This is a genomic window from Nonomuraea sp. NPDC050478 (genome assembly GCF_044458265.1).
GTDB lineage: Bacteria > Actinomycetota > Actinomycetes > Streptosporangiales > Streptosporangiaceae > Nonomuraea > Nonomuraea ferruginea.
Window position 1 is genome coordinate 523,627 of sequence record NZ_JBITHT010000004.1, and the last position, 223,865, is coordinate 747,491.

The following is a 223,865-nucleotide window of genomic DNA, read 5'->3' on the forward strand; positions in this document are numbered from 1 at the left end:
CTACCACCACACCTGGCGGTCGGTGATCCAGGCGATCTCGGCGGCCCAGACCGGCGGCGACCAGCTCAGCGGCGACTACAACTTCTTCGCCGACCAGTACAACATGGCGCTGTCGCTGCAGAAGGGCGGCAACGCGCTGGACTTCGGCACCGCGACGGCCCAGCAGGCCGACTACCGGACCATGTTCGAGACCGCCGCGACGGCCATGATGCCCATGGGCACCTGGTACATCTCCGGCATCCTCGAGGCCAAGGAGAAGGGCGAGAGCCAGGTCGACTGGGCGCTGGCCCCGATGCCGCAGCGGCCGGGCGCCACCGACGTCACCACGTTCGGGTCGCCGACGGCGTTCGCGGTGAACAAGCGGAGCGAGAACGCCGACCTGGCCAGGAAGTTCGTCCAGTTCGCCGCGAGCAAGGCCGGCGCGGAGGCGATCACCAAGGTGGGCGTGGTTCCCGCACTGCAGGACCCGGCGATCACCGAGGCGTACTTCGGCCTCAAGGGCATGCCGGCCGACGACCTGTCGAAGAAGGCGTTCGAGCCGGACAAGGTCGTGCTGGAGATGCCGGTGAGCGACAAGACCTCCGACGTCGACACCATCCTCAACGAGGAGCACCAGCTGATCATGGTCGGCGACAAGTCGGTGGCCGAGGGGATCAAGTCGATGAACGACCGCGTCAAGAGCGAAGTCCTCAACTAAGGGACGCCGTGGCGGGCGCAGGGGGGCGCCCGCCGCTCCCGCATCAGGTTCGCGAAGGAGTCTTCGCGAAAGGAGCCATAGAGGGACACCATGGCGCACGTAATGACGCACCCGGCGCCGGGCGGATCGCAGGCGCCCCGCCGTCGGCGGGCCTGGCGCGACACCCTGATCGGGTGGAGCTTCATCCTGCCGAACTTCCTGGGTTTCGCCCTGTTCACGCTCGTCCCGGTGCTCGCCGCGTTCGCGCTGGCGTTCATGGAATGGGACTCCGCCAACGACCCAGAATGGGTGGGGCTGGAGAACTTCGCGCGGCTGTGGAACGACGAGAACTTCCACGTGGCGCTCCGCAACACCATCTACTACTCGGCCGGCCACATCCCGCTGACCCTCGCCGCCGCCCTCGGGCTGGCCATGGCGCTGAACCGCAGGCTGCGCGGCGTCGAGTTCTTCCGCACCGCGGCGTTCTTCCCGTACGTCACCTCGCTGGTCGCGGTGGCCGTGGTCTGGAACATGCTGTTCAACCCCACGGCGGGGCCGGTCAACCTGTTCCTGGAGGCGATCGGCGTCCAGGACCCGCCGCGCTGGGTCGCGAGCACCGACTGGGCGATGCCCGCGGTCATCGCCACCAGCGTGTGGCGTGACATGGGCTACTACATGGTGCTCTATCTGGCCGGTCTGCAGACGATCCCCAAGGAGTACTACGAGGCCGCCATGGTCGACGGGGCCAACGCCTGGCAGCGGTTCTGGCGCATCACGCTCCCGTCGCTGCGGCCGACCACGTTCTTCGTGCTGGTCATGCTGACCATCCAGAGCTTCAAGGTGCTCGACCTGATCGTGGTCATGACCGACGGCGGGCCGGGCCGCAGCACGCTGGTGCTGGCCCAGCTCATCTTCCGTGAGGGCATCAGGGAGGGCGAGTTCGGCTACTCGTCGGCGATCGCGCTGGTGCTGTTCCTCCTGGTGTTCACCGTGACCGTCGTCCAGTTCCGCATCAACGAACGGAGGAGCTCCTGATGACCACGCTGCGCGAGGCTCCCCCGGCCGCCGGCCCCGGCGCGAGCCAGGCCGGCCCGCCGCCGCGCGGGCCCAGGATCTTCCGCAGGACGCTGGCGTACGTGTCGCTCGTCGCGGTGACGCTGCTGGTGCTGCTGCCGCTCGGGTGGATGGTCACCTCGTCGCTGAAGCGGAACAACGAGGTCTTCACCATCCCCATCGAGTGGATCCCGCGGGAGTTCCGCTGGTCGAACTACGTGGAGATCTGGGAGCAGATCCCGATGGCGACCTACCTGGGCAACTCGCTCTACCTGTCGGTCGTCATCACGTTTCTTCAGGTGCTGACCGGCAGCTTCGCCGCCTACGGCTTCTCCAAGGTGAGCTTCCCCGGCCGGGACGGGCTCTTCCTGGCCTACATCGCCACGATCGCGGTGCCGTGGCAGGCCTACATGGTGCCGCAGTACATCATGATGCAGCGGGCCGACCTGATCAACACGCACCTGTCGATCATCCTGCTGCAGGCGTTCGGCGCGTTCGGCGTCTTCCTGATGCGGCAGTACTACATGTCGATCCCGGACGAGCTGTGCCAGGCCGCGCGGATCGACGGGCTCAGCGAGTACGGCATCTACCGGCGGATCATCCTGCCGCTCTCCAAGCCGGCGCTGGCGAGCCTGGCCCTGCTCACGTTCGTCAGCACCTGGAACGACTACATGGGGCCGTTCATCTACCTGACGAGCAACGAGCTGTGGACCGTGCAGCTCGGCCTGCGCTCCTTCGTCGGGCAGTACCAGGCCGACTACGCCATGATCATGACGGGCGCGGTGCTGTCGGTGCTGCCGGTCATGGTCATCTTCCTGTTCGGGCAGCGCTACTTCATCCAAGGCATCGCGACGAGCGGGTTGAAAGGATGAGCGCGGCGCGCGGCCTGCTGCGTCCGGCTCGGCAGGAGACGTACGAGAAGGTCTTCGGCACCGTCTACGTCGGGCTGATGACGAACGTGCTGCTGGCGCTGTCGTGCGCGCCGCTGCTGGCCGCGCTGGCGCTGGTGCGCGACCCGCTGCTGTCGTGGCCGTTCTTCGCGGTGCTGTCCGCGGTGTGCGCGCCGGCGCTGGCGGGCGCGTTCCGGTGCTTCGCCCTGCTGGACGACGGCTCGACGGCGGTGCTGCGCGCCTTCTGGTCCGGCTACCGGCGGGCCGCGACGCGCGCGCTGGCCGCGTGGCTGGCGGGGGCGGTCGCGGTGAGCGTGCTCGCGGTCGACGCGGTGGTGGTCGCCGGCGCCTCGTGGGGTGCGGCCCTGGTGCCGTTCTTCGCCACCGGGGCCGCGCTGGTCGTGGCCGTGACGGTGGCGGTGCTGGTGGTGGTGGCGGAGTCGCCGCGCCGGGTGCGCGAGCTGGTGCGGCCGTGCCTGTACCTGGTGGCCCGCCGCTGGTACCTGACGGCGCCGACGCTCGCGGTGCTCGCGCTCGCGGTCGCGGTGGTGCTGCTCAAGCCGGTGCTCGGCCTGCTGCTGGCGCTCGCGCCGCTGCTGTACGTGGTCTGGGCCACGATGAGGTACGTGGTGCGGCCGCTCTTGACGGAGAGCTGATCCGCAAGGTCCATCGGACGTCCACTTCCGCGTCAACACTTCGTCATGACGGCACGTCAGGTTCGGTGCGTAGGCGACTCCCCGCTATCGAGGAGACCCATGTCCCGAAGCACACGCACCGTCCTCATGACCGTCCTGGTGGCCCTGGCCATGGTCACCAGCCTGGTCACCAGCCCGTTCACCGTCCCGGCCGGGGCCGCGCCGCCCGCCGGGGTCTCCAACGTCGCCCACCGCGGGGCCTCCGCCTACGCTCCCGAGAACACGATCGGCGCTCTCAAGCTGGCCGCCCGGCAGGGCGCCGACATGTTCGAGCTCGACGTCCAGGAGACCAAGGACCGCGCGCTGATCCTCATGCACGACACCACGCTCACCCGCACCACCGACGTGGAGTCCGTGTTCCCCGACCGGTCGCCGTGGCGGGTGGGCGACTTCACCCTCGCCGAGATCCGCCGGCTGGACGCCGGCTCGTGGTTCGGCCCCTCGTTCGCGGGCACGCGGGTGCCGACCCTCCGGCAGGCGCTGAAGGCGATGAACCGCACCGGCCTCGGCCTGCTGCTGGAGATCAAGGCCCCGGAGCTCTATCCCGGCATCGAGCGCCGCACGGTGCTGGAGCTGCGCCGCTCGTGGCCGGGCCCGGTGGTGGTGGAGTCGTTCGACTGGGACTCGATGCGGACCTTCCACCGGCTGATGCCGGACGTGCCGGTCGGCCTGCTCGGCACGCCCACGGCAGACGAGCTGGCAGGGCTCGCCGAGTTCGCGGGCCAGGTCAACCCGCCGTACCGGGACCTCACCCCCGGCTACGTGGAGGCGGTCCAGGAGCTCGGCATGCAGGTCTTCACCTGGACGGTGGACGACCCGGAGATCATGCGGCGGCTCGTCTCGTACCGGGTGGACGGCATCATCACCAACCGGCCGGACGTGCTGGCGGGCCTCTAGCGGGTAGCGCCAAACCATGACAGATCAGCACGGCAGCGGAGACCCCGACCCCGCGCACCGGCGGCCGCCGGGCGTGACCGACGAGGTCGTCGAGGCGCTCGGCCTGTTCAGCGAGGCCCTGGAGAAGATCCATCGGGCGCGTGGCCACCTCTACGCCTTCCACCAGCTCACCGGCGGCGCCGACAACGCCCTCGACGAGGTGGCCGAGCTGCTGCGCGGCGCCGGGCACGGCGAGCTGGCCGGGCGCATCGAACGGGAGCTGATCGGGCTGAACGTGCTGGAAGGCCGGTGGACGTTCCAGGTCGTCGAGGAGTACGACGCCGGCTACTACGCGACGTTCCAGCGGCTGGAGGCCGAGGCCCGCGACCGGCTGGTGGGCGGGCGCACGCACGTCTACGAGGCCGAGATGAAGGCCCGCCGCCGCACCCGCGGCCTCCCGGGGCACGAGAGCGCGCCCGGCGCGGCCACCTGATGACCGTTCCCGGCTCAGGTCCTCGAACCGGCGCGGTAGGCGGGCAGCCCGAGGCGGTCCCTGATCGTCTGCTGGACCGTCGCCTGGTCGTCGCGCGCGTCGACCACCACCACGTACTCCTTGCGGCGGAACAGGTCGATCACCGGGTCGGTCTTGCCGTGGTAGTCGCGCAGCCGCCGGGCCAGGGCCTCCGGCGTGTCGTCGGCGCGGGTGACCAGCTCGCCGCCGCACACGTCGCACCGGCCCTCGGTCTCGGGGCGGTGCGCGATGAGGTTGTAGTCCATGCCGCAGCGCGAGCACAGGCGGCGGGCCAGCACCCGGCGGCGCACCTCGTCGTCCGGCAGGTCGAGCAGGATGACGCCGTCGATGTCGTAGCTCTCCAGGAAGAACTCGGTCTGCCGCCGGTTGCGCGGGAAGCCGTCGACGACGAAGCCGAAGTTCCAGTCGTGCTGCTGGAGCCGCTCGCGCACGACGTCCTCCACCAGGTCGTCGCCGACCAGCTCACCGGCCGCGACGAGGCGGCGGACCTGGGCGCCGATCTTGGTGTGGTTCTTGACGTGCCAGCGGAAGATGTTGCCCACGTTGATGTGCACGAGGTCGAGATCGTCGCAGAGCATCGCCGCCTGCGTCCCCTTGCCGCTCCCCTGCACCCCCATGATCACAAATTTCCGCATGTCTGCCTTTCTGCCACCGTCAGGGCACCGTACCCCTTTTCTTGCAGCACGGCCGGAGACGTCAGCGGGTCCGGGGGCGTACCGGGGTGCTCTCGCGGAGCAGCACCGTCGTCGAGGTCTGCACGCTCACCGGCCCCGGGTCGTCCGACAGGGCGACCCGCATCGCGGTGAGCCCCACCTCGCGCAGCGGCACGGCCACGGTGGTGAGCGCGGGGGTCACGTCCACGGCGGAGTCGATGTCGTCGAAACCCGCGACGCCGATGTCCCTGCCGGGGACGAGGCCGGCGTCGCGGAAGGCGGACATGGCGCCGATCGCCATCACGTCGGTGACGGCGAAGACCACCTCCAGCCCGTCCAGGCCGCGCTCGGCGAGGCGGCGCGCGGCCTCGTAGCCGCCGGCGCGGGTGAACTCGGTCTCGACCACGAACCGGTCCTCGACGGCCAGGCCCAGCTCGCGCAGTCCCGCCAGGAAGCCGGCGCACCGGTCACGGGAGGTGCGCACGGTGACGGGCGCGCGGAACAGCGCGAACCGCCGGTAGCCGGCCGCCGCCAGCGCGCGGGCGAGCTGGTACGCGCCGCCCGCGTTGTCGATGGTCACCGTGTCGAACGGCAGGTCGCGCTGGCTGATCATGACGACCCGGCCGCCGGCGGACCGGTACGCCTCCAGCTCGCCGGAGAGCGCGGCCCTGGTCGCGGCGCCGTCGATGCGGCTGCCGGCGACGGCGATCAGGCGGGGGCGCTGGCCGCGCAGCGTGCGGATGATCTCCAGCTCGCGTTCGGGGGAACGGCCGGCCACCGCCATGGTGACGATCAGCCCGGCCGCCTCCGCGGCCTCGGTGACGCCGGCGGCGATGGCGGAGAAGTACGGGTCGGCCACGTCGCCCACGACCAGGGCCGCGGTCCTGGTCTGGCCCCTGGCGATGGCCTGCGCCGACAGGTGCGGCCGGTAGTTGAGCTTGGCCGCGGCGGCCCGGACCCGGGAGGCGTTCTCGGTGCGGACGTTGCGCGCGCTGCCGTTGAGCGCGCGGGACGCGGTGGCGACGGAGACCCCCGCCTCCCGCGCCACGTCATGCAGGGTCACCGCGCCCGTGCCCTCGGCCCCGTCAGGCATCACGGCCGGACGCCGGGCGCACGGGCGGATGGACGGGCGCGTGAGCGGGCGGATCGACGGGTGGGTGCGCGGGTGAATCGACGGGTGAGTGCGAGGGTTGAGAGACGGGTGAGTGCGCGGAGGGCTTGACGGGTGGGTGCGCAGGTTCAGAGACGGGTGGATGCGCGGGTTGAGAGACGGGCGCGTGAGCGGGTGGATCGACGGGTGAGTGCGCGGGTTGAGAGACGGGTGGGTGCGTGGAGGGATGGACGGGGGCGTGGACGATGGGGCGGGTGACGTCGTGGGCGCGGAGGTGGCCGCACATGCCCCAGCGTTCCTGCGGCGGCGCCTCCAGGAGCATGGCGTGCCGCAGGTGGATGCCGTCGCCGCGGCCGAGGGCGTCGAGCACCTCGGCGGTGTCGCGGGTCCCCGCGGCGACCGTGGTCTCCCAGATGCGCCGCCACCCCGCGACCTTGGGCCGGACCAGGGCGACGGCGCTGTCGTAGAAGCGCAGCAGCGGCCCGTAGTCGCCGGCGCGGGCGCTCTCGGCCAGCCGGAGGAACCCCTCGACGGCGAGGTCACGCCGCCGCGCCACGGCCGCTTCCTCCCCGCCAGCGGGCAGCCCGGCCGCCTCCTGGTAGGCGTCCCGGTCGGACACCACCTCCGGCGGGAACGTCATGACGGCGTCGCCCGCCTCGGGCAGCCCGGCGTTCTGCATGACGACGACCACCTCCAGGCCGCCCCGGTTGACGGCCCGGTGGATGGTCCCCGGCGTGAACCACACGGTCGTCCCCGCGGTCAGCTCCGTTTCGCGCAGGCCGTTCATGTCGAGCGTCTGCAGCGCGCCGCGCCCGCCGGTGACGACGTAGGCCTCGGTGGAGGCGGTGTGCAAGTGAGGGGTGCCGCCTTCGAGCCCGTCGGCGCACGCGCCGGTGTAGACCGCCAGCCGGGAGACGGAGGTGCCGCCGGGGAACGCCGTCATGCGACGGCCCCGCCCGGCGGCGCCAAGGCGGCGGACACGTCGGCCTGCACGTCGGCCCGCACGTCGGCCCGCACGTCGGCTGACACGTCGGCCAGCACCGCGCGGCCCCGCTCGGCCAGCAGCGCGCTGCCCTCGTCGCCCCGGTCTCCGTCGGCGATCACGACCGCGTACCGGAAGCCGAGCGTGCGGCCGTGCTCGACCCGCAGTTCCTCGCCGAAGAACGGCGCCGGGCACAGGCAGGCGAACATCTCGCTGCGGGCGAACCACCGCGGCGGGTGCTGAGGGTTGGCCGCGTCGTCCACCATGACGATCGTGGACCAGCCTCCGGTCTCGTCGTGACGCCCGCGGAACCCGAACCACTCGGCCCGCGTCCCCCGCAGCTCGTCGCCGCCCGCCCCGGACGGCGACTGGATGATCCCGCCGGTGAACGAGCGCGGGCCGCGCCAGAACAGCCCGCCGTAACCGGCGTTCTCGCGTCCCTTGGTGGTCGGGGAGCCGAAGTCGAGCGGCCCGCCTGACACGTTCGTCATGGCCGTCCCGAACACCAGCGCCCAGGCCGTCTCGTCCAGCACGGTGGCCGTGAGCGAGCGCCGCTCCTCGATCACCGGCCGCCCCGCCTGGGAGATCCAGTCGAGCCGGTGCGCCAGACCGGCGCGCCCGCCGTCCGCGCCGAGCGCGGTCATCTCGCGGTGCACGGCGCTGCCGTTGTTGTCGAGCTGTACGTAGCCGCGCCCGCGTTCGTACGTGGGCCCGCCCCAGAAGTTGTGCTCGCCCACGTGCGGCAGCGACCAGGCGATGCCCTTGTGCCAGACGTGGTCGTGCGGCCGGTAGAGCGACACCACGTCGCCGCCCAGGGTGCGCACCGGGTGCAGGTAGGGCTTGGGCGACTCCAGGACGGGCGTGTCGGGACGGTAGACGTAGGCGAACAGCTCGACGTCCCCGGCCGTGACGGCGACGGAACGGCCCAGCGTGTGGACGGCCTGGAGGGGGGTCATCCGTCCGTTCCTTCCCAGGGGGCGCCGGTGCCGTCCATGCGCCGGGCGAACGGGCTGCCGGGGCCGACCTGCCCGCGCGTGATCCGCTCGCCGGTGAAGGCGGAGGCGTACAGGGCGGCCACGAACTCCATCGTCACGCGGGCGTCCGCCAGCGTGACCGGCGGCGCCTCGTCCCGGTCGAGCGCGTCGAGCACCGCCGCGAGCTGGCCGTGGTGGCCGCTGGAATCGGCGCTGCGACCCTCGGCCGACCAGCGCTTGGCCACGTCCTCGCAGCCGGGGGCGGGGGTGACGCTCCAGTCGGCGTCGGTGTAGCCGTACAGGTGCTCCAGCTCGACGGTGGCGCGCTCGAAGTCGAAGCGGAGCACGGACGTCTCGCGCGGCGACAGCACCGAGTTGACCACCGAGGCGACCGCGCCGCTCTCGAACGTGACCATGGCCATCGAGACGTCCTCGGTCTCGGTGTCGCGCGCCTGGCGGACGGCCAGGCCGCTGACCTCGCGCCACGGGCCGAGCACGGAGAACAGCAGGTCGAACTGGTGGATGCCGTGGCCCATGGTGGGGCCGCCGCCTTCCGAGGCCCAGGTGCCGCGCCAGGGGACCTCGAAGTAGGCGTCGCCGCGGTACCACTGGGTCAGGCAGGTGGCGACCAGCGGGCGGCCCAGTTCGCCGCCGTCCAGCATGCGGCGCAGCCGGGCCGCGCCGGGGGCGAAGCGGTGCTGGAAGACGGTCGCCATGTGGGCCGTCGAGCGGCTCTCGGCCTCGGCGAGCGTGTCGAGCTCGGCCAGGGAGAGGGTGGGCGGCTTCTCGACGAGCACCGTGACGCCCGCTTCGAGGCATTCGAGCGCGAGCGGGGCGTGCAGGAGGGGCGGGGTGCAGAGGTGGACCAGGTCGATCCGCTCCTCGCGGAGCAGCTCGGTCAGAGTCGTGAAGGTGCGGGGAACCTGCCAGGTGGCGGCGAAGGTCTCGGCCCTGCCGAGGTCGACGTCGACGGCCGCGACGAGGCGCGCCCGCCCGCCGGACCCGGCGACGGCCTGTGCGTGGGCGGTGGCGATCCCGCCGGTGCCGACGATCGCGGACCGGTAGCTGCGTTGAGACATGTGACCCTTCGGGGGGCGTGGGGGGCGCGCGCCGGGAAAACGCATTCCGCAGTCTGCCTTTTCCCGGACTTCACCGTCAAGGGGCTTTCAGCCGGACCGCGACGCCCGCCTAGGGGCGGGTGGAAGCCTCGGCGGGAACGGTTCCCGCGGATCAGGGGGGTTCTGCGGATGGGGTTACCGCCGGACGGCGACGCCCGGCTCAGGGCGGGTGGCGGCCTCGGCGGGAACGGTTCCCGCCGGTCAGGGGCGGGTGGTTCCGCGGATGACGAGGGTGCCCTGGACCGTCAGGTGTTCGGGTTCGGGGGTCTCCCGAAGCGCTAGGCGGATGGCTTCGGCGCCGACGTGGGCCAGCGGGAGCGCGACCGTCGTCAGCCTCGGCGTCACGTCCTCCGCGAGCTGGATGTCGTCGATGCCCGCCACCGACACCTCGGCGGGGACGGGCACCCCGGCCTCGCGGAGGGCCGCCAGGGCGCCGATCGCGAGGACGTCGCTGACCGCCGCGACCGCCTCCGGCGGCCCGCTCCTGATCAGCCGCCGGACCGCCGCGTACCCGCCGTCCCTGCCGGCCTCGCAGGGCACGACGCGCACCTGGCGGGCGGGCACCCCGCCCCGGCGCAGCCCCTCGGCGCAGCCCGCGACCCGGGCTGCGAAGTTCGCCCGGTCCTCGGGGCCGGCCAGGATCGCCACCCGCCGGTGGCCGGTCATGGCCAGGTGGGCGCCCAGCGCCCGGCCCGCGCCGTGGTCGTCGAAGGCGATCGAGTCGAACGCCCGGTCCCTCACGCCGACGATCACCACCCGCCCGCCCGCTCGCTCGTACGCGCGCAACTCGTCCGTCAGGCGGTCGTCGAGCGCGTTCGCGCGGAACCGGGAGGAGGTCAGCACGAGCGCGCGCGGCCGCAGCGCGCGCAGCAGGCGCACCGTTTCGAGCTGCCGCTCCAGGGCGCCGTGGGTGGCGGAGACGGTCACGAACACGCCGGTCATCCTGGCCTGGCGCTCCATCGCGGACACGACGACGCCCATGGCAGGGGTGGTCAGGTCGTCGGTGACGAGCGTGATCGCCTCGCTCCCCCGCCGCATGGCGCGCGCCGCCGCGTCCGCGGTGTAGCGCAGGGCCTCCGCCGCGGCCAGGACGCGCCGCTCGTACTCGGGGGCGACGGCGCGCGAGCTGCCGCCCAGCACCCGTGACGCGGTCGCCACCGAGACCCCGGCGGCCGCCGCCACGTCGCGCAGCGTGACCGTACGTCTCGCCGCGTGAGGCATCCGGCCGGCTCCCTTCTTCCGCGACGCCGACTCACGGCGGCGCGGCCGGAGCCGACGCCCATGCGGGCCGGCTCTTCCGCGACGCCGACTCACGAGGGTAAGGGATGCGCCGCGGCTCCGAAACTTTCGGAGCCGGGAGGGAACGCCGAAGGCCCGGACGCGCGCGCCCGGGCCCTTCACGGCGAGACGATCACCCGTACGACCGCCCCGCTCACGTCCGCTGCGGTCGGCCGGTCAGCTGCTGCTGCCGAGGAAGCCGTTCTGCTCCAGCCATTCGGCGGTGACCGTGCCGGGCTCCTTGCCGTCCACGTCGACCTGGGCGTTGAGCGCCTGCATGGTGGCGTCGTCCAGCTTGGCGATGACCGGGTTCAGCACCTGCTCCAGGGCCGGGTGCTTCTTGTACAGGTCGTCCTTGACGGTGACCGCGGCGTTGTAGATCGGGAAGAAGTTCTTGTCGTCCTCCAGCACGGTCAGGTCGAGCGCGGCGATGCGGCCGTCGGTGGTGAACACCTCGCCGAAGTTGCAGGTCTCGCCCTTGTCCGTCTCGGTGTAGACGACGCCGGTGTCCAGCAGCGCGATCCGGTCCTTGGGCATCTCGAAGTCGTACTTCTTGGTCAGGCCGGGCAGGCCGTCGTCGCGGGTGGAGAACTCGGTCTCGATGCACATCGTGACCTCCTCCGGCTTGGTCTTCGCCAGCTCGGCCACGTCGGAGACCGTCTTGACGCCCAGCTCCTGCGCCTTCTCCGAGCGGATGGCCAGGGCGTAGGTGTTGTTGAGCGGCGTCGGGCCGATCCAGCGGATCTGGTTCTGCTCCAGGTCGGCCTCCGCGGTGGCCTTGAACTGCTCGGCGGAGTCCTGGATCGGCTCGGTCTTCTTCAGGTGCTCGATCCAGCCGGTGCCGGAGTACTCCCAGTACAGGTCGATCTCACCGGCCTGCAGCGCCTTGCGGTTGGTTACCGTGCCGCCCAGGTTGGTCTTGTCCTCGACCTCGGCGCCGTGCGCCTTGAGCAGCTGCACGGCGATCTTGCCGAGCACGATGTTCTCGGTGAAGTCCTTGGAGCCGACGACGAACGAGGCGCCCTCCAGCTCGGTGCCTGCGCTGGACGCCTCGACGGCGCTTCCGCCGCCACCGCATCCGGCGGCCGCTGTCAGGGTCAGGGCCGCTGCTGCGAGCACGGCGAACTTGCGGCGGACGGGGCGGGAAAACACGTGAAAACACCTCTCGCGGTGGGGGTCTTACGAAAAATCGGGATTCGAGGGATGGGAAGTCGGCGGGATCACATGCCACGGGGCTTGAGCAGCTTCTCGGCGAGGCTGCCCAGCCAGTCGATGAAGAAGGCGATGCACGCGGTCAGCACGCCGCCGACGATGGTGACGGGCATCCGGTTGAGCTTGAGCCCGTTGATGATCAGTTCGCCCAGCCCGCCCGCGGCCACGAAGGCGCCGAGCGTGGCGACTCCGACGGTCAGCACCAGGGCGGTGCGCAGACCGGCGAGGATGGCGGGCACCGCGAGCTTGAGCTCGACCCGGCGCAGCACCTGGCCCTTGGTCATGCCCATGCCGCGGGCGGACTCGACGAGCGCGGGGTCGATCTGCTGCAGCCCGACCATGGTGTTGCGCAGCACCGGCAGCACGGCGTAGATGACCAGGCCGACCAGCGCCGTCTGGAAGCCCACGCCCAGCACGAACGTGGCCAGCACGAGCAGCCCGATGCACGGCACGGCCTGCCCGAGGTTGCCCGCGGTGAGGATGACCGGGGTGATGAACCGGTTCCTGGAGCGCGAGGCGACGATGCCCAGCGGGACCGCGATGATCACCACTAGGGCGGTGGCCGCCACGGTCATCTGCAGGTGCTCGATCACCTTGGCGACGATCACCTCGCGGTTGAGGCTGCGGCGCTCGATGGAGTCCAGCTCCAGCGTGCTCACCCAGGCGTAGAGGGCGACCAGGACGACGGCGATCGCGGCCGGGGTGAGCACGTGGCGCAGACCGGAAGCGCGGACGGGCGCGCCGGCCCGGCCGATGGCGATCGTGTCAGCGGTCACCGGCCGCCACCTCCTCGCGGCCGGTCTTCGCGCCGTCCGTGCCCACGGCCTCGCACAGCGCGGTGTAGGTGAGCACCCCGGACGGGGTGGCGCACCTGTCGCTGCCGTGGGCGACCATGGTGTCCAGCGCCTCGCGCAGGCTGGTGCCCGCGTCCACCCGGGGCAGCCCGTTGCTCGACGGTACGGGCCCGACGGCCGGCACGTCGTCTACCGTCAGCAGCGCCAGCCGCTTCAGCGTGGCGTCCTGGCCGATGAAGCCGGCCACGTAGTCGTCGGCGGGCGCGGCCAGGATGTTGGCGGGCGTGTCGTACTGGGCGATGTGCGAGCGCTCGCGCAGCACCGCGATGCGGTCGCCGAGCGTGATCGCCTCCTCGAAGTCGTGCGTGACGAAGATGATCGTCTTGCGCAGCTTCTTCTGCAGCTTGGCGAACTCGCTCTGCAGGTGCTCGCGGGTGATCGGGTCGGTGGCGCCGAAGGGCTCGTCCATCAGCATCACCGGCGGGTCGGCGGCCAGCGCGCGGGCCACGCCGACCCGCTGCTGCTGCCCTCCGGACAGCTGACGCGGGTAGCGGTCGTGGTACGCGCCGGGCTCCAGGTTGACCAGCGAGAGCAGCTCCTCGACCCGGTCCGCGACCTTGGCCGCGGGCCAGCCGAGCAGCTTGGGCACCAGGGCCACGTTCTCGCCCACGGTCAGGTGGGGGAACAGCCCCACCTGCTGGATGGCGTACCCGATGTGCCGGCGCAGCTCGTCGGGGTGCAGGTTGAGCACGTCCTCGCCGCCGATGCGGATCTCCCCGGAGGTGGGCTCCACCAGCCGGTTGATCATCTTCATCGTGGTGGTCTTGCCACAGCCGGACGGCCCGACGAAGACGACCAGCTCACCGGCCGGGATGTCGAGGTTGACGTTGTCGACCGCTGGAGCCGGCTGCCCCGGGTAGTGCTTGGTCAGCCCCCGCAACTCGATGCGGACGCCTGCTGGATCACGGTCGAACACGAAGCCCCCTTGGTGTGGTCAGCTGGCGGACGGCGAAGAAGAACGCGTCGAAGAGCACCGCGATGACCACGATGCCGAGCGTTCCGGCGAGCGTCGCGTTCAGCGAGTTCACCGAGCCGAGCCTGGCCAGTCCTTCGAAGATCTGGGTGCCGAGGCCGGGGCCGTCGACGTAGGCGGCGATGGCCGCGATGCCGATGAGCATCTGGGCCGAGACCCGGACGCCGGTCAGGATCAGCGGCCAGGCCAGCGGGAGCCGCACCTTCAGCAGCACCCTCGCGGCGCTCAGGCCCATCCCGCGGCCCGCCTCGACGGTGGCGGCGTCGACGCCGTTCAGCCCGGTCACCGTGTTCCTGATGATCGGCAGGAAGGCGTACCCGGTGAGCGCGACGAGCGTGGGCCCCCAGCCGAGTCCGGTGATCGGGATGAGCAGAGTGAGCAGTGCCAGCGAGGGGATGGTGAGGATGCCCGCGGACAGCGCCAGCGAGGCTCCGCGCACCTTGGGCGCCTGGAAACCGAGGAGTCCGATGCCGACGCCCACCACGGTCGCGATGCCGATCGCGATGGCGACGACCAGGGCGTGTTCGGCAGCGGCCAGCGAGAGAGTCCCCCATCGAGAGACCACGTACTCGCCGAAAGTCATGAAAGAACCGCCTTCGCTTACTCTTGCACTGGCATGTAAACGTATGACCGTGTTGCGGTGATTGCAAAATCTGTTGCACTTAGCGCAACACCATTGTTATGAACGGATGAGCATGACCGAGAGGCCGGCAGTGTCGTCGGCGGGTCTCCGCCGAGACCTGGAGATCCTTGACGTTCTCGCTGGTCACGGCGCTGAACGTGACGCCGAGGGATTCGGCGTGAGCTGGATCGCGCAACGCCTGGGGCGGGAGAAGAGCCAGGTGTCACGGGCGCTGCGCGCGCTGGAGGCCGAGGGCATGGTCGAACGCGACCCGCTGACCCGGCGCTACCGGCTCGGCTGGCGGCTGTTCGCGCTCGCGGCCCGCACCCAGCAGGCCCGGCTGGCGCAGATGGCGGCGCCGTGCCTGCGGCGGCTGGCGTCCACCTTCGACGAGGACACCCACCTGTGCGTGCTCCGCGGCGAGCAGGTGCTCACCCTGCTGTCGGCCCCCTCGTCACGGGCGTACCACCGGGTCTGGGAAGGCGTCGCGGTGCCGGTTCTCATGGCGGGCGCGGGGCGGGCGCTGCTCGCCGACTGGCACCAGGACCACGTGCGCGAGCTGCTGCGCGCCTCCCTGCCGGGCGGCCTGGACTCGGCGATCGCCGACGAGGAGCAGTGGCTCGCCGACCTGGCGCACGTCCGGGAGTTCGGGTACGTGGTGAGCGCGGTCGAGCTGGACGACCTCCCCGGGGGCATCACGGCCCCGGTGCGCGACCACCGCCGCCTCATCGTCGCGGCCATCAGCATGTCGCTGACCCGCGTGCCCCCGGAGTCGCGCCTGGAGGAGATGGGCAAGGTGGTGGCGGAGTCGGCCCAGGAGCTGTCCGCCGCCCTCGGTTACCCGCGGCCCTAGCGTCACCGGCCCCCGCGTCCGCGCGGGGGCCTTTGTTCTGCCAGAGCTGCAACCGCTTGCCGCAGCAACAGTGCAGTTTTACTAGGAACCATTGACGTTTCAGGAGAGCTACGTCAACGTTTCGTGCAACCGATTGCCACCCTCACGAGAGGTTGCGCATGCGACTTCTGTCACTCCCCCCGGTGATCGCCGTCATGATCATCGCGGCGGCCGCCCCCGCCGCCGCCGCTCCCCCGCCCAGGAGCGTCATCGTGGTCGCCGCCGACGGCTCCGGCGACCACACCACCGTGCAGGACGCCGTGGACGCCGTGCCCTCCGGCAACGCCAGGCCGGTGACCGTCCTCGTCCGCGAGGGCACCTACAAGCAGCAGGTCGTCATCCCCGCCGACAAGCCGCACATCACCCTCGCCGGAGACACCGACGACCCCGCCAAGGTGGTGCTGACCTTCGACGCCGCCGCCACGATCCAGCGGCCCGACGGCTCCGGGCCGTACGGCACCTCGGGCAGCGCCTCGTACGTGATCAGCGCGCCCGACTTCACCGCGCGCGACCTCACGTTCGAGAACTCCTACGACGAGGCCGCGAACGGCCCCAGCCAGGCCGTCGCCGTCCGCACCACCGGCGACCGGCAGGTGTACGACAACGTCCGGTTCATCGGCAACCAGGACACGCTCTACGCCAACACCGAGAGCGCGGGCGCGACCGCCCGGCAGTACTTCCACGACTGCTACGTGGAAGGCGACGTGGACTTCATCTTCGGCCGGGCCACCGCCGTCTTCGACCGGTGCGTCATCAAGGCCCTGGACCGGGGCGACGCCGCCAACAACGGCTACGTCACCGCCGCGAGCACCGAGGTGGCCAACCCGTACGGGTTCCTGATCCACCGCAGCCACCTGGTCAGCGACGCACCCGCCGGGACGTACCACCTGGGCCGGCCGTGGCCGGCAGGCGGGTCGCCGACGGCGCGCGGGCAGGTGCTGGTCCGCGAGTCGTGGCTGGGCCAGCAGTTCAAGGACGCCCCGTGGACCGACATGTCGGGCCTGAGCTGGCGGGACGCGCGCCTGTCCGAGTACCGCAACCACGGCCCCGGCGCCACCGCCGGCGAGGACCGGCCGCAGCTCTCCGCCCGGGACGCCGCCCGCCTCACTCCTCACCACTACCTGAAGGGCCGCGACGGCTGGAACCCCGTCCGCCACCACCACGACCGGCCCGACCCGTACCGGCTGGGCCGCGAGACGCTCGGCGAGAAGGACGGCTGGGCGGCGGCCGGCACCGGCACCACGGGCGGTTCCGCCGCCCGCCCGGAGGACGTGCACGTCGTCTCCACCAGGGCCGAGCTGATCGCCGCGCTCGGTGAGCCGGCCGACAACCGGCCGCGGATCGTGTACGTGAAGGGCGCGATAGACGCCGACACCGACGCCGCGGGCAACCCGCTGACCTGCGCGGACTACGCCGTCGGCGGCTACAGCCTGGAGGCGTACCTGGCCGCCTACGACCCGGCCGTGTGGGGCCGCTCCAGCCCGCCGTCAGGGCCGCTGGAGGACGCCCGCCGCGCCTCGTACAACGCCATGAGCGAGCACGTGAGCATCGCGGTCGGCTCCAACGTCACCCTGGCCGGGCTGGGGCGCGACGCCGCGCTGAAGAGCTTCGGCCTGCGGATCAGGAACGCCGACAACGTGATCGTGCGCAACCTCACGATCAGCGACACGGCCGACTGCTTCCCGCAGTGGGACCCGACGGACGGCGAGGAGGGCAACTGGAACGCCTCCTTCGACAACGTCGAGATCTCCGGCTCGACCCACGTGTGGCTGGACCACAACACGCTGAACGACGGCGACAACCCGGACGCGAACCAGCCGCTGTACTTCGGCCGGCCGTACCAGGTGCACGACGGGCTGCTCGACGTGGTGCGCGGCTCGAACTACGTGACCCTGTCGTGGAACCACCTGAGCGACCACGACAAGGTGACGCTGATCGGCAACACCGACAACCCCGCTTCGTACCAGGAGGCGGACAAGCTGAAGGTGACCGTGCACCACAACTACTTCGAAGGGCTCGGCCAGCGGACCCCGCGGGTGCGCTTCGGCCAGGTGCACGTCTACAACAACTACTTCACGGGCGGCGGCCCGTACGTGTACAGCATCGGCGTCGGCTTCCAGTCGCAGGTGTACGCGAACGCCAACGCGTTCGACGGCATCGCCGCCGAGAAGGTGCTGACCGTGTTCAAGGGCGCCGCCATCACCGCGAAGGACAACCTGGTCGACGGCCGGCCGGTCGACCTGGTCGCCGCCCACAACGCCGCCGCCGGCGCGAGCCTCGGCGGTGACGCCGGCTGGACGCCGGCCCTGTACACCCGCGTCCACCCGCCGCGGGCGCTGCGCGCCCTGGTTCCCGCCGGTGCGGGCGCGGGACGCATCCGCTGAAACCTGCCACGCGCCGGTCCGCGTGACCGGCCGCGCAGCGGATGCGCGGCCGGGATGGCCCGCCTGACCCGGGCCCTCCCGGCCGGACCGGCCGCCGTCAGCGGCCGGCGGTCAGCTCCGCCAGGCGGCGCTCGATCGCGGCCAGCCGGTCGTCGAGCGACCGGCTGTGCAGCAGCTCGGCGAGCCGGTCGGCTTCGTCGGGCTCCAGCTCGGCCGTGCGGCCGACGTCGTCGGAGTCGTCCTCGCCATAGAAGGTCAGCGCGCGTCGGCCGTCGTGGTAATCGATGAAGGCGAGCCGGTCACCTCTTCTGGTTCTGATCTGGTAAATGTGGCCGGTTCCGGGGACCGTCGCCGGTGTGATCTCCATCTCCCTCTGCCTCCGTTGTTCTTGTGGGGTCGGTCGGGTCTGGGGTCCGGATCGCCGCTCTCGCCGTGCCAGCGGGCCAGCCGGCCGCGGCGGCCGACGGCTCGCAGGCGCCGCTCGACCTCGTCGCGGGTGCGGGAGGTGGCGACGATCAGCAGCTGGTCGCCCTCGTACAGACGGGATTCCGGCATGGGCACGAGCGCGGAGCTGCCGCGGATGACCAGGCTGATGGCCGCCGGACGGGGCAGACGCAGCTCCGACACCTCCACCCCGTGCAGCATCGATCCTTCGGGGACGGAGACCGTGAGCAGCTCGGCGTCGAGCACGTCGAGCGGCGCCGACTCGATGTCCACCTCCCGGGCCTCCTCGGGCCTGACCAGGCCGAGCAGGCGGGTGATCCCGAGCAGGCCGGGCCCCTGGATCAGGGTGAACACCACGACCAGCACGAAGACGATGTGCAGCAGGTCGAGCGCGCCGGGCACCTGGGCCACGATCGGGAACGTCGTCAGCACGATCGGCACCGCCCCGCGCAGCCCCGCCCAGGAGATGAACGCCTGCTCACGCCAGGGCACCCGGAACGGCACCAGGCACAGGAGCACCGAGACCGGCCGGGCCACCAGCAGCAGGAAGGCGCCGATGACGAGCGCCGGCAGCAGCGCGTCGAGCAGCTCGCTCGGGTCGACCAGCAGGCCGAGCATGACGAACAGCCCGATCTGCGCGAGCCAGCCCGCGCCCTCGGCGAAGGACCGGGTGGCGGCCCGGTGCGGCAGCACGGCGTTGCCGAGCACGATCCCCGACAGGTAGGCGGCGATGATGCCGGAGGCGTTGGCCGCGCCCGCCGCGGCGAAGGCGCAGATGCCGAAACCGAAGGAGGCCAGCGGGTACAGCCCGGTGGCGGGCAGCGCCACGTAGCGCAGCGTCACCACGCCGACCAGGGCCACGCCCAGACCGATGAGCGCGCCCGTGGCGATCTGGTAGACCATCTGCCCGCCGATGGCGAACGGGCCGGGCAGGCCACCGGAGGCGCTGAAGACCAGCACCAGGATCACGGTGGGCGCGTCGTTGAAGCCGGACTCGGCCTCGACCATGCTGGCCAGCTTGCGCGGCAGCGGCAGCGACCGCAGCACGGCGAAGACCGCCGCCGCGTCGGTGGACGACACGATGGCGCCGAGCAGCAGCGCGAGCTGCCAGTCCATGCCCAGCAGGTAGTGCGCGCCCGTAGCGGTCACGAGCACGCTGATGACCACGCCGGCGGTGGCCAGCAGGGCCGAGGGGGCGAGCAGCCGGCGGACGTCGGCCCACCGGGTGCTCAGCCCGCCCTCGACCAGGATGACGGCCAGCGCCGTCGTTCCCAGGGTCTGGGCGAGCTGGGCGTCGTTGAAGGGGATGCCCAGCACGTCCTCCCCGACCAGGACGCCCAGCCCGAGGAACAGCAGGAGGCTGGGCAGGCCGAGGCGGGCTGCGGTGCGCGCCGCGGCGATGCTGGCGAGCAGCACCAGGCCGCCCACCAGCAACACCACGTACAGCTGCGGCAACGTCATCGTCGCCCCTCCTCACTCAGACGAAATAGCGCAGCCAGACGTAGAGCCAGGCCATTGCTGTGCTGATCGCCGTGACGAGGATGCCGTACTTGGTGAACTGCCAGAACGTGATCTTGTGGCCGGAGCGGGCAGCCAGGCCGATGGCGACCACGTTCGCGCTGGCCGCCACCGCGGTGCCGTTGCCGCCGAAGTCCGCGCCCAGCGCGAACGCCCACCACAACGCCTGCCCGGTGTCAGGATCGGGAGCCTGCGCGACCAGCCCTTCCACGATAGGTGCCATGGTGGCCACATAGGGGATGTTGTCGAAGAACGCGCCGAGGATCGCCGAACCCCAGACCAGCGCGGTCGCCGCGCCGAAGAAGTTGTCGCCGACGGCCTCGACCGCCCAGACGCCGATGGTCTCGATGACCCCGGTGTGCACGAGCCCGGCGACCATGACGAACAGTCCGATGAAGAAGACCAGCGTCGGCCACTCGACCTCGGCCATGACCTCGGACGTCTCGGCCCGCGCCACCAGCATCATCACGCCCGCGCCGACCAGCGCCACGATGGACGGCTCGACGTGCACGATGGCGTGCAGCCCGAACCCGACGATCACCAGGGCGAGTACGATCATGCATCGGACCAGGAGCTTCGGGTCCGTGATGGCCCGCTTCTCCTGCAGCTTCATCACTTCGGCGACCCGGTCGGGGTTGTACTGGAACGACTTCCTGAACATCACCCGCGTCAGCAGCAGGAAGGCCACGAAGACCACCACGACGATGGGCGACATGTGCACGAGGAAGTCGTTGAAGGTCAGGCCCGCGCGGCTGCCGATGATGATGTTCGGCGGGTCGCCGATGAGGGTGGCCGCGCCGCCGATGTTGGAGGCGAGCACCTCGGCGATGATGTAGGGCTGGGCTGGGATGTCAAGACGTTCACACACCATCAACGTCACCGGCACGACCAGCATGATCGTGGTGACGTTGTCAAGGAAGGGGGAGGCGATCGCGGTGATGGCCATGAGCATCACCATCAGCCGGTAGGGCTTCCCCTGCGACTTCTTCGCGGCCCAGATGGCCAGGAAGTCGAAAAGTCCCGTCTGTTTGATGATCCCCACGATGATCATCATGCCGAGCAGCAGGAAGATGACGTTCCAGTCGATGCCCTCATGCTCGGAGTAGAAGACTTCCGCGCCGGGGATCAGCCCGAGCACCGCCATGATGCCGGCGGCCACGAGCACCACCTTGACCTTGTTCACCTTCTCGGTGGCGATGAAGTAGTACGCCACCACGAAGACGGTCAGGGCGATGACACCGCTCATCGGGCGTGCCCCGGCGGACCGGTGCGAGCCGGACGGCAAACGGGCAACAGATACGGTGCAGATATGGCGGGATGTCTCATGGTTTCCAGTTTCGGTAACGGACCGGTAACCACGCCATCGGGTCTGACACCCATCTCCGGTGGGGGAAACCATGTAGGCACGCACAAGGAGATGGGTGCTGCTACGGATGGACACGCACGCCGTCCGGCGGCGACTCTGATGATATGAAAGAGCGACGTCCGGCATCCGCCCGCTCACCTGCGCAGGCGCTGTTCCGGCGGCTCATCGTGATCAACGGCCTGGTGTTCACGGTCGGCACGCTGGTCCTGGCGGTGTCACCCGCCACGGTGTCCGCGCCTGTGCTGCTCACCGAGATCCCGGTGCTGACGATCGGCCTGGCGCTGATGCTGGGCGCCAACGCGGTGCTGCTGCGCCGCAGCCTGGCCCCGCTGGTGGCGCTCACCGCGCTCATGCAGCGGGTCGACCTGCTGCGCTCCCGCGACCGGCTCGCCGAGAGCGGCAACGGCGACCTGACCGACGTGGTGGCGACCTTCAACGCGATGCTGGACCGGCTGGAGGCCGAGCGCAGCACCGCCGCCGCGCACGCGCTGGCCGCCCAGGAGGGCGAGCGGCAGCGCATCGCGCGCGAGCTGCACGACGAGATCGGCCAGAGCCTGACAGTGGTGCTGCTCGGCCTCAAGCGCGCCGTCGACCTCGCGCCGGAGGAGCTGCGCGAGGAGCTGCACAACATCCAGGAGACGGTACGGGGCAGCCTGGACGAGGTGCGCCAGGTCGCCAGGCGGCTGCGCCCGGGGATGCTGGAGGACCTGGGGCTGATCGCCTCGCTGAACGCGCTGGCCGCCGACTTCGGCGAGATGTCCGACGCCCACGTCACCCGCCGCCTGGAGTCGCACCTGCCGGAGCTGGGCGAGGAGGCCGAGCTGGTGGTCTACCGCATCGCGCAGGAGGGGCTGACCAACGTGGCCAGGCACGCCAGGGCGACCAAGGTCGAGCTCTCGCTCTGCCGCCAGCCCGACGGCGTGGTGCTGAAGATCGCCGACAACGGCCGGGGCGGCCCGATGACCGAGGGCACGGGCGTACGCGGCATGCGTGAGCGCGCGCTGCTGATCGGCGCCCGCTTGACCATCACCAGCCCACCGGGGGGCGGAACGACCGTGCGGCTGGCCATACCGGTCCGGCCGGAAAGGAACTGATCAGGTTGGAACGGACCCGCATCCTGCTCGCCGACGACCACGCCCTCGTGCGGCGTGGGCTGCGGATGATCCTGGACGCCGAGCCCGACCTCGTCGTGGTCGCCGAGGCCGGCAACGGCGCGGAGGCCGTCGAGCTGGCCGGCGAGGGAGTCGACCTGGCCATCCTCGACATCGCCATGCCGCGCATGACCGGCATCCAGGCGGCGCGCGAGATCTCCCGGCGCGCCCCCGAGGTGCGCCTGCTGATGCTGTCCATGTACGACAACGAGCAGTACCTGTTCGAGTCGCTGAAGGCCGGGGCGTCCGGCTACGTGCTCAAGTCGGTGGCCGACCGCGACCTGCTGGAGGCGTGCCGCGCGGCGATGCGCGGCGAGCCCTTTCTCTACCCGGGCGCGGTGACCGCGCTCATCCGCGACTTCCTGCAGCGCGACACCCGGGGCGAGGAGCTGCCGGGGAGCCTGCTCACGCCGCGCGAGGAGGAGATCGTCAAGCTCATAGCCGAGGGCCACTCGTCCAAAGCGATAGCGGACCTGCTGGTGATCAGCATCAAGACGGTCGACCGGCACCGCGCCAACGTGCTGGCCAAACTGGGCATGCGCGACCGGCTGGAGCTGACCAGGTACGCGATAAGAGCGGGTCTCATAGAGCCCTGAGCTCCCGCCCGTTGACATCCCGACAAACCGCCCCATACGTTTTGCGAAACGTTTCGATCCGCGTCCTGGCAGGAACCGGAGGGGCATGACCTCGTTGCGCGACGTGGCCGAGCGCGCCCAGGTGGCCGTCAGCACGGTCTCCGCCGCGCTCAACGGGACCCGCCCGGTGAAGGCGGAGACCAAGCGCCGCATCGAGCGGGCCGCGGCCGAGCTGGGCTACCGGCCCAACCTGCTCGCCCGCGGCCTGGTGTCCAAGCGGACCCGCATCCTGGCGCTGCTGTTCCCCCCGCCCGGCAGCGGGTTCGGGCTGACCGAGATGCAGTTCGCGACCGGAGCCGCCGAGCTGGGCTACCACCTGCTGCTGTCGCCCGAGAGCGCCGATTCGGTCGAGGAGCTGCGCTACCTGACCGGGGTGACTCCTCCACTTCCTGAAGGAAGCGGCTTCTCGCTTTCCCCTGCTGAGGTAGGCGACGGACAAGCCCTGCCCGTTTCGAACAAAGAAACTATAACAGGGAAGCGATCCCCCTGCCGGGCGAACCCGGCAGTCCCCTCGCTAGATCTGATGGAGGTGCGGCTCGCCGACGAGCGCACCTGGCCGGGCTGGGCCACCAGGCCATCGCCTTGCTCAACCACTCCACCGGCGCCTACTCCCCCGAGTACGGGCCCGCCGTCCGGGCCGGCGAGGAGTTCGCGGCCGCGGCGCGCGAGGCCGGCCTGTGGTACGCGGGCGTCGTGTGCGCCGACACGGCCGGCGAGGGCCGGCTCGCCTTCGAGCGGCTGATGGCCGAGCACCCCGAGGTGACGGCGGTGGCGGCGATGAGCGACCAGGCGGCGGTCGGCGTGCTCCAGGCGGTCGAGGAGCGCGGCTGGCGCGTCCCCGGCGACCTGTCGCTCCTGCTGGCCAGCGCCTCGGCCCGGGTGGCGGAGATGTTCCGGCCCCGGCTGACCACGCTGGAGCCGCCCGGGGCCGAGCTGGGCAGGCTGGGCGCCCGCATGCTCATCGACCGGCTGGAGTCCCCCGGCTCGCCGCCGGCGCAGCGCCTGGTGCCGTGCCGGCTGGTGATCGGCGACAGTTCGGCGCCGCCGCGCGGGAGCGGGGCCGCGCGGTGAGTCCCGGCCTGCGCGACCTGACCCGGCGGCACGGGCTGCTGTTCGGCGGCGACTACAACCCCGAGCAGTGGCCGGAGGAGGTCTGGGCCGAGGACGTCCGGCTGATGCGGGAGGCCGGGGTCAACCTGGTCACGGTCGGCGTGTTCAGCTGGGCGCGGATCGAGCCGGAGCCGGGCGTCAGGGACTTCGGCTGGCTGGACCGGGTGCTCGACCTGCTCGCCGGGGCTGGCGTCGCGGTGGACCTGGCCACGCCCACCGCCTCGCCGCCGCCCTGGCTGGGGCACCGGTGGCCGGAGACGCTGCCGGTGGACGAGTCGGGGCACCGGCTCTGGTACGGCTCGCGCAACCAGTTCTGCCCGTCCTCGCCGGTCTACCGGGAACGGGCGCTGGCCCTGGTGGAGGACCTGGCCGGCCGCTACGCCGGGCATCCGGCGCTGGCCCTGTGGCACGTGGGCAACGAGTACGGGCAGGTGTGCCACTGCGACACCACCGCCCAGGCGTTCCGTACCTGGTTACGGGAGCGGCACGGCGACCTCGGCGCGCTCAACGACGCGTGGGGCACGGCCTTCTGGAGCCAGCGTTACAGCGCCTGGGAGGAAGTGCTGCCGCCTCGGCGCGCTCCTTACCTGGTCAACCCGGCGCAGCGGCTCGACTTCCGGCGGTTCTGCTCCGACGCGCTGCTCGCGCATTTCAGGGCCGAGCGCGACGTGCTGCGCGCCCACACCCCGGACATCCCGGTCACCACGAACTTCATGGGGTTCTTCAACCTCGTCGACTACTGGTCGTGGGCGCCCGAGGAGGACGTCGTCTCCGACGACTGGTACCCGGACCCGGCCGACCCGCTGTCCCACGTGCGGGCCGCGCTCACGCACGACCTGATGCGCTCGCTCGCCGGCGGGCCGTGGATGCTCATGGAGCAGGCGGTCTCCGCCGTGAACTGGCGGCCGCACAACCTGCCCAAACCACCCGGACAGCTGCGGCTGGAGTCCTTCCAGGCCGTGGCGCGCGGCGCGGACGGGCTCTGCTACTTCCAGTGGCGGGCCTCCCGCTCCGGCTCCGAGCGCTTCCATTCAGCGATGGTCCCGCACGCCGGGCCGGACACGCGGCTGCATCGCGAGGTGCGCGCGCACGGCGCGGAGCTGCGCGCGCTCGCCGGGGTGGCGGGCACGCGGGTGCCCGCGCGGGTGGCGCTGGTGTTCGACTGGCCGAGCTGGTGGGCGGCGACCGAGCGCGGTCTGCCCAGCTACCGGCTCGACCCGGTGGAGGAGCTGTTCCGCTACTACCGGCCGTTCTGGGAGCGCGGGGTGAGCGTGGACCTCGCCCCGCCCTCGGCCGACCTGTCCGGCTACGCGCTGGTGGTGGCCCCCAGCCTGTTCCTGCTCGGCGAGGACGACGCGGCGTCGCTGACCTCGTACGTGCGCGGCGGCGGCACGCTCGCGGTCGGCCCCTTCTCCGGGATCGCCGACCGGGACGCGCGCGTCCACCGGGGACGGTTCCCCGCGCCGCTGCGTGAGGTGCTGGGCCTGTCCGGCGAGGAGTGGCTGCCCGTGCCGGAGGACCGGGCGGTGCCCTGCGCGTGGACGGACGGCGGCGCGTTCACCGCCCGCCTCTGGACCGAGCTGGTACGGGCCGAGGGCGCCGAAGCGGTCGCCGTCTTCGCCGGGAGCGGGGATCCGGCGGTGCTGCGGCACCCTTGCGGCGCGGGCACCGCGTGGTACGTGGCCACGCGGCCCGAGCACGACGCGCTCGCCACGCTGGCCGGGCGCCTGCTCGCCGACGCGGGCGTGACCGGCGCGCTGCCCGGCCCGCCGCCGCCCGGCGTCGAGGCGGTCCGGCGCGGCCCCGCGCTCTTCCTCCTCAACCACGGCGACGGAACCGCCCGCGTGCCGATCCCCGGCCCCGCGCGGGACCTGCTGACCGGAGCCGTCGTGGACGGCGCGGTCACCCTGGCCCCCCGGGAGGCCGTCGCCCTGCAGAGCCCGGAGCACGAAGCATCGAACACTGAGGAGTGACTCCCCGATGACAACCTTCCCCGACGACTTCCTGTGGGGCACGGCCACGGCCGCCTACCAGGTCGAGGGCGCCTGGAACGAGGACGGCCGCGGGCCGTCGATCTGGGACACCTTTTCCCACACGCCCGGCCTGGTGACCGGCGGCGACACCGGCGACCTGGCGTGCGACCACTACCACCGGCTGGAGGAGGACCTGGACCTCCTCGCGGCGCTGGGCGTCGGCGCCTACCGCTTCTCCATCTCCTGGCCGCGCGTGCTGCCCGGCGGCGGCGACCGGGTCAACCAGGCCGGGCTGGACTTCTACCGGCGGCTGGTCGACGGACTGCTGACCAGGAACATCGCCCCGGTGGCCACCCTGTACCACTGGGACCTGCCGCAGGAGCTGGAGGACGCGGGCGGCTGGCCGAACCGCGACACCGCGTACCGGTTCGCCGAGTACGCCCGGCAGACGGGCGAGGCGCTCGGCGACGGCGTGCGCACCTGGATCACGCTCAACGAGCCGTGGTGCTCGGCCTACCTCGGCTACGGCTCCGGCGTGCACGCCCCCGGCCGCACCGATCCGGCCGCGGCGCTGGCCGCCGTGCACCACCTGAACCTGGGCCACGGGCTGGCCGCCCGCGCGCTGCGCGAGGTGGTCGACCCGGCCGCCCAGGTGTCGGTCACGCTCAACCTGCACCACGCGCGCGGCGTCTCCGAGCAGGACGCGGAGGCGGTCCGCCGGGTGGACGCGCTGGCCAACCGGGCCTTCCTCGGCCCGATGCTGGACGGCGCCTACCCGCGCGACCTCATCGACGACACCGCCTCGGTCACCGACTGGTCGTTCGTCAAGGACGGCGACGAGGCGACCGCCGCCGCGCCGATCGAGGTGCTGGGCGTCAACTACTACAACCCGATCCTGGTGCGGCAGTGGGACGGGACCAGCGCCCGCGACACGGCCGACGGGCACGCGGACGGCGCGGCCTCACCGTGGATCAACTGCGCCGACGTCGAGTTCGTCCAGCAGCCCGGACCGTACACCGAGATGGGCTGGAACATCGACGAGACCGGCCTGACGGAGCTGCTGCTGCGGCTGCGCCGCGACTACCCGTCGCTGCCCGTCATGATCACCGAGAACGGCGCGGCCTTCCGGGACGAGGTCTCCGCCGACGGCCGCGTGCACGACGACGACCGGATCGACTACCTGCGCCGCCACCTGACGGCGGTGGCCGAGGCGATCGAGGGCGGCGCGGACGTGCGCGGCTACTTCCTGTGGTCGCTGATGGACAACTTCGAGTGGGCCCACGGGTACGGCAAGCGCTTCGGCATCGTCCGCGTGGACCGCGACACCATGGAGCGCACCTGGAAGGACAGCGCCCGCTGGTACCACGACGTGGTGGCGGCCAACGCGCTCCCCGCCGAGGCGGCCTCCCCGGCGTCGTAGGCACTATCAGCAAGGGCATCGGCCGCCGCGTCGCGGGAGCGCTCCCGCGAAGCGGCGGCCCGTCAGGTCAGGACCTCGACGGTGCCGCGCTCGCCGTCCACGCGGACGCGGTCGCCGTCGCGCAGCCGCATCGTGGCGTTGCCCGTGCCCACCACGGCGGGGATGCCCAGCTCCCTGGCCACGATCGAGGCGTGCGACAGCGGCGCCCCCATGTCCGTCACCACCGCCGCCGCCCTCGGGAACAGCGGCGTCCAGCCCACGTTGGTCAGCGTCGTCACCAGGATCTCGCCCGGCCTGAGCCGGTCGCCGTCCTCCGGCCCGCCGATCAGCCGGGCCACGCCCTCGACCACCCCGGGGGCGCCGGGGAAGCCGGTGACCGTGTCCTGGGGCGGGACGCCGCCGCGCGCGTCGAACAGGTCGGCGCGCCGGTCGGGGTCGGCTGCCCAGCGCAGCGGGTCGAACGGGCCGACGATCAGCGCCGGGTAGGCGGGCAGCGCGGCGTAGCGCTCGTAGGTGGCGCGCCGCACGGGCACCTCGGCCAGCGGGCCGGTGTCGCCGCGCAGCACCGCGGCGATCTCCTCCCGGTCCAGGAAGAACAGCTCGTCGCCGTGCCCGGTCAGCTCCCCGGCGCGCAGCACGTACGCGCGCACCACCCAGAACGCGCGGACGACCTCCGAGCGGGCGGCCTCCCGGTCGCGCACCACCGCGTTCCAGCGCCGCACCTTCTCCCGCATCCCGGCGACCTTGCGCGGGTGACTCCGGGCGAACCTGGCCCACGCCGCGCCGGCCGCCTCGCGCTGGCGCTCCAGCAGCGTCCCGGTGTCCTCGGGCAGGTCGCGCAGCCCGGCGAGCTGGGCGTCGAGCCAGGCCGGGTCCTCGCCCGGCCGCGGCATCGAGATCTCGAACTCGTGCGGGCCCCGATGCCCGTGGCGGCGGGCGAACTCCTCGCGGGTGATCTCGCCTCTGGCGACCTTGCCGAGCCCGGTGAGCAGGCCGAGGCTGGCCAGCTCGCCGTCGGCGTTCACGCCGGTGAGCATGGCCTCGGCGTCCACCTCGCCCGCCAGCTTGCGCAGCCGCACGCGGGTGAGCACCAGCGCCGCGCCGCCCTGCCGCCCGGCGGCCTCCAGCATCCGGCAGGCGGTGACGAGGTACGGCAGGATCTCGCGCTCCCCCAGCTCCGCCAGCTCGGGCCCGGAATCGACGGCGGCGATCCGGGCGCGCAGCTCGCCGGCGCGCTCCGGCGCCTCGGCCAGGAACGCCCGCATGCCCTTGAGGTTGCGGCGCACCCGCCTGCGCACCTCGACGGCCACCGGCAGGACCCGCCTGAACAGCTCCCAGCGGGACACGTCGAGCAACGGCACGTCCAGCCCGGCCGGGACCTTGCCGAACACCTCCTCCAGCGCACTGAGCCGGGACTGGAGCCCGAAGGCGTGGGCCACGGAGTAGGCGATGCTCAGGTTCATGTAGAACCGGCCGCCGATGTTGCCCACCAGGCGGAACCCGGGCAGCGTGGACGCGTACATGGCCTCGCGGATGAAGAGCCGCACGAACGACCAGGTGGCGGGCGTCATCACGTCGGGGATGGCCTCCCCCAGGTTGCCCCCGCTCCACAAGTGGCCGCCTTCGGCCGCGTCGTTCCACTCCTCGTAGCGCTGCCCGAGCGCGGTGATCGGGCGCGCCTGGAGGATGGCGAACGCGCCGTCGCGCCTGGCCCACTCCACGTCCATCGGCGTCCCGTACAACTCCTCGACGCGCGCGCCGAGCGCGGCGAGCTCGACCGCCTGCCGCTCGTCCAGCACGGGCGCGCGGCGCAGTTCCTCGGGGACGGGCCGCTCGCGGGTGCCGTCCTCGGTGCGCACGGTCATGACAGCCTTGTCACCGGTACGGGAGCGCGTGACCCGCCCCTGCGAGACCACCACCGTGTCGGGGGTGACCTGGCCGCCGACGACCGCCTCGCCGAGACCCCAGGCGGCGTCGATCACGGTCTCGTCCCGGGCCCCGGTGACGGGGTCGGCGGTGAACATCACGCCGGCCGCGTCGGCGTCCACCAGCTCCTGCACCACCACGGCGAGCGCCACCTCGGCGTGCGGGACCCGGTTGTGGTCGCGGTAGGCGATGGCGCGGGCGTTCCAGAGCGAGGCCCAGCAGCGCCTGACCGCGTCGAGGAGCGTGTCGCCCCGGACGTTCAGGTACGTGTCCTGCTGGCCGGCGAACGACATGTCCGGCAGGTCCTCGGCGGTGGCCGACGAGCGCACCGCCACCGGGGCCCCGACCGCCTCGTAGGCGGCCAGGATCTCGGCGGCCAGGTCGCCCGGCACGTCCCGGGCGGCGAACAGTCCGGCGATGCGCTCGGCGTCGCCGGCCTCGGCCGCTTCGAGGATCTCGTCCCGGAAGCCGGCGGTGAACGCGCGGTAGGCCTCGGTGGTGACGACGAACCCGCCGGGCACCGGCAGCCCCGCCCCGCCCAGCCGCGCCAGCGAGGCGCCCTTGCCCCCCGCCGTGGCGAGATCACCCGCGACGTCGAGCGGTATCACGACCTTCATCACGCCTCCTTCGACTCGGAAAGGTCCGCGCCGGTCAGCCCGCGGCGGGCGGTCTTCTCCAGCTCGGGAAGGACCGCGCCGGTCAGCTCGCAGCGGACGGTCTTCTTCATCACTTCTCCTCGGGAAGCGTCGCGACGCCGAGGGAAACGGCGAGCTTGCGGCAGGCGATCTCCTCGATGGCGTCGAGGCAGGCGCGGGTGGCGCGGGCGACGCCCGGATCCGGGGGCGCGCCGGTGCCGAGCGTCCGGCCGACGGCGTCGGCGACCAGCTCGGCGACGCGCTCGTCCGGCAGCCGCCACTCCTCAGGCCGCATCCCCTGCGGGACCAGGAACCCGTACAACAGCGCTGTGACCAGGGCGAGCCCTTCGTCGGCGCCAAGGTCGGAGCGGACGGCGCCGAGCGCGGCCAGCTCGTCCAGGTAACGGTCGAAGGCGGCGGCGCCCTCAGTGGTGCCGCCGCTCTCCAGCTTCTGCCGGGTCAGCTTGCCGAGCATCTGAGAGTCGCCGACCACGGCCGCCCGCGTCAACGGGCGGCGCAGCAGCGCCGTGGTCAGCGCGCCGATCAGCTCGGGCAGGGTGCCGGGCGCCGCCGCGCGCACCTGCCGCACCATGAGCACCCGGTCACGGCGGAGCAGCGCGACGAAGAGCGCGTCGCGGGTCTTCCAGTGCAGGTAGATCGTGCCCTTGGCGACACCCGCCGCGCGGGCCACGTCCTCGATGGTCGTCTTGTCGTAGCCCCAGCGCAGGATCAGCTCGGCGGCGGCGTCGAGGATCCGGTGCGCCCGCTCCAGCTGGCGGGCCGGGTCCTGCGGCGGCCGTCCTGGTCTGGCCATCTGTTCCCCCCAAATATTTGACCGGATTAGCTTATCCGGTCATTTTATTCACCACAAGTTTCCTCTCGTACGGCGAAATGTCGGTTTTTAGGGGAGTTTGGCGAGCAAGGTCTTGGCCTCCAGCGTGAACGTCTCGTCGCCGCTCGCCACAGCCCGCTCCAGCAGGCGGCGGGCGGCGTCCGGGTCGCCGTCGGCCATGCGGACCTCGCCGAGCCGGCAGGCGGCCTCGGCCACCAGCTCCGGCCGGTCCGTCAGCGTCAGGGTCAGCTCGTAGTACCGCACGGTCCCGTCGCGGTCGCCCAGCCAGTACGCCAGCTCACCCAGGTGCGCCGCGGCCATCCCCGCCTCGGGGTCGCCGGCGTCGATGACCCGCTGGTACCAGCCGAGCGCCTCGGGGAAGTCGCGCCGCCGCTTGGCCAGCGCGCCCAGGTACATCGCGCCCAGCGCGCTCACGTGCCCCTCTGTGGCGTGCACCGCCTGCACGTACCAGGCGCGGGCGGCCGCCTCGTCCTCGTCGTGGTAGGTGTTGCCGAGCGCCACCATCGCCCGCGCCGCCGCCTCGGGGTCGCCGGCCTCCAGCACCCGCCGGTAGGCCGCCCGCCCTTCGGCCTCCTTGCCGGCGGCGACCAGGGCCTGCGCGTACACGGTCAGCGCCGTCGGCTCGCCGCTCTCCGCCGCCTCCCGCAGCGTGCGCAGCGACGTCTCGGTGTCGCCCTGCCGCTCCTGCAGCATGCCGAGCAGGCTGCCGAACACCGGCCGCGCCGGGCTGTCCGCGTCGCCCGCCCGCCGTTCGGCCAGCCTGTAGAACGCGTCGGCGTCGCCCTGGGCGTCGAGCAGCTCCAGCAGCCTGCTCCCGGCCACGAACCGCACCTCGGGGTCGTCGTGCTCGTTCAGCCGCTCGTAGACCTCCCTGGCCTGCCCGGTCTCCCCCAGCGCGGCCAGCCGCGCGGCCGCCTCCAGCTCGGCGAACGGGTCGCCCGCGAGCGCGTAGTAGGCGCCCACGGCCTCCGGGTCCTCGCACTCCCCGCCGATCTCCCGGCCGGCCGCGGCGGCGTGCTCCCCCATCCGCGACAGCACCTGGAGGGCGAGCCGGTGCTCGCCGCGCCCGCACGCCTGCCGCGCCAGCACGGTCAGGTTGCCGACGGCCAGCCGGGCGGCCTCGGACCCGCCGCCCGTGTCCACGGCGACGGCGAACGCGTCGGCGGCGCCCAGCGGGTCGCCGTCCTCGTGCAGCCAGCAGCCCAGGTCGAGCGCCGCCTGCGCGGCCGCGTCCGCGTCCTCGGACTCGATCGCCAGCCGGGCCTCCTCAGCCGCGCCCGCCGCGTCGCCGAGCGCGCGCAGCGCCCTGGCCAGGTCGCCGCGGACGGCGGGCACGGCGCGCCAGTATCCGGCCTCGACGGCCTTGCGCAGCATCAGCACCGCGCCCGCCAGGTCGCCGCCGCTCCGGCAGGCCTCGCCCCACGCCCAGTAGCCCATCGTGACGGTCTCCTGGTCGCCGGTGCCGGCCGCGCGCTCCGCCTGCTCCTTGACTTCCTCGTACGCCTGCTGCTCCAGCAGCACCACGAGCAGGTGGCGCAGGCTCTCCAGGTCACCGGACGCGACCCCGGCGACGAGCGCCGCACGCGCCCCCTCCCCGTCGCCGCGTTCCCGCCGCAGCTCGGCGAGCTGTACGGCGGAGCCCGGCATGGCGGAGTGCAGCGCCTCGGCGGCGCCGTCCAGGTCACCTCTGGCGCGCCTGGCCCGGCCGATGCCCTCCCAGGCGTGGGCGGCGGCGTCCTCGTCCCCGGTGGCGGGCAGCAGGCACAGCTCGGCGCGGCAGTGCTCGCCCCGCCCGGCCAGCACCCCGCCCAGCCCCAGCCTCGCCTGCGCGGACACCCTCGGCTCGCCGAGCTCCACCAGCATCCGGTACAGCTCCTCCGCGGGCTCCTCACCGTCCAGCCCCCGCGCCGCCGCCAGCACCTCGTCGTACGACTCCGCGGCCGGCCGCTCCACCAGCAGGTGCCGCACCTCGGCGACGTCGTCCTCATGCAGCGCCAGCAGCAGCTCCGCCATCTCCGCCGACCCGGCGACCCCGGCCAGCGCCGTCAACGCCGCCTCCCGTTCCCCCAGCGCGGCCAGCGCCCACGGCAACTCCTCCGCACTCGCCCTCCCCAGCCGAGCCCTGGCCACCGCCGCCGCCCTCTCGTCCGCACCCCCGGCAGCCCGCTCGAACGCCTCCCACGCCCCCCGAGAGTCCCCACCCTGAGCCAGCAACTCCCCCAGCAACAACTCCCCCTCACCCCCGAGCACCCCAACGACAGCGGCGCGCTCACCGAAGGCGTGGTCACCCCCAAGACCGGTGCGCCCCTCACCGACGATGGCGGCGCGCTCGCCGGGGGTGAGATTCTCACCCCCGAGAGCAGTGCTCACCTCCCGGGACGCTGCATCCGCCGCACCTAGAGATGAGCCCGCCTTCCGCTCGCCGGGGGTGGGGTACTCACCGCCGAGAACAGTGCGCCCCTCACCGGACGCTGCATCCACCCCACCCTGAGGCGAACCCACCTCCCCAGCGGCGGCGTGCTCGCCAGGGGTGGGATTCTCACCGCCGACAGCAGTGCGCACCTCCAGGGCCGGTGCGTCCAGGGGCGAACCCATCTCCCCGGACGCTGCACCCAGTGGGGTGTCCGGCTGGGCGCCTCGGGCACGGGCGGCCTGGAGGGTGGTGATGGCTTCGGTGAGGTGGCCGTGGGTGCGGAGGGAGCGCGCGAGGTGGAGGGCGGCGTCGTGCGGGGAGTGCGCCGACAGGAGGGCGCGGGCCTCGGGCAGGCGGCCCGCGGCTACCAGGGCGTCCGCGAGGCGGGTGGCCGCACGGAGGTCGGCGGGGTCGAGGTCGAGTGCTCGCCGGTACGCCGAGGCCGCGTCGTCGTGGCGGCCGGCGGACTGCCGCACGGCGCCCAGGTGGCGCAGCGCCATCGCGGCCAGCCTGTCGTCGTCACCTTCGGCGGCAAGTTCCCATGCCGAGGCGGCCCCCGCCAGGTCGCCGGACTCCTGGCGGAGCGCCCCCAGGTAGCAGGCCGCCTCCTGGACGACCCCGGCGTGCCCGGAGTCCAGCGCCAGCGTCAGCGCACTGTCGGCCGCCTCCCGGTCACCACGCCGCTGCCACGCGTGCGCGCTCTGCATCGCCAGCATCGCCGCGAGCCCCCGCAACTCCCCGCCGATCCCGCCAAGCGCCCTCTCCGCCGCCGGGAACTCCCGATCGAGCAGCGCCCTCCCGTACCGCCCGAACTGCCCGTACGAGTCCCGCCCGTCTAAAACCACCCCAGACGCAGCAGCCCCCTCGAACCCGACGGCCCGATCTCCAGCCGCATCCGACCCCAGTTCCCCGTACGAGTCCCGCCCCTCATAAACCATCCCGGACGCGACCCGACTCTCGGACACGGACGGAACGTCGGACGCGGACCGACTGTCGGACGCGGACCGACTATCGGACGCGGACCGACTGTCGGACGCGGACCGACTGTCGGACGCGGACCGACTGTCGGACGCGGCGTGAATCCTCGGCGTGGACCGAACCCCGGACGGGGACCGACTCTCGGACACGGACCGTCTCTCGGACGCCGCCTGAACCCCGGACGCGGAGCGACTCTCAGACGGAATCTGAATCTCGGACGCAGTCTGAGCCTCGGACGCAGTCTGCCCCTCGGACGCGACCCGACCCTCGGACGCGCGATCACCCGCCCCGTCCGGCACCAGTTCGAAGGCGGCCCGTGCACCCTCCAGGTCGTCCAGCCGCACCCGGGTGAGGCCCAGGAGCCAGGCGGCGCGGACGGCGTCCCGGCCGCCGTGCGCGATGACCCGCTCGTGCAGGCGGCAGGCCGCGAGCAGGTCGCCCTGCTCCTCGTACACCCGCGCCAGCCCCGCCGCCGCCTCCCGCCGCAGCCCTTCGTGCGTGGACGACAGGGCCTCGGTGTACGCCTCACGGGCCAGGGCCAGCTCGTCGGTCATGCCCGCGAGCGCGTGCGCGACCCACGGCGCCAGCGCGGGATGCCCGCCGAGCCGGGCGCGGCGCAGCAGGTCAGCGGCCTCGTCCCGCTCCCGCAGCACGTCCCTGCCGATCACCGCCGCGTACGACAGCGCCAGCGGGTCGCCGGAGCCGGCGGCCCGCCGCAGCAGCCCGGCCGCCTCCGACAGGTCGAGCCCGAGCGAGCCCGCCACCTGCGCGAACACGGCGGTCCCGACGGCCGCCACGCCAGGGTCGGCGGCGTCCATGGCCTCCCGGTAGCGGGCCAGCCCTTCCTCCCGCCCCAGCCGCTGATGGTCCACGACCGCCCGCAACACCGGGTGCGGCTCGTCGCCGGAGCGCTCCAGCAGGCACAGGAGGAACGCCGCGGTGAAGCCCTGCGGCACGTCCTCACCTTCGGCGACGTAGGTGAGCAGCTCGTCCGCCTGCTCCCGGTCGCCCTCGCCCAGCTCCAGCTCGGCGAGCGCCATCATGGCCCGCACCGCCTGGGCGCCCGCGCCGGAGTCGGCGGCCCGCCGCAGCAGCCGCCTGGCCTCAGCCAGGTCTCCGGCGCGCAGCTGGGCCAGCCCTTCGTCGGCGTCCTGCAGCGCCTGCTCCTCGACGGGGTCCGACAGCGGCTCGCGCCGCGCGTCGTGGTCGAGCAGCAGCGCCGCCTTGAAGGCGGCGTCGGGGTCGGGGTGGCGGGAGGCCGCGCACACCAGCTCCATGATCTCCTCGTACGCCTCCGCGTGCCGTTCGAGCAGCATGGCCAGGAGCGTCACCGACACCGAGGCCCACTCGCTCTCCCCCGCCGTGAGCACGACCCGCAGAGCGTCCAGTGCCTCGGCCACCTCGCCGGCCTCGGTGTGCAGCTGGGCCAGGCAGGCCTGCGCCTCCAGCGCGTACTCGCGCTGCCCGCTGGCGATCACCCGGCGGAAGATCGCCTTGGTCCGGTCCTCGTCGCCGAGATGGCCGATGACCTTGGCCTGCTCCAGCAGCGCGGGCAGCCGCATCTCCGGGCGCGGGTCCTCGGCGGCGCGGGCGTAGGCGGCCACCGACTCGGCGTACTCGCCCAGGTCCACCAGGACGGCGCCGAGCAGCTTGTACGCCATGGACAGGTGGTCGGGGTGACCGGCGGCGACGGCGTGCTCGCAGACGGCCCTGGCCTCCTCGAACCGCCCCTCGTCCGCGTACTGCCGGTAGAGCCGGAACGCCGACAGCGACACCACCTCGGGGTCGCCGCCGGTGAGCAGCTCCCGGTAGTCGTCCTCGTCCCGCGCCTGCTCGTACAGCTCCCTGGCGGAGCCCGCCGGCGGGAAGTCCGGCAGCCGCAGCCGGGCCGCGAGCTCGGCCACCGCGGGGCTGCCGGAGCGGCGCGCCCGGTCCAGCGCCTGGCCGGCGCCCGCCTCGTCGCCCAGCTCGGTGCAGACCAGCACCATCGCCGTCTCGGCGAGCGCGGCCACCTCGAAGTCGGCCCCGTCGGCCGCGATCGACAGCACCCGGTGCGCCGCGGGCCACTCCCTGGCGTTGATCAGCATCATGCCCATGGCCATCGCCGAGCGCTGCCCGTACACCGGGTCGCCCGACTGGATCACCGCGCGGTGCGCGGCCTCGGCGCCGTCCAGGTCGCCCTGCTCCTCCAGCAGGCACGCCAGCAGGTGCGACGCCTGGGCGTCCCCGGTCGCGGCCACCTCCCTGAACAGCGCGGCGGCCCCTTCGAGATCTCCCGCTTCCCAGCGGTCCATGGCCGGCCCGAGCTGTTCTGACGTCATTTACGCTCCCTGTTTAACCACTGAAGTGAAAAAACTACACATCTGTCACCTGCGTCACAGGCCATTCGGTGATACTCGGCGCCCGGCCCGCGCCGTACGGTAGAGCTCATGGGCAAGGCGTTCTGGATCGACCAGGAGTTCGACAGGGACCGTGACGGGCGCTACGCCGTGCACGTGCGCAAGAACCTCGACGCGTTCGAGTGGGGCGACATCGCGCCGGTGCGCTTCGCGTGCGCGGCCTGGGAGCTGGCCACGCCGCCGTCGCTGTCGCCCGGCTACGTGCGCTGGGACCGGCGGGTGCTGGAGGCGGCCTGCGTCCGCAACACCTGGGACGGCACGCTCAACGCGCGCATCAGGCTCGTCTCGCCGCCGCCCGCGGAGCTGACCCGCTCGCGCGCCTGGTGGCGCGACCGCGGCTGGCTCGGCTGGCAGGAGACGTTCGGCCAGTACGTCGAGCCCTCGCAGTCCGACCTGGCCCGCCACCCGTTCCTGCGGGCGAGCCTGCTCGTCGAGGCGCCGGTGCCGCTCGACGACCTGCCGCCGGAGCCCGAGGGCCCGCACGACGAGGTGGAGCAGAGCGCCCGGCGGGCCGTGACGGTGCTCGCCCGCGAGCTGAACGCGCTGGTCGCGCCGATCCTGGAGCAGCTCGGCCCCTGAGCATGCCGGATGGTCTTCCGGGTAGCCCACGGTCATGAGACTCGTCGTGGGTGTGATGCTCGCGGTGCTCGCCACCGGCTGTGTCGCCGACACCGCCGGGCCCTCCAGGGCCGCGGAGCGCTTCCACGCCGCACTCGCCGACCGCCAGTTGGAGGCGGCCTGCGGCATGCTCGCCCCCAAGACGGCCGACAAGCTGCCCGATTCTGGTCAGACGTGCGCCGACGCGCTGCGCGAGCTGGCGCTCGGGCCGGGCGGCGGCGTCACCGAGGTGAGCGTCTGGGGTGACGAGGCGCAGGTGCGCCTGGAGGGCGACACTCTCTTCCTGCACCACTTCGCCGACGGCTGGCGGGTCGTCGCCGCGGGCTGCGCGCCGGTCCGCGACCTCCCGTACGAGTGCGAGGTGGAGAACTGATGAAGGTGATGTTCACGCTCACCCTGCTCGTCATCGTGTCCGGGCTGGCCTTCTTCTACGCGATCGGATGGTCCCACCTTTGAGGCGGTTCAAGGACAACGCGCTGTCCGCGGCCTTCCTCGTCCTGTTCCTCGTCTGCCTGGCAGGGCAGGCCCTGGCCGGGATGCTGGACTACAACGAGCGGCAGCTCGTCGACGGCGGCGAGCCGGTCTCCTTCCTGCGGTACGTGTTCTCCTCCGACTACGCGGTGGACGTGGCGGAGAACTGGCAGTCGGAGTACCTGCAGTTCTTCCTGTTCATCATGCTCACCGTCTGGCTGGTCCAGCGGGGCTCGCCGGAGTCGAAGGAGCCGGGCCAGGCGGGCGCCGAGTCCGACGAGCAGCAGCTGATCGGCCGTCACGCCGGTCCCGGCTCGCCCGCGTGGGCCAGGGCGAAGGGGGCGCGACTGTGGCTCTACAGCAACTCGCTGGGCCTGGTGATGGGCTCGATCTTCCTGCTGTCGTGGGGGGCGCAGTCGGTGGCGGGGCTGGCGTCGTACAACGCCGAGCGGCTGACCGACCTGCGCGACCCGGTCGGCTGGGGCTCGTACGTGACCTCGCCCGACTTCTGGAACCGCAGCCTGCAGAACTGGCAGTCGGAGCTGCTCGCCGTGCTGTCGATGGTGGTGCTCTCGATCTACCTGCGTCAGCGCGGCTCGCCCGAGTCGAAGCCGGTCGGCGCGCCCCACGCGGCCACCGGGGTCGAGGGCTGACCGGTGACCACGGCGACGACGCGGGCGCCGGCGGGGAAGACGCCGCGGCGGGCCAGGCCCACGATGCCGAGCAGCATCTTGGCGACGTAGACCCACTCCACCCGGTGCTCGGCGGCGAACGCGGTGAGCTCCGGCGTGGTGCGGGCGTAGCCGCCGAAGTGGTGGCCGAGGTCGATCGCCCAGTTGTCCCATACTCGCCCGTACGCCTCGCGCTGCAGCCTCGCCACCTCGCCGGCGAGGAACGCGGCCCCCTTGAGCACGGCGAACCCGAGGGCCCGCTTGCCCTCGGGCAGCCCGGCCGCGATGCCGGCGAGCGTGCCGCCGGTCCCGACCGGGCAGCAGACCACGTCGTACGGGACCGGGATGTCGGCGGGCAGCTCGGCGCAGCCGCGGACGGCGGCGGCGTTGCTGCCGCCCTCGGGCAGGATCGCCACGTCGCCCCAGCGCTCGCGCAGCCGCGCCACCACCTCGGGGGTGTCCTTGCGCCGGTACGAGTCGCGGTCGAGGTAGTCGAGCCGCATCCCGCAGGCGACGGCGTAGGCCAGTGACGGGTTCAGCGGGAGTCGCTCCTCGCCGCGGATCACGCCGACGGTCTCGAACCCGTCGCGGCGCCCGGCGGCCGCCACCGCCCTGATGTGGTTGGAGTAGGCGCCGCCGAAGGTGAGCACGCGCGGGTGGCCCAGGTTGTGGCGGAGCTTGCGCGCCTTGTTGTCGTCGTGCATGAGAAAGACCCGCACCGAACCGAGCGCGGGATCCAGCAGCTCCTCCACGCTCCTCCTGGTGCCGCTCGTACCGCTCGTGCCGCTAGTCTACGGTCGAGTCCTTGTTGAAGGGTGTTGGAATATGCGGGTTGTTGAAGCTTTCCGTGCCGCTTTCGGCGCCGATCCGGCGACCGTCTGGCGCGCGCCCGGCCGGGTCAACCTGATCGGCGAGCACACCGACTACAACGACGGCTTCGTGCTGCCGTTCGCGGTCCCGTGGGGCGTCACCGCGGCGGTCAGCCCGCGCGACGACCAGACGATCCGCCTGCTGTCGCTGCAGGCGCCCTCGCCCGAGCCCCTGGTCCTCGCGGCCCGCGACGACGCCCGGGGCTGGACCCGCTACGTGGTCGGCGTCCTCGCCATGCTGGGCGACCGGGTGCGCGGCGCCGACATCGCCGTCGACGGGGACGTCCCCCAGGGCGCCGGGCTCAGCTCCAGCGCCGCGCTGGAGGTGTCGGTGGCCTCCGCGCTCAACGAGCTGCACGGCCTCGGCATGACTCCGATGGAGGTGGCGCTGCTCGGCCAGCGGGCCGAGAACGACTTCGTCGGCATGCCGTGCGGCATCATGGACCAGGCCGCCTCGGCGCTGTGCCGGGAGGGCCACGCGCTGTTCCTCGACTGCCGCACCCTCGGCTCCCGCAACGTCCCGCTCGACCTGGCCGCCCACGGGCTGCGCATCCTGATCATCGACACCCGGGTGCACCACGAGCACGCGGGCGGCGAGTACGCCAAGCGGCGGGCCGAGTGCGAGTCCGCCGCCCGCACGCTCGGCGTCGACGCGCTGCGGGACGTGACCGACCTGGGCGCGGCGCTGGCCCGGCTGCGGGGCGAGGAGCGCAAGCGGGTCGAGCACGTGGTGACCGAGAGCCACCGGGTGGAGGCGGTCGTGGGCCTGCTGCGCGCCGGCCGGCCCGCGGAGATCGGCGCCCTGCTCAACGCCTCCCACCTGTCGCTGCGCGACAAGTACGAGGTGTCGTCGCCCGAGCTGGACGTCGCGGTGGAGGCGGCCGTGCGCGGCGGGGCGCGGGGCGCCCGCATGACGGGCGGCGGCTTCGGCGGCTCGGCCATCGCCCTGGTGGCCGAGGACCGGCTGGACACGGTCCGGCAGGCGGTGTCCTCGGCCTACGAGGAGCGTTCCTGGCAGCCGCCGCGCTTCCTGCCCGCCACCCCGGCCCCCGGCGCCCACCCCCTCACCTGACGCCGCGGGCCCCCGGGGTGCGCCGGGTCAGAGGGAGGGGAAGTCGGGGTCGCGGCGCTCCACGAAGCTGGCGACGCCCTCGGCGAAGTCCGGACGGCCGAACGACGCCAGCATCTCCTCCGTCGCCCGCTGGTACGACTCGTCCAGCGTCGTCACCCAGTCGCCCCACACCTGCCGTTTGATCACCGCCATCGAGGCCGGGGAGCTGAGGGCGGCCAGCTCCCCCGCGTACGCCCGCGCCTCCTCCAGCAGCCGGTCCCCGGGCACCGCCCGCAGGGCCAGGCCCATCTCGCACGCCTCGCGCCCGGTGAACGTCCGGCCCGACAGCAGCACGTCCATGGCCCGCTGCTGCCCCATGATCCGCGGCAGCACCCATCCCAGCCCATACTCGGCCACCAGGCCGCGGCGCGCGAAGGCGGTGGTCCACTTGGCGTCCTCGGCGGTGAACACCAGGTCGCACATGAGCGCGTGGACCAGCCCGAGCCCGGCGCAGGCGCCGTTGACCGCCGCGATCACCGGCTTGGCGATCGTGACGGGGAAGGTGTTGGGCCGTGGGTCCGGCTCCCCTTCGTAGGTGCCCTGCTGGATCGACGCCAGCGCCTCGAAGTCGGCCCCCGCGCAGAAGCCCCGGCCGGCTCCCGTGACGACGACGGCGCGCACCCGCGGGTCCTTCTCCGCCTCCGCCAGCAGGTCGAAGTAGCGGCGGCCGAGGGCGTCGGTCCAGGCGTTGAGCCGGTCCGGGCGGTTGAAGGTGAGCGTGAGCACGCCTCGGTCGAGCGAGGAGAGTACGAGTTCTGCCATGGGCCAACAGAAACATGTTCTAGAGCGGGGTGCAACGCCCATCAGTGACGAGCCACGAAGTTCGGCGTGAGCAGGGGGTTGTCGTAGTAGCGGTGGAAGACGGGGGTGACGCCGCCCGAGATGGGCGGCACGATCCAGGACCAGTCGGCCGGGCAGACCCGCCCCGCCTTCTCCTCCCTGGCCAGGTGGGTGAGGAACCGGCGGGACTCGGTGTGGTGGTCGGTCATCGTCACCCCGGCCTTCTCGAACGAGTGCAGCACGGCCACGTTCAGCTCCACCAGCGCGTGGTCGCGCCAGAGCGACCGCTCGGACGAGACGTCCAGCCCGAGCCGCGCGGCCACCACGGGAAGCTGGTCGTAGCGGTCGGCGTCGGCCAGGTTGCGGGCGCCGATCTCCGCCCCCATGTACCAGCCGTTGAACGGCGCGCACGGGTAGCACACGCCGCCGATCTCCAGGCACATGCCGGAGATCGCCGGCACGGCGTGCCAGCGCAGCCCCAGCTCGGCGAACCAGGGGAACTCCGGATGCTCGATCGGCACCTCCAGCACCACGTCGCCCGGCACGTTGCACAGCAGGGGCTCGCCCATCCCCGGCTGGATCACTAGCGGCAGCACGTCGAACCTGCCTCCCCCGCCCCGCCAGCCCAGCGAGGTCGCCAGTTCGGTGAGGCCGACGTGGCGGGGATCGCCGACGACGGACCCGCCGGGTTCGCGGTATCCGGCGTAGCGGATCAGCTGGTCGTTCAGCACCCGGGGCGCCCGGCGGGCGGGCAGGTCGGGCGGGAACACGGTGATGACCGGCCTGATCTTGCCGCCGTTGGTGGCCTCCCGCAGGTGCTCCACGCACTCCAGGGCCACCCCTTCGGCGCTGGTGGTCCGGCGGCGGTCACGCACCTTCAGCGACTTCCAGTACAGCCGGCCGATGCAGCGGTTGCTGTTGCGCCAGGCCACCCGGGCGCCGAACTCCAGCTCCTCGGAGGTGTGCGTGTACGAGCCGCGCCGGGCGATCTCCCTGGCCACGTCCCGCAGCCGCGCGGCCGGGTCGCCGGCTTCCGGGTGCTCCTCGTGGAAGAGCCTGACGAAGCGCTCGGCCTCGCGATGGTCGGTGGTGCGCTCGATGAGGGTCGGTACGGGCAGGGCGTCGAAGGGTCGCAGCGTTCTGATCCAGGTAGGCAACGCAGTAACCAGCACTTTTCCGGTCACGGATCGCCCCGCCGGTTCCGGGCCGGCAGTACGTCCTGGTGGCGGCGCCCTCTCCGCACCGCCGTGACGGCTTGTCCGCGGCAGCTTTCATCCTGACCCGTCGGTACCGGTTCTGTCCGGCAAAACAGGAAAGTGGGCGGCGTGAGGCACATATGCCCTATTTGTTCTGCCAGAAGCGATATAGCGTACATTATCTCTATTGTAATAATTAAAGCCGTTACGTTCCTCTGGCTTGGAATTCTGTGCAATTCACCCAGAGTTTGAGCCCTTCGCCCCAGTGGGAGGATATTTGTGCCACAGAACTAATCTGTGTCCTTATGGGGGAATCTCATGTATGCAAAAACTCTGCTCGTCGGCGGCCTGGGGGGCATTCTGCTCGCCTGCGCCCTGCCGATGGCCGCTTGGGCGGCGCAGGACGGCCACCACAGAGGCGAGACCACCGTCACCTGCGGACAGGTCATCACCAGATCCATCAAGCTCGCCAACGACCTGCACAACTGCCGCGGCAACGGGCTCGAGGTCGGCGCGTCCAGGATCACCATCGACCTCAACGGCCACACCATCGACGGCAGCGGGGGCGCCCTGCCCTTCAACGGGATCGACAACACCCCGGAGGGATCGTCCCGCACTGGTCACTCCGGAGTGACCATCAAGAACGGCACCGTCACCGAATTCGGGGCCGGGGTCAGTCTCGGGGATGGGGCCGACCGCAACCACGTCCGGAACATTCTCGCCACCGACAACGGCGGCGCCGGGATCGTCGCCCGGGACGTGGATCGCCCGCATATCAGCGACAGCGCCACCGACAGCGCCCGTTTTGGGATTTTTATCGAGTCCGTCACCAACGCACGCGTCGAGCGCAACGCCGCCCTCAACAACAGCGATGAAGGAATCGTCGTCACGGCGAGCAGAAGGACCGTGCTCCACCGCAACAGCGTGGTGAACAACAGGGGCACGGGCATCTTCGTCACGGCCAGTTCGACCTCCACCCTCATCGACGACAACGACGCCAACGGCAATGGCCAGGGCAACGACGGGGGAAGCGGCATCAACGTCACCGCGACCGATGCGGCCACCGTGATCAGGGACAACCGCGCACGCAACAACGACGAGTTCGGTATTCGAGCCGAACTAGGGGTCACCGACGGTCGCGGCAACCGGGCCAGCGGCAACGGCAACCCGGCCCAGTGCCTCAACATCAGGTGCAGGCCCTGAGCCGAGGAAAATGACATACCGGCACGGATCCAACACCCGGATCCATCACCGATCTCCTCGGGCCGGTGATCCCTGACCGGCTCCGGGAACGACTCAGGCCCCTCTCCCTTGATCCAGGAGAGGGGCCTGATCTGCGTCTTGGCGAAGCTCCCGCGAGAGGACTCGAACCTCTAACCTGCCGGTTAACAGCCGGCTGCTCTGCCGTTGAGCTACGCGGGATCGATCGGATCCGCGCTGATCGGAGGGCCTGTCGGGCCGCCCGTCGTGCGCAGGAATAGATTAGCGCACTCCTGGAGTGCGTGTCGCATCGTGATCCGGGTAGTGCCGTGAGAGCGGAGGTGCAATATGCGGTATCGAATGCCATTCGTTATGGGACTGGCCGTCGGGTACGTGCTCGGCAGCCGGGCCGGACGTGAACGGTACGAACAGATCAAGAGAACGGCCCAGCGTGTCGCCGACGACCCCCGAGTCCAGGAGGCCGCGGGGGTGATGGGCGCGAAGGCGTCCAAGATAGGCGAGATGGCCCGGTCGAAGATGAGCGGGTCCATGCAGGACAAGATGCCGTTCGGCAAGAAGCACAAGGCCGACCAGGGCACCGGGTGGCCGGACGAGAAGGTCACCGAGCCGGCCACGGCCGACCGGACGGGGATTCCCTACTGACGGGAGCATGGGCGTGTGACTCGTCACACGCCCATGCTGCGTCGCATCCCTTCGAGCGCCTGCTCGGCCTGGGCCCGAAGGCCCGGGTCGTCGGGGTCGAGGCCCTCGTCGAACACGAGCTTCCAGCCGACGACCTCGCCGCCGGGTCTGCGCCTGGCCACCAGGCGCACCCCGCCGCGGCCGGGCAGCTCCACGTGCTTGTTGACCACGATGGTGGCGTTGACGCGCTCGCGCAGGGTCTCGGGCAGCAGCCGCGGCTCTGCCACCCGCACGGCGTGGATCGTGCCGTCGCCGGTGACCAGCCGCAGGCCGTCCTCGTCCCACGAGGCCTTGTCGATGGTCTCGTACGGCACTCTCGTGCCGTCGGGCAGGAACAGCGCCAGTGTGGTCGCCACGAGGTGGCCGTCGTCTGACGGGGTGAAGGCGAGCACGCGCTCCCCCGGCTCGGTGGTCAGGGACTCGCGGACGCTAGCGGGCAGGCGACGGAAGACTTTCACCTCTCCACCGTATCCACCGTGTCATCCGTCGTGTCGGCGAGCAGGTCCAGGGTGAGCGCCGCGCTCCAGGAGAAGTCCCGGCAGCCGCGACCGCTGCCGTCGAACGGGTCGAAGCACTCGCGGAACCCTGCCTGCCTGACCAGGCGCAGCGTGCCGTTGGTGAGCTGCTGACCGAGCGACTCCAGGCCGTGCACGGCGGCGGCGCGGCGCAGCAGCCAGTTGGTGTTCACCCATGACGGGCCCCGCCAGTAGCGGGTGCGGTCGAACTGGACGGCGCGGATCTCGCAGCTGGGCACCGGGTAGCCGGTGGCGCCCATGAACCGGGCCGACTCCAGCACCTCGACCGCCGTGTTCACCTGCAGGGCTGGCAGCCCGGGGTCGAGCAGCGGTCCGAACCCGCCAACGGTGCAGATGCGGACGAGACGCTCGTCGCGCAGGTCGCGGGCGTAGAAGCAGCCGTCCCACAGCCGGTCGAGCAGGGCGCTCCTGATGCGCTCGGCCTGCTCGACATGCGGCACGGGGTCGGCCCCCGCGATCGGGGCCAGCTCGGCCAGGGCCTGGCACGAGGCGAGCCAGATGCCGTTGAACAGCGGGTCCTCGATGGCGAACGGGTGCTCGTCGCGCAGGTATCCGGCCTGGTAACCGGCGTTGCGGTAACGCAGCGCCAGCCACACGTACCGGTCGTGGTCGCTGTCGGGGTGCCGCTCGTCCAGGTCGACGTTGCGGTAGCCGTAGCGGATCTCGGGGAGCGCGGCGAGCGCGCCGTCCCACGCCGGGCTGTCGTCCATGCCCGACTCCCAGGGGTGCACGATCGCGGCCAGCCCCGCGCCGCCGAGGTCGCGGGCGCCGGCGAGGTAGGCGTGCTGCGCGGCCAGGGCCGGGAAGGCCCGCCTGACGAAGGCGTCGTCGCCGGTGTGCCGGTAGAGCCACCACAGCGCCAGCCCGTGCAGCGGCGGCGCGGTCAGCCCCGAGGTGAGCACCCGGGGCGCCGCCGGGTGGTCCTCGGAGCGCCATACGGCCGGGCCGGGGAAGTACGCCTCGGGCGTGTGGAAGACGATGTGCGGGATCATCCCGGTCGCCCACTGCCCGTCCAGCAGGCCGAGCAGCTCGGCGCGGGCCCGGTCGGGGCGGTGCCTGGCCAGGCCGATCGCGACGAACGCCGAGTCCCAGCTCCATTGGTGCGGGTAGAGGCCGGGCGCGGGCACGGTGGCGCTTCCCGTCCAGTTCGCCTCGAGCACGGACAGTGCTTCGCGCCCGAGCGCGGCGTCGTCGACCGCCGGCCGCGCTTCCATCCACCCACTATGCGCCGGTAAGCCCGAGGACGCTACGTCCCGCTGCTCCGCTTCGTCAGCAGCATGACGCCGGCCGCGACGGCGCCGATGATGAGCGCCCACTTGAGCAGGTCGAAGATGAATCCGACAAGTGGCCCGAGCAGGATAAATGCCGCGATGATGGCTGCGATGACCAGAAGTATTCGTCCCATGACTTGAACGGTACGAGATCCTTTAAGCGGATTGCAGGTAAGACAGGGTTCAATCAGGGACAAGTCAGGGTCCCCCTATGGCATCGGGAGCGTGATGAGCCAGGGCCCACCCATGAGCAGAGAAGGCGCCGAGCACGCGCTGCGCGCGAGGGCGGCCGAGCGTGACCGCATCTCGGGCGACCTGCTCGATCTGGAGTCGCACACGACCTACCAGTTACTCAAGGGCGCCTCCTTACGCGACGCGACCCGGCTCCGCTGGGAGGAGGCGCAGGCCGCGCTGGCCAGGCTCTGGTCCCTGTACGACGCGTACCGGGGGGTGCTGCGCGACGCGGAGCAGGTCAGGGCCGAGCGGTCCCGGCTCGGCGGCGAGCAGCTGGAGGCGCTGACCGCGTTGCTGTCGGGCCGGTCGGTGCTGCTGAAGGCGCCGGCCAAGCCCGTCGAGCAGCGCTCCCTGCTTCCCCCGGTGGAGGAGCGGCTGACCCTGGACGAGACCGTCCTGCGGATGGACGCGGCCTTCCAGCTCGCCACCGACGCGCTCACCGAGATCGACTCCGTCTGGTCGGCGCTGCTCCCCCGGGTGGACTCGGCCGCCGCCGCGCTCGCCGGGGCGCGCGAGCTGGGCAGCCGGCTGGGCGAGCCGGTCGACCTGACCCGCCAGGACGCCGACCTGACCCGCCTGCGCGCCGCCGTGCTGGCGGACCCGCTCGGGGCCGGGCACGTCAAGCAGGAGCTCGACACGCTGGTCCGCCACCTGGAGAACGTCCGCGCCGACCTGGAGCAGGCGCTGACGGTCAAGGACGAGTACGGCGCGCGCAGGGAGAACCTGAAGGCGGCGCTCGACCTCGTACGGGCGGCCGAGAGCGAGGCGCGGCTGGCGCACGGCGCCGTCGTCGTCAAGATAGCGCTGCCGCCGCAGGCGCAGCCCAGGAGCGGCGTGCCGGAGCTGGAGGCCGCGCTGGCGGCGTTGGACGCCTCGGCCGACTCGTGGCTGGAGCGGGCCAGACGGCTCACGGTGCTGGAGCGACAGGCCGTGGAGGCCGAGGCGAAGGCGGGGGCGGCGGCGCGGGCGCTGCGCGGGCTGCTGAACAGGCGCGACGAGCTGCGCGGCCTGCTCGGCGCCTGCCAGGCCAAGGCCGCGCGCACCGGCATGGTCGAGGATCCGGCCGCGATGCGGCTGTACGAGCGGGCGCGGCTGCTGCTGTGGAGCTCGCCGTGCGACCTGACGAGGGCGGCGGCGGCCGTCGACGAGTACAAGCGGGCGATCAACGGAGGTGGGCGATGACGTCGTGCGCGCAGCCTGGCTGCACGGGCACGATCGACGAGGGTTACTGCGACCTGTGCGGTCACGCCGCCGTCTCACCCCTGGTGGCCGCGCAGGCGAGCGGCCCGGCGGAGGGCTCGGTCGGGGTGTGGACGGGGCACCCGGCCGTGTCGCAGCCCGCCGGCGTCACCCGGCCCGTACGCGGGACGGGGCCCTCCAGCAGGGGCGTGTCGGGGCCGATGAGCAGCGGCCGGTCGCGCGCCGGTGTGCTCGCGGAGATCGCCGATCTGCCGTCCGTGCCGTACCGCGACCCCGCGACCGCGGTGCAGTCCGACCCGCAGGTGCCGGAGAACAAGCGGTTCTGCGCCAAGCTCGACTGCGGCAAGCCGGTCGGCCGGTCGGTGGACGGGCGGCCAGGCCGCACCGACGGGTTCTGCCCGCACTGCCGGACGCCGTACTCCTTCTCCCCCAAGCTGGCCAAGGGCGACCTGGTGGGCGGCCAGTACCGGGTGCTCGGCTGCCTGGCCCACGGCGGCCTCGGCTGGATCTACCTGGCCTCCGACGAGAACCTGGACGGCCGGTGGATGGTCCTGAAGGGCCTGCTCAACACCGCCGACGCCGAGGCGCTCGCGGCGGCGGAGGCCGAGCGGCGCTTCCTGACGATGGTCGACCACCCGAACATCGTCAAGATCTTCAACTTCCAGCGCTCCGGCGGCCTCGGCTACATCGTCATGGAGTACGTCGGCGGCCAGTCGCTGCACGAGCTGCGCGGCCAGGGTCCGCTGCCGCTGCGGGAGACGCTCATGTACGGGCGTGAGATCCTGCGCGCGTTCGCCTACCTGCACGAGCACGACCTGGTCTACTGCGACCTCAAGCCGGCCAACGTGATCCGGGTCGGCAGGCGGCTCAAGCTCATCGACCTGGGCGCGGTGCAGCGCGTCGGCTCGCCGCCCGGGTCCTCCTGGGTGACGACCGGTTACCACGCGCCCGAGCTGGACACCCAGCCGTCGTCCGTCGCCTCCGACCTCTACACGGTGGCCAGGACCCTGGCGGCGCTGGCCGTCCCCGGGTTCAGCCCCACCAGGGGCGGGGTGGCCGCGCCGCTGCCGGACGACTGCGGCCACGAGTCGTTCGCCCGGCTGCTGCGCCGCGCCACCGACCCGGACCCGGCCGCCAGGTTCCACAGCGCGCAGGAGATGGAGGAGCAGCTCGTCGGCGTGCTGCGCGAGATCTCCGCGCTGGAGGACGGCGTGCCGTACCCGGCGCCGTCCGCGCTGTTCGGGCCCGAGCGGGACGCGGTGGGCAGGGCGCTGTCCGACGACCCGCAGCGGGTGTTCGACGCGCTGGACCCGATGGCGGCGGTGACGTCGCTGCCCGTGCCGCTGGCCGACCCCGCCGACCCCGCGGCCGGGGCGCTGGCCGGGCTGGCCGGCAGCCACCCGCACGAGCTGGCCGCCCAGGTGGGGGCCATGCCGGAGACGCCGGAGACCCGGCTGACCCTGGCCAGGCTGGCGGCCGAGGACGGCTTCGCGGGAGTGCGGGACATGCTGGACGACCTGGACCGGGCCCTGCCGGGCGACTGGCGCGTCACCTGGTACCGCGGCGTGGCCGGGCTCGCCGTCCGCGACCCCGATCTCGCGGTGAGGTCGTTCGACCGGTGCGTGTCGATGATGCCGGGAGAGCGGGCGCCCAAGCTCGCGCTCGGCTTCGCGCTGGAGCTCGCCGGTCGCGATCCGGTCCCCTGGTACGAGAGCGTGTGGCGGACCGACCACGCCTACGTCAGCGCTGCCTTCGGGCTGGCCAGGACGGGCCGGACGGCGGTGCTCGACGAGGTGCCGGCGTCCTCCAGCCACCGGGTGGCCGCGCAGCTCGCGCTGGTGGCCGCCGCCGCCCGCCGGGACCCGCGGGCGCTGCACCCGGGCGAGCTGACCGCCGCCGCCGACCGCCTGGGCAAGCTGGCCGACCTCGACCCGCGCCGCCGCAAGCGACTGACGGCCGAGATCCTGCGTGCCGCGCTCACCTGGCTCGACGGCAACCAGCCGGCGCCCGGCGCGCGGGTGGCGGACACCCCCTTCACGGAGCGGGGCGTGCGGGGGCGGCTGGAGTCGATCTACCGCGAGCTCGCCGGCGCGGCGTCCTCGCGGCAGGAACGGTACGCGCTGGTCGACCTGGCCAACACCGTCCGGCCCCGGACGTGGCTGTGATGTGCCCGCTGTGCGAGGCGCCCGTGGCCCGGGGCGACTCCTTCTGCGAAGCCTGCGGCCACCCGCTCGCCTCCCCCTCCTGCGTGTCCTGCGGCGCCGCCGCCGTGGACGCGGAGGGCTACTGCGAACGCTGCGGCGTGCGCCAGCCCACGGCCAGGGACCATGCCGAGTCCGTCCTCCCCCACGGCGCCGCCGCCGTCACGGACCGCGGCCTGCGCCGCGCCCGCAACGAGGACGCGGTAACCCTGCTAACGCTCACCGCACCCCCGCCGAACCCGATCCCACCAGAAGCGGCCACCATCCCGGTAACCACATCAGCCCCAAGAACACCCCCACCCGGCCCGCCCCGAACAGGCGGGACAATCCCGCCAGAGACGCTCCCGCCCCGCGCGGCGGGGGCTGTCCCGCTAGGGACGCCTCCCGGCGCGACCCCGGCAGACCCGGCGGGGACTTTCCCTCCTCCCGGCGCGACCTCAGCAGGCAGGCCGGTCCCGTCGGGCACGGCCACTTCCGGCGCGGCGGGGACAGTCCCGTCAGGGACGTTTCCTCCCAGCGTGACTCCAGCAGGTGGGGCGGTCCCGTTGGGTGCGGTCGGTTCGGGGACGATCGCTGTGGTTTGTGATGGGGTGGGGAGTTCGCCGCGGGCTGATGAGGCGGCGGCAGCGGCTGTGGCGGCGGCAGCGGCGGCGCTGGCGGAGGGGCGACCGCATGAGGAGGCGTTCGCGCTGGCCGGCCTGGCGGTGGGCAAGCTCGCCAGCTCCCCGGACCATGCCCCGGCCTGTACGTACGTGGCCGCGGTGGCGCGCCCCGGCGAGATCACGCTCTGCTGGGCGGGCGACACCCGCGCGTACTGGCTCGCCGACGTCCCCGCCGACGGGGGCGTGCGGCGGGAGGGGACGCTGCTCACCGAGGACGACGTGGCGCCCACCGGGGAGATCACCGCCTGGCTCGGGGCCGACTACCCCGACGTGCGCCCCCGTACGCGCGTCTTCACGCCGCCGGGACCCGGCCTGCTGCTGGTGTGCAGCGACGGGCTGTGGCGCTACCTCGCCGGCTACCGCTTCCCCACCGAGGGAACCCCGCTCGACCAGGCCCGCCAGATGCTGCGCCACGCGCTCGACTCCGGCGGCCACGACAACGTGACCATCGCCTTGATCCCTCTAGGAGGCACGCATGGGTGACCAGCCCTCTTTCACCTTGCAGATCGACCAGAACAAATTCCTCCCGGTGGACGGCCGGGAGGTGCACGCCATCCTCACGATCGGCTCCACCGGCGCGGCCGTGGCGGAGACCGCCACCGAGGCCGCCGAAGTGATCATCGTGGACACGTCGGGTTCGATGAGCGGCAGCAAGATCCGTGACGCCCGGACGGCCGCCGCCACGGCCGTGGAGACACTGCGCGACGGCGCGTACTTCGCGGTGGTCTCCGGCACCTCGACGGCCAAGGTGATCTACCCGCACGGCCACGGCCTGGTCCGGGCTACCCCGGCGACCCGGGCCGAGGCGCAGCAGGCGATCTCCAGGCTGACCGCCCGCGGCGGCACCGCGATGGGCGAGTGGCTCAACCTGGCCGGCCACCTGCTGTCGGCGCACCCGAACGCGGTCCGGCACGCCATCCTCATGACCGACGGCCAGAACAACGAGCGCGAGGAGACGTTCCAGCACGTGCTGCGCGCCTGGAGCGGCACGTTCGTCTGCGACAGCCTCGGCGTCGGCGCGGACTGGGTGCCCGCCCAGCTCCGCATGGTGTCGGAGGCGCTGCTCGGCAGCTTCGAGTTCGTCAGGAACCAGCACGAACTGGCCGAGTTCTTCCGCCGGATCACCCAGACGGCGATGGCCAAGACCGTGCCCGACCTGTCGCTGCGCGTGTGGGTGCCGCAGACCGCCACGCTCAAGTTCGTCAAGCAGGTCTCGCCCACGCTGCTCGACCTGACCGGCAAGCGCGCCGACGTCAACCCGATGACCGGCGACTACCCGACCGGCTCGTGGGGTCAGGAGGAGCGCGAGTACCACCTGTGCGTGGAGGTCGCCCCCGGCCAGATCGGCCAGGAGATCAGGGCCGGGTGGGTGAAGCTGGTGCGGCCCGACACGGACGAGGTGCTGGCCTCGGGCAACGTGCTCGCCCAGTGGACCGACGACCTGGCCCAGTCCACCCGGATCAACCCCAAGGTCATCCACTACACCGGCCAGGCCGAGCTGCACCAGCTGATCCAGGACGGCCTGAGCGACCGCGCGGCCGGCAACGTGGAGGCCGCCACCGCCCGCCTGGCCAGGGCCAGGAAGATCGCCGCCGACTCGGGCCGCGAGGACACCGCGCGGCTGCTGGACAAGGTGGTCGAGGTCGATCCCGTCCAGGGCACCGCCCGGCTGGTCAGGAACGTCGACAAGGCCGACGAACTGGAGCTGGACACCGGCTCCGTACGCACGAGCAGGCTCCGCAGGACGGAGGGCGGCTGATGGCGACCTGCCCGCAGGGGCACGCGTCGAGCACCGACGACTACTGCGACGTGTGCGGGACGCAGATGTCCGCGCCCGCCCCGCAGCAGCCGGGGCCGTCCCAGCCGCAGGGGTCGCGGCCGGCGGAGAGCTGCCCGATCTGCGCCACCCCGCGCGTCGGCCAGTTCTGCGAGGTGTGCGGCCACTCCTTCGACGGCGGCGCGCTGCCCGCGCGGGCTCCGGTGGCCGGGGCCCGCTGGGAGGCGGTGACCGCCGCCGACCGCGCCTACTACGACCAGGTCATCGCCCAGAACGGCCCGGACGCCGCGGCCATGGCCTTCCCCCCGTACTGCCCGGAACGCTCGTTCCCGCTCATCGGCGAGCAGGTGCGCATCGGGCGCAGCCGCAGGGGCCGTGACCTGACGCCCGAGATCGATCTGGCCGGGCCGCCGACCGATCCGGGCGTGTCGGGCCTGCACGCGGTGCTGCTGGCCACGCCCGGCGGGACCTGGATGCTGGTCGACCCGGGCTCGGCGAACGGCACCCAGGTCAACGGCAAGCCCGTCACGGTGAACGTGCCGGTCCCGGTGGGGCCGGGCGACCGCATCCACCTCGGCGCGTGGACCGTGATCACGATCAGGGAGGGCACGCCTTGACGGTGACGCCGATCTCACCCGCGCCGCCCGCACCGCACCAGGCCGCGCCTCCGGTCAGGCGGCGGGCCGCGCGCAGCGTGCCCGGCAGGGTCCGGGTGCTCACCGGGGTGGCGGCCGCGGCGCTCGCGCTGCTGTTCGCCGCCGTCGCCGCCGGCGGCACCACCGCGGGCGACGGCCTGCGCGTCATCGGCCGCGACGCCGGCCCTCAGGTGGTCGCCACCTCCGGCCTGTACTTCGGGCTGAGCGACATGGACGCGCTGATCGCCGACGTGCTGGTGATGGGCCCCGAGGACGGAGGACTCAGGGCCAAGGCCCTCGCGCGGTACGAGCAGCAGCGCTCGGCCGCCAACCTGGCGCTGCTGGAGGCGTTCCAGCTGGCCGGCGACGACCAGGCGGAGCGCCGTACCATCCAGTCCGTGCTGGACGGGCTGGGCCGCTACGAGCAGCTGGTCGCGCGGGCGCTGCTGCTCGACAGCCAGTCCAGTCACGCCGCCGGGGACCCGCCGGCCTCGGTCCTGGGGGTCTACCGGGACGCCACCGACCTGATGCGCCAGGTGCTGCTGCCGCAGGCCTACAACCTGACGCTGGAGAGCGGCACCATCGTGCGCCGCACCTACGACGACACGGCCGGGATGCTGCCGCTGGTGCGGGCCGCGGTGATCGTGGCCGGGCTGCTCGCGCTCGGGTGCCTGCTGTACCTGCAGGTGTACCTGGCCCGGCGGTTCCGCCGGGTGCTCGGGCTCGCGCTCGTCGGCGCCACCCTGGCGACCGCCGGCGCGATGGCGGCCGGGCTGAGCGTGATCCAGCGGGACATCGACTTCCTGCGGACGGCCAAGTTCGAAGGCTTCGACTCGGTGGTGACGCTGGCCAGGGCCCGCGCCATCGGCAACAGCATGCAGGGCGACCAGAGCCGCTTCCTGCTGGACAAGGAGCGGGCCGACACCTACGAGCACCGGTTCCTGGACAAGTCGCAGCGGCTGATGTACGTCGAGGCGGGGAGCCTGGCGAAGTACCAGACCGCGGTGCGGGGGGCCGAGGACTTCCGGGGCATGCTGGGCCCCGAGCTCGCCGGGGTGACCGCCAAGCCCGTGCTCGACGCCTACCTCCGCTACCAGGAGGCCGACAGCCTGATGCGCGCGCGGGCGGCCACGGGCCGCACCGGTGAGGCGGTCGCGATCAGGCTCGGCGAGGTGCGGCAGGCGTTCGCGAAGTACGACGAGGAGCTCGTGAAGGTGGCCGACCGCAAGCAGAGCGTCTTCGCCTCGGCGGTCGACCGCGGCGAGCGGGCGCTGGACGAGCTGTGGACCGTGCTGCCGTTCGCCATGGGCGGCATCGGCGTGCTGCTGGCCCTGGGCGTGTGGCCACGACTGAGGGAGTACCGTTGAAGCGGCTGATGATCGTGATGCTCGCGGCGGTCGCGCTGGTGGCCGCCGGATGCGGCGCCGGCGCCCCCGGGTCCCTGCTCGACAAGGACGAGATCGTCATCGGCGTCCGGCCCGACCTGCCGTCGGTGGGGTTCAGGAAGGGCAGCGGGTTCGAGGGCTTCGACGTCGACGTGGCCGCCTACGTCGCCGAGCGGCTCGGCAAGGACTACCGGCTGGTCCCGGTGCTGGCCGCCGAGCGCGAGGACGCGGTGCTCTCCGGCGAGGCCGACCTGGTCGTGGCCACGTACACGATCAGTGAGGACCGCAAGCAGAAGGTGCTGTTCGCGGGCCCGTACCACATCTCCTACCAGGACATCCTGATCCGGCCCGACGAGAGCCGGATCAAGGACGTGCGCGACCTGCGGGGCCGGCGCATCTGCGAGGTGGAGGGCGCGAACGCGGCCCAGCGGGTGGTCGAGGAGCGCGGGGTGGCGGCGGAGGTCAAGCCGTTCCCCGACTACCAGGCGTGCATGGTGGCGCTGAAGCAGAACCAGGTGGACGCCATCACCACCAACGACGTCATCCTGGCCGGGCTGGCCAAGCAGGACGGCGGCGGGCTGCGCCTGGCCAACGCCCAGTTCAACGAGCAGCGGACCGGCATCGGCATGCGCCGGGGAGACGTGGCCGGATGCGAGGAGGTCAACCGGGCGATCACCGACATGTACCAGGACGGGACCGCCGCCAAGCTGCTGCGCGAGTGGTTCGGCGGCACCGGCCTGGACTTCGGCACGGTCGCGGTGCCGCAGTTCGAGGGCTGCTCGTGACACGACGGCGGGCCGGGGAGGCTCCCCGGCCCGCCGTCGTGACCACTCAGTCCAGATAGTCGCGCAGCATCTGCGCCCTCGTCGGGTGGCGGAGCTTGGCCAGGGTCTTCGACTCGATCTGCCGGATGCGCTCCCGGGTGACGCCGAACTCCCTGCCCACCTCCTCCAGCGTGCGCGGATGGCCGTCGGCCAGGCCGAAGCGGAGCTGGATGATGCGTTGCTCGCGGTCGGACAAGGTCGCCAGGATGTCGTCGAGCTGGTCCTGCAGCATGATGAACGCCGCCGCCTCCATGGGCACGACCGCGTCGGCGTCCTCGATGAAGTCACCGAGGTCGGAGTCCTCCTCGCCGATCGGAGACTGCAGCGACACCGGCTCCTGCGCGATGCGCTGGATCTCCACGACCCGGTCGACGGGGAGGTCCATCTCCTTGGCGATCTCCTCCGGGATCGGCTCGCGGCCGAGGTCCTGGTGGAGCTGCCGCTGCACCCTGACGAGCTTGTTGATCGTCTCCACCATGTGCACGGGGATGCGGATGGTCCGCGCCTGGTCGGCGATCGCCCGCGTGATGGCCTGACGGATCCACCAGGTGGCGTAGGTGGAGAACTTGTAGCCCTTGGTGTAGTCGAACTTCTCCACGGCCCGGATCAGGCCGAGGTTGCCCTCCTGGATCAGGTCCAGGAACAGCATGCCGCGGCCGACGTACCGCTTCGCGATCGACACCACGAGCCGCAGGTTGGCCTCGATGAGGCGCTGCTTGGCCCGGGTGCCCTGCCAGACGAGCTCCCTGAACTCAGGGAAGGCCAGACGCGAGACCCCGTTGCCGAGCTTGTCCTCCGCGAACAGGCCGGCTTCGATCGACTTGGCGAGCTCCACCTCCTCTTCCGCCGTCAGCAGCGGCACCCGGCCGATCTCCCGCAGGTAGATACGGACCAGATCACTGGTCGGCGCCCGCTTGCCTACGTCTTCCTCATCGGCGCGGGTGGTCTCCTCGTCGCCCTGGGGCTCGAGGACCTCCACACCGTTCTCGGCGAGCATCCGCACGACGCGCTCCAGCGCGTCTGAGGGAAGCTCGGATCGGTCAAGCGCGGCTGCGACGTCATCGACGGTTACGCTCCCGCGCTCCCTTCCCTTAGCGACGAGGTCCGCCACCTGATCTACGGATGGCGGTCCACTTGGCAGCACCGATGCACCCACGGGAGACAGTCTGCAGTATTGGTTCCATAAAATGGCAGACCCATTTTTGTCACCGAAGGTAAGGCCATCACCCTTACCGAATTGAGATCCCTTTAAGGTTTAGCCGGAGTTTGATCAGGAAAGTAAAGTCAATTACGCGGTCTGGATTGGTGTGTCCGGCTCGGTGAAGCGCCGGACACATGGGTCTTGCTGCCCGGATGCCGCTTTGTGCGGCATTACCGGGTCTTCCACTCGGCTATGCGCCGATCAGCCGCCCGCGTGGTAGACGGTCCCGCCGGCGGGCCTGTCGTACGTTTCGACGATCTCGGCCCGCTTCCCATCGAGATCCACGCGCACCCGCCGGCCCATTCCCCCGCCGTCGCCGCGTACGGTCACCTCCGCCGTTCCGGTCCATGTCGCCGCGGCCGGGCGGACCCCAGTCGGAAGCGGGACCCTCGCGGTCACCTTCCGCGACCCGAGGTCGTAGACGATCACCGACGGCCGCTCCCCCGGGACGTACACGGCCAGCCGCCGTCCGTCGGCGGCGGCCGCCGCCACCCTGGGCCGGTCGTCGCCCCCGCCGTCGGCCACGGACGAGGGCCGGCGGGGCAGGTTGTGGGCGACCACCTGCGGCGGCACGTCCCTGCGCAGGGTGCGCCCGCGCGGATCGGTGACCCGCATGCTCTCCTCCACCCGCAGCAGCTCCCCTCCGTCGCCGCTGAACCCGGCCGTGCAGGAGAAGCCGTCCTCGGCCGGGAGCGTGCCGACGGCCCGGCCCGAGCGCACGTCGTACACCCGGATCCGCCTGCCCGCGTCGTCGGGCAGGTACGCCGGCCGCGACCCGTCCGGCGACAGCAGCAGGCGGGTCTCGTCCACGCCGACCTCGTTCGCGGGCTGCTTGACCGTGCCGCCGCAGTTGGGCAGCCATCCCGTCCGCACCGGGACGTCCGCGACGGCGACGCCGCCACCGCCCGCCAGGACGGCGGATCCCGCCACCAGAACGGTCACCATTCGGATCTTCACGGGGTGTTGGACAGAGGCCGCCCGGCGAAAGTTCGCCGGCCTCCGGCGGGCTAGCTTCCGGCCGCCCGGTCGCGCAGGACCCGGCGCTGCTGCTCCAGGGCCACCAGCTCGCCGAAGAGCTTGTTGTATTCCTGCTGCTCGTCGACCGGGTTGAGCCGCTGGATGCGGGACTTCACCTGGGCGATGGCCCGGTCGACGGCGACGGCCTCGATGGCCGCGAGCATCGCGCCCGCGTAGCGCTCCTCGGCGTGGGAGTCGGCCTGGATGGTCTCCACCGCGAACCGGGTCACCAGCGCCGCCGCGCCCTCCTCGTGGGCGTGTTCGAGCAGCCGGTCGACCCACGGGCGGCCGCCGTGGCCCGCCGCCGCCAGCCCGCCCGCCGCCGCGATCAGCCGCTGCAGCGTCACGTGGTCGGGCGCGGTGAACGCCTGCGGGTCGAGCGCGTCGAAGCGCGGCCCGAGCAGCGCCGGCCGCTGCACGGCCAGCTTGAGCAGCTCGGCCTCCACCCGTACGTGCGGATCGACCGGAGCGGGCCGTGGGGCCTGCTGCGGGCGGCCCGTCTGCGCCCGCCCCACCTCGGCGATGCGCTGCATGACGAACCGCTCGTCCATGAACCCGAGCCACCGGTCGAGGTCGATGGCGTAGCGCTTGCGCAGCCCCGCGTCCTTGATGCCAGCCACGATCGGCGCCGCCGCGTCGAGCGCCGCGATCTTGCCTTCGTTGCTGCGCAGGTCGTAGCGGTCGATGGTGCTGCGGATGGCGAACTGGAACAGCGGCTCGCGGCTCGCGACCAGGTCGCGCACCGCCGCGTCGCCCTGCTTGACCCGCAGGTCGCACGGGTCGAGCCCGTCGGCCTGGATGGCGACGTAGGTCTGCGTGACGAACTTCTGCTCGTCGGCGAAGGCCCGCAGCGCCGCCTTCTGGCCGGCCGCGTCGCCGTCGAAGGTGAAGATCACCTCACCCCGGAACTCGGCCTGGTCGAGCAGGAACCGGCGCAGGATCTTGATGTGCTCCTCGCCGAACGAGGTGCCGCAGGTCGCCACCGCCGTCGGCACGCCCGCCAGGTGGCAGGCCATCACGTCGGTGTAGCCCTCGACGATCACCGCCTGGGCCCGCTTGGAGATCTCGCGCTTGGCCAGGTCGATGCCGTAGAGCACCTGGCTCTTCTTGTAGAGCGGGGAGTCGGGGGTGTTGAGGTATTTGGGGCCGTCGTCGGAGTCGAGCAGTTTGCGGGCGCCGAACCCGATCACGTCGCCGGTCGAGTCCTTGATCGGCCAGATCAGCCGCCCGCGGAACCGGTCGATCGGCCCGCGCCGCCCCTGCTTGGCCAGCCCGCCCTTGACCAGCTCCTCGGCGCTGAACCCGCGCGCCAGCAGGTGGCGGGTCAGCGCCTCCCACTCGGCCGGCGCGTAACCGACCTGGAACAGCTCGGCGTCGGCCCGCTCGAACCCCCGCTCCGACAGGAACCGCCGCCCCGCGCCGGCGTCGGGAGCGAACAGCTTGGCGGCGTAGAACTCCGCGGCCAGCCGGTGCGCCTCGATCAGCCGCGCCCGCTCGCCGTGGTCGCGCCGCGGCACGTAGCCACCCTGCTCGTACTGCAACTGGATGCCGGCCCGCTGCGCCAGCCGCTCGACCGCCTCGCCGAAGGTCAGATGCTCGACCTTCTCCACGAAGGTGATCACATCACCGCCTTCGGAGCAGCCGAAACAGTAGTACATCCCCCGCTCGGGGGTGACGTTGAAGGACGGCGACTTCTCATCGTGGAACGGGCACAGCCCCTTGAGGTTGCCGCCTCCGGCGTTGCGCAACTGGATGTGCTCGCCGATCACGTCGGCGATGGGGGAACGCTCGCGTACGAGCGCGATGTCGACGTCACGGATCCGGCCAGCCACGCCGGTGAGTCTATGCGGAGCGCCCGACACTTCTCCCACTGAGAGCGATGTGACCTGCGGGACGGAGAGGAAGCAGCGGGATGGAACAGGTCGCGCCCGTTGGTCCGAAAGACGTTATGGGACCGCTCCCTGTCGGCTACAAAGGTAAAGGTTGTCCTCGGATACGGTGGAGATCATGCGAGCGGGGCGGATCGGCCTGTTGGCGGCGTCGGCCGGCGCCGCGCTGCTGGTGAGCGGCTGCAGCCAGCCGGCCGGGATCGCGGGCGTGCGGTCGGCCGCCACCACGTCCGGCGCGGGCTCCGCGGCGGTGACCTCGCCGGCCCCGACACCGGCCCCGCAGGGCCCCGTCGAGCCGCCCGCGGGCGACGACCCGGTGCGGGTGCCGCCGCCGAAGCTCTCCAAGTACACCTACACCTTCCCCGTCAAGGGCTGCGAGGTGACCTACCAGAGCAAGCTGCTGGTGCTGCCGAAGACGACGATCTGGGCGCCGCGGGGATGCGCGTTCGTGGCGCCGGTCGACGGCGTGGTCGACGAGGTCAACACCGCCAACCGGTGGCTGCCGTCCACCGACGAGGGCGCCCACCGCGAGGGCAGGTTCGTCACGGTCATCGGCGACGACGGGGTGCGCTACCTGGGCGCCCACCTCGACAGCGTGGCCGAGGGCATCCGGCCGGGTGTGAAGGTGAAGGGCGGCCAGACGCTGGGCCGGGTCGGCACGTCGGGCAACGCCCGCGACACCGGCCCCAACCTCTACTTCGCGATCTCCTGGAAGACCGGCCCGGCGTTCTGGTGGGTGCGCAGGGGCATGGTCGAGCCGTGGGACTATCTCGACGCGTGGCGGTCCGGCAACCGCACGTTCTCGCCCCGCCAGGAGACGCTGGCGCTGCGCCGCAAGCTCGGCGAGACGCCGTCGTGCAGGCTGCTGTGCGGCGGGAAGCGGGCCGAGCCCGCGTCGGCCGAGCCGACCCCGACTCCGACGCGGAAGAAGAAGCGCGCCACTCCCACGCCGGAGCTCGCGATCACGCTCGCGCCGACGGCGTCGGTCGGCACCGTGCGGTGACGCGCTCAGCGTGACAGCCGCCGGTGCCAGGCGACGGCGGAGGTGTCGGTCAGCGAGGCGATCTGGTCGATGACCACCCGCACGCGGTCCGCGTCGCCGGCCGCCTCGTCGAAGGCGGGCCTGAAGGCGGGCTCCAGCGTGCCGGGCGCGCCGAGGGTGATGAGCGAGGCCAGCTCCATGATCAGCTCACGCTGCCTGGCCTGGTTGGCGTGGTGGTCCTCGGTGGCCATCACGTAGTGGGCGGTGATGCCCTTGAGCAGCGCGCACTCCAGGCGGGTCGACTCCGGCACGACGAGGCTGGTCCGGTGGCGCAGGCCGTACGACTCCCTGGTGGCCGTCTGGGCGGCGCGGCAGAAGCGGCCGATGAGCCCGCTGGTGAGCGCCTTGAGCCCGGCCAGGTCGGAGAGGGTGGCCGTGAAGCGGCGGGGCCACGGCGGGGCGGCGACCAGCTCCGCGAAGAGCTCCTCCAGCTCGGCGAGGTCGGCGCCGGGCGCGTACCAGGTGCGGGTCGTCACGCAGACGGCCGCGCGCTCGGCGGGCGAGCGCAGCGCCTCGGGGACGACGTGGCCGGAGTGCAGGGCGTCTTCCAGGTCGTGCACCGAGTAGGCGACGTCGTCGGCCCAGTCCATGATCTGCGCCTCGAAGCTGACCCGGCCGTCGGGCGCGCCGTCCCTGATCCACCGGAAGACCGGCAGGTCGTCGTCGTAGACGCCGAACTTGGGCGACTCGCCGCGGGTCCACGGGTACTTGGTGGAGGCGTCCAGCGCGGCCCTGGTGAGGTTGAGCCCGGCGCTGGTGCCGTCGTCGGCGATGACCTTGGCCTCCAGCCGGGTGAGCAGCCGCAGGCTCTGCGCGTTGCCCTCGAAGCCGCCGCAGGGCTCGGCCAGCTCGGCGAGCGCCGTCTCCCCGTTGTGGCCGAACGGCGGGTGGCCCAGGTCGTGGGCGAGGCAGGCGGTCTCCACCAGGTCGGGGTCGACGCCGAGGGTGGCGCCCATCTCGCGGCCGACCTGGGCGCACTCCAGCGAGTGGGTGAGCCGGGTGCGCGGGATGTGCTGGCCGGCGCCGAGCGCCTCGGCCGGGCCGACCACCTGCGTCTTGGCGGCGAGCCTGCGCAGCGCGGCGCTGTGGAGCACCCGTGCGCGGTCTCGTTCGAACGCGCTGCGCTCGGGGTTGCCGGGTGGTTCGGGCACCCAGCGTGCGGTGTCGTGTTCGTCGTAGCCGGCCATAAGGGAGCGATTTTATCCGGTTTCCGGTTTTCGCTAGGGTCGAAGCCACGCCAGAGTCCCCCCGTCCCCGGGAGCCCTCACCCATGACGACCGCGTTCCGGGCCGTCCTCGCCTTCTGCCTGCTCGCCGGCTTCTACGTGCTCGTCGGCGTGATCGTGCTGGCGGCGGTCGCGCTCGACGTGCTGCTGATCATCGACTTCCACGCCAACTTGATCAAGTTCGCCGTGGTGCTGACGCTGGCCGCCGCCGCGCTCGTCCGGACGCTGATCATGGTGAGCCGCCGGCAAAGCGGCGAGCAGCCGGGCGTGGCGGTCACCAGGGAGCACGAGCCGGTGCTGTGGCAGACCGTCGAGGACCTGGCCCGCCGGGTCCGCACCGCGCCGCCTGACGAGATCCGGCTGCTGCCGGACGTCAACGCGGCGGTCGCGGAAGACACCCGGTTCCTCGGGCTGAAGGCCACCAGGCGGCGCATGTACATCGGGCTGCCGCTGCTGCAGACGCTCACGGTCGACGAGATGCGGGCGGTGCTCGGGCACGAGCTGGGCCACTACAGCGGCGCGCACACCCGGCTCGGCGCGCCCGTCTACCGCGGGCGGGTCTCGCTCATCGCGACCGTGCGAGGCCTGGACCGCCACCCGTTCGTCCAGCGGCTGTTCACCTGGTACGCCAAGCTCTACATGCGGGTGTCGCAGGCCGTGTCGCGCAGGCAGGAGCTGGAGGCCGACGAGCTCGCGGTGGCGATCGGCGGGCGTCAGGCGATGGCCGACGCGCTGCGCAAGATCCACTACACGGCGGCGGCCTGGGAGCTCTACACGGCCACGTACCTGTCGATGGCGGGGGCGGGCGGCTGCCGGCCCGCGGCCGTGTTCGGCGGCTTCCAGTCCATGCTGAACGACGAGTCCCGGCGGGCCCAGCTGACCGAGCTGGCCGCGCGGCCCGAGGAGACGTCCCCGTACGACTCGCATCCGAGCCTGGCCGAGCGGCTGGCGGCGGTGGAGCGGCTGCCGGAGCCCGAGCACGTGCCCGACCCGCGCTCGGCGCTGATGCTGCTGCACGACGCCGACGTGGCCGCCAACGCCGTGGAAGGGTCCCTGTGGACGCCGCAGGCGGCGGCCGCCCTGCGTCCGGTGTCCTGGGACGAGCTGGTCTCACAGGGCATGTACGAGGGTCGCAACGCCGAGGCGCTGCGCGACCTCGCGGTGGCGGGCGCCCGGGTGGTCGGGGCGTCCAGGCCGTACCTGGACGCGGCCTTCGAGGCCATCGCCAGAGGGCGTCAGGCGGAGCTGGAGGCGGCTCTGCGCGAGCTGGGGTGGGCCCCCGAGGAGGGACTGCTCGCGCGCGTGCTGGGCGCCGCCCTGGAAGGGCTGCTGATCCAGCACGGCCAGGCCCGCTGGGCGCTGTCCTGGTCGGGGCCGGCGCGGCTGCTGTACGACGACGGCGAGGAGGTGGCCCTCTCCGGCTACGCGGCCCAGGTGTCCGCCGACCCCGCGGCCATCGGCGGCCTCCGGACCTGGCTCGGCGACCTCGGCGTACGCCACGACTACATCCCAGCCAACGCCGAACCAACCCCCATCCCGTCCCCCTGACCTCCGCCGTACGACCCCCATCCCCAAAACTCTCCGTACGGGACCTTCCCTCGTACGAACCCTCGCCCGTACGAGACCTCCCCCCGACAGGACGCGTCCCCGAAACTCCCCGTACGGGACCTTCCTCGTACGAACCTTCGCCCGTACGAGACCTTCCTCGGTCGGACCTCCAGACAGGACCCGACCCCGAAACTCCCCGTACGAGACCTCTCCTCGTACGAGACCCTCCCCGGGCAGGACGCGTCCCCGAAACCTTCCATACGGGACCATCCCCCGGACGAGACCGTCCCCGAACCCCCATGCGAGACCCTCCCCAGGCAGGACCCGTTCCCGAAACTCTCCGCGCGGGACCATCTCCGCACGAGACCATCCCGGGAAGTCTCCGTACGGGACCTTCCCCGTACGAGACATTCCCCGAGGTAGGACGCGTCCCCGAAACCCTCCGTACGGGACCGTCCCTCGGACGAGACCGTCCCCGAACCCCATACGAGGCTTTCCCCAGGCAGGACCCGTTCCCGAAAATTCCCCGCGCGGGACCATCCCCGCACGAGACCATCCCGGGAACTCTCCGTACGGAACCTTCCCCGTACGAGACATTCCCCGAGGTAGGACGCGTCCCCGAAACCCTCCGTACGGGACCGTCCCCGAAGCTCACGCACGGGACCGTCCCCCGCCACAAAACTCCCGTACGAGACCTCTCCTCCTACGAGACCTCCCCCGGACAGGACGCGTCCCCGAACCTCCGCACGGGACCATCCCCGTACAGGACCCTCCCTGCACGGGACTATCCCCCGGACGGGACCCGCCTCGGAACTTCCCGTACGAGACCTCTCCTCGTACGGAATCTCCCCCAGACAGGGGGCGTCCCCGGAACTCTCCGTAGGGGACCATCCCCGCCGCAAACTCCCCGTACGGGGGCCTCTCCTCGACGAGACCTCCCCGGGACGGGACCCGGCCCGGAGTTCCCCGTACGAGGACTTCCTCGGACGGGGTCTTTCCGGTGGGGGAAGGTCGGTCAGCGGGTGTCGGAGTCGGTGTCGCTGAGGGCGGCGCGGCCCGCTTCGAGGCGGGCGACCGGGATGCGGAAGGGTGAGCAGGAGACGTAGTCGAGCCCGGTGTCGTGGCAGAAGTGGACGGAGTCCGGGTCGCCGCCGTGCTCGCCGCAGATGCCGATCTTGAGGTCGGGCCTGGTGGCACGGCCTTCCTCGGTGGCGATCGCGACCAGCCGGCCGACACCCTCGCGGTCGAGGGTCTCGAACGGGGAGACGCCGAAGATGCCCAGCTCCAGGTAGCGGGAGAAGAACGAGGCCTCGACGTCGTCGCGGGAGAAGCCCCACGCCATCTGGGTGAGGTCGTTGGTGCCGAACGAGAAGAACTCGGCGGCCTCGGCGACCTGCCCGGCGGTCAGGGCGGCCCGCGGCGTCTCGACCATGGTGCCGATGAGCGCGCCGACACCCGCCTCCGCGAGGATGGCGGCGGCCTCCTCGCGGACGCACTCCAGTTCTTGGACGGCGGCGATGAGCGGGATCATGATCTCCGGCCGGGCGCCGGGGACCTCCTTGGCGGCCTGGGCGATGGCGCGTACCTGCATGGCGAACAGGCCGGGGATGACCAGGCCGAGCCGTACGCCGCGCAGGCCGAGCATCGGGTTCTGCTCGTGCAGTCTCTTGACGGCGGCCAGCAGGGCGCGGTCCTTGTCCGTGGCCTCGCCGGTGGCGACCTTGACGGACAACCCGACGATGTCGGGCAGGAACTCGTGCAGCGGCGGGTCGATGAGCCGGATGGTCACCGGCCGGTCACCCATCGCCTGGAAGATGCCGACGAAGTCGGACTTCTGGAGGGGTTCGAGCGCGTCCAGCGCGGCCTGCCGGTCCTCGGCTCCGGCGGCGAGCACCAGGTCCTCGACGAGCTGGCGGCGGTCGCCGAGGAACATGTGCTCGGTGCGGCACAGCCCGATGCCCTCGGCGCCGAAGCGGACCGCCCTGGCGGCGTCCTCGGGGGTGTCGGCGTTGGCCCGCACGCCCAGGCGGCGCGCCCCGTCGGCGTGCCGCATGATGCGGTCGACCGCCTTGACCAGGTCGTCCTCGGGCTCGGCGCCTTCGAAGTACTCGACCACGGCGGAGGCGACGACCGGCACCTCGCCGAGGAAGATCTCGCCGCTGGTGCCGTCGATGGAGATCACGTCGCCCTCGTTGACGACCACGCCGCCGGGGGCGGAGAACGTGCGGCCGGCCGTGTCGACGTCCAGCTCCTCGGCGCCGCACACGCAGGTCTTGCCCATGCCGCGGGCGACCACGGCGGCGTGCGAGGTCTTGCCGCCGCGGCTGGTGAGGATGCCGCGGGCGGCGATCATGCCGGACAGGTCGTCCGGGTTGGTCTCGCGGCGCACCAGGATGACGTCCTCGCCCTGGGCGGCCAGCTCGGCGGCCCGCTCGGAGGAGAAGACGGCCTTGCCGACGGCCGCGCCCGGCGAGGCGTTCATGCCCTTGGCGATGCGCCGCTTGTCCGCGCCGGCGTCGAAGCGGGGGAACATGAGGCGGGCGAGCTGGTCGCCGGTGACCCGGGTGACGGCCTCGTCCATGGTGATGAGGCCCTGGTCGACGAGCTGGGTGGCGATGCGGAAGGCGGCGCCGGCGGTGCGCTTGCCGACGCGGGTCTGCAGCATCCAGAGCTTGCCGCGCTCGATGGTGAACTCGATGTCGCACAGGTCGCGGTAGTGGTTCTCCAGCGTTTCCATGATCGACAGCAGTTCGTCGTAGGAGCGCTTGTCGAGCCGCTCCAGCTCCTGCAGCGGGATCGTGTTGCGGATGCCGGCGACGACGTCCTCGCCCTGCGCGTTCTGCAGGTAGTCGCCGTAGATGCCCTGGCGGCCGCTGCCCGGGTCGCGGGTGAAGGCGACGCCGGTGCCGGAGTCGCCGCCGCAGTTGCCGAAGACCATGGAGCAGATGTTGACGGCGGTGCCGAGGTCGGCGGGGATGCGCTCCTGGCGGCGGTAGAGGATCGCGCGCGGCGCGTTCCAGGAGTCGAAGACGGCCATGACGGCCATCCGCATCTGCTCGCGCGCGTCGGCGGGGAAGTCGTCGCCGGTCTGGTCGCGGACGATGCCCTTGTACGACTCGACCAGGCGCTGGAGCTCACCGGCGTCGAGGTCGGTGTCCTGGCGGCCGTCCTTCAGAGCGTCGAGGGCGTCCTCGAACAGGTCGCCGTCGATGCCGAGCACGGTCTTGCCGAACATCTGGATGAGCCTGCGGTAGGAGTCCCAGGCGAAGCGGTCGTTGCCGCCCGCCTGCTTCGCGAGGCCGTGCACGGACTCGTCGTTGAGCCCGATGTTGAGCACCGTCTCCATCATGCCCGGCATCGAGAACTTGGCACCCGAGCGCACGCTGACGAGCAACGGGTCGTCGGCCTGGCCGAGCCGCTTGCCCATGCTCTCCTCGAGCGCCCGCAGGTGCTCCTCGACCTCCCGGTCGAGCCCTTCGGGCAGGGCGCCCTCTGCCAGGTAGTGGCGGCACGCCTCAGTAGTGATCGTGAACCCCGGAGGAACGGGCAGCCCGAGATTGGTCATCTCGGCGAGGTTGGCGCCCTTTCCGCCCAGGAGATCTTTGAGATTCCTGTTGCCCTCGGTGAAGTCGTAAACGTACTTGGCCACCACAGCTCCAATCAACGCTTCTACTCGGACTCTACCGGCGGAATTGATGATGAAACTGCACTCTTCGGTTAAGTCAACGTTTCCCCAGCTCAGACGCCCTTCAGAGGTCTAATCCATTGATTATTCCGACCACTTCGGGAAGTGGTTTATACCAATGGTTCAAACCAATTCTTGAGCATCGGGCGCAGAATCGGATCACTGCTATACAAGCCGTCGGAAGGGCTGGCGTACGGGTCGGTCATGGAGATCAGCCGGCACCCGCGCGGCGGCCCACAGATGCCGCAGGCGCGACGATGGCAGCAGGCCGGACCGTCACGGGAACGGGTTGTGGTCGGGCGCCGGGCCGGGGGCGCCGCCGCGGGCCGGTAGCCACAGCACGAACGTGGCCCCTTCCCCGATCCGCGAGTGCACCGCCACCCTGCCGCCGTGCGACTCCACGATCTGCCTGACGATCGCCAGCCCCAGCCCGGTGTGCCGGTCGCGGCGGCTGGCCTCACCGCGCCAGAACCGGTCGAACACCCGCGCCTGGTCCTCCGCCGCCAGCCCCGGGCCGTCGTCGCGCACGGTCACCCACAGCCAGCCGCCGGCTTCGTCCACGGCGGCCTCCCGGTGACCGGTCTTCTGGTGGCCGGACCTCGCGGCCGCCCAGCCCGCCGCGCGGTGCAGCGGCCGCAGGCGGGACGCTCCGCCGGAGATCATGTCCGTCGCGCCCCACCGGTCGGCGGCCACCCGCACGCGCCCGCCCGGCGGGGACAGCCGCACCGCGTTGGACAGCAGGTTGGCCACCGCCCGCCGGAGCGCGTCCTGGTCGCCGGTCGTCTCCAGGCCGGGCATCAGCCGCCTGGTGATGGTGAGGCCGCGCGCGGTGGCCAGCGCCGCGTACTCCTCGCAGGCCTCGACGGCCACCCGCGACAGGTCCAGGTCGGTGTCGGCGAACGCGGTGCCCTGCCTGCGGGCGCTGGCCAGCAGGTCCTCCACCAGGCGGGTCATCCGGGTGGTGGCCCGGTCCACGACGGCGACGGCCCGGCCGCGCTCCTCCTCACTCGCCTCCGGCGACAGCAGCACCGCGTCCACGTTCGCCCTGATGATCGTCAGCGGGCTGCGCAGCTCGTGGGAGGCGTCGTCGATGAGCTGCCGTTGCGCCCGGAACGCCTCCTCCAGCCTGTCGAGCATGGTGTCGATGGTGTCGGCCAGGTCCTTCAACTCGTCGCTCGGGCCGCGCAGGGTGATCCGCCGTGACAGGTCCGTCGCCTGGATCTCCTCGGTGGTACGGGTGATCGACCGGACCGGCCGCAGCACCCGGCCCGACAGCAGCCAGCCGATGCCCAGGCTCGCCGCGAACAGCCCGCCCAGCGTGTACAGCGAGTAGTCGCGCAGGGTGGCGAGCGTCCCGACGTTGATCGCGTTCTCCACCTCTTCGATGAACACCACTTCCTGCTTGCCGACGTACTCGCCGTCCCGGTACGTCTTCGCGATCTCGGTCGCGTACGAGCGCTGCTCGGTCGTACGGGAGACCGCGTAGTAGATGCCGCCCAGCACCAGCGCCGCGAGCAGGAAGAGCAGCCCCGAGTAGAGCACGGTGAGCCGGAACCGGATGGTGTGGATCATGCGGGCTCCCTGAGCCGGTACCCCCGGCTGATGACGGTCTCGATCAGGCCGTCGGCCTGGAGCTTGCGGCGCAGGTTGCCGACGGTCACCCGGACGGTGTTGGTGAACGGGTCGGCGTGCTCGTCCCAGACGTGCTCCAGCAGTTCCTCGCTGGAGACCACGTAGCCCGGTCTGGTCATCAGGTAGTGCAGGACGCCGTACTCCTTGGGGGTGAGCGCCAGCGCCCGCCCGTCCAGCGACACCTCCATCCTCGCGGTATCGATCCGCAGCGTTCCCACCTCGAGGACGGAGGTGCCGCCGGTGTCCCTGCGCAGCAGGGCTCTGACCCTCGCCAGCAGTTCGGGAAAGGCGAACGGCTTGACCAGGTAGTCGTCGGCGCCCTCGTCGAGTCCGCGCACGCGGTCGTCCAGCCGGTCCCGCGCGGTGACCATGATGATGCGCACGCCGTCGCCCGTCGCCCTGACCGCCCGGCACAGCTGGAAACCGTCGCCGCCGGGCAGGTTGAGATCGAGCAGCACCAGGTCGTAGGAGTTGACCTGGAGCTTCTCGTGCGCGGTGAGGGCGTCGGCGGCCACGTCGACCGCGTATCCGGCCCGGACCAGGCCCACGCGTAACGCCTCCACCAGGTCTTCCTCGTCCTCGACGACCAGCAATCGCATACTTCGGACCCTAGTTTCGGATGAGGCGGTCCGCGATGGGCGCGGCCCGGTCGATGGGGATGGCGAACCCGATGCCGATGTTGCCGCCGCCCCGCCCGGCCGCGATCGCGGTGTTCACCCCCACGACCTGGCCACGGGCGTTGACCAGCGGGCCGCCGGAGTTGCCCGGGTTGATGGAGGCGTCGGTCTGCACCGCGGTACGGGACGCGCCGCCCAGCCGCACCTCCCGATCGGTGGCGCTGACGATGCCGGCGGTGACCGTCCCCGACAGGCCGAGCGGCGAGCCGATGGCGAGCACCTGCTCCCCCACCGACAGGTCCGCCGACCGGCCCAGCGTGGCCGGCGGCAGGCGGGCGGAACCCGCGCCCACCACCTCCAGCACGGCCAGGTCCTCGTCGTCGTCGGAGCCGAGCACCCGCGCGCCCAGCCTGCGGCCGTCGCTGAGCACCACCGTCACGTCGGACGCGCCCCGCACCACGTGCGCGTTGGTGAGGACATGGCCGCTCCCGTCCACCACGAAGCCGGACCCGCCTGCCCGGCCCGCCTCGACGGACACCACGCTCGGCAGGACCATCGCGGCCGTCGCGCTCAGCCCGGTCGCGCCGCCCGAGGCGGCCGGCGCCGCCCGGGGCAGTGCGGTGGCGGGTTCCCCGTATCGGAAGGCGGCCGCCCCCGCCAGTCCGGCCGCCGCACCGGTGACCGCCGCGACGAGCACGGCGGTCACCAGGAGACGACCGCCCCGGCGCGCGGGTTCCACGGGGCGGGAGGGCGGCGGGACGGCCAGGGGCACCTGCGTGAAGGCGGGGCCGCTGGGCCTGCCGAGCCCGTTCACGGCAGCCTCGCGAACCAGAGCATCGAGGTGGCCGCCGCCAGCAGCGCCGCGATCAGCCCCGCCGCGACGAACCACTGCCAGATCTCCTGCCGTTCGGTCCGATAGCCGACCGAGGTGCCGATGTCCTCGTACACGGCCTGGAGCTCATCGCCGCTGGCCGCCTCGTAGAAGCCGCCACCGGCCGTCTCCGCGAGCCGTTGCAGCGCGGGGGCGTCCACAGGCACGGGCAACTGTCTTCCCTGGAGTTCGATGACGCCCTCCTGCGTGCCATAGGCGATCGTGGTGACGGGCACGCCTCGGGCCGCCGCCTCGCGCGCCGACTCCTCGACGGTCCGGCCGGTCGTGTTCTCGCCGTCGGAGAGCAGCACGATGTGCGCGGGCGGGGCCTGCTCCTCGGTGTCGAGCGCCTCGATGGCGTCCAGCGAAGAGTAGACGGCCTCGCCGATGGCGGTGCCCGCGGTGGTGGTCAGCCGGTCGAGCGCGCCGAGCACGGCCGGGCGGTCGGTGGTCGGCGGCACGACGACCGAAGCGTTCTCGGAGAACGCCACCAGGCCCAGGTTGAACCGGGGCGGCAGGTGCTCCACGAACTGGGTGGCCGCCTGCCTGGCCGCGCTGAACCGGTCAGGGCTGACGTCGGTGGCCGCCATCGAGGCGGACACGTCGAACGCCACCATGATCGTGGCCCGTTCCCTCGGCACCGTCACCTCGGCCGTCGGCCTGGCGAACCCGGCCACCAGCAGCACGAACATGGCGAGCGACAACGCCGCCGGCACGTGTTTGCGCCACCCCGGCCCGCGCGGGGCGACCTTGTCCAGCAGATCGAGATTCGTGAACCGCACCGCGTACTCGGTGCGCCGCCTCTGCGCGACCACGTACCCTGCCGCGAGCAACGCGACGGGCACCAGCAACAGCAGCCACATCGGCGAGAGCAGCGTCATGCGACCTCACCCCCTCCCGGCGGAGGCCCCTCACCGACGACCTGCCCCCTCCCGGCCGGCCGCCCCTGACCGAGCGGACGGTCTTCCTCAGACGGGGCGTCGGAGCGGGCGAGGGCGCGGCGGAAGGCGGCGAGCCGGGCAAGCCCCCGTCTCCGGCCCTCTCCGGATCCAGCGGGCTCGGGTGAGGGGCCGTTTCCGGAAGGACGGCCTGCCGTCGTGGTGGTTGAAAGGGGTGCGGGGGAAGGCCCCGCGGTGGCGGAGCGGTGGGCGAGGCGGCGGTGTTTCAGGACGTGGCGCACCAGGTCGCGTACCCAGTCGCCGTCCGTGCGCAGGCGCAGGTGGGCGACCCCCGCGCGGCGCAGGCCGGCTTCGATGGCGGCCCGCTGGCCGGCGGCCGCTTCGGCGTAGCGCAGGCGGAGGCGGGCGCCGGCCGTGGAGACCTCGCGCCGCCGCCCCGTCTCCGGGTCGACGAGCGTCAGGACGCCCACGTCGGGGAGCGACAGCTCCCGCGGGTCCAGGACCTCGACCGCCAGCACCTGGTGCCGGGCGGTGAGCCGTCGCAGCGGCCCCTCCCACGTCCGCGGCGCGTCCAGGAAGTCCGACACCACGACCACGAGGCCGCGCCGCCTGACAGTCCGGCAGAGCTGATCGGCGGCGGCGCCCAGGAGCGACCCAGGGGTGCCGGGCGGGGTGCGCGGCAGCGAGAACACGGCTCGCAGCAGCGCCATCAGGTGCGGCCGCCCGGTCCTGGCCGGCAGCACCCGGACACCGCCTCCGTGCAGCAGGTGCGCGCCCATGCGGTTGCCGGTGCGCTGGGTGAGGAAGCCGACCGCGGCGAGGGCGGCCAGCGCCAGCTCCCGCTTCTCCATCGACGCCGTGCCGAAGTCCATACTGGCGCTGGCGTCGAGCAGCGCCCAGATCTCCAGCTCGCGGTCGGCGACGAGCTCGCGCACATGGGGTTCGTTCGTGCGCGCGGTGACGTTCCAGTCCATCCGCCGCACGTCGTCTCCGGCCTGGTACGGGCGAGCCTCCGCGGGTTCGTTGCCCGGCCCGGGGAACAGTCCGAGATGCTCGCCCTGCAGCAGCCCGTCCAGCCGCCTGGTGATGGTCAGCTCCAGCCTGCGCAGCGCGGGCTCGGCCGTCAGGTAGGAGCTCATGCCGCTGACTCCTGCTGCGGGGCGACGACCGGCAGCGGCACCGCCGCGAGCACCCGGTCCACGACGGCCCGCGGCGGGACGTCGTCGGCCAGCGCGTCGAACGACAGCACCAGCCGGTGCGCCATCACGTCGTGCGCCAGGTCTCGCACGTCCTCGGGCAGCACGTACTCGCGACCCCGCATGAGCGCCAGCGCCCGGCCGGAGGCGAGCAGGCCGAGGGTGGCGCGCGGGCTGGCGCCGAAGGCGAGCAGCCCGCGCAGGTCGGGCAGCCCGTAACGCTCGGGCTCACGGGTGGCGTGGACGAGGCGGACGGCGTACTCGGCGACGGCGTGGTGCACGAACACCTCGTCGGCGCGCCGTTGCAGCGCCACCACCTGGTCGGGGGTGAGGACCGGCTGTGGTCGCGGCGGGTCCACGCTCATCCGGTAGGCGATCGCCAGTTCCTCCGACTCGCTGGGATAGCCGACGTCCACCTTGAGCAGGAACCGATCGCGCTGCGCCTCCGGCAGGTGGTAGACGCCTTCCGACTCGATGGGGTTCTGGGTGGCCAGCACCAGGAACGGCCTGGGCACCTCGTAGGTGCGCCCGCCGATGCTGACCTGACGCTCAGCCATGATCTCCAGCAGCGCCGACTGCACCTTGGCGGGCGCCCGGTTGATCTCGTCGGCGAGCAGCAGGTTGACCATCACCGGGCCGAGCTCGATGTCGAAGGTCTCGGTCGACGGCCGGTAGATCCGGGTGCCGACGATGTCGGACGGCACCAGGTCGGGCGTGAACTGGATGCGCGAGAACGTGCCGCCGACGACCGTGGCGGTGGTCTCGGCGGCCAGCGTCTTGGCGATGCCGGGCACCCCTTCGAGCAGGCAGTGCCCGCGGGCCAGGACCGCGACGAGCAGCCGCTCCACCATGTGGTCCTGCCCCACGATCACCCTCTTGACCTCGAACAGCGCCCGTTCGAGCAGCGCGGCTTCGGTCATGGCCTGGCCTCGGGGCAGTCGTCGACGACGACCCGCAGTTCCAGCGCCGAAGGCTCCGGCTCGGCCATGGCGGCGCCGCCGGTCGCGAGGAGCGCACCGGCGGCCAGGACGAGCGCGAGAAGTGTTGTGCGTGCCATGGATCCCCCTGTCTTTCAGCTATGGGGGCCACTCCATCAAGGGCACGCGAAAAGGGGCGTAACACTGGCTTTTACATGATTTTTCGGTGCACGGGGTCTGGAGTGAGCGGCGCGGCACACAACAGAAGGGGGCCCCTCCGTAGAGAGGCCCCCCGCGACGCGGCGCGCGTCAGTCGTTGAGGTGCTGGCGCAGGTAGCTCTCCACCTGGTCGATGGAGATGCGCTCCTGGCCCATGGAGTCGCGCTCGCGGATGGTCACGGCGTTGTCCTCCAGCGTGTCGAAGTCGACCGTGATGCAGAACGGAGTGCCGATCTCGTCCTGGCGGCGGTAGCGGCGGCCGATCGCGCCCGCGTCGTCGAACTCGACGTTCCACCGCCTGCGCAGCGCCGCGGCCAGGTCGCGGGCCTTGGGCGACAGGTCGGCGTTGCGCGACAGCGGCAGCACCGCGGCCTTGACCGGGGCGAGCCGGTGGTCGAGCCGCATGACCGTGCGCTTCTCCATGACACCCTTGGCGTTGGGCGCCTCGTCCTCGGTGTAGGCGTCGATGAGGAAGGTGAGCGTGGCCCGGTCGACGCCGGCCGACGGCTCGATCACGTAGGGCACGTAGCGCTCGCCGGTCTCCTGCTCGAAGAAGCTCAGGTCGGTGCCGGACGCCTTGGAGTGGGCGGTCAGGTCGAAGTCGGTGCGGTTGGCGATGCCCTCCAGCTCACCCCACTCGCCGCCGGCGAAGTTGAAGCGGTACTCGATGTCGACGGTGCGCTTGGCGTAGTGGGAGAGCTTCTCCTGCGGGTGCTCGTAAAGACGCAGGTTGTCCTTGGCGATGCCGAGATCGGAGTACCACCGGAAGCGCTCGTCGATCCAGTATTGGTGCCACTCCTCGTCAGAGCCGGGCTTGACGAAGAACTCCAGCTCCATCTGCTCGAACTCGCGGGTGCGGAAGATGAAGTTGCCCGGCGTGATCTCGTTGCGGAACGACTTGCCGATCTGGCCGATGCCGAACGGGATCTTCTTGCGCGCCGACTGCTGCACGTTGAGGTAGTTGATGAAGATGCCCTGCGCGGTCTCCGGCCGGAGGTAGGCCAGGCCGGACTCGTCCTCGACCGGGCCGAGGTAGGTCTTGAGCAGGCCGCTGAACTGGCGGGGCTCGGTGAAGGCGCCCTTGTTGCCGCAGTTGGGGCAGGTGACGTCGGCCAGGCCGCGCTCGGGGGCCTTGCCGTTCTTCTCTTCGTACGCCTCGAGCAGGTGGTCGGCGCGGTAGCGCTTGTGGCAGGACTGGCACTCGGTGAGCGGGTCGGTGAAGGTCTCGACGTGGCCGCTGGCCTGCCAGACCTCGCGGGCCAGGACGACGCTGGAGTCGAGGCCCACCACGTCGTCGCGCGACTGGACCGTCGACAGCCACCACTGCCGTTTGACGTTGTTCTTCAGCTCGACGCCCAGCGGGCCGTAGTCCCAGGACGCGCGCAGTCCGCCGTAGATCTCGCTCGACGGGTATACGAGCCCGCGGCGCTTGGCGAGGCTGACGATGGTGTCCATGACGTCGGTGCGTCGTGCCATGTTGATCGGATCTCTTTCCGGCTGGAGGTCGGCGAGGAAATGAATGTGTGAGATCCCAGCTTAGGGGAAGGGCGAGCGGCTCCGCGCCCGACTATCGCTACGCCCCGTCTTGGACGAGAACGTCCTCGAAGGCGGACGGTTCGTTCACCATGAGGATCATGAGCGGGTACATCTCCATCCGGGCGGTGGACAGCGCCCGGCGGTAGAACCCGGCGCCCTCCCACTCGGTGACCAGGGCCCACAGGTTGGGCTCGTCGACCGATCGGGCGAGCCTGCCGCGCAGGTAGCCGGGCTGGGCGGCGAGCGTGTCGAGGATGACCTCGGCCTGCTTGGCGAAGCCTTGCGACTGGGCCTCTGGAACGGTGTAACGGATCACGGCGAGCACGCCCCCAGCATGTCAGACGTTCGATGGATGCCGGGGCGATTCGGGCGGCGCTAGGCTCGGGCCGTGGCCACTGACGACGACCGCCTCAGGCATCCGCTGGCGCAGCCCCGCAAGGATCACCAGGGCAAGCCCAAGCGGCCGCTGCCGCCGGGCGAGCAGTTCTTCACGCCCGGGGCGACGGGGATGCGCAAGGCCGTGGAGCGGCGCAGCGCGGCGCCGATGGCGTTCCTGTTCACGCAGGTGCCGCGCTGGGTGACGCCCGCCGTCATGGTGGTGCTGCTGCTGGCCGGGTTCGCGGTGCAGAGCTGGCTGGGCGGGCTGGCCGCGCTGCCGGTCGTGGTGTTCGTCGGCTGGCTGGCCTATCTGTCGTGGCCGTCGCTCGGGGTGGGCGGCAAGCTGTTGCGGGTGGCGATGCTGACGTTCCTAGTGCTGCTGGTGGCGACCCGGTTCGGGCTCCTCTAGGGGATCAGCGTGTAGCCGGGGAAGTTGCCCGGCAGGCGCTCGCCGTCGGGGCCCTGGGTGGCGGCCCTGACGAGCAGCTCGCCGCCGACGAACGCGCCGCGCCAGGAGGCGCCGAGCCCGCCGAACAGCTCCTCGCGGTCGCCCCGCGAGCGTGGCCGGTTGTGGCCGACCTTGAACGCCCGCACATCCGGGGCGAGCCTGCGGTACGTGTCCTCCTCGTCGCAGGAGAGCGTGGCGACCAGCGCGCCGTTGCTGGCGTTCATCGCGGCCAGCAGCTCCGCCTCGGTGTCGACGAGCACGAAGCTGTCGACGGGGCCGAACGGCTCGGCGTGGTGGAGCGGGGACGAGCGGGGCGGGTCGAGCAGGGCCACCGGCGCAAAATAAGCCGAAATATCCTGACCGGGCAGGAAATTTCCGGACTCCACGGACGCCCGGTGCAGCGGCACCGCCCCCCGCGCCACCGCCTCGTCCACCTGGTCGGCCAGCTCCTTGGCCTTAGAGGCGTTGATCAACGGCCCGAAGTCCAGCTCCGGCAGCGGATCGCCGGGATGGGCGACGGCGAGCGGATGCCCGAACCGCAGCGACCCCACCGCCTCCAGGTAGGCCCCGAGGAACTCGTGGAACAGTGACCGCTGCACCACGAACCGCGGGTAGGCGGTGCACCGCTGCTTCCCGTAGTCGAAGGAGGCCCGGATCTGCCGGCCGAGCAGCTCCCAGCCGGAGTACTCCCACACGCCCCAGCAGTTGAGCCCTTCCTGCTCCAGCACGTGCCGCCGGTCCAGGTCGGACAGCGAGCCCGCGACGTGCCCGCCGGCGTCCCTGCCGCCCACGAACGACACGCAGCCCAGCGACCTGCCCGCCACCAGCACCGGTGACAGCTCCGCCCCGCTCCCGCTGACCAGCGTGAACGGCAGCCCTTCCCGGACCGCGAGCGCGCACGCCAGGGTGAGGCAGCACAGCCCGCCGTCGGTCGGCGTCTTGGCGATGACCGCGTTGCCGGCCAGCGCCTGCACGAGCATGGCGTGCATGAGCACGCTCATCGGGTAGTTCCAGCTCGCGATGTTGCTGACGGGGCCGGGCAGCGGGGCGCGCCCCGCCGCCATCCGGTCGATCTCCTCCACGTACCAGCGCACCCCGTCGAGGCAGCGGTCGACGTCGGCGCGGGCCGTCTTCCACGGCTTGCCGATCTCCCACACCAGCAGCAGCGCGAGCAGGTCGCGGTGCGCGGCCATGGACTCCACGGCCGCCGACACCCGCGCCTTGCGCTCCTCCAGCGGCACGTGCCGCCACCGCCGGTGCTCCTCCACCGCGCCCGCCACGGCGCGCGCGGCGCCGGCCCGGTCGAGCCGGGGCGGCCCGGCGATGGCGGTGCCGTCCACCGGCGAGAACACCGGCGCGGGCCGCCCGTCCCGCTGCCAGAACCCGCCCCAGTGGTTGAGCACCCTGTCGTGGTGGAACGCCTCCGGCGCCGCCTCGCAGCACCTGTCGTACGCGTCCTGCCAGGATGTGCCCGGTTTGACCTGCATGAGCCTTCCTCTCAGTCTGACCAGTCGACGGCGACGAGCTCGGGCAGCGGCTCGAACTCCTTGACGGCGTCCAGCGAGGGACCCATGGCGGCGTTGGCCTCGCGCTCCACCATCACCTCCACCAGCACCGGAAGCCGCCGGCGGGCCGCCTCGCCGGACGCCCATGCCAGCGCGTCGCGGATGTCGCCGGGCAGTTCCACCCGGCGCGCCGGGCAGCCGAAGGACTCCATGGCCTTGACATGGTCGATGCCGCCCTCCCCGTAGTGCAGGTCCACCGCGAAGTTCATGCCGTACGGGATCTCGGCCTGCCTGATGAGACCCAGATACTCGTTGTTGATCATGACGATCACGAACGGGATGTTGTACTGGGCGGCGACCGCGACCTCCTCCATGAGGAACTGGAAGGAGTAGTCGCCGACGACCACCACAACGTCGCGCTCCGGGTGCGCGGTCTTCACCCCGATCGCGGCCGGCACCTCCCACCCGAGCGGCCCGGCCTGCCCGCACACGAGGTAGCGGCGCGGCAGGTAGGTCGTCTGGAACTGGCCGGACCAGATCTGGTAGAGCCCGATGGCGGTGACGAACGTGGTGTCCCTGCCGAAGTGCTCGTTGATCTCGCGGAACACCCTCGGCGGCTTGATCGGCACGTCCTCGAAGTCGTCCCTGCGGACCAGGGTGGCGCGCAGCTCGCCGACCCGGCGCACCCACTTGCCCGGCCGGCGCGGGGCGGGGTGCCGGGAGCGCGCCTCGTCCAGCAGCCCGGCCAGCACCGGCCGGGCGTGCGCGACGATCCCGAGGTCGGGCTCGAAGACCCGGCCGAGCTGCATGGGCTCGATGTCGACGTGGATGAACCGCCGGTTCCCCCGGTAGACGTCGAGGTCGCCGGTGTGCCGGTCGCCGAACCTGGCGCCCACGGCCAGCACGAGGTCGCTGTCGAGGAAGGCGGCGTTGCCCCACCGGGTCTGGGTCTGGATGCCGGCCATCCCGGCGAACAGCGGGTGGTCCTCCGGGAAGGCGCCCTTGCCCATGAGCGTCACCTGCACCGGCACCTGAAGGTGCTCGGCCAGGCGGCGCAGTTCCTCGTGCGCGTCCGCGATGATCACGCCGCCGCCGGCCAGGATCAGCGGCCGCTTGGCGGCGGCCAGCAGGTCCACCGCCCTGCGCACCGCCTGGGGCAGCGGCCTGGGCTCCTCGACGGGCAGCGGCGCGTCGACCGCGGGATCGTACCGGCAGGTCCCGCGCTGCACGTCCAGCGGCAGGTCGATGAGCACCGGCCCCGGCCGCCCCGAGCGGGCGATCCGGAACGCCTCGCGGAACAGCCACGGCGCCTGCGCGGGCTCCTTGAGCTGCACCGCCCACTTGGTGACCGGTTTGGCGATCTCCACGATGTCGACCGCCTGGAACGCCTCCTGGTGCAGCTTCGAGCTGACCGCCTGACCGGTGACGCAGATCATCGGGATCGAGTCGGCCATCGCCGTGTAGAGCCCGGTGATCATGTTGGTGCCGGCGGGGCCGGAGGTGCCGATGCACACGCCCACGTTCCCGGTCACGCGGGCCCAGCCGTCGGCGGCGTGCGTGCCGCCCTCCTCGTGGCGGACCGTGATGTGCCGGATCGAGCTGTGCTGCAGCGCCGCGTACAGCGGCAGGATGGCGGCGCCCGGGATGCCGAAGACGGTGTCCACGCCCTCCGACTCCAGCACCTTGACCACGGCCTCCATGCACGGGACGGCGTTCATCCGTTGAACCTTTCGACGACCTTGAGCAGGGCGGAGTGGTCGAGCGAGCCGTGGCCCTGGGCGCGGGCGGCCGCGACGAGCTGGGCCACCTGCGCGGTGAGCGGCAGCGCGACGCCGGCCTCGCGGGCGGCGGCCACGGCGATGCCCATGTCCTTGTGGTGCAGGTCGATGCGGAAGCCCGGGGCGAACTCCCGTCTGATCATGGTGTGCCGCTTGATGTCGAGGATCCGGGAGCCGGCCAGACCGCCCGCGAGCACGTCCAGACCGGCCACCGGGTCCACCCCCGACGCCTCCAGGAGCACGATGGCCTCCGCCACCAGGCCGTAGATGCCGCCCACCACGAGCTGGTTGGCGGCCTTGACCGTCTGGCCCGCGCCGGGCGGGCCGACGTGCACGATCGTGGTGCCGAGCGCGCCGAGCACCGGCCGGGCCGCCGCGAAGTCCTCGGGGTCGCCGCCCACCATGATCGACAGGGTGCCGTCGACGGCGCCGCGCTCGCCGCCGCTCACCGGCGCGTCCAGGGCGCGGACGCCCTTGGCGGCGGCCTCGCGGGCGACCCACCGGGAGGTGTCCGGCCTGATCGTGCTCATGTCCAGGTAGATCAGGCCGGACGCGCCGTGCGCGACGACGACCGGCGCGACCTCCTCGACCTGCGGCGAGTCGGGCAGCATGGTGATCACCACGTCCGCGTCGGCGACCGCCTCGGCCACCCCGGCCGCGCCCTTGCCGCCGCGGGCCTCCAGCTCGGCGACCCGTTCGGCGCTGACGTCGTAGCCGACGACGTCGTACCCGGCCTTGACGAGGTTGGCGGCCATCGGGCTGCCCATGATCCCGAGGCCGATGAAAGCTATGGTCACTGCCGCCTCCAAGCGAACGCGCCCGGCCCCTCGTGCCGGTACTCCAGCCCGACGTGCCCCCGGTAGCCCGCCGCCGCCAGCCGGGCGAAGATCTCCGGGTACGGCATGCGCCCGCTGCCGGGTTGCCCGCGGCCGGGGTCGTCGGCGATCTGCACGTGACCGAACCTGGCGGCGTGCGCGTCGATGAGCGCGAGCACGTCCTCCCCCATCACGTGCAGGTGGTACAGGTCCGCCAGGAAGGCCACGTTGTCCCGGCCCACCTCGTCGATCAGGTCGAAGGCGGCGGCCGACGAGGTGATCGGGTAGTGCGGGTTCTCCCGGGAGTTGAGCGCCTCGACGACCACGGTGGCGCCGGCGCCCGCCGCCGCGTCGGCAGCCGCCCGCAGGTTCGCCACGGCCAGCGCCCTATCGGTGCCCGGGTCGTTGCCGTACAGCGCGTTGAGCGTGCCGCAGCCCAGCTCGGCGGCGAAGCCGGCGGCGACGCCGACATTGGCCAGGAACCGCGCGGAGTCGTCCGGCCGGGCGAGCAGGCCGCGCTCGCCCGCCGCCATGTCCCCGGCGTCGAAGTTGAGCCCCACCAGGCGCACGCCGGCGTCCTCGATGGCCGCGCGGAGCGCGTCCAGCTCGGCGCGCGACGGCTCGGCCGTGCCGAACGGCCACCACAGCTCCACCGCGTCGAACCCGGCCTTGGCCGCGGCGGCGGGCCGCTCCAGCAGCGGCAGGTCGGTGAACAGGATGGACAGGTTGACGTCGAACCTCATGGCGAGAGCCTCCCGAGCGCCGAGCGCAGCAGCCGCGCCGTCTCGGACGGGGTGCGGCCGACCCGGACCCCGACCGCCTCCAGGGCCTCCTTCTTGGCCTGGGCGGTGCCGGACGAGCCGGACACGATCGCGCCCGCGTGCCCCATGGTCTTGCCTTCCGGCGCGGTGAACCCGGCGACGTAGGCCACGACCGGCTTGGTGACGTGCCCGGCGATGTAGGCGGCGGCCCGCTCCTCGGCGTCGCCGCCGATCTCGCCGATCATCACGATCGCGTCGGTGCCGGGGTCCTCCTGGAAGGCCGCCAGGCAGTCGATGTGCGTGGTGCCCACCACCGGGTCGCCGCCGATCCCGACCGCGGTGGAGAAGCCGAGGTCGCGCAGCTCGTACATGAGCTGGTACGTGAGCGTGCCGGACTTGGAGACCAGGCCGATCCGCCCGGCGGAGGTGATGTCGGCGGGGATGATCCCGGCCGACGACTGGCCGGGGCTGATCAGGCCGGGGCAGTTCGGGCCGATGATCCGGGTGCCGGCGCGGGCCGCCAGGGCGCGGAACCGTACCGTGTCGTGCACCGGCACGCCCTCGGTGATGACCACGCAGAGCGGCACCCGCGCGGCGACGGCCTCCTCGACGGCGCCGAAGGTGAAGCGCGGCGGCACGAACACCACCGACACCTCCGCGCCGGTCTCCGCCGCGGCCTCGGCCACCGAGCCGAACACCGGCACCGTGCGCTCGCCGAAGTCGACCGTGCGGCCGCCCTTGCCGGGCGTCACCCCGGCCACCACGTCGGTGCCGACGGCCAGCATGCGGGCCGTGTGCCGGGTGCCCTCCGCGCCGGTCATGCCCTGCACGAGCACCCGGCTGTCCTTGGTCAGGAAGATCGCCATCACGCACCTGCCGCGAGTCTGGCCGCCGTCTCGGCGGCGCCGTCCATGGTGGGGACCTGCCGGACCGCCGGGTGCCTGGCCTCGCTCAGGATGCGCCGCCCGGCCTCCGCGTTGTTGCCGTCCAGCCGTACGACGATCGGCCGGCCGAGGCCGCGCTCGCCGAGCAGTTCCAGAGCCGTCACGATGCCGTTGGCCACCGCGTCGCAGGCGGTGATGCCGCCGAAGACGTTCACCAGCACCGAGCGCACGTCCGGGTCGGCCAGGATGATCTCCAACCCGTCGGCCATCACCTGCGCCGAGGCGCCGCCGCCGATGTCGAGGAAGTTGGCCGGGGCCGCGCCCGCGCCCGCCACCACGTCCAGCGTGCTCATCACCAGGCCGGCGCCGTTGCCGATGACGCCGACCCGCCCGTCGAGCTTCACGTAGTTGAGCCCCTTGGCCCTGGCCCTGTCCTCCAGGCTGTCCGCGGGCTCCGCGTACTCCCAGGAGTGGCGGTAGGCAGCGTTAGCGTCGAGCGTCACCTTGCCGTCAAGGGCCACGATCCGCTGGCCGGTGGTGCAGATCAGCGGGTTCACCTCGACCAGGACGGCGTCCTCGGCCACCATCACCCGCCACAGCCGCTCCAGCACCTGCGCGGCGGCCTCCGGCAGCCCCGCCTTGGCCGCGAGCTGCCGGGCCGTCTCCGCGTCCACACCGGTCTCAGGGTCGATCTGGACGCGCACGATGGCGTCGGGGTCGGTGGCCGCCAGCTCCTCGATCTCCATGCCGCCCTGGGCGGACACCATGGCGAGGAAGCCGCCCTCGGCCCGGTCCACGAGGAAGGCCGCGTAGTACTCCTCGAAGGGCACCGTGGCGGTCTCGACGAGCACGCGGTGCGCAGTGTGCCCCTTGATGTCCATGCCGATCACGTGGCCGGCCTCGTCCTCGGCGGCGGCCGGGCCGGGGGCGGTCCTGATGCCGCCCGCCTTGCCGCGTCCGCCGGTCTTCACCTGGGCCTTGATGACGACGGGCGCGCCCAGCTCGGCGGCGATCGCGCGGGCTTCCTGGGGGGTGGCCGCGACCCTGCCCGCGGGGATCGGTATCCCGTGGCGCCCGAAGAGCTCCTTCGCCTGATACTCGTACAGGTCCATTCGAGCCTCCTTTGTAGACGGTATACCGTATGGAATATCCCTCGTCCAGACCCTCGACAGGGCTCGGTGTACCGGATATTCCATACGGTATGGAGAATGCAACAACTGTCAGAGACTGGCGCGGGCGCTCCTACCTCGTGGGACCGGTGCCCGCCGACCGCACCCGGATGTTCCGTCTCGCACTGGCGGCCATGGCCGCGATCGGCCCCCTGCAGTACGGCTTCGCGGCCCTGCTGGCCACGGACGCGAACGGGCTGATCCTGCTGGCCGCCTGCATCGTCTTCCAGTCCGTCGGCGCGCTGCCGACCCTGCGGCTGGTCCGCCACGGCCGCCTGCCGGTCCGCGCCGCGCTGGCCGCCGGCGCCGCGCTCACGACGCTCGGCCTGCTGACGGCCGCCGTCGTGGGCGCCGGAACCGGAACGGCGGCGCTCCCCCTCGCCCTGCTCGGATACGCCGTGCTCGGCGGACTCGGCGCCGGAGCCGTGTACGGGGTCTGCGGCGAAGTGGTCTCCTCCTGGTATCCCGACCGTCCCGCCGCCCGGGTGAGCATGGTGACGGGCGCCTTCGGGTACGGGTCCGCGCCGCTCCTGGTGTGGGCCGGGCTCGCGCCCGCCATGACGCCGGCCGTGTTCGCGGTGGCGGCGCTGCTGGCCGCGGCGGCGATCGGGACGGCGGCCAGGTCCCTGCGGCTGGCCCCCGAGGGCTGGTGGCCGGAGACGGTGGAGCCCCGCGCGCACGCGCTGGAGGCGGCGCGGCTGCGCAGGACGCCCGGCGCGGTGCGGCAGTTCGGGCTGGCCCAGGCGCTGCGCACCCGGGCGCTGCCGGCCCTGGCGGTGATCCTGGCCTGCGCGGGCGCGGTGTCGGTGTTCGACGTGGTGGTCGTGGCGAGCACCGGCGCGTGGGGCGCGCTGGCCCTCATGGTGGCGCTCAACGGCGGCGGGCGGGCGGTCGCGATGCGGCTGTCGGAGTTCCTCGGCCGCCGCCTGGTGCTGGCCTCGGTGCTCGGACTCCTCGCGGTGGGCCAAATCCTCCTGGCAGGCGCCATGAACCTCACCGCCAGGCCGGCCGGCGGCGTGGCGGGCCTGCCCCCGGAAGCCGCAAACGCGGCCGCGCTGGACGCGGGGGCCGCGCCAGGGACCGGGGCCGCGCTGGACGCCGGGGCCGTGCTGGGGGTCGCGGCCGGGAGTCCGCTGCTCTGGCTCGGCGCGATCGCCGCCGGGCTGGGCGGCGGGGCGTTCTACCCGCTGGTCGCGAGCCTGGTCAGGGAGTTCTTCGGCGAACGGCAGACCTGCGAGATCCACGCGGTCGTTTACAGCGCCAAGGCCGCGGCAGGAGTGCTCGGTGTGGCCATGGCCGCGTACGCGCTCACCGCGCCCGCGACGGCGCTCCTGCTCGCCGCGGGGCTCGCCGCGCTGCCCGCGCTGGCGTCGACGCGGCTGCGCACCCCCGGCCTGCCCGCCACGATCCCTTTGTGACGGGCCGGCCCGCCACGATCCCCCTATGACGGGCCTCCCCGTCATGATGCCCCTGTGACCTCGGTCTCTGTGATGAGACTCACGATCAGCCGAAGGTACGGGGCGGTATGCTGTAGGCAGTCGACCAAAACCATTTCGTCAGCCCCTGGAGTCAGAATCATGTTGCTGTCGGATCAGGCCGGTCGGGCGGCGGCCCCCAAGATCCCCCGCCCCGCCACGCTCCGGGAGAGCGTGATCGAGGCCATCCAGGAGCTCATCGTCTCCGGCCAGCTCAAGCCCGGCCAGCACCTGGTCGAGAGCGAGCTGGCCGAGCTGCTCGGCGTGTCGCGGCAGCCCGTCCGCGAGGCGCTGCAGCAGCTCAGCGGCGAGGGCTGGGTCGACCTGCACCCCGGTCAGGGCGCGTTCGTGCACATCCCCACGATGGAGGAGGCCGACCAGCTGCTCGCGGTCCGCGCGCTGCTGGAGACCGAGTCCGCCAGGCTCGCCGCGCGGCACGCCGGCGAGGAAGGGGTGGCCCGGCTGCGCGCCCTGTGCCGGCGCGGCATCGAGGCCGTCCAGTCCGACGACGTGGACGGCGCGGTGGCCACCAACTCCGAGCTGCACGCCCTGGTCACCGAGCTGTCCGGCAACAAGGTGCTGTCCGAGCTGGCCAGCCAGGTCGCCCGCCGCGTGCGGTGGTACCACACGCCCGTGGCCCGGCAGCGCGGCATGGCCTCCTGGGAGGAGCACACCGCCCTGATCGACGCCATCGAGCGCGGCGACCAGGAGAGGGCCGCCCACATCATGCGCGAGCACACCGAGCACACCCGCGCCTCCTACATGGAGCAGCGCGAGAGCGATCCGGTGGAGCCCGCACCCAAGCCGGTCCGTCGCCGCCGCCCGCGGACGCCGGCCACCGGTTGACCCGGCGTTCACACCCGGACGCCTATCCCGTAACACCTCGGGCAGAGGATGGGGACGCGGAAGTCGCCCCGGCACTTCGAGCAGAGGTTTGGGACGATTCTTGTCCGAAACCAGGCGACGAAAGGAGGTGAACAGAGATGAAGAAGCTTGCCCGCTTCCTCCTTGGAGATCCCCTCGGCCAGCCCGCCGACGGCCGGCCGATCGGGATCGGCCTGGCCACCGCGCTCAGGAAGCAGCGCTCCGCCGACGACGCGGAGCGGTTCCTGACCCGGTGGGCCGAGCAGCGCCACGTGCACAAGAGCGTGCGCTGACGGCTGAGGTGCCGCGCACAGGGGTGGCGCCCCCCCGCGCGCGGCGCGCCTCAGCGCTCCGAGTCCGAACGCACCGGATCGGACGACGCCGAGTCCTCTTCCAGCGGCTCCCCTGCCGCCTTCGCGTCGCGGGCCGACTTCATCAGGCTCAGCACCGTGGTCACGGCGAGAGTCCCGAGGATGACGCCCAGAGAGACCAGGATCGGGATCTCCGGCGCCCACGACACGCCGTCGTGGTGCATCGCCTCCAAGATGAGTTTGACTCCGATGAAGGCCAGCACCACCGACAGTCCCTTGCTCAGGTAGACCAGCCGGTCGAGCAGGCCGCCGATCAGGAAGAACAGCTGCCGCAGCCCCATGAGGGCGAAGGCGTTGGCGGTGAACACAAGGTAGGGCTCCTTGGTGAGCCCGAAGATGGCCGGGATCGAGTCGAGCGCGAACAGCAGGTCGGTGGTGCCGATGGCGACCATGACGATCAGCATCGGCGTCACCATCCTGCGGCCCAGGTGCACGGTGAGCCGGGCGCCGTAGTAGGTGTCCGTGGTCGGGAGCACCCGGCGCACCGCGCGCAGGGCGGCGTTCTCGCTGAACTCGGCCTCGTCCTCCTCGTGCCCGATCAGTTTCCAGGCGGTGTAGACGAGGAAGGCGCCGAAGACGTAGAACAGCCAGTCGAACCTGGCCACGGCCTCGGCGCCGGCGGCGATGAAGGCGCCGCGCATCAACAGGGCCAGGACGATCCCGATGAGCAGCACCTTCTGCCGGTACTGCCGGGGCACCCTGAACCTGCTCATGATCAGAATGAAGACGAACAGGTTGTCGACGCTGAGCGAGTATTCGGTGATCCATCCCGCGAAGAACTCGCCGCCGTGCTGCGCCCCCGAGACGAAGAGCAGCCCGCATCCGAAGGCGATGGCCAGGGCGACGTAGAACGACACCCAGGCCACGCACTCCCGGAAGGAGGGCTCGCGGGGGTTGCGGGCGACGAGGTAGAAGTCCAGCGCGAGCACGATCGCGAAACCGCCGATCGTGGCGAGCCAGACCCAGGCGGGCAGGTTCATCGACGAGCTCCCTTCCTGGTCTGCATGACCTGGGCATGGCGGACGTACAGGCCGAACAGCGCCTCGGCGCGGGGGTTGCCCGCGCGGCGGCGCATCAGCCAGGGCGGCATGACCCGTTCGTGCAGGAAGACGAAGCCGATCGCGAAGCCGAGACTCACCATCGCCTGGAACAGCAGGAAGGTGAGCACGCCGTCGTTCGCCCCGGCCCCGGCGACGCTCTCCTGGAGCAGCCGGGACAGCGGGAAAGCGGCCATCCAGTAGAGCCCGGTGGGGCCGAACGTGCCGGGCCGGAACACGCCGCGTCCGAGCAGCACCCCGTACAGCCCGCCGAAGAAGGCGAGCGGCGCGGACAGTGCGAGCGCGGACTGGGCGGCCAGGCCGGCGGGGACCTCCGCGAGGAGGGTCAGCCCGCCGGCCAGCGCACCGGCGACGGCTCCGATCGTCGCCCCGGGCAGGGCGAGTTCGAGGTCGTCCCGATCGATCATCAACCCACGACCACCCCGAAGGCGAACAGGCTGTAGAACAGCATGCCCAGATAGAACACCGCGCCGAGGCCGATGATCACGTTGGTCCACCACTTCGGCCTGATCGGTCTGGGCAGCATGCGGTTGTTGACCAGCAGCAGCGTCACGCAGTACGCGCCCATCGCGAACGTCGACAGGAACGCCAGCGTGTCCAGGATCCCCTCAGGCCCGTCGGCCGGGCCGAAGAGCAGGATCAGGATGCCGAAGATGATCACGCCCCACAGGAAGCCCGCGTACAGGTGCGACATGCGCAGCTTCTTCGCGCCGGGCACGAAGTTGTAGGTCATGTCGGCCTGGCCGCGCGAGAACGAGTCGAAGAGCCCCAGCGTGGCGTTGAGCCCGATCAGCGCGATGAACCCGAGGAAGACGCCGCCGAGCACCGAGCTGCCCGCCGAGGAGACGGCCTCGGACATGGCGCTCAGCGCCACGTCCCGGTCGTCGCCCCGCAGCGCGGTCTGCACCTCGGGGTTCAGCCGCGCCGCCGACTGGGCGATCACCGTGAAGGAGATCGTGACCAGCATGGTGATGCCCCAGAAGAGCGCCAGCGCGTCGAACGTGACCCAGCGCCGCCAGCCCTTCCACTTGGCCATCTCCGCGGGGTCCTCGGTGTCGAACATGAAGCCCCGCGAGGGCATGGCCTCTTCCTCGCCCGCGTGCCGCAGCCCGCGTACCTTCGGGATGTGCGCGCCCATGCCGGCGCCGGAGTCGCGCAGGTGCAGCGTGTACCACATCTGCTGCATGCCCGACGGTCCGGCGAAGGCGCAGGCGCCCACGATGACCGGGAACCACGCCGCTGTCATGGCCTCCTCCGGAAGATAGCCGAAGGCGAACATGCCGGTGATGGTGGTGACCACGTCGTTCCACGAGCCCACCATCGCGGCGACCACGGAGGTGCCGATCACGAGCGTGCCGATGAGTAAGGACAGCACGTTCTCCAGGACGTTGTAGATCACCTTGGCCAGGCTGAAGATCACCCCGACCAGGATGAGCCCGGCTATGGCCGTGACCATCCACGGGATCCCGGTTATCTGCTCGAACGCCGCCGCGCCGGCCGACAGGTGGCCCGGCCAGATGTAGACGAGGACGGCGACGATGAAGAAGAACCACATGATGGGCTTGAACACCCGGGCCGCGCCGGAGAAGATGCTCTCCCCCGTGGCCATGGCGTACCGCGCCATCTCCAGCATCACCACGGCCTGCAGGGTGACGCCGATCAGGAACAGCCACCTGATCTCCGGCCCGAACAGCAGCACGAGCCTGGGCCACATGTAGGACTCGCCCATCCCCACGCCCAGGGCGACGAGGAAGACGGTGGGCCCCAGGATGTGCACCGAGGGAGGCGCATCGGGGAGTTTCCTGATGGGCATCGGCTCAAGCCGGCCCGCTTTCCATACTCGTTTGTCCTCATCCGGCGGCGCAGACGTCGCCGGGGTGTTGGATGTGTCCACCTACGGACCTCCTGGGGGGTTGGTTGTTCTCCTGCGCTGCCCCGATCGCCCCCTCGCCAGGTGATGAGCTCGGCTCTTAGCTCAGCAGCCCGGCCGCTCTTGCCCAGCGGTACTTGGCGCCCAGCACCGCCACCGGCTTCTCGGTCGTGTAGGGGTACGCGACCACGCCGTGCTCGAACAGGTACTCCGACGCCTCCTCGACCTCGGTGTCTCCGGCAAGCGAAGCCACGACGGGCTTGACGTTGCCCTTCTCCCGCTCCTCCGCCACGACGCGGGCGATCAGCTCCGCGAAGACCATCGGCGGGGTCACGATGGTGTGCCAGTAACCCAGCACGAGCGCGTGGATCCGGTCGTCGGCCAGACCGAGCCGGACCGTGTTCTGGTAGGTCGACGGCGGCTCGCCGCCGGTGATGTCGACCGGGTTGCCGGCCGCGCCGAACGGGGGGATGAAGGCGCGGAACGCCTCGTCCAGGTCCGGCGGGATGTCCATCAGCGTCAGCCCGGCGTCCACGCAGGCGTCCGAGAGAAGCACCCCGGAACCGCCCGCCCCGGTGATGATGACGACGTTCTCGCCCTTGGGCGCGGGCAGGATCGGCAGCGCCCGCGCGTACTCGAGCATGTCGTTGAGCCCGGGCGCGCGCACCACGCCGGCCTGCCGCAGGATGTCGTCGTACACCTTGTCGTCGCCCGCCAGCGCCCCCGTGTGGGAGCCGGCGGCCCGCGCGCCCATGGCGGTGCGCCCCGCCTTGAGCACGATGACCGGCTTCTCCTTGACGACCCGGCGGGCCGCGTCGACGAAGCCGCGGCCGTCCTTGAGGTCCTCCAGGTGCATGGCGACGGCCTTGGTGTTGTCGTCCTGTTCGAAGAACGTCAGCAGGTCGTCCTCGTCCACGTCGGCCTTGTTGCCGACGCCGACGATCGCCGACACGCCCATCTTGGTGGTCCGGCTGAAGCCCAGGATGGCCATGCCGATGCCGCCGCTCTGCGAGGTCAGCGCCACGCTGCCCTTGACGTCGTACGGGGTGCAGAACGTCGCGCAGAGGTTCTCCGGCGTGTAGTAGTAGCCGTAGATGTTGGGACCGAGCATCCGCACGCCGTGCCGCCTGGCGATCTCCACGATCTCCTGCTGGCCCTCGACGTTGCCGGTCTCGGCGAACCCCGACGGGATCATGATCGCGCCGGCCACACCCTTGCGCCCGGCGTCCTCCAGCGCGGCCGGGACGAACTTGGCGGGGATGGCGAACACGGCCACGTCCACGTCGTGCGGCACGTCGGAGATGCTCTGGTACGCGGGCAGCCCCATGATCTCGGGGGCCTTGGGGTTGATCGGGAAGATCCTGCCCTGGTAGCCGCCGTTGATGAGGTTGCGCATGACCGAGTTGCCGATCTTGCCGTCCTCGGCGGAGGCGCCGATCACGGCCACCGAGCGCGGCTTGAAGATCCGCGTCATCTGCCGCAGGATCTCCTCCCTCGGCAGCCGGTCGGGCTCCCTGGCCGGCTCGCCGATGATGATGCGCACGTCCGCGGCGACCGCCCCGCGCGCGTCGGCGAAGACCGGGTTGAGGTCCACCTCGGCGATCTCGGGGAAGTCCGTGACGAGCCTGCTCACGCGTTCGATCAGTTCCGCCAGCGCCTTGCGGTCGGCCGGCTCCGCGCCGCGTGCCCCACGCAGCACCTCAGCCGCTTTGATGTCGTCCAGCATCCCCAGCGCCTCATCACCCGAAACCGGGGCAAGCCGGAAGGTGACGTCCTTGAGCACCTCGACCAGGACACCGCCGAGGCCGAACGCGACGACCTTGCCGAAGGTGGGGTCGGTGACCGCGCCCACGATGACCTCGTGGCCGCCGCCGACGAGCTGCTGCACCTGGACGCCGTCGATGCGGGCGTCGGGGTCGTACGCCCGCGCGTTGGCCAGGATCTTGTCGAAGCCCTCCCGTACCTCGTCGGCCGTCTTCACCCCGACCAGCACGCCGCCAGCGTCGGTCTTGTGCAGGATGTCCGGTGAGACGATCTTCAGGACGACCGGGAAGCCGATCTCGGCCGCCAGCTCGGCGGCCTGGCCCGCCGAGGTGGCCAGGCCCTCCCCGGGGGTGGCGATCCCGTACGCCTGGCAGATGCCGCGCCCCTCGGGGGCGGTCAGTGCCGTGCGGCCCTCGGCCAGCGCCTTGTCCAGCACGTCCCTGACCGCGCCGCGCGCCCCTTGCTCCACTAGATGACTCCGTTCGTCTTGAGCTCGGCCAGCTCGTCGGCGCTCACGCCCAGCTCGCCGTAGATCTCCTGGTTGTGCTCGCCGAGCAGGGGCGACGTCCTGACCTCCACCGGGGAGTCGGACAGCTGCAGCGGGCTGCCGACGGTGAGGAACTCGCCCCGCTCCGGGTGGTCGACCGCGACGACCATGCCCTCCTCGCGCAACGACTCGTCCTCGATCAGCTCCTTGGTGGACAGGATCGGCCCGCACGGCACGTTGGCCGCGTTCAGCTTGTCGAGGACCGTCCACTTGTCGTGCCTGATCGTCCACTCCTCGATGAGCTGGAACATCTTGTCCAGCTTGGGCAGCCGCGCCTCGGGAGTGGCCCACTCGGGGTCGTCGGCCAGCTCGGCGCGGCCGATGATCTCCGAGATGGGCTTCCAGCCGACCGGCTGGACGATCACGTAGATGTAGTCGTTCGGCCCGCCGGGCGCGCAGCGCACCGCCCAGCCGGGCTGGCCGCCGCCGCTGGCGTTGCCGGAGCGGGGCACCTCGTCGCCGAAGGTCTTGTTCGGGTACTCGCGCAGCGGGCCGTGCGCCAGCCGCTGCTGGTCACGGAGCTTGACCCGGGCGAGGTTCAGCACCGCGTGCTGCATGGCCACCTGCACCCGCTGGCCCCGGTCCGTGGTCTGGCGCTGATAGAGCGCGGCCAGGATGCCGGCGACGGCGTGGATGCCGGTGCCGGAGTCGCCGATCTGCGCGCCGGTGGCCAGCGGCGGGCCGTCCTCGAAGCCGGTGGTGGTCATCGAGCCGCCCATCGCCTGGGCGATCACCTCGTACGCCTTGAACGCGCGGTAGCGGCCGGGGCCGAAGCCCTTGATGGAGGCGTAGATCAGGCGCGGGTTGAGCTCCTGGAGCCGCTCCCAGGTGAAGCCCATCCGGTCGACGGCGCCGGGGCCGAAGTTCTCCACCAGGACGTCGGACTGCTTCACCAGCTGGGTGAAGATCTCCTTGCCGCGCTCGGACTTCATGTTGAGCGTGATGCTGCGCTTGTTGCAGTTCAGCATCGTGAAGTAGAGGCTGTCGACGCCGGGCAGGTCACGCAGCTGCTGCCGGGTGATGTCGCCGGTGATGGACTCCAGCTTGACCACGTCGGCGCCCAGCCAGGCGAGCAGCTGGGTGGCGGACGGGCCCGACTGGACATGGGTCATGTCGAGGACGCGGACACCTTCGAGTGCCTTCATGTTCGGACCTGCCTACTTGTACATGGTCTGGTTCATGGTTCCCGGGGCGTACACGTCGGGATCGACCCAGACGTTGATGAGCGACGGCTTGCCCGACTCGCGGGCCCGCTCCAGCGCGGGGCGGATGTCGGCCGGGTCGCGGACCTCCTCGCCGTGGCCGCCGAGCAGCTTGGCGAACTCGCCGTAGCGGACGTCGCCCAGCGTGTTGCCGACGCGGGCGCGGTCCTCGCCGTACTTGGCGGCCTGGCCGTACCTGATCTGGTTCATGGACGAGTTGTTGCCGATCACGCCGATGAACGGCAGGTCGAAGCGGACCATGGTCTCGAAGTCCCAGCCGGTGAGGCTGAAGGCGCCGTCGCCGAAGAGGCAGAGCACCTCCTTGTCCGGGCGGGCCTTCTTGGCGGCCATCGCGAACGCCATGCCGACGCCGAGCGTGCCGAGCGGGCCCGGGTCCATCCAGTGGCCGGGCGACTTGGGCTGCACGACCTGGCCGGAGAAGGTGACGATGTCGCCGCCGTCGCCGATGTAGATGGTGTCCTCGGTGAGGAACTCGTTGATCTCGTGGACCAGCCGGTACGGGTCGATGGGCTGGGCGTCGGAGAGCTGGCGGGGCAGCCGCTTCTCGTACGCCTGGGTCTCGACCGCGCGCAGCTCCTCGATCCACTCCTTGCGGCGGGCGGCGCCGTTCTCCACCCGCCCGCTGGCCGCCTGCGCCGCGGCCGACAGGATGAGGCCGGGGTCGCCGACGATGCCGAGGTCGATGTCGCGGTTCTTGCCGACGGTGCGGTAGTCGAGGTCGATCTGGACGACCTTGGCGGTGGGCGACAAGCGCTTGCCGTAGCCCATGCGGAAGTCGAACGGGGTGCCGACGATGATGATCAGGTCGGCCTCGGTGAAGGCGTAGCGGCGGCTGAGCTGGAAGTGCATCGGGTCGCCCGGCGGCAACGTGCCGCGCGCCGAGCCGTTCATGTAGGCCGGGACGTTGAGGCCGCGCACGAAGTCGATGGCCGCGTCGGTGGCCCGGCAGGTCTGCACCTGGCTGCCGAGCAGGATCGCCGGCTTCTCCGCGTGCGCCAGCATGTCGGCCAGGCGCTCGATCGACTCCGGGTCGCCGGCCTGGCGGGTGGAGGCCCGGTAGTTCTTCGGGATCCTGGCCTTGTCGAGCGGCACCTTGGCGTCCAGCACGTCACGCGGGATCTCCAGGAACGACGGCCCCGGCGCGCCGTGATAGCACTCGCGGAAGGCCATCGACACCAGGTCGGCCACCCGTTCCGTGGTCGGCACCGTGGCCGCGAACTTGGTGATCGGGGCCATCATGTCGACGTGGGGCAGGTCCTGCAGCGAGCCCATCTTGTGCTGGCTCAGCGCGCCCTGGCCGCCGATCAGCAACATCGGGCTCTCGGCCCTGAAGGCGTTGGCCACGCCGGTCACCGCGTCGGTCGTGCCCGGCCCCGCGGTGACGACCGCGCAACCGGGCTTGCCGGTGATGCGGGCGTAACCGTCGGCGGCGTGCGCGGCCACCTGCTCGTGTCGTACGTCGATGACCTCGATGCCCTCATCGACACAACCGTCGTAGATGTCGATGATGTGGCCGCCGCAGAGCGTGTAGATCACTTCCACGCCCTCGGCCTTGAGCGCTTTGGCTACCAGATGACCGCCAGAGATCGTTTCCGACATCATGCACCCTTTCCGGCGACTGTCTATCGCATACTGCATACCGTATGAAGGCAATGGTTACCCTCTCCTCACCGAGCTGTCTAGCCCCCAGTGGGCAACTCGATCAGCTCGACCTGCTCCCCCGACCACCCCGGCGGCACCACCGCCAGGGCCTCGGCCAGCGCCGCTCCCCACAACGACCCCGGCCTGTCGTGCCCGACGGGAATCGCGCCCCGGCCCGACCTGAGCACCGGAACCAGCCGGGTGTCCCGCTCGTGCGCCCGCACCGGCCCCGCCAGCGCGCTGCTCTCCCGCCGCACCCCTGACCCCCGCATCCCCCGCAGTACGGGAACGAGCAGCGTCATGGCGGCGGCCAGCGCCGCGAACGGGTTCCCCGGCAGACCCACCACGAGCGTCCCCCCGGGCAGGCGGGCGAGCAGCTGCGGATGCCCCGGCCGCACCGCCACCCCGTCCACGAGCACCTCCGCCCCCAACTCCCCCAGCACCCCCCGCAAATGATCAGCCGGCCCCCGCGACGACGCCCCACAAGCCACCACCACCTCCACCCCACCTCCCTCCCCGGAACGGACCTGGAGGTCCTCTCGGGCTTCACGACCCTCATCAGCAAGAACCCGCAGGTCTTCGCAGGACGGAAGTCCCTCCCGCGGCGGGGACTCCTCCCCGGAACGGAACCGGAGGTCCTCTCGGGGTGGACGGCCCTCACCGGGAAGAGGCGGGTCTTCGCGGGGCGGAAGTCCCTCCCGGGGAGGGAAGCCCTCCGGGGGCGGGGACTTCTCGCCGGAACGGAACCGGAGGTCTTCTCGGAGCTGGGGGTTCTCTCCGGGAGAGAACCCCTCTCGCGAAGGCTCATCACCTCGGGGTTGGGAACTTTCTTCGGGAGAAGACCCCCTTCGAGGCGAAGGCTGCTCACCGAAGCGGAACCGAACGTCTTCTCGGGGTTCACGGCCCTCTTCGGGAAGAAGCGGCAGGTCTCCGCGGAGAGGAAGCTCCTCGCGGGAACGGAAACCCTCCCGTGGCGGGGACTCCTCACCGGAACGGAACCGGAGGTCTTCTCGGAGCTGGGGGTTCTCTCCGGGAGAGAACCCCTCTCGCGAAGGCTCCTCGCCTCGGGGTTCGGGAGAAGAACCTTCTCGGGGTGGGGGGTTCTCGTGGGGGCGGGAGCTGAGGTGTTCTTGGGGGTTCTGTCTGGGGTGGGGTGGCGGGGCGAGGGATGACAGGGCTGTGTGGAGGGGGGTGGCGCCGTCGGGGAGGCGGGTGTGGGAGGCGAGGCGTCCTCCGGCCCAGGCGATCAGTCCCGGGAGGAACGGGCCGATGGCGTCGCGGACCCGGCCCGGTCCCGGGAGGCCGTGGTCGACCACCTCGTCGCCGGTCACCAGCACCGCGACGGACGGCACTGGCCGTACGGTGAGGATGTCGTGACCCAGCGCGGCGGCGAGCCCGGCGACGACAGGCGTCACGACGGCCCCGGCCCCGAGCACGACGGCGCCCTCGGCGATGTCCTCGCCCCGCCGCCGGATGTGCCGCCCGGCCTCGATCCGCCCGTCCACCCACGTCCCGCCCGACGCCCGCTCGTACGGGAGGACCGACTCGGAGCCCGGCGGCACCGGGGCGCCCGTGGCGATCTCCACCGCCTCACCAGGCCGCAGCGCGTCCCCGTACGGGAGACCTCCCGCGAGGACCCGGCCCACCACGCGCCAGGGCGGCGCCCCCGCCACCGCGTACCCGTCCATCGCCGACACGTCCGAGCCGGGCACCGCCACCAGGGCACGCAGCGGCCCAGCGAGGCGGCAGCCGAGCGCCCAGGAGAGGGGCAGGTCAGCCGGGGGCAGCGGACGGGCGGAGCGGGCCGCGAGGTCGCGGGCGGCCGGCCACGAGAGCTCGCGCACGGCGGCCTCATGTCGAACAACGGTCATCGACGTGCTCCTTGACCCGAATTTTTCCATACTGTATACCGAATGCAAATCCGACGCGAGAACGGAGCGAGAGCATGAAGGTCGCTGTTCTTGGCGCCGGCGCCATCGGCGCGTATGTGGGGGCCGCCCTCCACAGGGCGGGAGTCGAGGTCCACCTCATCGCGAGAGGGCCGCACCTCGAGGCCATACGCAAGTCCGGTGTGATGGTGCTCAGCCCCCGGGGCGACTTCGTCGCCCACCCCCATGCCACCGACGACCCGTCCGAGGTCGGCCCGGTGGACCACGTCTTCCTGGGCCTCAAGGCGAACCACTACGCCGCCTCGGGCCCCATGATCAAGCCGCTGCTGCACGAGGCCACGAGCGTCATCGCCGCGCAGAACGGCATCCCGTGGTGGTACTTCCACGGACTCAAGGGCCCCTACGAGGGCTACCGCATCGAGAGCGTCGACCCGGGGGGCACGGTCACCGCCGCGCTCCCCCTGCACAGGGCTGTCGGATGTGTCGTCTACGCGGCCACCGAGATCGAGCGGCCCGGAGTCATCCGTCACTACGAGGGCACCCGCTTCTCCATCGGGGAACCGAGCGGCGAGCCGACCGCGCGCTGCGCGGAGTTCAGCGAGGCCATGGTGGCGGGCGGGCTGAAGTGCCCGGTGGAGACGGATCTGCGCCGGGACGTGTGGATCAAGCTCATGGGCAACATCGCCTTCAACCCGATCAGCGCGCTGGCCCGGGCCACGATGGCCGGGATCTGCCGCCACGACGGCGCGCGGGAGCTGGTCAGATCGATGATGACCGAGACGGTGGACGTGGCCAGGCGGGTCGGCTGCGATCCCGGGATCTCGATCGAGCGCCGCCTGCGCGGAGCGGAGAAGGCCGGCGAGCACAAGACCTCCACCCTCCAGGACCTGGAGAAGGGCAAACCGCTGGAGCTCGACGTGCTGCTCGCGGCGGTGGTCGAGCTGGCCGATCTCACCGGGGCCGACGTGCCCACGTTGCGCGCCATCCACGCGGTGAGCGATCTGCTCAACGAGAACCTTGTCCGTGCGGTCTGAGGACACATACCGTAGTCTGTATACAGAATGGAGGGATCATGAGCTATGACCGCCTGACCCATCCACTGGTGCGCGAGGACGGCGTGCTGCGCAGGGCGACCTGGGAAGAGGCGCTCGACCGCGCCGCCGAGGGTTTCCGCCGCAACGTCGCCGAGCACGGCCCCGACAGCTTCGCCATGCTGTCGTGCGCCCGTTCGACGAACGAGATGAACTACGTGGGGCAGAAGTTCACCCGCGTGGTCATCGGCACCAACAACGTGGACTCCTGCAACCGCACCTGTCACGCGCCCAGCGTGGCGGGGCTCTCCGCGGTGTTCGGCAGTGGCGGCGGCACCTCCTCATACCAGGAGGTCGAGGACACCGACGTGATCGTGATGTGGGGCTCGGCGGCCCGGAACGCGCATCCGATCTTCTTCCAGCACGTCTTGAAGGGCATACACAACGGCGCCCGGATGTTCGCCGTGGATCCACGGCGCACCGGCACCGCGCAGTGGGCGGACCTGTGGCTGGGCCTGAACGTGGGCACCGACATCCCGCTCGCCCACGCCATAGCCCGCGAGATCATCCACGCCGGGCTGCACAACGAGGCGTTCATCGAGCGCGCCACGACCGGCTTCGAGGAGTTCCGCGCGTCGGTCGAGCCGTGGACGCTCGGCGTGGCCGAGCAGGTCACCGGCGTGCCCGCGGACGCGATCAGGGAGCTGGCGCACGCCTACGCCCGCGCCGACCGCGCCCAGCTCTGCTGGACGCTCGGCATCACCGAGCACCACAACGCCACCGACAACGTCCGCGCGCTGATCAACCTCAGCCTGCTGACCGGCCACGTCGGCCGCTACGGTTCCGGCCTGTCGCCGCTGCGCGGCCAGAACAACGTGCAGGGCGGCGGCGACATGGGCGCCATCCCCAACCGGCTGCCGGGCTTCCAGGACATCCTGGACCCGGAGATCCGGGCCACCTTCGAGCGGGCGTGGGGGGCGCCGATCCAGCCGAAGTACGGCCACAACCTCACCGAGATGCTGGAGGCGATGGCCGAGGGCCACGTCACCACCTGCTATCTCATCGGTGAGAATCCGGTTCAGTCCGAGGCCGACTCGCTGGCCTGCATCAAGCGCCTGTCCATGCTCGACCACCTCGTGGTGCAGGACATCTTCCTCACCAAGACCGCCCAGATGGCCCACGTGGTGCTGCCCGCCAGCGCCGCGTGGTGCGAGGCCGACGGCACGTTCACCAACAGCGAGCGGCGGGTGCAACGGGTGCGCAAGGCGCTCGATCCACCGGGCGAGGCCCGCGACGACATCGAGATCCTCTGCCAGCTGGCCCGCAGGCTGGGCCACGACTGGAGTTACGACGGCGCCGAGCAGGTCTGGGACGAGCTGCGCTCGGTCTCCCCCGTGCACCACGGGATGACCTACCGGCGGCTGGACGAGCACCAGGGCATCCAGTGGCCGTGCTTCTCCGAGGACACGCTGGAGCCGCCGTACCTGCACGCGCGGCTGTGGGAGACCGACCCGGTCAAGCGCGGCATGCCCGCCGCGTTCGCGGTGCTGCGCCACTCGCCGCCGGTCGACCTGCTGGACGAGGAGTATCCGCTCCGCCTCACCACCGGGCGCAGGCTCGACTCGTACAACACGGGTGTGCAGTCCTCGGGGTTCGCCTCGCCGCTGCGGCGCGGGGAGACGATCGACATGTGCCCGGAGGACGCCGAGCGGCTCGGCCTCGTGGCCGGCGAGGAGGTGCGCATCACCTCGCGCCGGGCCTCGGTGGTCGCGCCCGTGTACATCGACCCCGCCCTGCGGCCGGGGCTGGTGTTCATGACGTTCCACTTCCCGGACGAGGTCGACGTCAACTCGCTGACCATCGAGGCCACCTGTCCCATCGCGGGCACCGCCGAGTTCAAGGCGGCCGCCGTACGCGTCGAGAAGCTCGTCAAGGTCGGGTGAGCGATGGATCTGCGATTCCGTGACGCGGAGCCGACGGCCGAGGAGCGCGAGGCGGTCGACGCGCTGCTCGGGCCGCCCGCCTCCGCCTGGGACGGCGGCGAGCGGACCGCGACCGACCTGCGGGTCGCGGCCCGCGCCGAGAGCTCCCGCGACCTGCTGCTGCCGGCCCTGCACGCGGTCAACGACCGGGTGGGGTGGATCAGCGAGGGCGCGCTCGACTACATCTGCCGCCGCCTCACCGTGCCGCCCGCCGAGGCGTACGGGGTGGCGACCTTCTACTCGCTGCTCTCCGTGAAACCGCGCCCGCCCCGGGTGCTGCACGTCTGCACCGACCTCGCCTGCCACGCCAAGGGCGCGGACGCGGTACGGCGGCGCGTCGAGGAGCGGCTCGGCCCGCCCGGCGAGTCCTGGCAGCCGAGCCCGTGCCTCGGCCTGTGCGAGCGCGCCCCGGCGGCCCTCGCCCTGGAGGCGGGCGACCCGCCCACGGCCGACGTGTACGGGCCGGTTCTCCCGGAGACGATCGGGGACGGAATCTGGACGGGCTTGCCCGGCTCGGGCGGCGTCCCGCTCAACGACTCCTCCAGCACGACCTCCAACGGCGCGGCCGCGAACGGCACGGCCGCCTCCGACGGGCCGCGCGCCAGGCAGACGGGGGACGCCGGGGAGCCTCCCGCCGAGGCCGCCGTGCCCCAGGCCGGGCAGGACGGGCTCGTCCTGCTGCGCCGCATCGGCGTGGCGGACCCGGCGAGCCTGGACGACTACCGGGCCAACGGCGGGTACGCCGCGCTGCGCCGGGCCTTCCGGCTCGGCCCCGCCGGGGTGATCCGCGAGGTGCTGGAGTCGGGGCTGGTCGGCCGGGGCGGCGCGGCCTTCCCGACGGGCCGCAAGTGGGACGCCGCCGCACGCCAGCCCGACCACCCGCACTACCTGGTGTGCAACGCCGACGAGAGCGAGCCGGGCACCTTCAAGGATCGCGTGATCATGGAGGGCGACCCGTACGCGCTCGTCGAGGCCATGACGATCGCCGCCTACGCCACCGGCTGCGCCAAGGGCTACCTCTACATCAGGGGCGAGTACCCGAGGGCCGTCAGGAGGCTGGAGCACGCGATCGCCACCGCCCGCGCCAGGGGCCTGCTCGGCGCCGGCATCCTCGGCCACGACTTCGACTTCGACATCGAGCTGAGAAGGGGCGCGGGCGCGTACATCTGCGGCGAGGAGACCGCGATCTTCAACTCCATCGAGGGCTTCCGCGGCGAGCCGCGCAGCAAGCCGCCGTTCCCGGTGGAGAAGGGCCTGTTCGGCAAGCCCACGGTGGTCAACAACGTGGAGACGCTGGTCAACGTGCTGCCGATCCTGGAGCACGGCGCCCAGGCGTACGCCGCGACCGGCACCGGGGCCTCGACCGGCACGAAGCTGTTCTGCGTGTCCGGCGGCGTCGCCCGGCCCGGCATCTACGAGCTGCCGTTCGGGGCGACGCTCCGCGAGCTGATGGACCTGGCGGGCCCGGTGGGCGAGACGCGGGCGGTGCTCCTCGGCGGCGCGGCCGGGGCGTTCGTGACCGATCCCGACATCCCGCTGACGTTCGAGGGCACCAGGCAGGCGGGCGCCACGCTGGGCTCCGGCGTGGTGCTCGTGCTGGACGACAGCGTGGACCTCAAGGCGATCCTGCTGCGCATCGCCGAGTTCTTCCGTGACGAGTCGTGCGGGCAGTGCGTGCCCTGCCGGGTCGGCACCGTACGGCAGGAGGAGGCGCTGCACCGCCTGTCGGAGCGGGTGGACGAGCGGGACCTGCTGCTGCTGCGCGAGGTCGGGCAGACCATGCGGGACGCCTCGATCTGCGGGCTCGGCCAGACCGCCTGGAACGCCGTGGAATCAGCCATCGACCGCTTGGGGGTGTACCGGTGATCCCGCTGCAGCCGCCTCGGCGGCTCGTCGACGTCGAGATCGACGGCGAGAACGTCCGCGTGCCTGAAGGCTCGACGATCCTGGACGCCTGCGCGGCGGCGGGCAAGGACGTCCCGACCCTCTGCTACGGCGACACGCTCACCCCGAAGAACGCCTGCCGGGTGTGCGTCGTCGAGGTGGAGGGCTCGCGGACGCTCGCCCCCGCCTGCTCCAGGAAGGTGGAGCCGGGCATGACGGTCGGCACCGACACCGAGCGCACCCGCCACAGCCGCAAGGTCGTGCTGGAACTGCTCGGCTCGTCGGTCGACCTGTCCACGACGCCGCGGGCGGCCGAGTGGATCGAGGAGTACGGCGCCGAACCCGGCCGGTTCGGCGACGACGCCGCCACCGTCGAGCAGCCCGCCAAGGTCGACAACGAGCTGTACGTGCGCGACTACGGCAAATGCATCCTCTGCTACAAGTGCGTCGACGCGTGCGGCGAGCAGTGGCAGAACTCGTTCGCCATCGGCGTGGCCGGCCGGGGCTTCGACGCGACGATCTCCACCGAGTTCGACGCGCCGCTCACCGACTCGGCCTGCGTCTACTGCGGCAACTGCGTGGAGGTGTGCCCCACCGGGGCGCTGTCGTTCAAGACCGAGTTCGACATGCGGGCCGAGGGCACCTGGGACGAGTCGCGGCAGACCGAGACCACGACGATCTGCAGCTACTGCGGGGTCGGCTGCAACCTGACCCTGCACGTACAGGACAACAAGATCGTGAAGGTGACGTCGCCGCACGACAACCCGGTCACCCATGGCAATCTCTGCGTCAAGGGACGGTTCGGGTTCGGCTATGTCTAGGGTCTCCGTCAAGCGCCGCATCCTGCGCATCAGGGACGCCGCCCCGACGCGCAGGATCGACTCGCTCGCCGCGGAGGAGCCGCTGGAGATCCGGCTCGACGGCACCCCGCTGACCGTCACCATGCGGACCCCGGGCGACGACTTCGACCTGGCCGCCGGTTTCCTCGTCAGCGAGGGGGCCGTCGGCTCGGCGGACGACATCGCCACGATCCGCTACTGCGCGGGCGCCCTGGCCGACGGCCAGAACACCTACAACGTCCTGGACGTGCGGCTCGCTCCGGGCGTCCAGGCCCCGGCCCCGCGCAACTTCTACACCACCTCCTCCTGCGGGGTCTGCGGCAAGGCCTCGCTCGAGGCGGTGCGCACCGTCGCCCGCTGGGCCGCGCACGACGACCCCGTCGAACTCGGCCGGGCGACCGTGGCGGCCCTGCCCGGCAGGCTGCGCGCGGCTCAGCGGGTCTTCGACCGGACCGGCGGGCTGCACGCCGCCGGTCTGTTCACCGCCGAGGGGGAGCCGCTCTGCGTCCGCGAGGACGTGGGCCGGCACAACGCGGTGGACAAGCTCCTGGGCTGGGCGCTCAGGAACGGGCGGCTGCCGTTGCGCGGCACCGTCCTGATGGTGTCCGGCCGGGCCTCCTTCGAGCTGGTGCAGAAGGCGGTGATGGGGGGCGTTCCGGTGCTCGCCGCGGTCTCCGCCCCGTCCTCCCTCGCGGTCGAGCTGGCCGCCGAGGAGGGCCTGACGCTCATCGGGTTCCTGCGCGGGGACTCGATGAACGTCTACGCGGGCGAACAGCGGCTGGACCTCACCTCGGGTGCCGGCTACGGCTCAGCCGGCGTACCTCCCCCGAGGTGATGGCGGGATGCCGTGCGGAAGGCCTGGCCCCCAGCCGCCGTCCGGCATCCCAAGCCATCGACTTTGACAACCATTTTCATTCCCCGGCATACTGACTCACATGATGTCAGGACATTCCCGTATGCGGGTCGCTGGGGCGCTCGCGGGCGCGACGTTGCTGGCCACGACCGCGTGCGGCGCCGACGCCGGGACCGGCGCGGCCACCGGAGACACTCCGCAGGTGGTCGCCGCCTTCTATCCGCTGCAGTGGATCACCGAGCAGGTCGGCGGCTCCGACGTCCAGGTGTCGAGCCTGACCACTCCCGGTGTCGAGCCGCACGACATGGAGCTGGGCGCCCACCAGATGGCCCAGCTGGAGGACGCGGCGCTCACCGTCTACATCAAGGGCGTCCAGCCCGCCGTGGACGAGGCCGTCACGCCCGACACGGCGTTCGACGCCGCCACCGCCGTCCGGACGATCCCGGCGGGCGGGCACGACGAGCACGAGCACGAGGAAGGCGAGGAGGCCCACGACCACGAGGTCTCCTACGATCCGCACCTGTGGCTCGACCCGTCCAGGTTCGCCGCCGTCGCCACGGAGCTGGGCGAGCGGCTGGCCGCCGCCGACCCCGCGCACGCGCAGGCGTTCAAGGACCGCGCCGCCAAGACCGCCGCCTCGCTCACCGCGCTGGACGAGGAGTTCAGCCAGGGCCTGGCCACCTGCTCGACGCGCACGATGGTCACCGCGCACGAGGCGTTCGGCTACCTGGCCGACCGCTACAAGCTGGAGCAGGTGGGCATCACGCTCGACCCCGAGTCCGAGCCCTCGCCCGCCCGGCTGGCCGAGGTGGCCGAGCTGGCCAAGCGCGAGAAGGTGACCACGATCTTCACCGAGGCGCTGGTCAGCCCCAAGGTGGCCGAGGTGCTGGCCGGCGAGGTCGGCGCGAAGACCGCGGTGCTCGACCCGCTGGAGAGCGCGCCTTCCGGCGATTACGCGTCCGCGATGCGCGACAATCTGAAGACATTGCAGACAGCGCTGGGGTGCACCACATGAGCGAGACCGCGTTCGCGATGACCGGCGGGCGGGTCGCGCTCGACGGCCGGCCCGTGCTGGCGGGCGTCGACCTGACCGTCCGTGAGGGCGAGGTCGTGGCCATCATGGGCGCCAACGGCTCGGGCAAGTCGACGCTCGTGCGCGCGCTGCTCGGGCTCACGCCGCTGTCCGGCGGCACGACCCTGCTCTACGGCTCACCGCCCGCGCGGTTCCGCCACTGGTGGCGCATCGGCTACGTGCCGCAGCGCCTGGCGATCGGCGGCGGCGTGCCCGCCACCGTACGGGAGGTCGTCACCTCCGGCCGGGTCGCCCGGCGGCGCAGGCTGAGCCCCTACCGTCAGGAGGACCGGGAGGCCGTGGCCCGCGCCCTGGATGCGGTGGGGCTGGCCGACCGGGCCGGCGACTCGGCGCAGGCCCTGTCCGGAGGTCAGCAGCAGCGGGTGCTCATCGCCCGCGCGCTGGCCGGGGAGCCCGACACCTACGTGATGGACGAGCCGACCGCCGGCGTCGACGCCGGGACCCAGCGGCTGCTCGCCGACACGCTCGCCCGCCTGGTGTCCGCCGGGAAGACCATCGTCCTGGTCGCGCACGAGCTGGGCCCGCTGGAGCCGCTCATCACCCGCGGCGTGGTGGTCCGGGAGGGCCGCATCGCCCATGACGGGCCGCCCCCCGAGCCGGAGGGCGACTGCGCCAGACCGGGTCACGAGCACGTGCACCCGCACGCCGCCGAAGCCGCCGCGGGCCCGCTCCGCGGCTGGCAGGGAGAACCATGATCGACCTGAGCCTGCTCGACAAGCAGTTCTTCCAGCTCGCGCTGATCGCCGCCCTGCTGGTGGGGCTCTGCGCGCCCGCCGTGGGCACGTTCATCGTGCAGCGCAGGCTGGCCCTGCTCGGCGACGGCATCGGCCACGTGGCGCTGACCGGCGTCGCGCTCGGCTTCCTGACCGGCACCGCCCCGGTGCTGACGGCCGTCGTGGTGGCGATCGCGGGGGCCCTCGCCATCGAGCTGGTCAGGGCGCGCGGCCGCACGAGCGGCGACGTGGCGCTGGCGCTGCTGTTCTACGGCGGCATCGCGGGCGGCGTCATGCTCATGGGCATCGCGCCCGGCGGCAGCAACGCCAAGCTCAACTCCTACCTGTTCGGCGCCATCGCCAGCGTCACGACCGAGGACATCTGGGTCATCGGCGGCCTGGCCGTGCTGGTGCTCGGGGTGGTCACGGTCTTCGGCAGGGAGCTGTTCGTGCTCTGCCAGGACGAGGAGATGGCCAGGGCCAGCGGGCTGCCGGTGCGCTTCCTCAGCGTGCTGGTCGCGGTCACGGCCGCGCTGACCGTGGTCATCGCCATGCGGGTGGTCGGCCTGCTGCTGGTCAGCGCGCTCATGGTGATCCCGGTGGCGACCAGCCAGCAGCTCACCAGAGGGTTCCGCACGACGATGCTGCTGGCCATGGTGTTCGGCGTGGTGGCGTCGGTGGGCGGGCTGCTCGCCTCGACCGCCTCCACGCGGGTGCCGCCGGGGGCGGCCATCGTCCTTCTCGCCCTGGCCGGCTTCGTCCTGGCCCTCGGTGTCGGTAGATTCGTACGTCAAGGCCGATCCCAGGAGTCGAACGTGAGCCAGCAGGCAGGCAGCGTCCGCGTCAAGGAGGTCAGATGACCTCCAGGCGGCAGGCCGTCCACGAAACCCTGCGTCAGAGCGAGGGGTTCCGCAGCGCCCAGGACGTCTATACGGAGATGCGCCAGCACGGCGCGAAGATCGGGCTGACCACGGTCTACCGCGCGCTGCAGACGCTGGCCGACCACGGCAAGGTCGACGTGCTGCGCAACGACGAAGGCGAGTCGGTCTACCGCGCGTGCGCCACCGGCGAGCACCACCACCATCTGGTCTGCCGCCGCTGCGGCCACACCGTCGAGGTGGCGGGCCCCGCCGTGGAGCGCTGGGCCGAGACCGTCGGCGCCGACCACGGCTTCACCGAGATCACTCACACCGTCGAGGTCTTCGGCACCTGCTCGTCCTGCTCCAAGCCGCCGGAGGCGGGCTGATCGCGACGTGACCCCCACAGCACGCCGAGCACGACCACCGCGCAGCCCGCGAGCTGCAGCGCCGACGGACGCTCGCCGAGCACGGCCGCCGACAGGCCGACCGTCGTCATCGGCTGGACGAGCAGCAGCAGGGCGGTCAGCGCGGCGGGCTGGCGGGGCAGCGAGTACGTGATGAGCGACCAGCCGAGCACCTGCGGCCCGAGCGCGAGCACCAGCAGCCAGCCGTGCTCGGGCCAGCTGACGGTGAGGTCGGCGCCGCCGAAGACCGGGCTGAGCGCCGTCATGGCGAGCGTGGCCACGACGGTGGCGTGCGCGAGCGGCGCCGCCGAGCGGTCGGAGGCGCTCTTCATGAGCAGCAGGAAGGCCGCGTACGAGAGCGACGTGGCGACGCCGGTGACCACCCCGAGCACCGGGTCGACGCCGTACGCGGCCCGGTCGAACACGCCGGAGATCAGCACGACGCCGCCGAACACCACCGGGGTGGCCGCCATCAGGGCGCGCGACGGCCGCTCACGGAAGATCGCCCAGGCGGCGAACGCCACGATGAACACCTGGAGATTGCCGAGCACGGTGGCCAGCCCGGCGCCCACGTACGCGATCGAGTGGTGCCAGAACAACAGGTCGAGCGCGAACATCAGGCCCGCGACCCAGGCCAGCAGGCGGGGCCTGCCCCTGAACGGCCCGCGCCGGCGCCGCTCCAGCGTGGCGAGCACGATCAGGGGCGGGATCGCGTACGCGCACCGGAAGATCGCCGAGGTCGCCGGCGCCACGTCGGCGAGCCGGACGAGCGGCCCGGAGGTGGAAATGATCAGTGCGCCTGCGATCGCGATCAGCACGATTCGGCGGTGTGAACTCATCGGAAATCCCAGGCCCCCCGTGGGAGAGATACGCTGCGACCACGCTAGAACCGGCCCCGACAGGAGTCAACATGCCCTTTGGCCATGACATGCAGCATTCCCTGGGCACCGTCGTCGAGCTCGTCAACACCTCCCCGTCGACGGGCGGCGAAGACCGGCTCGCCACTCTGACCGAGCTGCAGTCCTTCGTCGAGGGGCGGCAGGTCAGCGGTCTGGGCGGGCTCACCGCGCGTGATCTGGGCCAGGTCCGGATGATACGGGAGGCGTTCTACCGCGTCTTCACCGCGGCCGACCAGCCGACGGCGGTGCGCCTGCTCAACGGGCTGCTCTCCGAGACGCGCATAACGCCGCGCCTGACCGAGCACGACGGCCATCCGCTGCACGTCCACTACTTCGCCCCGGACGCCACGCTGGCCGAGCACCTGGCCGCCGACTGCGGCGTCGCCCTGGCCCACCTGCTGGTGGAGGACGAGTGGGAGCGGCTCCGCACCTGCGCGGCGCCCGACTGCGAGCACGTCTTCGTCGACGAGTCGCGCAACCGCAGCCGCGTCTACTGCGACAGCCGCACCTGCGGCAACCGCATGCACGTCGCCGCCTACCGCGCCCGCCGCCGCGCCTGACCCGCCTTGAGCTTGCCGGTCAGCAGGGTCGCGGCGGTGGCCAGCACGATGAGGTTGAACGCCATCTGCACCAGCACCAGCCCTCTGGCCAGCTGACCCTGCGCGTGCACGTCGCCGAACCCGACGGTGGCCAGCGTGGAGACCGCGAAGTAGAGCGCGTCCGTCCTGGTCTCCAGGCCTGCGAACTCCCCCTCCCGCCAGTAGGCCACGTTGTAGTCGGCGAGCGCGAACAGCACCACGCCCGCCACGGTGATCAGCGCCAGCGTGGCCGGGGTCAGCCCGCCCTCGTCGCCGGCCGACTGCTGCCTGGCCTCCCTCACGACGCTCCAGCACACCAGGGCGAGACCGGCGATCACGCACGCCACCCGGAGGAACCGCACCCAGTCGGGCTGGTCCTCCTGCAGGGGCACCACGTAGTAGGCCGCGATGATCAGCGCGGTGTGCCAGGCGAGTCGCCGCATGCGGGAAGAGTTCCCCGCGCGGGGAACGGTTAGACCGGGTTGGGCAGAGCTCCGCCGTAACGCCGGTCGCGCTTGGCGTAGATCTCGCACGCCTCCCACAGGTCCCTGCGGTCGAAGTCGGGCCAGAGCCGGTCGAGGAAGACCATCTCCGCGTAGGCCGACTGCCACAGCAGGAAGTTGGAGAAGCGCTGCTCGCCCGACGAGCGCACGAACAGGTCGACGGCCGGGATCTCGGGCTCGTCGAGATAGCGGGCGAAGACCTTCTCGTCGACCTTGGACCGCTTGACCCGGCCCGCCTGGAGGTCGTCGGCCAGCCTGAGTGCCGCGTCGACGATCTCGGCCTGGCCGCCGTAGTTGACGCAGAACTGCAGCGTCAGCTTGCGGTTGGCCCGGGTCATCTCCTCGGCGGACTGCAGCTCGGAGATCACGCTCTTCCACAGCCGGCCCGGCCTGCCCGCCCAGCGCACCCGCACGCCCATCGCGTGCAGCTCGTCGCGGCGGCGGCGGATCACGTCGCGGTTGAAGCCCATGAGGAAGCGCACCTCGTCGGGCGAGCGCTTCCAGTTCTCCGTCGAGAACGCGTAGGCGCTCAGGTAGGGGATGCCCAGCTCCAGAGCGCCCTCGATGACGTCGAACAGCGACGACTCCCCCGCTTTGTGTCCCTCGGTCCGGGGCAGCCCGCGAGCCTTGGCCCACCGGCCGTTGCCGTCCATGACGATGGCCACGTGGCGGGGCACCAGCTCACGCGGGATCGGCGGCGGGGTCGCGCCGGACGGATGGGGTGTCGGCGGGCGGACGTTCAAACGGGCTCCCTTTCTACGTGGCGGAGCGAGCGTATCCCGTGTTCGAGGTGCCATTGCAGATAGGCGGCGACCAGGCCGCTGCACTCGCTGCGGTGTCGCTGCTCGGACGCGTCGGCCGTCGCCCAGTCGCCGCGCAGCAGCGCCGTCATCAGGCCGATCGTCTCACCGGCGGGCACCGCCGCGCCGGCGGGCCGGCACGCCCCGCACACCACGCCGCCCGCCACGATGGCGAACGCCCGGATCGCGGGCGCCCGGCACTTGGCGCACGCCTCCAGCGCGGGCGCGTATCCGGCGACGGCCAGCGAGCGCAGGAAATAGGCGTCGAGCACCAGCCGGGGTTCGTGATCGCCCTCGCCGAGCGTGCGCAGCCCGCCCACCAGCAGCAGGAACTGCCGCAGGGCCGGCTCCTTCTCGCCGTGGGTCAGCCGGTCGGCAGTCTCCAGCATCGCGGTGCCGGCGGTGTAGCGCGGGTAGTCGCTCGCCAGCGCCTCGCCGTACGGCCTGATCGTCTCCGCCTGGGTGACGACGTCGAGCGTGCGGCCGGTGTGGAGCTGGAGGTCGACGTGGGTGAACGGCTCCAGCCTCGCCCCGAAGCGCGAGGTGGTGCGGCGCACCCCCTTGGCGACGGCCCGGATCTTGCCGGTGCGCTTGGCCAGAACCGTGACGATGCGATCGGCCTCGCCGAGCTTCTGCGTGCGCAGGACCACGCCCTCGTCACGATAGAGACTCACCCGGCCATCCTACGGTCGTATCAAAGTGACGACACTTCGTGCTACTCCCATGGCGGTGTGACACGCCTTTCCGCAACCGTCACTAGACTTTGACGCCTGTTCCGCATTGCCCACTGTTCACCCCTCCGTTACCGCCGAAAGGTAGTCATGACCCGCGTGGTCCTGCTGGGCTCTTCACCCGGCCCCGACACCGCTCCGACCGGCTTGAGGCTCGCCGCACTTCCCGGCAATCCCACCGTCGCGGAGCGACTGCGCAACCAGGTCCTCACCATGGACCCGACGCCCGCCACGATCGGCTCCGGCGACGTGGCCGCCGCCCTGCGCGCACTGGCGGAGGTCGCGGAGTCCGCGACCGAGCCCCTGTTCATCATCCCGGAGAACTCGGTCATCCACGACGAGCTGATCTACCAGATCAACAAGACCAAGCGCGGCGCGCTGGTCCTCGTCGCCAAGGAGCCGCGCCCGGTGGCGGAAGAGGAGGGCGAGGAGACAGAGGACGACCAGCTCAACGGTAACGTCCCGATAGCGGAGGCCGAGCCCGAGATCGGCATGAACGAGGTGGAGGGCCTGCCGGTCCGCTCCCGCATCGGCAAGACCAGGGTCATCTCGGTCGGCACCGCCACCCACCTGGTGACCAGGCCCAACGCCGTGCTGCTCGGCCCGATGTACATCAGCGCGCGCAACGCGCCGATGCTCGCCGAGACCTGCCGCGAGCTGGCCGCGATGGCGTCCGCCTTCGGCGACGACGACGACCTGGTCCAGATCATCGCCTTCGGCCTGGTGCGCAAGGGCGTGTCGGTCGGCATCCGGGGCCGCCGCGACCTGTTCTACCGCCGCGTCACCTCCCAGGAGCAGGCCAACGAGGCCGCCGTCGAGATGTCCGGCTTCGACGAGGACCGCGCCAGGCTCAACAACGCGGTCAAGGGCGCCGACGGCTTCTTCACCACCTACTTCGTCTCGACCTACTCCCGGTTCATCGCCCGCTGGGCGGCCCGGCGGGGGCTGACGCCCAACCAGGTCACGCTCATCTCGATCGCCCTCGGCGTGGCCGCCGCCGCCTGCTTCGCCACCGGCCAGCGGCCGTGGATGATCGCCGGCGGGCTGCTGATCTACTTCGCCTTCGTGTTCGACTGCGTCGACGGCCAGGTCGCCCGCTACGCCCGCAAGTTCGGGGTGCTGGGGGCGTGGCTCGACGCCACGTTCGACCGGTTCAAGGAGTACGTCGTCTTCGCCGGACTGGCCGTGGGCTGGGTCGTGGCGGGCAACGGCGGCGACGACATCTGGATCTTCGCGCTGGCCGCCATCGGCCTGCAGTCCGTGCGCCACCTGCTCGACTTCTCCTTCGGCATCTCCAACCGCCGCAAGCCCCCGGCCAAGCTGCCCACGCTGGCGCTCGACGCCCGCGACGACCGTGACCTGCGCCAGGCCCTGGAGCGCCGCAAGGTCGAGCAGAGCAGTGGCGTCAAGCGCATGCTCAAGATGTGGTCCAAGGCCGGCAAGTACCGCGCGGTCCACTGGGCGCGTAAAATGATCGTGTTCCCCATCGGCGAGCGGTTCGCGGCCATCGCGATCACCGCTGCGCTCTTCGACGCCCGCATTACCTTCCTCACGCTGGTGATCTGGGGCTCCGTCGCCGCCGTTTACACTCTCACCGGACGCCTCATGAGGTCGCTCGCATGATCACCCAGCCGCAGGCCGCCGCAACCCCCACGCCGGACCCCGACGAGGAGCGCCGGCGCATCCAGACCGCCCGCCTGCTCGCCTACCGCGACGACGGTCCCCTCGTCCACGTGCTGTCGGGCAGGCTCGGCAAGGGCCTGCCGCCGGTCCCCGCCACGCTGGCCGCGCTGCTGGCCGTCATCGCCGTCACGGTGACCGGCCTGGTCCAGCCGGGCTTCACGATGCTGCTGCCGTCGCTGATCGTGCTGCTGCTGGTGCTGCCGACCGCGCCGCGCGACCACCTGGGCCGCTTCGACTGGCTCACGCCGCCGCTGCTGCGCGCCGCCGAGTTCCTCGCCATGATCGTGGTCGGCCTCGCGGCGGGGGCGCCGAAGTGGCTGCTGTTCGTGCTGGTGTACGTGGTCGGCTACCACACCTACGACACCGTCTACCGGACCCGGCAGAGCATCTGGCCGCCGGCCTGGGTGTTTTACGCCGGACTCGGCTGGGAGCTGCGGCTGCTCATCATCGGCGCGGGCGCGGCGTTCGGCCTGGTCACGCCGGTGCTGGCGGTGCTGACGGCCTACCTGTTCGTGCTGTTCGCCGTCGAGAGCGTGACGAGCTGGGTCCGCCTGGACAAGGCGTCGGCCCAGGCGGCCGCCGACGCCGAGCAGGACCTGGAGCAGTCCCCCGAGGACGCGCTGGAGCAGGCCACCGGCGAGGCCGAAAAAGCCTGATCTCCCCTACGCGAAAGGCGGGGCCGCCCTCACGGCCCCGCCTTTCGCGTTTCCTCCGGCACCCCGGCTTCCGCGAGGGGAGCGTTTAGGCTGGGGACTCAGGGACTCTGAGCCGGAGGAGCCGGATGGCGTTCTTGTCGCGGCTGTTCAAGCGGGGCGACCCGCTGGCCGAGCGTGAGGAGGCGCGCCGGCAGGGCATGCGCGACGCCCGGCGACACCCGCTGACGACCTTCACCGACCCCGAGAGCCGGCCCCCGTTCGTCGCCGAGGTACGGGCCCGCGCCCGCGAGCAGATCGCCGACGCCGGCCGCCGGCTGGCCGCCCGGCGCGGCGAGTTACTGGACCAGTCCCTGGCCGCCCGGGAAGCGATCCTCCTGGAACTCAGCCGCACCGACCTCCTCCCCCAGCCCCCACCCAACGGCCACCCCGGCCCACCCGCTGATCCATATCCGCCAGGTTCTAGGCCTTCACCCGATTCCGCAGGACCGTACGGCAATCCGCCAGATTCCAGGCCTTCACCTGAACCGGCGGGACGGTACGGCGATCCGCCACCTGACCCGCCGGGATCGTACGGCGATCCGCCAGACCCCGATTCCGTGGGACCGTACGGTGACTCAGGGGCACGCGCAGCAGGACCGTACGGTGGCTCAGGGGCACGTGCGGCGGGATCGTACGGTGATCGCGGCGGGCACCCGGCGGCTCCCTACGAGGAGGACGCGTTCATCTCCATCGCCGAGGCCCGATGGAGGCGGGGTGAGGCGCGGCGGCGGGAGGCGGTGCGGGAGAGCCAGGAGAGCGTGCAGCGCGCCGGCGCCCGCATCGGCCAGTACGCGCAGGAGTGGGAGAACGCCCTGGTCGAGCACGACCACGAGGTGGAGGCCGTGCACGCCAGGGCCGAGCAGATCATCGCCGCCTACCGGAGCGGCGTCATGGAGACCCACCCCCGCCGGGAGGAGATCCCACCGCTCTGGCAGGGCGAGGTCATCGCCATGGAACCCACCGGCGAGACCCGGCTCGGCATCTCGGGGCGCGACGAGCTAGGCCGGATCCTCCACGAGGTGGAAGCCCGGGTAGCGGACTGGCACGCCAAGGTCCTCCCCCACGAACTGCCCCCAGCCCTCCGCCTCCCCCCGCTCGAACCTCCCCACCGGACTCAGTCCCCCCAACCCCCAGCGGACCACTCCCCCACCACCCCATCTCCACCGAGAACTCCCCACTCCCTGACAGACCCCACCGCCCCCACATCCCAGCCGCAGGCCACCGAACCCACCAAGGCCCCCACCCCCACCACATCCCCGTCCCAAACCACCCGACCGGAAACGCCCCCTACCGTCTCCCCTCCGGAGACCACTCATCTCCCGGCGGATCCCACCGCCACCACATCCCAAGCCACCCGACCCGAAACGGCCCTCGCCGTCTCCCCGCTGGAGACCACCCACCCCGCACCGGATCCCACCGCCACCCCACCTCCGCCGCGAGCCGCCCGACCCGAGACGGCCCCCGCTGTCTCCTCGCCGGAGACCCATCCCGCGGTGGACCCCACCGCCACCCCATCCCCGCCGCAAGCCGCCCGACCCGAGACGGCCTCCACCGTCTCCCCGCCGGAGAACACCCACCCCGCGCTGGATCCCACCGCCACCACATCTCCGCCGCCAGCCGCCCGGCCCACGATGGACCGATCCCCCACGTCTCTTCCAGAAGCCGTCTCTTCCTTACGTACGGCAGCGGACCCTGCAGAGGTCACGTTTCCCCCGGCAGGTACCTCCGGCATGGCTCCGTCACCGCCGCAAGCCGCCCACCCCTCCCCGGATCCTCTGCACGAGACCGCTTACGTACCAGGTGAGGCGGTGGAGACCCGCGAGACCGACGCCCTCACGCCTTCGCCGACGAGCGATGAGCATCCAGGGCATGACGACTCTGAGGCTTCCGCCGACGGGCCGGCGAGCGCCGGGCCCGGCTCCCCTCGTACGGAAAGCGACGTCGGCGAGACAGCCGACGACGGCCCGCGGGAACCACACCAGGACGCCGAAACCGACGTCCATCCCGGACCGGACCACGCCACCGAGACACGCAAGCAGGACCACACCAACCGCACCCCACCGGCACAGGACCGCGCCACCGAGACAGGCACCACACCGGGACACGACCGCACCGCAAAAACACGCACCCCACCGGCACACGACCGCACCACAGAAACAGGCACTCCACCGGCACACGACCGCGCCGCCGAACCACACACCCCACCCACACAAGACACCACTGCAACAAGCACCCCAACCGGACAGGACCGTGCCAGAGGGCAGCGGCGGACCTATCCATGGCGGGAGGCGTTCGGCGACCCGAGCGCCGCATCGCCCAGCACACCACGTGACGGCGACGGAGAGGAGCGGCGTTGGCCGGGTTAGGGAGCAGAGGGGTGGCCGTGCTCGGCGTCGCGGCGCTGGTGGCCGGTGGTGTGGCGGGGTGCGGGACGGACGCGGGGGCGGTGTGCGGGGTGGTGGTGGACTCCACGAGCTACGCGGAGCCCGCCACGTCCCGTGAGGATGTGACCTCGAAGCTGCCCGAGTTCGCCCAGGGGTGCGACTGGGTGGGGTTCGCCGCCGTCACCGGCGCGTCGGAGAGTAGTTCGTGCCGGGAGGACCCGGTCACCGTGGCCGCCACCCGCGCCGAGAACCCGAACGACAACCCGGTCGTCGAGGACCGGGTGAGGACGCACCGGATCAAAGAGGTGGTGCCCAGGGCGGTGCGGCTGTTCGACTGCCCCGCGGAGGGCGAGGGCTCGGACGTGCTGGGCGCGCTGCGGTACATGGTGAAGCAGATGACCGCGCGGCGGCAGCCGGACAAGGAGCACCGGCTCATCGTGTTCAGCGACCTGAGCAACAACCGCGGCGAGCTGAACATCAACCGCCTGGATCTGGGCGAAGCGGCGCGGAAGCGGAAGGTCGAGGAGTTGCGGCGGGCCGGCCTGCTGCCCGCCATGGGCGGGTACGCGGTGACGGTGCACGGGTTCTTGCGGGAGCGGACGGCGAACCCGGACCGGTTCCCGCTGCTGGAGGCCTTCTGGGCAGAGGCGTTCGAGGCGGCCGGCACGACGGCCGCCGACCTCCTGTAGGGAGAGCGCTCTCTCACAGCATGCCGGACTGTTCACCTTCCTGCAACGCCTGCGGTGACGATTGTTGACAACAGGTAAGGAACTGTGTTTTCGTTCGGCGTGAGAGCGCTCTCTTCACTCCGCCTCCCTTCCCCCCAGGAGCAGTGATGACATCACCACCGTCCAGGGTGCGCCGCCGCATAGCGGCCGCCGCCGTGGCGCTGGCCGCCGTCGGCGGCCTGCTCGTCCAGGTGGCCACGAGCGCCGCCGCGTCCGTCCCGGCCACCCCGTCCGGCTGGTCGCTGGTCTGGGCCGACGACTTCAACGGCTCGTCGGGCTCGCTGCCCTCGTCCAGCAACTGGATCATCGACACCGGCCACGGCTACCCCGGCGGCCCCGGCAACTGGGGCACCGGAGAGATCCAGAACTACACGTCCAACCCCGCCAACCTGAGCCTCGACGGCTCCGGCAACCTGCGCATCACCCCGCTGCGCGGCTCGAACGGCGAGTGGACCTCCGGCCGCATCGAGACCCGGCGCTCCGACTTCAAGCCCGCCGACGGACGCATCCTGCGCATCGAGGGTCGCATCCAGATGCCGAACGTCACCGGCGACGCCGCGCTCGGCTACTGGCCCGCGTTCTGGGCGCTCGGCTCCCCTTACCGGGGCAACTACTGGAACTGGCCGGCCATCGGCGAGTTCGACATCATGGAGAACGTCAACGGCCTCAACACCGTCTGGGCCGTGCTCCACTGCGGCGTCAACCCCGGCGGCCCGTGCAACGAGACCCAGGGCATCGGCGGCAGCCGCGCCTGCCCCGGCTCGACCTGCCAGTCGTCCTTCCACACCTACCGCTTCGAGTGGGACCGCAGCGTCAGCCCCAACCAGCTGCGCTGGTACGTGGACGGCCAGCAGTTCTTCAGTGTGAGCCAGTCGCAGCTCGACGCCACCACGTGGACCAACATGACCGGTCACGCCGGCTACTTCCTGCTGCTGAACGTGGCCATGGGCGGCGCCTTCCCGAACGGCGTGGCGGGCTTCGGCACGCCGACCGCCGCGACCGTGTCCGGCCGGCCGATGCTGGTCGACTACGTGGCCGTGTGGCAGAGCGGCACCGGCACCCAGCCGACCGACCCGCCGACCGACCCCCCGGGTGACGGGTTCGACGCGCGCTCCACCATCCAGGCCGAGGGCTACAGCGCCCAGTCGGGCACCATCACGGAGACCACCACGGACTCCGGCGGCGGGCAGAACGTCGGCGCCATCCGCAACGGCGACTGGCTCCGCTTCGACAACGTCCGGTTCGGCTCGACGGCGGCCCAGCAGTTCAAGGCCAGGGTGGCCTCCGGGGCGGGCGCCGGCGTGAGCGGGCTCGTCCAGGTCAGGCTGGGCAGCCCGACGGCGCCGCCGATCGGCGACTTCGCGATCGGGAACACCGGCGGCTGGCAGAGCTGGCGCACGGTCCCGGCCAACATCACGCCGACGACCGGGACGCACACCGTCTACCTGACGTTCAGCAGCGGCCAGCCCGCCGACTTCGTGAACGTCAACTGGTTCACCTTCTCCACCACCTAAGGGGATCACCGGCCGGGCGCCGCACGGCGCCTGGCCACGATCCGTTCGGCCCAGCTCGCCGCCTCCGGGTCCCGTAACCCTTCCACCACCCCGCCCAGGTAGGCGGTGGCCAGGCTGTCGAAGCCGCGGTCGAGCTGCCGGGTCCGGCCGGCCAGCCGCCGGTCGACCGACTCCACGTACTGGGCGATGCTCTCGGCGTATCCGGCGTCCTGCTGGTAGACGCCCTGCGCGGTCGCGAACGCCCTGGACTCGGCGTCCAGTTTGGCGCGCAGCTCCCGCAGCGTCCGGTCGTTCGGGTTGTGCATGCGCCGGCCCAGGTCGGCGGCGATGAGGGCGGTGGCGATCAGCAGGGCCAGCAGCAGCACCATGGTGGGCAGCGTGCCGGCCCCCTCGGCGGTGGGCCCGATCTCCTCCCCGTCCACGACGAGCGGCCGGACCAGCGCGTCGCGCCGGAGCACGGCCACCGCCACGATGAAGCCCAGCCACACCAGCGCCACGCCGATCAGCAGCCAGCGCCCCTTGGCCGAGCCGCCGTGCTCCTGCCAGGACCGGAACGCGCGCCCGTACATGTGCGGCGCGACCAGCATGATGAGGGCGGCGCCCGCGGCGAGCAGCGCGGTCATCGCGACGCTGTCGCCCCAGTCGAGGATCACCTGGTAGAGGATCGGCACCTCGACGATCACCAGCAGGAGCAGCAGCAGCGCGGCGGGCAGCCAGCGGCGCACGACGGGCCACCGGCTGCCGGAGATCGCGATCGAGCTGGGGCGGCCGTCGCCGGGGCGGCGGCTGGGCTGTTCCAGCTCGGCGACCCGTGGCCGGGTGTCGTCGAGCGCCGCGCGGGCGGCGGCGAAGGCGCGCTGCGACTCCGCCAGCCTGATCTTCTGCCCTTCGAGCGCGGCGCGCGCCTGCCGCAGCTCCCGCTCGGTGAGGTCCTCGATGCGGGCCAGCTCGCCGAGCCGCTCGTCCTCCAGCTCGTGGAAGCGGGGCACGCTGCCGGTCTGCAGGGTGAGCGTGTCGATCTGGCCGTCGGCGGCGTGCCGCCGCCCCAGCTCGCGCTCGGCGTCGCGGCGCGCCGTCCAGTCGGGCAGGTGGTAGAGGTCTCCGTCGTACGCGACCGCGGGCGCCACGCGGATGACCTGCGCGGGCTCGTCGGGCTGCGTGGGACGGCGGCGTGACAGGCGCATCGGGCCTCCAGACGACCCTCCGGACGACACTGTCCCTCGATGCTAACCGCCCCACGCCCTCCCGGACCGTCCCTCCGTGCCGGTCAGCCGCTGGAGCGTGTCACCAGCCTGGCGGGGAGCACCACCGGGGTGGCGTGGCGGCCTTCCAGGCGGGAGAGCATCAGCCGGGCCAGGGCCATGGCCTGGTCGGAGGCGGGCGTCCGTACGGTGGTCAGCGCCGGGGTGGTGTACGCGGCCGCCTCGATGTCGCCGAAGCCCACCACCGCCAGGTCGTCCGGCACCCGCCGCCCGGCCTCGGCAGCAGCCCGGAGCACGCCGATCGCCAGGTGGTCGGAGGTCGCGAGGACGGCGTCCAGGCGGCGCTCGTCGGACAGCAGCCGGGTGAGGGCCGCCGCGCCGGACTCGGCCGTGTCGCCGGCCAGCGCGACGTGCGGCAGCCGTCCGGCCCGCTGGAGCGTGTCGCGGTGCCCGGCCATGCGGTCCTGGACGGCGACCAGGTGGGTGGGGCCGCAGACGAGGCCGATGTGCCTGCGCCCCTGCCGCAGCAGGTGCTCGGTGGCCGCGGCGGCGCCCCCCGTGTTGTCGGCGTCCACGTACGGCACGAGCGAGCTGATCGCCGGCCGGCCGAGCAGGACGAGCGGCACGTCGGTGCGGGCGAGCCGCTCGGCGAGCGGGTCGGCCCCGTCCGTCGGGAGCAGCACCACCCCGTCGGACAGCCCGGCCTCGACGTGCCGGACGATGCGCCGGTGGCTCTCGGAGGTGTCGGCGAGCATGAGCGTGATCTGCTTGCCCGCCCCTTCCAGGACGCTGGTCACGTACTGGACGACGGCGGCGGTGAGCGCGTCGTCGGGGCGCGGGATGGACAGGACGAGCGCGACCGTGTCGGTGCGGCGGGTGGCGAGGCTGCGGGCGGCGGCGTTGGGCACGTAGCCCAGCTCCTTGACGGCCCGCAGGACGTTCTCGCGGACCTCGGGGCTGACCGCGGCGTCGCCGTTGACGACGCGGGACACGGTCGCCCTGGAGACCTTGGCCCGGGCGGCGACGGTCTCCAGGGTGGGCCGCTTGGGCCGGCCGTCGCCGAGCCCGTTGCGGCGCACCACGTCGCGGTACCACAGGGCGCTGTCCTTCAGGCGGCGCCGCTGGGTGGCGAAGTCGACGTGCACGATGCCGAACTTGCGCTGGTAGCCGTCGGCCCATTCGAGGCAGTCGAGCAGCGACCACAGCAGGTAGCCGCGGACCTTGGCGCCCTCGTCGAGGGCGGCGAGCAGGGCCCGCAGGTGCTCTTCGACGAAGCTGACGCGGTCGACGTCGTGGATGCCGTCGGCGGTCACGGTGTCGACGAAGTCGGCCCCGTTCTCGGTGATCATCAGCTCCTGGTCGGGGTACTCGCGGGACAGGCGGCGCAGCAGCACGGTGAGCGCGCCGGGCACGATCGGCCAGCCCATCGCGGTCACCGCGGTCGGCACGGTGCAGAACAGGACGCCGTCGCTGCCCGGGTAGACGGGGTCGGCGGGCTCGCCCGGCTGGGCGCGCACCACGCTGGGCGCGTAGTAGTTGACGCCGAGCATGTCGAGCGGCTGGGCGATGACGGCCAGGTCGCCGTCGCGGACGTGGCCGAGCCCGGCGGCGGACTCCACGACGTTCAGCAGCCGCTCGGGGTAGCGTCCGCGCAGCATCGGCTCCAGGAACTGCCCGTGCACCAGCTCGTCGATCCTGGCGACCGCGTCGGCGTCCTCCTCCGACAGCTCCCTGGCCGGGTCGGTGACCTGGCCGGGGGTCATCACGGGCGCGAAGTTGAGCACCGCGCCCACCCTGGCCGCGCCGGCCGAGCGCAGCGCCGAGGCGGCCAGCCCGTGCCCGAGCAGCATGTGGTGGGCGGCGCGGAAGGCGTCGGCGGCCGACTTCCGGCCGGGCGCGTGCACCCCGGCGCCGTAGCCGAGGAACGCGGCCACCCACGGCTCGTTCAGCGTGAACCAGGTGTGCACCCGGTCGCCCAGCCGCTCGTGCACGACCCGGGCGTAGTCGGCGAAGTGGAGCGCGGTGTCGCGCTCCGGCCAGCCGCCCCGGTCCTCCAGCGCCTGCGGCAGGTCCCAGTGGTAGAGGGTCGCGTACGGGGTGACGCCGGCCGAGAGGAGCTCGTCGACCAGCCGCTCGTAGAAGTCGAGCCCGGCCGTGTTCACCCGGCCCGAGCCCTCGGGCAGGACCCGCGGCCAGCTCACCGAGAACCGGTAGGCGGCCACGCCCAGATCCTTCATCAGCCGCACGTCGCCGGGGTAGCGGTGGTAATGGTCGCAGGCGGCCTGCGAGTCGGAGAACGCGTCCCAGATGGAGGGCCCCCGGCCGTCTTCCGCGTTCGCGCCCTCGATCTGGTACGCGGAGGTCGACACGCCCCACACGAAACGATCAGGGAACGTCCCTCTGCTCATCACTCGCCAACTCCCCGTGCCATGCCTCATCGAAGGGGCCAGTTTGCCCCGGTTCGATCGTCGCGCGCCACACGACGTTGGCGATATACAGAGCCCGTGGAACTGGATCGGCTGGACCGTGACATCATCGCCGCGCTCGTCGAGGACGCCCGGCAGACCTACGCCGAGATCGGGCAGGAAGTCGGCCTGAGCGCGTCGGCGGTCAAGCGGCGGGTCGACCGGCTGCGCGAGAGCGGCGCGATCACCGGCTTCAGCGCCATGGTCGCGCCGGCCGCGCTCGGCTGGACCACCGAGGCGTACGTCGAGCTGTTCTGCCAGGGCAAGACGAAACCGTCCGACATCGCGCTGGCCGTGGCCCGCTATCCGGAGGTGGTGGGCGCGGCCACGATCACCGGCGAGGCCGACGCGCTGCTGCACATCAGGGCGACGGACGTGCGCCACGTGGAGCGGGTGATCGAGCGCATCGCCGCGGAGCCGTTCGTGGTGCGGACGAAGAGCGCGATCGTGCTGTCGAGGCTGGTCGACAGCCCTCCCGGCACCACGTTGCCGGACGCGCGCAACGGATCACACGTCCCCGGCTGATACTCGCAACAGAACTTCACACGCGCGCAATCCCGCCCTCTTCCGCCGCGTGAGGGGCGTTCTTAGGCTGTGCTCGACCCCTGACATGGGGAAACACTCTGACGAAGACGACGGAGTCTGCATGCCCAGACGCTTTCTCATGTGCCCGCCGGAGCACTTCGCGGTCGAGTACGCGATCAATCCGTGGATGGATCCCGCGGCGGGCACCGACCGCGCCGTGGCGATCCGGCAGTGGGAGGGCCTCAAAGCCGCGTACGAGAGCCTCGGGCACGAGGTGAGCCTGATCGAGCCGATCGAGGGCCTGCCCGACATGGTGTTCGCGGCCAACGGCGCGCTGGTGGTCGGCGGCCGCGTGTACGGCGCCCGGTTCGCGTTCCCGCAGCGGGCCGCCGAAGGACCGGCCTACCTGCGCTGGTTCGCCGAGCGCGGCTACCCGACGCTGGAGCCGGAGCACGTGAACGAGGGCGAGGGCGACTTCCTCACCATGGACGAGATCGTCCTGGCCGGCACCGGCTTCCGCACCCGGGTCGCCGCGCACCACGAGGCCCAGGAGTTCCTGGGCCGTCCGGTGATCTCGTTGCGGCTGGTGGACCCGCGTTTCTACCACCTCGACACGGCGCTGTTCCCGCTCGACGGCCGCAACGTCGCCTACTACCCCGGCGCGTTCTCCGAAGGCAGCCGGGAGGTGCTGCGCAGGCTGTTCCCCGACGCGGTGCTCGCCACCGCCGACGACGCCGCCGTGCTCGGGCTCAACGCGGTCAGCGACGGCGTCAACGTGGTGATCAACGCCGAGGCGGGCGATCTCCAGCTAGAGCTGAAGCGACGTGGGTACGAGGTGGTTCCGGTCGATCTGTCGGAGTTGCGCAAGGCGGGTGGCGGCCCCAAGTGCTGCACACTCGAGATCAGGGGGGAGAACTGACATGACCACCAGCGCGGAGCTGATCGAAGTAAGCGAGCGCCGCAGCGCGCACAACTACCATCCGCTGCCCGTGGTCCTCCACGAGGCGCACGGCGCCTGGGTGACCGACGTCGAGGGCAGGCGCTATCTCGACTTCCTGTCCGGCTACTCCTCGCTCAACTTCGGCCACGGCAACGAGAAGATCCTCGCGGCGGCCCAGGAGCAGCTGAGGAACCTGACCCTGACCAGCCGGGCCTTCTACCACGACCAGTTCGCCCGGTTCTGTGCCGGGCTGGCCGACCTCACCGGCAAGGACATGATCCTGCCGATGAACACCGGCGCCGAGGCCGTGGAGACCGCGATCAAGGTCGCCCGCAAGTGGGGCTACCTGGTCAAGGGCGTCGAGCGCGACAAGGCCAACATCGTGGTGATGGAGGACAACTTCCACGGCCGCACCACCACGATCGTCAGCTTCTCCACCGACCCGGACGCCCGCGACGACTTCGGCCCCTACACCCCGGGCTTCACGATCGTGAAGTACGGGTCCGCCGACGCGATCCGCTCGGCCATCGACGACGACACGGTCGCGGTGCTCGTCGAGCCGATCCAGGGCGAGGCCGGGGTGCTGGTGCCGCCCGACGGCTACCTCACCCAGGTGCGGGAGATCTGCACCGAGCAGAACGTGCTCATGATCGCCGACGAGATCCAGTCGGGCCTGGGCCGCACCGGCAGGACCTTCGCCTGCGACCACGAGGGCGTCGTGCCCGACATCTACGTCCTGGGCAAGGCGCTCGGCGGCGGCGTGGTGCCGGTGTCGGCGATCGCCGCGGACGAGGACGTGCTCGGCGTGATCAAGCCGGGGCAGCACGGGTCCACGTTCGGCGGCAACCCGCTCGCCTGCGCGGTCGGCAGCGCGGTCGTGGAGATCCTCCGCACCGGCGAGTTCCAGGCCAGGGCGGCCGAGCTGGGCGGGATCATGCACGCGCGGCTGCGCGAGCTGGTCGGCCACGGCGTGGTGACGGTGCGCGGGCGCGGCCTGTGGGCGGGCGTCGACATCGACCCGTCGCTCGCCACCGGCCGCCAGGTGTCGGAGGCGCTGATGGCGCGCGGCGTGCTCGCCAAGGACACACACGGGTCGACGATCCGGCTCGCGCCGCCGATCGTCATCTCGGAGGAGGACCTCCTCTGGGCGCTCGACCGGCTCGCCGAGACGGTCGACTCCCTGCGCTGACCCGCCGAGTCCGCGCGCCCGCGGGCGCGCGGACTCGGCGGCTCACTCCAGCCGTAACGTGGCGATCTTCCGTACGTCGTCGCCCGTGGATTCGTACCAGGTGGCCTCGGGGCCCGGGAAGGTGAGCGTGGCGACCGCGTTCTGGAACCACGGCCCCTTGACGATCCGCCACCGGAAGGGCGGCCGCGGCAGCCGGGCCGAGCGGGCCAGCAGGCCGCCGATCAGCGTGGCGACGCCGAACTGGGTCAGCACGTTGGCCCAGCGCAGCAGGCGGCTGAGCGGGTTGCGGATGGGCGAGCAGACGATCTGGTAGATCGGGCCGGTGCGGGCCTTGGCGACGTACGAGTAGTGCACGTCGCCGGAGAGGATGAGCACCGGCTTGCCCAGCGCGGCCAGCAGCTTCGACAGGTCCTCGAACGAGCGCCGGAAGGCCGCCCAGTGTTCGAGGTCGACGGCCTGGCGGAAGGACTCGGACACGCGCGCCACCGGCCGGCCCCAGGCGCCGTCGCAGAGGGCTTCGTTCCAGTTCTGCACCCCGTGCACGCCCTCGGGGAGCAGGAACGGGATGGACGAGCCGATGATCAGCCGCTCGGCGGGTTTGGCGAGCTCCTCCTCCAGCCAGGCCCACTCGCTCGGGTCGAGCATGCGGCGGTCGCCCGGGGTGAGCTGCCTGGCGCATCTGGTGTCGATCATGATGAGCCGGGCGTGGCCGAGGTCGCGGGAGTAGCTCCACCGGTTGCTGCTCGGCTCGGCGTCGGCCTGCGAGGCGAACGCGTCCAGCTCGGCCGCCCCGTCGCCGCCGCCGTCGAGCAGCTTGCGCAGCAGCGGGTCGGCGGCCCGCTCCTGCGGGGACAGGTTGCCGAGGTGCTGGTAGACCCAGTAGGCGCCGAGCCCGGCGACCACCCGGCGGCTCCACCAGCCGGTCTCGGCCATCTGCTCGCGCCAGGTCTTCGAGGTGTTCCAGTCGTCGCGCAGGTCGTGGTCGTCGAAGATCATCGCGCTGGGCACGGTCGACAGCAGCCACCGGATGTCCGGGTCGGTCCACGCCCTGCGGTAGAGCTCCGCGTACTCCTCGAAGTCGGCGATCTCGTTCTTCGGCTCGGTGTCACGGCGCGCATGGATGTAGTCGAGCATCTCCGGCGACGGGTTGTCGGCGTAGACCTGGTCGCCGAGGAGCAAAAGCAGGTCGGGCCACTCCTCGTCACCGGCCTCGGCCAGATGGCAGCCGTAGGACCGCAGCACGTCGTACCCGTGGGTGAGGAGGTGCGCCGTGTCGTGCGGCGCGGTCGTGCGGCAGGAGCCGAACATCAGCCGCGCGGGCCCGTCGGGCGGGATGAGCCGGATCCGGCTGGGCGGACGGCCTTCCAGCGGCCACACCCGCTCACCGTCGAGAGTGACGGCATAGGAGCCGACATTCTGGGAAAGCTCCGTTATGTCGACGATCGCGTAGTGATGGTCGTGGACGGTGAAGGTTTCCGACTCGTACGAGCCGCCTGCGGCCTCGATGTGGACCGTGCACGGCTCGTCGGTCTCCACGAAAATCGAAGCGCTGGCAGAATCGACGTACCGCAGCATCGGCCCGACCACCAGTTCGGGCATCACACCCTCCACTTCGACAGTTCGGCGCACTCCGGGCCACAAGCCTGCCAGAGTGGCACCTTCCAAGCATCTGGATCAGCGGCTTGGATCGCAAGGAGATCACACATTAGATATTCCCCCCGCTCTAGGATGATCCGTACAAGAACGCCCAAATGGGTTATAGGCAACGGCGCCTTACCCGGTAACGGGCGTACATAACAGGAGGAAGCTCTTCCATGAGTGTCATGGTGCCGTCAATGACGCCGGCACAGATCAGCGCGGGCCAGGAGGCCCTCGAATCCGCTCACTTCCAACTCGGCAGCGCAGCCGAGCGGCTGGGGCTCGACGACGGGCTCCGCGCGATGCTCGCCACGCCCCGCCGGTCGCTGACCGTCGCGGTGCCGGTCCGGCGCGAAGACGGCAGCATGGACGTCGTCCAGGGCTTCCGGGTCCAGCACAACGTCTCGCGCGGCCCCGCCAAGGGCGGCATCCGCTTCCATCCGGCCACCGACATCCACGAGGTCACCGCGCTCGCCATGTGGATGACGTGGAAGTGCGCGCTGGTCGGCATCCCGTACGGCGGCGCCAAGGGCGGCGTGGCCGTCGACCCCGCCGGATACACCACCCGCGAGCTGGAGCGGCTCACCCGCCGCTACGTCAACGAGATCCTGCCGCTGATCGGCCCGGACAAGGACATCCCGGCCCCTGACGTCGGCACCGACGAGCAGACCATGGCCTGGATCATGGACACCTACAGCGTCAACGCCGGCTACGCGGTGCCCGGCGTCGTCACCGGCAAGCCGATGCCGCTCGGCGGCTCGCTGGGCCGGGCCGGCGCCACCTCGCGCGGCGTGCAGATCGCCGCCCTGTCCGCGCTCGGCCGCTCGCCCGAGGGCGTGACGGTGGCGGTGCAGGGCTTCGGCAAGGTGGGCGCGGGAGCCGCCCAGTACCTCGCCGACGCGGGCTGCAAGGTCGTCGCGGTCTCCGACGTGACCGGGGCGGTGTACGCGCCCGAGGGCCTCGACGTCGCCGGGCTGCGTGCCTGGGTCGCCGAGTCCGGGCAGGTGCGCGGCTATCGCGACGCCGACGCGCTCGGCCTGGACGAGCTGCTGGAGCTGGACGTGGACGTGCTGGTCCCGGCCGCGCTGGAGGGCGCCATCACCGAGGCGAACGCGCCTCGGATACGCGCCCGCCTGATCGTGGAGGGCGCCAACGGGCCCACCACGCCGGAGGCCGACCGCGTCCTGGCCGCCAACGGCACCACGATCGTGCCCGACATCCTGGCCAACGCGGGCGGCGTGATCGTGTCGTACCTGGAGTGGGTGCAGAACATCCAGGCCTGCTCCTGGAGCGAGAGCCAGATCGAGCGCAAGCTCCGCGACATGATGGAGAGCGCGTACGGCGAGGTCAAGTCGGTGGCCGCCGAACGCGACCTCACCCTCCGCGAGGCGGCGCACGTCATCGGCGTCGGCCGGGTCGCCGAGGCCCACCGCATGCGCGGCCTCTACCCGTAGAGCCGGTACGCCGGGCAGGCCTGCCCTGGCCGGGTCCACGGGCAGGCTGTACCCCCGCGGGGGTGAGAAGTACCCAGGTTGGGTAAACCTTGATGTCGCTGGTCAGGGCGCTGATCGTTTCCTGCTAGAAGTAGGTGGGTGTTGAGGTTGGTGCTCTGTCTGGCCCTGCTCGATCCCTCCGGCGTCGCCGAGGTCCCGCGGCGTAACATCCCGGCGCGGGAGGTGCTCACGCCCCAAGGCGACCGGCTGGGTTACGCCCCCGTGCCGCGGCCCTATACGGGCACGCGGCGGCTGACCGGCGTCCTGGTCGGCCGCGACCGGGAGACGGGCCGCCACATCACGTGCGGCGGCACCGTGGTGCGCTCCCGCAGCCGGAGCCTGGTGCTGACGGCGGCGCACTGCCTGCGTAACCACGGCCGGGTGCTGGAGCAGCTCGCGTTCCTGCCCGGCTACGACCGGGGCCGGCCGGTCGAGGGCGTGTGGCCGGTGGAGCGCACGTGGGTGCCCTCCCGCTGGCGCGGCCGGGGTTTCGGGCCCGACCTGCTGCCGTACGACGTCGGCCTGGCCGGGGTGTCGGCCAAGCCGCGCGGCCGGCTGGAGGACCTGACCGGGCGGGGGCTGCGCCCGCTGCCGACCCGCAGGGGCACCCCGCTGCGCGGGCTGGAACTGCTCGGCTACCCGGCGGGCAAGCAGTATCCGGGCAACCGCATGTACCGCTGCGTCGGCGACGCGGTGGAGGGCAAGGAACGCGGGCCGGGCGTGCTGGTCACCCGCAACTGCCACGCGGCGGCCGGCGGCAGCGGCGGCCCCGCGCTGTACGAGGGAGGGGTGGCCGGCGTCGTCTCCTCCTCCAGCCCGCTCCGCGACGACAAGGGCTTCACCGTGCTCAGCCGGCTCGGCAGCAGGACGTTCACCCGGATGTACGAGCAGGCCGACCGGATCATGCTCCGATCGAAGTGACGATCTCCTCGCAGAGCGCGTGGGTGACCAGGGCGTCGTCGGCGGTGACCAGGCGGCCCGCGCCGACGGCGGCAAGGAACTCCGCGCAGATCGCCTCGATGCCGCGCTGACGGGCGACCGGCACCCAGTCGGGCCGCCGCCGCAGCGTCTCGCCGCCGGCGTAGTCGACCACGTCGCCGAGGTTGACCACGCGGCGTTTGACGCCGTCGCCCATCACCTCGCAGCTCTCCTCGGAGGCCCCGCTCACCCGGTTCATCACCCCGATGGCGGTGAAGCCGTCGCCGGACAGCTCCAGCACGACGTGCTCCAGCAGCCCGTCGCCGTTCACCCGGGTGCGGAAGCGGGTGCCGGTGACCTCGCCCGGCGCCAGGAACCTGAGCGTGTCGGCGACGTGGATGAAGTCGTCGAAGACCACCTGGCGCGGGGCGCCCGGCAGGCGTTCCCGGTTCTTCTCCATCAGCACCAGGTGCCTGGGCAGCTCCGCCAGGGCGGCGTAGCCCGGCGCGTGCCGGCGGTTGAAGCCCACCATCAGGGACCTGCCCCCGGCCCTGGCCAGCGCGGCCAGCCGCTCACAGTCGCCCAGGTTGTCGGCCAGCGGCTTGTCCACGTACACGTGCACCCCCGCGGACAGCAGCGTCTCCACGATCTCCGGGTGGGCGGGGGTGGCGGCGTGCACGAACGCCACGTCCACCCCGGCCTCGACCACCTCGTCCACCGTGGTGAACCGCCGGTCGACCCGGTAGGCGTCGCCGAGACGACGCAGCCTGGCCCGGTCACGGGTGCACAGGTGGAGGTCGAGCCCGGGATGGGCGGCCAGCACCGGCAAATAGGCCTTCTCCGCGATGTCGCCGAGGCCGATCAGGGCGGTCTTCACGCGTCGAGCGTAGCCTTGAACGCCTCGCCTACGGGGGTGGGAGCGACCCCGAAGGTCCGCTGGAAGGCCGACGAGTCGAGCACGTACGGCGCGACGAACTGGTAACGGACGTGCCGCAGCTCGCCGATCATGGGCTGGAAGAGCCCGGCCGCCCGCACCAGCGGCCACGGGAGCTGGACCATCCTCGGCGCGGGCCGGCCGAGCAGCCGGGCCATCTCCTCCCCCACCTGACGGAACGTCATCGGCTCCGCGGTCGGCACGTGCCACGGCCGCCCCCACGCCCGCTCGTCGCCCCCGGCGACGATCAGCGCCCTGGCCACGTCGGGCAGGTACGTCCAGCTGTGCGGGACGTCAAGGGGCCAGACCACCTGGACGGTCCTGCCCGCCTTGAGCGCGGGCAGGAACCGGGTGCCCAGGTAGGACTGGTCGGTGGCGCCGGGGCCGAAGTAGTCGGAGCCGCGCACCTCGGTCACCCGGATCCGGCCGGCCCGGTGCGCGGCCAGCGCGTCCTCCCACATGCGGGCCCGTACCCGGAACTTGGGGTTGGCGGAGGCGAGTGGCAGGTCCTCGGTCATCGGGCCGGTGACCGGGCCGTACGGGTAGAGGTTGCCGAGGATCGTCAGCACCGCGCCGCTGGCCTCGGCCGCGGCCAGGAACGACGCGGCCATCGGCGGCCAGTCGGTGAGCCAGCGGTGGTAGGACGGGTTGACGCAGTTGTAGAGGACGTCCGCGCCCTTCGTGATCTCGATGAGGCGGCGCCGGTCGGCGACGTCGGCCGCCACCTTGACCGCTCCTTCGGGACCGCTTCCCGACCGGGTCACCACGGTGACCTCGTGACCCCGGTCCAGGAGCTCGCGTGCCAGATGCGTACCGACCTGGCCGGAACCCACGACGACGTGCTTGCCCATGATCAGACCTGCTTCCAGACGATGCGGAGGACCGCGTTGACGACGAAGAGGGCGGCGAGCGCCCCGGCGGGAACGGCGGCGCCGGCCGCGTAGAGCGCCAGCGCGCCGCCGCCGAACCAGAGGATCTCCAGCACGGCGCGCGCCAGGCCGGTGAGCGGGATGACGGCGTTGGCGCCGCCGCCCGCCCCGAACAGGGCCCAGGCGGCGATGAACAGCGCGGGCGCGCCGAGCCCGGCGAGGAGCTTCACGCCCCAGTGCTGGCTCAGCGTGAACCCCCAGTAGCCGGCGGAGGCGAGCACTCCGAGCTCCAGGAAGAACATCAGCGCCAGGTTGGCGCCCTTGGCGATGGGGAGCACGATGACCTCCGAAGTGACTGCCGTTCCCTTACGAGAGCAATGCTCTCTCAAGAGAGCGGCAATCGTCAAGAGCAGTGCTCTCGTTTCCGGCGTGCGCTCTGGTAACGTGCTGGGCATGACAGCGAGCCGTACCGCGCGAGAGCGGGTCAGAGCCGAGCTCACCAGGGAGATCACCGACATCGCCCGCCGCCAGCTGGCGACCGAGGGCGCGGGCGGGCTGTCGCTGCGCGCGGTCGCCCGGGAGATGGGCATGGTGTCGTCGGCGATCTACCGCTACTTCCCGAGCCGCGACGACCTGCTCACCACGCTGATCATCGAGGGCTACAACGCGCTCGGCGAGGCCGTGGAGCGGGCCGACGCCGCCTGCCCGCGCGACGACTACCTCGGCCGCTGGCTCGCCGCCTGCCACGGCCTGCGCGACTGGGCGCTGGCGCACCCGCACGAGTACGCGCTGCTCTACGGCTCACCCGTGCCCGGCTACCAGGCTCCGCAGGACACGGTCCCGGCCCGGCTGCGCGACGTGACCGTGCTCGGCGCGACCCTGCGCGAGGCGCACGAGGCGGACGCCGTCGACCCGCCCCCGCTGCGGCCGCTCCCCCCCGACGCGCTCAGGGCGGACGCGGACAACCTGCGCACGATCATGGCGGGCGTCCCGGACGAGCTGATGTTCCGCGCGCTCACGTCCTGGACCGCCCTGTACGGGTGGATCAGCTTCGAGCTGTTCGGCCAGCTGAACAACGCCATCGAGGAAAGGCGCACGGCCTTCGACCACTCGATGCGCACCCTGGCCGCCCTCATGGGCCTGCGCTAGGCGACGGCGTTGTCACCGCCGCCCAGGTAGGCGGCGACCACCCGCGGGTTCTGGGCCAGCTCGCGGGCCGGGCCCGTCACGTGCACGGTGCCCAGCTCCAGCAGGTACGCCCGGTCGGCGAGCCGGAGCGCGGCCTTGGCGTTCTGCTCGACGAGCACCACCGTGCGGCCGTTGTCGCGCAGCCGCCGGATCGTGCGCATGATCAGGCTGACGAACTGCGGCGCCAGGCCGAGGCTCGGCTCGTCCAGCAGCAGGATCGACGGGTCCGACATCAGCGCCCGCCCGATGGCCACCATCTGCTGCTCGCCGCCGGACAGCGTGCCGGCGAGCTGGTCGCGCCGCTCCCTGAGCCGGGGGAACAGCTCGAACACCATCTCCCGCAGGCCGTCGGCGTCGACCTCCCGGCGCCGCGCGTACGTGCCGAGCAGCAGGTTGTCGTCGACCGTCATGCTGGAGAACATCTGCCGCCCCTCGGGGACGAGCGAGAGCCCTCGCCGCACGAGCGAGTCCTGGGAGGCGCGGGTGACGTCCTCGCCGCGTAGCGCGATGGTGCCGGACCTGGAGCGGTGCGCCCCGCCCAGCACGTTGAGCAGCGTGGTCTTGCCCGCGCCGTTCGGGCCGATGACCGCGACGATCTCGCCCTCGTCCACCCGCAGGTCGATGCCGTGAAGCACCTCGACCGGCCCGTAGGAGAAGCGGAGCCCGCTCACCTCAATGATCGACACGGATGGCTCCTTCCTCGTCCTCGTCCTCGTCGACGCCCAGGTAGGCGCGGATCACCTCGGGGTCGGAGCGGACCTCGTCCGGTGTGCCGACCCGCAGCGTCTTGCCGAACTCCAGGACGTGCACCCGGTCGACCAGCTCCATCACCATCTCCATGTCGTGCTCGACCAGCAGCAGCGCGATGCCCTCCGCGCGCAGCTCCCTGAGCAGGGCGGCCATCCGCTGCTTCTCGGCGCGGTTGAGCCCGGCCGCCGGCTCGTCGAGCAGCAGCACGGCCGGCCGGCCCGCCAGGCCGCGGGCGATCTCCAGCACCTTCTGGTGGCCGAGCGAGAGCTGGTCGGCCTCCACGTCGGCCAGGTGCGCCAGCCCGCAGCGGGCCAGCGCCGCCTCGGCCGCCTCGCGCAGCCGCCGTTCCTCACGCAGCACGCCGGGGGTGGGGATCACCGAGCGGGCGATCCCCGCGCGGCCGACGGTGTAGGTGCCGACCAGGACGGTCTCCAGCACGCTCATGCCGCCGAACACCACGGGCGTCTGGAAGGTGCGGGCCAGTCCCTTGGCGGCCACCTTGTGGGCGGGCGCCCGGGTGACGTCCTCGCCGTCGAACTCGATGCGCCCCTCGGTGGGGATGAGCACGCCGGACAGGAGGTTGATCAGCGTGCTCTTGCCGGCGCCGTTCGGGCCGATGACGCCCAGGATCTCCGAGTCGTGCAGCACCAGGTCCACGTCGCCGACGGCGACGACGCCGCCGAACCGCTTGGTCAGGCCGGACACCTGAAGGCGGACCCGTCCGGGGCTCCGAGCGGGCGACGGGGCGGTGACCGGGGCCGAGGGCTGGGCCGGGGCCGGATCGGCGACGGACTTGGCCGGCAGGAGCCTGGCGCGCAGGCGGCCGAGTGCGCCCACGACGCCTTCCGGCATGAGCACGAGCACCAGGACGAGCAGCAGGCCGACGGTGAACTCCTCGCCCGCGCCCACCGCGCCCTCGCCGAGCACCCCGGGGATGACGCTGGTGCTGGCCTCGCGGATCAGCGTCAGCACCGCCGCGCCCACGAGCGGTCCCCACGGCGACAGCACGCCGCCGATGACCGCCACGACGAGGATCTCGACGGAGTGCATGACGCCGAACGGCGCCGGGTTGACGTACATCATGGTGTGCGCGTACAGGCTGCCGGCGACGCTGCCGAAGACGGCGCTCAGCACGAACGCCTTGGTCTTGGCGCGGGCGGCGTCGACGCCGTGGGCGGAGGCGACGGTCTCGTTGATGCGCAGCGCCCGCAGGGCGCGGCCCTCGCGGCTGGACTTCATCCGCACCGCGAACCAGAGCCCCAGCGCCAGCACGACCAGCACCAGGTAGACCTGCGCACGCTGGTCGTCGAAGGAGAGCCCGAACACCGAGAACGGCGGGATGCCGCCGAAGCCCGACGAGCCGCCGAGCTCCTCGGAGTTGGTGAGCAGCAGGTAGAGGATCTCGCCGAGGGCGAGGGTGGCCATCGCCAGGAAGTGCCCGCGCAGCCGCAGGATCGGCCGGCCGATGGCGTACACGAGCAGGGCGGCCACCGCGGCCGCCACCACCATGGACACCAGCGGCGGCCAGCCGAGCCGCACGGTGCCGATGGCCGAGCCGTACGCGCCGATCGCGGCGAAGGCGGCCTGGGCCAGCGAGAACTGCCCGGCGTAGCCGACCAGGAGCACCAGGCCGAGCGCGAGCACGGCGTCGATGCCGAAGTTGACGATCAGGCCCTGGGTGTAGGTGTCGTCGACGGCCAGGGGGCCCAGCGCGATGACGAGGATCGCGGCGGCCACGCCCATGGCCGTGCGGTGCTTACGGAGTGAGTTCACGGCAGATTCCTTGTCATCGCTAGACCCGCGTCGACACCCGGAGCCGGGTCAGTCCCGCCGGCCGGAAGATCAGCAGGGCGAGGAGCAGGGTCAGGCCCGCGAGCGTGGTGTAGAGCGACCCGGCGAAGATGGTCGTCGCGGCCTCGATCAGCCCGAGGACGACCCCGCCGACGACGGTCAGCCCGATGCGGTCCAGGCCGCCGAGGATCGCCGCCACGAAACCCTTGAGGCTGAGCGCGAGCCCGCCGAGCACGGTGATGACCGACAGCGGCGTCTGCGCGATCGCCACGGTGCCCGCGGCCGCGCCGGCCAGACCGAACGACAGCGCGGCCATCAGGGCGACGTTGATGCCGACCACGCCCGCGGCGAACGGGTTGACGGCGCAGGCGGTCACCGCCCGGCCGAGCATGCTCTTCTCGAAGAACACCGTCAGCAGGATGACGATCACCACGGTCAGCGCCACGACCCACAGGGCCTGGCGGGCGATGGTGGCGCCGCCGACGTTGATCGCCGGCCCCGCGGTGAAGGGCGCCAGCTGGTACGCGCCGCTGCCGAAGATGATCTGCAGCAGGGAACGCACCCCGATCGCCACCCCGAGGGTCGCGATGACCTGGACGAGGAGCGCCTTCTTGCGCAGCGGCCGGACCGCCAGCGTGTAGACGACCATCGACGCCGCCGCCGCGACGAGGATGCCGAGGGGGACGGCCAGCCACAGCGGCACGAGCTTGGCCAGCACCACGGCGGCGAAGGCGCCGACCAGGGCCAGGTCGCCCATGGCGAAGTTGATCACGCCGGTGATCCGGTGGATCACCACGAAACCGATCCCGATCGCGCCGTAGATCGACCCGTTGGTGACCCCGGTGAATATCACCTGGAGGAGGTCCTGCGAGTTCATGTTCCTGCCTCTGAGCGGAGGCGGGCGGCCGGGAGGGGGACCGGCCGCCCGGGTTTGTCATTCCTGGTCGAGGACGACCTCGCCGGTCTCGGTCAGGCCTCCCGCGTAGCGGAAGGCGCCGTCCTTGACCTGCAGCAGCGCCAGCCCCTCGCTTCCGAGGCCGGAGTGGTCGGTCGGTGAGTAGCGGTAGATCCCGTTCACGGCGGCGGTGCCGCCGAGCTGGTTCTCCAGCGCGTCGCGGATGGCCGTGCGGGCCGCGTCGAGGTCCGACAGGTCCGGATCCGCCTTCTTGATGGCCTCGGTGAACATCGTGATCGCGTCCCAGCCGTTGCCCGCGAACTGGGTCGGCTCGGCCCCGTACGCCGCGACGAAGTCCTTGACCGCCTGGTATTGCGGGTCGTCCTCGGCGATGCTGTCGGCCACCAGCGCCTTGGTCCCCACCACGTAGCGGCCTTCGACGGCGTCCTGGCCGACCTTGATGAAGTCCGGCGAGGCGGAGCCCGGCTCGTAGATGAACTCGGCGTCGAAGCCGATCTGCTTGGCGTTCTGCCCGATGACCGCGCTGCCGGGGACGACGCCGTAGACGATGACGCTGTCGGGGGTCGCGCCCTTCAGCCTGGTGAGCTGGGGGACGAAGTCGGTGGCGTCAGGGTCGTGCAGCTCGCTGCCCGCGACGGTCAGCCCGTACTCCTTGGCCAGCTCCGGCACGGCCTTGGACTGCTGCTGCCCGTAGGCGTTGTTCGGCGCCAGCACGGAGACGGACTTCGCGCCGAGGCCCTTGGCGAACGACAGCATGGCCCTGGTGGAGCGGGTGATGTCCGGGAAGTTCTTGAACATCCACTTGGCCTCCTCGATCGGCTCGACGATCGCCGTGCCGGAGGCCATGCCGATCGCCGGGATCTTGAGGCTGGCGGTGATCGGCTTGATCGCGATGCTCGCGCTGGTGCCACTGGGCCCGATGACGGCCAGCGCGCCCTCGCTGTGCAGCTTGCGCACACCGCTCACGGCGTCGGACTCGCTGCTGCGGCCGTCGACCACGGTCAGCTTGAGCCGGCGGCCGTTGATGCCGCCCTCGGCGTTCACCTTCTTGGCGAAGGCCTCGGTCGCCGTCTTCTCGGCCTCGCCCAGCGCCGCGTACGAGCCGGTCAGGTCGACCAGCACGCCCAGATGGTAGGGCTCGGACGCGGCGTCGCCCGAGGACTGTCCATTGCCGCCGCAGGCGGCGAGGAGCAGCGGCACCAGGGCGGCGGCGGCCAGCCGCCACCGCCGGGGGCGCGGCCGGCCCTCAGACGCTGAATCGAACTTCACCAGATTCTCCCTTCCGGGCGGTCGCCAGAGGCGCTCTACACGAACGAACGACCGTTCGCTCAACGTACCATGTGATTTCTGATTGCTTAAAGGCCCTTTTTCGCTGGGCCGGAATCGTTACCGGCGGGAGACCTGCCGGCCGGTCAGGAGTCCGCGACGCACCGGTTCACGCAGGTCCCGAGCCCGTCGACCCGCGTGGTGAGGACCGACCCCGGCACCAGCCGCAGCCCCGACGCCGCCCCCACCCCGCCCGGCGTGCCGGTGAGCAGCACGTCACCGGGCTCCCAGGCGGTGAACCGGCTGACGTAGGCCAGCGCGGCGGCCGCGTCGAAGACGAGGTCGGAGGTGCGTCCGCGCTGCCGGACCACGCCGTCGACCTCGCATGTGACCTCCAGGTCGCGGGCGTGGTCCACCTCGTCCGGCGTCACCAGCTCGGGCCCCAGCGGCGTGCTGGCGTCGAACGCCTTGCCCGGCAGCCACTGGCTGGTCCGCCACTGCCAGTCGCGCATCGAGACGTCGTTGGCGACGGTGTAGCCGGCGATCGCCGCCAGCGCCTCGCCCCGATCGGCCCGCCGCAGCGGGCGGCCGACCACGACCGCCAGCTCCGCCTCCCAGTCGACCTGGTCGCTGTCGGAAGGGATGGCGAGGTCGTCGCGGGCGCCGGTGAGCGTGCTGGCGAACTTGGTGAACAGCGTGGGGTGCTCGGGCGCCTCCCGGCCCATCTCCTCGATGTGCGAGCGGTAGTTCAGCCCCACGCAGACGACTCTGGCCGGGCCTGTCACCAGCGGCGCCAATTCCGCCTCGCCCACGGGCACCTGGCCCACCTCGGCCGCGCGCGCCGGATCGGGGCGGCGCAGCAGCGCCCCCACGTCCGGCGCGTCCAGCAGGACGTACACGTCACCCTCGCGGCGGGCCGCGCGGGTGCCGTCAGGCGTGCGCAGCGTGGCCCAGCGCATCAGAACAGCTCCATCGACCGCAACCGGGTCTTCATGATCTTGCCGCTGTCGTTGACCGGCATGTCACGCGCCGGCACGAAGGCGATCCGCTTGGGGATCTTGTAGCCCGCCAGGCGCGCGCGGCAGTAGTCCCTCAGCTCGTCGGCGCTCAGCTCGGCGCCCTCCTTGAGCGCCACCACGGCGCACACCTCTTCGTCCCACTCCGTGCTCGGCAGGCCGATGACGGCCGCCTCGCTGATCCCCGGATGCGTGTAGAGGACCCGCTCGACCTCGGCCGAGTAGACGTTCTCGCCACCGGTCTTGATCATGTCCTTGGCGCGGTCGTGGTAGTAGAAGTAGCCGTTCTCGTCCTGCGAGGCCAGGTCCCCGGTGCGCAGCCAGCCCTCCGCGTTGAGCACCTGCGCGGTCTCCGCGGGCCTGCCGAAGTAGCCGTCCATGATGTTGGGGGCGCGCACGGTGATCTCGCCGACGGTCCCCGGCGGCACCTCGTCGTCACTGTCCAGGGCACGCAGGCGCACCTCGGTGAGCAGGAACTCGCGGCCGATCGAGCCGTCGACGTCCTCCCTGAACATGTCCTCCGGGCGCAGCCGGGTGACGATCGGCCCGCCCTCGGTCAGGCCGTACTGGTAGTAGACGCGCACGTGCGGCAGCGCGTCGCGGACGGCTGTCTTGTCGGGCATCTTGAAGATCGCGCCGCCCACGTACATGCGCCGGTAGCCGGACCAGTCGTAGTCGGTGAAGACGCCCGCGGCGAGCAGCCTGCGCACCATGTTGGGCACCAGGAAGCCGTTGGTCACGCCCTCGCGCTGCACCACCTCGCCCACCCGGCGCTCGTCGAAACGGCGCATCAGCACCGACGTGGCGCCCAGCATCAGGTGCGGCACGAACCAGCACAGCAGCGACGCGGCGTGGAACATCGGCGCGATGAGGAGCGTGACGTCCGAGTGCTCCATGTCGGTGTCGATGATCTCGTTCAGCCCGTTGCCGACGGCGCTGCGCTCGGACAGCACCACGCCCTTGGGGAAGCCGGTGGTGCCGCCGGTGAACATGATGACGTTGGTGGCGTCCATGTCGCCGGTCAGCTCGGGTTCGACCGGCTCACCCAGGTAGGCCTCGTAGTCGGGGCCCTCCACCACCACGCGGCGCAGGTGACGAGGCTCGCCGGTCTCCTGCGCCGCCTTCACCGAGGCGACCCACTCCTGGTCGACCAGGACCACCTCGGCCCGGGAGTCGTTCAGCCCGAACACCAGCTCAGGCGTGGCCCAGCGCCAGTTGTACATGACCGGCACCCCCCCGGCGCACAGCACGCCCAGGTACGCCTCGACGACGAAGATGGAGTTGCCCGCCAGGATGCCCACGGTGTCGCCGCGCCGGACACCGTCGGCGCGCAGTCCGGCCGCGACCGCGTAGGCCCGGTCGGCCAGCTCGGCGTAGGTGACACGCGAGTTCTCGTCCACCACGGCCGTGCGCTCGGGGTAGCGGCGCCGGTTCAGCCGGAGAAAATCAGCGGTAGTGCGCATGTTCCTGCCTCTCGATCACTCGATGACCACGAGCGTGTCGCCGGGCGAGACGCCGGCTCCCACCGTCACGCGGACCTCGGTGACCCGGCCCGCCTTGCCCGCGGTGACCGGGTTCTCCATCTTCATAGCTTCCAGGACACATACCACGTCCTCCGCGGCCACCTCCGAGCCGACCTGGGCCGACACCGCGGCGATCGTGCCCTGCATGGGAGCGCGGACGACACCGTCCGAGGAGCCCGACATCCCGGCGGCGCGGCGCGGGCCCGACCCGGACGGCGGGGGCGCGACCTGCGGCGGGGCGGCGGCTGCCGACGCCTGCCCGGCGTGGTAGGGGACCCAGTACTCACGCCCGGCGACCACGACGACGGACCGGTCGTCCCCCGCCGGCCGCGGCGCGGCCTCGGCGGGCGAGGTCTCCGGGGCCAGGGCCAGCTTCAGCTCGGCGTCGGTCTCCAGCCACGTGGTGTGGTGGCGGTCCCCGGTGAACACCGGGTGCCGCAGGACGGCCTGGTGGGCGGGCTTGGTCGTGGCCACGCCGGAAACGCGCAGCTCCTCCAGCACCCGCTGTGCCCTGGCGATGGCGGCGGGCCTGTCCTGCGCGTGCACGATCAGCTTGCCGAGCAGCCCGTCGTAGTACTCGCTGACCGTGTCGCCGGCCTCGTACCCGCTGTCGAACCTGACGCCGAAGCCGAGCGGCGGGCGCACCTCGGTGAGCGTGCCGGGCGTCGGCCGGAACAGCCCGCCGGCCGGGTCCTCGGCGTTGATCCGCATCTCCAGCGCGTGACCGCGCACGGTCACGTCCTCCTGGCGGACCGAAAGCGGCAGCCCCGCGGCCACCCGCAGCTGCTCGGCGACCAGGTCGACGCCGGTGACCAGCTCGGTGACCGGGTGCTCCACCTGGAGCCTGGTGTTCATCTCCAGGAAGTAGAACGCGTCGTCCTCGACCAGGAACTCGACCGTGCCCGCGCCCACGTAGCCGACGGACGCGGCCAGCGCCACGGCGGCCTCGTCCATCGCCTGCCGGGTGCCGTCGGAGATCACCGTGCAGGGCGCCTCCTCGATCAGCTTCTGGTGCCGCCGCTGCACGGTGCAGTCGCGGTTGCCGAGGGAGACCACGGCGCCGTGGGTGTCGGCGACGATCTGCACCTCGACGTGGCGGGGGCGCTCCAGGTACCGCTCCAGGTAGACCTCCGGCTGCCCGAAGTAGGCCTGGGCCTCGCGCCGGGCCGCCGCGACCGCGTCGTCCGCCTCCGCGCCGTCGCGCACGATGCGCATCCCGCGCCCGCCGCCGCCGTAGGAGGCCTTGACCGTGATCGGGTAGCCGTGGCGCTCGCCGAAGGCCCGCACCTCGGCTCCCGAGGTGACCGGGCCGTCGCTGCCGGGCACCAGCGGCACCCCGGCCCGCTCGGCCGCCTGCCGTGCCGTGACCTTGCTGCCCATGACGGCGATGGCGTCGGCGGGCGGGCCGATGAACGTCTTCCCGGCCCTGGTGACCGCCTCGGCGAGCGCCGTGCTCTCCGACAGGAAGCCGTAGCCGGGGTGCACGGCGTCCGCCTGGCTCTCGGCCAGCGCCTTCATGATCATTTCCACGTTCAGGTATGTGTCGGCCGGCGAGGTGCCGGGCAGCGCGTACGCCTCGTCGGCGAGGCGGACGTGCAGCGCGCCCGCGTCCGCGTCCGAGTGCACCGCGACCGAGGCGATGCCGAGGTCGCGGCAGGCGCGGACGACCCGGACGGCGATCTCACCCCGGTTGGCGACGAGCACCTTGCGGAACTGGGAGGGGGAACTCACGTCGTGTACTCCGAAGGGGGAAGGTCGACGTCGTCGAGGTTGACGACGAGGTTGTCGGGAGTGCGTGCGGTCATCCAGACGAGCTCGGCGTCGGCGCTGCGGTTGCACTCGATGTGCGGCATCCACGGCGGCACGTGCACGAAATCGCCTTCCTCCAGGTCGTAGTAGTCGCGGTACCCCTCGCCGAAGTAGATCCGGGCCCTGCCCTTGAGCACGTAGCCCGCGGTCTCGGCCTCGGCGTGGTGGTGCGGCACGGACCGGTAGGCGGGCTCGTTGCTGACCTTGCCCAGCCATATCGCCGAAGCTCCCACCCCGCGGTGGACACCCGCCACCCGGATGGCGCCGGCGCTCTGGCCGGTGTCCGCGGTGATCTCGGCGGCGAGGATGCGGGTCGGGCTGAGATCGAAGCGAAGCCGATCCACGGGCATGTCCTCCTTTGACAAACGAGCGATCGTTCGTATTCTTGGCTCATGCGAACTCCCATGTCAAGACACCCCCGGACGGAGCCGCGATGAAGCCCTACAAGTCCCTGCTGTTCGTGCCAGGCCATCGCGGCGACTGGGCGGACAAGGCGGTCCGCGCCGGCGCCGACGCGGTCATCCTCGACCTGGAGGACGCCGTCCCCGAGCAGAGCAAGGCCGAGGCCCGGGCGACCGTGGCGGAGTCGGTCGACCGGCTGCGCGCCGAGCACCCCGAGGTGGGCGTGGTCGTGCGCCCCAACGGGCTCGGCACGCCGCACGTGGGCAAGGACCTGGCCGCCGTGGTGCGGGCCGGGGTCGACGCGCTGCTGCTGCCGATGATCCGCACGGCCGAGGACGTGATCCGCTTCGACGCGCTGGTCGGCCACTTCGAGTCCGAACGAGGGCTGGAGCCTGGCTCCGTCGAGCTGGTGCCGACGCTGGAGACCGCCCAGTCGGTGGGCAACTGCGAGCAGCTGGCCGCGGCCACTCCGCGCGTCGCGTCCCTGCTGGTCGCCGCGGCCAAGGGCGCCGACATCGCACGGGAGATCGGCTTCGAGTGGACGCTGGAGGGCCTGGAGACGCTGTACCTGCGCAGCCGCGCCCTGGTGGCCTGCCGCGCCGCCGGCATCTCTCACCCGATCTGCGGGATCTGGCAGGACGTGCACGACCTCGACGGGCTCGCCACGTTCACCGCGCAGAACCGGCGGCTCGGCTTCCGCGGGCAGGTGCTGCTGCACCCGTCGCACGTCGCGACGATCAATGCCACGTACGGGCCGACCGAGGCGGAGCTGGACCGCTACCGCCGGATGGTGGCCGCCTTCGAGGCGGCCGAGGCCGACGGGCGCGCGGCGGTCGACTTCGAGGGCGAGCACATCGACATCGCCCACGTGCGGACCGCCCGCGAGCTGCTGGAACTCGCGGGCGCATGAGCGGCCCGCTGCACGGCGTGCGGGTCGTCGAGCTGGGCGGGCAGGGGCCGGTGCCCTTCTGCGCGATGACGCTGGCCGACCTCGGCGCGGAGGTCGTCACCCTGCGCCGCCCCGGCCCCGCCGCCCCCACCAACCCGCACAACCCGGTGATCGACAGGGGCCGGCGGTTCCTCGCGGTGGACCTCAAGTCGCCCGACGGCGTGGCCGTGGCCAAGCGGCTGGCGGGCCGCGCCGACGCGGTCCTCGAAGGCTTCCGGCCCGGCGTGCTCGAACGCCTCGGCCTCGGCCCCGCCGACTGCCTCGCGGTCAACCCCCGGCTGGTGTACGGACGGATGACCGGCTGGGGCCAGGACGGGCCGCTGGCTCAGACGGCCGGGCACGACATCAACTACATCGCTCTCACCGGGGCGCTGCACGGGATCGGCACCGCCGGCGGGCCCCCGGTGCCGCCGATCAACCTCGTCGGCGACTACGCGGGGGGCGCGCTCTATCTCGCGCTGGGCGTCACCTCGGCGCTGCTGTCCGCCCGCGCCACCGGCCGCGGGCAGGTGGTCGACGCGGCGATCGTCGACGGCGTGGCCGCGCTCATGAGCATCGTGTACGGGCTCACGGCCGCCGGGCGGTGGACCGGGGAGCGCGGCGCCAACCTGCTCGACGGGGGCGCGCCCTTCTACCGGGTCTACCGGTGCGCCGACGGCGGGCACGTCGCGGTGGGCGCGCTGGAGGAGCCGTTCTACCTGGAACTGCTGGACGGGCTCGGGCTGGCCGGGCGCGCCGACCTGGTGGACGGCCGGCTGGAGCGATCCCGCTGGCCGGCCATCGCCGAGGCGCTCTCGGCGGCGTTCGGCGAGCACCCGCGGGCGCACTGGGAAGCGGTGTTCGGCGGGCGCGACGCCTGCGTCACCCCCGTCCTGTCCGCGCAGGAGGCCACCCGCCACGAGCACCTGGCGGCGCGCGGCACCTACGTGGACGGCCACGCCGCGCCGGCGCCGCGCTTCAGCGGCACCCCGGCGACCTCGGCCCCGCACGCCGAGCCGGCGCGGTCCGACGTGCGCGCCCTCCTCGCCGAGCACGACCTCTCCCCCACGGAGATCGACCGCCTCCTGGCAAGCGGCGCGGTCGGCCCGGCGTCCTGGTGACCGGCCCTCTGACCGCGCGGTCGCCGTGCCGGCAGCCCGGTTCCGGGCCGGCGTGCTCGTGCACGCCGGCCCGCTGTCTCCCGTTGTCCTCCGGCGCCGCGTCAGCGGGCGCCCTTGCGGAAGTCCCAGGTGCTCGTGTGCTCCGGCTCGACGCGTATCCAGGCGTGACGGCCCTTCCTGCGCACGTGCCGCTGCTCGGGGTACTTCTCCGTGAACAGCCGCTCCGCCTCGGCGAGGTCCGGCGTCACGACGCCGTCCCACGGCACCGGGCCCACGACGCGGGCGGTCCCCCGGATCTCCACCCCGCGCAGCTCACCGTACGCGTCCCCGGCGTCCACCACGACGGCCACCCGGGGCCGCGCCGTCAGGTCGGTGAACCGGCGGCTGCTCACCAGCGAGCACAGCCAGAGCGCCATGCCGTCCCAGGCGAACCAGAGCGGGCTCACGTGCGGATGCCCGTCAGGCCCTGCGGTGGCCACCCGGCAGACCCGCTCGCCGGCGAGGAAGGCGTCCACCTCCGCGGCCGTCATGGCGAGCCGCGAGCCGTGCCGGAGCGCGGCCCGCGGCTGGGAGTCCGCACTCACCGGCGGGCCCTCGATCCGGACAGCCGCCACGCCGCGGGGAGCAGCGCGGCCGCCAGCGCGATCTTGACGGCGTCGCCCGCGAGGAAGGGGAGCACGCCCATCTGGATCGCCTGCCAGAGGTCCAGCCGGAGCAGGGCGGCCAGCCAGGCGCTGCCGCAGAGGAGGATGACGGCGTTCGCCAGCGCCATCGCGGCCATGGCCCGGCCCGGCGCGCGGTCCCAGCCGCGCTCGGCGAGCGCTCCGGCGACCACCGCCGCGACCACGAATCCGAGGACGTATCCGAAGCTCATGCCGGACCAGCCGGACGCGGCCCCGGTGAACCAGGGCACGCCCGCGATCCCCGCGGCCCCGTACAGGGCGGTCGCGGCGACACCGCGCCGCAGGCCGAGCGCGGCGGCCACCAGCAGGACGCCCAGCGTCTGCCCGGTCAGCGGGACGGGCGTGCCGGGCAGGGGCACGGCCACCTGGGCGAGCAGCCCGATGAGGGCGGCGCCGGAGACGGTCAGCACGACGGCCCCGGTCCTGGAGGAGGTCACCAGGTCGCCGAGCACGGGCCGGCGAGGTGAGAGGGCGAAGGGCACTGAAGACATGTGTACACTCCTAACGATCGTTCGTTAGTGTAGCTGATGACCGAGAGGACCCCGCTGTGACCCGCACCACCTGCAGCTTCGGCATCCATCTGCCGCCCGGCGAGCACGACACCGACGGCCTCGGCATGCGCGGCATGGCCGCCCTGGTCGACCGGCGGGGATTCGAGAGCCTGTGGGTCAGCGACCACACCGTCCTGATCGAGGAGCCGCGCTCGCGCTACCCGTTCAGCGAGTCGGGCGAGTTCTACCTCCCGGCCGACTCCGACTGGTACGACTGGGTGGTGGCGCTCTCCTTCCTCGCCGCGGCCACGACCACGACCAGGCTCGGCGTGGCCGTGGCGGTGATCCCCCACCGCCATCCGATCCTGCTGGCCAAGCAGCTGGCCACCCTCGACCGGCTCAGCGGCGGCCGGGTCAGCCTGGGCGCCGGGGCGGGCTGGCTGGCCGAGGAGTTCGACGCGCTCGGCGTCCCGTTCGCCGCCCGCGGCAAGCGGATGGACGCGACCATCGATCTCATGCGCGCCACGTGGACGGGCGCGCCCCCGCCCGGTGAGTACGGGCCGTTCACCGTGCCGCCGGGCGTGCGCACCCACCCGACGCCGGCCCAGGAGCGGGTGCCGATCCTCGTCGGCGGCGAGTCGCCGGCCGCGCTGCGCCGGGCCGCCTCACGCGGCGACGGCTGGTTCGGCACGATCGCGGGCGGCCGGATGGAGCCGGGGCATCTGCGCGAGGTGGTCGCCACCCTGCGCGCCGAGGCGGCCGCGGCGGGCAAGGATCCGCACGGGCTCGACGTCACGCTGCGGGTCGCCGCCCGCGCGGGCGACGTCTTCACCCCGGCCTTCGAGGAGTACCTGCGCGACCTCGTCGAGTCCGGCGCCACCCGACTCACCTTCGACCTGGGCTGGCGCTCCGCGAGCCGGTCCGACGAAATCCTGCACCGGCTGCGCGAGCTGAGCGATGCGTTCTAGGCCACCGGCCGCAGTATGGTCCTTGTCGGCCCATGATCGATGACAGGCATCCACCCCTGAGGGAGAGGAACGACAACCATGGCCGAGACCACCCGAGGATCACGTGACGGCACCGTCCCCACCGCGGTGGCCATCCGCAGCGCGGCCGTGGAGCTCTTCCATCGGCAGGGCTTCGAGGCCACCTCGCAGCGGCAGCTCGCCGACGCGGTGGGGCTGCAGGTCGCCAGCCTCTACAACCACATCAAGAGCAAGGAGCAGCTCCTCGCGACCATCATGACCGAGGTCATGGAGCAGTTGCTCAGCATCACCGAGCGCCGGGTCGAGGCCGCCGCGACCCCCGAGGAGCGGCTGCTGGCCTTCATGAGCGAGGGCATCAGGTTCCATGCCGAGCACCGCCTGGAGGCGCTGGTCGGCAACACCGAGCTGCGCTCGCTGTCGGAGGACAACCGGGCCAGGGTGGTCGAGCTGCGCGACCGCTACGAGCGCCTGCTGGAGTCGATCCTGCGCGAGTGCGCCGCCGGGGGCACCGTCTCGGTTCCCGACGTCAAGATGGCCACCTACGCCGGGGTCGCCATCTGCGTGCACGTCGCCTCGTGGTACCGCGAGAACGGGCGTCTGCCCCTGGACGAGGTCATCAGCGGGCTGCTGGCCGCCTACGCGCCCACCGCGGCGCTGGAGAGGAAGAAATGATCAAAGTCGTCGCCGTCATCCGCCGCAAGCCCGGCCTGAGCCGGGAGGAGTTCCTGCGCTTCTGGCAAGAGGAGCATCCGGCGCTCGTGCTGGCCCTGCCCGGCCTGCGCGGCTACCGGCAGAACCCGGCGGTCGAGCACCGCAAGCAGTGGCCCTGGGACGGCTCCGCCGAGCTCTGGTTCGACGACGTGCGCGCGGTTAAGGCCGCCTTCGACAGCCCGGAGGCCGGGCCGCTGCGCGCGCACGAGGAGCACTTCATCGAAGCGCTGGAGTGGTTCCTGGCCTCAGAGACCGAGGTGCTCCCGCCGTCTCCGGCCGCTTGACGAACGATCGTTCGTAGGTAATCCTGGGTCGAGCAGCTTCCTGACGTGCGCGGACTCGGATCCCGCACCTGCCACAGCCCGCATCGTGTCTGATGGGACGAACACCTATGACTTCCACCGTTCCCCTCGATCCCCCGCCGCAGGCGGACATCCACGAGGAGCTCCAGGCCCGCCTGCGGGCAGCCCGGCTCGGCGGCAGCGAGAAGAACCGCCACAAGCACGAGGCCGCCGGCAAGCTGCTCGTCCGCGACCGGCTCCGGCTCCTCCTCGACGACATTGAGGACTTCGAGGACGGCCTGCTGGCCCGGCACGCCGACGGGCTGCCCGGCGACGGCGTGGTGACCTGCATCGGCAGCGTCGACGGCCGCCGGGTGTGCGTCATCGCCAACGACTACACAGTCAAGGCCGGCACCTGGGGCAAGCGCACCTTCGAGAAGATCACCCGGATGCAGCTCCTGGCCGACGAGCTCGGGCTGCCCCTGGTCTACCTCGTCGACGCGGCGGGAGCCCGCATCGACGAGCAGTTCGAGAGCTACGCCGGCCGCCACGCCTGGGGCAACATCTTCTACAACCAGGTGCAGATCTCCGGCCGCGTGCCGCAGATCTGCGCGCTGTTCGGCCCCTCCCCCGCGGGATCCGCCTACGTGCCCGCCCTGTGCGACGTGATCATCATGGTGCGCGGCACCGCCACCGCCTACATCGGCTCGCCCCGCGTCGCCGAGATGGTCACCGGCGAATCGGTGACCCTGGAGGAGATGGGCGGCGCCGACCTGCACAGCCGCGTCTCCGGACTGAGCGACCTGCTCGCCGAGACCGAGGAGGAGGCCATCGCGGCCATCCGCCTCTACCTGTCCTACCTGCCCTCCAGCTGGGAGGCCGAGCCGCCCAGGGCCGCGGGCCGCGAGCCCCGGCCGACCGAGTCGCTGCGCTCCATCGTCCCGGAGAACCAGGCCGTCCCGTACGACGTGCGCGAGCTGATCGACGCCGTCGTCGACTGCGACTCCTTCTTCGAGCACAAGGAGCTGTTCGCGCCCGAGCTGGTGACCGGGTTCGCCCGCCTGGACGGGGCGCCCGTCGGCATCGTGGCCAACCAGTCGGCGGTCAAGGCGGGCGTGCTGTTCAGCGACTCCTCCGACAAGGCGGCCCGGTTCGTCTGGATGTGCAACGCGTACAACGTGCCGCTGCTCTTCCTCATCGACGTGCCCGGATACATGCTCGGCACGGTGGCCGAGAAGGAGGGCATCATCCGGCACGGCGCGAAGATGCTGTTCGCCGTCGCCGAGAGCCGGGTGCCGCGGGTCGCGGTCATCGTGCGGAAGGCGTACGGAGGCGGCTACCTGGGCATGTCGGGCAGCCCGATGAACCCCGACGCGGTGCTCGCGCTGCCCACCGCCAAGCCCGCCCTGCTCGGACCCGAGGCCGCGATCGCCGGCATCCACTTCAACCGGGTGATGGCGATCGAGGACGAGAAGGAGCGGCAGAAGCTCGTCACCGAGCTGCGCTCGGAGTACGAAGAGCAGATCGACGTCTTCCAGATCGCCAACGAGAACGCCGTGGAGGCCGTCGTCAGCTACGAGGACCTGCGGCGCGAGCTGATCCACCGGTTCGACGTCTACCGGCGCAAGCGCAAGACGCCGCCCGCCCGCCGCAACGGCGTCTACCCCGTCTGAGCCACCCGGAGCAACCGCATGAGACCTCTCACCGACGCCGCCGGCAGGCAGGCCGACCCCATCAGCGACACCCCTGAGCGCGCCGAGCTGCGGGCCGAGCTGCGCAGGCTCATCGCCGCGACCAGCCCGGTCGCCGAGGTGCTCCGCCTGGACGAGCAGGAACGGTTCGACGACAAGCTGCACGGGGCGCTGCGCCGGCTCGGCGTGCACGCGGTCGGCGGGCACCCCGACCACGGCGGGATCGGCGACATCCGCGACCAGACCGCCGTCATCGAGGAGCTGGCCGCGGGCCCCACCTCCATGGCGGTGCACATGGTCGTGCAGTACATGATCACGCACATCCTCGGCACCAACGGCTCCCCCGAGCAGCGGGAGGAGTGGCTGGACCGGCTGCACACCGGGGCGGCCAAGGTGTCCTTCGCGCTCTCGGAGCCCGCGGGCGGCACCGACATCGCCCGCGTCATGCGCACCACCGCTCGCCGTGAGGGCGACCACTGGCTGCTGTCGGGCCAGAAGACGTGGATCTCCGGCGCCCTCGGCGCCGACGCCCTCGTCGTGCTGGCCCGCACCTCCCCGGCCGAGGGCTCGTCCGTCGACGGCGTGACCATGTTCCTGGTCCCGGCGGGCTCCCCCGGCCTCCAGGTCCGCGAGCTGCCCACCGTCGCCGTGCACGGGCTGGACACCTGCGAGGTGTTCTTCGACGACGTGGCGGTGCCCGAGAGCGCGGTCGTCGGGGCCGTCGGCGCCGGCTTCCGCCAGGTGGTGGCGACGCTGAACCGCGAGCGCATCAACGCCGCCGCGGGCGCGATCGGCGCGGCGAGCGGGGCGCTGGACGCCGCCGTCGAGTACGCGCGAGGCAGGGCCGCGTTCGGCTCCACCCTGGGCTCCTTCCAGGCCGTGCAGCATCGGCTGGTCGACGGGGCGCTGGCCATCGAGTCGGCGCGCTCGCTGCTGGCCCGCGCGGCGGCCGTCGAGGCGGCGGGCGGACGGGCCGACCTGCTGTCGTCCATGGCCAAGATCGCCGCGTCGGAGGCGGCGGTCAAGGTGACCCAGGACGGCATGGAGATCCTGGGCGGCGCCGGGTTCAGCCGTGAGTTCCCGATGCAGCGCTGGTTCAGGGACGTGCGGCTGTGGGTGTTCGCGCCGCTGGCCAACGACATGGTCCGCAACTACCTGGGCGAGCGGCTGCTGGAGCTGCCCCGCTCGTTCTGACCGCGAACACGTGCGGGCCGGTCCCCTCGGACCGGCCCGCACGCGTTCTCAGCGCCGGGTCACGGCGCCTCGGCGGACATCAGCAGGATGCTGGTGAACGTCATCACGTCCTCCTCGCGCTGGTTCACCACGCGGTACGAGAGCGTCACCACGAACTGTCCCTCCCGCTTGGCGGGACGCGCCTCCGTCACCTCGACCACCGCCCTGATCGTGTCGCCGATCAGCACCGGGGCGAGCGCGCGCAGGTCGTTCAGCCCGAGCCAGGCGGTCGTCCGATCGCCGTCGATGACCTGGCTCCGCGTGCTCAGCCCGAGCGCCATGGCGAGCGTGAGCGGCCCGTGCGCGATCCGCTCGCCGAACCGGCTGCGCGCGGCGTACTCCCGATCGGTGTGGATCGGCAGCCAGTCGCCGGTGAGCGAGGCCCAGGAGACCACGTGCGACTCGGTGATGGTGATCGCCGCGGTGCTGATCTTCTGACCGGTCTCGGGATATCCGGTGAGCGCGCTGCTCATGATGCCTCCTGTAGGTAGCGGACGACGCCGCCCTGTTCTGTCCGCCCGCAGCGGCCGTCGGCCGCGAGCACGTCGAGATGCGCCGCGGTCTCGCAGACCGCGAGCATCCGGTTGACCGGGTCGAGGTCGCGCAGCCGGCGCTCGCGCCTGGTCCATCCCAGCCCGCCCGCGACCTCGTACGCGGTGCGCGGCCGCCCGTCCAGCAGGGCCGCGCAGGCGTCCAGGCGCTGCTCGTGGTGGGCCAGCAGCTCGGTCGCCCGCGCGTGGGTGCTGGAGCGCACCGGCCCGTGCGCCGGGAGCATGAGCCGGTCGGGCAGGTCGAGCACGGCCCCCAGCGAGTCCATGAAGTCACGCAGCGGCAGCGCCCCCGTCCTGCTCTCGTACCCGATCGACGGGGTGATCTGCGGCAGCACGTGGTCGCCGGTGAAGAGCATGCCGTGCCCGGCGTCGTCGAACACGACATGGCCGCGGGTGTGCCCCGGGGTGTGCAGCGCCCGCAGCCCGGTGCGGCCGGCCTGGAACAGGCGGCCGTGGGTGATCCACTCGTCCGGCGGCTCCCACTTGGCCGGGTCCGAGCCCGTGCCGTAGCCGATGGCGTCCAGCGCGCTCACGACCTCCTCGCCGCCGTGGCGGCGGAGCTGGGCGAGCTGCGTGGCGCCCTCCATCTCGTCGCCGGAACCGAGCGCCTCCAGCGAGGGCCGCTCGTGCTCGCCCAGGCGCAGCCCGCAGCCGCTCTCGCCGCGCAGGGTCACGCCCTGCGAGTAGTGGTCGACGTGCACGTGCGTCACCAGGATCTCGGACACGTCGTCCACGCCGTACGAGAGAGCCTCCAGCGCGTCGCCGAGCACGGCCCGGGACTCGGGCATGGCCCAGCCGGCGTCGACGAGGGTGAGCCCGTGCTCGCCTTCCAGCACGTACACGTTGACCGCGCGCAGCCCGTCCTCCGGGATCGGCAGCGGGACCCGGTGCACGCCCGGCGCCACCTGGTAGACGCCGGGCTCCTCCCAGGAGTGGCGGTCCGGGTCGTCGACCCGCTCGGCGCGTCTCATGGCACCCGCCCCACCGGCGTGCAGTCGTGCTTCAGCGCCAACACCTCCGAACAATCGATCGTTCGTCTCACGATAGCGGTCCCTTCCGCGTGGGAACACTGACCGTGACGCTATACTAGCGATCGTTCGTTCGTAGTTCTAGGCAGAGGAGGCCGCAGTGGGCCTGTGGTTCGAGGAACTCACCCCCGGACTGGTCATCGAGCACCAGATCAGGAGAACCGTCACCGAATCGGACAACGTCCTGTTCAGCACGCTGACGATGAACCCGCAGCCCCTGCACCTGGACGAGGAGTTCGCCAAGGACTCGGAGTTCGGCACCCGGGTGGTGAACGGCCTGTTCACGCTCTCGCTGGTCATCGGGCTCAGCGTGACCGACATCTCGCTGGGCACCACGGTGGCCAACCTCGGCTACGAGGTGGTCGAGATGCCGGCCCCGGTCTTCCACGGCGACACGATCCGCGTGGTGTCGACCATCCTGGACGCCCGGGAGTCGAAGTCACGCCCCACGCAGGGCATCGTCAAGCTGGAGCACCGGGGCCTGAACCAGCGCGACGAGCTGGTCAGCCGGGTGGTGCGCAGCGCCCTGTTCCACAGGCGGCCGGCCGCCTAGCTCCGGGTCAGCAGCGGCACCAGGACCTCGTCCACGATGTCGACGACGAGCCGGTCGGGGATGGGCGGCCCCTGGAAGAGGAAGTGCTGCCTCAGCAGGGCCTGGCCGGTGTCGAGGCGGAGCGGCGTGACCGCGTCCCCGGAGATCTCGCCGCGCTCGACGGCGCGGCGGGCGATCTCGGCCATCATCTTGCGGCCCGCGCCCTGCGAGTTCTCCTTGAAGGTGCGGGCGCTGGCCTCGTCGCGCAGCGCCTCGGAGAGCAGCCCGCGCATCGCCTCGCCCGCCGGGCCGGACAGGATGTCGGCCGTGCCGCGCAGCACGGTCAGCAGGTCGTCGCGCAGGCTGCCGGTGTCGGGGACGTCGGACAGGGCCGGCAGCGAGTGGTAGACCGAGTCCATGACCAGCGCGACGCGGGTGGGCCAGCGGCGGTAGAGCGAGGCCTTGCTCGCCCTGGCCCGCTCGGCGACGCGTTCCATGGTGAGCTTGGCGTAGCCGCTCTCGGCCAGCTCGTCGAGCGTCGCCCGGTAGATGGCGGCGGCGAGCTCCTCGCCCCGGCGCCGGGGCAGCTTGCGGTGGTCGGTGACCATCTCAGCCATGTTACCGAGCCTCCACCACCACACCGGAGCCGCCGTCGACCGTGACCTGCCGCCCGTCGGCCAGCAGGGAGGTGCCCTCGCCGGTGCCCATGACGGCGGGGATGCCGTACTCCCTGGCCACGATCGCGGCGTGGGAGGTGATGCCGCCGGTGTCGACGACCACCGCGGCGGCCCGCTGGAACAGCGGCGTCCACGACGGGTTGGTGTAGGGGCAGACCAGCACGTCACCGGGTTCGAGCCTGCCGAACTCCGACGGGTCGCGCACCACCTTGACCGGCCCGGTGGCGGTGCCCGCGCTCGCGGGGGTGCCCGCCACGAGCGCGTCACCGGCGTCGCGGGCCGGGAAGACGGCCCGGGGGTCGATGAGCCGCACGCCGGCGAGCTCCTCACGCCGGGCGGCCCGGGCGGTCGCGCTCGCGCGCAGCCGCCGGCCCTGCTCGTCGCCGAGAGCGGTCACGTCCTCGATCGCCTCCAGCTCCTCCAGCCTGAGGTGGAAGACGTCCTCGGGGGCGTCGAGCACGCCCGCGTCGCGCAGCCTGCGGCCGATCTCGACGATGGACCGGCGCAGCGCGGGCAGCGGCATCGTGAAGGAGAAGTGGCTGTCCTCACGGAAGGCGATCCCCGCGCGGGCGGCGTGCACCTTGCGGACCATCTTGTCCCGCTTGCGGGCGCCGCGCAGCCGCGGGTGGGCGAGCAGCCGGTCCATCGCGTCGTCGCCGGGCTCGGACCGGGGTGGCTCCGCCGCCAGCACCTTGATCAGGTCGAGCACGGTCTCGGGTCCGTCGGCCCAGGTCGGCGGGGTGACCAGGAGCGGACTGGCGCCTTCCCTGTGGCCGTACTCGGCCAGGAACTCCCGGAGCGCCGCCTGGAAAGCCTCGGGCATCGGGTCCCGGGCGAGCGCGCCGGTGGTCCTGGCCTCCTCGGCGAGCTCCTCCAGGGCCCGGTTGGCGTCGCTGGTGCGGGTGCGGGCGCCGGCGATCAGCGCGCCGAACAGGTCCGTACGTCCGAGCAGCTTGAGCGCGGCGCGCAGCCGCAGCAGCGACAGCCCGCTGCGCGGCAGGTAGTCCGTGCGCAGGCCGGCCACGGGCCGCACGGCGGCCAGCACCCTGCGCGGCGTCCTGACCAGCTCCGGCCAGGGCAGCGCGGCCAGGTCGAGCTTCGTCAGCTCGCGCACGTCGTCGAGGTAGCGCTGGAAGCGCGGGTCGCCGCTCCACCGGGCGGGATCGTACCGGCGGGCCTTGGCGAAGATCAGTAACGGCGCGACGAGCAGCTTGGCCGAGGGGTGCGGGCGGGGCGGCACCAGCCGGTAGGCGACGCCGTCCTGTTCCTCGATGAAGTGGTCGAACGCCCCCCGCAGGCCGAAGTTGCGGGTCACCTGCGCCATGAGCCCGGCGGGCCCGTACGGCACCCAGGTGGACATGTCGATCGGATAGGGGCGTACCGGCAAGTACTCCATCAGGACGGTGCCGAGCTTGCGGCGGATCGGGCCGAGCTTGCCGAGCGGGGGCGGCGGCAGCGCGGTCATCGGCCGGGCCTGCACGAGGCTGACCTCGCCGCCCGCGTACGTCCACTCGATGTCCTGGGGGCGGCCGAAGTGACGGGCGACCGCGGTGCCGAGCCCGGCCAGCTCGCGCAGCACGCCGCCGGGCAGCCGCTCGGCGGGCGCGCCGTCGCCGGTCTCGTGGCTGACGCCGCCGCCCGCAAGGGCGCGGACGACCACCTCGCGGCGGCCGGGCGCGAACTCGGCGATCTCGCCCCGCGGCGTGAGCACGTAGTGGTCAGGGGTGACGAGGCCGGACACGACCGCCTCGCCGAGCCCGGTGCCGGCGTCGACGACGAGCCGCCCGCGGTCGCCGGTGACGGGGTCGGCGGTGAACATCACGCCCGCCGCCTCAGCCGCCACCATGCGCTGCACGACGACCGCGATGCGCACCTCGGCGTGGTCGAGGCCGAGCCGGTCGCGGTAGGCGACGGCGCGCTCGGACCAGAGCGAGCCCCAGCAGCGCCGGACCGCGTCGATCAGCCCGTCCTCGCCGACGACGTTGAGGTAGGTGTCCTGCTGCCCGGCGAACGCGGCGCCCGGCAGGTCCTCGGCGGTGGCGCTGGAGCGCACCGCCACCGGCCCGCCGCCGAGCTCCCGGTACGCGGTCAGGATCGCCCCGCGCAGGGTCTCCGGGATCTCCAGCTTCTCGAAGTACGCGCGCGTGGCGTGACCGGCGGCGACCAGGTCGTAGGCGGCGGTGGTGACCACGAATCCGGCGGGGACGGGGAAGCCGCCGGCGATCAGCTCCCCGAGGTTGGCTCCCTTCCCGCCCGCGAGGGCGAGGTCGCCGCGGCGGAACGAGCTCAGGGGGACGACGAGTGTCATGAGGTCTCCTGTGCGTGAGCGGTGGTGCGGAGAGGTCGCGCGGGCAGCGCCAGCGCGAGCAGGAAGGCCACGCCGAGCAGCGGCGACATGGCCGCGAACACCGGCGGCACGGCCTCGGCGAAGGCGGCGCGCGCGGCGGTGTCCAGGGGGGCGCCGGCGCCGGGCATGCCGCCGGCGAAGCGCCAGGTGATGAGCGCGCCGACCAGGGCGACGCCGGCGGAGGCGCCGATCTGGCGCAGGAACGTCACCGACGAGGTGGCCGTGCCCAGATCGGCGTACGCGACGGCGTTCTGGGCGGCCAGCACCATCACCTGCATGACGAGCCCGACGCCGAGCCCGATCAGCGCCAGCACGCCGGCCAGCGCGGCCGCGTCACCGGCGGCGAGCGGCAGCACGGCCAGCCCGGCCGCGGCGAGCGCGGTGCCCGCGACGGGGTAGCGCTTGTAGCGGCCGGTCCTGGTGATGAGCCTGCCGGAGACGACGGTGGTGGTCAGCACGCCGGCCATGAGCGCGGTGACCAGCAGCCCGGCCCCGGTCGCCGAGGCGCCGTGGGCGATCTGCAGGTAGGCGGGGATGTACGTGAGGGTGCCGAAGAGCGCGAACCCGATGAGCAGGCTGATCAGCACCGGGACCGCGAACGCCCGGTCCCTGAACAGCCGGAGCGGCAGGATCGGGTCGGTCGCGTAGCGGGCGGTGACCAGCCAGGCCGGCACGGCGAGGACAGCCAGGGCGAGGAACGCCGGGTTCCTCGTCTGGCCGAGCATGACCACGCCGACGACGGCCAGGCCGAGCGTGACCGCTCCGGCGATGTCGACGGGCGCGCGCGACTCCGGCCTGGGCAGCTTGAGCGTGGCGGTGAGCACGACGAAGGCGAGCAGCCCCAGCGGCGGGTAGATGGCGAAGATCCACCGCCAGCCGGCGCTGTCGATGAGGAACCCGCCGATCAGCGGCCCGCCGACGGCCGCCACCACATAGGCGGCCCCGATCAGCCCGAGATAGCGGCCGCGCTCGCGCGGGCTGACGACCTCGCCGATGACGGCCTGCGCGCCGATCATCAGCCCGCCGCCGCCGACGCCCTGCACCGCGCGGAACGCGATGAACTGCGGCATGCTCGCGGCCGTGGCGCACAGGACCGCGCCCACCACGAAGATCACGATGGCGACCTGCATGAGCGGCTTGCGGCCGAACCGGTCGCCGAGCTTGCCGTACACCGGCATCACGACGGTCGCGGCCACCAGGTAGGCGGTGATCACGGCGGGCATCTGGTCGAGCCCGCCGAGGTCGCCGGCCACGGACGGCAGCGCGGGCGTCATGATCGTTTGATCGAGCGCGCCGAGCAGCATGCAGAGCATCAGCCCGGTCAGGACGACGACCATCCCGCCACCTCCTTAGAGAACGAGTCGTTCTCTAAGGAGAGTAAGCGCCATCGCTAAGAAACGCAACGTTCACTATTCGGCCGTCGCCTATCTCGGTGGTCAGCCTCGGCGGAGAAGTTCCCCCAGCCCCGTCGCCGGATGTCCCGCCACGCGCGCCACGTCCTCGGTCACCCGCTCCAGCTCACCGGCCGCGATCGCCGTGTACGTCGACACCCAGGCATCCACCTGCCACCGGGGCGCCCCGTACGAGGCGCGCGACGCGTACGCCTCCTCGACCGTCTCGGCGTGGTACCTGGTTTCACGCCCGGTCGCCTCGGTCAGGATCTTCGCCACCTCGGCGAGCGTGAGCGCCTCCGGCCCGGTCAGCTCGTACGTGCCTCCTTCATGCGCGGCCGGATCCCCCAGCACGGCCGCCGCCACGTCGGCCACGTCATCCCTGGTCACCGCCGCCACCCGGCCCTCCCCCGCCGGCCCGCGGATCACCCCGTCCTCCCCGGCCATGTCGGGCAGGAAGTCCGCGTACAGGTTGTCGCGCAGGAACGTGAACGCCATCCCCGAGGCGCGGATCCGCTCCTCGGTGGCCCAGTGGTCGCGCGCCAGCGTGAAGGCGGCGTCCGGTCCCGGGTTGGCGAACGACGTGTACACGAGGTGCCGGACGCCCGCTTCGGCCGCGGCGTCGACGAACGCGAAATGCCGCTCCAGCCGGTCGGCGGACTCCGACGCCGACACCATCAGGACGACGTCGACGCCTTGCAGCGCCCTGCGCACCTTCTCACGGTCCCCGAACTCCGCCTCCGCGACCTCCGCCCCGGGCAGCCTCGGCGCCCGGTTCGCGTCCCGTACGAGCAGCAACTGCTCCGACCCGGCCCCGGCCAGCCGCCGCGCCACCCCGCCACCGATATGCCCGGTCGCCCCGGTCACCGCGATCCTCATCCCATCAGGATGTCACGGCGCGACCCTCGGACCCGGGAGCGCGCGTCTGCCGGGATGAGGCACCAGACCGTACGACCCAGCCCGCGTCCATGCTCACCGATCCCCCAGTCCTGGGAGATCTCGCGGACGATCAGCAATCCTCGGCCGTCCTCTGCCTCCGGCTCCTGCCGGACGTACGGCCCGGAGAACGCCGAACCGGGGTCACGGACTTCCACGCGGACCAGCCCTCCCACGTCGCTCACGGTGAGGCCGATGAAGTCTCCCGGCCGGGCGTCCGAGTGCCGCAGGGCGTTCGTCACGAGCTCGGACACCGCGAGCACGACATCGTCGACGGCAGGATGGTCACCTCCCAGCCAGCCGCGGACCTGCGCGTGGGCGTACGAGACGGATTCCCGAAGGCACATCAACCGAATCGAACCGACCACTCTGGCCCCCGCTGTTTTCATTGCTTCACCCATTCGGAGAACTCAGCCCTGATCGACCTTCCCACCATCCCAAATATTGACTACGATCAGTAGTCAATTGACTGCACTGTGCCATCAACCGTTTCAATGAAAGGGCTGTTGAAACGCGGCGGCAGCCCCCCGGGAGGTCAGGTGCCCAAGGAAAGCGAGCTGTGCCCCGCCGATTCGCCGACCGCGCTCTTCGGGTTCGAGCTGCGGCGTTACCGCAAAGCCCGAGGCTGGTCGCAGATCCGGCTGTCGAAGGCGGTGTCCTACTCCGTCGGGACGATCAGCATGATCGAGACGGCCAGGCGGTCACCGACGGAGGAGTTCGCCCGTCATTGTGACGAGGCGCTGGAGGCGGAGGGCGCGCTGATGCGCCTCTGGCCGATGGTCAGTCACGCGGCGGCACCGCCGTGGTTCCGGCCGTGGCTGGACGTGGAGGCGACGGCGGAGGCCATCCGGACGTGGGAGCCGCTGGTGGTGCCTGGGCTGCTCCAGACGGAGGACTACGCGAGGGCGGTGCTGAGCGGCGATGTCGGCGTGACACCCGAGCAGGTCCAGGAGCAGGTGGTCGCCCGCATGGAACGTCAGACCATCCTCGGACGCCCCAAGCCGCCGTTGCTGTGGGCCGTGATCGACGAGGCGGTCCTGCATCGCCCGATCGGCAGCCCCGCCATCATGTCAGCACAGCTCACCCGCCTCCTCGAAGCCGGCGGGACCCCTCGGACCACGATTCAGGTCCTTCCTCTCAACGCCTACTCCACGACCGGGCTCGCAGGAGGATTCGCCATCGCGCAGGCACATGGCGTCTTCGACACGGCCTATGTCGAATCCGCTGGGGTTATGAGCCGAGTGACAGAGCGACCAGAGGACGTAAGCGTCCTAACATACAGATATGAAGGGATTCGCTCTGAAGCACTGTCCCGTCGTGAATCCCTAGAGCTGATCAAGGAGACGCTGCAGCGATGGACGAGCTGACGCGAGAACTCGACACAGCCGTGTGGCGTAAGTCCACAAGATCCGGGCCCGACGGCGGCAACTGCGTCGAAGTGGCCGAACTCTCCGGCGGCCGCCGGGGGGTCCGCGACAGCAAGAACCCCACCGGACCAGCCCTCATCTTCACCCTCGGCGAGTGGGCCGCATTCATCAGCGGCGTGAAGGATGGCGAGTTCGACTAGACATGATCCTGAGTGCCTGATCACCCTGGCCTTTTCCGTTGTTTTCAACGATCACGGCCAGGGTTTCATTGTTTTCAGGACGTTGATCTCGGTCGATTCTTGCTGCGCGACCTCTCTTCACCGTGACGCGGCAGCCACCGTTTTACCTAGCAAAGCCGTACATTCCCTGGCAGATCTCGCGCGCACTCGTACTTTCACCGTTGTTTCGCTTGTTCTGTTGACGCGTTGTTGATTACGGTCTGAACGACATGGGGGACGCCGCCTCCTGATCTGGTTCTGGTGGAGCGAGCCGTACGGGGGGATCATCGTGGCTGACCTCGATCGCGACGCGATGCGGGCCGCGGCGGAGCGGATCCGGCGGCTGTCGGACGAGCACTGGTGGGCGCTCACCCACTCCTGCCGTCTGATGGAGTGCGACGCGTGGGTGGGGCCTGCGGGCACCCGGTTCGACGCCCAGGTACGCGCCGACCAGCGGGAACTGCAGGCGATGCTCGCGCAGGCCGTGCGCAGCGCCAACCAGAAGCTGGCCTCGATCCCGGTCACGCCATGAGCGGGTTCAGCGGGGTCAAGCGGGCCGAGTTCGACCTGATGGCGGGCAAGCACACCGAGGCCGCCGGGCGGCTGGAGGCCCTGGCGCAGGCGCTCCACCGCGAGCTTCAGGGCGCCGGGCTCGACACCGCACCGGCGGCGCGGCTGCGTGAGCTGGCCCGACGGGTCACCACGCAGGCCGACGACCTGCGACGGCGGCAGAACCTCGCCCACGAGTTGCAGCGGCAGAGGGTGTCTCTGGGCAGGAGCACTCCCGCCGGAAGCTTCGTGGAGATGCCCGACCGTTTGGATGACGCCAAGGCCCTGCTGGACGGGACGCTCGCCGGGCGGGCGGCTTCGAAGGTGGCCGACGGGGACGACAAGGCGCTGGCGGACCTGGAGAAGTACGCGTCACGTACGGGGGACTCGGAGTTCGTGAAGGCGTTCCTCGGCACGATCGGCGCCCGGGGTGTGACGCGAATGTCCGGCTCACTCGCGACGATGCTGCGCGACGCCGTGGCGCGCGGGGACATCGATCGCAAGAATCGGCTCTCCATCTCGGGGCGGAACGTCCTCACCACGCTGAGCTCCATCCTGGCCAAGGGGACCAACCGGAAGAACTCCACGTACCAGGGGGACGACTTCCTGGAGGAGTTGGTGAGGGAAGGGCGGGCTCAGCATGGTACGGGCGGCGGGGCATACCTGGGTTACCAGGCTCTGGCGCTCATCTGGCGTGCTCACGACGGGGAGCCGCCGTATTCGAAGGAGTTCATGGAGGTCGTCGGGCGGGATGTGATCGTCTACGAGCGCGAGCAGCGTGAGGACGCATGGGCGGCGAGCAACGATGCGCTGGGTCGTGCCTTCGGCGGTGCACAGGTCCCCATCGTCGATCTCGCCGGCTCGCTCGGCCTCGGGGCTCTGTTGAGGTGGGGAGTATCTGCGAAGGATCCGATCACCGAGAAGCCCTCGTCGATGGTGGAGAGCCTGTTCCATGCGGCGAAGTCCAGCCGGGAGGCATCGCATGCTCTGCTGGATCACACTCCGCCGGGGTGGGGGGAGTCGGTGCTGGAGTATCTGCTTACTACCCGGTGGGGTGCTTCCCAGTACCTGGACGACTACGAGCCGATCAACGGCATGCTGATCACGGCGACAACTGGGCAGGACGAGACCAGCAAGAAACTGGCCTCCGAGATGATGAAAATCGTGTCCAACGAAGTGCGTGACGCATTCGGTACCGATTCTCACGGCAACCTGAAAATCAGAAACAGGGAAGCGTTCGATCTATACCTTCCGCTGAGTTACCCGATGGCGCGAGCAGTCGCTGCCAACGTGGACGAGATTTCGAACCTGACGCTGAACAATGCGTCCTTCTACGAGGTCAAGGCCAAGGACATGGCTTACGCATTGGTAGTGGCTACTTCCCATGACAAGGGATTCGAGGCGCTGGCAAGAGCACAGACGGAACACATGCGAGCAGCACTCGCCACCGTGCCTCCGATCGGGGTCAACGCTTCCAACGCCGAGCGATTCGGATTCACGAAGGCCGAGATCGAGCACTTCGACATGAACGAGAACGGGCAGGTCGACCGGGACGACATCCTGCAGTTCCTTAAGGACCGAACCTTGGCGGAAGCACGTGGCTTCGGGTTCATAGTAGAGATTCGCCGACAGGTCCTTATCGCTCAAGGGCTGGACGACAAGAAGACAGACGAAGAGCTGAAAGCCATGGTACGTGACGCGATAGGTCTGATTCCGGTACCGGGGGCCAGGCACGTTGGCACGCTCGCCGCCGGAGCGTTCGGTGAGCTGATCGGCAAGGGCTACGAAAAGCTCGCCGAAGTCGCATATGACGAGCTGTCCCGACAAGTAGCCCAACGGGCGTCCGAGCAGGTGCCCAGCCTCGATGAGACGCATCGAACGCTAGCAGAAAACCGATTGGCAGTGGATAGGCTTGCGGAACAGTTGCTTGCCTCAGCCATGTTGGGCAAGGGCATGCTCGATGGACTTAATTTGGAGGAGCAGACATTCATTGCCGGCATTCCACCTAGGTTGAAGCCCTTCGTCGACATGAGCTCGCAGGAGTACAGCGACTTTCTCAAATGGAGTCGCACAGCCGGTGGAAGCGAAGATCTGTACACCAGCTTCCGAAATACCTTCCGCACAACTAACGATGTGAACGACTACCTCAATCTCAAAGTTCCCTCTCCCGCCGGAGGTAACGAATGAGAACTGCCTTTATTGTTGCTCTGGCAACTCTGGCATTGCTTGCCGGAGCCTGCACCCCAGAGACTAACGACGCCTCAGAATCTTCCCCGGCTCTCGAGCCTGTCATTGATTCTTCTCCATATATCTGCATGCTTATTCCAGAGCATGCATTTCGAATTGCCAGCGACTTCGCTGAACCTCTCGTCGAGAGAACATCTGGCAATGAGAGGAACGGGAACTGTCGGGCTCCAGACTCCGACGCACAGGCCCTCGATGTGTGGTGGATGAAGGAAGGCCCTGGAATGCCCAGCGAACACCTTGATTTTCTTATGAATGACAGACGAAAAGTCTACAGCAGGTATGGCGGAGTTGCGCTATCCACTGACCTCGGTGACGGCATGGCCGCGTACATGCCTGACCCTCCGATCAATGACCAGCCGTATCGAGTCAGCGCGAAGTTCCGCTGCGGAGACAAACAACGCTTGATCGATATTTCGCTACCTAAGATCACCAAAGGCCGAGACGCCATGAAAGACCTGACCGACCTGATGCGCATCGCCCAAAACCGCTACGCGGAAATACACAACTGCGAACTCAACACCAAATAAAACACCTCGACCGCACCCCCATGGTCAGCAGAGGCGCGGTCGAGAAAGAGGCATCGAGCCTTGTGGGCGGTATGCCGGGCACCGGAACCCCGCAGATCATGCAGGGCGGCGCGGGTAAAGACGGTCAGCGGGAGGCGCGGTTGACCGCGGAGATGATGGCCTTGAGGGAGGCGGTGGTGGTATTGGCGTCGATGCCGACCCCCCACAGCACCGCGCCGTTGACCTCGCACTCCATGTAGGAGGCCGCCTTGGCGTCGGTGCCGGCGCTCAGCGCGTGCTCGACGTAGTCCAGGACGCGTACCTTGATGCCGGCGGCTCCGATGGCGTCGATGAAGGCGGAGATGGGGCCGTTGCCGACGCCTTCGATCTCGCGGATCTCGCCGTCGACGCGGACGTCGGCGTTGAGGCGGACCTTCTCGTCGACGGTCGAGTCGTGGCGGTGGGCCATCAGGCCGAGCCGGCCCCAGCGGTTGCCGGGCGTCGGCAGGTATTCGTCCTGGAAGATGGCGAACATGTCAGCCGGGGTGATCTCGCCGCCCTCGGCGTCGGTGCGGGCCTGCACGACCTTGGAGAACTCGATCTGCAGCCGCCGCGGCAGGTCGAGCTGGTGGTCGGTCTTCATGATGTAGGCGACGCCGCCCTTGCCCGACTGGCTGTTGACCCGGATGACGGCCTCGTAGGTGCGGCCGATGTCCTTGGGGTCGATGGGCAGGTAGGGGACGGCCCAGGTGTGGGAGTCGACGGGGACGCCCGCGGCCTCGGCGTCGGCCTCCAGGTGTTCGAAGCCCTTCTTGATGGCGTCCTGGTGGGAGCCGGAGAAGGCGGTGTAGACCAGCTCGCCGCCCCACGGGTGGCGGGGGTGGACGGGCAGCTGGTTGCAGTATTCGACGACGCGGCGGATCTCGTCGATGTCGCTGAAGTCGATCTCCGGGTCGACGCCCTGGGAGAACAGGTTCATGCCCAGCGTGACCAGGCAGACGTTGCCGGTGCGCTCGCCGTTGCCGAACAGGCAGCCTTCGATGCGGTCGGCGCCGGCCATGTAGCCCAGCTCGGCGGCGGCCACGGCGCTGCCGCGGTCGTTGTGCGGGTGGAGCGACAGGATGATCGAGTCGCGGTGCTTCAGGTTGCGGTGCATCCACTCGATCTGGTCGGCGTACACGTTGGGGCCGGCCATCTCGACCGTCGCCGGCAGGTTGATGATCACCTTGCGGTCGGGGGTGGGCTGCCACACCTCGTTGACCGCGTCGCACACCTCGACGGCGTACTCCAGCTCGGTGCCGGTGAACGACTCCGGCGAGTACTGGTAGTAGACGTCGACGTCGCTCGCCTCGGCCAGCTTCCTGACCAGCTTGGCGCCCTCGACGGCGATGGCGGTGACGCCTTCCCTGTCCATGCCGAACACCACCCGACGCTGCAGCGTGGAGGTGGAGTTGTAGAGGTGGACGATGGCCTGCTTGGCGCCCCGCAGCGACTCGAAGGTGCGCTCGATCAGCTCGGGCCTGGCCTGGGTCAGCACCTGGATCACCACGTCGCCGGGGATCCGGTCCTCTTCGATGATCTGCCGTACGAAGTCGAAGTCGGTCTGGGAGGCGGCCGGGAAGCCGACCTCGATCTCCTTGTAGCCCAGCCGGACCAGCAGCTCGAACATCTGGAGCTTGCGGTGGGAGTCCATCGGGTCGATCAGCGCCTGGTTGCCGTCACGCAGGTCGACGGCGCACCAGCGCGGGGCCTTGGTGATGACCTGGTCGGGCCAGGTGCGGTCGGTCAGCCGGATCGGCTCGAAGGGTTGATAGCGCTGGAACGGCATGCGGCTGGGCTGCTGAGCTGTCATCGAAGTGCTCCTGGGTGTCGGTCGAAGGAAAGCGGCCGACGCGCATGACTGGCTCCGCGGCGAGGGAGCCGGCCTTTAGAGGCCCTCGCCGCGGCAGCTAAGAAGGAGCCCGCGCAGCATGCGAATCACGCTACCAGACGTCTCGGCGTGGACCGGTCAAGATCTCACATGCTGAGAGCGTCGGGGACGAGCACGCTCAGGCAGGTGACGCAGCCCTCCAGTTTCTCGAACTCCGAGATGTCGACCGCGACCACGGCGAGACCGCGCTTCTCCAGCAGTTCGGCGGTGCGCGGCGCGGAGGCCGCCATCAGGACCGTGTCCCCGTCCAGCGGCACGACGTGCGCGCCCGCCTCCTCCGGCGGCACCAGCAGGCCGGGCAGGCGGGCGTGCGCGGGGTCGCCGATGAGGGTGCCGTCGGGCAGCGCGGTGACGGCGGACTTGAGGTGGAGCACGCCGGACAGCTCGACCGGCACCACCCGCCTTTCGGGCAGCAGCGCGGCGAGCTGGGCGATGCCGTGGTCGTCGGTGCGGGCCGACCTGCCGACGTACACGGTGTCGCCGGTCTGCAGGACGTCGCCGCCGTCGAGCGTGCCCGGCCGCGTGATCCGTACCGTGTTCAGCCCGAGGCCCCGTACGGCCTGCTCGACGGAGTCCACCTCGGGACGCCGCTCCGGCGCGCCGGGCCTGGTCAGTACGGCGAGCCGGCCGGACACCACGACCGCGTCCTCCACGAACGGGGCGTCGGGCAGGTCGTCGGCGGGCGGGGCGTGCACCGGGCGCCAGCCGGCGGCGGCGAGGGCGGCGACGTAGGCGGCGTGCTGCTCGGCGGCGAGTTCGCGGTCGACGGGCTCGCGCGGGATGTTCGTGACGATGCCCTCGGCGATGCGGGGGCCGGGCTTCCTTACCAGGGCGAGACCAGCCATAGGGCGTGTTCTATCACGTGGGAGTTAGAGTCCCCCTATGCGGGACGACGAGATTCTGGACCGGATCAAGGCGCTGGTCGACGAGGAGCACGGCCTGCGCACCAGGCTGATGGCGGGCGAGCTGGCCACGGACGAGGAGAACGCCCGGGTCAACGAGCTGGAGGCGGCGCTCGACCAGTGCTGGGACCTGCTGCGGCAGCGGCGCGCCCGGCGCGGCGCGGGCGAGGACCCCGACGGCGCGTCGAGCCGCCCGGCGAGCCAGGTGGAGAACTACCGTCAGTAAAACCGTTCGCGTGGGCGGACGAGGTGCGCTTGTCTGGTGCCGTGCTGATCCAGCGGATCGAGTCGAGTGACCGGGCCAACGGGCTCTACGAGACGTACGTGGCGAGCATGGCGGGGATTCCCGGGCCTCTGTGGTCGCGGACCCGGTTCGGCGCTTACCTGCTGGAGGGGTCGCCGGGGTCGCGGGCCGAGGCGTGGGCCGTGGTCGAGGACGGCCGGGTCGTCGCGGGCTACGCGCTGGGCCTCCCCCGGTACGACAACACCCACCTCGCCACCCTGTTCACGCTGACGGTCCATCCTGAGCGGCAGCGCCGGGGGCTGGGCACCGCGCTGCTGGACCACGCCGCCGGCCGGGCGCGGGCGGGTGGTCGCGATCTGCTGATCGGCGGCGCCACGCTCGTCGGCGGCCCGGGATCCGCCTTCGCCGCCGCCCGCGGCTGCTCGGTGGCCGTCACGCAGGCGCGCAGCGTGCTCGACCTGGGTGCGGCCGATTGGGACGGACTCGCCCGCATGATGCCCGAGTCCGGCGGCTACCTGCTGGAGCGCTGGACGGGCCCGGCCGGCGACGACCTGCTGCCCGCGCTGGCGGCGGTGCTCGACGGCATGAACGACGCGCCGCGCGACGCGGGCGTGGAGCCCAAGCGGCTGCCGGTCGGCCGGATACGCGCCACCGAGGAGCGGATGCGGCGGGACGGCGAAGACTGTTACAGCATGCTCGCCCGGCGTGCCTCCGACGGCGCGCCCGCCGGGATCACCCGCATTTACCTGGACGCCGGCCGCGCGAGCCGCTGGGGTCACCAGGGCGACACGACGGTGCTCAAGGAGCACCGCGGCCACCGGCTCGGCCTGCTGCTCAAGCTGTCCAACCTGTTCTGGCTGCGCGAGAGCGAGCCGCAGGTGGACCGGATCGTCACCTGGAACGCCACCACGAACCGGCACATGCTGGCGATCAACGAGGCCATGGGCTTCGAGGTGCTCGACGAGTGGTACGAGTGGCGGCTTCCGCTATGACCGGGCCTGTCCGCGGGCGCGGCAGAATGGGTGATGTGACGGAACGGACGGCGCTTCTCCGCATCGCCCCGGAGCTGCTGCTGTTCCTGCCCGCGAGCCGGCGGGAGCCGCAGCGGCCCATCGTCACCGACGGGTCGTCGACGCTGGGTCACCACGTGGAGTCCGCCGGCGTCCCGCTGACCGAGGTGGGGCCGATGACGGCCGGCGGGCGCGCGGTGACGCCGGCGTACGTGCCGCGGCCGGGGGACGTGCTGGAGGTCGCGGCCGTGCCGCGGCCGCAGGCGCTGCCGGAGGAGCGGTTCCTGCTGGACGTGCACCTGGGGACGCTGGCCAGGCGGTTGCGGCTGCTCGGGCTCGACACCGCTTACCACAACGACATGGACGACCCGTCGCTGGTGGCGCAGGCGAACGCGGAGCGGCGGGTGCTGCTCACCCAGGACCGCGGGCTGCTGCGCCGCCGGGCGCTGTGGCTGGGCGCGTACGTGCGCGGGTCCCGTCCTGACGACCAGCTGCGTGACCTGCTGGAACGGTTCGCGCCGCCGCTGCGTCCGTGGACGCGGTGCACGGCCTGCAACGGTGAGCTGGTGGCGGTGTCCAAGGGCGAGGTGGCGCCGCTGCTGGAGGCGGGCACGCAGCGCAACTACGACGCGTACGGGCGGTGCCGCGAGTGCGGCCAGGTCTACTGGCACGGCGCCCACGGCGGGCGGCTGGACGAGATCGTCGAGTCGGCCCGCCGGTGGGCGGCGGGGTGACGGTCACACCGCGAGGAGCCGGTGGACGTCCTCGCCGTGCAGGTCCCCGGCGTCGCCGGTGCGCACGACCTGGCCGGCGTCGAGGATGACGAACCGGTCGGCCAGCCGGACCGCTATGTCGAGATACTGCTCGACGAGGAGCACGGCGAGCCCGGAGGCGTGCAGGCGTTCGACGGCCTCCTCGATCTCCAGGATGATCGACGGCTGGATGCCCTCGGTGGGCTCGTCGAGGATGAGCAGCCGGGGCCGGGTGACGAGCACGCGGGCGATGGCGAGCTGCTGCTGCTGGCCGCCGGACAGGTGCCCGGCCCGGCGTTTGAGCAGCGGCTTGAGCCCGGGGAAGAGGTCCAGCGCCGAGTCGACGGACTCCTTGCCCGTCCTGGCCGCCTCCATGGTCACCAGCAGGTTGCCCAGCACGGACAGCTGGGGGAAGCACTGGTGGCCCTGCGGCACGTACCCCATGCCGAGCCGGGCCCGCTCGTGGGTGGGCAGCCGGGTGACGTCGCGGCCGTCGAAGGTGACGGCGCCGGACGTCGCGGGCAGCACGCCCATGATGGTGTTGAGCAGCGTCGTCTTGCCGACGCCGTTGCGTCCCATGACGCAGACGAGCTGCCCGGGGCCGACGTCGAGCGAGACGCCGAACAGCACCCGGGCCCTGCCGTAGCCGGATTCGAGCTCACTTGCCGACAGCATCGCTGGGCCTCCTCCCCAGGTAGACCTCCTGCACCCGCGGGTCGGCGCTGACCTGCTCCACCGACCCCTCGACGAGCACCCTGCCCTCGTGCAGCACCGTCACGGCCGAGGCGTGCCGGCGCAGGAACTCCATGTCGTGCTCCACCACGATCACCGTGTGGTCGTCGGCGATCTCGGTGAGCAACTGCCCCGTACGGTCCCGTTCATCCTTGGACATGCCGGCGACGGGCTCGTCCAGGAGGAGCAGGCGGGGCCGCTGTGCCAGCAGCATGCCTATCTCCAGCCACTGGCGCTGGCCGTGGGAGAGAACACCGGCTGAACGGCCGGCGAGCGGTTCGAGTCCGGTCCTGGCCAGCGCCTCCGCGACGGCGTCCGACACGCCTCGCCGCCGCCCGGCCAGCGACCACAGCGGTTTCCTGAAGCAGGCGGCCAGGTCGAGGTTCTCCAGGACGGTGAGCTCCTCGAAGACGACCGAGGTCTGGAAGGTGCGGCCGACGCCGAGCCGGACGATCTGGTGCTCCTTCCGGCCGACCAGGTCGTACCCGCCGAACCTGACCCGCCCGGCGGCAGGCCTCGTCAGGCCGGTGATCACGTCGATGAGCGTGGTCTTGCCGGCGCCGTTGGGGCCGATGAGGAAGCGCAGCTCGCCGTCGGCCACGGTGAGGTCCACGCCGTCGAGGGCGTGGAAACCGTCGAAGACCACCCGCACGTCACGCAGTTCGAGCACGGCGCAACCTCCCCAGAATGCCGGCGATGCCCTTCGGCGCCAGCGTCATGACCAGGATGAACAGCGCGCCCTGGAGGTAGAGCCAGCCGTTGGCGAACTGCTCGCTGAACGTGGTCTGGGCGTAGCCCATGACGACCGCGCCGAGCACCGCCCCGGCCAGGACCTGCCGGCCGCCGACGGCGACCGCGACGACCAGCTCCAGGGACGGGACGACGCCGAGCAGGGCGGGCGAGATGATGCCGACGACCGGGACGAACAGGGCTCCGGCGAGCCCGGCCAGCCCGGCGGAGACGGCGAAGGTGACGGTCTTGACCAGGGCGGGGTCGTACCCGAGGAAGCGCACCCGGTCCTCTCCGTCGCGCACGGCGACCAGCAGCCTGCCGAACCTGCTGTTCACGAGCTGCCGGGTGGCCAGGTAGAGCACCCCGAGCACGCCCGCGACCACCAGGTACAGCATCCGCTGGGTGGAGTCGTCGGCCAGGTCGGCGCCGAACAGCTCGAAGAAGTTCGTCATGCCGTTGGTGCCGCCGGTCAGCCCCTGCTGCCCGACGAGCAGGATGACCATGGCGGCGGCGAGCGCCTGGGTGAGGATCGCGAAGTACGCGCCCCGTACCCGCTGCCTGAAGACCAGCGTGCCGAGCACGACCGCGAGCAGCACCGGCCCGGCCACCGCCATGGTCAGCGCGAACACCGGATTGGCGAACGGCGCCCAGAGCGCGGGCAGTTCCTCCACGCCGCTCCACACCATGAAGTCGGGCAGGCCGCCGCCGCTCTCGCTGAGCTTGAGGTACATGGCCATCGAGTAGCCGCCGAGGCCGAAGAAGACGCCCTGGCCGAGGGTGAGCATGCCGCCCTGCCCCCAGGCCAGCCCGATGCCGAGCGCCACGATCGCGTAGCAGAGGTACTTGGCGAGCAGGCTCAGCCGGAACGGCTCCAGCAGCAGCGGGGCGGCGACCAGGGCGATCACCGCGATGGCGGCGAACGGCAGGTTCCTCTTGATCATGTCAGCGCCCTCGATCTCAGGGCGACCAGCCCCTGTGGCCGCACCTGCAGGAAGCCGATGACGGCCGCGAACACGAGCACCTTGGCCAGGCTCGCGTCGGACCAGAACTCGGCGTACGAGTTGAGCAGCCCCAGCCCGACGGCGGCGAGCACGGCCCCGCGCAGCTGCCCGAGCCCGCCCGCGACCACCACCAGGAAGGCGTCGACGATGTAGTAGGTGCCGAGCGCGGGCCCGACGGGGCCGATGAGGGTGAGCGCCACCCCGGCCAGCCCGGCCAGCCCGGAGCCGATGAAGAAGGTCAGCATGTCCACCCGGCCGGGGTCGATGCCGCTGGTGGCGGCCAGCCGCCGGTTCTGCACGACCGCCTGCGTGCGCCGTCCCAGTTTGGTACGGGTGAGGTACAGCCAGATGCCGGCCACGCCCGCGACGGCGAGCGCCATGATGAACAGGCGGTTGTACGGGAGGATGCCGATGCCGCCGGACAGCCACGACGGCGCGGGCACCTGCACGTTCGGGGCGCCGAACAGGTCGCGGGCGAGCTGCTGCAGCACCAGGCTGACGCCCCAGGTGAGCAGCAGCGTGTCGAGCGGCCTGCCGTAGAAGTGGCGGATGGCGCCGCGCTCCAGCGCCAGGCCCATGAGCCCGGCGACCACGAACGCCGCGGGCAGCGCGAGCAGCAGGTCCTGGAGCAGGAAGGCGGTGTACGCGCCCGCCATGATGAACTCGCCGTGCGCCATGTTGATCACGCCCATCTGGCCGAACGTGACCGTCAGCCCGAGCGCCACCAGGAGCAGCACGGCCGCGATGGACAGCCCGATGGGGAGCTGGTTGACGACTGCCGTCATCACTCCTCCGCCAGCCCGCCGGCCCAGGAGTACCCCTTGAGGTACGGGTCGGGCTTGATCGGCTCGCCGGAGTCCCACACCTGCTCGATCAGGCCGTCGGGCCGGATGACGCCGATGCGGGCGGTCTTGTACAGGTGCTGGTTCTCGCCGTCGATGGTGACCAGGCCCTCGGGGCGCTCCAGGGCGATCCCGCCGGCCGCCTTCTTGACGGCCTCGACCTCGGTCGTGCCGGCCTTCTTGACCGCCTCGGCCCACAGGTGGACGGCGTTGTAGCCGGCCTGCATCGGGTCGCTGGTGACCTTGTCCTCGCCGTACGCGGCCTTGAACGCCTTGACGAACGCCTGGTTGGCCGGGGTGTCGGTGGTCTGGTAGTAGTTCCAGGCGACCGGGTGGCCGGCGATGTTGTCCACGCCGATGCCCTTGACCTCCTCCTCGGCGACGCTCACCGACAGCACCGGCATCGCCTCGGCGCTCACGCCGGCGCTCTTGAGCTGCTTGAAGAAGGCGACGTTGGAGTCTCCGTTGAGCGTGTTGAAGACGGCGTCGGGCCCGGCCTGGACGACCTTGTTGACGAGGGTGGAGTACTCGGTGTGGCCCAGCGGGGTGTACTCCTCGCCGAGCACCTGCATCCCGTTCGCGGCCGCGTACGCTTTGATGATCTTGTTGGCGGTGCGCGGGAAGACGTAGTCGCTGCCGACCAGGAAGATCTTCTTCTTGCCCTGCTCCTTCAGGTAGTCGAGGCCGGGGATGATCTGCTGGTTGGTGGTGGCGCCGGTGTAGAAGATGTTCGGGGAGCTCTCCAGGCCTTCGTACTGCACCGGATACCAGAGCAGCGACTTGTAACGTTCGAAGACCGGCAGCATGGCCTTGCGGCTGGCCGACGTCCAGCCGCCGAACACGGTGGCCACCTTGTCCTGCCTGATCAGCTTGGTCGCCTTCTCGGCGAAGGTCGGCCAGTCGGACGCGCCGTCCTCGACGACCGGGACCAGCTTCTTGCCGAGGACTCCGCCCGCCTGGTTGATCTCCTCGATGGCGAGCAGTTCGGCGTCCCGTACGGTGACCTCGCTGATGGCCATGGTGCCGCTGAGCGAGTGGAGGACGCCGACCTTGATCTCGTCCTGGGCGCCGGCGGAGGAGCCGGACCCGGACGGCGGCGACCCGCAGGCCGCGAGGGTGGTGAGGAGAAGCGCGGAGACGAGGGCGCGGGGGGTTCGCACCAGCAGTTCCTTCCTGCCGACCTGCCATTGGAAGAAAGGTGACTCCCTCGCGTGTCACGGATAGATCCCGCGTGTTAATTGCCGATTGCCACGCCCTCACCGGAACGCGGGTGTTCGTCATCTGGGCCGCTCGGCAACGGAAACCGGTACGACATGCCCCGGCAACACCCGGGAAACGGCCGGTTCCTATGGTCCGGGCCATGCGGCTAACCCCACACGAGCAGGAACGCCTGCTCATCCACGTCGCCGCCGGGGTGGCGCGTGACCGCCAGGCTCGCGGCCTGCGGCTCAACCACCCGGAGGCCACCGCGGTCATCGCGTCGTTCCTGATGGAAGGGGCCAGGGACGGCCGGACGGTGGCCGAGCTGATGGAGTCGGGGCGCTCGGTGCTGCGCCGGGACGAGGTCATGGAGGGCGTACCGGAGATGCTCGACAGCGTGCAGATCGAGGCCACCTTCCCCGACGGCACCAAGCTCGTCACCGTGCACAGGCCGATCCCGTGATCCCGGGCGAGTACGCGCACCCCGAGGGCGCCATCCCGCTGAACCCGGGCCGGGCGCGCGTGACGGTGCGGGTCGTGAACACCGCGGACCGGCCCGTACAGGTCGGCTCCCACTACCACTTCGCGGCCGTGAACCCGGGGCTGGACTTCGACCGGGAGGCCGCGTGGGGGATGCGGCTGGACGTGCCCGCGGGCACCGCGGTCAGGTTCGAGCCCGGCGTGGCGCGCGACGTCACGCTGGTCCCGCTGGCCGGCCGCCGGATCGTGCCGGGGCTGCGGCCCGAGCGGGCGGGGGCGCTCGATGGCTGAGCTCTCCCGCGCCCGCTACGCCGCGCTCTACGGCCCGACCACCGGCGACCGCGTGCGACTGGCCGACACCGACCTGTTCATCGAGGTCACCGAGGACCGCTCGATGGGCCCGGCGGGAGCGGGCGACGAGGCCGTGTTCGGCGGCGGCAAGGTCATCCGCGAGTCGATGGGCCAGTCCAGGGCCACCCGCGCCGAGGGCGCCGCCGACCTGGTCATCACCGGCGCGGTCATCCTCGACCACTGGGGCGTGGTCAAGGCCGACGTGGGCATCGTGGGCGGCCGCATCACGGCCATCGGCAAGGCCGGCAACCCCGACACCATGGACGGCGTCGACATCGTCATCGGCCCGTCCACCGAGATCCTGGCCGGCAACGGCAAGATCCTCACCGCCGGCGCGGTCGACTCCCACGTGCACCTCATCTGCCCGCAGATCCTGGACGAGGCCATCGGCTCGGGCGTCACCACCGTGATCGGCGGCGGCACCGGCCCCGTCGAGGGCACCAAGGCCACCACCGTCACCCCGACCTGGTATCTGGAGCGGATGCTGGAGTCGCTCGACTCCTATCCGCTCAACTTCGCGCTGCTCGGCAAGGGCAACACGGTCAGCACGGAAGGGCTGCTGGAGCAGCTCAAGGCCGGCGCGTCCGGTTTCAAGCTGCACGAGGACTGGGGCACCACGCCCGCCGCCATCGACGCGTGCCTCACCGTGGCCGACGCGACGGGCGTGCAGGTGACGATCCACACCGACACGCTGAACGAGGCCGGCTTCGTCGAGTCGACGCTGGCGGCGATCGGCGGCCGGGCGATCCACGCCTACCACACCGAGGGCGCGGGCGGCGGGCACGCGCCCGACATCATCCGCGTCGCCTCCCACGGCAACGTGCTGCCGTCGTCGACCAACCCGACCCGGCCGCACACCGTCAACACCCTGGACGAGCACCTGGACATGCTCATGGTGTGCCACCACCTCAACCCGGCCATCCCGGAGGACCTGGCGTTCGCCGAGTCGAGGATCAGGCCCACCACGATGGCGGCCGAGGACATCCTGCACGACCTCGGCGCGATCTCCATCATCGGCTCCGACTCGCAGGCCATGGGCCGCATCGGCGAGACCGTCATCCGCACCTGGCAGACGGCGCACGTGATGAAGGCCCGCCGGGGCAAGCTCGGCGACGGCCCCGCCGACAACCTGCGGGCCCGCCGTTACGTCGCCAAGTACACGATCTGCCCGGCCGTGGCGCACGGGCTGGACGCCGAGCTGGGCTCGGTGGAGCCGGGCAAGCTGGCCGACCTGGTGCTGTGGGACCCGGCGTTCTTCGCGGTCAAGCCGGCGCTGGTGCTCAAGGGCGGGGTGGTCGCCTGGGCCCAGATGGGCGACGCGAACGCCTCGATCCCGACGCCGCAGCCGGTGCTGCCACGGCCCATGTTCGGCGCCGTCCCGGTGACGGCCGCCGCCACGTCGCTGCACTTCGTGGCGCCGCTCGCGCTGGAGACCGGGCTCGCCGACCGGCTCGCGGCGCGCCGCCGCCTCGTCCCCGTGGCGGACGTACGCAGACGCGGCAAGGACGCGATGCCGCTCAACGACGCCCTGCCGCGCATCGAGGTGGCGCCGGACACGTTCGAGGTACGCATCGACGGCGAACCCGTCGAGCCCGCTCCCGCCCCGGCCCTGCCGCTGGCCCAGCGCTACTTCCTGTTCTGATGCACCCGGCGATCCTCCTCCTCACCGACTCCCGCCTCCCGGCCGGCGGCCACGCCCACTCCGGCGGGGTCGAGCAGGCGGTCGCCCTGGGGCTGGTCCACGACCTCCCGTCCCTGTCGTCGTTCCTCCGGGGCCGCCTCCACACGGCCGGCGCCCTCGCCGCCACCCTCGCCACCGCCGCCTGCACCTTCGCCGCCTCCCCCGTACGCGGTGAATTCCGCCCAGACGGATCCCCTCCTGCGGGATGCCCCTCGCACCCGAGAGACCTTGTCCGCGGAGAGGTCAGCCCTCACCCCACGGTCAGCGGCCCCAGCCCTGTGCGGGAGGAAGTCCCATCGGGCGGCTCCCCTCGTTCGGGGGACGGCACCGTACGGAAGGGCCTGTCGCGGGGATCCCCTTGCTCAGCGAGCGGCACCGTACGGGGAGATGAGGTTTCGCCGGTCGGTGGGGTGCGCTTCTCCTGGGAGCTGCTGGACGCCGAGGCCGATGCGCGGACGGCGTCGCCCGCGCAGCGGGAGGCCGCGCGGTTGCAGGGGAGGCTGCTGCTGCGGGTGGCGCGGCGACTGTGGCCGTCACCGGTGCTCGACGAGCTGGCCCAGGAGGTCCCGAGCCCGCACCACCCGATCGCTCTCGGCGCGGCGGCGCACGCGGCGAGAGCCACACCCGGGGACGCCGCACTGGCGGCGGCCTATCACGCGATCACCGGCCCGGCCACGGCGGCGGTGCGCCTGCTCGGCCTCGACCCGGTGGCCGTGCACGGCATCCTCGCCGACCTCACACCCGACCTGACCGCCCTCGCCGAACCAGCCAGAACCAAGTTCCCCCAGCCGAACGCGACCACCCATCCCAAGCCGCCTGGGACGAAGACTCCCGAACCGACCGACACCGGGCTCCTCCGGCCGCACGACATCACCCAGCCCGAACCAGGTGCGACAGAGATAGCCGAACCTGCGGGTTCGAGGCTCCCCCAGCCGCAGGAGACCACCCAGCCCAAACCGGGCGCGATGGAGACTCCCGAACCGGCCGATGCCAAGCTCCCCAAGCCGAACGGGACCGCTCGTCACGAACCGGACGCGACGGGGACTCTCAAGCAGGCCGAGGCCGGGCTTCCTGAACCGCGCGGGATCGGAACTACCCAGCTTTCCAAGGCCGGGCTTCACGAGCGGGGCGGGATCGGGACTCCCGAGCCACCCGAGGCCGGGCTTCACGAGCCGGGCGGGATCGGGACTTTCCTGCCCTCCACGGCGGGGCTTCACGAACCCGGTCGGTTCGGGGCTGCTGAGGTGGACGGGGTGGGGGTCCCTGGGGTGGACGGGTGTGCGTCGATGTGCGCGCCTTCCGTGAGCGCCAGCCAGCCGGCGCGAGGAGGCTGTGGATGTTCCGAGCTGGCCGGATACTCCGCTGATCCGGGGGTGGAGGAGGGCGGATGGGCGGCGCTGGGGGCGCCGTCCGCGCCAGGACTGGACCTGCTGGCCGAGCGGCACGCGCACGCGACGGTCAGGCTTTTCGTCTCATAAGGAGGAACCCCGCGACATGGGCGCCAACCACGACGACCACCATCACGCCCCCGACGGCCACGGCAGGGCGCTGCGGCTCGGGGTCGGCGGTCCCGTCGGCAGCGGCAAGACGGCCCTGGTGGCCGCGCTGTGCCGGGCCCTCGGTCCGTCACTGCAGCTCGGCGTGGTGACCAACGACATCTACACCACGGAGGACGCCGACTTCCTGCGAAGGGCCGGCGTGCTCGACGAGGAGCGCATCGCCGCCGTCGAGACCGGCTGCTGCCCGCACACCGCCATCCGCGACGACATCGCCGCCAATCTGGACGCCGTTGAGACGCTCGAACACCGCTTCGGCCCGCTCGACCTGGTCATCGTGGAGAGCGGCGGTGACAACCTGACGGCGACGTTCAGCCGAGGGCTGGCCGACCGGCAGATCTTCGTCCTGGACGTGTCCGGCGGGGACAAGGTGCCGCGCAAGGGCGGTCCCGGCGTCACCGCGGCCGACCTGCTGGTGGTCAACAAGACGGACCTGGCCCCGATGGTGGGCGCGGACCTGGGCGTCATGGACCGGGACGCGGCGGCGGTGCGCGGCGGCAGGCCGGTGCTGTTCACCTCGGTCAGGCAGGAACCCGCCGTGGCCGAGGTGGCCGCCTGGGTGACGGACCAGGTCAAGTCCTGGCGCCACGAGTACGCCTGACATGCGCGCCAGAGCCGCCATCGCCACGACCCTGGCAGCCAGACCGTCCACCCACCGAGCCACACCGGAACCATTCCACGATCCAGCCTTCGGCTCGGCGGCGGAACCACCTCCTGACCAAACCACCTGCTCGGCCGCGGCGAGACCGTCCCACGACCAACCCACCCCGACAGCGAACCCATCCCACAACCGATTCAGCCTGACGGCGTTCGGAACACCCCACGACCGCCCCCCGACGGTGGTGGGTTCGTCCCACGGCCGAGCTGCGGGATCGTCCGATGGCTGGGGCGGCGGGACGGTGGGGGGTGGGACCGTGATCTCGTTGTTGCGTTCCGATCCTCCGTTGACGTTGCGGCAGACCGGGGAGGCTGCCGTGCATCTGGTCTCCACGGCGGCCGGGCCTCTGGGGGGTGACGACCTGGCGCTCGATCTGGTCGTCGCGGCGGGTACCACGCTGGAGGTGGGGTCGGTGGCGAGCACGCTCGTCCTGCCGGGGCGGGGCGAGTCGTCGATGCTCATCACCGCCGTGGTGGGCGAGGGGGCGACGCTCCGGTTCACGCCGGAGCCGACCGTGCTGGCCGCCGGGTGTTCCCATCGCATGTCCGTACGGCTCAAGCTCGCGCCGGGCGCGCGGGTGCTGTGGCGGGAGGAGATCGTCTTCGGGCGGTACGGGGAGCGGCCGGGACGCTGCCATACCCGCTTCGACGCCACGGTCGGCGGGCGGCCGCTGCTGAGGCAGGAGTTCACCGTGGGCGATGAGGCGCTGGACTCCTCCCCCGCCGTCTTCGGCGGCGCCGCCTGTGTGGGCACGACGCTCATCACGGGCCCGGCCGCCCCGCCGGAGGCAGTGGTGGCGGATGGCGTCGCCGTGCTGCCCCTGGCCGGGCCGGGCACGCTGGTGTCCGCACTGGCCGCCGACGCGGTCGAACTGCGCGCCAGGCTGCGCTGGGGCGAGTCCGCCGTGATCAACGGCCCACATCAGGATCAGGCCCCCGAGGAAGGCCGACCACGATGAACACCCACAGGCACGACACCCCGGGAGGACCCACGAGTACACCCGCCCACGACGCCCAACCGCAGTGACCTCACAAACAGGCCACACCCCAAGAAAGCCCGCCACGAGGACACCCGGGCACGACGCTCCGCAGAGAAGAGCAACCGCGAGCGCACCCGCCGCAGACCACCCGTAGAGACCCCCAAAAAGCCGACCGCGAGCGCACCCGCCCGCGACGTCCCGCGAGGGCCGATTGTGGAGATGTTCCAGGGAAGCCCGGGAAGAGGGCGGTCGGGATGGTGCCTGACGGTGACGAGTGGGTGGCGGTGGATGGTGCGGGTGCCCGGCGCAGCTTATCGTGATCGTGTGGCCGAAGCCAGGGCGGGCAGCCGCGGCTACGCGGCGGGGATCACGCTGGCCGGGGCGGTGCTGGCGTTGTGCGCGGTGCTGCCGTGGTCGGGGGTGCGGGCCAGCAGCGCCATCATCGGCGGCGCGATCACCAGCGACACGCGCGGCATCGACGACCTGCTCGGCGTCTACGCCCTGCTCGCCGGGGTGGCGGCGATCGGCTGCGGCATCACCGGGATGCTGGCCCGGCCGAGGCTCGCGGCCGTGGCGGCGGTGCCGGGGGCGCTGGCGATGCTGGCGCTGGTGATGTTCGTGTCCTCCCCGCGCGGTCCGGCCGACCGGGTCTCGCTCGACGTGGGCGAGCTGCTCTCGGTCGAGCCGGTGATCCGCTACGGCTGGTACGCGGCGCTGGCGTCGGCGTTCGCGGTGGTCCTGCTGGCCGTCCTGACGCTGGTCCGCCGCGTGTGAAGTCCTGTGTGACGTGACGCCGGTTCAGGCGACCTTGGTCTCGGAGATGATCGTCCGCTTGACGAGGCGGTCGCCGTCCATCCAGTGCCAGGTGCGGCACTTGTGCCTGCCGTCGCGGGACAGCTGGATGAGCTCGTACAGGTAGTTGTCGGGGTCGTCCTTGTACGACCACGTCAGCACGATCGTCAGGTCGTCCACCTGGCTCATCTCGCCGGTGATCCGCTCGGTGTCGAAGTAGGCGATCTCGTTCTCCACGCGCCCGCCGAAGTCGAACACCTCCTGGCGGCCGTCGTCCCAGGTGTAGGTGTTGGTCTGGATGAAGCTGAACGAGCCGTCCTCGGGGATCCTGCAGTACAGGTGGGAGGCGTGCCGGTCGACGATCTTGCCATCGGCGTCGACGTGGATGTACTCCCCACGCCACTCTCCGAGGTGCTTGTCCATGATCGGCATTCCGGGGACTCCTGCGCGCATGATTCCTCCTGGTCACAGCGGCGGTTGACAGGTAGATGGCGGCGAGCTTAGCGTGACAACTAGCCAAAATGGAACACTGTTCCGCAAACAGGAACAGCCTCGCTCCCCGGAGGGCATGTGACCGAGAACGACCGAGAGCCACTGGTCGAGGGGATCACCGCCGCGATCGTCGGCGTCACCGACTTCGGCCCGCACCTCGAACTCTTCCGCGACGTGCTGGGCTACGAGGTGGCCGGCGAGGGCGTGGTGCCCGGGTCGGTCGCCGGCCCGCTGTGGGGGTCGGGCCCCGCGGACGTCGAGGTGATGGCGCTGGCCGCGGCCGGGGCCGGCACCGGGCGGATCCACCTGGTGCGCGTGCCGGAGCCGCTCGCCCCCGCACAGCCGCCGCACAACCTCGACGTCGGCCTGGTCGGCATCGACATGTACGCCCGCGACATCGAGGCCGCGCACGCGGGCTTCGCCGCCTCCGGCCGCGCTTGGACCACCGCGCCGACCACGTACGGCGTCAGCGTCGGGGACCGCGAGGTGCAGGTCACGCAGGGCGTCTGCCCGGCGCCGGACGGCACGGTCGTGGTGTTCGTGCAGCCGGCCGCGGTCCGCGGCACCGAGGCGTGGGCCGCCGACCCCGCGCGCCCCTACACCGAGCTGACCTCCGTCGTCTGCCACGTGCCCGACCCCGACTCCGAGGTCGCGTTCTGGGGCCCTGACGGCCTGGGCATGGCCGTCTGGTACGACGTGGTCTTCTCCGCCCCCGGCTTCGACGAGGTGGCGGGCCTGCCGCCGGGCACCGAGATGCGGCTGGCGTTCCTGGCCGGGGAGAAGACCGCCAGGATCGAGGTCACCAGCGCCGCCACCGAGCACCGCGTGGACCGGCGGGCCACCCAGCGCCCGGCCCGCTCGCTGGGCCACAGCGGCTGGTCGGTGCGGACCCGGGACCTGGAGGCCGCGCTGGAGAGCGTCCGCGCGACCGGCGGCACGGTGACGGCCTCCCCCGCCGAGACCGACGACCCGCTGCACGGGCGCGCCCTGGTGGCCGCCGCCGACACCCCGAACGGCATCGCCGTCACCCTCTGGCAGCCACGCGGCTGACTTCCCCCACTCCGACGTAAGGAAGAGACCATGCCCGTCCTCCGTGGAGGCGCCCCCCTGTCGATCGCGGGCGGGGTGCGCGAGTTCGCCCGCGCCACCCCCTCGGCGACCGCGGTGATCGACGGGGAACGCACCCTCACCTACGCCGCGCTCGACGAACGCGCCAACCGCCTGGCGTGCGCGCTGCTGGCCCGGGGCCTGACGACCGGCGACCGGGTGGCGGTGCTGCTCGGCAACCGGCTGGAGTACCCCGAGATCGCCGCGGGCGTCGCCAAGGCGGGCCTGGTGATGGTGCCGCTGAACCCGAGGCTCACGGCGGTCGAGGCCCGCTACATCCTGGAGCACTCGGGCAGCCGCGCGATCGTCCTGGACGACGCCTGCGCCGCCACGGTGGGCGACGCGATCGAGGAGCTGCGGCTGACGGCGCTGTCCATCGACGGCGCGCAGGCCGGGCGGCCGTACGAGGAGGAGCTGGCCGCGGCCCGCGCGGCCGATCCCGGGGTCCGGGTGGACGAGCTCGACCCGTTCTGCATCACCTACACCTCCGGCACGACCGGGCGGCCCAAGGGCGTGGTGATCAGTCATCGCAGCCGGTCGCTCACGTTCTACTGCTCGGCACTGGAGTGGGGGCTGGGCGCCGGCCGGGTGTCGGTGGCGGTGGCCCCGATGTACCACGGGGCCGGGTTCGCCTTCGGGTACGCGCCGGTCTACACCGGCGGCACCGTCACCATGCTCCGTAAATGGGACCCGGAGGCGCTGCTGCACCTGGTGGAGCGGGACCGGGCGCGCTCGGTGTTCCTGGTGCCGACCCACGCGCAGATGCTCCGTACGATGGACGACGGCAAGCTCGCGGGCCACGACCTGAGCAGCCTCGACACGCTCTACTTCAACGCCGCCGCGCTGCCCTGGACGCTGAAGCAGTGGGTCATGGAGACGTTCCCCGCGTGCGGCGTGCACGAGCTGTACGGGTCCACGGAGGCCGGCATCGTGACCAATCTGCGCCCGGTGGACCAGCACCGCAAGCCGGGCTCGGTGGGCCACGCCTGGTACATGACGGAGCTGCGGGTGGTGGACCCGTCGGGTGCGCCGGCCGGCCCCGGCGAGCCGGGCGAGCTGTTCAGCCGCTCCCCCTTCCTGATGAACGGCTACCACGACGACCCGGCGGCCACCGCCGCGTGCACGACCGAGGACGGCTTCCTGACCTGCGGCGACATTGTCGTCCGGGACGAGGAGGGCTACGTGCACGTCGTGGACCGCAAGAAGGACATGATCATCTCCGGCGGCCTGAACGTCTACCCGCGCGAGATCGAGGACGTGCTGGCCACGCACGGGGCGGTCGCCGAGGCGGCGGTCGTCGGCTCCCCGTCCGAGCAGTGGGGCGAGGAGGTCATGGCCTACGTCGTGCTGCGCCGCGGCGTCGAGGCCGCGCCCGAGAGCCTCTTCCCCGAGCTGGAGGCGCACTGCCGGACGGGCCTGGCGGGCTACAAGGTCCCCAGGCGGTGGCAGGTCGTCACCGAGCTGCCCAGGAACGCGGCCGGCAAGATCGTCAAGCGGGACCTGAAGGCGCAGGCGGGAGCCTCCTAGGCCCTTGACCCGCAATACATCAGACAATTACTCTCGAATCAACTGAAGAAACAACGTTTCGCATACCGGAACAATCGGCTTCACGGTCGGTGGAAGGACAACCAAGTGCGCCCGCATGTCGAGCTGATCCAAGAAGATGACTACGTCTGGCACGGCGCCGAGCTGGTCGGCGGGGAAGGGCGGGCCAGCGAGCGACGCCTGTCGGTGGACGAGGAGGACGGCTCCTCGTCGCTGCGGGTCGACTTCCACACCGCCTGGGGCCGCGGCCCGGGCATCCACCACGCCAACACCGAGTACTACGTGCTCGAAGGCTCGATGACGTACGGCGGCCGCCAGATCGGCAAGGGCGGGTACGTGTACGCGCCTAAGGGCGTGCCGGCCGACGCGATCACGTTCGCCGAGGGCACCCGCATCCTGCACTACCGCGAGTACGGCGACGCCGGCTTCGACGCCGTCGACTCGCTCGCCGCCCCGCGATGGGCGGACGCCCGCGAGGACGTCATCGTCATCGACAGCGACGCCATGCAGTGGGACGCGGTGCCGAACCCCGGCCCGATGCCCGGCCTGTTCATCAAGTATCTGCACGTCGACCCGGTGACCGGCTTCTACACCCGGCTGGTGCACGCCCAGGAGGGCTGGGCCGACCACCGCCTGGCCCACCACCCGTGCTACGAGGAGGCGTACACCACCCAGGGCCACATGGAGTACAACTTCGGCACCCTGGACCTCGGCACCTACTTCTTCCGCCCAGCCCGGGTCAAGCACGGCCACTTCACCTCGATGGAGGGCGGCGCGACCTGGCTGCTGCGCTCCGACGGCGAGCTGTTCAACTGGTACACCCAGAACGAGTGGGTGCGCTGGGGCGGCGAGGGCATCAACTACGGCCCCGGCGGCGGCGCCATGCGCTGGTCCCAGTCCTCCCACGAGCTCGGCGGCGAGTCCCGGCGCAGCGACGAGGACATGGAGATGCTCCGGGCGTCGCTGGAGTACGCGCGCAGCCAGGGCGCCGACGAGGGCGACGTCGTGGAGCACGGCCTCGGCACCGACGCCAGCCTGATCGCCATCGCCAAGGCCCTCGACACCGCCCGGCTGCAGGGCGGCCACGGCGACCACGACCATGACCACAGTCATGACCACGACCACGGCGACCACGGGGTCCTGGAGGCCGACTGGGGCGCGGCCCCGGCCGACCTGGAGCACCCCGACCAGCGCACCGACGAGCACGCGCACAACTGGGGCGCGGGCCGCGTCTGGAAGCAGGGCGACCCCATCCCCGCGCCGATCCTCTCCAGCCTGCCCGTGCGCAGCCGCTCGCGCGGCCGCTGGGACGGCGACGGCATGTAGTCACGCCTGACACCTCATGAATCACCGTGTTGAATCACCGTGGCCGGGTCCCGAGGGGCCCGGCCACACGCACTCCTACGGAGACTCACTCATGATCCTCGCCGCGCCCATCGAACCGGTTCATGGGCTCAACGCCTACAGTTTGGCGATCTTCCTGCACATCGTCCTGTTCGTGTACTGGCTGGGCAGCGACATCGGCGTCTTCTACTCCAGCCGCTTCATCCTCAAGTCCGACCTGCCCACCCCGGCCCGGTCGGTGGCCGCCAAGATCATGCACGCGGTCGACATGGCGCCGCGCATCTGCCTGGTGCTGTTCCTGCCCAGCGGCGTGACGCTGATGGCGCTCGGGCCGTTCGCCGAGGACTACTTCCCCTGGTGGTTCGTCGCCCTCGTCTGGGTGGCCGCGCTGTGCTGGCTGGTGCTGGTCGTCTACGACTACACCAAGGGCGCCACCGCGCTCGGCCGGATCGTGCAGCGGCTCGACCTGGTCGTCCGGTACGGCTTGGTAGCCGTGCTGGTCGGCATCGGCGCGTACATGCTGGTCGTGCCGGAGCCGTTCGGCGTCCAGACGAACCCGAAGTGGCTGGGCGCCAAGCTCGCCGCCTACGGGCTCTGCATCCTCGCCGGCGTGATGATCCGCTGGCGGCTGAAGCCGTTCGGGCCGGCGTTCGGCAAGCTGGTCTCCGAGGGTTCCACGCCGGAGGTCGAAGCCAGGATCCGCACGTCCGTGCAGACGTGCCTGCCGTACGTGTACGCCATCTGGTTCCTGGTGCTCCTGGCGGCCTTCCTCGGCGTCGTCAAGCCCGGCACCACCGCCTTCGGCTGACCGGGACCCGTACAGAACGAAACGTCCGGCACGGGCCTCGCGGGCCCGTGCCGGACGTTCGTCGTCGGGTGTGTCAGGCGGACTCTCGGAGCTGTCCCAGGTAGGCGGCCTGGACGCGGGGGTCGTCGCGCAGCTCGGCCGCGGTGCCCTCCAGCCCCACCGTCCCGTGGTCGAGCACGTAGCCGCGGTCGGCGAGCCGCAGCGCGGTGCTGGCCTGCTGCTCGACGAGCAGGATGGTGAGCCCGCGCTCCTCGTGCAGCCGCTTGAGATAGCCGAACAGCTCGATGACCTTCAGCGGCGCCAGCCCCAGCGACGGCTCGTCCAGCATGAGCAGGCGGGGGTCGCCCATCAGGGCGCGGGCGACCGCGAGCATCTGCGCCTCGCCGCCCGAGAGCGTGCCGGCGAGCTGGGTGCTCCGCTCGGCCAGCCGCGGGAACAGCTCCAGCATCTCCTCACGCCGCCGCTCGGTCTCGGCGCGCTTGCGCCGCACCGGGAAGGCGCCCAGGGTGAGGTTCTCCATGACGGTGTGCTCGGGGAAGATCTGCCGGCCCTCGGGCACGTGGCCGAGCCCGAGGGCGGGCCGCTTCCAGCCGGGCACCTTGGCCAGGTCCTTGCCGGCGAAGCTGATCCGCCCCGCCACGGGCTTGAGCAGCCCGGAGACGCACTTCATGGTCGTGGTCTTGCCCGACCCGTTGGGGCCGAGCAGGACGACGAACTCGCCCTCGTCGACGTGCAGGTCGAGCCCGTCGAGGGCGCGCACGCCGCCGTAGGCGGCGCCCAGCCCCGACAGTTCCAGCAGTCTGCTCACGACTCGTCTCCCATGAGGTCCGGGCGGCCGAGATACGCCTCGAGGACCGCCGCCGAGTTGCGCACCCGTTCCGGGTTGCCCTGCTCGATCACCTTTCCGCTCTCCAGGACGGTGATCTCGTCGCAGAGGTTCATCACGAAGTCCACGTTGTGCTCGATCAGCACGACGGCCAGCCCGCGCTCGCGCAGCGCCCGGCAGAGCCTGGCCAGGGCGTCCAGCTCGCCGGTCGTCAGGCCGGTGGCGGGCTCGTCCAGGATGAGCACCTTGGGCCGGCTGGCCACCGCGCGGACGACCTCCAGCAGGCGCTTCTGGCCGTGCGAAAGGGACGAGGCGAGCCAGTCGGCGCGGGAGGCGAGCCCGGCGAAGGCCAGCAGCTCCAGCGCCTCCTTCCGCTCGACCTCGTCCTGGCGGCGGTAGGACGGCGAGCGGAGCACGGCGCCGAGCCAGCTGTAGGACTCGCGCGTCCGCATGCCGGTGAGCACGTTGTCGAGCACGCTGACCCGCTCGAACAGGTGCGGGACCTGGAAGACCCGGGTGACCCCGGCCCGCGCCACCCCGTGCGCGGTCGCGGCTGCCTCCTCGCCGAACACCTTCACGGTGCCGGCGTCGATCTTGTGATAGCGGGTCAGGCAGGACACCAGCGTGGACTTGCCGGACCCGTTGGGCCCGATGATGCCGTGCACGGTGCCGGGCATGATGCGCACGTCCACGCCGTCGAGCGCGTGCACGCCGCCGAAGTGCTTGACGATTCCGGTGCCTTCCAGCGCGGACACGTCCGGCCGGGCGTCGCGCAGCTCGGGCACCACGTCGGGCACCTGTTCGGGCAGCTCCTCGTCCCTGGCCTCGGTCACCCGGTCGCGGCCGAAGCGCGAGTTCTTCCAGGTGCCGACGATGCCGCCGGGGATCAGCATCATGGCGGCCAGCAGCAGCAGGCCGAGGACGAGGGTGGTGTAGCGGGCCTGGTCCTTGATCAGCTCGACGATCAGGGCGATGAACCCGACGCCGATGATCGGCCCGGCCAGGGTGGCGCTGCCGCCGAGGAACAGGCCGACGAAGAAGATGATGCCGTTGTCGAGCAGGCCGACGTCCGGGTTGATGAACCCGAGCTGCAGCGCGTACAGGGCTCCGGACAGGCCCGCCATGCCGCCGCAGATGCCGAACAGCAGGAGCTTGGCCCGGTTCGGCGAGATGCCCATCGCGGAGGCGGTGTCGGAGGACTCGCGCACGGCCATCGAGGCGCGGCCGACGCCGCTGCGCACGAGGTTGCGCTGCACGATGTAGGCGAGGACGAGGAAGCCCAGCACCACGTAGTAGAAGACCTCCTTGGGCATGATCTCGCCGCCGGCGGCGGGCGCGATGCCGCTGATGCCGACGATGCCGCCGGTGACCGGCTCCCATTCGCGGCCGACCTCGACCACGATGAGGTTGGCGGCCAGGGTGATCATGCCGAAGTACAGGTACGTGGCCCGCAGGCTGACCGCGAGCACCATGAGGGCGATCACGGTGCCGACGGCGGTCGAGGCCACGATGCCGAGCAGCCACGAGCCGCTCGCCTTGACCACGATGTAGCCGGTGGCGTACCCGCCCGCCAGTTGCAGGCCGCTGTGGAGCATCGACAGCAGCCCGCCGTACCCCATGCACAGGTTGAGGGAGATCGTCAGGATCGCGCTGATGCCGGCCGAGGCGACCAGCCCGTTGTAGTACGAGGCGTTGTAGCTGTAGTAGTCGGTGATGTACGGCCAGGCGAGCAGCACGCCGACGGCCACGATCGTCAGCCCGGCCAGGGCCACGGTGCGCCATCGGTGGTAGCCCGCGGAGTCGAAGAAGGAGCCGCCGCGCCCGCCGGCGCGGGCGGGGGTCGTTTCCACCGTTGCCATCAGTGCGCCTCCATGGGCTTGCCGAAGAGTCCGGACGGGAAGATGACGAGGATCACGGCGAGGGCGGCGAAGACGGCGAAGTTGCCGATGGAGCCGCCGACCAGGCTGCGCACGATCGTGTCGAGCAGGCCGACGATCATGCCGCCGATCAGCGCGCCGCGGGGCGAGCCGACGCCGCCGATGACCGCGGCGGTGAAGCCCTTGATGGTGAACACCAGGCCGGCCGCCGGGGCCACGAAGATCACGGGGGCGGCGAGCAGGCCGGCGACGGCGCTGATCACGGCCGCGATGACGAAGGAGAGCACCACGATGCGCTGCACGGGGATGCCCATCAGCACCGAGGTGTCGGAGCTGTGGGCGGTGGCCCGGATCGCCCTGCCGTAGGCGGAGCGGCGCAGGAACTGGTCGTAGAGCCCCATGACGGCCAGCGCGGCCACGATGGTCAGCAGTTCCTGCCACTGGATGGTCATCCCGGCGACCTCGAACCCGCCGGGGATGATCGGGCTGGGTCTCAGGGCGTCGACGTCGAAGTAGCCCAGGTTGAACACCGACTGGAAGATCAGCGCCGCGGCCAGCGTCGCGATGATCCAGGCGTTGCGCGATCCGGACAGCTTGATGGGCAGGGTGATCATGCGTTCCATGAGCACGCCCATGACGCAGGCCAGCACGATGGTCAGGCCGATCGCCGCGGCCCAGCCCAGCTTCTCCAGCGCGACGATCTGGTAGGCCACGGCGGCGCCGAGGATCAGCGCCTCGCCCTGAGCGAAGTTCATGATCCGGGTCGGCTGGAAGACGATCGCCAGGGCGAGTGCGACCAGGGCGTAGATGGAACCGGCGAACAGCCCATCGATGATGGCCTCGGGGCTCATCAGCACCGCTCCTCGGGGGTGTTACGGGTAGTGCCAGAGTCGTTCCACAAAACGAAACAGCGTTTCAACGGAAAAAGCTAGGGGTCGCCCAAGAACCCTGTCAATAGGTCTGATGTTTGAGCGACCCCTGGTCAACGCAGGTCAGTGGCGTGCGTAGCGGCCGGTGGGCTCGCCGACGGTCTCGCCGTCGCGGAAGCGCACCTGCCCGCCGACGGCGGTCACGACGGGCCAGCCGGTGAGCTCGACCCCCTCGAACGGGGTGTGGTCCTGGCCCGACAGGCACACCTCGTTGGTGACCGGCTGCGCCAGCTCGGGGTCGACCACGGTCAGGTCGGCGTCGAAGCCGACCATGAGGCTGCCCTTGCGGCCCCACAGGTTGTAGGCGCGGGCCGGGTTGGCCGAGGCCAGCTCGGCGATCCTGGACAGCGACAGGCCGCGCTTGCGGTGCCCCTCGGAGAACAGCACCGGGTAGAGCAGGGCGGTGCCGCCGAAGCCGGGGCGGGCCGGCCAGAGCTGGTCGCCCTTCTCGGCCTCCATGCAGCAGGCGTGGTCGGAGGCCACCCAGTCGATGGTGCCCTCGGCCGCGTGCCGCCACAGCGCCTCGTTGTCGGCCTTGGTGCGGATGGGCGGGTTGACCTTGCCGCCGAGGCTGCCGGTCGCGTCCAGGGTGTCGTGGTCCAGGCACAGGTGGTGCAGGGTCGTCTCGGCGCGCAGGTCGCCGCCGAACGAGCGGCGGGCCAGCGCGACCGCGTCCACGGCCTCCGCGCTCGACAGGTGGAGCAGGTTGAGGTTGGTGCCGGTGTGCGAGGCGAGCGTGGTGGCCTCGCCGATGGCGACCCGCTCGGTCAGCGGCGGGCGGCCCTCGTGGTAGGCGCGCAGCGTCTGCGGGTCTCCGTCGGCCCGTACGCGGTCGATGAAGACCCGCATGAGCTCCGACTGCTCGCAGTGCAGCGACACCGACAGCCGCTTGTCGGGGTTGGCCTTCTGGACCGCGGTGATCTGCTCCATCAGCAGGTAGAGGTGGCCCAGGTCGTACTCGTCGCCCATGGTGAAGGAGCGCGCGTCGCGGCTGTTGGCCGCCAGGTCGAACCCCTTGTAGAACATGTAGTACTTGAACGAGGTGACCCTGTGCTCCTCCACCAGCATGGGGATCTCGGCGATCTGGTCCACCGTCATCGGCGCCAGGTGGAAGGCGTAGTCGGTCCAGGTGCGGCCCGCCACCGCGTTCAGCACCTCGGGGAAGATCTCCTTGTACGGTCCCGTACGGTCGAGGTAGTGGGAGCCGGTGCGGAAGTACGACAGCACCGTGGTGGCGCCGCCGACCAGCGAGGAGCGGGTCTCCTCGAAGGCGTCGAGCGCCAGGTCCCGGTAGATGCCGAGGTGGAAGTGGGCGTCGACGGCGCCGGGGAGCACCACCTTGCCGCGGGCGTCGACCACCTCATCGGCTTCGGCGGCCGGGATGTCGTCGGCCAGGGCGGCGACCTTGCCGTTGGAGACCGCCAGGTCTGCGCGGATATCGCCGTGGAACGGCAGGACGACGGTGCCACCCTTGACGAGAAGGTCGTATCGAGACATGGAGATGGCCGGGCCCGGGGGTACCGGCCGTCACCCCCTTTCGGATGCGTTCCAGCCCATCTGGGCGGACAGTCGTGCGGTTGATTCGAGAAGCCTCGCGACGCATTCCCCGACCTCGGCGCGGAAGCGCTCCACCGGCCCGCAGACGCTGACGACCGCCACCGGCCTGCCGTGGTGGTCGAGGATGGGCGCCGCCACGGAGGCCGCGCCGGACATGCGCTCGGAGAAGGACTGGGCGTAGCCGCCCTCGCGGATCGAGGCCAGCTCCCTGCGGAGCCGGGCCTTGTCGACGATGGTGTTGCCGGTCAGCGGCTCCAGCGCGCCGAGCGACAGGTAGTTCTCCATCTCCTCCTCGGTGAGGAAGGCGAGGAAGGCCTTGGACGAGGCGCCCGCGTGCAGCGGGTGGGCCACGCCGAGGTTCACGCTCATGATGACCTCGCGGGCCGGGGTCACCTGGTCCACGTATATCCGGTAGTTACCGGTGCGGATCGACAGGGTGGCCGTCTCGTCGGTGCGCTGGGAGAGCGTCACCAGCTCCGGCGCGGCGATCCGCCGCACGTCGATCCGGTCGAGATAGGCCAGGCCCAGCCGCATCGCGCCGACGCCGAGCGAGTAGCGCCGGGTCGACTGGTCCAGTTCGATCAGCCCGCGCACGCGCAGCGAGGCGAGGATCCGGTGCACGGCGGCCTTGGACATGCCCAGCGCCTCGGCGATCTCGGTCACGCCCAGCGTGTTCGAGGGGGTCTCGGCGAAGTGCATGAGCACGTCCGCGGCCCGCTCGACGGTGGCGATGGCCTGGCCGGAGTTCTCCCTCGCGGGCGCCTTGCCGCTGGTCGCGGTGCCGGCGTTCTTGGTCGGCATCTGTCCTCCAAGGAAACGATCAGAATCGGCTATCTACCTTGGCGGTGAAAACCGACGCGCGCAGGAAGATCGGTGACAATTCGCGTGTCCAGGAACTCCCACCACTCGTCCTGGCTGACCCGCTGGTTCTCCCAGCCGTCGTCCGCCTTGAGGGTGGACAGCGCCTTGCGGTACTCGCCCCAGGCCGCCTCGTCCTCGAAGGCCGCCCAGTTCTCCAGCGTGTAGACGTCGCCGACGGCGCTGTAGTACCAGCGGACCTCGCTGACCATCGGCAGATCCCGGTAGAACCAGCTTTCCCGGTCTTCCAGCCACTGCCAGAAACCCTTCATGTCCTGCCGCGCCCGGGAACGCAGTTTCATCCGGTAGACGAGGTAGATCATTGCGAAGAGCTCCAGGTTGGCACTCAGGCGGGGTTGTTCCGCACACAGTAACGCTGTTTCAATATATTGGGAAGACCCGGTGCCGGACGCTGTCCTGCGGCGATTCGCGGCCCCGGGTTCCCGCCGCACCGTGCGGCGACGCGGGCACCGACTGGCCTGACGCACATCCAGCCATCTGAGGAGGCCGATTCCGTGGAGGCAGAGCAGATCGTCCCGAGGGACCGATCAGCGACCGACGACCAGCGCACCGCGCCGCCGGGTCCCCTGGCAGGCCTGGTGGTGGTCGACGCGGCCACCCTGTTCGCGGGCCCCCTGGCGGCGACGATCCTGGGCGACTACGGCGCCGACGTCGTCAAGGTCGAGCACCCCGACCGCGGCGACCCCTCCCGCACCCACGGCGCGAGCAAGGACGGGATCGGCCTGTGGTGGAAGATGCTCGGCCGCAACAAGCGGACCGTGACCGCCAACCTGGGGCGGCCCGAGGGCGCCGACCTGCTCAAACGGCTGCTCGCCCGGGCCGACGTGCTGATCGAGAACTTCCGTCCCGGCACCCTGGAGCGCTGGGGCCTGTCCCCTGACACGCTGCTGGAGCTCAACCCCCGGCTGGTGATCGCCCGGGTGACCGGCTTCGGGCAGCACGGTCCGTACTCCAGGAGGCCCGGGTTCGGCACCCTCGCCGAGTCGATGAGCGGCTTCGCGGCGGTCACCGGCGAGCCGGACGGGCCGCCGACGCTGCCGCCGTTCGGCCTGGCCGACGGCGTGGCGGCGCTGACCTGCGTGAGCGCCGTCACGATGGCGCTGCACCACCGCGACAGCCCCGGCGGCACCGGCCGCGGCCAGGTCGTCGACCTGGCCATCATCGAGCCGCTGGTCACCCTGCTCGGCCCGCAGCCCATGGTGTGGGACCAGCTCGGCCGGGTCCAGCCGCGCACCGGCAACCGCTCGGTCAACAACGCGCCGCGCAACACCTACCAGACCAGGGACGGCCGCTGGGTGGCGATCTCCACCTCGGCGAACTCCATCGCCGAGCGGGTCATGCGCCTGGTCGGGCACCCCGAGGTGATCGACGAGCCGTGGTTCGCCTCCGGGGCCGAGCGCGCGGAGCACGCCGACCTGCTCGACGCGTACGTCGGCGGCTGGATCGCCGAACGCGACCTGGACGAGGTGGTACGCGAGTTCGAGGCGGCCCAGGCGGCGGTCGCCCCCATCTACGACATCCGCGACGTGTTCGCGGACCCGCAGTACCAGGCCCTCGACACGATCACCACGGTCGACGACGAGGACCTCGGGCCGCTGCGGATGCAGAACGTGCTCTTCCGCCTCTCGGCGACGCCCGGCTCCATCCGCTGGAGCGGCCGCGCCAGGGGCGCCGACAACGACGACGTGTGGGGCGGGCTCGGCGTGAGCGCCGAGGATCTGGCCGCCCTGCGAGACAAGGGGATCGTGTGATGACCGAGACGAGCACGCTGCCGACGCTCTGGGAGCGCCTCGACGGTGCCAGGATCGTCGACCTCGCGCAGCCCATGCGGACGGGCATGCCGCAGTCACCGAGCCATCCGCGGTTCCGGATGGTCATCGAGCGCCGGCACGGCGACATGGTGCGCGAGGACGGCGGCTCGGCCGCCAACGAGGTGATCCTGACCGGCGGCCACGTGGGCACCCACGTCGACGCGCTCGGCCACGTCTCACAGGACGGCTACCTGTACGGCGGCGTCGAGGCCGCCGGGGTCCAGTCGCACCAGGGCCTGTCCCGGCTGGGCATCGACGCCTTCCCCCCGTACGTGGGACGCGGGGTGCTGCTCGACGTGGCCGCCCTGCACGGCGCCGACGTGCTCCCGCCCGGCTACGAGGTGACCCGCGCCGATCTGGAGGCCGCGCGGGACCGGGCCGGCGTGCGGATCCGGCCCGGCGACGCGGTGCTCATCGGCACCGGCTGGTCTCGGGAGTGGGACCGGCCCGGCCGGTTCATCGGCGAGGAGGGCGGCGTGCCCGGCCCCGGTCCGGACGCGGCCCGCTGGCTGGCCGAGCAGGGCGTGCGGGTGGCCGGCGGCGAGACCGTCGCCTTCGAGCAGATCCAGGCGGGCCGCGGCCACTCCGTGCTGCCCGTGCACCGGATCCTCCTGGTCGAGTCTGGGGTGAACATCGTGGAGACGATGCGGCTCACCGAGCTGCGGGAGCTGGGCGTGCCCGAGTTCCTGCTCGTGCTCAACCCGCTGCCGGTCGTCGGCGCCACCGGCGCACCGGTCCGGCCGCTCGCGGTGCTGGCGTCATGACGATCGTCTCCGCTCTCGCCGAGTTCGCCGCGGCCGCCCGTGACGGGCTGCCCGAGCCCGTCATGGCCGACGTCACGGGCCGGGTGCTCGACACGTTCGGCAACTGCCTGGCCGCCCAGGAGCTGACCGGCCCGCAGGAGCCGCACGAGGCGGTGCGGCGGCTGGCCGGGCGGTGGGGCGGCGCCGGCGAGTGCTCCGTGCTCGGCCACGCGCTCGCGCTGCCCGCCCCCTCGGCCGCCCTGGTCAACGGCACGCTCGCGCACGCGCTCGACTTCGACGACACCCACCTGCCGTCGGTGCTCCACCCGTCCGCCTCGGTCGTGCCCGCCGCGCTGGCGGTCGCGGAGTCGGTACGGGCGAGCGGCGCGGCCCTGTGCCAGGCCATCGCGGTCGGCGACGAGATCACCAACCGGCTCGGCATGGCCTCCTACCTGCCCGAGCTGCGCAACTCGCTCTTCTTCGAGAAGGGCTGGCACGCCACCTCCATCTGCGGCACGGTCGGCGCGGCCGCCGCCTCGGCCCTGCTCATGGGGCTGGACGCAGCAGGCATCGCGGACGCCATGGGCATCGCCGCCAGCATGGGCGCCGGGGTCATCGAGGCCAACCGCACCGGCGGCACCGTCAAGCGCGTCCACTGCGGCTGGGCGGCGCACTCCGGCGTGGTGGCCGCCGCCATGGCGGCCGAAGGGGTGACCGGGCCGCCGACGGTCTTCGAAGGACGTTTCGGCTTCTTCCAGGCGTTCCTCGACGGGCGCTACGACGCCGAAGCGATCACCGCCGGGCTCGGGGAGGATTGGGAGCTGCTGCGCACGGTCTACAAGCCGTACCCGTCCAACCACTTCACCCACCCGGGCATCGACGCCGCACTCGCGCTGCGCGCCGAAGGGCTGCGTCCCGAGGACGTGGACGAGATCGAGCTCGGCGTGGCCGCGGCCCCGCTGCGCACGATCGGGGAGCCGTACGAGGAGAAGATCCGCCCGCGCACCCCGTACCACGCGAAGTTCTCCGGCCCCTACACCGTGGCCAGCGCGCTGGTCGGCGGCGGCGGGCTGGGCCTGCACCTGGACGACTTCACCGAGACAGCGTTCCGCGACGAGCGCCGGCTGGCGCTGGCCGCGCGGGTCCGGGTGGTGGCCGACGAGCAGTGCTCGGAGGAGTTCCCGCGGGCGTTCTCGGCCGTGCTGCGGGTGCGCACCCGCGACGGGCGGCGGCTGGAGCACCGCGTCCACAGCTCACGCGGCGGCCCCGAGCACCCGCTCAGCATCGACGAGCTGGAGCGCAAGTACGCCCTCAACGCCGCACGCGTCCTGTCCCCCGAGGCGGTCACGACCCTCGCCAAGGAGGTCCGCGGCCTGGCCACCCGCGCAGACGTCACGGGCCTCCTGGAACCCGCGCTGATGACGACCCCGTGAGCACCCGCGCAGGGTGGCGCCCACGCCACCCTGCGCGCCCGCGGTGGCCCCGCCTCCCGGGGGTCAGGCGGTGGGCCAGAAGCGGGTGAGGAGAGGGCCGGGGAGGTCCGGGACGCCGGAGCCGTACGTCCAGGTGCGGGCCGTGAGGGAGAGCACCTCCACCTCGCCGCCCGACACGAGGCCCCGCGGTTCCGGGACACCGGACGCGGAGCCGCGGGCCCGGATGACGTCGTCCTCCACCCGCAGCGCCTCGGCGACGGGCCCGTGGACCACCCGCGGCGCGGGCCCGTCCGGCAGGCCGTCCTTCCAGGCGGGCGGGCCGGAGAACCAGGCGACGGCCAGGCAGCCGCCGGGGCCCGCGACGCTCGCCGTACGGGGCGTGGACGGCGGGAGGTAGGCGTAGGTGCCGGCGGGGAAGCCGGTGCCGCCGACCGAGATCAGGCCGTCCAGCACCACGAACTCCTCCGCGCACGGGTAGTGCCCGGTGTCCGGCCTGCTCCAGCCGGCGGGGAAGCGGACCAGCGACACCGACGCCTCGCCGGCCGCGTGCAACCGCACCAGCCGGACGGGTCCCGAGCTCGCGGGCATGACGACCTCCCGCCAGTCGAGGCCGGGACCGTCGAGGTCGACCACACGCGTCATCAGCGCCACACCTCCGCCGTCGCGCCGGGCACCCGGCGTTCCTCGATCACCGTGACGCCTTCGAGCCGGCCGTCACGGAAGCGCTGCCAGAGCCGCGCCTTGTAGTCGTCGTCCGCGAAGGTGATCAGCTCGACCACCTCGGTCCCCGGGTCGGCGGTCCACCGGTACGGGAACACCAGGAAGCGCCCCTCCACCAGCACCGCCCGCCCCTCGAACGACGGGTCGTCGAAGCGCAGCTCGCCGCCCTCGAAGCGGGCGCGGAAGTCCAGCACCTCGGGGTCGTGACCGGGCCTCCGGTAGACGATCCGCTCGTACCAGCGGTCCCCCTCCAGACGGGTCTCCTGGCGCGACGCGTACGTGTCCCGCACCTCCCCCGCCGGGGACAGGTGCGTATAGCTGCCCTCCCAGACCCCGGTGACAGCGGCGAGCCGCTCCCGCAGCCCACCCGGAACGGCCGCGGTCATCGTGCCATGCCGAGGACGCGGCGGGCCTGGCGGACCACGGCCTCGTCGACCATCCGCCCGGCCGAGTCGAGCAGCACGCCCGACCCGCTCGCCTCGAACCGCTCCACCAGGTCCCTGGCCCAGGCGACCCGCTCGGCCGACGGGGTGAACACCTCGTTGACGACCGCGATCTGGGCCGGGTGGATGCAGGCCCGGCCCGCGTACCCGAGCCGGGCGATCGCCTCCGTGGACGCCCGCAGGGCATCGAGGTCGCGGAAGTCTGTGGACACCGGCCCGACCGGCGGGGAGATCCCCGCGGCGGCCGACGCGAACACGACCTGGGAACGGGCCCAGAGCAGCTCCCGCTCGTCCGGCCCGGTGGTGACGCCGGTGTCGGCGCGCAGGTCGGCCTCGCCCACCTGCAGACGGGCCACCCGGGGGCCACGCGCGATCTCCAGCGCCTGGAAGATCGCCGAGGCGGACTCCAGCAGCGGCACCACCCGCACCCCGTCCGCGCCCAGCGCGGTGAGCAGGGTGTCGAGCTCGGCCAGCTCGGCGGCGCTCTCGACCTTGGCCACGACCAGCCCGGCCAGCGACGGCGCGGTGGCCACGGCGCGGACGTCCGCCTCGCGCAGCGAGCCGGGGTTCACCCGGACCCACAGCTCCACCGGCCCGGGATCGGTCTCCCGCAGCCAGCCGGCCACCGCATCCCTGGCCGCGTCCTTGCCCGCGGGCGGGACGGCGTCCTCCAGGTCGACGATGAGCGCGTCCGCGCCCCTGCCGAGCGCCTTGCCCAGCTTGTCCGGCGCGTCGCCCGGCACGTACAGGTGGGATCGGGCCATGCCGCTCACCCGACCTTGACGTCGCCGCGCGACAGCGACCTGGCCACCACCGTGCGCAGCACGTCGTTGGTGCCCTCGCCGATGCTCATCAGCACCGAGTCACGGTAGAGCCGCTCGACCTCGTACTCGGTGGAGTAGCCGTACCCGCCGTGGACCTTGAGCGAGCTGATCGCGGACTCCAGCGCGACCTCCGAGCAGAAGATCTTCGCCATGCCGGTCTGCGCGTCCGCGCGGCCCTTCCTGACCTGGTCGGCGGCCCAGTACGCCATGAGCCTCGCCGCCTGCAGCGTGGTGGCCAGGGAGGCGAGCTGGATCTGCACGGCCTGGAAGTCGCCGATCGGCTGCCCGAACGCCCTGCGCTGGCGGGAGTAGGCCAGGGCCTCGTCGTAGGCGCGCTGGGCGATGCCGACGGAGCGGGCGGCGATGTTGACCCGGCCCCACTCCAGGGCGGACAGCGCCTGCTGCATGCCCCGCCCCTCGATGCCGCCGAGCAGGTTCGAGGCCGGGACGCGCACGTCGTCGAGCACGATCTCGCACGACTCGGTGCCCTTGTAGCCGAGCTTCGGGATGTCCTTGGTGACCTGGTAGCCGGGGGTGTCCGCCTCGACGAGCAGGACGCTCATGCCCTTGTGCGCGGGCGTGGTCGCCGGGTCGGTCTTGACGAGCACCGGCAGCGGGTCGGCGTAGCGGGCGTTGGTGATCCACGTCTTGGTGCCGCTGACCACGTAGTGGTCGCCCTCGCGCCGCGCGGTGGTGCGGATGCCCTGCAGGTCGGTGCCGGCGTCCGGCTCGGTCAGGCCGATGCCGGTGCGGCGCTCGCCGGTGGCCAGCCCGGGCAGGTAGCGCCGCTTCTGGTCGTCGGTGCCGTGCATGGCGATCATGCGGCAGGCCAGGGAGTGGCTGCCGAGGATGCCGGCCACGCCCATCCAGCCGCGCGAGATCTCCTCGAAGACCAGCGCGAACGACACCGGGTCCAGGTCGAGGCCGCCGTACTCCTCGGGGACGGTGATGCCGAACAGGCCCAGCTCCTTGAACCCGTCGACGATCTCCGTCGGGTACCGGCCGGAGTGCTCCCAGTCGCGCGCGACGGGCACGATCTCCTTGTCGACGAACGCGCGCAGCAGGGCGCGGAAGTCCCGCTGCTCCTCGTTCAGCTCGAAGTCCATGATTACCTTTCGTGCCTTTCAAGGGGGACGAACACCGGCAGGGCGCGACCGTCGGGCAGCGGGCGCCAGTCCAGCCGGAGCGGGTCGCCGATCCCGACCGCGCCGGGTTCGTCGGTGACCACGTTGGACAGCAGCAGCACGCCTTCGGCGAGCCGCACCCTGGCGACGACGTACGGGGGCGTGAAGCCGGGCATCGCCCGCTGGACCACCGTGCAGGCGTCGACCGCGGCCTCGCCGGAGGCGTCGAGCCAGCCCAGGCCCTCGGTGGCGCCGCACGCGGTGCAGAGCGCCCTGGGCGGGTGCTGGGCGTGCCCGCAGGAGCAGCGCTGCACGAGCAGCCGCCTCTCCCGGGTGGCCTCCCACCAGGGCAGGGTGACCTCGTCGGGTTCTGGCGCGTTCACCGGTCCACCCCCAGCAGGACGGTCGCGTGCGTGGACAGGATGCCGCCGGTGCCGTGGGCGAGCGCGACCTCCGCGCCCGGCACCTGCCGCTCGCCGCACTCGCCGCGCAGCTGGCGGACGGCCTCGACGAGCAGCAGCACCCCGTACTGGCCTGGGTGGCAGTACGACAGGCCGCCGCCCGAGGTGTCGAGCGGGAAGTCGCCGCCCGGGCGGATGCGCCCGCCGGCGATCCAGTCGAGCGCCTCGCCCCGGCCGCAGAACCCGAGCGCCTCCAGGGTGAGCACGACCGTGATGGTGAACGAGTCGTACACCTCGGCCACGTCCACGTCGGCCGGGGTGATCCCGGCGCGGGCGAACGCGTCGCGGCCCGCCTCGACGGCGCCGGTCACGGTCAGGTCGCCGACGGCGGTCATCGACGTGTTCGTGGTGCGCTCGCCGTAGCCGAGCACGCGGACCGGCGGTCTGCGCAGGTCGCGGGCCCGCTCCAGCGAGGTGAGCACGATCGCGCCGCCGCCGTCGGTCACCAGGCAGCAGTCGGCCGAGGTGAGCGGCGTGGACACCATGGGCGCGGCGAGCACCTCGGCGGCGCTGAGCGGCCCGGCCCCGTGCCGGTAGGCGGCCGGGTTGAGCAGCGCCCACTCGCGGGCCGCGACCGCGACCTCGGCGAGCTGCTCGCGGGTGCCGCCGTAGCGGTGCAGGTACTGCTGGGCGGCCATGGCGTAGTACGAGATCGGGTACAGCGGCCCGTAGGGCGTCTCGAACTGCGCCTCGGGCGTGTGCGTCTCCACCACGCCGCCGAGCGACCTGGACCGCGCCGAGCGCTGGTTGGACGCGAACGAGACGACGACGGTGGAGCACTGGCCGGCCTCGATGGCCTGGACCGCGCGGGCGACGTACATCTCGAACGCCGACCCGCCCGCGAAGGTGGAGTCGGTCCAGGACGGGCGCAGCCCGAGATACTCGGCGAGCTGGGTGGCCGAGAACCGGGACACCCCGGTGGTGGCCACGCCGTCCACGTCGGCGAGGGTGAGCCCGGCGTCGGCCAGGGCCCTGGTCACCGCCTGGGCCTGCAGCCCGAGTATCGACCTGCCGGTGACGCCGAGGTCGCTCTCGGCGGCGCCGGCGATGGCGACGGCGGTCATGAGGCCTCCCCGCCGAGCACGATCTCCGCTCCGGCCGGCTCGACCGCCACCCGCTCCGGCAGGTCGCCGTCGATGATGAGCACCCGCTGCTCGACCTGGACGACGCCGCCCTCGACGGCGGTCACCCGGCCGACGCAGCGGACGGTCTCACCGGCGAAGACGAGGTTCTTGAACCGGAAGTGCAGGCGGCGCACGAACGCGCGCGGCCCGAACCAGTCCTGCACCTGCTCGGCCAGGAGCGCCCCGAACACCTGCCCGTCCACGACCGGCGCCGGCAGCCCGCGCGGCGCCAGGTAGTCGGGGTCGTAGTGGAGCCGGTGCCAGTCCCAGGTGGCGCCGGCGTAGGCGACCATGGCGCGCAGGTCGATGGTCCGCTCCAGCGGCGGCACCTCCGCGCCGGGTGTGACCCTCGGTGCTGTCACCGGTCCTCCTTCCGCGCGACGTAGATGATGGTCTCCTCGTTGGTGCAGAGCAGGTCGCCGTCCTGGTTGGTGTAGGTGGCGACGGAGGAGACGACGAGCATGTCCTGCCCACCTGACGTGCGGCGCTCGGTGGCGCCCTCCAGCCGCCAGGTGGCGGTGATCACGTCGTCCGGGCGGACGTGCCGGTGGAAGGTGTACGTGTTGCCGCCGCGCACCTTCCTGCTGCCCGGGATGTCGATGTGCCAGTCGTGGCCCGCGTACCCGTCGGCGTCGGGCGGCACGTCGGCGTACTGGTTGGTCTCGCAGATCAGCGTCGGCGGCGCGACGACGCCCGGGAGCCCGTGCTCGCGGGCGTAGGCGTCGTCGGTGTAGAGCGGGTTGTCGTCGCCGACGGCCTTGGCGAAGTAGCGGATGGCGGCGCGGCCCAGCTCCTCCGGCGCGGTGTAGGTGACCTCCGTGCCGATCCTGGCGCGGAGTTCGTCGCTCAGCAGGCTCATGGCAGCACCGCCGTGGGGAAGACCTCCAGCAGGAACTCCGGCCGCAGCAGGCCGGCGCAGAGCGCGCCGGTGGAGGCCGGCCACGGCTCGCGCAGCCGCTCCTTGCGCACGCCCGCCACGCCCCGGTAGCCGGCCAGCCCGTCCGGGCAGACGAACTCGATCGTGGAGATCAGGTGCTCGGGCCCGGCCCCGGCGGCGGCCAGCACCTGCCCGATCGCGTCGTAGGTGACCTCGGCCTGGGCGACCACGTCGCCGGGGTGCAGGACCTCCTGCGTCTCCATGTCGAGCGAGGCGAAGCCGCTCATCCACAGCATGCCGCCGGCCTTGACGCCGGGCGTGTAGGTGAGCGTGTCGTAGCGGGACCAGCCGGGGTTGACGGCCTCCAGCGGGTGGCGCGAGGCGGTGACCTCCAGCGCGACGAGCACGCCAGGCCGGTGCAGCTCGCTCATCAGGATGCCGCCCGCGCCCGGGTAGACGCCCGCGCCGCCGAGCCGCTCCTTGCGCGCCCGGTGGGTGCGCCGGTAGACGTCGCGGGTGGCGGGGGTGCTGTAGTCGTACGTGGTCACGGCGGCGTCGAGCGACAGCCCGGCGCCGCGCAGCAGCCGGTCGGCCTTGTCCAGGCAGTAGGCGTACTGGCCGACCAGGTCGCCCTCGTGCACCACCGCGCCGTGCTCGTCGACGGGCAGCAGGGTCGGCAGGAACACGGCGCCGTCGGCCGTCTCGGCCACCCCGCACTCGGAGACGGCCTTGGGCCCGCCGGGGCTCGCGTGCACCTCGATCTCGATGAACGCCGCCGGGCGCAGCAGCCGCTCCACGATCACCGTGCTGACGGCGGGCCGGTGCTCGCCGAAGACCTCCTGCCGGACGGCCTCGGCCTCCGGGTAGTGGCCGAGGCCGTGGACGGTGACGTTCTCGGTGATCTTGGTGACGTCCTGGAAGGTGAGTCCCGCGGCCTCCAGGATCCTCTCGATCTTCGCGTACGCGGTCCTGGCCTGGTCGGTCATGCCGCCCCTGACCACCATGCGGCCGCTCTCCGGGTCGTGCTCGCTGGCCGAGTGGCCGGACAGCCAGGCGTCGGCGCCGTGCGTGAGGCCGAGCGAGAAGGAGTACCCCTCGTAGCGGAACCAGGGGAAGTGGCCGGGACGGATGGCGTTGAGTGTCATGCGTTCTCCTCCGGGGCCGCGAGCCGGTCGGCCAGCGCGGCGATGGCGGTCAGGTCGGGCTCGGCGGCCAGCGCGCGGATCCGGCGGGCCAGCTCGTCCGCCTCCGGTGACGGCCCGCCCGCGTTGGCGGTGAACTTGGCGAGCAGCGCGGCCTCGCTCAGCGGGTTGCCCGGGCCGCCGGCGCTGCTCGGCACCCTGCCCTCGACCTCCCGCCCGCCGGCCAGCCGCAACCGCACGTGGCCGGGCGCGTCGGCGGCGACGCCGGGGAACGGGGTGACCTCGGTGCGGACCCGGGCCGCGAGCGCGGCGACGTCGTGTCGTCGCAGCCTGCCGGGCTCGTACGTGCCGAGCGTCACCTCGCCGTCCAGCAGCAGCGCGGCCACACTCCAGGGCAGCGAGAACTTCGCGTCGTACGGGGTGCGCGGCGCGACCTTGCGGTCGGCGGGCTCGCACACGATGGAGGCACTGTCGGGATGCACATACGCGATCACCTCGACCACCTCCTCACCGAGCCGAGCCGCGCGGGTTTCCCCGCCGGGCCGGTCCCCACGGGCCTCGTCGCCAGGCCGGGCCGCGCGAGCCTCCACGCCGGGCCGGTCCCCACGGGCCTCGTCGCCAGGCCGGCCCGCGCGAGCCTCCTCACCGGGGCGCGGCGGGCGGGTCTCCCCGTCGTGCGAGGTCGTACGCGGCTGGGCGGTCTTGTCGCCCAGAGCTGCTGCGCGGAGGGCGTCGGCGGCGGCGTCCAGGGTGGCGTGCATGAGCTGGCAGGCCGGGTACGGCTTGACGGTGATGCGGGTGGTCTCCCACGTCTCGCCCAGGCCGCCGGTGATGCGGGCGATGTCCGCGGGGCGGGCGGCCAGGGCCGCGTAGAGGCCGTGCGGGCCCTCGATCACGGTGTCGGGACCGCTGGCGCCGGCCGCCGCGAGCCGGGCGGCCAGGATGCCGGACGCCGAGGCCAGGCCGGGGTGCAGCTGCTTGGTGGACGCGCCGGTCGACAGGAACTCCAGCAGGCCCCCCGCCTGGCTGCCGGCGATGCCCAGCGCGTCCACGGCCGTGGCGGGGTCGAGGCGCATCAGCCGGGCCGCCACGACGGCGGCGGCCAGCACGCCGCACGCCATGGTGGCGTGCAGGCCGCGAGCGTGGAAGGCGTGCGGCGCGGCGGCGCCGAGCCGGCACACGGTCTCGTACCCGGCGATGGCGGCGGCGAGCGTCTCGGCGCCGCTCGCGCCGGTCTGCTCACCGACGGCGAGCGCGGCGGGCAGCACCGCGGCGGTGGCGTGCACCAGCCCGCCCGCGTGCGTGTCGTCGAAGTCGAGCGCGTGCACGAGCGTCCCGGTGGCCAGCGCCGCCGCCACCGCGGACCCGCGCCCGCCGGTGCCGGGAATCCCCGACTCGGGCGGCCCCCCGAGCCCGCGGGCGACGGCGATCGCGGGCGCCGCCGCCCCGGCCCGGCCGCCCGCGACGGCGGTGCCGAACCCGTCGAGCAGATGCCTGCACGCGGCCTCCCGCACCTCCTCGGGCGCGCCCGCCGGCCCGGGCCCGAGCGCCCAGGCCACGAGAGTACGCGCGACGGTCACGACCCCACCGCCCCCACACCCTCCGAAGCCCCCCCACCGGAGGCAGCCGCCCCGCCGCCGGAAGCCGACGCGGTGTTCCCGCCGGAGGCCGGGGCCTCGCCGCCGGAAGTCTGCGCGGCGTCCCCACCGGAAGCCGGGACAGCGCCGCCGGAAGCCGGCGCGGCGTTCCCGCCGGAGGCCGGGGCCTCGCCATCGGAAGTCTGCGCGGCGTCCCCACCGGAAGCCGGGACAGCGCCGCCGGAAGCCGGCGTGGTGTCGCCGTCGGGAAGCGGGCCGAAGGCGCCGGCGCTGGTGAGGGTGCTGATCCGGGTGTCGTCGTAGCCGAGGAGGTCGCGGACGACGTGGCCGAAGTCCTCGTTGCGGCGGGGCGCGCGGCGGTAGGCGGGACGGTCGGCGCCGACCCGGACCGGGGAGGCGACCTGGCGGACGGTGCCCCAGTGCGGGTGCTCGGTCTCCACCAGGAGGTCGCGGGCGAGGGTGTGCTCCTCCTTCATGGCCGCGGGCACGTCGTTGATCGGGCCGCACGGGATGGAGGCGGCGTAGAGCGGCTTCAGCCACTCGTCGACCGTGCGCCGCCGGAAGATCTCCTCCAGCAGGGGCAGCAGCACGTCCTTGTTGCGCCGCCGGTCGGCGAAGGTGGCGAAGCGCGGGTCGCCGGCCCACTCGGGGTGACCGATCACCACGGCGAGCCGCTGCCAGAACTTCTCCTTGGCGCAGCCGACCACCAGCCACCCGTCGGCCGCCTCGAACGCCTGGAACGGCACCAGCGACGGGTGCGCCGAGTGACGGGTGCGCTCGGGGACGAACCCGGCGTTGAGGTGCCAGACCGCCGGGTAGGTCAGCAGCCCTATGGCGGTGTCGTACAGGCTGACGTCGCAGTCCATGCCGACCCCGTCCCTGCGGGCCGCGTGCAGGCCTGCCAGCAGCGAGATGGCCGCCACGAACCCGCCGGAGTAGTCGACCATCGACAGGCCCGACTTGGTCGGCGGGCCCTCCGGGTCGCCGGTGAGGTCCATCCACCCGGCCAGGCCCTGGAGCACGTAGTCGTAGCCGGGCTCCTTGCTGCGCGGCCCGGTCATGCCGAAGCCGGTCAGCGAGCAGCACACGATGGCCGGGTTGAGGTGCTTGAGGTCGTCGTAGGTGATGCCGATCTTGGCCGGCACGTCGCCACGCAGGTTGCTGTAGACGGCGTCGCTGACCTTGACGAGGTCCTCGAAGACCGCGCGGCCCTCCGGGCTGGACAGGTCCAGGGAGAGGCTGCGCTTGTTGCGGTTGAAGGTCTCGAAGAACAGCGAGTCCTCGCCCTCGGCGTACGGGGGCACGTAGCGGCCGACGTCGCCGCCGGCCCTCGGGTCCTCGATCTTGATCACCTCGGCGCCCAGGTCGGCCAGGTGCACGCTGCCGAACGGGCCCGCGCCGTACTGCTCGACGGCGATGATCCGGACGTCTTCCAGCGGTCTCACGCTCGTCCTCCCGTGATGTCGGCGATGAGGCGGATGATGGATCGCTGCGCCGCCCTGGTCTCGGCGGCCGGCAGGCCGTGCGTGGGCGGGGTCAGCTTGACGGAGCCGGCGAGGCCCTCGTAGGCGGCGATCCGCTCCCGTACCTCGTCGCGGGTGCCGGCGAGGGTGAGTGCGTCCACCATGCGGTCGGTCACCACGTCCCCGAGGTGGTCGGCGCCGCGCCCGCCGCGGAAGGCCTCGATCACGGTCTCCTGCTCGGCGGCCAGGTCGTGGAAGGCGAAGAAGTCCGCGTAGCTGCGCACGCTCGCGTAGAAGCCGACCAGGCCGGCGGCGCGGCGGCGGGCCAGCTTCGGATCGTCGTCGACCGAGCAGGCGGCGGAGACGACGAGGTCGAGGTCGCCGCGCCCCTTGCCGCGCTCATCGACGTGGGCCTTGGCGAGCCCGGCCTCGATCTCCGGCAGGATGCGCTCGGCCAGGTAGGAGGGCGAGCACAGCTCGTGGGAGATCCAGCCGTCGCCGATCTCGGCGGCGAGCCTGGTCATCGCCGGGCCGACGGCCGCCAGGTAGATCGGGATCCGGGTGCGGACGACCGGGAAGGGGCGCTGGTAGCCGACGATCCGCATCGGCTCGTGCTCGCCGTCGAGCACCATCGGCTCGCCGGTGCCGCAGTGCTCCCAGAAGTGGCGCAGGTAGCGGACGGTCTCGCGCAGGTGGCCGACCGGCTTGCCCCAGCGGGCGTTGTGCCAGTCCTCGTTGAGCCGCTTGACCCCGGAGCCGAGCCCGAGCACGAACCGGCCGCCGGACAGCTCGTCCAGGTCGAGCGCCTCCAGCGCGGTCACCATCGGGCTGCGGGTGAACGCCAGCGCGATCGCGGTGCCGACCCGGGCGGTGCCGGTGGCCTGGGCGAGCGCCGCGGCCGACACGGTCGCGCTGCGGTGCAGCTCGGGCACCCACACGACCTCCGCGCCCGCCTCCTCGGCGGCGCGGGCGGCGGCGGCCTGCTCCTCCAGGGTCTCGCCCCACGGGCCGTAGGTGATGCGCACTCAGTCCTCCAGGGCGAGCGGCTGTTCCGCTGTCGGGAACAGGCCCTCGATCTGCTCGGCGCCGCGCCGGTAGACGTAGAAGGTCCGCTTGAACGAGCAGACCTCCTTGCCGTCCTGGTTGAGCGTCCTGGTCTTCACGGTGACGATGCCGGCGTGCGGGCGGCTGCCGGACTCGCGCTTCTCCAGCACGATCGACTCGCTCCACAGCGTGTCGCCCGCGAACACCGGGTGGGTCATCCGGATGTCGGTCCAGCCCAGGTTGGCGAAGGCGTTCTGGGTCAGGTCGGTGACGCTCTGCCCGACGGCGATGGCCACCGTGAAGGTGGAGACCACGAGGGGCTTGCCGAACTCCGACTTCGCCGCGTACTCCGCGTTGAAGTGCATCTGGTTGGTGTTCATCGTGAGGAGCGTGAACCAGGTGTTGTCCGCCTCGGAGACGGTCCTGCCGAGTGGATGCTGATACACGTCCCCGACTTCGAAGTCCTCGAAGTACCGGCCCTGCCAGCCCGGTTTGACACTCATGACGTTTCCTCGCTCTGGCCTCACGCTGACAGCCAGAGCCTAAACGTCAGACCATTCAAGGGTCAAGGCGGTGTTCCGCTCTACGCAACGACGTTTCGTCTAGTCGCCGTTCTGGCGGCGCTCCCTGTCGATGCGCGTGTAGGTCTCGCGCAGATGCTCCAGATGCTCGCGCTGGGCCCGCTCGGCGGCCTCGCGGTCGCCGGACTCGACGGCCCCGAAGATCTCCCTGTGGTCGCGGTCGACCCGCTCGAAGAAGTCGGACGCCGCCTCGTCGCGGGCGAACCTGCTCTCCAGCACGCCGAACACGGGCGCGGTCACGGCGGTCAGCAGCGGGTTGCCCGCCGCGGCGAGCAGCACCTCGTGGAAGCCCCGGTTGGCGGCGAACCCGCGCCCCCGGTCGCGGCGCGGCTTGACCAGGGACCGCCGCAGGGCCTCCAGCTGCTCGGGGGACCTGCGCTCGGCGGCCAGCCCGGCGGCGGGCACCTCCAGCAGGCACCGGACCTCCAGCAGGTTGGCCACCGAGCCGGCGTCGGTGAACAGCGCGAAGCTGGAGCGCAGGTAGTGCTTGATGTGCTCGGGGTCGGGGTGGACCACGAAACTGCCCCCGGCCACTCCCCTGCGGGTGACCAGCAGGCCCTCGCTGGAGAGGACGCGCAGCGCCTCGCGCACCGTGCTGCGGCTCACGCCGTACATGGCGCACAGCTCCGGCTCCACCGGGAGCCGGTCGCCGGGCTTCAACTGGCCGGCGAGAATCTGCTCCCTCAGCCGGCTCGCCAGGTCCTGGTACGCCGGAGCAGCGGCGCGGTCGGTCGGCACGGCCACAGCGTAACCCGCCATGCGGGATCACCACGACTCCGGATTCCCTCTAGCGAAACGGTGTTTCAACATGAAACCCTGATGCTCCACGTGAAGGGAGCCCCCATGACCAGCACCAGCCCGTCCCCGGAGCGCGCGCGCAGGATCATCCTGGCCCGCCGGCCGGAAGGAGTGCCCGCCGAGGAGGACTTCCGGCTGGAGACCGTGCCGGTGACCTCGCCCGGCCCCGGCGAGGTGCTGGTCCGGGCCGTCCACCTGTCGCTCGACCCGTGGGTCCGCGGCGCCATGACCGGCCGCAACCTGGGCCACCCGCCGATCCACCCGGGTGACCTGGTGCCCGGCAGGGCCGTCGCCCGGGTGGTGGGCACCGGCGAGTGGGTGGTGGCCGAGACCGGCTGGCAGGAGTACGCCACCGTGCCCGCGGAGTCGATCCGCCCGGTCGCCGTGCCGCCGGGCGTCCCCCGTACGGCCGTGCTCGGGGTGCTCGGCACGCCCGGCCTGACCGCGTACGCCGCGATCATCCGGCTGATCCGGCCGGCGGTCGGCGACACCGTCGTGGTCTCCTCGGCCACCGGAGCCGTCGGCGGCGTGGCCGGGCAGCTCGCCCGCCTCGCGGGCGCGCGCACGGTGGCGATCGTCGGCGGGCCGGCCAAGTGCGAGCGGGCCACGGACTTCTTCGGCTACGCGGCGGCCGTCGACCGGCACGACCCCGGGTGGGCCGACGCGCTCGCGGAGGCCTGCCCCGACGGCGTCGACGGCTACCTGCACATGGCGGGCGGCGAGGTGCTGCGCGGGGTGGCGGACCGGCTCGCCCCGCACGCCCGGGTGGCGCTCGCCGGCCTGCCCGACCACGCGAACGAGGTGGGCGAGACGGTCCTGCCCGCCGGGGCGGTCATGCGGGCGCGGGCGTCCGTGCACGGGCTGGTCGTGTACGACCACTTCGACCTGCGCCCGCGGTTCGCCGACCGGGTGGGCAAGCTGCTCACCGAGGGGCGGCTCCGCTTCCTGGAGGACGAGCACCACGGCCTGGAGTCGACGCCCGCCGCCTTCGCCCGGCTCATGTCGGGCCTGAACACCGGCAAGGCCGTGGTGCACCTTGACCGGGATACATCAGACAATTAGAGTCTTCGAAACAGCGTTCCGAGTAGCGGAATGATCGGGGAGGCGGATCCATGAGAACACCGGTCGGCACGGCGGAGGCCATGCTCACCTCCGTCATCGAGCGGCGGCTGGAGGGCGTCCTCGACACCTTCTCCCCCGCCGACGACGCGTACGTCTTCGTCGAGGGTCCCCGCTGGACCACGCACGGCGGCGACCGGATCAAGGCCGGCTGGGAGGCCTACTTCAAGGCCCCCATCCGGATCCACGGCTTCCGCTGGGTGGAGGGCCCGTTCTGCTGGGAGGCCGACACGCTGGCCCAGGTCGCGGGCGTCATCGACTACGACATCGAGGGCGACGGCAAGAAGGGCCGGCTCCGGATGCGGATGACCTGGCTGGTGCGCCGCGAGGACGACACCTGGCGCATCGTGCACGAGCACGGCTCGCAGCCGCTGGCCGACCCCTACGGCGCCGGCGACTGGTGGCCGGAGGGCGAGAACCCGCTGCGATGAGCGACGTCCCGCTGGTGGAGGAGCTGGCCTGCGTCTGGATCGAGGTTCCCGGCCTCGACGCCACCGCGGAGCGCCTGCGGAGCGTCCTCGGCCTCGAATCCCGCGCGAGCGGCACACTCGCCCCGGAAGCCGGGCTCGGCGGATGGGCCGGGCGGCCGTGGGCGCTGCTGGGACCGCCCGGCTTCCCGTACGGGATGGTCTGCCTGGTCGAGGGCGAGGCGCGGCCGGTCACGCGGGCGCTGCCGCGCGGCTGGGACTCGGTGGAGCTGGTCGTCGAGGACGTCGACGCGGCCGCCGGGCGGCTGGCCGGCTGGCCCGGCGTCCGGCCCGTGGCCGAGCCGTTCACCACCGACCTGTCGGAGCTGGGCAGCAACGTGCACCGCTCCGGCGTGTGGCGGATGCCCTGGGGCACCCACCTGATCCTGACCACCGGCCTCACCGAGCCGCAGGGCCGCAGCTTCCCCAGCGCCCGCCGGGGCACCGGCCCGGTCTTCGAGGTGCACCTGCGCACCGACGACCACGACACGGCGCGGCGGCTGTACGGCGGGAGCCTCGGCATGCCGGCGCTGATGGCCGCCGACTTCACCGAAGGCCCGCTGCACCGCGCCTGGGGCATCCCCGGCGGCACCCCGGTCAGCATGAGCCTGCTCAAGAGCGGCCGCGAGGGCACCGGCCGGGGCGCGATCGAGCTGCAGGGCCACCCGGCGGCGAACCTCGACCCTGCGGGGCTCCCGGGCGGCACCGGCCTGGTCAGCTACGCCTGCGCCGACCTGGACGCGGCGCACGCCGCCGTGCTGGCGGGCGGGCACCGCGCCACCGACCCGGCCGTGCCGGGGACCGGGCCGCTGGCCGGCCGCCGGTCGTTCGTGGCGTACGGGTCCGAAGGAGAGCGGGTGCACCTCGTGGCGCACCGGGAGGAAGGGAACACCCCGTGATCAGCGAACTGCGGGTGACGACCGTCGCCGTGTCCGACCTGGATCGCTCCCGCGCCTTCTACGCGGACACCTTCGGGTACGTCCCGCACGCCGAGGCGGAGGTGCGCGGCGCCGCCGCCGAGGCCGCCTGGCAGATGCCGGCCGGGCTCACCGGCAGGGCCGTGGTCATGGGGCCGGAGGGGGCGACGACCGGGCTGCTGCGCCTGGTCCAGTTCGCCGTCCCCGGCCGCCCGTACTGGGGGGAGTACGCCCGCCCGCAGGACTACGGCCACTACGCGCTCAACATCAGGGTCGACGACCTCCACGCCGCCGTGGGGCGGCTGGTGGCGGCGGGCGGCCGGCAGAAGTCGCAGCCGACCCGCTGGACCGTGATGGAGGACCTGTCCGCCTGGGACTCGCTCTCCTACGACCCGGACGGCGTCGTGCTCGACGTGTTCCAGCTGGAGCCGGGGCCGACCAGCCCGCTCGCCGGGTACGACGGCCGGCCGAGCGAGCTGCAGACCGTCGCGATCCACGTGAGCGACGCCCGCCGCGCCGCCGCGTTCTACACCGCGCTCGGCTACGAGGTGCTGTACGACAAGCTGATCGAGAACATGGAGTCGTTCTTCCGCCTGCCGCCGGGCACCGGGCTGCACAACATCAACCTGTTCATGCCGGGCGGCACGGTCAACGGCCGGGTGGAGATCGCCCAGTACGTCGGCTTCCCCGGCAGGCAGCAGCGCGCCACGGCCGTGCCGCCCAGTCTGGGCATCCTGTCGGCCTCCCTGGAGACGGACGACCTGGCGGCCACGTCCGCGCTGGTCACGGGCCTCGGCGCGGAGCCCGTCTGCCCGCCCGTCGAGGTGGACCTGCCGCCGTACGGTTCCGCGCTCGTCCAGTCCTTCTTCGGGCCGGACGGCGAGGTCCTGGAGTTCTACCAGTGCGGGTGAGGCGGGTCGCGCTGGTCACCGGCGCGGGAAGCGGGCTCGGCCGGGCCGTGGCCCTGGCCCTGGGCGCCGACGGCTACGCCGTGGTCTGCGCCGGGCGGCGGGCCGGTCGGGTGGCCGAGACGGCCGGGGAGATCCGGGCCGCCGGCGGCGAGGCCGTCGGCGTGCCGCTCGACGTGACACTGACCGAGCGGGTGGACGCCGTGGTCGCCGGGGTGGTCGCCTCGTACGGGCGGCTCGATGTGCTGGTCAACAACGCGGGCGTCTTCCGCAAGGCCGAGATCGTGGACCTGGACGACGAGGCGTGGCGGGAGACCGTCGACGCGAACCTGACCGGCGCTTTCCTGTGCGCCCGCGCCGCCGCCCGGCAGATGACCGGCCAGGAGCCGGTGGCGGGCGAGCGCGGCCACATCGTCAACGTCAACTCCGGCGCGGGCCTGCGCGGCTACCCGACGGGGGCGGCGTACTCGGCCTCCAAGTTCGGCCTGCTCGGCCTGTCCGACACCCTCCGGCAGGAGCTGGCGGGCCGCCACGTGAAGGTGACCGACCTGGTGGTGGCGGCCATGGTCAAGAGCGAGCTGTCGAGCCGGGCCGGTCCGGACCGGCTGGAGGCGTCCGTGGTGGGCGACCTGGTGCGCGACCTGCTCCGCCTGCGCGGCGCGGCCGTGGTCACCCGGCTCGACCTGGGACAGCTCCCGGCCTCCTGATCATCCGATGCGCGGTGTCCCGCCGTCCCGCAGCTCCACCAGCTCGTAGGAGGAGGACAGGCGGTCGGAGCGGAGGCGGATCAGCAGCCAGTCCCCGTCCGTGCTCGTCCACAGGTGCTCCTCGGCCCCGCCGTCGCTGGTCAGCAGGAAGTGCCGGGTGGGGAAGGTGCCGGCGGGCACGGTGATCGTCTCCTCGCCGACCAGGGTGGCGGTGAGGTCGCCCAGTTCGTCCGCGTACGGCCCGGTCGCCCCGTTGGGGCGGGGCGAGGAGCGGAACCCGCCCGTCAACGGCTGCGGGCCGCCGGCGGCGAGGTCGTACGCAGGGACGATCCAGGCGTCGCAGCACACCGCGTGCGGCACGAAGAACGGCGGCGGCCCGGCCAGCGGGACCCGCTGCGACACCCTGCCCTCGTCCCTGAGCAGCAGCTCCGACTCCAGGGTGTCCTCGCCGAAGACGAACCATCCCTCGCCCAGGAACGCGCCGCCCACCCGGTGGCTGACGAAGGACCGCAGCGGACGGAACCCGGCGGACGCGGTGTGCACGACGTCCCGCTCGATGTCCGTGTCGAACATGCGGCAGTGGGCGCGCAGCGTGCGGGTGCCGTCCTCGGCGGCGGTGAGCGTCCACTCCTCGCGGCCGCGCACCCCCACCCCGTCACCCATGTAATGGATCACTCCGTGCCGGTAGCGGCTGCTCAACGGTGCACTTCTCCTTCTCGCGGACGCGCCGGCTCACCCGGCCGCGTCGTCCAGGGCTTTCAGCAGGGAGGCGACGCCGCCCGTCCCGTCGTGGCCGGGCGCCGCGCGCACGGCCCCGGCCGTGAACGGATCCCAGACCGGGTCGGCGGCGACCACCGGCACCGGCGGCTCGCCTGGCCACGCGGCGGCGGCCCTGAAGGCGGCGGCGTAGGTCCGCCACGACCTTGCGAGGTCGAGCGTCCTGCGGTGCAGCTCGGCCAGGTCCGGCCGGCCGCCGGGCAGTTCGGGCAGGCCCGTGCCCAGCCCGCCGTCCCGCACCAGGTGCCAGGCCCTGAGCAGGTGCGTGCCGTGCTCGTCGGGCACCAGGTCAGGGGTACGCGCGCAAGCCTCACTTTCGGTCAGCACGGCCGGGTCAGGCAGGCCGGCCAGCGCCAGCGCCCGCACCCGCCCGGGACCCAGCCGAGCGACAGCGACGGCCACCACCGCACCGGCTCCGATCCCATAGATGTCAACGCCGTCGACCCCGAGCGCGTCGATAGCGTCCCCAACAGCCAGAACGATCTCGTCACGCAACCCGGACCCGGCTTCGGCGGCCAGATAGGACCCGCCGGTCCCCGGCAGGCCGTCGCGCGGGCCGGATCCAAGCGTGGTCGCCGGGCCCGAGCCGCCAGTTCCCGGCAGATCATCGCGCGGGCCGGATCCAAGCCTGGCCGCCGGGCCTGAGCCGCCGGTCCCCGGCAGGCCGTCGCGCGGGCCTGATCCGGGCCAGGCGGCCAGGTCCGAGTCGCCGGTTCCCGGTAGGTCGAGGGCGAAGGCCGGGCGGTGGCGGCCTACCTCGGCGAGCAGGTCCGTGACGGCTCGACCGGAGGCGGGGGCCGGGGGCAGGATCACCAACGGCCGCCCTGACCCGTCGGCCGGTCCGGCCGTTCTGACGAGCAACTGCCCAAGCCGGGTCGGCACGTACCGACGGCTCACGCCTTCTACGCGCCCGGCCGTACTGGGCGGGACCGCACCAGACGAGGCTGCGCGTGATGATCCCGCGCCGGATGGGGCCGCACAGGACGACGACGCAGCGCCGGTTGGTGCGTGGGATGTCGCGTGGGTGTGGATGCGGGACGCCAGTGCCGGGGTGCCGGAGGCGGAGGTTTCCAGCTGGAGCCGGTGTGCGGGAAGGCGTGCCAGGTGGGCGTGGAGGGGGTCGGCGGGGGATGCCAGGACGAGGGTGGGGACGGTCAGGCGGGCGAGCAGCGGGACCGGGTCGCAGGTGAAGGCCGCGCGGTAGGCCAGCGGGTAGTTCGCCCCCGCTTCCAGCAGCCCCGTGGTCACCTCGTGCAGGTACGAGGCCGGTGGCGGGGCGGCGGTCAGCCGGGAGGCGGCGCGCTCGTCGTACCAGGGCCAGTACAGGAACATGTTGCGCACCTGGTGCCACGCCGCCACCAGATGGCCGCCGTCGCTCCGCGGCTCCACCGGCGGCAGGTAGTGGGCGAGCTGGTCGGCCCGCTCCTCGGGAGTGGACACCCCGACCCCGTCGAGGACGAGCGAGGCCACCAGCTCCGGCCGCGCGACCGCGAGGGACAGGGCGATCTTGGCCCCCGTGTGCGTCCCGTACAGATGGACCCGATCCAGCCCGAGCGCGGTCAGCGTCTCGCCGAGGGCCGCGCCGTAGCCGGCCATGCCCGGGTCCGGCGCCGGGAGCGGGTCGGAGCCGCCGTGCCCCGGCGTGTCGAGCGCGTACACCGTGAACGAGCCAGCCAGTTCGGCGGCCAGCTCGCGCAGCGGCCGCCAGTCGCCGGGAGAGGCGTGGAGGAGGACGACCGGCAGGCCGCGCCCGGCGCGGGCGTAGTGGACCTGCCGGCCGTTCACCGTGACGAAACGGCGCTCCATCCGGTCACTTGCCGATTTCGACCGTGTGCCAGCCGTCGGCGTCCTTCTTCCACTGATAGACGTGGATGTCGTCGATGCCGAAGAACTCGTGCTTGTCCGGGCTGATGGAGTTGCCGGAAGGCGTCTCCTGGTCGGAGATCTCGATCGAGTCGAGCGTGGCCGCGACCTTGTCCGGGTCGATCGACTGGGCCTGCTCGGCGGCCTTGGCGTAGGCGAGCACGCAGTCCGCGGCGATCTCGGCCGCCTTGGGCGACTCTGCGCCGGTCTTCGGGCCGGTGTTCTTGCCGAACCGCTTCTCGATCTCCTCGATGTGCGTGCGGTAACCGGGCTTCCAGGTGTCGCGGCCTTCCTTGCCCGGGTACGGGTAGTAGGTGGCGCTGAAGATCGCGCCGTCCGCGGCGTCACCGGCCGCCTCGACGAAGGAGATGTTGCGGGCGCCGGAGCCGCCGACGATGAGCCCCTTGTAGCCGGTCTCGCCGGCGGCGGCCATGGTCTTGGCGCCGCCGGCCGAGTTGGAGATCCAGATCGCGCCGGCGTCCTTGAGGTTCTCGACGTACGCGCGGTGCGACTGGTCGTCGTTGCGGGTCTCCTGGAAGCCCGCGAAGGTGAGCCCGGCGGCCTCGGCCTGCTTCTGGATCTCGGCCGCGGTGCCCTTGCCCGCGTCGTCCCCCTCGTACACGATGCCGACGGACGTGATGCCCTCGGCCTTCAGGTGCTCGATGATCTTCTGAACGTCCAGGGAGACGGGGTCCTGGGCCCGGTAGCCGTACTTGACCGAGGTGAAGTCGCCGGTGGCGACCATCGGCTGGCAGTTGATCTTCTTGGCGTTCTCCAGGACGGGCTTGGCGGCGTTGTAGAACGCCGACAGCGCCGGGCCGATCACCAGCCCCACGCTGTCGTCACCGGCGAACTCGTTGGCCGCCTGCACCCCCTTGGCCGGGTCGAGCGCGGTGTCGCGGACGACCAGTTCGAGCTTGGCGCCGCCGACGCCGCCCTCGGCGTTGAGCCGGTCGATCTCGACCCTGACCGAGTTCTCCATGGAGATGCCCGCGACGGCGAACGCGCCCGTCACCGGGCCGATGAGCCCGACCTTCACGACCGGCATGCCGGCGCTCCAGCCGCTGCCGGAGGCCGCCTGCTCGACTCCGGCTCGTTCTTCCTTGCTCGCGCAGGCGGTGAGCAGCAGGGTGGCGCTCGCCAGCGCCAGCAGCTTGCGACCAGTGGTGACCGTCATCACGGGGGTCTTCCTCTCAGGGGCTTTCAGGTGACTCAGGACTGAGGTGTGACGTCGGTGACGAACCAGCCGTCGGCGTCCTTGTCCCACTGGTAAACGTGAATGTCTTCCATGTGGTAGAACTCGTGGTCCGCCGGCTTGATCGTGTTGCCGGAGGCGGTCTCGGTGTCGGGGATGTTCAGCTGCTCCATGGCGGTGGCGAGCTTGTCCGCGTCGAGCGACTTGGCGCTCTCGGCCGCCGCGGCGAAGGCGACGATGCAGTCTCCGGCGATGGCCGTGCCCTTGGGCATCTTGGCCCCCGACTTCGGCCCCTCGACCACTCCGTACTTCTTCTCGACGGCTTCCACGTGGGCGCGGTAGCCGGGCTTCCAGGTGGCGCGGTCGCGGATGTTGAACTCTACGTTGCCCGCGGCGAAGACCGAGCCGACGGCCATGTCCTGGGCGGCGTCGAGGAAGGAGACGTTCTGCAGCCCTGAGGTGCCGGCCATCACGCCCTTGTAGCCCGACTCGGCAGCGGCGGCCATCGTCTTGGCGCCGCTGGCGTTGCTGGAGACGATGATCGCGCCGGCGTCCTTGAGCGCGTCGACGTAGGGCCGGTGGGACTGGTCGTCGTTGCGGGTCTCCTGGTAACCCTTGTACTCGACGCCGTACTTGGGGCCGTACTCCTTGAGGTAACCGTCCATGGCCTTGCCGGTGTCGTCGGCCTCGTAGACCAGCCCGACCGAGTTGACGCCCTTGGCCTTGAGGTACTCCACCAGCTTCTCGACGCTCAGGTTGTTGGGGTCCTGCGAGCGGAAGCCGTACTTCAGCGAGCCGAAGTCGCCGGTGCCGACGCCCGGCTGGCAGTTGAGCTTGCTGTTGGTCTCGAAGATGTTCTTGGACGCGTTGTAGAAGGCCGACAGCGAGGGCCCGACCACGAAGTGCACCTGGCTGTCGCCGACCAGCTCGTTGCTGGCCTGCACCGCCTTGGCCGGGTCGAGCGCGGTGTCGCGGACGACGAGCTCCAGCTTGGCTCCCCCGACGCCGCCGGCCTCGTTGACGCGGTCCATCTCCACCCTGATGGAGTTCTCCTGGAGGATGCCCAGGATCGCGTACGCGCCGGTCATCGGGGCGATGAGCCCGATCTTTATGGTGTCGGCGCCCGCGCTCCAGCCGGCGTTTCCCGTTTCGCCGGCGGACTGGGCGCGCTCTTCCTTGCTCGCACAGCCGGTGAGCACCAGCGCGCTGACGGCAGCCGCAGAGATCCAGCGAAGTCCGGTCCCACGCATGTGCCACCTCCTTGTTCTCATGCCCCCGAGCCAGTAATTCCAATGTGCGGAACAGCGTTACACGGAGCCTAGAAATGCGGCTGTCCCGATGTCAACGGATACGTCTGATGTTTAACGATCCGAAACATGTCGCGGCTGCCACAGCTCCACGTGGACGCCGTTCGGCGTCTCCACCATGGCCAGCCGCGATGTGCCGTGCAGCGGTGTGGTCGCGGCGAACGGCCGGCATCGGACCCGCCCTCCGGCGCCGGCGGCGCGGGCCACGGCCTCATCCAGATCGTCCGTACGCGCGGACCAGGCGGTGTGCCCGAGCCCGCGAGCGGGCCGCTGAGCGGAACGCCGATCCACTCTGGGCCGGTCGGCCCGGATCATCTCGATACGGGTCGTGCCGCCGTCCGGGCCCGCCAGGAAAGCCAGCCTGAGCCGGGTGCCCGGCGGCAGGTCGGCCATCGTGTCCAGGCCCGGCGCGGCGAACGTCACGTCGTACCCTGCGGACATGCCGAGCGCGGCCCAGAAACGCAGCTCGGCCTCGAAGTCGGGTACGTGGCAGACCACGGAGGTCAGCTCCGTGTGCCGCCGTTCCGGGTCCGCCAGCCACGCGGCCGTGGGACGCGGGCCGGCCGGCTCGACGAACACCACGGGGACTCCGCCGGGCCCGAGGCAGTAACCCTCCACGACCTGGACGGTCCGCTCCCCCACGGGCACGTCGTACGCCTGCGGTGGGCTGATCCACGGATGGCCCGCCGCCCGCAGCCGCTCGTACGAGGCCGCGATGTCGCGGGTGTAGAGGTTGATGCCGGCCACGCCCAGGTCCAGCGTGTGCGGGTGGACGGCGGGCGCCACCGGGTCGTTCACCTTGAGCAGGTGGATGCGGCCGGTGGCGGCGCCCGCCGCGGCCAGCGAGCGCACCTCCACGTCGCCGGCGCCCTCTCCCCACAGCCGGTCCGCGTAGGCGGCCGCGACCACGCCCTCGGCCGCCACCGCGTACCCCAGCTCGCCGCAGTAGAAGTCCAGGTGCGGCCCGAAGTCGGCGACGCCGAGCACCGCCGCCGTGATGCTCCCGATCGGCTCGCTCATCGGCCCGCCCCCAGCCTGGCGCCCAGCTCGCGGCCGAGCGTCATCGCCGGTGTCACGCTCATGCCGCCGACGTAGTTGTCCCCGGCGAACACGTTGTTGCCGAGGATCTCCCCGACCGCGTAGAGCCCGGGGAGGGGTGCGCCGGATTCGGTCAGCACCTCCAGGTCCTCGTTCACGCGCAGCCCGTCGCGGCTGAGGATGGAGGCCCCGACCGTGGTGATCCCGTAGAACGGCGCCCGCTCGATCGGCGCCGGCAGCGTGGTGCGGCCGAAGTCATCGTCGTGGCCGGCCCGCACCGCGGCGTTGTACCTCTCCACGGTGGCCGCCAGGCCCCCGGGCGCGACGCCGAGCTTCGCGGCCAGCTCCTCAAGGGTGTCGGCGACGGCGATCCACCGGCCGCGCTCCAGCTCGGCCAGCATCCGCTCGCGGGTCCAGTCGCCGGCGCCGTTGCGGATCAGCGGCTCGGCCGTCTCGGCGATCGCCCGGTCCCACACGACGTGCATGGCGATCCGCGGCTGCTCCAGCAGCGCCCGCTCGCGGTGCTCCGGGCTGCTGCCGTCCTCCGCGACGAACCGCTCGCCCCGGTCGTTCACCCAGATCTCGTACGGGGTCCGGTACGCGGGCGCGACCTCGATGAACGCCTCACGGTAGTCGACCGCGAAGCCCTCCTGACCCGGGTCCGGGATCAGCCCCATCACGGGGATGAAGTAACCGTCGCGGCTCACCCGCGCGCCGAGCCCCATGGCCAACTCCAGGCCGTCACCGGTGGCATGCGGCAGACAGCCGATCAGCGCGCTCTCACAGCCGGACGGCAGAAAGCGATTGCGCAGGCCGGGGTTGGCGTCATAGCCGCCAGTGGCCAACACGACCGCGCCCCCATGCGCGACGACGTCACCGCCAGCACCGCCTACAGCGGTCGCGGCAGTCGCGGTGTTCGCGCCATTCGCGGCGGTGGCCGCGCCGGCCGCGCCGGCCGCGCCGGCCGCGCTGGTCGCGCTCGTCGCGCTGGTCGCGCTGGTCGCGCTGGTCGCGCTGGTCGCGCTGGTCGCGCTGGTCGCGCTGGTCGCGCTGGTCGCGGTGGTCGCGCCGGGCGCGGTGGTCGCGGTGATGCCGGTGACGCGGCCGTCGGCGTCGACGATCGCGCCGGTGAGGCGGGTGTTCAGCAGCAGCCGTACGCGGCCGGCCTCGATCTGCTCCTCCAGCCGCCGCTTCAGCGGCTTCACCACCGACAGGCCGCTCTTGACGCCCCAGTACGTGCGCGGCACCGAGTACACCTCGTGCCCGTGCACCAGGCCAGGGGTGTCGGGATGGAAGTCGAAGCCCTGGCCGTCGAGCCAGTCGACGGTCTCGCCCTGCGCCTTGACCGACTTCCAGGCCAGCTTCTCGTCCACCTTGCCGTGGGAGAGACGCAGCACGTCCTCGAAGTGGCGCTCGGGGCTGTCGTCGATGCCGCGCTCGCGCTGGCGGCGGGTCCCGGCCCCGCTGAACTCGCCGTTGGCGATGTGCAGCATCCCGCCGATCCGGCTCTGTTTCTCCAGCACCAGCACGCTCGCGCCCGCGACGGCGGCCTCGATCGCCGTGCACATCCCGGCCCCGCCCGCGCCGATCACGATGACGTCGTAACGCCCCAGATCCTCGGCGTTCCCCGCGCCGTTCGCGCCACCGTTCCCCGCGCCGTTCGCGCCACCGTTCCCCGCGCCGTTCGCGCCACCGTTCCCCGCGCCGTTCGCGCCACCGTTCCCCGCGCTCATCACGCGCCTCCGGTCAGCTGGATCTCCAGCCCAGCGGGACCGCGCAGGAGCAGCTCGCCCAGCCGCTCGCCGCCGTGACGCTCCAGCTCCGCGGCCGTGGCCGCCGGGTCGTCCGCGGCGAACACCACCCGCCGCAGGCCGAGCGGCCGGTCCGACAGGTCGGCCGCGTCGACGCCGGTGAAGGACATGATCTCCAGACGGGCCGGAGCCTGGTCGGCGGAGACCAGGAACGACAGCCGCAGGCTCGCGTCCGCCGGCATGCCGGTCATCCGGTCGAACGGCGGGCCGCTCATCTCCCCGTCGAACAGCACCTTGAGCCCGCCGCCCGCGGTGAAGAAGGCCAGCGCGGCGTCATGGTCCCGCGGCACGATGACGGCGGTGTGCAGCTCGCCGTGCAGACGGCCGGGGTCGCGCTCCAGCGCGGGGCTGGGCCGGTGACCGGCGCCCGCCTGCGGCAGCGTCCACCACACGCCGTCCGCGCCCAGGGCCACGGCCTCGGTCAGGGACGCGGCTCCGTACGGGTAGGTCACGATCTCCCTGGACCTGCCGCCCGCCTCGTCGATCAGCCGGGTGGTGCGCGCCAGGTCACGCGAGTACATGCCGAGCAGGCGGGGGCCGACGTCCCAGAGCTGAGGGTCGGGCGCGTCCGCCCCGGGCACGAGGCGGATCCGGCCGGTGTCCACGCCCTCGACGCCGAGCAGCGCCTCCCGCCCGTCGTCCGCCAGCACGTCGAGCCCGAAGGCTCTGGCATGGAAGGCGGCCGACGCTCCGACATCCCTGCAGGCGATGACCGCCTCGACGATCGCTCCCAGCGACAAGCCGCACCTCCGCAGATCCAGACTGTTCCGTCCCTCGAAACGGTGTTTCAAACTAAGGCGGGATGTCGCCGACTGTCAATGATGTCGCAGGTTGGACGGTTCCCTCCTCTTGCGCGGCGCGCTTCCTATAGTCCAACCTGTAGAAACCAGAAACGCCGTTTCATGGAGTGGAACAGGAGCATCGGGTGTCCCAGGATCCGCCCGCGACCGCGTACCGTGCTGTCGCCCTGCAGACCGCCTGTCATGCCGTCAACCGCGCCGAGAGCGCGGCCGCCGCCCGCGACCAGATACGGGCCGCCGTCGACCGCGTGCACGAGCAGGTCACCGCGACCAAGCGGTTCGTCGGCCCCGGCGTGCGGCTGGTCGTCCTGCCGGAGTACCTGCTGACCGGCCACCCCATCGGGGAGCCGTTCCAGGAGTGGTGCGACCGCGCCGCCCTGGCGCCGGGCGGCCCGGAGTACGCCCGGCTCGCGGACATCGCCAGGGACGCGGGCGTCTTCCTGTGCGTCAACGGCTACGAGACGGACGAGCACTTCCCGGGCGTCTACTTCCAGGCGTCGGTCGTCTTCGACCCGGCGGGCGAGACCGTGCTCCGCTACCGGCGGCTCAACTCGATGTACGCCGTGACCCCGCACGACATCCTGGACCGCTACCTGGCCGTCTACGGCGAGGACGCGCTCTTCCCCGTCGCCAGGACCGAGATCGGCACGCTCGCCGCGATCGCCTCCGAGGAGATCCTCTTCCCCGAGGTGGCCCGCTGCCTGGCCATGCGCGGCGCGGAGGTGTTCCTGCACAGCTCGTCGGAGGTGTGCAGCGCGCTCCTCTCGCCGAAGAACGTGGCCAAGCTGGCCCGCGCCGTGGAGAACGGCGCGTACGTGGTCTCCGCCAACACCGGCGGCCTGTACGGCACCGGCATGCCCGCGGCCTCCGGCGACGGCGGCAGCCAGATCGTCGACCACCGCGGCCTCGTGCTGGCCAAGGCCGGTCAGGGCGAGACGATGGCCGCCAACGCGGAGATCGACCTGGCCGCGCTGCGCCGGGCCCGCAGGACCCCGGAGATGATGAACCTGCTCCCCCGCCAGCGGTTCGAGCTCTACGCGGCCAGCTACGCCCGCACCTCTTTCTACCCGCCCGACACGGTGCGGCCCGGCGAGACCGGGCGAGAGCACTTCGTGACCACCCAGCGTGCCGTCATCGAACGGCTGGCCGGCGACGGCCTCATCTGAGGAGGCGACATGCCCAGGGAGATCCACGTCCGGAACCCCCGCACCGGCACCCCGGACCACACCATCGTCGCCGCGGGCGACGACGAGATCATCGCCGCCGCGGGCGCGCTGCGCGCCCGCCAGAGCGCGTGGGCCGCCCAGCCGGTCGAGCGGCGCGCCGAGGCGCTGCGCGCGTTCGGCGACGCGGTCACCCGGCACCGCGACGAGCTGGTCGCCCGGCTGGAGACCGACACGGGACGCCGCTGGGTCTCGCAGCTGGAGGTCGACTCGGTGCTGACCAGCATCGAGCGCACCTGCCGGTACGCCGAAGCCGCCTTCGCCCCGGAGGATCCGGCCCCCACCGCCGACCCCGACGTGCATGTAACCGGCGACCTGGTGCCGTACCCGGTCGTGGCGGTGATCTCGCCGTGGAACTTCCCGTTCCAGCTCGCCCTCATCGACGCGGTGCCCGCCCTGCTGGCCGGGTCGGCGGTGCTGCTGAAGCCGAGCGAGGTGACGCCGCGCTTCATCCCCGTGCTGCGCGCGTGCGTGGCCGAGGTCGAGGAGCTGGCGGGCGTACTCACCGTGGTGGAGGGCGACGGCGCCACCGGCGCCACCATGGTCGCGGTGGCCGACGCGGTGTGCTTCACCGGCAGCGTGCGCACCGGCCGCGCGGTGGGCCGCGCGGCCGCCGAGCACTTCATCCCCGCCTTCCTTGAGCTGGGCGGCAAGGACCCGGCGATCGTCACCGCCTCGGCCGACCTGGACGCCGCCTCCTCCGCCATCCTGTGGGGCTCGACGATCAACTCCGGCCACTCCTGCATGTCCATCGAGCGGGTGTACGTGGACCACGCGGTGGTCGAGGAGTTCACCGAGGCGCTGGTGGCCAAGGCCGAACAGGTCGAGCTCGCGTACCCGGACATCGGCGACGGCCAGATCGGGCCGATCATCAGCGACGCCCAGGTGGACGTCATCCGCGAGCAACTGGAGGAGGCCGTCGCCAAGGGCGCCGTGATCCGGACCGGCGGCACGATCCAGTATCTCGGCGGCGGCGCCTATCTGCGGCCCACCGTGCTGACCGGCGTCGACCACTCCATGCGGGTGATGCGCGAGGAGACGTTCGGCCCGATCATCCCGATCATGCCCTTCGACGGCGAGGACGAGGCCGTCACGCTCGCCAACGACACCGAGTTCGGGCTGAGCGCGGCCGTCTTCGCCGCCACCGCCGAGCAGGCCGCCCCGGTCGCGCACCGGCTGGAGGCCGGGGCGGTCAGCGTCAACGACGTCTGCCTGACCGGCATGTTCCCCGAAGCGGAGAAGAACTCCTTCAAGTCGTCCGGGCTCGGCGCGTCCCGCATGGGGCCGCCGTCCGTGCGGCGCTTCCTCCGCCGCCGCGCCCTGCTCATGCGGGGCAGCGCCGGCATCCGCCCCTGGTACTACGACGGCACCCCCACCCAGACGGAGGAACGATGACCATCGCCGACATCCTGCGCGACATGTCCGGAGTGTGGGAGGGCACCTACACCGTGCTCGCCCCCGACGGCACCGTGCTGGAGCGCTACCCCAGCCGTCAGGAAGGCCGGATGGAAGGCACCGACTGGACCGAGAAGGTCGTCTACCTGCGTGAGGGCGCCGAACCGGCGGTGCGGCACTACCGCGCGATCGTCGACGGCGACTCCGTCGAGTTCGTCGACACCGAGATGTGGGGCGCCACCGCCCGCGCCGGCGACCAGGCCATCGTGTTCACCTTCGGCTGGAACGACCGCCCGCGGGAGCGCATCGTCGAGATGTCGATGCCCACCGGCGACTATCGCACCCGCCTGTGGCAGCACTTCGAGGACGGCGCGCTGAGCCGCCTCACCGTCATCGAGGAGCGCCGCGTCCCCGGCGCCGAGCCCGAACGCTGGTACGTGCCGGCCGGCGCCTGACCGTACCCGAATCTCAGGAGAATCACTGGTGGAACTGGACTACGACCTCGTGGTGGTGGGCGCGGGCACCGCGGGCATCCCGTGCGCGGCGGAGGCCGCGCACGGCGGCGCCCGGGTGCTCCTGGTGGAGAAGGACCACCGCGTCGGCGGCACGCTGCACATCTCCGGCGGCCACATGGCGGCCGCGGGGACGCGGCGGCAGGCCGAGCGCGGCATCGCCGACTCCGTCGAGGCGCACCTGGCCGACATCCGCCGCATCAGCGGCGGCACCGTCCGCGAGGACCTCGTCCGCACCGTGGTGGAGAACGCCGCCGAGACCGTCGACTGGCTCGACGGTCTCGGCTTCCGCTTCGCGCCGGAGACGCCGCGCGTCATCTACGGGCACGAGCCGTACACGACCGCGCGCACCTACTACGGCGTGGACGAGGCGGTGTCGATCCTGGAGGTGTACGAGCGGGTGCTCGCCGACGCCACCGCCACCGGCCGCCTGGAGCTGTGTAAGAACGCCCCCGTGATCGAGCTGCTGACGGGCGGCGACGGCCGCGTCACCGGCGTCACCGTCCTGCGCGACGGCCAGGACGTACGGGTGAGCGCCCGCCACGTGGTGCTGGCCACCGGCGGGTTCGCCGCGGAGCCGGAGCTGTTCCTGGAGCTGGAGGGCGCGCCGCTGGTGTCGGCCGCCCACCCGACCTCCACCGGCGACGGCATCCTGCTGGCCAGGGAGCTCGACGCGGGCATCCAGGGCACCGGCTCGTTCCTGCCGAGCTTCGGCGGCCTGCCCCACCCCACCACCCCGGGCAAGGCCAACTGGTCCGACCGGCAGCTGCTCGTCGCCGCCGAGCGCCCGCCCGTCGAGATCTACGTGGACAGGACCGGGCGCCGCTGGGTGGCCGAGGACGAGCCGTCCATCGACACCAAGGAGCGCGCGCTCACCCGCATCCCGGACATGACGTTCTGGACCGTGTTCGACGACGCGATGCTGGAGTCGACCCGGTCGGGCCGCCCGCTCGTGGTCGGCTGGACGCCCGAGGAGCTGCGCGCCCAGGCCGGGGTGCGCGAGGGCGTGCACCGCGCCGCCACGCTGGAGGAGCTGGCCGCACAGACCGGCATCGACGCCGAAGGGCTGGTCGCCACCGCGGCCCGCTACAACGAGGCGGTGGCCGCCGGGTCCGACCCCGACTTCGGCCGCGTCCACCTGCCGCTGCCGCTGGCCGAGGCGCCCTTCTACGCGATCCGCAACCACGCCATCTCGCTGGTGACGTTCGCCGGGCTGGACATCGACGACGGCTTCAGAGTGCGCCGGGCCGACGGCGAGCCCATCACCGGCCTCTACGCCATCGGCGAGGTCATCGGCGCCGCCGCCACTTGCGGGCAGAGCTTCTGCTCCGGCATGCTCGTCACCCCAGCGATCACCTTCGGCCGGCTGCTCGGCCGCCGCCTGGCTCAGTCGTAGAAGCCGAGCCTGCGCAGCTGCTTGGGGTCGCGCTGCCAGTCCTTGGCCACGCTGATGCGCAGATCGAGGTAGACGCGGGTGCCGAGCAGCGCCTCGATCTGCTTGCGGGCGTTGGTGCCGACCTCGCGCAGCCGCTCGCCCTTGCGGCCGATGACGATGGCCTTCTGCGACGGCCGCTCGACGAACATGTGGGCGTAGATGTCGAGCAGGTCGTCGCGGTCGGCCCTGGGCAGCATCTCGTCGACCACGACCGCGATCGAGTGGGGCAGCTCGTCGCGCACGCCCTCCAGCGCCGCCTCCCGGATCAGCTCGCCGACCAGCACCTGCTCCGGCTCGTCGGTCAACCGGCCGTCCTCGTACAGCGGCGGCGACTCGGGCAGGTGGCGCACCAGCACGTCGGCCAGCACGTCGAGCTGCTCGCCCGACTGCGCCGACACCGGCACCACGTCGGCGAACTCCTCGATCTCCGACACCGCCACCAGCTGCTTGGCGATCTGCTCCTTGCTCGCCAGGTCGCACTTGGTGACCACGGCGATCACCGGCGTCTTCTTGACCGCCGCGAGCTTGCCCGCGATGAACCGGTCGCCCTTGCCGATCGGCTCGTTGGCCGGCACGCAGAACCCGATCACGTCGACCTCGGTCAGCGTCGACAGGACCAGGCTGTCGAGCCGCTCGCCGAGGAGGGTGCGCGGGCGGTGGAGCCCCGGCGTGTCGACGATGACGAGCTGCGCGTCGGGGCGGTGTACGATGCCCCTGATCACCCGCCTGGTCGTCTGCGGCTTCGACGAGGTGATCGCCACCTTCGTGCCGACCAGGGCGTTCATGAGCGTGGACTTGCCGACGTTCGGCCTCCCCACGAAGCAGGCGAATCCGGCGCGATGGCTGTCTGGCGAGGTCACATAGTGATTCTCGCCCATCAGGAGGCCTGCGCGCGCCACCAGGCGAACACCTCGGGCATCACCAGCGGTGTCCACGACGTCGTCGGCAGCCCGCGCAGCTCGTCCTCCCGGACCCACCTGGCTTCGCTGATCTCGTCGTCGTCGGGGGTGGGGGTGCCCGACACGAGCGCGCATCCGTACACCGCGATCATGTAAGCGCACTCGTGGCCGTTCGGGTAGCGCACCCGGAACTCCGGCCCGCCGTAGACGCCGATCAGGCCGCGCACCCGCACGTCGATCCCGAGCTCCTCGCGCAGCTCGCGGCGCACGGCCGCCTCCGGGCGTTCGTCGGGGTCCACGGCGCCGCCCGGCGCCGCCCACAGGTCCACGTCGCCGTGGCGGGCCAGCAGCAGCCGGCCCTCGTCGTCGAACACGCAGCCGCAGACCGACGGCATCATCAGCAGGTCGGGCCCCAGCTTGGCGCGCACCTCCGCGAGGTAGGGCGACATCGGCATGCTCAGCCCCGCAGCGCGCCGTCGGGGCCGGCCACCAGGATGGCCGTCACGCCCAGCTCCGCCGCCACGGCCCGGTCGTCGTCGGACGGCCCGTCGCCGCCGGTGACCAGCGCCACCGCCTCCAGCGAGCGGGCGCCGCTCGAGACCGCCGTCGCCACCGCCACCTGCACGGCGGACAGCCGCAGCGCCGCCAGCGTCACGTCGGTGGCCGCGTACGTGCGGCCGGTCTCGTCGCGCACGGCCGCGCCCTCGGCGGAGCCGTTGCGGGCCCGCGACGCCCGCGCCAAGGTAATGATCTTGCTGTCTTCAGGATCGAGTGTCACGAGGACAAGGTTAGGGGCTGGCCATCCGCATCACGGCGTCGAGGAGCTGACGGGTGCGCTGCGGCTCCACCTCGGCCATGCTCGTGTGCACCAGCGAGACCAGCATGTCGCCCGAACGGGCCAGCACCACGTCCAGCGCGTACGGGTAGCCGTTCAGCCGGCCGCGCAGCTCGCCCGACACCGCCTCGTCCCCCACGTCCGCCACCGGCACCAGCGTGGCGGTCAGGTGGGTGCCGCCTTTGGCACGCACTTCCCTGCACGCCCTCAGCGACCCCGCCAGCGCGGCCATGTGCTCGTCGGCCGCACCGGCGTACCTGGCCAGCCCCACCCCGACCTGCTCGCCCAGCTCGTCGCCCTGGTAGCTGGCCGCGGCCTGCGCGGTCAGCCCTCGCTCCGGCGCCCGGCCACCGGCCGCGTCGAGCACCGCCCGGCAGTTGCGGTCGGCCGGCGTGAACGGCGCCCGCCACGCCTGCTCCGAGCGCGGTGAGAAACCGTCGGGCAGCCGTGGCTCCTTGCTGAGGATCTCCTTCATGTGGGCAAGCGCGCGCACGTCGAGCCCCTCTGTGCCTCCGCAGGCCGCAAGAGCGCCGGCCAGGAGCCCACAGACGATGATCCGGGTTCCGCGTTTCATGATTCCCCCCGGTGCCCAGCCTCCCCGAGCAGCGAAAACGGCAATCCACCGGAGTTACCAATAAACGATCAAACGCTAAAAGGGTGCCCTCGCCCGGTTATCCGGACGAGAGCACCCTTTACGCCGAACAACGTCCGACCGGCTAGCTGGCCAGAACGTTGTCGTCCCCCCAGGAGCGCCCTGCCGCGTGAACCCCCCTGCGGCGGGGCGCTTCCCCCTCCGGCACCCACCGCACAGGGTGCCGGGAAACAGACTCGCGGACCCCGCTTGCAACTCGCTTGACGACCGCTTGCCGCGAACCGGGCAGAGGTCACTCCTGCTCCGCCGCGGCCGGCACCGCGTCGTCCTGATCGGCCCGGACCCGCCGCACCACCACCGTGCTGATCCGGTTGCGCCGGCCGGCCAGGCTCTCCGCGGTCAGCTCAAGCCCCGCCACCTCAGCCCTCGACCCCGCGATCGGCACCCGCCCCAGCGCGTGCGCGAGCAGGCCACCGACCGTCTCCACGTCGTCGACCTCGATCTCGGCGTCGAACAGCTCGCCCAGCTCGTCGACCGGCATCCGCGCCGTCACCCGCACCCCGCCGTCGGGCATCGGCTCCACCCGCGGCGCCTCCTGGTCGTACTCGTCGGTGATCTCCCCGACGATCTCCTCCAGCACGTCCTCGATCGTGACCAGACCCGCGGTGCCGCCGTACTCGTCGATCACGATGGCCAGATGCGTCTGCCTCGCCTGCATCTCACGCAGCAACTGGTCGATCGGCTTGCTCTCCGGCACGTACGTCGCCGGCCGCATGATCGACTCGACCGTCTCCTTCTCGCCGTCACCGCCCGACTCGTGCACCCGGCGGGTGATGTCCTTGAGATAGGCGATGCCGATCACGTCGTCCTCGTTCTCGCCCACCACCGGGACCCGCGAGAAACCGCTCCGCAACGCCAGCGACAGCGCCTGCCTGAGCGTCTTGCCCCGCTCGATGTAGACCATGTCGGTGCGCGGCACCATCACCTCACGCACCAGCGTGTCGCCCAGCTCGAAGACCGAGTGGATCATCTCCCGCTCGTCGGGCTCGATCACCCGGCGCTCCTCGGCCAGGTCGACCAGGTCACGCAGCTCGGCCTCCGAGGTGAACGGACCGTCGCGGAACCCCTTGCCCGGGGTCAGCGCGTTGCCCAGCAGGATGAGCAGCTTCGGCAGGGGGCCGAAGATCTTCGTCAGCCCGTACACGATCGGCGCCCCCGCGAGCGCGATGGGCTCGGCGTGCTGACGGCCCAGCGTGCGCGGCATCACGCCCACGATCACGTAACTCACCAGGATCATCACCGCGGCCGCGGAGAAGTAGGCCCAGCCCTGATCGTCCATCAGATCGATGAACAGCAACGTCGCGATCACCGTCGCGACCAGCTCACAGCTCAGCCGCAGCAGGAGCAGCAGGTTCAGATAGCGCGGCGCGTCCGTGACGATGGCGTGCAGCCGCTGAGCGCCACGCCTGCCGTCGCGCACGGCCTCCTCGGCGCGGACCCGTGAGATCCGCGTCAGCGCCGTCTCCGTGCTGGCGATCAGGCCACCGACCACAACGAGGACGATGGCCAACGGCAACCAGGCGTTCACCGCGAGCTGCGCACCTCCCGCCACCCTTCGAGCAACCGCGCCTGAAGACCGAACATCTCCTTGTGCTCCTCAGGCTCCGCATGATCGTAACCGAGCAGATGCAGGATGCCATGGGTGCAGAGCAACTCGATCTCGTCCTGAGCGCTGTGCCCGGCCTCCTCCGCCTGCCGCGCCGCCACCTGGGGGCACAGCACCACGTCACCCAGCAGCGCCGGATCGGCCGGCCCCTCGGACTCGCCCCTGGCGCCGCCGCCGGGCCGCAGCTCGTCCATCGGGAAGGCGAGCACGTCCGTCGGGCCGGGCTCGCCCATCCACTTCTCGTGCAGCTCGGCCATCACGTTCTCGTCGACGACCACGAGCGACAGCTCGGCCAGCGGGTTGATGCCCATCTCGGACAGCACGTGGGTGGACAGCGCGACGAGCGACTCCTCGTCGACGCCCACCCCGGACTCGTTGTTGATCTCGATGCTCATCGTCGCTTACCCCGCTGCTGAATCGGTTCGGGAGTGCGCAGGGCGTCATAGCGGCCGTAGGCGTCGACGATCTCGCTCACCAGCTTGTGACGCACCACGTCGGCGCTCGTCAGCTGCGAGAAGTGGATGTCGTCGATGCCGTCGAGGATCTCCTGCACCACCCGCAGACCGCTCACCGTGCCCGCCGGCAGGTCGACCTGCGTCACGTCACCGGTCACCACGATCTTGCTGTTGAACCCGAGCCTCGTCAGGAACAT

Annotated in this window: 209 protein-coding genes, 1 tRNA gene and 3 pseudogenes (2 of these 213 only partly in view); 92 read left to right on the top strand and 121 right to left on the bottom strand. The window is 71.9% G+C overall.

The features are described 5' to 3' along the window. The 6 genes from ACIBF7_RS22360 to ACIBF7_RS22385 all read left to right on the top strand — a co-directional run. Positions 1-697 carry the 3' portion of a sugar ABC transporter substrate-binding protein gene (locus tag ACIBF7_RS22360; protein WP_271276948.1) on the top strand. 608 nt of this gene lie to the left of the window's left edge, so only the last 697 of its 1,305 coding nucleotides appear in the window; the start codon falls outside the window, past its left edge; the stop codon is at positions 695-697. A gap of 90 nt (positions 698-787) precedes the next feature. Next, a complete protein-coding gene (locus ACIBF7_RS22365; RefSeq protein WP_271276947.1) occupies positions 788-1,711 on the top strand; it encodes a carbohydrate ABC transporter permease in 924 nt (307 codons plus the stop codon). Beyond that, positions 1,711-2,601, top strand: a complete 891-nt coding sequence (locus ACIBF7_RS22370) for a carbohydrate ABC transporter permease (RefSeq protein ID WP_148033301.1) — start codon at positions 1,711-1,713, stop codon at positions 2,599-2,601. Before ACIBF7_RS22365 ends, ACIBF7_RS22370 begins: the two co-directional genes overlap by 1 nt. Continuing rightward, positions 2,598-3,275, top strand: coding sequence for a hypothetical protein (locus ACIBF7_RS22375; protein WP_271276946.1), 678 nt, complete (start codon positions 2,598-2,600; stop codon positions 3,273-3,275). The genes ACIBF7_RS22370 and ACIBF7_RS22375 overlap by 4 nt, the downstream gene beginning before the upstream one ends. Before the next feature lie 99 nt (positions 3,276-3,374). After that, positions 3,375-4,211 (top strand): glycerophosphodiester phosphodiesterase family protein, encoded by an 837-nt coding sequence (locus tag ACIBF7_RS22380; protein WP_219548531.1) that lies wholly within the window; start codon positions 3,375-3,377, stop codon positions 4,209-4,211. A 16-nt stretch (positions 4,212-4,227) separates the two neighbouring features. Further along, positions 4,228-4,683 (top strand): hypothetical protein, encoded by a 456-nt coding sequence (locus ACIBF7_RS22385; protein ID WP_271276945.1) that lies wholly within the window; start codon positions 4,228-4,230, stop codon positions 4,681-4,683. Between the two features lie 14 nt (positions 4,684-4,697). Here the strand turns inward: ACIBF7_RS22385 and ACIBF7_RS22390 are convergent, their stop codons facing one another. The 10 genes from ACIBF7_RS22390 to ACIBF7_RS22435 all read right to left on the bottom strand — a co-directional run bounded on the left by ACIBF7_RS22390 (position 4,698) and on the right by ACIBF7_RS22435 (position 14,460). After that, entirely contained in the window at positions 4,698-5,357 is a 660-nt protein-coding gene (locus ACIBF7_RS22390) for a nucleoside monophosphate kinase (RefSeq protein ID WP_148033305.1), read from the bottom strand. 61 nt (positions 5,358-5,418) lie between these two features. After that, positions 5,419-6,468 carry a LacI family DNA-binding transcriptional regulator gene (locus ACIBF7_RS22395; protein WP_397198265.1) on the bottom strand — a complete coding sequence of 350 codons (1,050 nt, stop codon included), beginning with the start codon at positions 6,466-6,468 and terminating at the stop codon, positions 5,419-5,421. Beyond that, complete coding sequence (locus tag ACIBF7_RS22400) at positions 6,461-7,429, bottom strand: cupin domain-containing protein (RefSeq protein WP_397198041.1); 969 nt, start codon at positions 7,427-7,429, stop codon at positions 6,461-6,463. Before ACIBF7_RS22400 ends, ACIBF7_RS22395 begins: the two co-directional genes overlap by 8 nt. Continuing rightward, complete coding sequence (locus tag ACIBF7_RS22405; RefSeq protein ID WP_397198043.1) at positions 7,426-8,424, bottom strand: PmoA family protein; 999 nt, start codon at positions 8,422-8,424, stop codon at positions 7,426-7,428. Before ACIBF7_RS22405 ends, ACIBF7_RS22400 begins: the two co-directional genes overlap by 4 nt. After that, entirely contained in the window at positions 8,421-9,521 is a 1,101-nt protein-coding gene (locus tag ACIBF7_RS22410; RefSeq protein ID WP_397198044.1) for a Gfo/Idh/MocA family protein, read from the bottom strand. The genes ACIBF7_RS22405 and ACIBF7_RS22410 overlap by 4 nt, the downstream gene beginning before the upstream one ends. A 240-nt stretch (positions 9,522-9,761) precedes the next feature. Continuing rightward, on the bottom strand, positions 9,762-10,781 hold the full coding sequence (locus ACIBF7_RS22415) for a LacI family DNA-binding transcriptional regulator (RefSeq protein ID WP_397198045.1): 1,020 nt from the start codon (positions 10,779-10,781) through the stop codon (positions 9,762-9,764). Between the two features lie 234 nt (positions 10,782-11,015). Beyond that, entirely contained in the window at positions 11,016-11,990 is a 975-nt protein-coding gene (locus ACIBF7_RS22420) for a glycine betaine ABC transporter substrate-binding protein (RefSeq protein ID WP_219548519.1), read from the bottom strand. Positions 11,991-12,058: 68 nt separating this feature from the next. Then, on the bottom strand, positions 12,059-12,826 hold the full coding sequence (locus tag ACIBF7_RS22425) for an ABC transporter permease (protein WP_222709055.1): 768 nt from the start codon (positions 12,824-12,826) through the stop codon (positions 12,059-12,061). Then, complete coding sequence (locus tag ACIBF7_RS22430; RefSeq protein ID WP_271276940.1) at positions 12,816-13,820, bottom strand: ABC transporter ATP-binding protein; 1,005 nt, start codon at positions 13,818-13,820, stop codon at positions 12,816-12,818. Before ACIBF7_RS22430 ends, ACIBF7_RS22425 begins: the two co-directional genes overlap by 11 nt. Further along, positions 13,807-14,460, bottom strand: coding sequence for an ABC transporter permease (locus ACIBF7_RS22435; protein WP_271276939.1), 654 nt, complete (start codon positions 14,458-14,460; stop codon positions 13,807-13,809). Before ACIBF7_RS22435 ends, ACIBF7_RS22430 begins: the two co-directional genes overlap by 14 nt. Before the next feature lie 112 nt (positions 14,461-14,572). On the opposite strand from ACIBF7_RS22435, the gene ACIBF7_RS22440 reads away from it, so the two are divergent. Further along, positions 14,573-15,352 (top strand): IclR family transcriptional regulator, encoded by a 780-nt coding sequence (locus tag ACIBF7_RS22440; RefSeq protein WP_271276965.1) that lies wholly within the window; start codon positions 14,573-14,575, stop codon positions 15,350-15,352. Between the two features lie 158 nt (positions 15,353-15,510). Next, complete coding sequence (locus tag ACIBF7_RS22445) at positions 15,511-17,775, top strand: pectinesterase family protein (RefSeq protein WP_397198046.1); 2,265 nt, start codon at positions 15,511-15,513, stop codon at positions 17,773-17,775. 97 nt (positions 17,776-17,872) lie between these two features. Here ACIBF7_RS22445 and ACIBF7_RS22450 read toward each other — a convergent pair whose 3' ends face one another. The 3 genes from ACIBF7_RS22450 to ACIBF7_RS22460 are packed head-to-tail and all read right to left on the bottom strand — an operon-like array spanning position 17,873 to position 20,983. Further along, positions 17,873-18,142, bottom strand: coding sequence for a hypothetical protein (locus ACIBF7_RS22450; RefSeq protein WP_148033315.1), 270 nt, complete (start codon positions 18,140-18,142; stop codon positions 17,873-17,875). Beyond that, a complete protein-coding gene (locus tag ACIBF7_RS22455) occupies positions 18,031-19,680 on the bottom strand; it encodes a potassium/proton antiporter (RefSeq protein ID WP_397198047.1) in 1,650 nt (549 codons plus the stop codon). The genes ACIBF7_RS22450 and ACIBF7_RS22455 overlap by 112 nt, the downstream gene beginning before the upstream one ends. Positions 19,681-19,696: 16 nt before the next feature. Then, positions 19,697-20,983, bottom strand: coding sequence for an SLC13 family permease (locus ACIBF7_RS22460; RefSeq protein WP_219548507.1), 1,287 nt, complete (start codon positions 20,981-20,983; stop codon positions 19,697-19,699). 224 nt (positions 20,984-21,207) lie between these two features. Here ACIBF7_RS22460 and ACIBF7_RS22465 point away from each other — a divergent pair, with 224 nt between their 5' ends. The 6 genes and pseudogenes from ACIBF7_RS22465 (at position 21,208) to ACIBF7_RS22490 (ending at position 27,392) form a co-directional block, all read left to right on the top strand. Then, entirely contained in the window at positions 21,208-22,197 is a 990-nt protein-coding gene (locus ACIBF7_RS22465) for a histidine kinase (RefSeq protein ID WP_397198048.1), read from the top strand. A 5-nt stretch (positions 22,198-22,202) separates the two neighbouring features. Next, on the top strand, positions 22,203-22,850 hold the full coding sequence (locus ACIBF7_RS22470; protein WP_397198049.1) for a response regulator: 648 nt from the start codon (positions 22,203-22,205) through the stop codon (positions 22,848-22,850). 85 nt (positions 22,851-22,935) lie between these two features. After that, positions 22,936-23,067: pseudogene (locus ACIBF7_RS22475) on the top strand (LacI family DNA-binding transcriptional regulator); the annotation flags it as partial. A gap of 404 nt (positions 23,068-23,471) precedes the next feature. After that, entirely contained in the window at positions 23,472-23,960 is a 489-nt protein-coding gene (locus ACIBF7_RS22480; protein WP_397198050.1) for a substrate-binding domain-containing protein, read from the top strand. Then, positions 23,900-25,972 carry a beta-galactosidase gene (locus tag ACIBF7_RS22485; protein WP_397198051.1) on the top strand — a complete coding sequence of 691 codons (2,073 nt, stop codon included), beginning with the start codon at positions 23,900-23,902 and terminating at the stop codon, positions 25,970-25,972. The genes ACIBF7_RS22480 and ACIBF7_RS22485 overlap by 61 nt, the downstream gene beginning before the upstream one ends. A 7-nt stretch (positions 25,973-25,979) precedes the next feature. Further along, positions 25,980-27,392 carry a GH1 family beta-glucosidase gene (locus ACIBF7_RS22490; RefSeq protein WP_397198052.1) on the top strand — a complete coding sequence of 471 codons (1,413 nt, stop codon included), beginning with the start codon at positions 25,980-25,982 and terminating at the stop codon, positions 27,390-27,392. A gap of 62 nt (positions 27,393-27,454) precedes the next feature. Here the strand turns inward: ACIBF7_RS22490 and ACIBF7_RS22495 are convergent, their stop codons facing one another. The 3 genes from ACIBF7_RS22495 to ACIBF7_RS22505 all read right to left on the bottom strand — a co-directional run bounded on the left by ACIBF7_RS22495 (position 27,455) and on the right by ACIBF7_RS22505 (position 36,518). Continuing rightward, positions 27,455-29,935 carry a PEP/pyruvate-binding domain-containing protein gene (locus ACIBF7_RS22495; RefSeq protein ID WP_397198053.1) on the bottom strand — a complete coding sequence of 827 codons (2,481 nt, stop codon included), beginning with the start codon at positions 29,933-29,935 and terminating at the stop codon, positions 27,455-27,457. 109 nt (positions 29,936-30,044) lie between these two features. After that, positions 30,045-30,767 carry a TetR/AcrR family transcriptional regulator gene (locus ACIBF7_RS22500; protein WP_397198054.1) on the bottom strand — a complete coding sequence of 241 codons (723 nt, stop codon included), beginning with the start codon at positions 30,765-30,767 and terminating at the stop codon, positions 30,045-30,047. Between the two features lie 87 nt (positions 30,768-30,854). Continuing rightward, positions 30,855-36,518 (bottom strand): tetratricopeptide repeat protein, encoded by a 5,664-nt coding sequence (locus ACIBF7_RS22505; protein WP_397198055.1) that lies wholly within the window; start codon positions 36,516-36,518, stop codon positions 30,855-30,857. A gap of 108 nt (positions 36,519-36,626) precedes the next feature. Here ACIBF7_RS22505 and ACIBF7_RS22510 point away from each other — a divergent pair, with 108 nt between their 5' ends. The 3 genes from ACIBF7_RS22510 to ACIBF7_RS22520 all read left to right on the top strand — a co-directional run bounded on the left by ACIBF7_RS22510 (position 36,627) and on the right by ACIBF7_RS22520 (position 38,338). Continuing rightward, positions 36,627-37,175, top strand: a complete 549-nt coding sequence (locus tag ACIBF7_RS22510; protein ID WP_148033326.1) for a hypothetical protein — start codon at positions 36,627-36,629, stop codon at positions 37,173-37,175. 34 nt (positions 37,176-37,209) lie between these two features. Further along, the gene (locus ACIBF7_RS22515; RefSeq protein ID WP_364228494.1) at positions 37,210-37,587 is read left to right on the top strand and encodes a hypothetical protein; all 378 of its coding nucleotides are present in this window, start codon (positions 37,210-37,212) and stop codon (positions 37,585-37,587) included. A 79-nt stretch (positions 37,588-37,666) separates the two neighbouring features. Next, positions 37,667-38,338 (top strand): DUF6766 family protein, encoded by a 672-nt coding sequence (locus tag ACIBF7_RS22520; protein WP_364228492.1) that lies wholly within the window; start codon positions 37,667-37,669, stop codon positions 38,336-38,338. On the opposite strand, the gene ACIBF7_RS22525 is transcribed toward ACIBF7_RS22520, so the two are convergent. Next, the gene (locus ACIBF7_RS22525; protein ID WP_397198056.1) at positions 38,272-39,108 is read right to left on the bottom strand and encodes a 1-aminocyclopropane-1-carboxylate deaminase/D-cysteine desulfhydrase; all 837 of its coding nucleotides are present in this window, start codon (positions 39,106-39,108) and stop codon (positions 38,272-38,274) included. The genes ACIBF7_RS22520 and ACIBF7_RS22525 overlap by 67 nt on opposite strands. A 73-nt stretch (positions 39,109-39,181) precedes the next feature. Between ACIBF7_RS22525 and galK the strand changes: the two genes are divergently transcribed. Then, entirely contained in the window at positions 39,182-40,297 is a 1,116-nt protein-coding gene (gene galK / locus ACIBF7_RS22530) for a galactokinase (protein WP_397198057.1), read from the top strand. A gap of 27 nt (positions 40,298-40,324) precedes the next feature. Here galK and ACIBF7_RS22535 read toward each other — a convergent pair whose 3' ends face one another. Both ACIBF7_RS22535 and ACIBF7_RS22540 read right to left on the bottom strand, forming a co-directional pair. Continuing rightward, positions 40,325-41,098, bottom strand: coding sequence for an enoyl-CoA hydratase-related protein (locus ACIBF7_RS22535; protein WP_148033330.1), 774 nt, complete (start codon positions 41,096-41,098; stop codon positions 40,325-40,327). A 41-nt stretch (positions 41,099-41,139) separates the two neighbouring features. After that, positions 41,140-42,273, bottom strand: coding sequence for a nitric oxide synthase oxygenase (locus tag ACIBF7_RS22540; RefSeq protein WP_364228487.1), 1,134 nt, complete (start codon positions 42,271-42,273; stop codon positions 41,140-41,142). 357 nt (positions 42,274-42,630) lie between these two features. Between ACIBF7_RS22540 and ACIBF7_RS22545 the strand changes: the two genes are divergently transcribed. Further along, positions 42,631-43,515, top strand: a complete 885-nt coding sequence (locus ACIBF7_RS22545; protein WP_397198058.1) for a right-handed parallel beta-helix repeat-containing protein — start codon at positions 42,631-42,633, stop codon at positions 43,513-43,515. A 147-nt stretch (positions 43,516-43,662) separates the two neighbouring features. Here ACIBF7_RS22545 and ACIBF7_RS22550 read toward each other — a convergent pair. Continuing rightward, positions 43,663-43,734, bottom strand: a tRNA-Asn gene (locus tag ACIBF7_RS22550). Positions 43,735-43,860: 126 nt separating this feature from the next. Here ACIBF7_RS22550 and ACIBF7_RS22555 point away from each other — a divergent pair. Continuing rightward, a complete protein-coding gene (locus tag ACIBF7_RS22555; RefSeq protein ID WP_148033333.1) occupies positions 43,861-44,175 on the top strand; it encodes a YtxH domain-containing protein in 315 nt (104 codons plus the stop codon). Between the two features lie 23 nt (positions 44,176-44,198). Here ACIBF7_RS22555 and ACIBF7_RS22560 read toward each other — a convergent pair whose 3' ends face one another. The 3 genes from ACIBF7_RS22560 to ACIBF7_RS22570 are packed head-to-tail and all read right to left on the bottom strand — an operon-like array spanning position 44,199 to position 46,155. Continuing rightward, the gene (locus ACIBF7_RS22560) at positions 44,199-44,672 is read right to left on the bottom strand and encodes a hypothetical protein (RefSeq protein WP_219548479.1); all 474 of its coding nucleotides are present in this window, start codon (positions 44,670-44,672) and stop codon (positions 44,199-44,201) included. Continuing rightward, the gene (locus ACIBF7_RS22565) at positions 44,669-45,964 is read right to left on the bottom strand and encodes an amylo-alpha-1,6-glucosidase (RefSeq protein WP_148033335.1); all 1,296 of its coding nucleotides are present in this window, start codon (positions 45,962-45,964) and stop codon (positions 44,669-44,671) included. Before ACIBF7_RS22565 ends, ACIBF7_RS22560 begins: the two co-directional genes overlap by 4 nt. 32 nt (positions 45,965-45,996) lie before the next feature. Next, on the bottom strand, positions 45,997-46,155 hold the full coding sequence (locus tag ACIBF7_RS22570) for a hypothetical protein (RefSeq protein WP_187281303.1): 159 nt from the start codon (positions 46,153-46,155) through the stop codon (positions 45,997-45,999). Between the two features lie 112 nt (positions 46,156-46,267). Between ACIBF7_RS22570 and ACIBF7_RS22575 the strand changes: the two genes are divergently transcribed. The 7 genes from ACIBF7_RS22575 to ACIBF7_RS22605 are packed head-to-tail and all read left to right on the top strand — an operon-like array spanning position 46,268 to position 54,900. Further along, the gene (locus ACIBF7_RS22575; RefSeq protein WP_148033336.1) at positions 46,268-47,437 is read left to right on the top strand and encodes a hypothetical protein; all 1,170 of its coding nucleotides are present in this window, start codon (positions 46,268-46,270) and stop codon (positions 47,435-47,437) included. Further along, complete coding sequence (locus ACIBF7_RS22580; protein WP_397198059.1) at positions 47,434-49,620, top strand: tetratricopeptide repeat protein; 2,187 nt, start codon at positions 47,434-47,436, stop codon at positions 49,618-49,620. Before ACIBF7_RS22575 ends, ACIBF7_RS22580 begins: the two co-directional genes overlap by 4 nt. Next, positions 49,620-50,801: a protein phosphatase 2C domain-containing protein gene (locus ACIBF7_RS22585; protein WP_397198266.1), complete on the top strand. Its 1,182-nt coding sequence runs from the start codon at positions 49,620-49,622 to the stop codon at positions 50,799-50,801. The genes ACIBF7_RS22580 and ACIBF7_RS22585 overlap by 1 nt, the downstream gene beginning before the upstream one ends. Further along, entirely contained in the window at positions 50,794-52,077 is a 1,284-nt protein-coding gene (locus ACIBF7_RS22590) for a VWA domain-containing protein (protein WP_397198060.1), read from the top strand. Before ACIBF7_RS22585 ends, ACIBF7_RS22590 begins: the two co-directional genes overlap by 8 nt. Beyond that, complete coding sequence (locus ACIBF7_RS22595; RefSeq protein ID WP_397198061.1) at positions 52,077-52,712, top strand: FHA domain-containing protein; 636 nt, start codon at positions 52,077-52,079, stop codon at positions 52,710-52,712. Before ACIBF7_RS22590 ends, ACIBF7_RS22595 begins: the two co-directional genes overlap by 1 nt. Continuing rightward, positions 52,709-54,097 (top strand): hypothetical protein, encoded by a 1,389-nt coding sequence (locus tag ACIBF7_RS22600; protein ID WP_397198062.1) that lies wholly within the window; start codon positions 52,709-52,711, stop codon positions 54,095-54,097. Before ACIBF7_RS22595 ends, ACIBF7_RS22600 begins: the two co-directional genes overlap by 4 nt. Next, positions 54,094-54,900 carry a transporter substrate-binding domain-containing protein gene (locus ACIBF7_RS22605; RefSeq protein WP_397198064.1) on the top strand — a complete coding sequence of 269 codons (807 nt, stop codon included), beginning with the start codon at positions 54,094-54,096 and terminating at the stop codon, positions 54,898-54,900. The genes ACIBF7_RS22600 and ACIBF7_RS22605 overlap by 4 nt, the downstream gene beginning before the upstream one ends. Positions 54,901-54,946: 46 nt before the next feature. Here the strand turns inward: ACIBF7_RS22605 and rpoD are convergent, their stop codons facing one another. The 3 genes from rpoD to dnaG all read right to left on the bottom strand — a co-directional run bounded on the left by rpoD (position 54,947) and on the right by dnaG (position 58,989). Next, a complete protein-coding gene (rpoD, locus tag ACIBF7_RS22610; RefSeq protein WP_372452512.1) occupies positions 54,947-56,050 on the bottom strand; it encodes an RNA polymerase sigma factor RpoD in 1,104 nt (367 codons plus the stop codon). Between the two features lie 291 nt (positions 56,051-56,341). Continuing rightward, positions 56,342-57,085, bottom strand: coding sequence for a hypothetical protein (locus ACIBF7_RS22615; protein WP_397198065.1), 744 nt, complete (start codon positions 57,083-57,085; stop codon positions 56,342-56,344). 62 nt (positions 57,086-57,147) lie between these two features. Next, entirely contained in the window at positions 57,148-58,989 is a 1,842-nt protein-coding gene (gene dnaG / locus ACIBF7_RS22620) for a DNA primase (protein WP_148033344.1), read from the bottom strand. Positions 58,990-59,164: 175 nt separating this feature from the next. Here dnaG and ACIBF7_RS22625 point away from each other — a divergent pair, with 175 nt between their 5' ends. Then, entirely contained in the window at positions 59,165-60,049 is an 885-nt protein-coding gene (locus tag ACIBF7_RS22625; protein WP_148033345.1) for a M23 family metallopeptidase, read from the top strand. 5 nt (positions 60,050-60,054) lie between these two features. On the opposite strand, the gene ACIBF7_RS22630 is transcribed toward ACIBF7_RS22625, so the two are convergent. After that, entirely contained in the window at positions 60,055-61,275 is a 1,221-nt protein-coding gene (locus tag ACIBF7_RS22630) for a deoxyguanosinetriphosphate triphosphohydrolase (RefSeq protein WP_148033346.1), read from the bottom strand. A gap of 83 nt (positions 61,276-61,358) precedes the next feature. Between ACIBF7_RS22630 and ACIBF7_RS22635 the strand changes: the two genes are divergently transcribed. Beyond that, on the top strand, positions 61,359-62,861 hold the full coding sequence (locus tag ACIBF7_RS22635) for a M48 family metallopeptidase (RefSeq protein ID WP_364228461.1): 1,503 nt from the start codon (positions 61,359-61,361) through the stop codon (positions 62,859-62,861). Positions 62,862-63,876: 1,015 nt separating this feature from the next. Here the strand turns inward: ACIBF7_RS22635 and ppdK are convergent. The 10 genes and pseudogenes from ppdK to ACIBF7_RS22685 form a co-directional block, all read right to left on the bottom strand. Further along, a complete protein-coding gene (gene ppdK / locus ACIBF7_RS22640) occupies positions 63,877-66,510 on the bottom strand; it encodes a pyruvate, phosphate dikinase (protein WP_397198066.1) in 2,634 nt (877 codons plus the stop codon). A gap of 312 nt (positions 66,511-66,822) precedes the next feature. Further along, positions 66,823-68,118, bottom strand: coding sequence for a sensor histidine kinase (locus ACIBF7_RS22645; protein ID WP_397198067.1), 1,296 nt, complete (start codon positions 68,116-68,118; stop codon positions 66,823-66,825). Continuing rightward, the gene (locus ACIBF7_RS22650; RefSeq protein ID WP_148033350.1) at positions 68,115-68,777 is read right to left on the bottom strand and encodes a response regulator transcription factor; all 663 of its coding nucleotides are present in this window, start codon (positions 68,775-68,777) and stop codon (positions 68,115-68,117) included. Before ACIBF7_RS22650 ends, ACIBF7_RS22645 begins: the two co-directional genes overlap by 4 nt. Positions 68,778-68,787: 10 nt before the next feature. Continuing rightward, positions 68,788-69,609 (bottom strand): S1C family serine protease, encoded by an 822-nt coding sequence (locus ACIBF7_RS22655; RefSeq protein ID WP_397198068.1) that lies wholly within the window; start codon positions 69,607-69,609, stop codon positions 68,788-68,790. After that, complete coding sequence (locus tag ACIBF7_RS22660) at positions 69,606-70,547, bottom strand: VWA domain-containing protein (RefSeq protein ID WP_397198069.1); 942 nt, start codon at positions 70,545-70,547, stop codon at positions 69,606-69,608. The genes ACIBF7_RS22655 and ACIBF7_RS22660 overlap by 4 nt, the downstream gene beginning before the upstream one ends. 248 nt (positions 70,548-70,795) lie before the next feature. Continuing rightward, positions 70,796-71,704, bottom strand: a pseudogene (locus tag ACIBF7_RS22665) (DUF58 domain-containing protein); the annotation flags it as partial. Continuing rightward, the gene (locus ACIBF7_RS22670) at positions 71,701-72,681 is read right to left on the bottom strand and encodes a MoxR family ATPase (RefSeq protein ID WP_219549743.1); all 981 of its coding nucleotides are present in this window, start codon (positions 72,679-72,681) and stop codon (positions 71,701-71,703) included. The gene ACIBF7_RS22670 and the pseudogene ACIBF7_RS22665, both read right to left, overlap by 4 nt. Then, on the bottom strand, positions 72,678-72,818 hold the full coding sequence (locus ACIBF7_RS22675; protein ID WP_219549741.1) for a hypothetical protein: 141 nt from the start codon (positions 72,816-72,818) through the stop codon (positions 72,678-72,680). The genes ACIBF7_RS22670 and ACIBF7_RS22675 overlap by 4 nt, the downstream gene beginning before the upstream one ends. Before the next feature lie 169 nt (positions 72,819-72,987). Next, positions 72,988-74,373 (bottom strand): glycine--tRNA ligase, encoded by a 1,386-nt coding sequence (locus ACIBF7_RS22680; protein ID WP_187281306.1) that lies wholly within the window; start codon positions 74,371-74,373, stop codon positions 72,988-72,990. Between the two features lie 97 nt (positions 74,374-74,470). Continuing rightward, a complete protein-coding gene (locus tag ACIBF7_RS22685) occupies positions 74,471-74,758 on the bottom strand; it encodes an antibiotic biosynthesis monooxygenase (RefSeq protein WP_148033355.1) in 288 nt (95 codons plus the stop codon). 63 nt (positions 74,759-74,821) lie between these two features. Between ACIBF7_RS22685 and ACIBF7_RS22690 the strand changes: the two genes are divergently transcribed. Beyond that, positions 74,822-75,220 carry a DUF6703 family protein gene (locus tag ACIBF7_RS22690; RefSeq protein WP_271274749.1) on the top strand — a complete coding sequence of 133 codons (399 nt, stop codon included), beginning with the start codon at positions 74,822-74,824 and terminating at the stop codon, positions 75,218-75,220. Here ACIBF7_RS22690 and ACIBF7_RS22695 read toward each other — a convergent pair. The 6 genes from ACIBF7_RS22695 to sucC are packed head-to-tail and all read right to left on the bottom strand — an operon-like array spanning position 75,217 to position 82,114. Continuing rightward, on the bottom strand, positions 75,217-76,746 hold the full coding sequence (locus ACIBF7_RS22695) for an aldehyde dehydrogenase family protein (protein WP_397198070.1): 1,530 nt from the start codon (positions 76,744-76,746) through the stop codon (positions 75,217-75,219). The genes ACIBF7_RS22690 and ACIBF7_RS22695 overlap by 4 nt on opposite strands. Before the next feature lie 11 nt (positions 76,747-76,757). Next, complete coding sequence (gene gcl, locus ACIBF7_RS22700) at positions 76,758-78,482, bottom strand: glyoxylate carboligase (protein ID WP_397198071.1); 1,725 nt, start codon at positions 78,480-78,482, stop codon at positions 76,758-76,760. Next, positions 78,479-79,339, bottom strand: coding sequence for a 2-hydroxy-3-oxopropionate reductase (locus ACIBF7_RS22705; RefSeq protein WP_219549735.1), 861 nt, complete (start codon positions 79,337-79,339; stop codon positions 78,479-78,481). The genes gcl and ACIBF7_RS22705 overlap by 4 nt, the downstream gene beginning before the upstream one ends. Beyond that, positions 79,336-80,100, bottom strand: a complete 765-nt coding sequence (locus ACIBF7_RS22710; protein WP_397198072.1) for a hydroxypyruvate isomerase family protein — start codon at positions 80,098-80,100, stop codon at positions 79,336-79,338. Before ACIBF7_RS22710 ends, ACIBF7_RS22705 begins: the two co-directional genes overlap by 4 nt. Further along, the gene (gene sucD, locus ACIBF7_RS22715) at positions 80,097-80,984 is read right to left on the bottom strand and encodes a succinate--CoA ligase subunit alpha (RefSeq protein WP_397198073.1); all 888 of its coding nucleotides are present in this window, start codon (positions 80,982-80,984) and stop codon (positions 80,097-80,099) included. The genes ACIBF7_RS22710 and sucD overlap by 4 nt, the downstream gene beginning before the upstream one ends. Continuing rightward, a complete protein-coding gene (sucC, locus tag ACIBF7_RS22720; RefSeq protein WP_397198074.1) occupies positions 80,984-82,114 on the bottom strand; it encodes an ADP-forming succinate--CoA ligase subunit beta in 1,131 nt (376 codons plus the stop codon). The genes sucD and sucC overlap by 1 nt, the downstream gene beginning before the upstream one ends. A gap of 89 nt (positions 82,115-82,203) precedes the next feature. On the opposite strand from sucC, the gene ACIBF7_RS22725 reads away from it, so the two are divergent. From ACIBF7_RS22725 to ACIBF7_RS22735, 3 genes are all read left to right on the top strand, one after another. Beyond that, on the top strand, positions 82,204-83,589 hold the full coding sequence (locus ACIBF7_RS22725) for a hypothetical protein (RefSeq protein ID WP_397198075.1): 1,386 nt from the start codon (positions 82,204-82,206) through the stop codon (positions 83,587-83,589). A gap of 159 nt (positions 83,590-83,748) precedes the next feature. Then, on the top strand, positions 83,749-84,492 hold the full coding sequence (locus ACIBF7_RS22730; protein ID WP_397198076.1) for a GntR family transcriptional regulator: 744 nt from the start codon (positions 83,749-83,751) through the stop codon (positions 84,490-84,492). A gap of 137 nt (positions 84,493-84,629) precedes the next feature. Beyond that, the gene (locus ACIBF7_RS22735; protein ID WP_219549728.1) at positions 84,630-84,803 is read left to right on the top strand and encodes a hypothetical protein; all 174 of its coding nucleotides are present in this window, start codon (positions 84,630-84,632) and stop codon (positions 84,801-84,803) included. 50 nt (positions 84,804-84,853) lie between these two features. Here ACIBF7_RS22735 and ACIBF7_RS22740 read toward each other — a convergent pair whose 3' ends face one another. The 8 genes and pseudogenes from ACIBF7_RS22740 to ACIBF7_RS22775 form a co-directional block, all read right to left on the bottom strand. After that, positions 84,854-85,861, bottom strand: a complete 1,008-nt coding sequence (locus ACIBF7_RS22740; protein ID WP_148033364.1) for a TerC family protein — start codon at positions 85,859-85,861, stop codon at positions 84,854-84,856. After that, entirely contained in the window at positions 85,858-86,346 is a 489-nt protein-coding gene (locus ACIBF7_RS22745) for a hypothetical protein (protein WP_148033365.1), read from the bottom strand. The genes ACIBF7_RS22740 and ACIBF7_RS22745 overlap by 4 nt, the downstream gene beginning before the upstream one ends. Further along, positions 86,346-87,752, bottom strand: a complete 1,407-nt coding sequence (locus tag ACIBF7_RS22750; RefSeq protein WP_397198077.1) for an Nramp family divalent metal transporter — start codon at positions 87,750-87,752, stop codon at positions 86,346-86,348. Before ACIBF7_RS22750 ends, ACIBF7_RS22745 begins: the two co-directional genes overlap by 1 nt. A gap of 157 nt (positions 87,753-87,909) precedes the next feature. After that, positions 87,910-90,042, bottom strand: coding sequence for an acetate--CoA ligase family protein (locus ACIBF7_RS22755; RefSeq protein WP_397198078.1), 2,133 nt, complete (start codon positions 90,040-90,042; stop codon positions 87,910-87,912). Next, positions 90,042-91,265 (bottom strand): formyl-CoA transferase, encoded by a 1,224-nt coding sequence (gene frc / locus ACIBF7_RS22760; RefSeq protein ID WP_397198079.1) that lies wholly within the window; start codon positions 91,263-91,265, stop codon positions 90,042-90,044. The genes ACIBF7_RS22755 and frc overlap by 1 nt, the downstream gene beginning before the upstream one ends. Before the next feature lie 12 nt (positions 91,266-91,277). Then, positions 91,278-92,945, bottom strand: a complete 1,668-nt coding sequence (locus ACIBF7_RS22765; protein ID WP_397198080.1) for a thiamine pyrophosphate-binding protein — start codon at positions 92,943-92,945, stop codon at positions 91,278-91,280. A gap of 77 nt (positions 92,946-93,022) precedes the next feature. After that, a complete protein-coding gene (locus tag ACIBF7_RS22770; RefSeq protein WP_397198267.1) occupies positions 93,023-93,559 on the bottom strand; it encodes a molybdopterin-binding protein in 537 nt (178 codons plus the stop codon). Positions 93,560-94,420: 861 nt separating this feature from the next. After that, positions 94,421-94,885: pseudogene (locus ACIBF7_RS22775) on the bottom strand (molybdopterin molybdenumtransferase MoeA); the annotation flags it as partial. Between the two features lie 44 nt (positions 94,886-94,929). On the opposite strand from ACIBF7_RS22775, the gene ACIBF7_RS22780 reads away from it, so the two are divergent. The 9 genes from ACIBF7_RS22780 to ACIBF7_RS22820 all read left to right on the top strand — a co-directional run bounded on the left by ACIBF7_RS22780 (position 94,930) and on the right by ACIBF7_RS22820 (position 104,514). Then, positions 94,930-95,907: a 2-dehydropantoate 2-reductase gene (locus ACIBF7_RS22780; protein ID WP_148033370.1), complete on the top strand. Its 978-nt coding sequence runs from the start codon at positions 94,930-94,932 to the stop codon at positions 95,905-95,907. Positions 95,908-95,945: 38 nt separating this feature from the next. Then, positions 95,946-97,847, top strand: a complete 1,902-nt coding sequence (locus tag ACIBF7_RS22785; RefSeq protein ID WP_271274740.1) for a molybdopterin oxidoreductase family protein — start codon at positions 95,946-95,948, stop codon at positions 97,845-97,847. 3 nt (positions 97,848-97,850) lie between these two features. Further along, entirely contained in the window at positions 97,851-99,752 is a 1,902-nt protein-coding gene (locus ACIBF7_RS22790; protein ID WP_397198081.1) for an NAD(P)H-dependent oxidoreductase subunit E, read from the top strand. Further along, positions 99,752-100,591: a 2Fe-2S iron-sulfur cluster-binding protein gene (locus tag ACIBF7_RS22795; RefSeq protein WP_261808883.1), complete on the top strand. Its 840-nt coding sequence runs from the start codon at positions 99,752-99,754 to the stop codon at positions 100,589-100,591. Before ACIBF7_RS22790 ends, ACIBF7_RS22795 begins: the two co-directional genes overlap by 1 nt. Then, positions 100,584-101,444 (top strand): formate dehydrogenase accessory sulfurtransferase FdhD, encoded by an 861-nt coding sequence (fdhD, locus tag ACIBF7_RS22800; protein WP_364228432.1) that lies wholly within the window; start codon positions 100,584-100,586, stop codon positions 101,442-101,444. The genes ACIBF7_RS22795 and fdhD overlap by 8 nt, the downstream gene beginning before the upstream one ends. 121 nt (positions 101,445-101,565) lie before the next feature. Further along, positions 101,566-102,477 (top strand): metal ABC transporter substrate-binding protein, encoded by a 912-nt coding sequence (locus tag ACIBF7_RS22805; protein WP_397198082.1) that lies wholly within the window; start codon positions 101,566-101,568, stop codon positions 102,475-102,477. Continuing rightward, entirely contained in the window at positions 102,474-103,250 is a 777-nt protein-coding gene (locus ACIBF7_RS22810) for a metal ABC transporter ATP-binding protein (RefSeq protein ID WP_148033375.1), read from the top strand. Before ACIBF7_RS22805 ends, ACIBF7_RS22810 begins: the two co-directional genes overlap by 4 nt. Further along, positions 103,247-104,128: a metal ABC transporter permease gene (locus ACIBF7_RS22815; protein WP_148033376.1), complete on the top strand. Its 882-nt coding sequence runs from the start codon at positions 103,247-103,249 to the stop codon at positions 104,126-104,128. The genes ACIBF7_RS22810 and ACIBF7_RS22815 overlap by 4 nt, the downstream gene beginning before the upstream one ends. Next, positions 104,125-104,514 (top strand): Fur family transcriptional regulator, encoded by a 390-nt coding sequence (locus ACIBF7_RS22820; protein WP_397198083.1) that lies wholly within the window; start codon positions 104,125-104,127, stop codon positions 104,512-104,514. The genes ACIBF7_RS22815 and ACIBF7_RS22820 overlap by 4 nt, the downstream gene beginning before the upstream one ends. Here ACIBF7_RS22820 and ACIBF7_RS22825 read toward each other — a convergent pair. Continuing rightward, the gene (locus tag ACIBF7_RS22825; protein WP_308249181.1) at positions 104,454-105,350 is read right to left on the bottom strand and encodes a DMT family transporter; all 897 of its coding nucleotides are present in this window, start codon (positions 105,348-105,350) and stop codon (positions 104,454-104,456) included. The two genes, ACIBF7_RS22820 and ACIBF7_RS22825, sit on opposite strands and share 61 nt — an antisense overlap. Before the next feature lie 92 nt (positions 105,351-105,442). Here ACIBF7_RS22825 and ACIBF7_RS22830 point away from each other — a divergent pair, with 92 nt between their 5' ends. After that, positions 105,443-105,991 carry a CGNR zinc finger domain-containing protein gene (locus ACIBF7_RS22830; protein WP_148033379.1) on the top strand — a complete coding sequence of 183 codons (549 nt, stop codon included), beginning with the start codon at positions 105,443-105,445 and terminating at the stop codon, positions 105,989-105,991. Here the strand turns inward: ACIBF7_RS22830 and ACIBF7_RS22835 are convergent. From ACIBF7_RS22835 to recO, 3 genes are read right to left on the bottom strand one after another with little or no spacing between them, the layout of a single operon-like run. Next, entirely contained in the window at positions 105,967-106,452 is a 486-nt protein-coding gene (locus ACIBF7_RS22835) for a potassium channel family protein (protein ID WP_219549717.1), read from the bottom strand. The genes ACIBF7_RS22830 and ACIBF7_RS22835 overlap by 25 nt on opposite strands. 29 nt (positions 106,453-106,481) lie before the next feature. Next, positions 106,482-107,255 (bottom strand): isoprenyl transferase, encoded by a 774-nt coding sequence (locus tag ACIBF7_RS22840; RefSeq protein ID WP_148033381.1) that lies wholly within the window; start codon positions 107,253-107,255, stop codon positions 106,482-106,484. Continuing rightward, positions 107,252-107,986, bottom strand: a complete 735-nt coding sequence (gene recO, locus ACIBF7_RS22845) for a DNA repair protein RecO (RefSeq protein WP_148033382.1) — start codon at positions 107,984-107,986, stop codon at positions 107,252-107,254. Before recO ends, ACIBF7_RS22840 begins: the two co-directional genes overlap by 4 nt. A 147-nt stretch (positions 107,987-108,133) precedes the next feature. Here recO and ACIBF7_RS22850 point away from each other — a divergent pair, with 147 nt between their 5' ends. Both ACIBF7_RS22850 and ACIBF7_RS22855 read left to right on the top strand, forming a co-directional pair. Continuing rightward, positions 108,134-109,666: a CDP-alcohol phosphatidyltransferase family protein gene (locus ACIBF7_RS22850; RefSeq protein ID WP_148033383.1), complete on the top strand. Its 1,533-nt coding sequence runs from the start codon at positions 108,134-108,136 to the stop codon at positions 109,664-109,666. Next, a complete protein-coding gene (locus ACIBF7_RS22855; protein ID WP_397198084.1) occupies positions 109,663-110,382 on the top strand; it encodes a DUF5941 domain-containing protein in 720 nt (239 codons plus the stop codon). The genes ACIBF7_RS22850 and ACIBF7_RS22855 overlap by 4 nt, the downstream gene beginning before the upstream one ends. Before the next feature lie 703 nt (positions 110,383-111,085). On the opposite strand, the gene ACIBF7_RS22860 is transcribed toward ACIBF7_RS22855, so the two are convergent. Beyond that, the gene (locus ACIBF7_RS22860) at positions 111,086-111,289 is read right to left on the bottom strand and encodes a hypothetical protein (protein ID WP_397198085.1); all 204 of its coding nucleotides are present in this window, start codon (positions 111,287-111,289) and stop codon (positions 111,086-111,088) included. A 1,485-nt stretch (positions 111,290-112,774) separates the two neighbouring features. On the opposite strand from ACIBF7_RS22860, the gene ACIBF7_RS22865 reads away from it, so the two are divergent. After that, positions 112,775-113,494, top strand: coding sequence for a vWA domain-containing protein (locus tag ACIBF7_RS22865; protein WP_219549714.1), 720 nt, complete (start codon positions 112,775-112,777; stop codon positions 113,492-113,494). A 146-nt stretch (positions 113,495-113,640) separates the two neighbouring features. Then, positions 113,641-115,047, top strand: a complete 1,407-nt coding sequence (locus ACIBF7_RS22870; protein ID WP_397198086.1) for a glycoside hydrolase family 16 protein — start codon at positions 113,641-113,643, stop codon at positions 115,045-115,047. A gap of 5 nt (positions 115,048-115,052) precedes the next feature. On the opposite strand, the gene ACIBF7_RS22875 is transcribed toward ACIBF7_RS22870, so the two are convergent. Together ACIBF7_RS22875 and ACIBF7_RS22880 are read right to left on the bottom strand one after the other, a co-directional pair. Then, entirely contained in the window at positions 115,053-116,231 is a 1,179-nt protein-coding gene (locus ACIBF7_RS22875) for a hypothetical protein (RefSeq protein WP_219549712.1), read from the bottom strand. Between the two features lie 83 nt (positions 116,232-116,314). Beyond that, positions 116,315-118,657 carry a GH1 family beta-glucosidase gene (locus tag ACIBF7_RS22880; protein ID WP_397198087.1) on the bottom strand — a complete coding sequence of 781 codons (2,343 nt, stop codon included), beginning with the start codon at positions 118,655-118,657 and terminating at the stop codon, positions 116,315-116,317. A 96-nt stretch (positions 118,658-118,753) separates the two neighbouring features. On the opposite strand from ACIBF7_RS22880, the gene ACIBF7_RS22885 reads away from it, so the two are divergent. The 3 genes from ACIBF7_RS22885 to rocD all read left to right on the top strand — a co-directional run bounded on the left by ACIBF7_RS22885 (position 118,754) and on the right by rocD (position 121,368). Then, positions 118,754-119,239 (top strand): Lrp/AsnC family transcriptional regulator, encoded by a 486-nt coding sequence (locus ACIBF7_RS22885; RefSeq protein WP_148033390.1) that lies wholly within the window; start codon positions 118,754-118,756, stop codon positions 119,237-119,239. 121 nt (positions 119,240-119,360) lie between these two features. After that, positions 119,361-120,158 carry a dimethylargininase gene (gene ddaH, locus ACIBF7_RS22890; protein ID WP_397198088.1) on the top strand — a complete coding sequence of 266 codons (798 nt, stop codon included), beginning with the start codon at positions 119,361-119,363 and terminating at the stop codon, positions 120,156-120,158. 1 nt (position 120,159) lies between these two features. Further along, positions 120,160-121,368, top strand: coding sequence for an ornithine--oxo-acid transaminase (gene rocD / locus ACIBF7_RS22895; protein WP_148033392.1), 1,209 nt, complete (start codon positions 120,160-120,162; stop codon positions 121,366-121,368). A 42-nt stretch (positions 121,369-121,410) separates the two neighbouring features. On the opposite strand, the gene ACIBF7_RS22900 is transcribed toward rocD, so the two are convergent. Then, positions 121,411-122,967, bottom strand: a complete 1,557-nt coding sequence (locus ACIBF7_RS22900) for an alkaline phosphatase D family protein (RefSeq protein ID WP_397198089.1) — start codon at positions 122,965-122,967, stop codon at positions 121,411-121,413. Between the two features lie 236 nt (positions 122,968-123,203). Here ACIBF7_RS22900 and ACIBF7_RS22905 point away from each other — a divergent pair, with 236 nt between their 5' ends. Together ACIBF7_RS22905 and ACIBF7_RS22910 are read left to right on the top strand one after the other, a co-directional pair. Next, positions 123,204-124,460: a Glu/Leu/Phe/Val dehydrogenase gene (locus ACIBF7_RS22905; protein WP_397198090.1), complete on the top strand. Its 1,257-nt coding sequence runs from the start codon at positions 123,204-123,206 to the stop codon at positions 124,458-124,460. A gap of 138 nt (positions 124,461-124,598) precedes the next feature. Next, positions 124,599-125,420, top strand: a complete 822-nt coding sequence (locus ACIBF7_RS22910) for a trypsin-like serine peptidase (RefSeq protein ID WP_397198091.1) — start codon at positions 124,599-124,601, stop codon at positions 125,418-125,420. Here ACIBF7_RS22910 and ACIBF7_RS22915 read toward each other — a convergent pair. From ACIBF7_RS22915 to ACIBF7_RS22925, 3 genes are read right to left on the bottom strand one after another with little or no spacing between them, the layout of a single operon-like run. Then, entirely contained in the window at positions 125,401-126,294 is an 894-nt protein-coding gene (locus ACIBF7_RS22915) for a Gfo/Idh/MocA family protein (protein ID WP_148033396.1), read from the bottom strand. The genes ACIBF7_RS22910 and ACIBF7_RS22915 overlap by 20 nt on opposite strands. Further along, positions 126,291-127,202: an NAD-dependent epimerase/dehydratase family protein gene (locus ACIBF7_RS22920; protein WP_397198092.1), complete on the bottom strand. Its 912-nt coding sequence runs from the start codon at positions 127,200-127,202 to the stop codon at positions 126,291-126,293. The genes ACIBF7_RS22915 and ACIBF7_RS22920 overlap by 4 nt, the downstream gene beginning before the upstream one ends. Before the next feature lie 2 nt (positions 127,203-127,204). Continuing rightward, positions 127,205-127,558 carry a YrdB family protein gene (locus ACIBF7_RS22925; RefSeq protein ID WP_397198093.1) on the bottom strand — a complete coding sequence of 118 codons (354 nt, stop codon included), beginning with the start codon at positions 127,556-127,558 and terminating at the stop codon, positions 127,205-127,207. Between the two features lie 115 nt (positions 127,559-127,673). On the opposite strand from ACIBF7_RS22925, the gene ACIBF7_RS22930 reads away from it, so the two are divergent. Beyond that, complete coding sequence (locus tag ACIBF7_RS22930) at positions 127,674-128,369, top strand: TetR/AcrR family transcriptional regulator (RefSeq protein WP_271276959.1); 696 nt, start codon at positions 127,674-127,676, stop codon at positions 128,367-128,369. Here the strand turns inward: ACIBF7_RS22930 and ACIBF7_RS22935 are convergent. From ACIBF7_RS22935 to ACIBF7_RS22970, 8 genes are all read right to left on the bottom strand, one after another. Further along, complete coding sequence (locus tag ACIBF7_RS22935) at positions 128,366-129,094, bottom strand: ABC transporter ATP-binding protein (protein ID WP_397198094.1); 729 nt, start codon at positions 129,092-129,094, stop codon at positions 128,366-128,368. The genes ACIBF7_RS22930 and ACIBF7_RS22935 overlap by 4 nt on opposite strands. Continuing rightward, positions 129,081-130,931, bottom strand: coding sequence for an ATP-binding cassette domain-containing protein (locus tag ACIBF7_RS22940; protein WP_397198095.1), 1,851 nt, complete (start codon positions 130,929-130,931; stop codon positions 129,081-129,083). The genes ACIBF7_RS22935 and ACIBF7_RS22940 overlap by 14 nt, the downstream gene beginning before the upstream one ends. Positions 130,932-130,950: 19 nt before the next feature. Continuing rightward, positions 130,951-131,826 carry a branched-chain amino acid ABC transporter permease gene (locus ACIBF7_RS22945; protein ID WP_397198096.1) on the bottom strand — a complete coding sequence of 292 codons (876 nt, stop codon included), beginning with the start codon at positions 131,824-131,826 and terminating at the stop codon, positions 130,951-130,953. Positions 131,827-131,883: 57 nt separating this feature from the next. After that, a complete protein-coding gene (locus ACIBF7_RS22950; RefSeq protein WP_397198097.1) occupies positions 131,884-133,134 on the bottom strand; it encodes an ABC transporter substrate-binding protein in 1,251 nt (416 codons plus the stop codon). Between the two features lie 143 nt (positions 133,135-133,277). Continuing rightward, complete coding sequence (locus tag ACIBF7_RS22955) at positions 133,278-134,090, bottom strand: fumarylacetoacetate hydrolase family protein (RefSeq protein ID WP_397198098.1); 813 nt, start codon at positions 134,088-134,090, stop codon at positions 133,278-133,280. Beyond that, positions 134,090-135,610, bottom strand: a complete 1,521-nt coding sequence (locus ACIBF7_RS22960; RefSeq protein ID WP_397198099.1) for a class I adenylate-forming enzyme family protein — start codon at positions 135,608-135,610, stop codon at positions 134,090-134,092. The genes ACIBF7_RS22955 and ACIBF7_RS22960 overlap by 1 nt, the downstream gene beginning before the upstream one ends. Before the next feature lie 15 nt (positions 135,611-135,625). Then, complete coding sequence (locus ACIBF7_RS22965) at positions 135,626-137,401, bottom strand: acetyl/propionyl/methylcrotonyl-CoA carboxylase subunit alpha (RefSeq protein WP_397198100.1); 1,776 nt, start codon at positions 137,399-137,401, stop codon at positions 135,626-135,628. Continuing rightward, positions 137,398-137,823: a cupin domain-containing protein gene (locus ACIBF7_RS22970; RefSeq protein WP_222709058.1), complete on the bottom strand. Its 426-nt coding sequence runs from the start codon at positions 137,821-137,823 to the stop codon at positions 137,398-137,400. The genes ACIBF7_RS22965 and ACIBF7_RS22970 overlap by 4 nt, the downstream gene beginning before the upstream one ends. 89 nt (positions 137,824-137,912) lie before the next feature. Here ACIBF7_RS22970 and ACIBF7_RS22975 point away from each other — a divergent pair, with 89 nt between their 5' ends. Next, a complete protein-coding gene (locus ACIBF7_RS22975) occupies positions 137,913-138,791 on the top strand; it encodes a CoA ester lyase (protein WP_148033408.1) in 879 nt (292 codons plus the stop codon). Continuing rightward, a complete protein-coding gene (locus ACIBF7_RS22980; protein WP_397198101.1) occupies positions 138,788-139,930 on the top strand; it encodes a CaiB/BaiF CoA transferase family protein in 1,143 nt (380 codons plus the stop codon). Before ACIBF7_RS22975 ends, ACIBF7_RS22980 begins: the two co-directional genes overlap by 4 nt. Positions 139,931-140,031: 101 nt before the next feature. Here the strand turns inward: ACIBF7_RS22980 and ACIBF7_RS22985 are convergent, their stop codons facing one another. Then, a complete protein-coding gene (locus ACIBF7_RS22985; protein ID WP_364228401.1) occupies positions 140,032-140,514 on the bottom strand; it encodes a pyridoxamine 5'-phosphate oxidase family protein in 483 nt (160 codons plus the stop codon). Continuing rightward, positions 140,511-141,104, bottom strand: coding sequence for a biotin transporter BioY (locus tag ACIBF7_RS22990; protein WP_271277763.1), 594 nt, complete (start codon positions 141,102-141,104; stop codon positions 140,511-140,513). Before ACIBF7_RS22990 ends, ACIBF7_RS22985 begins: the two co-directional genes overlap by 4 nt. Positions 141,105-141,160: 56 nt before the next feature. Between ACIBF7_RS22990 and ACIBF7_RS22995 the strand changes: the two genes are divergently transcribed. The 5 genes from ACIBF7_RS22995 (at position 141,161) to ACIBF7_RS23015 (ending at position 145,967) form a co-directional block, all read left to right on the top strand. Beyond that, positions 141,161-142,072 (top strand): LLM class F420-dependent oxidoreductase, encoded by a 912-nt coding sequence (locus ACIBF7_RS22995; protein ID WP_397198102.1) that lies wholly within the window; start codon positions 141,161-141,163, stop codon positions 142,070-142,072. Positions 142,073-142,150: 78 nt separating this feature from the next. Beyond that, positions 142,151-142,762: a TetR/AcrR family transcriptional regulator gene (locus ACIBF7_RS23000; RefSeq protein WP_148033412.1), complete on the top strand. Its 612-nt coding sequence runs from the start codon at positions 142,151-142,153 to the stop codon at positions 142,760-142,762. Continuing rightward, positions 142,759-143,085, top strand: coding sequence for an EthD family reductase (locus tag ACIBF7_RS23005; RefSeq protein WP_271277765.1), 327 nt, complete (start codon positions 142,759-142,761; stop codon positions 143,083-143,085). The genes ACIBF7_RS23000 and ACIBF7_RS23005 overlap by 4 nt, the downstream gene beginning before the upstream one ends. Before the next feature lie 107 nt (positions 143,086-143,192). Further along, entirely contained in the window at positions 143,193-144,755 is a 1,563-nt protein-coding gene (locus ACIBF7_RS23010; protein ID WP_148033414.1) for an acyl-CoA carboxylase subunit beta, read from the top strand. Positions 144,756-144,773: 18 nt separating this feature from the next. Further along, positions 144,774-145,967: an acyl-CoA dehydrogenase family protein gene (locus ACIBF7_RS23015; protein ID WP_397198103.1), complete on the top strand. Its 1,194-nt coding sequence runs from the start codon at positions 144,774-144,776 to the stop codon at positions 145,965-145,967. 59 nt (positions 145,968-146,026) lie between these two features. Here ACIBF7_RS23015 and ACIBF7_RS23020 read toward each other — a convergent pair whose 3' ends face one another. Together ACIBF7_RS23020 and ACIBF7_RS23025 are read right to left on the bottom strand one after the other, a co-directional pair. Beyond that, positions 146,027-146,479, bottom strand: coding sequence for a MaoC/PaaZ C-terminal domain-containing protein (locus ACIBF7_RS23020; protein ID WP_397198104.1), 453 nt, complete (start codon positions 146,477-146,479; stop codon positions 146,027-146,029). Continuing rightward, entirely contained in the window at positions 146,476-147,528 is a 1,053-nt protein-coding gene (locus ACIBF7_RS23025; protein WP_397198105.1) for an MBL fold metallo-hydrolase, read from the bottom strand. The genes ACIBF7_RS23020 and ACIBF7_RS23025 overlap by 4 nt, the downstream gene beginning before the upstream one ends. 157 nt (positions 147,529-147,685) lie before the next feature. Here ACIBF7_RS23025 and ACIBF7_RS23030 point away from each other — a divergent pair, with 157 nt between their 5' ends. Further along, a complete protein-coding gene (locus ACIBF7_RS23030) occupies positions 147,686-148,138 on the top strand; it encodes a MaoC family dehydratase (RefSeq protein ID WP_222709060.1) in 453 nt (150 codons plus the stop codon). Here the strand turns inward: ACIBF7_RS23030 and ACIBF7_RS23035 are convergent. The 5 genes from ACIBF7_RS23035 to ACIBF7_RS23055 form a co-directional block, all read right to left on the bottom strand. Beyond that, positions 148,135-148,734: a TetR/AcrR family transcriptional regulator gene (locus tag ACIBF7_RS23035; protein WP_222709061.1), complete on the bottom strand. Its 600-nt coding sequence runs from the start codon at positions 148,732-148,734 to the stop codon at positions 148,135-148,137. The genes ACIBF7_RS23030 and ACIBF7_RS23035 overlap by 4 nt on opposite strands. Position 148,735: 1 nt before the next feature. Continuing rightward, entirely contained in the window at positions 148,736-151,102 is a 2,367-nt protein-coding gene (locus ACIBF7_RS23040) for a PEP/pyruvate-binding domain-containing protein (RefSeq protein WP_397198106.1), read from the bottom strand. Next, on the bottom strand, positions 151,099-152,478 hold the full coding sequence (locus ACIBF7_RS23045) for an MFS transporter (protein ID WP_397198107.1): 1,380 nt from the start codon (positions 152,476-152,478) through the stop codon (positions 151,099-151,101). The genes ACIBF7_RS23040 and ACIBF7_RS23045 overlap by 4 nt, the downstream gene beginning before the upstream one ends. A 99-nt stretch (positions 152,479-152,577) precedes the next feature. Beyond that, the gene (locus tag ACIBF7_RS23050; protein WP_397198108.1) at positions 152,578-153,411 is read right to left on the bottom strand and encodes an SDR family oxidoreductase; all 834 of its coding nucleotides are present in this window, start codon (positions 153,409-153,411) and stop codon (positions 152,578-152,580) included. Further along, positions 153,408-153,815 carry an ATP-binding protein gene (locus tag ACIBF7_RS23055; RefSeq protein ID WP_397198109.1) on the bottom strand — a complete coding sequence of 136 codons (408 nt, stop codon included), beginning with the start codon at positions 153,813-153,815 and terminating at the stop codon, positions 153,408-153,410. Before ACIBF7_RS23055 ends, ACIBF7_RS23050 begins: the two co-directional genes overlap by 4 nt. A 192-nt stretch (positions 153,816-154,007) precedes the next feature. On the opposite strand from ACIBF7_RS23055, the gene ACIBF7_RS23060 reads away from it, so the two are divergent. The 5 genes from ACIBF7_RS23060 to ACIBF7_RS23080 all read left to right on the top strand — a co-directional run bounded on the left by ACIBF7_RS23060 (position 154,008) and on the right by ACIBF7_RS23080 (position 158,376). Next, a complete protein-coding gene (locus ACIBF7_RS23060; RefSeq protein WP_397198110.1) occupies positions 154,008-154,835 on the top strand; it encodes a Scr1 family TA system antitoxin-like transcriptional regulator in 828 nt (275 codons plus the stop codon). Beyond that, positions 154,823-155,035: a DUF397 domain-containing protein gene (locus ACIBF7_RS23065; protein WP_397198111.1), complete on the top strand. Its 213-nt coding sequence runs from the start codon at positions 154,823-154,825 to the stop codon at positions 155,033-155,035. The genes ACIBF7_RS23060 and ACIBF7_RS23065 overlap by 13 nt, the downstream gene beginning before the upstream one ends. A 307-nt stretch (positions 155,036-155,342) precedes the next feature. After that, on the top strand, positions 155,343-155,585 hold the full coding sequence (locus ACIBF7_RS23070) for a hypothetical protein (RefSeq protein ID WP_397198112.1): 243 nt from the start codon (positions 155,343-155,345) through the stop codon (positions 155,583-155,585). Beyond that, a complete protein-coding gene (locus ACIBF7_RS23075; RefSeq protein WP_397198113.1) occupies positions 155,582-157,789 on the top strand; it encodes a hypothetical protein in 2,208 nt (735 codons plus the stop codon). The genes ACIBF7_RS23070 and ACIBF7_RS23075 overlap by 4 nt, the downstream gene beginning before the upstream one ends. Beyond that, positions 157,786-158,376 (top strand): hypothetical protein, encoded by a 591-nt coding sequence (locus ACIBF7_RS23080; protein ID WP_397198114.1) that lies wholly within the window; start codon positions 157,786-157,788, stop codon positions 158,374-158,376. Before ACIBF7_RS23075 ends, ACIBF7_RS23080 begins: the two co-directional genes overlap by 4 nt. Positions 158,377-158,500: 124 nt before the next feature. Here ACIBF7_RS23080 and leuA read toward each other — a convergent pair whose 3' ends face one another. Both leuA and ddaH (ACIBF7_RS23090) read right to left on the bottom strand, forming a co-directional pair. Beyond that, positions 158,501-160,207: a 2-isopropylmalate synthase gene (gene leuA, locus ACIBF7_RS23085; protein WP_397198115.1), complete on the bottom strand. Its 1,707-nt coding sequence runs from the start codon at positions 160,205-160,207 to the stop codon at positions 158,501-158,503. Between the two features lie 164 nt (positions 160,208-160,371). Beyond that, a complete protein-coding gene (gene ddaH / locus ACIBF7_RS23090; protein ID WP_397198116.1) occupies positions 160,372-161,130 on the bottom strand; it encodes a dimethylargininase in 759 nt (252 codons plus the stop codon). 37 nt (positions 161,131-161,167) lie between these two features. Here ddaH (ACIBF7_RS23090) and ACIBF7_RS23095 point away from each other — a divergent pair, with 37 nt between their 5' ends. Genes ACIBF7_RS23095 through ACIBF7_RS23105 form a run of 3 tightly spaced genes read left to right on the top strand, consistent with a single transcriptional unit; the run spans position 161,168 to position 163,175 of the window. Then, positions 161,168-161,413, top strand: coding sequence for a DUF2630 family protein (locus ACIBF7_RS23095; RefSeq protein ID WP_219549217.1), 246 nt, complete (start codon positions 161,168-161,170; stop codon positions 161,411-161,413). A 29-nt stretch (positions 161,414-161,442) separates the two neighbouring features. After that, entirely contained in the window at positions 161,443-162,423 is a 981-nt protein-coding gene (locus tag ACIBF7_RS23100; RefSeq protein WP_397198117.1) for a GNAT family N-acetyltransferase, read from the top strand. A gap of 35 nt (positions 162,424-162,458) precedes the next feature. After that, complete coding sequence (locus ACIBF7_RS23105) at positions 162,459-163,175, top strand: Mut7-C RNAse domain-containing protein (RefSeq protein WP_271277780.1); 717 nt, start codon at positions 162,459-162,461, stop codon at positions 163,173-163,175. Positions 163,176-163,178: 3 nt separating this feature from the next. Here the strand turns inward: ACIBF7_RS23105 and urtE are convergent, their stop codons facing one another. Genes urtE through urtA form a run of 5 tightly spaced genes read right to left on the bottom strand, consistent with a single transcriptional unit; the run spans position 163,179 to position 167,660 of the window. Beyond that, positions 163,179-163,868, bottom strand: a complete 690-nt coding sequence (urtE, locus tag ACIBF7_RS23110) for an urea ABC transporter ATP-binding subunit UrtE (protein WP_148033432.1) — start codon at positions 163,866-163,868, stop codon at positions 163,179-163,181. Beyond that, on the bottom strand, positions 163,852-164,595 hold the full coding sequence (urtD, locus tag ACIBF7_RS23115) for an urea ABC transporter ATP-binding protein UrtD (RefSeq protein WP_148033433.1): 744 nt from the start codon (positions 164,593-164,595) through the stop codon (positions 163,852-163,854). Before urtD ends, urtE begins: the two co-directional genes overlap by 17 nt. After that, entirely contained in the window at positions 164,579-165,598 is a 1,020-nt protein-coding gene (gene urtC / locus ACIBF7_RS23120) for an urea ABC transporter permease subunit UrtC (RefSeq protein WP_148033434.1), read from the bottom strand. Before urtC ends, urtD begins: the two co-directional genes overlap by 17 nt. Further along, positions 165,595-166,443 (bottom strand): urea ABC transporter permease subunit UrtB, encoded by an 849-nt coding sequence (urtB, locus tag ACIBF7_RS23125; protein ID WP_148033435.1) that lies wholly within the window; start codon positions 166,441-166,443, stop codon positions 165,595-165,597. The genes urtC and urtB overlap by 4 nt, the downstream gene beginning before the upstream one ends. After that, on the bottom strand, positions 166,443-167,660 hold the full coding sequence (gene urtA, locus ACIBF7_RS23130; protein ID WP_397198118.1) for an urea ABC transporter substrate-binding protein: 1,218 nt from the start codon (positions 167,658-167,660) through the stop codon (positions 166,443-166,445). Before urtA ends, urtB begins: the two co-directional genes overlap by 1 nt. Positions 167,661-167,860: 200 nt before the next feature. On the opposite strand from urtA, the gene ACIBF7_RS23135 reads away from it, so the two are divergent. From ACIBF7_RS23135 to ACIBF7_RS23165, 7 genes are all read left to right on the top strand, one after another. Then, positions 167,861-168,163, top strand: coding sequence for an urease subunit gamma (locus ACIBF7_RS23135; protein WP_148033436.1), 303 nt, complete (start codon positions 167,861-167,863; stop codon positions 168,161-168,163). Further along, a complete protein-coding gene (locus ACIBF7_RS23140) occupies positions 168,160-168,471 on the top strand; it encodes an urease subunit beta (protein ID WP_148033437.1) in 312 nt (103 codons plus the stop codon). The genes ACIBF7_RS23135 and ACIBF7_RS23140 overlap by 4 nt, the downstream gene beginning before the upstream one ends. After that, positions 168,464-170,173, top strand: a complete 1,710-nt coding sequence (locus tag ACIBF7_RS23145) for an urease subunit alpha (protein WP_397198119.1) — start codon at positions 168,464-168,466, stop codon at positions 170,171-170,173. The genes ACIBF7_RS23140 and ACIBF7_RS23145 overlap by 8 nt, the downstream gene beginning before the upstream one ends. A 449-nt stretch (positions 170,174-170,622) precedes the next feature. After that, positions 170,623-171,690, top strand: coding sequence for an urease accessory UreF family protein (locus ACIBF7_RS23150; RefSeq protein WP_397198120.1), 1,068 nt, complete (start codon positions 170,623-170,625; stop codon positions 171,688-171,690). A 16-nt stretch (positions 171,691-171,706) separates the two neighbouring features. Beyond that, positions 171,707-172,369, top strand: a complete 663-nt coding sequence (ureG, locus tag ACIBF7_RS23155; RefSeq protein ID WP_148033440.1) for an urease accessory protein UreG — start codon at positions 171,707-171,709, stop codon at positions 172,367-172,369. 373 nt (positions 172,370-172,742) lie between these two features. Then, the gene (locus ACIBF7_RS23160) at positions 172,743-173,384 is read left to right on the top strand and encodes an urease accessory protein UreD (protein ID WP_364228366.1); all 642 of its coding nucleotides are present in this window, start codon (positions 172,743-172,745) and stop codon (positions 173,382-173,384) included. Positions 173,385-173,729: 345 nt separating this feature from the next. Continuing rightward, positions 173,730-174,179 (top strand): hypothetical protein, encoded by a 450-nt coding sequence (locus ACIBF7_RS23165; protein WP_148033442.1) that lies wholly within the window; start codon positions 173,730-173,732, stop codon positions 174,177-174,179. Positions 174,180-174,203: 24 nt separating this feature from the next. Here ACIBF7_RS23165 and ACIBF7_RS23170 read toward each other — a convergent pair whose 3' ends face one another. Beyond that, positions 174,204-174,650, bottom strand: a complete 447-nt coding sequence (locus tag ACIBF7_RS23170; protein ID WP_219549195.1) for a hypothetical protein — start codon at positions 174,648-174,650, stop codon at positions 174,204-174,206. Between the two features lie 117 nt (positions 174,651-174,767). On the opposite strand from ACIBF7_RS23170, the gene ACIBF7_RS23175 reads away from it, so the two are divergent. The 4 genes from ACIBF7_RS23175 (at position 174,768) to ACIBF7_RS23190 (ending at position 179,493) form a co-directional block, all read left to right on the top strand. Next, positions 174,768-175,739, top strand: a complete 972-nt coding sequence (locus ACIBF7_RS23175) for a hypothetical protein (protein WP_148033444.1) — start codon at positions 174,768-174,770, stop codon at positions 175,737-175,739. A 30-nt stretch (positions 175,740-175,769) separates the two neighbouring features. Further along, positions 175,770-177,323: a class I adenylate-forming enzyme family protein gene (locus ACIBF7_RS23180; protein ID WP_397198121.1), complete on the top strand. Its 1,554-nt coding sequence runs from the start codon at positions 175,770-175,772 to the stop codon at positions 177,321-177,323. A 105-nt stretch (positions 177,324-177,428) separates the two neighbouring features. Then, complete coding sequence (locus tag ACIBF7_RS23185; protein ID WP_397198122.1) at positions 177,429-178,667, top strand: DUF4437 domain-containing protein; 1,239 nt, start codon at positions 177,429-177,431, stop codon at positions 178,665-178,667. Between the two features lie 91 nt (positions 178,668-178,758). Then, positions 178,759-179,493, top strand: a complete 735-nt coding sequence (locus tag ACIBF7_RS23190) for a hypothetical protein (protein ID WP_397198123.1) — start codon at positions 178,759-178,761, stop codon at positions 179,491-179,493. A gap of 73 nt (positions 179,494-179,566) precedes the next feature. Here the strand turns inward: ACIBF7_RS23190 and ACIBF7_RS23195 are convergent, their stop codons facing one another. The 6 genes from ACIBF7_RS23195 to ACIBF7_RS23220 all read right to left on the bottom strand — a co-directional run bounded on the left by ACIBF7_RS23195 (position 179,567) and on the right by ACIBF7_RS23220 (position 185,863). Beyond that, positions 179,567-180,301, bottom strand: a complete 735-nt coding sequence (locus tag ACIBF7_RS23195) for an ABC transporter ATP-binding protein (RefSeq protein WP_397198124.1) — start codon at positions 180,299-180,301, stop codon at positions 179,567-179,569. Continuing rightward, a complete protein-coding gene (locus tag ACIBF7_RS23200; RefSeq protein ID WP_397198125.1) occupies positions 180,298-182,178 on the bottom strand; it encodes a branched-chain amino acid ABC transporter ATP-binding protein/permease in 1,881 nt (626 codons plus the stop codon). The genes ACIBF7_RS23195 and ACIBF7_RS23200 overlap by 4 nt, the downstream gene beginning before the upstream one ends. Further along, a complete protein-coding gene (locus ACIBF7_RS23205) occupies positions 182,178-183,047 on the bottom strand; it encodes a branched-chain amino acid ABC transporter permease (RefSeq protein ID WP_219549186.1) in 870 nt (289 codons plus the stop codon). The genes ACIBF7_RS23200 and ACIBF7_RS23205 overlap by 1 nt, the downstream gene beginning before the upstream one ends. A 141-nt stretch (positions 183,048-183,188) precedes the next feature. Beyond that, positions 183,189-184,622 (bottom strand): dihydroorotase family protein, encoded by a 1,434-nt coding sequence (locus ACIBF7_RS23210; RefSeq protein WP_397198126.1) that lies wholly within the window; start codon positions 184,620-184,622, stop codon positions 183,189-183,191. 30 nt (positions 184,623-184,652) lie between these two features. Further along, positions 184,653-185,483, bottom strand: a complete 831-nt coding sequence (locus ACIBF7_RS23215; protein WP_148033450.1) for an IclR family transcriptional regulator — start codon at positions 185,481-185,483, stop codon at positions 184,653-184,655. Positions 185,484-185,512: 29 nt separating this feature from the next. Beyond that, complete coding sequence (locus ACIBF7_RS23220) at positions 185,513-185,863, bottom strand: hypothetical protein (RefSeq protein WP_148033451.1); 351 nt, start codon at positions 185,861-185,863, stop codon at positions 185,513-185,515. Positions 185,864-186,136: 273 nt separating this feature from the next. On the opposite strand from ACIBF7_RS23220, the gene ACIBF7_RS23225 reads away from it, so the two are divergent. Genes ACIBF7_RS23225 through ACIBF7_RS23235 form a run of 3 tightly spaced genes read left to right on the top strand, consistent with a single transcriptional unit; the run spans position 186,137 to position 189,548 of the window. Beyond that, a complete protein-coding gene (locus tag ACIBF7_RS23225) occupies positions 186,137-187,312 on the top strand; it encodes a CaiB/BaiF CoA-transferase family protein (protein ID WP_222709186.1) in 1,176 nt (391 codons plus the stop codon). Continuing rightward, the gene (locus ACIBF7_RS23230) at positions 187,312-188,136 is read left to right on the top strand and encodes a cyclase family protein (RefSeq protein WP_148033452.1); all 825 of its coding nucleotides are present in this window, start codon (positions 187,312-187,314) and stop codon (positions 188,134-188,136) included. Before ACIBF7_RS23225 ends, ACIBF7_RS23230 begins: the two co-directional genes overlap by 1 nt. Next, the gene (locus ACIBF7_RS23235; RefSeq protein WP_271280146.1) at positions 188,133-189,548 is read left to right on the top strand and encodes an MmgE/PrpD family protein; all 1,416 of its coding nucleotides are present in this window, start codon (positions 188,133-188,135) and stop codon (positions 189,546-189,548) included. The genes ACIBF7_RS23230 and ACIBF7_RS23235 overlap by 4 nt, the downstream gene beginning before the upstream one ends. A gap of 63 nt (positions 189,549-189,611) precedes the next feature. Here ACIBF7_RS23235 and ACIBF7_RS23240 read toward each other — a convergent pair whose 3' ends face one another. The 14 genes from ACIBF7_RS23240 to ACIBF7_RS23305 all read right to left on the bottom strand — a co-directional run bounded on the left by ACIBF7_RS23240 (position 189,612) and on the right by ACIBF7_RS23305 (position 201,708). Beyond that, positions 189,612-190,190: a hypothetical protein gene (locus ACIBF7_RS23240; protein ID WP_397198127.1), complete on the bottom strand. Its 579-nt coding sequence runs from the start codon at positions 190,188-190,190 to the stop codon at positions 189,612-189,614. After that, the gene (locus ACIBF7_RS23245; RefSeq protein ID WP_397198128.1) at positions 190,190-190,654 is read right to left on the bottom strand and encodes a DUF3598 family protein; all 465 of its coding nucleotides are present in this window, start codon (positions 190,652-190,654) and stop codon (positions 190,190-190,192) included. The genes ACIBF7_RS23240 and ACIBF7_RS23245 overlap by 1 nt, the downstream gene beginning before the upstream one ends. Further along, complete coding sequence (locus ACIBF7_RS23250) at positions 190,651-191,475, bottom strand: HpcH/HpaI aldolase/citrate lyase family protein (RefSeq protein ID WP_397198129.1); 825 nt, start codon at positions 191,473-191,475, stop codon at positions 190,651-190,653. Before ACIBF7_RS23250 ends, ACIBF7_RS23245 begins: the two co-directional genes overlap by 4 nt. A 5-nt stretch (positions 191,476-191,480) precedes the next feature. Then, positions 191,481-192,641: an acyl-CoA dehydrogenase family protein gene (locus ACIBF7_RS23255; RefSeq protein WP_148033457.1), complete on the bottom strand. Its 1,161-nt coding sequence runs from the start codon at positions 192,639-192,641 to the stop codon at positions 191,481-191,483. Positions 192,642-192,643: 2 nt separating this feature from the next. Then, positions 192,644-193,042, bottom strand: a complete 399-nt coding sequence (locus tag ACIBF7_RS23260) for a Zn-ribbon domain-containing OB-fold protein (protein WP_148033458.1) — start codon at positions 193,040-193,042, stop codon at positions 192,644-192,646. Further along, positions 193,039-194,184, bottom strand: coding sequence for an acetyl-CoA acetyltransferase (locus tag ACIBF7_RS23265; protein WP_397198130.1), 1,146 nt, complete (start codon positions 194,182-194,184; stop codon positions 193,039-193,041). The genes ACIBF7_RS23260 and ACIBF7_RS23265 overlap by 4 nt, the downstream gene beginning before the upstream one ends. Next, positions 194,181-194,606 carry a MaoC/PaaZ C-terminal domain-containing protein gene (locus tag ACIBF7_RS23270; RefSeq protein WP_397198131.1) on the bottom strand — a complete coding sequence of 142 codons (426 nt, stop codon included), beginning with the start codon at positions 194,604-194,606 and terminating at the stop codon, positions 194,181-194,183. Before ACIBF7_RS23270 ends, ACIBF7_RS23265 begins: the two co-directional genes overlap by 4 nt. Beyond that, on the bottom strand, positions 194,603-195,103 hold the full coding sequence (locus tag ACIBF7_RS23275) for a MaoC family dehydratase N-terminal domain-containing protein (RefSeq protein ID WP_271280274.1): 501 nt from the start codon (positions 195,101-195,103) through the stop codon (positions 194,603-194,605). The genes ACIBF7_RS23270 and ACIBF7_RS23275 overlap by 4 nt, the downstream gene beginning before the upstream one ends. Continuing rightward, positions 195,100-196,266 carry a RidA family protein gene (locus ACIBF7_RS23280; protein ID WP_397198132.1) on the bottom strand — a complete coding sequence of 389 codons (1,167 nt, stop codon included), beginning with the start codon at positions 196,264-196,266 and terminating at the stop codon, positions 195,100-195,102. The genes ACIBF7_RS23275 and ACIBF7_RS23280 overlap by 4 nt, the downstream gene beginning before the upstream one ends. Continuing rightward, the gene (locus ACIBF7_RS23285; protein WP_397198133.1) at positions 196,263-197,843 is read right to left on the bottom strand and encodes an MmgE/PrpD family protein; all 1,581 of its coding nucleotides are present in this window, start codon (positions 197,841-197,843) and stop codon (positions 196,263-196,265) included. Before ACIBF7_RS23285 ends, ACIBF7_RS23280 begins: the two co-directional genes overlap by 4 nt. After that, positions 197,840-199,306 (bottom strand): CoA transferase, encoded by a 1,467-nt coding sequence (locus tag ACIBF7_RS23290; protein ID WP_397198134.1) that lies wholly within the window; start codon positions 199,304-199,306, stop codon positions 197,840-197,842. The genes ACIBF7_RS23285 and ACIBF7_RS23290 overlap by 4 nt, the downstream gene beginning before the upstream one ends. Next, the gene (locus tag ACIBF7_RS23295) at positions 199,303-200,349 is read right to left on the bottom strand and encodes an LLM class flavin-dependent oxidoreductase (RefSeq protein ID WP_364228347.1); all 1,047 of its coding nucleotides are present in this window, start codon (positions 200,347-200,349) and stop codon (positions 199,303-199,305) included. Before ACIBF7_RS23295 ends, ACIBF7_RS23290 begins: the two co-directional genes overlap by 4 nt. Further along, entirely contained in the window at positions 200,350-200,871 is a 522-nt protein-coding gene (locus ACIBF7_RS23300) for a MaoC family dehydratase (RefSeq protein WP_219549164.1), read from the bottom strand. 99 nt (positions 200,872-200,970) lie between these two features. Next, entirely contained in the window at positions 200,971-201,708 is a 738-nt protein-coding gene (locus ACIBF7_RS23305) for a FadR/GntR family transcriptional regulator (protein ID WP_148033465.1), read from the bottom strand. An 84-nt stretch (positions 201,709-201,792) separates the two neighbouring features. Between ACIBF7_RS23305 and ACIBF7_RS23310 the strand changes: the two genes are divergently transcribed. The 5 genes from ACIBF7_RS23310 to ACIBF7_RS23330 are packed head-to-tail and all read left to right on the top strand — an operon-like array spanning position 201,793 to position 205,865. Beyond that, positions 201,793-202,809: a zinc-binding dehydrogenase gene (locus ACIBF7_RS23310; protein WP_397198136.1), complete on the top strand. Its 1,017-nt coding sequence runs from the start codon at positions 201,793-201,795 to the stop codon at positions 202,807-202,809. A 50-nt stretch (positions 202,810-202,859) separates the two neighbouring features. Further along, a complete protein-coding gene (locus ACIBF7_RS23315; RefSeq protein WP_364228342.1) occupies positions 202,860-203,297 on the top strand; it encodes a nuclear transport factor 2 family protein in 438 nt (145 codons plus the stop codon). Next, positions 203,294-204,232 carry a hypothetical protein gene (locus tag ACIBF7_RS23320; protein ID WP_364228340.1) on the top strand — a complete coding sequence of 313 codons (939 nt, stop codon included), beginning with the start codon at positions 203,294-203,296 and terminating at the stop codon, positions 204,230-204,232. The genes ACIBF7_RS23315 and ACIBF7_RS23320 overlap by 4 nt, the downstream gene beginning before the upstream one ends. Continuing rightward, positions 204,229-205,161 (top strand): VOC family protein, encoded by a 933-nt coding sequence (locus tag ACIBF7_RS23325; protein WP_397198137.1) that lies wholly within the window; start codon positions 204,229-204,231, stop codon positions 205,159-205,161. The genes ACIBF7_RS23320 and ACIBF7_RS23325 overlap by 4 nt, the downstream gene beginning before the upstream one ends. Continuing rightward, the gene (locus ACIBF7_RS23330) at positions 205,152-205,865 is read left to right on the top strand and encodes an SDR family oxidoreductase (RefSeq protein ID WP_397198138.1); all 714 of its coding nucleotides are present in this window, start codon (positions 205,152-205,154) and stop codon (positions 205,863-205,865) included. Before ACIBF7_RS23325 ends, ACIBF7_RS23330 begins: the two co-directional genes overlap by 10 nt. On the opposite strand, the gene ACIBF7_RS23335 is transcribed toward ACIBF7_RS23330, so the two are convergent. The 7 genes from ACIBF7_RS23335 to ACIBF7_RS23365 form a co-directional block, all read right to left on the bottom strand. Then, on the bottom strand, positions 205,866-206,564 hold the full coding sequence (locus ACIBF7_RS23335) for a hypothetical protein (protein ID WP_364228334.1): 699 nt from the start codon (positions 206,562-206,564) through the stop codon (positions 205,866-205,868). Positions 206,565-206,597: 33 nt separating this feature from the next. Next, positions 206,598-208,448, bottom strand: a complete 1,851-nt coding sequence (locus ACIBF7_RS23340) for an alpha/beta fold hydrolase (protein WP_397198139.1) — start codon at positions 208,446-208,448, stop codon at positions 206,598-206,600. A gap of 4 nt (positions 208,449-208,452) precedes the next feature. Further along, positions 208,453-209,682 (bottom strand): ABC transporter substrate-binding protein, encoded by a 1,230-nt coding sequence (locus ACIBF7_RS23345; protein ID WP_397198140.1) that lies wholly within the window; start codon positions 209,680-209,682, stop codon positions 208,453-208,455. A 35-nt stretch (positions 209,683-209,717) separates the two neighbouring features. Beyond that, positions 209,718-210,950: an ABC transporter substrate-binding protein gene (locus ACIBF7_RS23350; protein WP_397198141.1), complete on the bottom strand. Its 1,233-nt coding sequence runs from the start codon at positions 210,948-210,950 to the stop codon at positions 209,718-209,720. 111 nt (positions 210,951-211,061) lie between these two features. Continuing rightward, positions 211,062-212,027 carry a VOC family protein gene (locus tag ACIBF7_RS23355; protein WP_397198142.1) on the bottom strand — a complete coding sequence of 322 codons (966 nt, stop codon included), beginning with the start codon at positions 212,025-212,027 and terminating at the stop codon, positions 211,062-211,064. Then, positions 212,024-213,778, bottom strand: coding sequence for an FAD-binding protein (locus ACIBF7_RS23360; RefSeq protein WP_397198143.1), 1,755 nt, complete (start codon positions 213,776-213,778; stop codon positions 212,024-212,026). The genes ACIBF7_RS23355 and ACIBF7_RS23360 overlap by 4 nt, the downstream gene beginning before the upstream one ends. After that, the gene (locus ACIBF7_RS23365) at positions 213,778-214,596 is read right to left on the bottom strand and encodes a hypothetical protein (RefSeq protein ID WP_397198144.1); all 819 of its coding nucleotides are present in this window, start codon (positions 214,594-214,596) and stop codon (positions 213,778-213,780) included. The genes ACIBF7_RS23360 and ACIBF7_RS23365 overlap by 1 nt, the downstream gene beginning before the upstream one ends. Positions 214,597-214,781: 185 nt before the next feature. Between ACIBF7_RS23365 and ACIBF7_RS23370 the strand changes: the two genes are divergently transcribed. The 4 genes from ACIBF7_RS23370 to ACIBF7_RS23385 are packed head-to-tail and all read left to right on the top strand — an operon-like array spanning position 214,782 to position 219,182. After that, positions 214,782-215,822 carry a nitrilase-related carbon-nitrogen hydrolase gene (locus tag ACIBF7_RS23370; RefSeq protein WP_148033477.1) on the top strand — a complete coding sequence of 347 codons (1,041 nt, stop codon included), beginning with the start codon at positions 214,782-214,784 and terminating at the stop codon, positions 215,820-215,822. 9 nt (positions 215,823-215,831) lie between these two features. Next, on the top strand, positions 215,832-217,274 hold the full coding sequence (locus tag ACIBF7_RS23375) for an aldehyde dehydrogenase family protein (RefSeq protein WP_397198145.1): 1,443 nt from the start codon (positions 215,832-215,834) through the stop codon (positions 217,272-217,274). Further along, entirely contained in the window at positions 217,271-217,729 is a 459-nt protein-coding gene (locus ACIBF7_RS23380) for a DUF3598 family protein (RefSeq protein WP_397198146.1), read from the top strand. The genes ACIBF7_RS23375 and ACIBF7_RS23380 overlap by 4 nt, the downstream gene beginning before the upstream one ends. 28 nt (positions 217,730-217,757) lie before the next feature. Continuing rightward, positions 217,758-219,182, top strand: coding sequence for an FAD-dependent oxidoreductase (locus ACIBF7_RS23385; protein WP_397198147.1), 1,425 nt, complete (start codon positions 217,758-217,760; stop codon positions 219,180-219,182). Here ACIBF7_RS23385 and era read toward each other — a convergent pair. The 7 genes from era to ACIBF7_RS23420 form a co-directional block, all read right to left on the bottom strand. Next, positions 219,173-220,081, bottom strand: coding sequence for a GTPase Era (gene era, locus ACIBF7_RS23390; protein WP_308248850.1), 909 nt, complete (start codon positions 220,079-220,081; stop codon positions 219,173-219,175). The two genes, ACIBF7_RS23385 and era, sit on opposite strands and share 10 nt — an antisense overlap. Positions 220,082-220,098: 17 nt before the next feature. Next, the gene (locus ACIBF7_RS23395) at positions 220,099-220,575 is read right to left on the bottom strand and encodes an NUDIX domain-containing protein (protein WP_397198148.1); all 477 of its coding nucleotides are present in this window, start codon (positions 220,573-220,575) and stop codon (positions 220,099-220,101) included. A 2-nt stretch (positions 220,576-220,577) separates the two neighbouring features. Further along, positions 220,578-220,898: a cytidine deaminase gene (locus ACIBF7_RS23400; RefSeq protein ID WP_148033482.1), complete on the bottom strand. Its 321-nt coding sequence runs from the start codon at positions 220,896-220,898 to the stop codon at positions 220,578-220,580. Between the two features lie 10 nt (positions 220,899-220,908). Then, the gene (locus ACIBF7_RS23405) at positions 220,909-221,448 is read right to left on the bottom strand and encodes a hypothetical protein (RefSeq protein ID WP_148033483.1); all 540 of its coding nucleotides are present in this window, start codon (positions 221,446-221,448) and stop codon (positions 220,909-220,911) included. 391 nt (positions 221,449-221,839) lie between these two features. Next, on the bottom strand, positions 221,840-223,159 hold the full coding sequence (locus ACIBF7_RS23410; RefSeq protein ID WP_378525157.1) for a hemolysin family protein: 1,320 nt from the start codon (positions 223,157-223,159) through the stop codon (positions 221,840-221,842). Beyond that, positions 223,132-223,608, bottom strand: coding sequence for an rRNA maturation RNase YbeY (gene ybeY, locus ACIBF7_RS23415; protein ID WP_148033485.1), 477 nt, complete (start codon positions 223,606-223,608; stop codon positions 223,132-223,134). The genes ACIBF7_RS23410 and ybeY overlap by 28 nt, the downstream gene beginning before the upstream one ends. Then, positions 223,605-223,865, bottom strand: partial view of a PhoH family protein gene (locus tag ACIBF7_RS23420; protein ID WP_148034833.1) — the 3' portion only. 768 nt of this gene lie beyond the right edge of the window; only the last 261 of its 1,029 coding nucleotides appear in the window; its start codon lies off the right edge, out of view; it ends in the stop codon at positions 223,605-223,607. Before ACIBF7_RS23420 ends, ybeY begins: the two co-directional genes overlap by 4 nt.

Bases quoted from the DNA above. Each gene is read 5' to 3' on its own strand.
- ACIBF7_RS22365 (WP_271276947.1), top strand. From the start codon at position 788: ATGGCGCACGTAATGACGCACCCGGCGCCGGGCGGATCGCAGGCGCCC.
- ACIBF7_RS22370 (WP_148033301.1), top strand. From the start codon at position 1,711: ATGACCACGCTGCGCGAGGCTCCCCCGGCCGCCGGCCCCGGCGCGAGC.
- ACIBF7_RS22375 (WP_271276946.1), top strand. From the start codon at position 2,598: ATGAGCGCGGCGCGCGGCCTGCTGCGTCCGGCTCGGCAGGAGACGTAC.
- ACIBF7_RS22380 (WP_219548531.1), top strand. From the start codon at position 3,375: ATGTCCCGAAGCACACGCACCGTCCTCATGACCGTCCTGGTGGCCCTG.
- ACIBF7_RS22385 (WP_271276945.1), top strand. From the start codon at position 4,228: ATGACAGATCAGCACGGCAGCGGAGACCCCGACCCCGCGCACCGGCGG.
- ACIBF7_RS22390 (WP_148033305.1), bottom strand. From the start codon at position 5,357: ATGCGGAAATTTGTGATCATGGGGGTGCAGGGGAGCGGCAAGGGGACG.
- ACIBF7_RS22395 (WP_397198265.1), bottom strand. From the start codon at position 6,468: ATGCCTGACGGGGCCGAGGGCACGGGCGCGGTGACCCTGCATGACGTG.
- ACIBF7_RS22400 (WP_397198041.1), bottom strand. From the start codon at position 7,429: ATGACGGCGTTCCCCGGCGGCACCTCCGTCTCCCGGCTGGCGGTCTAC.
- ACIBF7_RS22405 (WP_397198043.1), bottom strand. From the start codon at position 8,424: ATGACCCCCCTCCAGGCCGTCCACACGCTGGGCCGTTCCGTCGCCGTC.
- ACIBF7_RS22410 (WP_397198044.1), bottom strand. From the start codon at position 9,521: ATGTCTCAACGCAGCTACCGGTCCGCGATCGTCGGCACCGGCGGGATC.
- ACIBF7_RS22415 (WP_397198045.1), bottom strand. From the start codon at position 10,781: ATGCCTCACGCGGCGAGACGTACGGTCACGCTGCGCGACGTGGCGGCG.
- ACIBF7_RS22435 (WP_271276939.1), bottom strand. From the start codon at position 14,460: ATGACTTTCGGCGAGTACGTGGTCTCTCGATGGGGGACTCTCTCGCTG.
- ACIBF7_RS22440 (WP_271276965.1), top strand. From the start codon at position 14,573: ATGACCGAGAGGCCGGCAGTGTCGTCGGCGGGTCTCCGCCGAGACCTG.
- ACIBF7_RS22445 (WP_397198046.1), top strand. From the start codon at position 15,511: ATGCGACTTCTGTCACTCCCCCCGGTGATCGCCGTCATGATCATCGCG.
- ACIBF7_RS22450 (WP_148033315.1), bottom strand. From the start codon at position 18,142: ATGGAGATCACACCGGCGACGGTCCCCGGAACCGGCCACATTTACCAG.
- ACIBF7_RS22455 (WP_397198047.1), bottom strand. From the start codon at position 19,680: ATGACGTTGCCGCAGCTGTACGTGGTGTTGCTGGTGGGCGGCCTGGTG.
- ACIBF7_RS22460 (WP_219548507.1), bottom strand. From the start codon at position 20,983: ATGAGCGGTGTCATCGCCCTGACCGTCTTCGTGGTGGCGTACTACTTC.
- ACIBF7_RS22465 (WP_397198048.1), top strand. From the start codon at position 21,208: ATGAAAGAGCGACGTCCGGCATCCGCCCGCTCACCTGCGCAGGCGCTG.
- ACIBF7_RS22490 (WP_397198052.1), top strand. From the start codon at position 25,980: ATGACAACCTTCCCCGACGACTTCCTGTGGGGCACGGCCACGGCCGCC.
- ACIBF7_RS22495 (WP_397198053.1), bottom strand. From the start codon at position 29,935: ATGAAGGTCGTGATACCGCTCGACGTCGCGGGTGATCTCGCCACGGCG.
- ACIBF7_RS22500 (WP_397198054.1), bottom strand. From the start codon at position 30,767: ATGGCCAGACCAGGACGGCCGCCGCAGGACCCGGCCCGCCAGCTGGAG.
- ACIBF7_RS22505 (WP_397198055.1), bottom strand. From the start codon at position 36,518: ATGACGTCAGAACAGCTCGGGCCGGCCATGGACCGCTGGGAAGCGGGA.
- ACIBF7_RS22510 (WP_148033326.1), top strand. From the start codon at position 36,627: ATGGGCAAGGCGTTCTGGATCGACCAGGAGTTCGACAGGGACCGTGAC.
- ACIBF7_RS22515 (WP_364228494.1), top strand. From the start codon at position 37,210: ATGAGACTCGTCGTGGGTGTGATGCTCGCGGTGCTCGCCACCGGCTGT.
- galK (WP_397198057.1), top strand. From the start codon at position 39,182: ATGCGGGTTGTTGAAGCTTTCCGTGCCGCTTTCGGCGCCGATCCGGCG.
- ACIBF7_RS22535 (WP_148033330.1), bottom strand. From the start codon at position 41,098: ATGGCAGAACTCGTACTCTCCTCGCTCGACCGAGGCGTGCTCACGCTC.
- ACIBF7_RS22545 (WP_397198058.1), top strand. From the start codon at position 42,631: ATGTATGCAAAAACTCTGCTCGTCGGCGGCCTGGGGGGCATTCTGCTC.
- ACIBF7_RS22555 (WP_148033333.1), top strand. From the start codon at position 43,861: ATGCGGTATCGAATGCCATTCGTTATGGGACTGGCCGTCGGGTACGTG.
- ACIBF7_RS22565 (WP_148033335.1), bottom strand. From the start codon at position 45,964: ATGGAAGCGCGGCCGGCGGTCGACGACGCCGCGCTCGGGCGCGAAGCA.
- ACIBF7_RS22570 (WP_187281303.1), bottom strand. From the start codon at position 46,155: ATGGGACGAATACTTCTGGTCATCGCAGCCATCATCGCGGCATTTATC.
- ACIBF7_RS22575 (WP_148033336.1), top strand. From the start codon at position 46,268: ATGAGCAGAGAAGGCGCCGAGCACGCGCTGCGCGCGAGGGCGGCCGAG.
- ACIBF7_RS22580 (WP_397198059.1), top strand. From the start codon at position 47,434: ATGACGTCGTGCGCGCAGCCTGGCTGCACGGGCACGATCGACGAGGGT.
- ACIBF7_RS22585 (WP_397198266.1), top strand. From the start codon at position 49,620: ATGTGCCCGCTGTGCGAGGCGCCCGTGGCCCGGGGCGACTCCTTCTGC.
- ACIBF7_RS22590 (WP_397198060.1), top strand. From the start codon at position 50,794: ATGGGTGACCAGCCCTCTTTCACCTTGCAGATCGACCAGAACAAATTC.
- ACIBF7_RS22595 (WP_397198061.1), top strand. From the start codon at position 52,077: ATGGCGACCTGCCCGCAGGGGCACGCGTCGAGCACCGACGACTACTGC.
- ACIBF7_RS22615 (WP_397198065.1), bottom strand. From the start codon at position 57,085: ATGGTGACCGTTCTGGTGGCGGGATCCGCCGTCCTGGCGGGCGGTGGC.
- ACIBF7_RS22625 (WP_148033345.1), top strand. From the start codon at position 59,165: ATGCGAGCGGGGCGGATCGGCCTGTTGGCGGCGTCGGCCGGCGCCGCG.
- ACIBF7_RS22630 (WP_148033346.1), bottom strand. From the start codon at position 61,275: ATGGCCGGCTACGACGAACACGACACCGCACGCTGGGTGCCCGAACCA.
- ACIBF7_RS22635 (WP_364228461.1), top strand. From the start codon at position 61,359: ATGACGACCGCGTTCCGGGCCGTCCTCGCCTTCTGCCTGCTCGCCGGC.
- ACIBF7_RS22645 (WP_397198067.1), bottom strand. From the start codon at position 68,118: ATGATCCACACCATCCGGTTCCGGCTCACCGTGCTCTACTCGGGGCTG.
- ACIBF7_RS22650 (WP_148033350.1), bottom strand. From the start codon at position 68,777: ATGCGATTGCTGGTCGTCGAGGACGAGGAAGACCTGGTGGAGGCGTTA.
- ACIBF7_RS22660 (WP_397198069.1), bottom strand. From the start codon at position 70,547: ATGACGCTGCTCTCGCCGATGTGGCTGCTGTTGCTGGTGCCCGTCGCG.
- ACIBF7_RS22670 (WP_219549743.1), bottom strand. From the start codon at position 72,681: ATGACCGAAGCCGCGCTGCTCGAACGGGCGCTGTTCGAGGTCAAGAGG.
- ACIBF7_RS22675 (WP_219549741.1), bottom strand. From the start codon at position 72,818: ATGGCACGCACAACACTTCTCGCGCTCGTCCTGGCCGCCGGTGCGCTC.
- ACIBF7_RS22680 (WP_187281306.1), bottom strand. From the start codon at position 74,373: ATGGCACGACGCACCGACGTCATGGACACCATCGTCAGCCTCGCCAAG.
- ACIBF7_RS22695 (WP_397198070.1), bottom strand. From the start codon at position 76,746: ATGCAGGTCAAACCGGGCACATCCTGGCAGGACGCGTACGACAGGTGC.
- gcl (WP_397198071.1), bottom strand. From the start codon at position 78,482: ATGAACGCCGTCCCGTGCATGGAGGCCGTGGTCAAGGTGCTGGAGTCG.
- ACIBF7_RS22710 (WP_397198072.1), bottom strand. From the start codon at position 80,100: ATGAGGTTCGACGTCAACCTGTCCATCCTGTTCACCGACCTGCCGCTG.
- sucD (WP_397198073.1), bottom strand. From the start codon at position 80,984: ATGGCGATCTTCCTGACCAAGGACAGCCGGGTGCTCGTGCAGGGCATG.
- sucC (WP_397198074.1), bottom strand. From the start codon at position 82,114: ATGGACCTGTACGAGTATCAGGCGAAGGAGCTCTTCGGGCGCCACGGG.
- ACIBF7_RS22725 (WP_397198075.1), top strand. From the start codon at position 82,204: ATGGAGAATGCAACAACTGTCAGAGACTGGCGCGGGCGCTCCTACCTC.
- ACIBF7_RS22730 (WP_397198076.1), top strand. From the start codon at position 83,749: ATGTTGCTGTCGGATCAGGCCGGTCGGGCGGCGGCCCCCAAGATCCCC.
- ACIBF7_RS22735 (WP_219549728.1), top strand. From the start codon at position 84,630: ATGAAGAAGCTTGCCCGCTTCCTCCTTGGAGATCCCCTCGGCCAGCCC.
- ACIBF7_RS22740 (WP_148033364.1), bottom strand. From the start codon at position 85,861: ATGAACCTGCCCGCCTGGGTCTGGCTCGCCACGATCGGCGGTTTCGCG.
- ACIBF7_RS22745 (WP_148033365.1), bottom strand. From the start codon at position 86,346: ATGATCGATCGGGACGACCTCGAACTCGCCCTGCCCGGGGCGACGATC.
- ACIBF7_RS22750 (WP_397198077.1), bottom strand. From the start codon at position 87,752: ATGCCCATCAGGAAACTCCCCGATGCGCCTCCCTCGGTGCACATCCTG.
- frc (WP_397198079.1), bottom strand. From the start codon at position 91,265: ATGAAGGCACTCGAAGGTGTCCGCGTCCTCGACATGACCCATGTCCAG.
- ACIBF7_RS22765 (WP_397198080.1), bottom strand. From the start codon at position 92,945: ATGATGTCGGAAACGATCTCTGGCGGTCATCTGGTAGCCAAAGCGCTC.
- ACIBF7_RS22780 (WP_148033370.1), top strand. From the start codon at position 94,930: ATGAAGGTCGCTGTTCTTGGCGCCGGCGCCATCGGCGCGTATGTGGGG.
- ACIBF7_RS22785 (WP_271274740.1), top strand. From the start codon at position 95,946: ATGAGCTATGACCGCCTGACCCATCCACTGGTGCGCGAGGACGGCGTG.
- ACIBF7_RS22790 (WP_397198081.1), top strand. From the start codon at position 97,851: ATGGATCTGCGATTCCGTGACGCGGAGCCGACGGCCGAGGAGCGCGAG.
- fdhD (WP_364228432.1), top strand. From the start codon at position 100,584: ATGTCTAGGGTCTCCGTCAAGCGCCGCATCCTGCGCATCAGGGACGCC.
- ACIBF7_RS22805 (WP_397198082.1), top strand. From the start codon at position 101,566: ATGCGGGTCGCTGGGGCGCTCGCGGGCGCGACGTTGCTGGCCACGACC.
- ACIBF7_RS22810 (WP_148033375.1), top strand. From the start codon at position 102,474: ATGAGCGAGACCGCGTTCGCGATGACCGGCGGGCGGGTCGCGCTCGAC.
- ACIBF7_RS22815 (WP_148033376.1), top strand. From the start codon at position 103,247: ATGATCGACCTGAGCCTGCTCGACAAGCAGTTCTTCCAGCTCGCGCTG.
- ACIBF7_RS22820 (WP_397198083.1), top strand. From the start codon at position 104,125: ATGACCTCCAGGCGGCAGGCCGTCCACGAAACCCTGCGTCAGAGCGAG.
- ACIBF7_RS22830 (WP_148033379.1), top strand. From the start codon at position 105,443: ATGCCCTTTGGCCATGACATGCAGCATTCCCTGGGCACCGTCGTCGAG.
- ACIBF7_RS22835 (WP_219549717.1), bottom strand. From the start codon at position 106,452: ATGCGGCGACTCGCCTGGCACACCGCGCTGATCATCGCGGCCTACTAC.
- ACIBF7_RS22850 (WP_148033383.1), top strand. From the start codon at position 108,134: ATGACCCGCGTGGTCCTGCTGGGCTCTTCACCCGGCCCCGACACCGCT.
- ACIBF7_RS22855 (WP_397198084.1), top strand. From the start codon at position 109,663: ATGATCACCCAGCCGCAGGCCGCCGCAACCCCCACGCCGGACCCCGAC.
- ACIBF7_RS22860 (WP_397198085.1), bottom strand. From the start codon at position 111,289: ATGATCTGCTCGGCCCTGGCGTGCACGGCCTCCACCTCGTGGTCGTGC.
- ACIBF7_RS22870 (WP_397198086.1), top strand. From the start codon at position 113,641: ATGACATCACCACCGTCCAGGGTGCGCCGCCGCATAGCGGCCGCCGCC.
- ACIBF7_RS22875 (WP_219549712.1), bottom strand. From the start codon at position 116,231: ATGCGCCTGTCACGCCGCCGTCCCACGCAGCCCGACGAGCCCGCGCAG.
- ACIBF7_RS22880 (WP_397198087.1), bottom strand. From the start codon at position 118,657: ATGAGCAGAGGGACGTTCCCTGATCGTTTCGTGTGGGGCGTGTCGACC.
- ddaH (WP_397198088.1), top strand. From the start codon at position 119,361: ATGCCCAGACGCTTTCTCATGTGCCCGCCGGAGCACTTCGCGGTCGAG.
- rocD (WP_148033392.1), top strand. From the start codon at position 120,160: ATGACCACCAGCGCGGAGCTGATCGAAGTAAGCGAGCGCCGCAGCGCG.
- ACIBF7_RS22900 (WP_397198089.1), bottom strand. From the start codon at position 122,967: ATGCCCGAACTGGTGGTCGGGCCGATGCTGCGGTACGTCGATTCTGCC.
- ACIBF7_RS22905 (WP_397198090.1), top strand. From the start codon at position 123,204: ATGACGCCGGCACAGATCAGCGCGGGCCAGGAGGCCCTCGAATCCGCT.
- ACIBF7_RS22920 (WP_397198092.1), bottom strand. From the start codon at position 127,202: ATGGGCAAGCACGTCGTCGTGGGTTCCGGCCAGGTCGGTACGCATCTG.
- ACIBF7_RS22930 (WP_271276959.1), top strand. From the start codon at position 127,674: ATGACAGCGAGCCGTACCGCGCGAGAGCGGGTCAGAGCCGAGCTCACC.
- ACIBF7_RS22945 (WP_397198096.1), bottom strand. From the start codon at position 131,826: ATGAACTCGCAGGACCTCCTCCAGGTGATATTCACCGGGGTCACCAAC.
- ACIBF7_RS22955 (WP_397198098.1), bottom strand. From the start codon at position 134,090: ATGCGCTGGGCCACGCTGCGCACGCCTGACGGCACCCGCGCGGCCCGC.
- ACIBF7_RS22960 (WP_397198099.1), bottom strand. From the start codon at position 135,610: ATGCGCACTACCGCTGATTTTCTCCGGCTGAACCGGCGCCGCTACCCC.
- ACIBF7_RS22975 (WP_148033408.1), top strand. From the start codon at position 137,913: ATGAAGCCCTACAAGTCCCTGCTGTTCGTGCCAGGCCATCGCGGCGAC.
- ACIBF7_RS22980 (WP_397198101.1), top strand. From the start codon at position 138,788: ATGAGCGGCCCGCTGCACGGCGTGCGGGTCGTCGAGCTGGGCGGGCAG.
- ACIBF7_RS22990 (WP_271277763.1), bottom strand. From the start codon at position 141,104: ATGTCTTCAGTGCCCTTCGCCCTCTCACCTCGCCGGCCCGTGCTCGGC.
- ACIBF7_RS23000 (WP_148033412.1), top strand. From the start codon at position 142,151: ATGGCCGAGACCACCCGAGGATCACGTGACGGCACCGTCCCCACCGCG.
- ACIBF7_RS23005 (WP_271277765.1), top strand. From the start codon at position 142,759: ATGATCAAAGTCGTCGCCGTCATCCGCCGCAAGCCCGGCCTGAGCCGG.
- ACIBF7_RS23010 (WP_148033414.1), top strand. From the start codon at position 143,193: ATGACTTCCACCGTTCCCCTCGATCCCCCGCCGCAGGCGGACATCCAC.
- ACIBF7_RS23015 (WP_397198103.1), top strand. From the start codon at position 144,774: ATGAGACCTCTCACCGACGCCGCCGGCAGGCAGGCCGACCCCATCAGC.
- ACIBF7_RS23020 (WP_397198104.1), bottom strand. From the start codon at position 146,479: ATGAGCAGCGCGCTCACCGGATATCCCGAGACCGGTCAGAAGATCAGC.
- ACIBF7_RS23025 (WP_397198105.1), bottom strand. From the start codon at position 147,528: ATGAGACGCGCCGAGCGGGTCGACGACCCGGACCGCCACTCCTGGGAG.
- ACIBF7_RS23035 (WP_222709061.1), bottom strand. From the start codon at position 148,734: ATGGCTGAGATGGTCACCGACCACCGCAAGCTGCCCCGGCGCCGGGGC.
- ACIBF7_RS23040 (WP_397198106.1), bottom strand. From the start codon at position 151,102: ATGACACTCGTCGTCCCCCTGAGCTCGTTCCGCCGCGGCGACCTCGCC.
- ACIBF7_RS23045 (WP_397198107.1), bottom strand. From the start codon at position 152,478: ATGGTCGTCGTCCTGACCGGGCTGATGCTCTGCATGCTGCTCGGCGCG.
- ACIBF7_RS23050 (WP_397198108.1), bottom strand. From the start codon at position 153,411: ATGAGGATCGCGGTGACCGGGGCGACCGGGCATATCGGTGGCGGGGTG.
- ACIBF7_RS23055 (WP_397198109.1), bottom strand. From the start codon at position 153,815: ATGTGCCTTCGGGAATCCGTCTCGTACGCCCACGCGCAGGTCCGCGGC.
- ACIBF7_RS23065 (WP_397198111.1), top strand. From the start codon at position 154,823: ATGGACGAGCTGACGCGAGAACTCGACACAGCCGTGTGGCGTAAGTCC.
- ACIBF7_RS23075 (WP_397198113.1), top strand. From the start codon at position 155,582: ATGAGCGGGTTCAGCGGGGTCAAGCGGGCCGAGTTCGACCTGATGGCG.
- ACIBF7_RS23080 (WP_397198114.1), top strand. From the start codon at position 157,786: ATGAGAACTGCCTTTATTGTTGCTCTGGCAACTCTGGCATTGCTTGCC.
- leuA (WP_397198115.1), bottom strand. From the start codon at position 160,207: ATGACAGCTCAGCAGCCCAGCCGCATGCCGTTCCAGCGCTATCAACCC.
- ddaH (WP_397198116.1), bottom strand. From the start codon at position 161,130: ATGGCTGGTCTCGCCCTGGTAAGGAAGCCCGGCCCCCGCATCGCCGAG.
- ACIBF7_RS23095 (WP_219549217.1), top strand. From the start codon at position 161,168: ATGCGGGACGACGAGATTCTGGACCGGATCAAGGCGCTGGTCGACGAG.
- urtE (WP_148033432.1), bottom strand. From the start codon at position 163,868: ATGCTGTCGGCAAGTGAGCTCGAATCCGGCTACGGCAGGGCCCGGGTG.
- urtC (WP_148033434.1), bottom strand. From the start codon at position 165,598: ATGATCAAGAGGAACCTGCCGTTCGCCGCCATCGCGGTGATCGCCCTG.
- urtB (WP_148033435.1), bottom strand. From the start codon at position 166,443: ATGACGGCAGTCGTCAACCAGCTCCCCATCGGGCTGTCCATCGCGGCC.
- ACIBF7_RS23135 (WP_148033436.1), top strand. From the start codon at position 167,861: ATGCGGCTAACCCCACACGAGCAGGAACGCCTGCTCATCCACGTCGCC.
- ACIBF7_RS23145 (WP_397198119.1), top strand. From the start codon at position 168,464: ATGGCTGAGCTCTCCCGCGCCCGCTACGCCGCGCTCTACGGCCCGACC.
- ureG (WP_148033440.1), top strand. From the start codon at position 171,707: ATGGGCGCCAACCACGACGACCACCATCACGCCCCCGACGGCCACGGC.
- ACIBF7_RS23170 (WP_219549195.1), bottom strand. From the start codon at position 174,650: ATGCGCGCAGGAGTCCCCGGAATGCCGATCATGGACAAGCACCTCGGA.
- ACIBF7_RS23180 (WP_397198121.1), top strand. From the start codon at position 175,770: ATGCCCGTCCTCCGTGGAGGCGCCCCCCTGTCGATCGCGGGCGGGGTG.
- ACIBF7_RS23190 (WP_397198123.1), top strand. From the start codon at position 178,759: ATGATCCTCGCCGCGCCCATCGAACCGGTTCATGGGCTCAACGCCTAC.
- ACIBF7_RS23200 (WP_397198125.1), bottom strand. From the start codon at position 182,178: ATGGCAACGGTGGAAACGACCCCCGCCCGCGCCGGCGGGCGCGGCGGC.
- ACIBF7_RS23205 (WP_219549186.1), bottom strand. From the start codon at position 183,047: ATGAGCCCCGAGGCCATCATCGATGGGCTGTTCGCCGGTTCCATCTAC.
- ACIBF7_RS23210 (WP_397198126.1), bottom strand. From the start codon at position 184,622: ATGTCTCGATACGACCTTCTCGTCAAGGGTGGCACCGTCGTCCTGCCG.
- ACIBF7_RS23215 (WP_148033450.1), bottom strand. From the start codon at position 185,483: ATGCCGACCAAGAACGCCGGCACCGCGACCAGCGGCAAGGCGCCCGCG.
- ACIBF7_RS23220 (WP_148033451.1), bottom strand. From the start codon at position 185,863: ATGATCTACCTCGTCTACCGGATGAAACTGCGTTCCCGGGCGCGGCAG.
- ACIBF7_RS23230 (WP_148033452.1), top strand. From the start codon at position 187,312: ATGACCGAGACGAGCACGCTGCCGACGCTCTGGGAGCGCCTCGACGGT.
- ACIBF7_RS23235 (WP_271280146.1), top strand. From the start codon at position 188,133: ATGACGATCGTCTCCGCTCTCGCCGAGTTCGCCGCGGCCGCCCGTGAC.
- ACIBF7_RS23240 (WP_397198127.1), bottom strand. From the start codon at position 190,190: ATGACGCGTGTGGTCGACCTCGACGGTCCCGGCCTCGACTGGCGGGAG.
- ACIBF7_RS23245 (WP_397198128.1), bottom strand. From the start codon at position 190,654: ATGACCGCGGCCGTTCCGGGTGGGCTGCGGGAGCGGCTCGCCGCTGTC.
- ACIBF7_RS23250 (WP_397198129.1), bottom strand. From the start codon at position 191,475: ATGGCCCGATCCCACCTGTACGTGCCGGGCGACGCGCCGGACAAGCTG.
- ACIBF7_RS23255 (WP_148033457.1), bottom strand. From the start codon at position 192,641: ATGGACTTCGAGCTGAACGAGGAGCAGCGGGACTTCCGCGCCCTGCTG.
- ACIBF7_RS23265 (WP_397198130.1), bottom strand. From the start codon at position 194,184: ATGACCGCCGTCGCCATCGCCGGCGCCGCCGAGAGCGACCTCGGCGTC.
- ACIBF7_RS23275 (WP_271280274.1), bottom strand. From the start codon at position 195,103: ATGAGCCTGCTGAGCGACGAACTCCGCGCCAGGATCGGCACGGAGGTC.
- ACIBF7_RS23280 (WP_397198132.1), bottom strand. From the start codon at position 196,266: ATGACACTCAACGCCATCCGTCCCGGCCACTTCCCCTGGTTCCGCTAC.
- ACIBF7_RS23300 (WP_219549164.1), bottom strand. From the start codon at position 200,871: ATGAGTGTCAAACCGGGCTGGCAGGGCCGGTACTTCGAGGACTTCGAA.
- ACIBF7_RS23305 (WP_148033465.1), bottom strand. From the start codon at position 201,708: ATGGCGGGTTACGCTGTGGCCGTGCCGACCGACCGCGCCGCTGCTCCG.
- ACIBF7_RS23310 (WP_397198136.1), top strand. From the start codon at position 201,793: ATGACCAGCACCAGCCCGTCCCCGGAGCGCGCGCGCAGGATCATCCTG.
- ACIBF7_RS23315 (WP_364228342.1), top strand. From the start codon at position 202,860: ATGAGAACACCGGTCGGCACGGCGGAGGCCATGCTCACCTCCGTCATC.
- ACIBF7_RS23320 (WP_364228340.1), top strand. From the start codon at position 203,294: ATGAGCGACGTCCCGCTGGTGGAGGAGCTGGCCTGCGTCTGGATCGAG.
- ACIBF7_RS23340 (WP_397198139.1), bottom strand. From the start codon at position 208,448: ATGGAGCGCCGTTTCGTCACGGTGAACGGCCGGCAGGTCCACTACGCC.
- ACIBF7_RS23345 (WP_397198140.1), bottom strand. From the start codon at position 209,682: ATGACGGTCACCACTGGTCGCAAGCTGCTGGCGCTGGCGAGCGCCACC.
- ACIBF7_RS23350 (WP_397198141.1), bottom strand. From the start codon at position 210,950: ATGCGTGGGACCGGACTTCGCTGGATCTCTGCGGCTGCCGTCAGCGCG.
- ACIBF7_RS23355 (WP_397198142.1), bottom strand. From the start codon at position 212,027: ATGAGCGAGCCGATCGGGAGCATCACGGCGGCGGTGCTCGGCGTCGCC.
- ACIBF7_RS23360 (WP_397198143.1), bottom strand. From the start codon at position 213,778: ATGAGCGCGGGGAACGGTGGCGCGAACGGCGCGGGGAACGGTGGCGCG.
- ACIBF7_RS23375 (WP_397198145.1), top strand. From the start codon at position 215,832: ATGCCCAGGGAGATCCACGTCCGGAACCCCCGCACCGGCACCCCGGAC.
- ACIBF7_RS23380 (WP_397198146.1), top strand. From the start codon at position 217,271: ATGACCATCGCCGACATCCTGCGCGACATGTCCGGAGTGTGGGAGGGC.
- ACIBF7_RS23395 (WP_397198148.1), bottom strand. From the start codon at position 220,575: ATGCCGATGTCGCCCTACCTCGCGGAGGTGCGCGCCAAGCTGGGGCCC.
- ybeY (WP_148033485.1), bottom strand. From the start codon at position 223,608: ATGAGCATCGAGATCAACAACGAGTCCGGGGTGGGCGTCGACGAGGAG.